Genomic DNA, 226,324 nt, shown 5'->3' with positions numbered 1-226,324 from the left:
TGGTTGAAGAACGAGCCGATCATCGCGTAGCGCATCGATCGACCCGTGGTCAGCGGTGCTTCGCAGCACGCGCCGATCGCGCGCCAACGCACCGCGTTGACGAACAGCTGGAAGATCGTTGCAGCGACGGCAGCCGCCAGCCAGCCCAAGCTGGTTGTGTCGATCCGTGCGGCGAGGGCGACAAAATCGGTCTTTCGGAGCGCCAGATACAACAGCGCCGCCGAAACCAGGATCTTGGCTGCTGAAAGGAGAAACCGGCGCATGAGAGATCGCTGGGGTCGGAAGTTAACAGGTCGTCAAGAGCGAGCGGCGCCCGGCCATCACGAAAGTTGCCGCCTTGGTAGGGACTTGGGTCCGATCTGGCAATAGCGGCTCCTTGCCCTCTGCCGCTGGGGTCGCAGCTGGCTGAACAGCCACACATTGGATCGTGAAGCGGAAGAGAGATGCCGGCCGGGCGATAGCCGCGCTCGGCCGGCCGGCGATCAAAGAGATGCTGCCGATGCAGCCGGGCGACGTGCCGGCGACGTTTGCGGATGTCGAAGCCCTGGTTCGGGACGTCGGCTTCCGGCCTTCGACCCGGATCGAGGATGGGGTCCGCGCCTTCGTGACCTGGTTTCGCGACTACCACCGGGTGTAGTTTCCTGCGTCTAATTTGCAGTTTTGGCCTTTCGTGTAATCAATTGAATCAAAACGTGTTTGGGTAGGTTTCCCGAACGTTCGCCACATCTGTGGCCGCGTGCTAGGAAGCCGCACCTTCAATTTCCAAGGCACGATGCCATGACTTCCAGCACTGAAACGGCCAAGACCCCCTCACTCCGGATCGGCGTCATCGGCGCCGGGGTGATGGGAACCAATCACGGCCGGGTGCTGGGGGGACTGCCGGGAGTGACGCTGGTCGGGATCGTCGATCCGATGCCCGAGCACCGCGACCGCGCGATCGAGCTGATCGGCTGTAAGACCTTCGCAACGCTCGACGAATTGCTGCTCGCCGGGGTTGACGCGGTGACCATCGCGGCCCCCACCCACCTGCACCATGAAGTGGCGCTGACCTGCATCGGTCGCGGTATTCACGTGCTGGTCGAGAAGCCGATCGCCTCGACGGTGGCCGAAGGCCGCGAGATCGTCGCCGCCGCCGAGAAGGCCGGCGTTACTCTGATGGTCGGCCATGTCGAGCGCTTCAATCCGGCGGTTGCGGCGATCAAGCAAGCGATTCGCGACGAGGATATCCTGTCGATCGGCATCACCCGGGTCGGCCCGTTCCCGCCACGGATGTCCAATGTCGGCGTCGTCATCGACCTCGCGGTCCACGACATCGACCTGATCCGCTGGTTCACCGACTCGGAAATCACCGAGGTGCAGCCGCAGCTCTCCAGCGCCATCGCCGAGCGCGAGGACATTGCGCTGCTGCAATTCCGCACCGCCTCGGGCGTGCTTGCGCATATCAACACCAACTGGCTGACGCCGTTCAAGGCCCGTACCGTCACCGTCGCGACCCGCGGCAAATACGTGATGGGCGATCTGCTCACCCGTCAGGTCACCGAGTGCTTCGGCTTCAAGGCGGACGGCAGCTATTCGATGCGCCATCTGCCGGTCGGCCACGACGAGCCGCTGCGCGCCGAACTGATCGGCTTCATCAATGCGGTTCGCGCCAAGCTGCCGCCGCCGGTCACCGGCGAAGAGGGCGTCGCCAGCCTCGAAATCGCGATCAAGTGCCTCGATCAGCCGGCCCGACCCGCAGCGAGCGCGACGGCGCCCCGCCGCGCCGCCGGCTAGACCGCCGTCTTAGCGACCCGTCTCAGCGCTTTCCCGTCATCCGAACCCGGCAGGACCCATGAATCAGCATCTCCGCAACGACCCGGTGCCCTTCATCGATGTCGGCGCTCAGCGCCGCAGGTTGGGGGCCGGTATCGACGAGGCGGTCGGCAAGGTGCTGAACCACTGCCAATTCCTCAATGGTCCGGAAGTGATCGAGCTGGAGGCCAAGCTTGCTGCCTTCGCTGGCGCCCGCCATGTGGTGACTTGCTCCAGCGGCACCGATGCGCTGTTGATGGTGCTGATGGCCAAGGGCATCGGTCCCGGCGACGCGGTGCTCTGTCCGTCGTTCACGTTCTGCGCGACTGGTGAAGCTGTGGCCCTGACCGGCGCAACGCCGCTTTTCGTCGATGTCGATGAAGTTACGTTCAACATCGACATCGCGTCGCTGAAGCGCGGTATCGGCACCGCCAAAAAGCTCGGCTTGAAGCCGCGCGCGATCATTCCGGTCGATCTGTTCGGCCAGGCCGCCGATCACACCGCGGTCGGCGCGGTTGCGGCGGATGAGGGGCTGTTCGTGGTCGACGACGCGGCGCAGGGCTTTGGCGCCAGCCACCGTGGCAAGAAGCTCGGCAGCTTCGGCCTCGCCACCGCCACCAGCTTCTTCCCGGCCAAGCCGCTCGGCTGCTTCGGCGACGGCGGCGCGATCTTCACCGATGATTCCGAATTCGCCGAAGCGCTGAAGAGCGTTCGCGTTCACGGCCAGGGCACCGACAAATACGACAACGTCCGGCTCGGCCTCACCGGCCGTCTCGACACCATCCAGGCGGCGATCCTGCTGCAGAAGCTGTCGATCTTCGAGGACGAGATCGCCGCGCGCAACGTGGTGGCCGAGCGCTATTCGGCAGCGCTGGCGGATGTCGTCACCGTTCCGCGGCTCGCGGAGGACTGCACCTCGGTGTGGGCGCAGTACACTATTCGCCTGCCGCACGGCGTCGACCGCGACGGTTTTGCCGCGGCGCTGAAGGCGCAAGGCATCCCGACGGCGATCTACTATCCGAAGTCGATGCATCAGCAGACCGCGTATCGCGGCTTCCCGGTTGCCGACGGCGGCCTGCCGGTGTGCGAGCGGTTGTCGCGTGACGTCATTGCGCTGCCGATGCACGCTTATCTTGATGCGCCGACGCAGGATCGCGTAATCCAGGCGGTGCGCGGCGCGCTGGGGCGGTAAGGCACCGTCGTTCGGGTTGGGCACTGAGCCTCCCGGTCATTCCGGGGCGCTCGCGATAGCGAGCGAACCCTGAAACTCTGCCTTCACCACATCGGGATTCCGGGTTCGCACCCTGACGGGCGCGCCCCGGAATGATTCCCGTGTGAAGGGACCGTAGCCAGCCATTCCTGTTTTGCGCTGTCGCGACTTCCTGTAGAAGCGCCTCATGCTCAAGCGCATCTTTACCGTCGGCGGCTTCACCCTGCTGTCGCGTCTGACCGGATTTGCCCGCGACATCATGCTGGCGGCGATCCTCGGCGCCGGTCCGGTGGCGGATGCGTTCTTCGTCGCGCTGCGACTGCCAAATCACTTCCGGGCGATCTTCGCCGAGGGCGCGTTCAACGCTGCCTTCGTACCAGCCTATGCGCATGTCTACGGCGAGAAGGGCGAGGCCTCGGCGAAGCTGTTTGCCGACCGCATCTTCACGCTGCTGTTTCTGTCGCAGCTGGTGCTGCTCGCCGTCGCGCTGGCGTTCATGCCGCAGATGATGAGTATTCTGGCGCCGGGTTTCACCGACGATCCGGAGCAGCGCGCGCTGGCGATCGAGCTGACGCGGATCACCTTTCCTTATCTGCTGCTGATTACCCTGGTGACGCTGTACGGCGGCATCCTCAATGTGATGCAGCGCTTCGCCTCGGCGGCAGCGGCTTCGATCTTCCTCAACATCTCGATGATGGCGACGCTGGCGCTTGCCGCGTTCTTCCCGAGCGCCGGCCATGCCGCCGCCTGGGGCGTGCTGATTTCCGGCGTGCTGCAGTACTTCTTGCTCGCCGGTGACCTGTCGCTGCACGGCGGCTTGCCGCGGTTCTCCCGGCCGAAGCTCGATGAGGATGTCCGCGCATTCTTCCGGGCGCTGGGTCCGGCGACGCTCGGTTCGATGGGCACGCAGCTTGCGCTGTTCGCCGACACGATCATCGCCACCTTCCTGCCGGCTGGGGCGCTGTCGGCGCTGTACTATGCCGACCGGCTCAACCAATTGCCGATCGGCGTGATCGGCATTGCGATCGGCACCGTGCTGCTGCCGGAGATGTCGCGGCAGCTCACTGCGGGGGACGATGCCGGCGCCAAGGCATCGCAGCGCCGCGCGTTCGAATTCACGCTGTTGTTCTCGGTGCCGTTCGTCGCCGCATTTCTCACCGTGCCGGACGAAATCATGCGGGCAATGTTCGCGCGCGGCGCCTTCACCCGCGCCGACGCGATCTCGGCCGGCACCACGCTCGCCGCCTATGCGATCGCGCTGATCCCATTCGTCTTGATCCGCAGCGCGGTGGCGCCGTTCTATGCCCGCAAGGACACTGCCACTCCGGTGAAGGCGGCGCTGACCGGCGTCGCCACCAATGTCGTGCTGAAATTCGCCCTGATGGGCTCGCTGGCGCAGGTCGGTCTGGCGCTCGCGACCGCTGCAGGCGCCTGGATCAATCTGCTGCTGGTGATCTTCTTCTCGGTGCGTGCTGGTTACCTGGAGTTCGATCGCGAGCTGGTGCGCGCGATCCTCAAGTTCGGCGTTATCGGCGTGCTGCTCGGCGCCGCGTTGTGGCTGACCGCCTGGTTCGCGCCGCCGTATCTCGCACTCTTGCCCGCGCTGCGCAGCGAAGCCGCGCTAGCACTGTTGATAGCGGTCGGCGCCGTCACCTACGGCGCCGCGATCCTGATCCTGTTCGGGCCGCGCTGGATCAAGCGCCTGCTGCGCGGCTGATCAAGCCGCGGTGGTCGACCGCACTAGGTTGGTGACGTCCGAATACACCTGCAGCACCGGGTTGATGAAGCGGTGCGCCTTGTTCTTCGACACGATGGTGTCGTGCATCACCAGATGGTCGATTCCCGTGGTGAGGAAGCAGGCCATCGCGTCGCGAGGCGTCTCGACGATCGGCTCGCCCTTGATGTTGAACGAGGTGTTAACCAGCACCGGGACGCCGGTCAGCGCTTCGAACTCCTTCAGGATGTAATAGAGATCGGGCGCGGTCTCTTCGTCCACCGTCTGCACGCGGGCGGAGCCGTCGACGTGGACCACGGCCGGAATCTTGTCGCGCCATGCCGGCGCCACCGGTTTGGCCATCAGCATGAACGGCGAGTCGCCCTTGCCCTCGAAGATCTCGTCCGCGCGCTCCTTCAGGACGATCGGCGCGAACGGCCGGAACGGCTGGCGATGCTTCACGCGGCTGTTGAGAATGTCCTTCATCTCGGCCCTGCGCGGATCGGCCAGCAGGCTGCGATGGCCGAGCGCGCGGGGGCCGAATTCGGAGCGGCCCTGAAACCAGCCGATCACCTTCTGATCGGCGAGCAGCCGCGCGGTTTCCTTATAGACCTCGCTCGAGCGGACCACGTTGATCTGCGGTTTGACGAAGAAACGTTGGGTCGCTTCTTCCACCTCGGCATCCGCATAGGGTCTGCCGACGTAGGCATGCTTCATCTCGAAGCCGCGCTGTTTCTGCTGGATCGCCAGATGGCCGTAATAGGCACAGCCGATCGCGATGCCATCGTCGCCAGCCGCGGGCTGGATCCAGACATTCTCGAAGCCCGCCTCGCGGGCGATCCGGCCATTGGCGACGCAGTTGAGCGCGACGCCGCCGGCGATGCACAGGTTCTTGGCGCCGGTGGTTTCGCGCAGCCAGCGCGCGCGCTCCAGCAGGACCCGCTCGGTGTCGTCTTGCACCCGCCAGGCGAGATCTTCCCAGTGCCGCATCGACGGGCTGTCTTCCCACTTGCCGGGGCTGTCCATGATGTAAGGTTGATCCAGCTCCGGCGTCCAACGCGGCACGGTGAGCTTGTTGTTCTCGAACTGCAGCATCGGCGGGATCGCGTCGGGGCGGCCGTAAGGTGCCAGCCCCATCAGCTCGCCGCATTTGTTCCAGTCGCCAAACACGTAGGTCGAGGCCCGGCTGTAGTACGCGCCAAGGCCCGGCATGTTGTAGAATTCGTCGCTGAGAAAGCCGCGTTCCGGCTCCATCCAGACTTTCTTCAGGCACTCCAGCTTTGTGCCGCTGAACTTGTAGTAGCTCTCGGATTCCCGGGCAAGCGGCGAGGCGTCGTCGCCGGGAAACTGCTCGTCGACATCGGCCCGGTAGCTGCCGACACCGTCGACGATCATCACCACGCCTTCTTCGAACGGACACGGTGCGAACGCGCTGTAGGCGTGCGCGAGGTGATGCGAGATCGTCGCCACCTTGTTGGTGTGATTGCGGAACAGCGGGTGACTGCGGGCGGTGCCGCGCTCGTGTTCCGGCAGGAAGCCCGGCATGTCCTGGAAGATCAGGCGGTCTTCCATCTCCGGCACCGGCAGGATGTAACAGTTGCGCACCACCAGATCGACGTCCGCCATGGTGATGCCTTCGGCGCTCAGGCAGTAGTCGACGACTTCCTTATAGAAGCCGGAGGCGTGCTTCTCACGGGTGATGCGCTCCTTGGCGATGCCGAACGCGATTTCGCCGTCACGCAGCAGGCAGGCGCTGACGTCGTGGTCGTAGGTGTTGAGGCCGAGGATGTAAGTGTGCTGACGGGACATGGGCTGCTTTGTTGTGCGCGGGAGCGGCGCGTGTGGGGCGAGGGACGTCACCTGACAGTCGATCCGCACCGCGATGCGGTTCAGTTGAATGGCACTATAGCTGGACCAGTAAAGTTGGACATCGGTGAGACGCCTGCCGGCGCGTCGTGTTCCCCGAGCGATCGGCCGCCCATGCCGCGCTGCACGCGAGAAAGCGGGCCTCGGCGTGGCTGGAACATCCCGGCCGGTTCGACGTTTGGCAGCATCTCGCCGCGTTCAGCGCCGATCGCGGCTTGACCAAAACCCTAGCTTGATCATAAGCTTGACCGCCGAGGCCGATCACGGGGGCGCATTGACCCCGCGCATTTGAACCGTCTTCCCGCACGACCCCACCAACAACGGGACATGACGGTAACCTGCTCAACGACCGGGAGAACAATCCATATGGCTCAAACTGCTTCCAAGGCCCGCAAGGGATGGACGACGCGCGTTCTCGCCGCCGTCACGCTGACGGCAATTTACGGCTTCAGCCTCGTCGGAACCTCGGCGCTGTTCCTGACCGCAAGCACCGGCAAGGCTGAGGCCCAGCGCGGCCGCGGTCGCGGCCGTGGGCGCGGCTATTACGGCCGTGGCCGTGGTTGGGGCCCTGGCTATTATCGCGGCCGTGGCCGTGGCTACTATCGTGGCTATGGCGGGTGCGTGTTCAATCCGGTTTACGGCCGGGTGATCTGCTACTAATTCGCCGCGGCGGGGCGGAGACGCCCCGACCTGCGTGAGCTTCCAAACAGGTGTATCGGGCAACCGATGCACCTGTTTCTTTTTGCGCCGGGTGCGGGGCGAGCGCGCTGCAGGCGCAAATGCGCAGATTGCGGCCACTGGGTTCATATTTCGGTGTTCGGTCGCGAAGCTCGCGCCGGCGCGTTTGCTCCTGTCATCGATCCGCTGCAAGATGCTTTCCAATCGCATCGGAGGTGACGGTCCCATGGCTCCAACCAAGTTGGCTCCCACCAAGTTCGGCGTCGGCCAGAGCGTGTTGCGCAAGGAGGACGATCCTCTGATTCGCGGCAAAGGCCGCTACACCGACGACGTTGCGCCGGCTTCGTCCGCTTACGCGCTGGTGCTGCGCTCGCCGCATGCCCATGCCACCTTCAGGCTCGATGCGAATGCAGCGCGTGGTCTTCCTGGCGTGCTGACGATCCTGACCGCGGATGACGTCACCGATCTCGGCGGTCTGCCGTGCCTGTTCAATCTGCCGGACAAGCCGTTCAAGGCGCCCGATTATCCGATCCTGGCGCGCGCTGAGGTTCGCCATGTCGGCGATGCGATCGCCTTTGTGGTCGCCGATACGCTCGCGCATGCCCGCGACGCGCTGGAAGCGATCGCGGTGGAGTGGACTCCGCTGCCGGCCGTGATCGGCGCCGCGCGCGCGGTCGAGCCCGGCGCGCCGGAGGTGTGGCCCGACCACGCCGGCAACGTGCTGTTCGATGCCGGCATCGGCGACAAGGCAGCGACCGACGAGGCGTTCGCCAAAGCGCATGCGGTCGCTGAAATCCGCATCGTCAACCCGCGCATCGTCACTAACTACATGGAGACCCGCGCGGCGGTCTGCGAATACGATGCCAAGCGCGATCACTTCACGCTGACGGTCGGCAGCCAGGGCAGTCACCGGCTGCGCGATATCCTGTGCCAGACCGTGCTGAAGATCCCGGTCGAGAAGATGCGGGTGATCTGTCCGGATGTCGGCGGCGGGTTCGGCACCAAGCTGTTTCCGTATCGCGAATACGCGCTGCTCGCGGTCGCCGCCAAGAAACTGCGCAAGACCGTGAAGTGGACCGCCGATCGCGGCGATCACTTCGTCGGCGACTCGCAAGGCCGCGACAATGTCACCACCGCGCGGATGGCGCTGGCGGAAGACGGCAAGTTTCTCGGCATGGATGTCGACCTAATCGGCGATGTAGGCGCCTATCTGTCGACCTTCGGCCCGTACATTCCTTACGGCGGCGCCGGCATGCTGCCCGGTCTGTACGACATTCAGGCGTTCCACTGCCGCATTCGCACCGTGTTCACTCACACCGTGCCGGTCGACGCTTACCGCGGCGCCGGACGTCCCGAAGCTGCTTACGTTGTCGAGCGTCTGGTCGATGCCTGCGCGCGTAAGCTGTCGATGTCGCCGGATGCGATCCGGCGCAAGAACTTCATTCCGCCGCGCAAGCTCCCCTACAAGACCGCGACCGGCAAGGTTTACGACTCCGGCGACTTCGCCACGCATCTGAAGCGCGCGATGGAGATCGGCGACTGGAAGGATTTCGCCAAGCGCGCCAAGGCGGCCAAGAAGCAGGGGCTGGTGCGCGGCATCGGGCTCGCCTCTTACGTCGAGGTCTGCGGCACCATGGGCGAGGAGACCGCCAAGGTGGTGCTCGATCCCGATGGCGACATCACCGTGCTGATCGGCACGCAGTCGAGCGGGCAGGGCCACCAGACCGCTTATGCGCAGATCGTCGCCGAGCAGTTCGGCGTGCCGCAGGAGCGGGTGCGCGTGGTGCAGGGCGACACCGACCGGATCGCCACTGGCCTTGGCACCGGCGGCTCGGCCTCGATCCCGTCCGGCGGCGTCAGCGTGCAGCGCGCCACCCATCAGCTCGGCGAACAGCTCCGCGACATCGCGGCCGATGCGCTCGAGACCAGCGCCGCCGACCTCGAAATCAGCGACGGCACCATCCGGATCGCCGGCACCGACCGCTCGATCAGCTTCGCCGATCTCGCCAAGCGGCCCGGCGTCGATCCTGCCAAGCTCAATGCCAGCGCAACCTTCGCCAGCGCCGACGGCACCTATCCGAACGGCACGCATCTGGTCGAGATCGAGCTCGATCCGGCGACCGGCAAGATCAAGATCGTCAACTACGTGATCGTCGACGATTTCGGCGTGACGCTGAATCCGCTGCTGCTCGCCGGCCAGGTTCACGGCGGCACCATTCAGGGCATCGGCCAGGCGCTGATGGAGCAGGCTGTTTACAACGCCGAGGACGGCCAGCTCGTCACCGGTTCGTTCATGGACTACGCGCTGCCGCGCGCGGCCGATGGCGCGCCGATCATCTTCGAAACACACAACGTGCCGTGCGCCACCAATCCATTGGGCGTGAAGGGGGCGGGCGAGGCGGGGGCGATCGGCTCCTGCCCGGCAGTGATGAACGCGATCATCGACGCGCTGTGGCGGGAATACCGGATCGACCACATCGATATGCCGGCGACACCGGAGCGGGTGTGGATGGCGATCCGCGAACACGAGCGCCGGCACCGGCTGTAAAGCCGGGTCGATCGAATGAGACCTAATAGAGTGGCGTTAAGCCACCGCTGCGAAGGCCGCCGAACCGGCGACCGGTGACGGAGTTGAAACAACCAAGCGGGAGGAATTGCGATGTTGCGAACTGTGATCGTGGCTGGAGCGGTGTTGCTGACGGCGAGCGCCGTGATGGCGCAGCAGGATCTGGTCGATAAGACCCAGAAACTGATGAAGGACAACGGCCGGAACATGATGGTGCTCGGCGCCATGGCCAAGGGCGAGAAGCCCTACGATCAGGCCGCGGTCGATGCGGCGCTGAAGCAGTTCGATGAGACCGCCAAGGACCTCCCGAAGCTGTTCCCTGACAGCGCCAAGGGCCTGAAGCCGTTCGACAGCAAGTACAGCGCCTCGCCGAAGATCTGGACCGAGCGCGCCAAATTCGACGGCGAGATCTCCGACTTCGCCAAGGCGGTCGACGGCGCCAAGGGCAAGGTCAAGGACGTCGACACGCTGAAGGCCGCGATGCAGCCGATCGGCAAGGCATGCGGCAGCTGCCACGAGAACTTCCGCCAGAAGGAAGGCTAACGCGGCAAGCGCCGCCGGCAGCGGAGAATCGGCCGTGGCCAGGACACTCGGAGCCGTGATCGCGGTCGCGGCGATCATCGGCATCGCCGCTTTCTGGCTGCTGACGATGCCGGCCACGGTGTCGGCTGACCGCCTGTCGGCGCGCACCGCCAACCTCGAGAATGGCCGCACCGCGTTCTACGCCGGCGGTTGCGCCGAATGCCACGCCACGCCGAAGCAGGACGATCGCACCAGGCTTGGAGGCGGGCTGGGGCTGAAGTCGGAGTTCGGCACGTTCTACGTGCCGAACATCTCACCCGATCCAAATGACGGTATCGGCAAATGGATAGAGGCGGATTTCGTCAGCGCGGTGATGCGCGGCACGGCGCCCGGCGGCGTGCATCTCTATCCGGCGTTTCCGTATCCGTCCTACGCACATGCGCAGCTCGACGACGTCCGCGATCTGTTCGCCTACATCAAGACGCTGCCTGCGGTGGCCGGCCGAGCTCCGCCGAACGAGGTGCTCTTCCCGTTCAACATCCGCCGCGCAGTCGGACTGTGGAAACTGCTGTTCTTCGACGACACGCCGTTCACGCCCGATCCGGCGCAATCGGCGCAGTGGAATCGCGGCGCGTATCTGGTGAACAGCTTCGGCCATTGCGCCGAGTGCCATAGCCCGCGCAACGCGCTCGGAGGCATCGTCGCGGCGCAGCGTTTTGCCGGCGGGCCCGATCCCGAGGGCAGGGGCTGGGTACCGAACATCACCCAGAAAGGGCTCGGCGACTGGAGCGCCGGCGACATCGCCTATTTCCTGGAGACCGGCATGACGCCGGAAGGCGACAGCGCCGGCGGCTCGATGGCGCAGGTGATCCGCAATACCTCGCAACTCGGCAAGGATGACCGCGAGGCGATCGCGGCCTACATCAAGTCGCTGCCGCCGGTGCAAGGGCCGGTCCGGCCCCCGCGCAAAGCCAAGGCTGGATAACTAGCGATCACTTCGGGCCGAACGCCTTGAAGGTGATGATGGTGTGGGTGTCCTTGATGCCGGGGATCACCTGGACCTTGTCGGCGACGAAATGGCCGATATCGGTCGAGCGATCGACGTAGAATTTGACCAGCAGGTCGTAGTCGCCGGCGGTCGAATAAATCTCCGAGGCGATCTCGGCTTCGGCGATCGCGTTGGCGACGGCATAGGACTGGCCGAGCTGGCATTTGATCTGGACGAAAAACGGCACCATCGCGGGTCTCTCCGGCAGCTTGATTTGCGCCATCAAGCCCAAAACACCCTGTCGGCGCAAGCTCTTGCCGCTGCGGCGTGGGCGCGCTACGACCGCGATCGGCTGCCGGTCCGCCCTCTTATTCAATCGAGCACGTTGATGGCCATTCCGATCGCACTCACCATCGCCGGCTCCGACTCCGGAGGTGGCGCCGGCATTCAGGCCGACCTCAAATCGTTTTCCGCGAACCGTGTCTATGGCGCCTCGGTGATCACTGCGCTGACGGCGCAGAACACCCGCGGCGTCACCGCGATCCACGACGTCCCGGCCGCGTTCGTCACCGCGCAGATCGATGCGGTGTTCAGCGATCTTGCGGTCGCCGCCACCAAGATCGGGATGGTGGCGCAGCGCGGCGTGATCGCCGCGATTGCCGAAGGGCTCGATCGCTGGCACGCCGCCAATGTCGTGCTCGATCCGGTGATGGTCGCGACCTCCGGCGACCGGCTGATCGCGGACGACTGCGTCGAGGCGCTGCGCACCACGCTGATCCCACGCGCCCGCCTCATCACGCCGAACCTGCCCGAGGCTGCCGCACTGCTTGACGAGCCGGTCGCCGACGAGCCGGCCGAAATTGAACGCCAGGGACAGCGACTGCTCGCGCTCGGCTGCGAAGCGGTCCTGATCAAAGGTGGACACGGCACCGGGCCGACCAGCACCGATTACCTGTTCGTGGGAGCCGAGGTGGAAGCGTTGGCCGCCCCGCGGATCATTACCAACAATACCCACGGTACCGGCTGCTCGCTGTCCTCCGCGATCGCCGCCAATCTCGCCAAAGGCCAGTCGTTGCAGGCCTCTGTGGCTGCCGCCAAGCAGTGGGTGAGCGCCGCCATCGCCGCGGCGGACAAGCTTTCGGTCGGGCACGGCCATGGCCCGATCCATCATTTCCACGGCTTCGACTAAGGCCCAAACCGGCCGACCGTGCGCTGTCGTCCAGTCGTCGTACTCCGCTGATAATCCGAATTCGTAAGTAATTTACGATTCGAACGGAACCGATGACTCCCGATCTCGACAAGTCCCTGATTGAAACCGCCTACGCTCGCTGGGCTCCGATCTACGACGCGGTATGCGGACCGGTGATGGTGAAGGGACGACGCGCCGCGGCGGCTGAAGCGCGCGCGCACGGCGGCAAGATTCTCGAAGTCGGTGTTGGTACCGGACTATCATTCGACGATTACGACGCCACGACCGAAATCACCGGGATCGATCTGTGCGAGCCGATGCTTGAGAAGGCGCGCGCCAAGATGGCGACCGGCCGCTATCCGTGGGTCAAAGACGTGCGCCAGATGGATGCGCATGCGATGGAGTTCGCCGACGCGACGTTCGATTGCGTCGTCGCGCAATTCGTCATCACGCTGGTCGCTAATCCCGAGCAGGTGCTGTCGGAGTGCCACCGCGTGGTGAAGCCGGGCGGGCGCATCATCCTGGTCAATCATCTGTACTCGGAAGTCGGCGTTGCCGCGGCGGTCGAGCGCTGGGCGGCGCAGAAGACCCGCGCGCTGGGCCTGCGTCCGGAGTTTCCGTTCGCGCGGCTGCAGGCTTGGGCTCAGGCCACCTCCGACGCGATCCTGGTCGAGCGGCGCAAGCTGAAGCCGTTCGGCATCTACACGCTGGTGTGTTTCGAGCGGACTCCCACGCCGATGGCGGCCTGAGAGCGGGTTCGAAACGTCGCCGCCCGCGGGCGGCCTTGGATGGGACAAGACCGATGAGCGACGACGGTCCGGAACGACGCTTTCGCACCCTGTTCATTTCCGACGTCCATCTCGGCGCGCGAGGATCGCAGACCAATCTGCTGCTCGACTTCCTCCGCGTCCACGATGCCGACACCATCTATCTGGTCGGCGACATCATCGACGGCTGGGCGCTGAAATCGAGCTGGTACTGGCCGCAGTCGCACAACGACTTTGTGCAGAAGCTGCTGCGCAAGGGCCGCAAGGGCGCGCGCATCATCTACGTGCCCGGCAACCACGATGAGTTTCTGCGCAACTATTACGGCACGCATTTCGGCGGCATCGAAGTTGTCGAGAACGCGATCCACACCGGCGCCGACGGCCGCCGCTATCTGGTGATCCACGGCGACATCTTCGATCTCGTTGTGCAGAACGCCAGGTGGCTCGCCCATGTCGGCGACAAGGCCTACGACCTCGCGATCCGGCTCAACCGTGTCGTCAATGCGTTCCGTCGCTGGTTCGGCGTGCCGTATTGGTCGCTGTCGCAATGGGCCAAGCACAAGGTCAAGAACGCGGTGAACTACATCGGCGCGTTCGAAGAGACGCTGGCGCAGGAAGCCCGCCGTCATGGCACTGACGGCGTGATCTGCGGCCACATCCATACCGCCGCGATCCGGGACTTCTACGGCATCAACTACATGAATTGCGGCGACTGGGTCGAAAGCTGCACGGCGCTTGCCGAGCACGAGGACGGTCGGTTCGAGATCATCACCTGGACCGATCTGCTGAAGCGCAATCTGCCGGTGCCGACGGTCGCTGCGCGGGCCGCCTGATGCGCATCCTGATCGCGACCGACGCATGGCACCCGCAGGTCAACGGCGTGGTGCGGACGCTGACGATGATGGCCGAAGCGGCGAAGTCGCTCGGGGTCGACGTGGTGTTCCTGACGCCTGAAACGTTCCCGACGGTGGCGCTGCCGAGCTACCCGGATCTGCGGATCGCGATCCCCAATCCGATCCGGGTCGCGCATCTTATCAATGCCGCGCACGCCGATTGCATCCACATCGCGACCGAAGGCCCGATCGGGCTGGCGGCGCGGCGCTACTGCCGCAAGCGCGGGCTGCGCTTCACCACCAGCTTCCATACGCGTTTCCCCGAATACGTCTCCGCCCGCGCGCCGATCCCGGAGTCCTGGGTGTGGTCGCTGCTCCGCCGGTTTCACGGCGCCAGCCATGCGGTGATGGCGGCGACGCCGGCGCTGGCCGACGAACTGCGGGGCCGTGGCTTCCGCAACGTCGTGCTGTGGCCGCGCGGCGTCGACGGGCATCTGTTCCATCCGCGCCAGGATGCCGATCTCGGCTTGCCGCGACCGGTGTTCCTGTCGGTCGGGCGGGTCGCCGTCGAGAAGAACCTCGAAGCGTTCCTGTCGCTCGATCTGCCCGGCACCAAAGTGGTGGTCGGGGATGGCCCGGCGCGTGCGGCGCTGGAACGCGATTTCCCAAACGCGGTGTTCCTCGGCGCCAAGCAGGGCGAGGCGCTGGCGAAGGTCTATTCCGCCGCCGATGTGTTTGTGTTTCCGAGCAAGACCGACACCTACGGCCTGGTGCTGCTCGAAGCGCTGGCGAGCGGTGTGCCGGTCGCGGCGTTTCCGGTGACCGGGCCGCGCGACGTGATCGGTGATTCCCCGGTCGGTGTGCTGAGCGAGGATCTTCGCGCGGCGTGTCTCGGTGCCCTGGAGATCTCGCGCGAGGCGTGCCTGGCATTCGCCGCCGATCACACTTGGGAAGCCTCGGCCCACGCCTTCCTCGACAACGTCCGCCGGGTGTCGATGCTGGACGCAGACCGGCTTCATCCTCACGGCGCCAAGCCGCATCGGATGGTTGCCTGAGGCGCGCGTATCATCGCACCTTGTCGGCGCGCGCGACGCGGCGTTAGATGCCGGCCATGACCAATTCCCCTGTGCTGCCTGTTTCCGTCGCCGATATCGATGCGGCTGCCGAGGTGCTCGCGCCCGTTGCGGCGCGGACGCCGCTGCTCTCGTCTCCGGCGCTCGACGCCGCGACCGGGGCGCGGGTGTTCCTCAAGCCCGAAGTCCTGCAGCGCACCGGCTCGTTCAAGTTTCGCGGTGCCTTCAACAAGCTGGCCTCGATCCCGGCAGATGCCCGGCGCGGCGGCGTGGTGGCGTTCAGCTCGGGCAATCATGCCCAGGGCGTTGCCGCCGCGGCGCAGCTGCTCGGCGTCCACGCCACCATCGTGATGCCGTCGGATGCGCCGGCCTCGAAGCGCGAGCGCACCGCCGGCTATGGCGCCGAGGTGGTGCTGTACGATCGCGACCGCGAGGACCGTGAGGCGATCGCCCGCGACATCGCCGAGCGCAGCGGTGCGACGCTGGTGCGGCCGTTCGACGATCCGATGGTGATCGCCGGGCAGGGTACGGTCGGCCGCGAGATCGCCGAAGACCTTGCGGCGTTGGGCATCGCGCCGGATCTGGTGGTGGCGCCGGCCTCGGGCGGCGGGCTGATCGCCGGCACGGCGCTCGCCGTCAAGGCACGGTTTCCGCAGGCGCTGGCGATGTCGGCCGAGCCGGAGGGGTTCGACGACCACGCCCGCTCGCTGGTGGCGGGGCGGCGCGAGTCCAATCCGGCCGGTGGACGCACGATCTGCGATGCGCTGATGATGTCGATTCCGGGCGAGGTCACCTTCGCGATCAATCGCGTGCTGCTCGCCGGTGGCGTTGCGGCGTCCGATGCCGAGGTCGGCCGTGCGGTCGGCTTCGCATTCCGCGAGCTGAAGCTGGTGGTGGAGCCGGGCGGCGCGGTGGCGCTGGCAGCGCTGCTCGCCGGCAAGCTCGACGTCCGCGGCAAGACCGTCGCGATCGTGCTGTCGGGCGGCAACGTCGATGCCGACCTGTTCGGCCGCCTGATTGCCTGATTTCGGGCCTGATTTCTAGAGCGCGTTCGCGGAGCAGCCGCTGATTACGAGAAGAACGCGATCTTCTCGGCCTGGCTCATCCGCCGGATCGGCACCAGCGCGTCGCTGCGCATCGGCGGCGGGGCCGCGATCGCGCCATTGGCGATCGCCGCAGCGCCGAGCGAGGCCGGCGCAGCAGCCGCGACTTCGCCGGCGACGGCAGCTGTAGCCATCGCCACCGGTGCAGCGGCGGCATGGATGGCGATCGGCTCGGCCATGGCCTCCATGGGCGCGGCTTCACCGATTTCGCCGACCGGTTCGAACGCGGCTTCCGGCTCCGGCTCCGCGTCGAATGCCTCTGCGGCTGAATTCGGCGCGTCGTCGATCGCCATCGGCTCCGGCGACACCGCGATCTCTTCGCTCAGCGCCTGCTGCAGTGCTGCGATGTCGGATTCGATTTCCGCGGCGGTGCTGGCCGCGGCCGCCGCATAGGCATCATCCTCGGGCCGATATGGCTCCGAGACCTCGGGCGCCGACATCTCGCGGGCGACCAGATCGAGCACCGCGTCGTCTTCCAGACCCTCGGCGTCCAGCGCCACCACCTCGTCGAGCAGGTGAGCGGCTTCCGACTGCTCAGCCGCGGTGACGGCGGCAGGAGCTTCGGCGGGCGTCACCGCCGCCGCAGCGGGCGCGGGCGTCTGGTCTTCGGCTTCGACGAATTCGAGTTCTTCCGACGGCGTGCCCTTGACCACCACGAACGCCGGCGCAGCTGGCGCCTGCGGAGCGGAAGCCGGTTCTGTCGCCTCGGCAGCGGCGGCCTGCGGAGCAACTGCCTGCGGAGCGACAGGCTCAGCCGCGGCCGGCTGCGGCGCGACCGCTTCGGGATCAGCGGCGGCCTGCGGCGCAGCGGCGGGCTCGTCCATCGCGGGTGTAGCGGCAGGGGCCGCTGCGGCTGTCGTCTCCGGCGCGGCCCGGCTCGCGGCGGCTTCGGGAGCGACGCCGGAGATTGCTGCGACGTGCTGCAGCATCCGGTCGAATGCCGCGTCGATCGCATCGCGATCGATTCCTGCGACAAGCCGATGGCCGCTGTCGATGGCAGCGACCTGCTGGTCGAGCAGATCGCAGATCCGGGAGTCGGCGCCGCATTCGCGCAAGGTCGAAGCGACCTCGCTGATCGCGCGGGCGCCGCGATGCGCAGCCACCAGAGTCGCGGTGTCGTCGAGCGTCGCGATCGCCTTGGCGACGCTGGCGCGCGCCTCGCCGATCACTGCGCGGATCGCGGCGAGCGATTCCACGGCGGCTTCGGCCTGGGCCTGCTTCTGAGCCGCGAGGGTCTGTTCGATCCGCGCCACCGCGTCGAGCACCATGCTGGTGTCGGCGTTGCGGTTGCGCTTGGCGTATTCGGTGAGGAACCAACGGCCCCGCGAGGTCTCCATGAAGGCTTCGCGGATCGCATCGTAGTCCGCATCACTCGGCATCACCGGGCGGGCGGAGATCGGCGAAAGGGCGAAGGCTTCGTCGGTCATCAAGGGACTCGTTGCACAATTCACTGCGCGTCACGATAACGATCACCACGATCCGCGTCGAATCGCAATTGAATTGATGTCTCCCGAATCACAAATCCCCATCCCATCACCGGATGCGAAGCGATTCGCGTCTCGGCTCGCCGTGTTCTACGCGACCAGCTTCACGGTCGCCGGCACCTACCTGCCGTTCTTCACGGTGTGGCTGAAGGCCGTTGGAATCGAGGCTTCTTTGATCGGCCTGATCGTCGCGGCGCCTGCGGTGACGCGCTTCACGCTTCTGCCTTTCATCACCGCCGCGGCCGAACGGCGCAACGCAATCCGCGCCGCGATGATCATCACCGCGGTGATCACTGCCCTCGGATTCACCCTCCTCGGGATTCTACGTGCTCCGCTGCTGATCTTCGTGGTGTTCGTGCTCACCGCCTGCTTCTGGACGCCGATCGTACCGCTGACGGACGGCTACGCGCTGAAGGCCGTGGCGCGCTACGGGCTGAATTACGGGCCGCTGCGGTTGTGGGGCTCGGCGGCGTTCATCGCCGGCGCGCTGGTGAGCGGCGTGCTGGCGGATCTGGTGGCGGCGGAGCAACTGATCTGGCTGATCGTCGCATTCGCCTGGGTCGGTGCGCTGGCCGGCTTCGGCTTGCGGCCGCTGGATGCGCCGGCGAAATCGGCGACGCCGCAGCGCGGCGCCTCGCTGCTACGCAATCCGACGTTCCTGACGATCGTGGTCGCGGCGGCGCTGATCCAGGGCAGCCATGCCGCGTACTACACGTTCGCGTCGATCGCCTGGCAGGGCGCGGGTCTCAGCGGCACCACGATCTCGGTGCTGTGGGTGCTCGGCGTCGTCGCCGAGATCGTGGTGTTCGCGCTATCGCCGCGGTTCACCTGGTCGCCGATGTGGCTGATGCTCGGCGGCGCACTGAGCGCGGTGCTGCGTTGGTCGATCACCGCCCAGGATCCGTCGCTGCCGGTGCTCACCGTGGTGCAGTTACTTCACGGCTTCACCTTTGGTCTCACCCAGGTCGGTACCATGGGGCTGCTGGTCCGCCATGTACCCGGCCATGTGATCGCGCGCGGGCAGGGCTACTACACTGCGGCCGCGGGCTTCGTGATGAGCGCCGCGTCGATTGCCTCCGGCGCGGTGTTCGCTCGCTATGGTCTTGCCGTGTACGACATGATGGCGGCGATGGGGCTGGCGGGTGCCATAGTGCTGGTGGTGATGCGTCGCTGGCTGCTTACGCCGGCAAGCGCTGATCAGCCCCACAGCGCCGGTTCGGGCGGATAGACCGTGCTGCCGTCGTAGCGCAGGCCGTCATCGCGATCGCGCGCCAGCAGCAGCGGGCCGTCGAGATCGATGAAGCGGGCGAACGGCGTCAGCAGCATCGCCGGGGCCATCGCCAGCGAGGTGGCCACCATGCAGCCGACCATGATCTGCAGGCCCAGCGCTCGCGCGTCCTGCGCCATTGCCATCGCTTCGGTGAGGCCGCCGGTCTTGTCGAGCTTGATGTTGACCGCATCGTAGCGGCCGCGCAGCGCGGCGAGCGAGGTGCGGTCGTGCACGCTCTCGTCGGCACACACTGCGATTGGGCGAGCGATGGTGGCCAGTGCCTCGTCACGCCCGGCCGGCAGCGGCTGCTCGACCAGCGTCACGCCGGCGTCGGCGCAGGCGGCGAGGTTGCGGGCGAGATTGTCCGGCGTCCAGGCTTCGTTGGCGTCGACGATCAGTTCGGCATTCGGCGCGGCGCGACGTACCGCCGCAATCCGTGCGTCATCGCCGTCGCCGCCGAGCTTGATCTTGAGCAGCGGCCGCGACGCGGCCTTCGCGGTCGCCTCGGCCATCGCTTCGGGCGTGCCGAGCGAGATGGTGTAGGCGGTGGTGGCGGGGCGTGGCGCAGCGCTGCCGAACAGCTCCCAGGCGCGCTTTCCGCTGATCTTGGCTTCGAGATCGACCAGCGCGCAGTCGAGTGCATTGCGCGCGGCGCCGGGCTGCATTGCGGTCTGCAGCGCGCTGCGATCGAGACCGCCCGCCAGCGGCGCGCGCATCGCCTCGAGTGAGGCGAGCGCCGCTTCCGGCGTCTCGCCGTAGCGCGCATAGGGGACGCATTCGCCGCGGCCGACGTGGTCGCCGCTGCGCAGCTCGGCCACCACGACGATCGCTTCGGTCTTGGCTCCGCGGCTGATGGTGAAGGCGCCGGCGATCGGCCACCGTTCGATGCGCCCGTTCAGTTCAGGCGCTATCAGGGAGTTCATTTGCAGGCCTTGTCAGCTCAAACCGAGGGTTGCCCGGAGCTGACAAGTATGGCTGGTAATGAGCTTGGCCCGCAAGGCGGCGTTCGAACCCGGATTGGCTCAAAATGACACAGCAGATAGCGTTGGAGGGCGGTCCGTCGCTCGAACGGATCGCGCGTGGCGAAGAGCTGGCGCTGCGCGCCTCGGGAACATGGACCGCGCGGTTCGCGCCGGCGCTGGAGCGGCTGGTCACCGAAGCGGAGAAGATCGGCGAAACCAAGCCCAACGTCTTCATCGACGTCTCCGGAATTTCGCGGCTCGATACGTTCGGCGCGTGGCTGATCGAACGGATGCGGCGCAACCTCGGTCAGGACGGTACCGAGGCGCGGATCGCCGGGCTGTCGACCAACTATGCCAGCCTGGTCGACGAGGTGCGCCAAGTCGGCGACACCGGACCCGCGCCGCGGCGCGGCGGATCGCTGCGCGCGCCGATCGAGCGGCTCGGCCGCACCATGTACGCGTTCTTCGACGACATCGTCGCGCTGATCAGCATGATGGGCGCGGTGATGGCCGGCGTGCTGCGCGTGATCGTCCGGCCGACCTCGTTCCGGCTGACCTCGACCGTGCACCACCTCGAGCAGGTGTGCTGGCGCGCGGTGCCGATCATCCTGCTGATCACCTTTCTGATCGGCTGCATCGTCGCCCAGCAGGGCATCTTCCATTTCCGCAAGTTCGGCGCCGACGTGTTCGTGGTCGACATGCTCGGCGTGCTGGTGCTGCGTGAGCTCGGCGTGCTGCTGGTGGCGATCATGGTGGCGGGCCGGTCGGGCAGCGCCTACACGGCCGAGCTCGGCTCGATGAAGATGCGCGAGGAGATCGACGCGCTGCGAACCATGGGGTTCGATCCGATCGACGTGCTGATCGTGCCGCGGCTGATCGCGCTGGTGATCGCGGTGCCGATCCTCACCTTCCTCGGCGCGATGGCGGCGCTGTATGGCGGCGGGCTGGTCGCCTGGCTGTATGGTGGCGTCGATCCGGAAGCGTTCCTGCTGCGGCTGCGCGATGCGATCTCGATCGACCATTTCACCGTCGGCATGATCAAGGCGCCGGTGATGGCTGCCGTGATCGGCATCGTCGCCTGCGTCGAGGGGTTGGCGGTGCAGGGCAGCGCCGAGTCGCTCGGCAGCCACACCACCGCGTCGGTGGTGAAGAGCATCTTCTTCGTGATCGTGATGGACGGCGTGTTCGCGATCTTCTTTGCGGGAATTGGAATCTGACGATGACGGGTGCGGCCGATCCGATCATCCGGGTGCGCGACGTCTCCGTGCAGTTCGGCGCGACGCGGGTCCTGAACGGGCTCGATCTCGACGTCCGGCGCGGCGAGATCCTCGGCTTCGTCGGCCCCTCCGGCGCCGGCAAGTCGGTGCTGACCCGGACTATCATCGGCCTGGTGCCGAAGCTGAGCGGCAGCATCGAGGTGTTCGGTATCGATCTCGACAAGGCCAGCAAGTCCGAGCGGCGCGGCGTCGAGCGGCGCTGGGGCATCCTGTTTCAGCAGGGTGCGCTGTTCTCGTCGCTGACGGTGCGGCAGAACATCCAGTTCCCGGTGCGGGAATATCTGAAGCTGTCACAACGGCTGCTCGATGAGATCACCATCGCCAAGCTGGTGATGGTCGGACTGAAGCCGGAAGTGATCGACCGCTATCCGTCCGAACTGTCCGGCGGCATGATCAAGCGCGTGGCGCTCGCCCGCGCGCTCGCGCTCGATCCGGAGCTGGTGTTCCTCGACGAACCGACCTCGGGCCTCGACCCGATCGGCGCCGGCGATTTCGACGAGCTGGTGCGCACGCTGCAGCGGACTTTGGGCCTGACGGTTTTCATGGTAACCCATGACCTCGACAGCCTGCACACCGCCTGCGACCGCATCGCGGTGCTGGGGGATGGCAAGGTGATCGCAGCCGGAACCATCGCCGACATGCAGGCCTCGCAGCATCCGTGGCTGCGTTCGTATTTTCACGGCAAGCGCGCTCGCGCGGTGGTCGGTTCGCCATGATCGGGGTGCGTCAGGAAATTTCGACCGCCGCACTGCGGCTGCGTCGTTTTGCTTCCGCATTCTGCGCTCAAAGCCTGCCGCGTGGCGCGGCGGCTGACGAGCCGGCGGCGCCGCATATTGGTTTGGAGTAGAGGCGAATGGAAACGCGTGCGAATTACTTCCTGATCGGGACGTTCACCCTCGCGGTGATCGCCGCGGCGTTCGGGTTCGTGCTGTGGTTTCAGAGCCTGCATACCACCAAGGCGCGCAGTCCGCTGCGGGTGGTGTTCGAAGGCGCGGCCTCGGGCCTGCGCAACGGCGGCAGCGTGAATTTCAACGGCGTCCGGGTCGGCGAAGTGGTGTCGGTCAAGCTCGACAACCCGCGCCGCGTGGTGGCGCTGGCGATGGTCGAGAACACCGCGCCGATCCGCAAGGACACCCAGGTCGGCCTGGAATTCCAGGGCCTGACCGGCGTCGCCGCGATTTCGCTGAAGGGCGGCTCGGAGACCGCGCCGCCCGTGCCGCTGGACGACGACGGCACGCCGGTGCTGACCGCCGATCCCGAGCTGCTGCAGGACATCTCCGAGTCGATCAAGGCGACGCTGCGCAACGTCAACCGTCTGGTCTCCGAGAACCAGGAGTCGGTGAAGACCTCGCTGGAGAATTTGCAGACCTTCACCTCGAGCCTGGCGCGCAGCTCCGACAAGATCGACAGCATCATGTCGCGGGTCGACGGCGTGATCGCCAAGACCGACAGCGTGATGCAGGGCATCGACGCGCTGGCCGGCGGCAAGGACGGCGGCGAGCTGTTCCAGGCGGTGAAATCGTTCCGCGAACTCGCGGACAATCTCGACAAGCGCTCCGGCGCCCTGATCCTCGACGGCCGCCGCACACTCGCCGACATCAGCCGCGCGGTGAACAATTTCGACCGCAACCCGACCCGGGTGCTGTTCGGGCCGAGCAACACCGCTCAGCAGGAGCAGCCCGCCGCAGCGCCGCCCACCGCCGCCCGCGCCGAGCAGCCGCGGCCGCCACGGCGAAGGCCGCAGTAGGGCGCGAGCTTCGCGTCGAACAGACGGTCCTCAGCGAGGATTATCGTCATCCAGAGGCGCCCGCGCAGCGAGCCTCAAAGGATGACCTTCGCACGCTTGGTTGATTTGTTTCGCCTGCGTCCGGCCAACCCACGCGATCATACCGGTTTCGCGAATCTGCCTTGAATCGTTTCAACCGATCGGCAGACGGTGGAAATCGCGATCTCTGACGTCTATGACAGCCCCTCCCTGGACAACGCTCCAACGCGCGAGGGCCGCATGAACAACGACAGTTCTGGTCCTAGCCCTGCCGTGGCGATACTGCGCAGCCATGCGCGAGAGGATTGGCGGTCGCTTTCGGTCGTCGTGGTCGTCGTCCTGATCTCCAGCGCAGCCAGCGTCGCGGCGCCGTATCTGTTTTCCCGGGCGATCGACCAACTGCCGAAGGACCACGCGTCCGGCGAACTGCTGTACGCGCTGTTCTCCTATGCGGCGCTGATCGGGATCGCGTCGGTGTTGAGCCGGGTGGTCCAGTATCTCTCGGTCATCATCTCCGAGAACCTCGGATATTTCGTCTCCACCGAGCTGTTCGCGCGAATCTTGCGGAAGCGCTCCGAGTTCTTCATCGAGCACAATCCCGCCGAGATCCAGAATGCAGTCGGCCAGGGACGAGGCGCTCTGACGACCATCGCGAACATCGCTCTGATCGTCTGGCTTCCGAGCGCGACCCAAGTCGGGCTGACGCTGGTCACGCTCGGCTATCTGCTCGATCTGCAGATCGTCCTCGCGGTCGCGGTCTACGGCGTGGTCGTCGTTCTCGTCACACTAGGCTCGACGCGAGGGGCGCAGCAACTTCTGGACGCTGCGATGGCCGCTAGCCAGGACAACGCTCGGTTCGCCGGCAACGCGATGAACGCGATGGAAACCCTGCGCCAGCTCGGTGGCTCGACCTGGATGAGCCGGCGCTTCGCCGATCGCGCAGCTGCCGTCAGGGACGGCTGGCGGGCCTACATGCTCAGGCGGACAGGAACTTCGGCTCTGCTCGGTCTTGGTCTCGCAGCCCAGTTCGCGATTAATTTCGCGCTGCTGTTACCGAAGTATCAGGCTGGGGCCGTCAGCATCGGGGACATCGTGCTGTTCAACGCTCTCCTGCTGCAGCTCAACACCCCGTTCGAAATGATCGCGCAGACCATGGACAGTTTCGCCCGATCGCGCGCGCAACTGGTGCCGCTGACGCGCTTCTGGAATGCTCCGGAAGAACACGACGATCGGTCGTCGGCTTCCTTCAGCATCTCCGATGGCACGATCATGTTCGAAGATGTCGGCTACGATTACGGGAATGGGCGAGGCGTATCAGGTATCGGTTTTTCCGCCGGGCGCGGCACCATCACGTTCATCGTCGGCGAGACCGGCGCGGGAAAGTCGACCGTCTTCAAGCTCGCCCTGAAGTCCATTGAGCCGCAGCAAGGCCGGATCACGGTGGATGGCACCGAGATCCGGCAGATCGCGCGCGCCGATTGGTTCAAGATGATCGCGGTCGTTCCTCAGGAGGTGATCCTGCTCAACGAGAGTCTGGCGGACAACATCCTGCTCGGACGGGAGCGGGACGAAGCGCGGTTGCGAGACGTGGCCAGCAAGGCCGCGATCCTTCAGCTGATCGAAGCCCTGCCGGAGGGGTTCGATACGGCGGTGGGCGAACGCGGTCTCAAACTGTCCGGCGGGGAGCGCCAGAGGATTGCGGTCGCGCGTGCTCTGTACGGCGCCCCGGCGATCTTGTTTCTCGACGAAGTCAGCTCAGCCCTGGATGAAGACACCGAACGGGACATCATGGACCACATCCGGGCGATTGCTTGCGACGTCACGGTGCTGGCAATCACCCATCGCCGATCGTTGCTGACGCCGACGGACACCGTAGTTGAACTCAGCGCGAGCCGGGTGGCCGGTGAGGAGCAGACGGTCGGCAGCCACTGAACGCAGTCGCCGCTCATCTCGGTGCAGCGGGTGGCACGTATCTATCCGATTGCCGGCGCAGATGCCCGCGTCGAGCTGGCGCGCGGATCTCGCGCCGGCCGTTCAGGACTCGGCGCCGCCCGTGGGCGGGTTCGGTCTCGCGGAGCGCCTCCGCCGGGATGTCGGCTTTTCGGCCGGGGCGCCGTGCGGCTTCAGGCGAATTCGCATCGCGTGGCCGCCCTGATGCTCCAACTCGAACGCGTTGGTCTTGCGAACGAGGTCGCTCAGCTTGCGGAAGCCGAAGGTTCTGGGATCGAAGTCGGAAGCCAGATTGGACAGGTGCTTGCCGACTTCGCCGAGCGACACCCAACCGTCTTCGCTCTCCATCTGCTTGATCACCCGCTCGATGATCGGAGTGGCTGCGCTCGGCGGCTGAAGCGGCTTCGCCGTCGATGCCGTACCCTTGCTGTCGCTCGCTCCTGCGATCAGGTTCTCGGTGTAGACGAAGCGCCGGCACGCCTGCCGGAAACTCTCCGGGGTCTTCTGTTCGCCAAAGCCGAATACATCGACGCCTTGCTCGCGAATCCGCGAGGCGAGGCGGGTGAAGTCGCTGTCGGACGAGACCAGGCAGAAGCCTTCGAAGCGGCCGCTGTGAAGCAGGTCCATCGCATCGATCACCAGCGTGATGTCGGAGGCGTTCTTGCCGGTGGTGTAGGCGAACTGCTGCTGCGGGATGATGGCGTGTTTCGCTAGAATGTCGGCCCAGCCCTTCGAGCGCGAGGTGGAGAAGTCGCCGTAGATCCGGCGAACGCTGGCTTCGCCGATTTTCGCAATCTCCTCGAACAGTCCGTCGGCGATCTTGGCCGATGCGTTGTCCGCATCGATCAGAACGGCAAGGCGAGGCGAGCGGTGTTCAGAAGGCATGGTGCGTTCTCGGCCTGATGCGGATCGGAAATTGGCGCGTGTCTGATCGTGAGATAACGATGCAGCCCCGCTTCGACAACGCCAAATGAAAAGCGGGGGCCACCGGCCCCCGCTTTGGATCGATTACTTCAGCTGCTGCCCGGACCGGGCAGAGTGCTGTGTTACCCGAGCCGTCCCGCCGCGTGGGCCAGCAGCGTGTAGACCAGTCCGGTCTCGGACGAGAGGTGACCGCGCAGAGCCTGCGGGGCGTTGTCGTCGCGGGCGACCTCGTCGAGCAGGCGCTCGAACTCGGCGATGTAGCGGTCGACGGTCTGCTTGAAGCTGCGCTCGCTGCGATATTTGCGGGCGACTTCGTCGAACGCCTTCTGGCCGGCCGGAGTGTAGAGCCGCTTGGTGAAGGACTTCGCCTCACCGCGCTGGTAGCGCTCCCACATCTCCAGCGCGAGGTTGCGGTCCATCAGCCGGCCGATGTCGAGCGACAGCGACTCCAGCGGATTGCCGCTCATCGCAGCCTGAGCCTGCTGGGCGGCGCGGCCGCGCGGCGGTTCACGCTCGGCGCTGGTGTCGGCACGGTTGAGCAGCTCTGACAGCCAGCCGTCACGGCCCTGGTCGGCGTTGCTCGGCGCGACCGGCGGCGCTTCGGTGCGGCGCGGGCCGACCGGCATGCCGAGGTCCGGCGGCGGCAGCGTCGCGGCGCTGGATTCCCGGCTGCGCGGGGCAGGGCGGGCGGCGACCGTTTCGGCACGTCCAACGCTGGCGGTGGCCAGCACCGGCTCTTCCTCGCGGGTGGTCGCGGTGGCGGCGCGGGTCGGCGTCACCACGTCCATACCGCGGCCGTGGCGGGCGACGATGCGGTTGAGCTCGGCCAGCGCCTCGATCTGGTCGACGATCACCTTGCGCATCTGCGCAGTGCTCTCGGCGGCCTCCTGCGGGATTTCGAGCACGCCGCGGCGCAGCTCCTCGCGGGTGGATTCGAGCTCGTGCTGCATCTCGGCGGCCATCTGCTTGATGCCCTGGACGATCGAGGTGAAGCGATCGGCCGATTGCTTGAACAGCGCGTCGGCTTCCTGGGTGCCTTGCTTATAGACCTGATGCATCGCCTCGACGGTGAGACGGCGCTCCTGCTCTGCGGCGCTGCGCACCGCTTCGAACTGCTGCGTGATGCTGGCGGAGCCGGCACCGGCGGTTTCGGCGACGATCCGCGCGACGTCGCGGGCGCGCTCCTCGGCGGCGGCGAGCGATTCATCCAGCAGGCTGGTGAACCGGCCGAGCCGCTGGTCGAGATCGGCAGTGCGCAGATCGAGGGTGGTGACCAGCGATTCCAGTGCTTCCTTGCGATCGCTGACCGAGGTCGAGGCCTGGCGGTTGCTGTGCTCGAGCAGGTCGGCGGCCTCGGCCAAAGCATGGCCGTGAGCTTCGAACTGCGCCGACAGCGCGCCGAGATCTTCCAGCGCCCGGGCGGTCTTGGTGTGGAAGCCGGTGAGCTGGTCTTCCAGCGTCTGCGTGGCGGCGCCGCTGCGGGCGTTGACCTCGTTCATGGTGGTGACGAAGTCGGCGACGCGGGTGACCAGCGCGCGCTCCAGCGAGTTGAGGTTCTCGTGGGCGCCGGTGAGCACTTCCTGCAGCAGGATGTTGCCTTCACGCAGCCGCTCGAACAGAGCCACGGTGTCGGTGCGCAGGATCTTGCTGGTCTCCTGCATCTCGGTAACCGCGGTGATCGAGACCTGGCGCGACTGTTCGATCGCCGACCGCGACGCGAGGTCGAGATCCTTGAGCGACTTGTTGATCGCGTTGGTGGCCAGATCGCCGGCGCCGGTGATCGAGCGGGCGACTTCGGTGCCGTTGGTCAGGATCGAGTTCGAGAAGGTCTTGCCGCGCGACTCGATGGCGTTCAGCGCATCGCTGGTGACGCGATCGATTTCGGTGGTGAGCTGGCTGGTCTTGCCGGCGATGGCTTCGACCAGCACGCCGCGCTTGCCGTCGATGATCAGCGACAGCCGCTCGGCCTGCTGCTGCACGTAGCCGACGATCTCCTCGCTCTTGGCGGTGATGGTCGAGCCGAAGCTACCGCTGGCGGCGAACACCGAACGCTCGACGTCGGCCGAGGTCGACTTGATCTTGGCGCTGACCTCGTTGGACATCGCCACCAAGGTGGCCTGAGCCGCCGAGGCACTGACCTGGATGTGGTCGGTGGTGTTGGCGGTCACAGCCGACAGCGTCTGCTCGATCTCGGCAGAGAGCGCCTTGATCTGGCTGGCGGCATCGACCGAGCTGGTGGTCAGCGTCGACTGCACCTGGCGGGCGCTGTCGAGGATGGTCGAGGCGGTCGCGGCACCGACGCTGGTCAGCGTACGCTCGACATCGATCGCCAGCGACTTGACGTGGTTGGCGGCTTCGCCCGACGCGGTGGCCAGCGAGGTCTGGGCCTCACGGGCACTCGCCACGATCGAGTCGGCGGTGCTGCGGCCGGCAGCCACCAGCGTGCGCTCGACATCGGCGGCGATCGACCGAACCTGATCGGCCGACTCGGTCGAAGTCGACACCAGGGTGGTCTGGACTTCGCGCGCACTGGCCAGCAGCGTGCCGGCGGTTGCGCTGCCGGCGGCGGTCAGCGTGCGCTCGATGTCGCTGGCCAGCGATTTCACCTGGTTGGCGGCTTCGGTCGAGGTTGCCACCAGGGTGTTCTGCGCTTCACGCGCACCGGCCACGATGGTCTCGATGGTGTTGGCGCCCGAAGCGGACAGCCGGCGTTCGACGTCGGCGGTGAGGGTCGTGACCTGGTTGGCCGCTTCCGACGACGCCGCGACCAGCGTGCGCTGGATGTCGTCGCTGAGCGATTTGACCTTATCGGAGGCTTCTTCCGAGGCCGAGACCAGGGTGGACTGCGCCGACCGGGCGCCGCTGAGCACGGCTTCGGCGGTGGCGTTGCCGGCCGCATACAGCGTACGTTCGATGTCGGTCGACAGCGAGCGGATCTGGCCGGTGACTTCGGACGAAGCCGACACCAGCGTGGCGTGAGCTTCGCGGGCGCTCGCCAGCACCGAGGCCGAAGTGGTGTCACCGGCACCGGTGAGGGTGCGTTCGATGTCGACGGCGAGCGACTTCACCTGATTGGCGACGTCGGCCGAGGTGGTGGTGAGGGCGGTCTGGGCCTCTCGGGCGCTGCTCAGGACCGACGCTGCGGTGCTGCCGCCGGCTTCAGTCAGGCTGCGCTCGATCTCCGAGGCGAGCGACTTCACCTGGGTGGCGACTTCGGTCGAGGTCGAGGTCAGCGTGCTCTGCGCTTCGCGCGCGCTGCCGAGCAGCGACGCAGCCGCATGGCCGCCGACTTCGCTGAGGGTGCGCTCGATGTCTGACGCCAGCGACTTCACCTGAGTGGTGACGTCGGTGGAAGTCGCGACCAGCGTAGTCTGGGCCTCGCGGGCGCCGGCCAGCACGGTAGCGACGGTGGCGGTGCCGGCGGCCGACAGCGTGCGTTCGATGTCGTCGGACAGCGAGCGGAACTGCATCGCGGCTTCGCTCGACACCATGGTGAGCTTGGCCTGAGCTTCGGTCGCGCTCGATACGACGGTGGCGGCCGCGGTGGTGCCGACCGTGGTGAGGGCGCGTTCGATCTCCGCCGAGGTGACTTGCAGCTGAGCGCCGACATCGTTCGACACCGACAGCATCGAGTCGCGTGCCGACTGGGTGCTGCTGCGGATGGTGTCGCTGGTGCTGACCACCAGATGGGTGAGGGTGCGTTCGGCGTCGGCGACGTTGGTCTTGATGCCCTGCGACAGCTCTTCGGCACGCGCCATCAGCATCTCGCTGGCCTCGCGGCCGCTGCTCTCGAACCGGCCGGCGACCGCTTCGATGCGCGAGCCGAGCAGGTCTTCGAACTGCGACACGCGGAGGTCGACGTCGTTGATCACCGCAGTGACGCGGTTCTCCAGGCCGTCGTGGATCTCCTGGAAGCGCGCACTGACGGTGGTGCTGAGATTGGCGGTGCGGCTGTCGATAGTCTCCGTGACCGCGCCGATGCGGCGATCGATCGCGTCGATCGCCTGCGCGGTGCCGTCGGTGAGCGAGTGGGTGAGGTGGGTAAGCCGGGAGTCGATCGCTTCGATCGCCTGCACCGTCCCGGTCGACAGCGTGGTGGTGAGCGTGGTGATGCGGTCGTCGATCACTTCGACGGCGTTCGCGGCGCCGGTCGACAGCGTCGTGGTCAGCGTCGCGATGCGGCCGTCGATGATGTCCGCCGCGCTCGAGGTGCCGGTCGACAGCGTGGTGCTGAGCTGCACGATCCGCGAGTCGATCGCTTCCACCGCGTTGGCGGCCCCGGTCGACAGCGTCGAGGCGAGCTTCTCGATGCGGCCGTCGATGTTGCCGGTGACGGCTTCGGTGCGGGTATCGAGGATGCGTTCGAGCGAGTTGAGATGGTTGCCGACGGTGTCGTCGAGCGACTTGAGGCGGTTGTCGATCGTGCCGTCGAGGCTGCCGACGCGGGTGTCGAACAGGCTTTCAAACTGATGCAGACGGTCGTCCAGCCGCGCGGTGATTTCGCCGGAGCTGCTCGCGACGCGCTGATCGAAATTGTCGACGTAGGTCTTCAGGGTCTCGTTGATGTCCTGGGTACGCTGGCCCATCCGCTCGACGATCTCGCCGCCGAACGTCTTCACGGTGCGGTCGAATTCGGAGATGTGGCGGGTGATCAGTGCGCCGAGCGTGCCGCTGTCGCGCGCGAACTTCTCGGCGAGCTCGGTGCCCTGCTGCTTCACCAGGTCGTCGAACGCGCTCATCTGAATGCTGAGCGTGTCGTGGGTCGCTTCGGTCTGGCTCACCACCTTGGCGACCAGCGTGTTGACGGTGACGTCGAGTGCTTCGCTCGCCTTGTCGCCGCTGGTCAGGATCTGATCGGCGAGGCGATGGCCGGCGTCGTCGATCTTGTTGACCAGATCGGTGCTGCGCAGCTCGAGTTCGAGCAGCAGCGAGTCGCCGGAGTTCTTCAGCGAATCCTGCACCTGCTCGGTGCGCTCCGAAATGCCGTCGATGATGGTCGAGGAGCGCTGCTCGAAATCGGTGGTGATGCGGTCGAGCCGCTCGTTCATCATGTCGTGGACGCGATCGGCCAGTTCGACGAACTCGGCGTGCACATGGCCGGTCTTGAAGTTCAGGCTGGTGGTCAGCCGCTCGCTGGCATCGAGCACCGCGCGGGTGGTCTCGGCGCTGGCTTCTTCGAGGCGGTCAAGCAGTTCGCCGCCGCGCTCACCGAGCGCAAGAATCATGTTGTCGCCGGCGTGGCTGAGGGCGCTGGTGATGTGGGCGCCGCGCTCTTCCAGGGCGCTGGTGATGCTCTTGGCGACTTCGTCGACGCGGCTGGCGATCGCGTCCGAGATCAGTGCGATGTCGTGGCGGAGGTCGATCTGCACACCGGAAATGGCGCTGCGAACCTGCTCGGCCTGACCGACCAGGTTGTCGCGCTGATGCGCGATGTCCTGCAGCAGCGCGCGAATGCGGACTTCGTTGTCCGAATAGGCGCGCTCCAGCGCCGACACTTCGTTGGCGACCAGCGCCTCCAGTTCGCTGGCGCGCGCAATCGCACGCTCGACGCCGTCGCCCATCGCGGCGACCTCGCGGCGGATCGCCTGACCGACGGTTACCACCGAGTCGCTGGCGGCGATTTCAGGTTCGGAAAAGCGGATCGCGACCTGCGCCATCGACTGCGCGATCATCCGCAGCTCCTGGCCGCGCCACGCGAGGCTGGCGAGGAAGTAGAACAGCATCACCGGCGCGAAGAACAGCGCGGCGAGGCCGGCGAGCGCCAGCGTTCCGCCGCTGCCCTGGCCGACTAGCGCCTGCAGGGCGGGCAGGAAGCTGACGGTCAGAATGATGCCGCCGAACACCCAGACGCCGGCGAAAATAGTGGCGAGCGTATAAACGTTACGGGTGGTGCGACCCTTCTGCAGCGACTGCAGCAGCTGGCCGATGGTTTCGCGGTCGTCGTTGGCGGGGCGGCTGGCGAAGCTGCGCTCGGCGGCCGGCTCGAAGCTCGGCGCCGGCGGCGTGATCCGCGGCTCCCCGGCCAGCTCCGTCAGCTCGGAGAAGCTGGGCTCGGGGCTGTCCGAGTTTGGCACACTTTCCTTTGGCCCGGCGGCCTGATCGTCACCGGCCGGAGGCGCATCGGGGATATTCAGGGCTTCCTGAATCGCCGACAGCGCGACTTCGGTCGGATCTTTGATCTTCTTAGGATTGTTCGCCATCTTGATTTACGCCCTTGTTACGCATCCGGGGACGTCGGTTCAGTGGAGACCGCAGAAAGGCCCCTCGGTGCTCCCCCAGCACGGCGAAGTTGAACCCCATTCCCACCGCGCTTTTGTCCGCCACTTCCTGAAACATCCTATTGGCTGGATCGCGCGAATGAAATGGTTTGGATTAAGACTTTCTTAATCATCGTTAACGGCATACCCGGCTAAGCCCTTCGGAGGACGCAAAAATCCTACCGGCCCGAGCGGTAACGGTGGCATTTTAGCGACATCATCGCGGCAACTCGGCGACGTTGTGCCAAAACGGTGCGGCTGCACCTGCAAGGATGCGTTAACTAGACTCGTGGTTCGCTTCTCGGCCTGGATTGCCGAGATGTGGAAAACCGCAATTCTGTGCCGAGGTGAACGTGCCGATACAGGTCGAACGGATCGAATGGATGCCATCGCCGCCGCTGGTTCCGGACTTCGAGCCGATCGATGACGCGCATCTTTATAAGATGACGCTGGGCGACGCCGCACTCGAGCGCGAAGTGCTGCTGCTGTTCACCGCCCAGGCTGCAAGCCTGATGGCGCTGCTCGCCTCCTGGCCGGCCGACGCCGCCGCGCTCGCGCATACGTTGAAAGGCTCGGCCCGCGCGATCGGGGCGTTCGCCGTGGCGGAAGCCGCCACGAGCCTCGAGGACGCCTTGCGCCGCGGCGAGGATGCGGCGGAACCGCTCGCCGTATTGGAAGCTGCGGTCGATCATGCCCGGGCCGCGATCGACGACCGCTTCAACCCGACTCGTCCTGGCTTTTGAAAGGCGTAACGGCTGGCGGAACGTCGGCCGAGACGCTATAGGACTGGCGCGTCAGCCCATAATTCATAAAACGAGCAAAGCGTCCGACGAGCAATCATGGCCAAGATTAACTTCGTTGATCACACCGGTGAAACCCGCACTGTCGAAGTCGAAGAAGGCGCGACGGTGATGGAAGCGGCGATCCGCAATGCCATCCCTGGCGTTGAGGCAGAATGCGGCGGCGCCTGCGCCTGCGCGACCTGCCACGTCTATGTCGACGAAGCCTGGCGCGAGAAGGTCGGCGGCCCGTCGCCGATGGAAGAAGACATGCTCGACTTCGGCTACGACGTGCGCCCGAACTCGCGGCTGTCGTGCCAGATCAAGGTCTCGAACGAACTCGACGGGCTGATCGTCACCACGCCCGAACGCCAAGCCTGATTTCCGCTATTGCTATCGGAGGCGTGTCGCGGGGTCTGCTGCGCGACAGTCTCGTATGAGTTTGTTTCTCAGAACTAAGCCTGCCGCGCTCAGCGCGGCGGCTGCCCGCTTCGTTGGGCGCGCAGCCGCCATTTTGTCTCGGCTGATTTTGAAAGCTCAGCAGCCGCGCCGCTGATATCAATCGTGTTCGATGCCGCGGCGCCACCACGGCCCGAGATTGGTGATGATTTGTTCGGTCAGCGGCGTCGGCTTGCGGCTGCTCTCGTCGACAAGCACCGTCACGGCGCGCGCCGAAGCGACGCAGACGCCCTCGGAAAACACCACCTGATCGAAATGTGTCGACGTGCGACCGAGCTTGACCAGGCCGAGTCCAAGCTCGATCTGGCCCGGCCAGTGCAGTTCGCTGCGAAAGTGAATATCCAGCCGCACCAGCACCCAAGATAGTCCCGGCGGGATCAGTCCGGCGTTCGGATCCTTCATCAGCGTGACCCGGCCGGTCTCGAAATAACTGGCGTAAACCGCGTTGTTGACGTGGTTATTTGGGTCGAGGTCGGCGAAGCGGACGTTGTCGGCGAGACGGAAGGGGAAATCAGCGAGCTGCGGCAGCGCGTGGTCACGAGATCGTGCGGTCAAGGGCCATTCTCCGGGCTTTTTAGAACCATTGAACGCAAAACTTGCGCTAGAACAAGATACCAATATCCATTTATGTCTTTTCTCCCCTGCCGGCCTTGGTTAGACAGGCCGCGACCGGACCGCCCGCGTCCGAACATCTTCAACTGACAAAGAAAACAAAGATGACCGAAACGATCAAAACCGATGTGCTGATTGTTGGCGCGGGTCCGTGCGGACTGTTCGCCGTGTTCGAGCTGGGCCTGCTGGACGTCAAAGCGCATCTCGTCGACATTCTCGACAAGGTCGGCGGCCAGTGCGCCGAGCTCTATCCGGAGAAGCCGATCTACGACATTCCCGGCATTCCGATGGTGACCGGCCATGGCCTCACCGAAGCGCTGATGGAGCAGATCAAGCCGTTCAACCCGACTTTCCATCTCGGCGAGATGGTCGAAAACGTCGAGAAGATCGGAGACCCCGGGTTCCGCGTCACGACTAACGCCGGCAAGGTGTTCGAATGCACCGTGCTGGTGGTCGCGGCCGGCGGCGGCTCATTCTTGCCGAAGCGTCCGCCCGTGCCGGGCGTCGAAGCTTATGAGGGTACTTCGGTGCACTACGCCGTCCGCAAGATGGAAGACTTCCGCGGCAAGGATATCCTGATCGTCGGCGGTGGTGACTCCGCGCTCGACTGGACGCTGAACCTCAACCCGATCGCCAAGAGCATGACGCTGGTACATCGCCGCGATGACTTCCGCGGCGCGCCGCATTCGGTGGAGCAGATGCGCCAGCTCGTCGCCAGCGGCAAGCTCGATCTGAAGATCGGCCAGATCACCGAGCTGCAGGGTGACAACGGCCAGCTCACCGGCGCGACCGTGAAGCTGAACGACAACACCGTGTCGCAGATCAAGTGCGACGCGATGCTGCCGTTCTTCGGCCTGACGATGAAGCTCGGCCCGGTTGCAAATTGGGGCCTGGATCTGGAGAACAACCTGATCCCGGTCGATACCGGCACGTTCGAAACCAACGTCCCAGGTATCTTCGCGATCGGCGACATCAACACCTATCCGGGCAAGCTGAAGCTGATCCTCTCGGGCTTCCATGAGGGGGCGCTGATGGCGCAGAAGGCCGTCAAGTACGTCTATCCGGACAAGCGCGTGGTGTTCCAGTACACCACCTCGTCCACCAATCTGCAGAAGAAGCTGGGCGTGAACTAAGAACGCCGGCTTATTTGATCCTTGAAGAGCGCGCCCGGTGGGCGCGCTCTTTTGTTTTGGGGCTATCCCGCGTAGGTCACGTCAAAGTGACGCCGGGGTGCGCTGGACTTGCCTGAGCGATGGGCGTCAAGAAAGACGTCTCATTCAAGTCTTTCCGAGCTGCTGATCACGGCAATGAAGTTCGCTCTGTCCCATCGCCACAAACGCATCCTGATCATCGCATCCACGCGATCGCGGCGGCGAGCGATCTTTCTGCTCGGTGGCGTCGTGGTCGGCGCCGCGGCGGCAGTACTGGCCCAGCTTGCCGATTGGGCGCAGCTTGTCTTCGCCGACCTGCTCGGCCACTCGCGTTACCTGCCGTTTGTGGTAACGCCACTCGGCTTTCTACTGTCGGTGTATCTGACCAACCGTTTCTTCCAGAATGCGCAGGGCAGCGGCATTCCGCAGGCGATCGCGGCGCGGCGCCTCACCGACCAGACCGCGCGGGCGAAGCTGGTGTCGCTGCGGATCGCGATCGGCAAATTCCTGCTCACGCTGTTCGGTCTTCTGGTCGGCGCTTCGGTGGGCCGCGAGGGGCCGACGGTGCAGATCGGCGCCTCGATCATGTTCGCGCTCGGCCGCTTCTCGCCGCGCCGCCAGCCCGGGCTGATCCTGGCCGGCGCCTCGGCCGGCGTCGCCGCGGCGTTCAACACGCCGCTGGCGGGCATCATCTTCGGCATCGAGGAAATGAGCCGCTCGTTCGAAACGCGATCGAGCACTCTGATTATTGCGGCGGTGGTGGCAGCCGGCCTGACGTCGATCGCTCTGCTCGGCAACTACACGTATTTCGGCACCAGCGCGATGGGACTGCGCGGCGGCATCGATTGGCTGGCCATTCCCGCGTGTGGCATCGTCGGTGGAGCGGCCGGCGGCCTGTTCATCCGATGTGTTGTGGCAGCCGGCGCCAGCACGGCGTTCAATCGCCGTCCGTTGATCGTGGCGCTGCTCTGCGGCCTGGCTGTTGCGGTCTGCGGTTTCGTCTCCGGCGATACGATCTACGGCACCGGATACAGCCAGGTGAAGACGGCGCTGGAGAGCGGCACGGCGCTGCCTGAGGATTTCGGCTTGCTGAAATTCCTCGCGACCACGCTGTCCTCCGTCAGCGGGTTGCCTGGCGGCATCTTCTCGCCCTCGCTCGCCGTCGGCGCCGGGCTTGGCAGCAACGTCGCGACGTTGTTTCCGGCAACGCCAATTGCGGCGATCATGCTGCTCGGAATGGTGGCTTATTTCTCCGGCGTGGTGCAGGCGCCGATCACGGCCTTCGTCATCGTGATCGAGATGACCGACAACCACGCGATGGTTATCCCGCTGATGGCCGCCGCCCTGATCGCCTACGCGACCTCACGGCTGATCGCCGAGGAAGGAATCTACCACGCTCTCGCTAAGCGTTTCGTGCAGCCTGCAGCGTAGCCCACGCGGCTGGGTCACGCTTTACTTTGCGGTCTTGGCGACCTCGGATCTTTGATCATCGAGCACGTCAGCAAGAGTTTGCTCAAACGCGATGGTCGGCCGCCAGTCGAGCATCGACCGTGCTCGGCTTGCATCGCCAAGTATGACATCGGCAGCATCACTCTTGCCCCGTGACGGATCGTTCTGCACGGCGATCGGCACGCGTGCCATTGCGAGCAATTGTTGCAGCATGTCGCCGATCCGGCGCGGCACGCCCGAGGCGATGTTGAGGATCGTGTCGGGCGCGAGGCTGTCGCTGCGGACGATCGTCTCCGCATAGGCGGCCACTACGTCGCGCACGTCGAGAAAATCGCGCTGGCCATCGAGGTTGCCAACCTGCATCTGCGGTGGCGCAAGGCCTGCCTCGATCCGCGCGATTTGGCGGGCGAATGCTGGAACGACGAACGCGTCGGTTTGACCGGGGCCGGTGTGATTAAATGGCCGCAACCGGATGCAGTGCAGTCCCTTGGCGATCAGAGGGCCGAGTGCAACGTCAGCTGCGGCCTTGGAAGCTCCATACTCATCCGTCGGGGCAAGCACCGTGTCCTCGCTGGTCGGATGGATCGGCGGGCGGTTCTTTCCGTAAGCGAGTCCTGAACCGACATGCACCAGCACACAGGCCGGAGCTGCCTGCAGGATTGCGCGCCCGATATTGCGCGGCCCGTCGAGATGCACACGCCAGCTTGCCGACGGATCCGCATTGGCCGCAGAGGGCGCGGCGAGCGCCGCGAGATTGACGACGTGGCTCGGTTGAAGGTCGGCAATCGTCGTGGCGACAGCGCTCGGATCGGTGACGTCGAGAGCGATCACGTTGCCGAGGGCCGGATCGTTGCCGGCTTGAAGCGCGGTTGAAATGATCTCGGCGCCAGAGCCGAACGTCCGACGGATTGCAGTGGCCAAATGCAGCCCGACGAAGCCGGTCGAGCCAGTGATGAGAATCCGGAACGGCCGCGCCGAAGCCGCCATTACAGCCGCTCGCCGCTTTTGAGGCGGGCCAAGTCGGCCTCAACCATCTCGGCGATCATCTGCTCGAGCGAGGTCTCGAACGTCCAGCCGAGCTTTCGCTTGGCCTTGGCCGCATCACCTTGAAGGTAATCCACCTCCGCGGGACGCAAATAGCGCGGGTCGGTCACGACGTATTCGTTCATGTCGAGTCCGACGCAGCCGAACGCCATTTCGCAGAACTCGCGCACGGAGGCGGTACGTCCCGTGGCAATCACGTAGTCGTCCGGCACGTCCTGCTGCAGCATCAGCCACATCGCCCGCGTGTAGTCACGGGCATGGCCCCAGTCACGTTTGGCGTCGAGATTGCCGAGCGATAGTGTGGTTTGCAGGCCGAGTTTGATCCGCGCAACGCCGTCGGTGATCTTGCGAGTGACGAACTCGATGCCGCGCAGCGGCGACTCGTGGTTGAACAGGATGCCGCACGACGCGTGCAGACCGAAGCTCTCGCGATAGTTGATCGTCATCCAGTGGGCGTAGAGCTTGGCTGCCGCGTAGGGCGAACGCGGGTAGAACGGCGTAGTTTCGCTTTGGATCGGCTGCTGGATCAAGCCATACATCTCCGAGGACGAGGCTTGATAGAAACGCGCCTTCGGGCAGGCGATCCGCACCGCTTCGAGGGCGTTCACGGCACCAAGCCCCGTCACAGTTCCGGTGAGCAGCGGTTGTTGCCAAGACGATTTAACGAACGACTGTGCCGCCAGATTGTAGACCTCGTCCGGCTGCAAATCCGTCAGCAGCCGGATCAGGCTGGAGAGGTCGGTCAGGTTGCCATCGTGCAGCGTCACCTGGTCGGCAATACCGAGCCACTTCAACCGGCTGGTCATGCCATCCGCCGAGGCGCTGCGCCGGAGCAGACCGTGAACGGCGTAGCCCTGCGCGATCAAATGCTGGGCCAAGTAGGCACCGTCCTGTCCGGTAATGCCGGTGATGAAAGCCGTCTTGCTCATGGTCGTCAGACTATTCCTATTGTTCGGTCATCGTGCGGACAGGGCGGAGATCGCCGGATGCCGCCTGTTTAGCGGTTTCGAAGCTGCCGTGCCGCCTTAATCGCCTTGAGCGGTCCAAGTCTGACCAGCAAAAGGATCGCGGACCACCTGGCGGCCGGAGATGGCAGCTTGTTGGCGCGCAACAGATTGAGCAGCGCCGCCTGTGCGAATTTGCGCTCGCCGGCCGTCAGGGTGCGAAGCTGCGAGGCGATCGCTTCGAGATCGATCGCCGAGGAGGGGATGCGGGCCGCGGCGGCCGGGTCGGCGAGCTCCAGCATTCGGAACAGCCGCGAACTGTCGCGTTCGAACGGGCCGGGGCTTGCATCATGCCACTCTGGCGGTGCGGCGAGCGCGGCCGAGGGGTCGGGCTGCCCGGCTTGGCGTGCGTCGGCGGCGCGCTTGGCGAGGCGGGCGGAGTAGATCTGACGCAGCTGCCGTGTGCGGGTGACGCTGCTGCTGTGTTCGCGGTAGCGGATCAGCAGTTCCGGAAGGATCGCGAGCTCGCCGATATCCGCGAGTCGGAGCCAGAAATCGTAATCCTCGCCGGCCTCGAAGGCGGCGTGGTAGCCGCCGACACGGCGTGCCGCTTCGGCGCGGAACATGACGGTCGGATGGATGAACGGGCTCTTCTTCATCAGCGTCGCCCGTAGATCGTTCGGGCTCGGGCGCATCTCGCGTCCCTTCGGCTGGCCGTTCTCGTCGATAATGGTGGCCCAGCCGCCGAGCAGCACGACATCGGGGTGGGCCGCCATGTAATCCACCTGCCGTGCCAGCCGGTCAGGCAGGGCCATGTCGTCGGCGTCCAGCCTGGCGATCAAGGGGGCGCGTGCCGCGGACAATCCGCGATTGAGGCCGGCCACCAGACCATCGCGGTGCTGGGTGAGCACGGCAATGCGCGGGTCGGCTGCAGCCGCGTCAGCCAGAATTGCGGGGGTCGCATCGGCGGAGCCATCGTCGATCACCAACAGCTCGAAATCGCGGAGAGTCTGACTTTGAACGCTGCGGATCGCCTCGGCGACCCAGCGTTCGCCGTCGCGCACCGGCATGATCACCGAGACTTTGGGCTGCTCCGGCGGCACGCCATCCCTCATTGCTGTTCCGCCCTGGAAGGCGGGCGGCGAGGAACTTAGACTGCGGGCGGGCTGGCAATGCAAGCGGCCGGCATTGACGCTGCAAAGCCGGACCCGCTAGACCCGCCGGTCAGCGGCCGAGGGGCCGATCTCGGAAATGACGGACAGCACCTTGGATCAGACCGCCGACCGGCACGATCAGCCCTGGCTGTGGATGGACGTCTCGACCAGTGCGCGGGCGCGCTCCGGCCAGATGAATGGCACGCTCCGGGTTGAACAAAGTTACATCCGCGCGCTATCGGCCGAGATGGCTCCAGCGCTGCGGTTCTGCCGCTATGACCCGCTCCGTAGCGACTACGTTGCGGTCGCGACTCCGCCCGACCTGAGCGGCAAGCCCGTCGCCGGCAGGGCCAAGTCGAAGCAGGCGAGCGGGATCGCCGCCGTCCTGAAGCCGATCGGCAAGTCCGTTGAACGCACCATCAAGACCGCAGTCCGCGGCGCGACCGCGTCGCTGCTGCGCAAGACCAGCCAGGCCGAGCCGCTGCCGAAACTTGGAGGGGACGGTCTCGGCGAAGTGCTTTTTCTCGCTGGTGAGAACTGGTCGCGGGTCGACTTTGCCACGGTTGCCCGGATGCGCCGCGAGCGCGGCACCAAAGTGGCGGCCCTGTGCCAGGACTTCATCCCGGCCGTCGCGCCGCAATTCTTCGCTGGCGGCGATTTCGTCACCAAGTTCGACGCCTACGCGCAGTTCCTGATCAAGGAAGCCGACTTGATCGTCTCGATCTCGGAGTCGACCAAACGCGATATTCTCGGCTACGCACAGCGCCACGGCGGTATGCGCGGCGCTGTCGAGATCGTGCATCTCGGCGCTGACATTCCTGCACCGCAGACGGCGCGACGACCGGAAGCGCTGACCGATACGCAGGCCGCGCGCTTCGTGATCAGCGTCTCGACCATTCAGTCGCGCAAGAACTTTGATCTATTATACCACCTCTGGCACAGGCTCACCGAGCAGAACACGCCCGACCTGCCGACGCTGGTGATGGTCGGTCAGCCGGGGTTCGGCAGCAGTGATCTGTTGTGGCAGATCGCCAATGATCCGGTGACTGCCAGCTCGATCCTGCATCTGCCGCGCGCCGGCGACGATGAGCTGGCGTGGCTGTATCAGCACTGCCTGTTCACGCTGTACCCGTCGTTCTATGAGGGGTGGGGGTTGCCGGTATCCGAGAGCCTCGCCTTCGGCAAATACTGCCTCGCCTCCGATGCCTCATCACTGCCGGAAGCCGGCGCGGGCCTCGCGCGCCACCTCGATCCGCTTGATTTCGCTGCTTGGCGAGCCGCCGTCCTTGACCTGATTGCGGCGCCTGAGCAACTTGCCCACCACGAAGCCGCGATCCGCGCCGGTTATCGCCCAGTGACCTGGGCCCAATCGGCAACGCGACTCGCCGACGTGCTACGCGGCTTGGCCGCGACCGAGGCCACCGCCCACCCCAGATAGAGGTCTTATGGTGTCAGTTGTTGCCCATTCGTCACCGTCCCATTCGGTGTTCGACCGGAGCCGTGCCTGGTTGTTGGCGGTGAAAGCGCCCGAGCGGCTGTTCGTGCTGGTGATGTGCCTGATGTATGTGATGCATAACATCTGGTTGGCCCGCACCATCCTGTGGTTCCTGGTGCTTCCGACCCTGCTGATCACCGCCCTGCCGCTGCGCAATCTGACGCCGATCGTCAAGTCCAGTGTTTTCCTCGCCTCGGCTGCTTTCCTCGGCGTCATCATCGCCACGTCGTTGTTCGGTGATGGCGTATCAGGATCGCTGCTGTGGAAGAACATCCGTTACGTCGCAGCGGTGTTGGTGTTCATCACCATCGTGGCTCATCTCGCCAGCCGCGACGGCGATTTTCTTCGCCTGCTGTTCCTGTGGCTTGCACCCGTGGCTGCGCTGGCCGCGATACGCGACGTCGGCACGTTTAGCCATTGGTCGGTGACGGAGATGCTGTCGGTGCGGTTGCAGGGCACCAAGGGGCTCAGCCTGTACTACAATTCCAACGTCGTCGGCCTGATGTACGCGATGCCGTGTGTCGGCGGGGTGGCGATGATGGCAACCCGCCGTCTGCGATCCTGGCAATTTGTGTTGCTGTTTGTTTCTGCGCTGGTGCTTCTCGCGGCGGTGCTGCTGTCGGGCAGTCGAGGTTCGCTGATGGCCGCGCTGGGAGGCATCGGAGTGGCGGTGCTGCTTGCAGCCAATTGGCGGGTGGCAGTGGCTGTCGCGGCTTTGCTGGCGATCGCGGCCGTCGCTGCCCTGCTGACGCCGCTTGCCGGTGAATTGGTGCAGCGGAAGGACAGTCTGCGGTTCGAGCTGTGGCCGGTGTATTTGCACATGGTCACATTGAAGCCGTGGCTCGGCTATGGACTTGCGTTCGACACCAGGGTCATCCTGCCGAACGGCTTGGAAGTGATGAACGGCCACAACATCTTCATGTGCGCAGCGGTCCGTGGCGGTGTTATCGCGTCGCTGGCGCTGGCGGCAGTTGTCCTGGCCGCGGCGGCGAGCGGATGGCGGGCATTTCGGAAGTCCGGCGAAGTGACCGCGCTGGCGCTCCTCGCGTCCTGCCTGGCAGCGAGCGCTGTCGACTACGAGATCATTCCGAGCGATCTCAGCTATCTCTATATCCTGTTCTGGCTCCCGGTCGCGATCTGTCTCGGCGCGGCCTTGGCGACACTGCGGGTTCCCGTTCAGCGACCTGCTACGCCGCCGGCTGACATCGCTGTGTCATAGAATCGATCGCGAACCGCCGCGCTCTGCTCACTGGATTGCCGGATCGATCCGCCATATTGTCGTCCCATCGCGGTGTTTCAGGTGTTGCTATGATCACACATCGACCGACTACACATCGACCGATCCGATTAGTCGCGCGGGCTGCTGTCGCGGCTTTCGCGCTGTTGCTATCCGCGGCCGCCCCGTCGGTCGCCGCGGAACCGACCGCTGCCGGCCTCTGGCAACGCACTGACACCGGCAAGCCCGGCGGCAAGCCGGTGGTCTGGGTGCTGATGCTCGATCGCGGCAACAACATGTATGAGGGCATCGTCGCCAAGAGCTTTCCGCAGGCCGGACAGCCCAACCTGACGATCTGCGAAGAGTGTGAGGACGATCGCAAGAACCAGCCCATCCTCGGCATCTCGCTGATCCGCGACATGAAGCGGAAGGGCCGTGTCTATGAGAACGGCAGCATCCTCGATCCGCGCAACGGCGACGTGTGGAAGGCGATGCTGACGGTCAGTCCCGATGGCCAGACCCTGACGCTGCGCGGCTATCTGATGACGCCGGCGCTCGGCAAGGACGAAGATTGGTTCCGGCTGCCTGACACCGCGATCTCCCAGCTCGATCCGGAGATCGTCACCAAGTTCATGCCAGAGCAGGCAGCCATGCAGGCGGCCCAAGCCGGCAAGCCGCCGGTGGCTGCGCCTGGAACGGCAGGCAAGGCCAAGGCTCCGCCGGCCCCGGCCTCGAAGGGCGGCGCGATGGCGCCGGCAAAGTAGCGCTTCACTCCCTGAATCGGACGGCAGAGATCTTCGAGCTTGCAAAGAGCGCTCTCAGCGGAGAGCGCTCTTTTCATTTGCCGGAGGGGGAGCCTCGTCGAGTCTGACCGCTCTCGTTCCAGAAGCGGTTCAAACAAACGATGCCTACTCAGCGCGCTGAGGAATGACGCCGGGCGGCGGCGGCAGCGGCTGGCTGGTAACGTCGGGGCCGGACTGCAGCGACAGCACGGTCTCGGCCGCCGGTAGAGCGGCGTCGGCCATGGCGGCGTGGCCTTCGGCGGTCGGATGGATCGCGCCGCCATACACCGCCGACACCACGCCCCAGGTTGCGTCATGGATATCGGCCGGCTGGATCGCGGCGGCGAGGCCCTGCGGATAGGTCATCGCCGCGAAGTAACTGTCGTTGGCGTCGCGGATCCAGCGCGCGCGGGGCAGGTAAGCCCGGTAGTTGCTGGCCCCGGCGCCGCAGATCATCGGCGAGTTGCCGGCGGTGACGATATCGGCGTTGAAGCTGTTGCCGCTCTGCGAGAAACAGACGCGATCGAACTCCGGATCGGTGGCGGCGCGGGCGCAGAAGCCGTGGTCGGCGAACACCCGCTGATGCGAGTCGACGAACGTCATCCGCTCTGTCGACGGATCACGGCACAGCACGCCGTTGGAGCATTGCGCCAGATCCTTCAGCCGCGGCAGGAACTCATTGTCAACGAACGACGTGACGGCGCCGAGCCGGGTCGGATCGGCATTGAACGAGGGGTGGATGTCGAAGCCCGCCGGCCCGCCGGGGCAGGGGGTGCCGCGATTCGACAGCGCCGGATTGCCGTAGGCGACATAGACCACCCGCGACAGATCTTCGACCATCGGCTTCAGCGCCTCGCGCAATCGGGCGAAATCGCGCGGCAGCGTGCGGGCCAGTGCGGTACGCGATTCTTCGACCGAGCCGATCACGCCGGAGCGGCGGAACAGCGCGCGCTCGGTCGGTGAGTCGACGATGACGTCGGCGACGAGGCCCGAGAAGTTGATGTCGTTGGCGCCGATCGACAGCAGCACCAGGTCGAGCGTGCGGTCCGGCTGACGGCGGTGCGCCGCTGTGAGGGCGGCGCGCAGTTCGCCGAGCTGACCGTCGACGCTGCCCGGACACGAGGTCCCGGATTTGGTGCGGAAGCACTCGCGGGCGCGCTGCGAGCCGAACAGCCCGTCGGTGATAGTGGCGCCGGTGCAGGCGAGCGGCAGATAGGTGACGGCGATGTGCGGATGGCGAACCGCCAGCGCGAGCGCCGTCCGGGTCTGGTAGCTGTACAGCGAACGGTGGCAGGCGGCGTTGAACCAGGTCGCCGAATAGCGCTGCCAGTTCGCCAGCGTATCCGGAGCCTCGCAGGCGCGGCCGCCTTTGAAGCCGGCCCGGCTCGGCCGGTAGAACTGGCCGATCCCACTGCCGAGATACGACTTGAAGCAGAAGCCTTCATCTGACAGCGCGATGGCGCGGTCCGGATTGCCTTCGCCCGAGCCGATCGAGTCGCCGAGGCCGGCGATGAAGAAGTCCCGCACCATGATCTGGGTGGTGACGCGGAGCGGCGCGTCGGCGCCACTGGTGATGTCCACCGTGGCGACCGTCGGCTTGCCGTAGCGGGCGCGGAAGTTGATCGGCTCGGCGCAGTCCTGGGTGGCGTTACGCGGCCCGTCGCCGTCGTCGAACGTCCAGGCGCAGATCGCGCCGACCGGGACGGCGCCGGCGAGGCGGACCGTCACCGGGTGCTCGGTCGGGGTCAGGTAGCTTTCCTTGACGCCATCGCGGGTGCACGGCTCGTTGACTCGCCCAGTGAGGTCGATACACAGCCGGTTGACGACGTTGCGGGCCCAGCCGCGGCCTTCACTCTGCCGCCCGAGGGTCTGCTCGGACGCCAGCACCGTCAGCCCGTTCAGCGCCTCGACCTGCTCGCGGAAATCGCGCTCCTCCCGGAACAGCCGGAAGCGGTTGCGGACCTCCCAGGCGATCTGGATCGAGCCGTCGGTGACCGGCACCGCGGCAACGGCCGGTGCGGCGGAAGGCGGGGCGACAGGCACCGCCGGAGCCGGAGCTGCCGCCGGGGGCGGCGCGGTGGGCGCAGCCGGTTCGGGGCTGCTCGAGCCGCCGAACAGGGGGATTTGAGCGGAAGCAGGGAGCGACGAGGCGCTCGCCGCCGCGGTCAGCAGCAACAGGAGCGCCAGGGAGCGGAAACGGGACATGTCACCACGCGGCCATGAGGAGATCGCGGCCATTGACGCCGCTGTTGAGGCCAAAATATGGGCCTCGGCGGCGCCGGCAAGCATTGCCGCTGTCAGAGCTTTGAGGAGCGCTGGACGACTTGGCCGACCGGGACCTGGCCGACCGGGGCCCGGGCGGGCGCGGTGGCCGGAGCGGCGGTGGCCGCATGCTCGTTGCCGTTGCAGGCGCTGCGGCGTTCCTGCCATGGCTTGATCACGCTGAGCCAGATTTCCCGCACGCCCATGATCGAGATCGCGATCCCGAACGGCAGCAGGAAGTACAGCACGCGATAGATCAGCAGCGTCGCGATCACATCTTCGCGGGCGAACATCGGCAGCGCCACCAGCATCGCGGCGTCGAACACGCCGAGGCTTCCAGGCGCATGGCTGGCGAAGCCGAGCAGGGTGGCGAGGATGAACACCACCGCCAGCGACACGTAGTCGATGTAGGGGGCGGACGGCATCAACAGGTACATCGCAAGGGCGCAGAAGCCGAGATCGACCACGCCGATCAGCACCTGCACCAGCGTCAGCTTGGCCGACGGCAGCACCACCTTCCAGCCGTTCTGGCCGAGCTCGCGGCGCTTCTTGCCGGTCGCGAGCCAGACGAAATAGGCGGCGATACCGGCCAGACAGGCGACGCCGATCAGCCGGTTGATCTCGTCCGGCAGCAGATCCATCGCGCTGGCGGCGGCCGGGTGCCAGATCATGCCGATGCCGAGCACGAAAAGATTGCCGAGCCAGAACGTCAGGCCAGAGATGAAGCAGATCTTGGCGACATCGATCGCCGAGAGACCGTAGTCCGAATAGATCCGGAACCGGATCGCACCGCCGGTGAACACCGTGGCGCCGAGATTATGGCCGATCACGTAGGAGGTGAACGCCGACATCGCGGCGATGCGGTACGGCACGTGCAGTTTGCCGATCGTGCGCAGCGCGAAGAAATCGTAGAACGTCAGGGTGCAGAACGCACCGACCACACAAAGTGCCGCCATCCCGATTTGGGCCGGGCTCTTGTCGGTCAGCGCGGTCAGGATGACGTTGTGATCGACTCCCTTGAGGGTGCGGATCAGCGACGAAATCGCAAAGCCGATAATCAGGATGCTGGCGACGATACCGACGCGTTTCCAGCCGATATACGTCTTGAAGCCACGCCCCAGCGCGCTCAGCAGTCGATGCATTCGTCCTCCCGGCGGGGCGGCAACGCGACGGACACCGCCTGCAGCGCGACCCTGCTCCCGGCGTCCGACTTACTCATCCGCGCAATTCCTTAGGGCATAAACGGCCCGTCGTGCAATCCGCCGTACTGTCGCGTGCGGACCGCTCATCCATGGGACGGGCGGCGGAATGCGCCCTTGACGTGGCGCAAACGAGCCGTCCGGCGGCTGCATGGCGGCCCCGAGAGGAGCCAGCCAAGCCGGCCCGTCCGATATAGGCGCCAGACGCGCTGCGCGCCATTGCGACTCGATGCGCGGATGGAACCCGGAACGGTGATCGCTGCCGCTGGTTAACGCCCCGACGGCCACGGCAGGCTTGGAAAAGGGCCGCCGGGCGCGAACCGAAAGAGGATCCGCAATGGGACTTTTCACCAAAGACATCAAGACGATGGATGACCTGTTCGTGCACCAATTGCAGGACATCTACTACGCCGAGAAGCAGCTCCTGAAGGCGATCCCGAAAATGGCCGACAAGGCCTCGGATCCGATGCTGAAGCAGGGGTTCCTGACGCATCTGGATGAGACCAAGGGGCACGTGAAGCGGCTGGAGCAGGTGTTCGAAATGCACGGCGTACAGCCGAAGGCGGTCGATTGCCCGGCAATCGACGGCATCATCGAGGAAGCCGATGAGACCGCGGGCGAAGTCGAGGACAAGAAGGTGCTCGATGCGGCGCTGATCAACGCCGCTCAGGCGGTGGAGCACTACGAGATCGTCCGCTATGGCAGCCTGGTATCATGGGCCAAACTGCTCGGCCGTAACGACTGTGCCGCGGTGCTGCAGAAGACCCTCGACGAAGAGAAGGCTACCGACAAGAAGCTCAACACGCTTGCGGAGAGCCAGGTCAATCTTCGCGCCGCCGGCTGAGCCGGTTGCGACATTGATATGACGTGACGATGAGGCCAAAGGCCGCGCGGATATCCGCGTGGCCTTTGGTGTTTTCAACAGCAGTCCTGACGCGGTCGCGTTCAGACTTTGCGTAAAGCGAAATAAGCGCCGCAGAATGCCATCGCGGCGCCCAGCAACAGGGTCGCCAGCCCGGCAAGCACGCCGGCGGCGGTGGGCACCGCGGACGGCGCCGAAGCGGCTTGGCCGGCGGCGGCCAGCACCAGCACCAGCACCACGATCAGAAACTGGCGCAGCTTCGGCGGGATCTGTCCGGCGACCGCATGATTCATCAGCCGCGCCGTGAAGTAACCGCCGGCGAAGCCTCCGGTCGCGACCAGCCACCACGCCAACGCGGCGCTCGCCGGCATGAAGCTGCCGGAGTCGTTGCGCCACAGCCCGCCGAGGTCGAGGCCGACGCTCTGGCCGAGCATATGCAGCGCCAGCGCCATCAACAGGCCGGACATCAGGGCGCCACCCAGGATTAGGTGGCGAGGGTAGTGCGCTTCGGTGTTCGGCATGATCCGGTCCGTGTGTCACCGAATTGTAGAAAACCGAGGCCCTGCCGACAAGTTATCCGGTACGGGCGACACCCGGTGGGCTGAACGCCGCATTGCATCGCCGCGCCGGCTCCGGCATGGACGGCGGGACCGGCAACAGGGGTTTTCGGGTGACGCCACGATCCAACCGAGACGAGGACGGCGATTCAGGCACGGCTTACGCCTACAAGGCCTCGCTGATCGGTGCTGCCCAGCAGTTCGAACTCGGCGACGACGGGCTGATCTGGCGGATCGGCCCGAAAGCCGGGCTGTGGCCCTACGCGACGATCGCGAAGGTTCGGTTGAGCTATCGGCCGGTGTCGATGCAGTCGCGCCGCTACCGGGCCGATCTCCAGGACGTCTCCGGCGGTCGGCTGCGGATCGTGTCGACCACTTGGCAAACGGTGGCGCTGATGGCGCCGCAGGATCAGGCCTATCGCGCGTTCATGATCGAGCTGCACCGGCGGATGCGCGATGCCGGCAGGCGCGCCGAACTGATCGGGGGGCTGCCGCCGGCAGTCCATACCGGTGCTTTGGTGCTGATCGCGCTGGTTGCCGCCGCCCTGACCGGACTGCTGGCGCGCGCGGTGGCGGTGGGGTCATGGTCTGGCGCGTTGTTCCTGGCCGGCTTTGCGCTGCTGTTCGGCTGGCAGATCGGCGGTTTCATCCGCCGCAACCGCCCACGCCGCTACACCTTCGACGATGTGCCGAAGGATCTGCTGCCCTAAAGCGGTCCGTGTCGCTCGGGGCTAGGTGCTGTCCCGCACCACCAGCACCGAGCACGGTGCGTAGCGCACGACGTGGCCGGCATTGGAGCCGAGGAAGTAGCTGCGCATCGCCGGCCGGTGCGAACTCATCACGATTAGATCTGCGCCGACCGCCGCGACCTCTTCGAGGATCTCGTGGTAGATGCCGCCCTGGCGCACGCTGCTCGACAGCCGTTGTGCCGGAATGCCTGAGGTGCGGGCAATCTCGGCCAATGCGGCTTCGGCTGACTGCCGCTGCTGATCGTCGAAATCCGCCGGGACATATTCGGCCAGCATCACAGGAGTGATCGCCAGCACGTGCAGCAGCCGCACCTTGCCGTCGTAGCTGTCGGCGAGCTTGGCCGCGGTGGCGATCGCGGGCTGGGCCAGCGCGGTATCGGCCAGGTCGATCGGGACGAGGATGGACTTGAACATCTCCGGCGCCTCCTGATCAGGGCGAGGGCGACGCCATGGTCCTCCGTCAGCTCGCTTCGCGCAACACTTTCGGGCTGACGAAATGCTGCAGCTTGCCAGTGCCGAACGAGGCATCCGCCCAGTCGGCGATCGGGAAGTCGATCACCACCACCGCCGCAGTCGGCATGCTGCCGGAGAGCTTGCGCCGCTCGGCCTCGTTGCACGTGCAGGTGAGCGCCAACGCCAGTTCGTGCAGGCCCGGATTGTGCCCGATCAGCATCAGCTGGTTGATGCCGGCCGATACCTCATGGATCGCCTGCAATAACTGCGAAGAGCTCGCGCTGTACATTTCCGGCAGGTACTCGACCTGCGGTTCGCGGTTCGCCGGAAACAGTTCGGATAGAACGTCCCAGGTCTGCCGGGTCCGGGTCGCGGTCGAGATCAGCACCTGATCGGGGACCAGATGCTCGGCGGCGAGCCAGGCGGCGATCTCGGCGGCGTCGCTGCGGCCGCGATCTTCCAGGCGGCGATCATGGTCCTTGCCGCTCGGCGCGTCCCTTTCGGTTTTGGCGTGTCGCAGCAGGATCAGACGGCGCATGAGTTCTTTCCAAAGGGCGGAGCTTGCGGATTAATCGAGACCGGCCGGCAGGACAAGGTGACAACCGTCCGTGCTGTCCGTATTGAACGCGTATCTCGCAAGATAGCCTCGTTTGCGGATGCGCTCTTTTAGGAAACGGCATGGATTCGCTCCCGACAAGTGCGACGAATGGACCGGCCGGCTTGTCCGCCGAAGCCGATGCGGAACCGCATGCGCGGCTCACCTTCGACCTCGACGTCGATCTCTGCGTGATCGGCGCCGGCCTCGCCGGACTATCGGTCGCGCTGGAAGCCGCGCAGGCCGGGCTCAGCGTCGCCGTGCTGGAGAGCGGGCGGATCGGCTGGGGTGCGTCAGGGCACAATCTCGGCACGGTGACGCCGGGTTACGGCGTGCCGATCGGCGATCTGATTGCCCGGGTCGGGCTGGATCACGCCAGCGCGCTGTGGGCGCTGACCCGCGAGGGCATGGAGATCGTCCGCGCTCGCGCCACCGAGGAGACGATGCCCGGCGTCGCGCTGTCGGACAGCGCGCTGGAAGTCTCCAGTGTCGATATCGGCGACCGTCTCGTCGAGCGGCTGCAGACGCTCGGCGTCGATTTCGGCTCCGAAGTCGAAGGTTGGCCGATCGACAAGGTCCGCGATGTGTTGCGGACCAACCGCTATTTTCACGGCATTCACTACCCGACCGCATTTCAGCTCGACGGCCGCCGTTACTTGCGCGGCCTGGAGCGGCTGGCGCGGCAGGCCGGGGCACGGATCTTCGAGGAAACGCCGGCGGTCAGCATCGATTTCGCCGGCATCCGCAAGCGGATCTCGACGCCGAATGCGCGGCTGCGCGCCTCCGACATCGTGCTCGCCGGCAGCGTGCATCTCGGCGCGCCGTCGCCCCGCGTCGCCGAAACCCTGCTGCCGGTCTGGCGCACCGCAGCGCTGACGGCGCCGCTCGGCGAGAAATTACCGGAGGCGATCGCGTTCGCCGGCTCGATTGCCGACACGGACGGGGTCGATCACTACCGGATCGTCGGTGGTGACCGGTTACTGTGGGCGAGCGGCGAGACCACTTTCGATGTTGCACCGCAGCGGCTCGCCGGAATCATCCGGCGGCGGATCGCAACGCTGTTCCCCCAGCTCGGGCAGGTCGAAATAGCTCAGACCTTCGGCGCCGCGGTCGGGATGACGGTGCACGGCATGCCGCAAATCGGCGAATTGCGGCCGGGGCTGTGGGTCGCCAGCGGATTCGGCCGGCAGGGGCTCGCCACCACCGCGATCGCCGGGCGTCTGATCGCTTGGGGGCTGACCCATAGCGACGAGCGCTGGAAGCTGTTTTCGCCGTTCGATCTGGTGTGGGCAGGGGGCACCATCGGCCGCATCGTCGGGCAAGGGGTGTATTTCGCCACCCGGGAGGGCGCGCTCGCCGCAGGCGCGCTGGCCCGTTACCGCGAGCGTGCCGCCGCCCGGACCCGGGTCCGTGATGCGCGTGCCGAGGTGAAGCGGGAGGAGCGTCGCGCCCGCGTCGCGCTGCTGCGGGCTGCCGAGGCCGCAAATGTGCCCCCTCCCAATGCGCCGTCGCGCCGGCCGGTGCCGCCGCCTTCGCCGGAATAGCTTCCGGCTGCGTCGACGTTCTCGCGACAATGTGAGCGGGCTCGAATACCGGCGGTGTAACCTGAGGCGCGGCAGCTTCGTACCTGACGGAAGTGCCGCCGGGGCGCCCGCGCCCGTCACGCAGGGAACATCACCATGATCGATCGCCGCATGCTGCTCGCTTCTGCCGCCCTTGCCGCCGTGTTCGGTTTCCGCTGGCTGCGGCCGGACGCCGCCCGCGCGGCCGAGAAGTTCGAGATCGAGAAGACGCCTGAGGAATGGCGCAAGCAGCTCACGCCGATGCAGTACCACATACTGCGCGAGGAGGGCACCGAGCGGCCGTTCTCCAGCCCGTTGCTCAAGGAGCATCGCAAGGGCACCTTCGCCTGCGCCGGCTGTGATCTGCCGTTGTTCTCGTCCGATACCAAGTTCGATAGCGGCACTGGCTGGCCGAGCTTCTGGCAGCCGCTGCCGAATGCGGTCGGCGAACGCAGCGACTCCACGCTCGGCATGACGCGCACCGAAGTGCATTGCCGCCGCTGCGGCGGTCATCTCGGCCACGTGTTCGATGACGGGCCGAAGCCCACCGGGCTGCGCTACTGCATGGATGGCTACGCGCTGACCTTCCACCCGGCGACGCCGAATGCGAGCTGACGCTCCACGGTTGTGACAATCCCGCGAAAGGCTTGTTTCCGCGTCTCAAATGCCGCGGCTGGCGTGGGGAAGTCGCCCGCTTGAGTTGACAATCGGAGCGCCGCCCCCGCATATCCCGAGCACATTAACTTTCAGAAATGTGGCGGCCGGCCCTGATGCAACCTGTGGTGTCGCAGCCGGGGGGCTCCCGTAGCCTGCTGGCCATTCTCGCGGCGGCGATCGTCCTGCCGGTGGTCCTCGCGGCGATCGTATTTCCGACGCCGCTCTACGACACCCGCGAACTGGTCGCCTGGGGGCGCCACTTCCCGCTGATCACCCCGGTGCATCCGCCGATGATGGTGTGGGCCGGCGGCGTGGTCGACCGCCTGTTCGGGCCATCCGGCACCGCTATCGTCGCCGCCAATCAGGTGCTGATGGCCATCGGCTTCGCGTATCTGTACGCGATCCTACGGTTGCTGGTCGAACGGACGATGGCGATCTACCTCGTCGTGCTCGCCGGGACGTCGTTCTACGCTGTGTTCGCGCCGCTATCCTGGGCGCTGAATGCCGATATCCTGCAGCTCACCTCGTGGCCGGCGGTGGTCTATCACTTCCTGCGTGCGCGTCAGGACAATCGCTGGCTGGATTGGATCCTGCTCGGCGTCTGGGCCGCGATCGCAGCGCTGACCAAATACAACGCCGCGGTGCTGTTTCTGGCGATGGCGATCGGCGTCGTCGCGCTGCCCTCGTTCCGCCGCTGCCTGACGCGTCCCGGCCTATATGTGGCGATGCTGATCGCCACGCTGCTGCTGCTGCCGCATGTGATCACCGCGGTGAAATACGGCAGCACCATCGCCTACGGCGAGCGGCATTTCACCGGCTTCGGGTCGATTGGCGATACCGCCCGCCGCATCGGCCTCCTGGTTGCCGGCTATCTGCCGATGCTGCTGCCTGGTGCGGTGATCATCGCGGTGTCGAGCGCGCGCCGGATGATCAATGTGCGGGTGCCGCGGTTTGCCGAAGCCAGCGACGAACTGAAGTTCATCGTCATCATCGATGTGGCGATGGTGCTGATTCTGCTCGGCATGATCATCGGGCTCGGGCTGGAGTACATCGCCCGCTACGGTGCGCCGTTTTCGCTGCTTGCAGTGCCGGCACTGGCGCCGCTGCTGCGCTGGAACGAGGCGCGGCGCGACACCTGCGAACGGCAGACCGGTTGGACGCTGTCGGGACTTTATACGGTGATGAGCGCGGCGGTGATGATCGCCTATCTCGGCCCCGCCTCGCACAGCGGGCTGCAGGAGCCGACCGCCGACGCGGCGCGCCTGATCCTCGAGGACTGGCGCAGTCAGTACAGTTGCGGACCCGGCTATTTCCTCGGAGATCGCCAGACGGTGTACGGCATCGGCATCGCGGCCGGGCCGGAGGGCGATTCGGTCACCATTCACTTCATTCCGGCGACCCGCTGGTTCGACCAGCGCAAGCTGGAGGATCAGGGCGCGGTGCTGGTCTATACGCTGCCGCAGGTGCCGGCGCATTTTGCCGCTGCCTATCCGGGCCGGGCGATGTCGGATGAGAAGCGCATCGATGTGCCGGTGCTGCGCACCCACAACGGCAAAACCAAAGAGTATTTCTATCGCTTCGTGGCGCCCAAAGCGTGCAGCAAGTAGCTGGCGGGATTTAGCTCAGCAGACTCGACCGGCGGATCAGCCCGCCAGCGCCCGCCATTTTTCGGCGGCATCGATCGCGGCGGGACGCAGGTTGTCGGCCGGCAGGCCGCGATGCAAGGCCTTGGCGTATTCGCAGATCGCCATGAAGGTCGATGAGCGGGCCTCGTCGACCTCGCAGGAGTGCACGGTACCGGCGCCGTGGATGTAGCTGATCAATCCCTTCAGCGACGACACTGCAGAATGCGGCTCCGCCGTTTCGGTCTGGTGCAGGCAGGACAGCACCTGCTGGGCGATCTCGATCTCGGTCATGGGTACGCTCTTCGCAACGCTCGCGGACAAACATGCTCGGGCCGGAATGAGGGCCTCGATGCCACGCTTGAATGTCCGGAGAAATGATCTGCCTCAATGCGATAGCGCAGGCCCGACAGGCTGGCGATCACATTGACGCGAACGTTGCATCTGCCGTGCATTTGCCGGTTCCGCGAGGCGGAACGCCGCTCAGGTCCGCTCGGCCATCGCCTTGCGTAAGACTTTCGACAGATCCTCGACCGAGTACGGCTTGTGCAGCAGTTCGAAGCCGTGGTCCTCGTCGGCCAGCATGTGGGCGTAGCCGGAGTTCAGCACCACGGGCAGCTCCGGCAAACGCTTCTTGATTTCCCGGCCCAGGGTCACGCCGTCCATGCCCGGCATCGCAACGTCGCTCAGCACCAGGTCGAAACGTTTGGCGTTGTCGCCAAGTAGCGCCAGCGCCTGTTCGCCGGAGGCGGCAAGGACGGTCTGATAGCCGAGATCGTGAAGCAGCTGGGTGGAGAACTCGCCGACCTCGGCGTTGTCCTCGACCACGAGGATGCAGCCGCGCTGCCGGCCGTCAACGGCGTTAGTGCCGTTGCCGTTGCGGCGCTGGATCGGTTTGTCGCTGAGCGGCAGCCGAAGCGTGATCGTGGTGCCGCGGCCGATCGCGCTGTCGACATTGATGCTGCCGCCGGACTGCTGGACGAAGCCGTAAACCTGCGACAGCCCGAGGCCGGTGCCGCGGCCGATGTCCTTGGTGGTGAAGAACGGCTCGAAGATCCGTTCGATCTGCTCGCGTGGAATGCCGCAGCCTGTGTCGGCGATCGACACCTCGACGAAGACGCCGCGGCCTGCGGCAGCTTCCTGGGATGTCGGCGCCGAACGTGCGACCGAGATGGTGAGGGTGCCATGACCGTCCATCGCGTCGCGCGCATTAGCCACCAGATTGACCAGCGCGGCGTCGAACTGATTGGTATCAGCCTCGACCGGCAGCGGTCGCTCGGCGATGTGGAGATTGAACACAGCACGCGAGCCGAGTGCTGTCTTCAGCATGTCGGAGACGTGCTCGATGTGATCGGCCGCGTCGAACACTTCGCGGTTCTGTGCATGGCGACGCGCGAAGGTGAGGAGCTGGCCGGTCAGCTTCGCTGCGCGATCAGCCGTATCGGAGATCGCATCGACGTAGCGGCGGATCCGCTCCGGCGGCAGCTCGCGTCGGCGTAACAGATCGGCGGACGACCGGATCACGGTCAGCATGTTGTTGAAGTCGTGGGCGACGCCGCCGGTGAGCTGGCCGATCGCTTCCATCTTTTGCGCCTGCCGGAATGCTTCTTCGGCTTTGCGGCGTTCGGTGATGTCGACCGCCTCGGGCACGATCGCGATCACCTTGCCCTGCGTGTCCTGTACCGGGCGCATCTGCAGATCGAACCAGCGCCAGCCGCTGGCTGGCAGGTTGACGTGAAGTTCGCGCCGCACCGTCTCACCGGCCGCGACAGCGGCGATGTCGCTGCGGATCATCTCAGGCAGCCCCGGTGTGCTGCCGAACCATGGCGTGGCCCAAACCGGCTTGCCGACCACGTCCTCGAGCTCGGCCGCGATGCCGGCGAGTGCGGTGCGGTTGGCGTCGATCACCACGCCGTCGACGTCGAGCAATGCCTGATAGGTGTAGCTCGCCGCGAAGATGGTCCGGAGCCGGGCTTCCTTCTGCTGCAGTTCGGCGGTGCGCTGCGCCACCTGCTCTTCGAGCTGCTCGTTGATGTCGCGCAGCGCCGCCTCGGCCTTCTTCTGCTCGGTGATGTCGCGGAAATACACCGAGATGCTCTTGCCGTTGGTCGGCGCCACGCGCAATTCGAACCAGCGCTTGCTCGGCGGATGATAGCTTTCGAACTCGCATGCGACGCGTTCGGTCATCGCCCGCCGATATGCCTGCTCGATCTCGGTGCCGAGCATCATCGGATAGACGTCCCAATACACCTTGCCGATCAGCTCGCCGGCTTTGCTGTTGATCAGCCGTTCGGCGGCGGCGTTGACGTAAGTGAACCGGTACTGTTCATCGAGCGCGATGAAGCCGTCGCTGATCGAGGCCAGAATGCCTTCGGCGTGCTTCCGGGCAGCCTGTGCTTCCTGGCGCAGCACGTATTCGGTCCGCAGCGCCGTCCGCCGGATCGCAGCGGTGTCGAGATTGGCGCGGACGCGTGTGAGCAATTCGCGGGCGCTGAACGGCTTGCTGAGATAATCGTCGGCGCCGGCTTCCAGCCCTTCCAGCTTGGCTTCTTCGCCGGCCCGGGCGGACAGGAAGATCACCGGTAAATCGGCCATCGCCGGATCACCGCGCAGCGCTTTTAGAAGTCCGATGCCGTCGAGCCGCGGCATCATCACGTCGCTGAGCACCAGATCCGGCCGGCGCTTCTTTGCGGCTTCGAGCGCTGCGGCGCCGTCGGCAACGGCTTCGACCTCATAGGCATCGCCGAGCAACCGGGCGACGTAGTCGCGCATGTCGTGGTTGTCGTCGGCCAGCAGAATGTGAGGTCGCCCTGTGGCAGGCGCGGTGACGACGCCGAGATCCTGAGCGCCGGAAGCTGGCGGCAGATCGGCATCGCCACTGTCATCGAGCCAGCCGATCGCCTCGTCGAGATAGGCCTGGGCGCGGACATTGGTGGAGACCTGGAGCGCGGCATGTCGCGGCCGCTCGGCCGGGAGATGCGCGGAGCCGAACGGCAGGGTTACGCGAAAGGTCGAGCCGCGGCCGATCTCGCTCTCGACGGCGATCGATCCGCTGTGCAGCTTGATCAGCTCCTGCACCAACGCAAGTCCGATACCGCTGCCCTCGATCGAGCGGCCGCGCGCGCCTTCGACCCGCCGAAAGCGCTCGAACAGATGCGGGATCTCGGCCTGCGGGATGCCGGTGCCGGTGTCGCTGACTTCGATCACGGCGTGACGGCGGTCCGGATCGGTGCGGACCCGGACCGCGATCTCACCTTCGAAGGTGAACTTGAACGCGTTGGACAGCAGGTTGAGAACGATCTTCTCCCACATATCGCGGTCGACATAGACCGGCTGTGGCAGCGGCGGCGCATCGATCACGAAGCGCAGGCCGGCACGGTCCAGCGCGGAGCGGAAGTTCGAAGCGAGTTCGGCGGTGAACGACGACAGATCGACCGGGGTGAAGTGCGCGGTGACGCGGCCGGCTTCGATCCGGGCGAAGTCGAGCAGGGTGTTGACCAGCTTCAGAAGGCGCAGACCGTTGCGGTGGGCGATGCCGAGCAGCGAGCGCTGTTCGTCCGCAATGCCGTCGCGGCCGAGTGCTTCTTCCAGCGGGCTCAGCATCAGCGTCAGCGGCGTGCGGAACTCATGGCTGACGTTGGAGAAGAACGCGGTCTTGGCGCGATCGATCTCGGCCAGCGCCTCCGCCCGGCGGCGTTCCTCCTGGTAGGCGTCGGCATTGGTGATCGCTGTGGAGATTTGGCCGGCGACCAGGGCGAGGAAGTCCTGGTAGGCGGTGTCGTACAGCCGGAACGGATTGAGCCCCGTGATCAGGAAGCCGCACCGGCCGGTGTCGCCGCTTGCCGGGATCGGTAGCACCACCGCCCGGGTCGGCGGCTGGCGCCAGCCGCCGGTCGGAAACGTGATCCCGAACCGGCCATAGAGATCCGGTACCACGACCGGCGCGTTGAGACGGAAGGCTTCGGCGACCGGCCATGGCTCGTCACCGTCTGCGAGCGACAGCGTCGACTTCACCGCGGGGTGGCCGGCATCGATTCCGGATGCAGCGGCCAGTTCGGCGTGACCGCCGCCGAGGTCGGTCAGATAGATCAACGCGAACGGTAGGTCCTGGGGATTGGTGGCAAGCGCCGCAGCGCTTCGTTCACATGCCTGGCCGACGCTGCGGGATTGGGCTGCACTGGCGGCAAGGTCGCGCAGCAGCGACAGTTGCCGTTCAGTGATGACCCGCTGGGTATCGTCGGTGTTGGCGCAGAAGATGCCGCCCGGCGAGCCGTCATCGGTCGGAATCGGGCTGTACGAGAAGGTGTAGTAAGTCTCCTCGGGAAAGCCGTTGCGCTCCATGATCAGGAGCTGGGCTTCCACATAAGTGCCCTCGTGGCCGCTGGTCGCCTTGGCGAGAAGGGGGGCGATGTCCTCCCAGATCTCCGACCACACTTCCGAGGTCGGCCGGCCGAGCGCCCATGGGTGCTTGCCGCCGATGATCGACTTGTAGGGATCGTTGTAGAGATAGGTCAGCTCCGGGCCCCAGCCGATCCAGATCGGCTGTTGCGAGGTCAGCATGATGCGAACCGCGGTCTTGAGCGCCTGCGGCCAGCTCTCCGGCGGCCCGATCGGGGTCGATGCCCAATCGAACGCGCGCATCAGCGACGCCAGTTCGCCGCGGCCCAGAAAAAGACTGTCTGGGACCGCGTCTGTGCGGCCCAGGTGCCCGCCGGGCGTATCTTCAGCCAAGTGATCCCCCGATCAACCCCTCGCTGTCCCGGTTCGCAACGCGCTGGCTTGGGTTTGGTTCCCGCCGTCAGAGGGGCCCCTTTCGCCAAATGGTCTCGGCAATAGTTGCCCGACCCGGCAAAACCGCCCCGGCCTCAGGTCCCGTTGCTAATCTACAACTCTTTGAAATGGCTTTGTTTTGTTCGTTGGCACGAGGCTTGCGGGAAGCCTCATTGGATCTTGCTGTCAACAGCCGCCACGGGGCGGCCGCATCGGGAGAAGTCAGTAATGGGTATTTTCGGCGCTCTCACCACGTCGGTCGCGGGCCTGCGCTCCAACTCCTATGCGCTGGAGAACATCTCCGGAAACATCGCCAACTCGCAGACCACGGCATTCAAGCGCATCGACACCTCGTTCCTCGACCTGATCCCGCAGGCCGGCAACAACCAGCAGCTCGCCGGCTCGGTGACTGCAGGATCGCGCCTGACCAACACCACGCAGGGTTCGGTGCAGTCCGCCTCGGTGTCGACCTACATGGCGATCAACGGCGAAGGCTTCTTCGTGGTGCAGAAGCCGAGCTCGTTCAGCGACAACAACCCGATCTTCCCCGGCGTCGATAACTTCACCCGCCGCGGCGACTTCTCGCTCGACAAGAACGGCTATCTGGTGAACGGCGCCGGCTACTATCTGGAAGGCGTTAAGATCGACCCGACCACCGGCAACCCGGTCGGCGGCAGCCCGGGCGTCCTGAAGTTCCAGAACGACTTCCTGCCCTCGCAGGCCACCACCAAGATCAGCTACCGCGCGAACCTGGCCTCCTATCCGCTGACCACTAAGCACGACAAGTCGATCCCTGGCTCGGAACTGCTGCGCGCCGCCGACTTCGCCACCAACCCGCAGGTCCTCGGTACGACTCCGCCCCCGTTCAGCGACAACACCAAGACCGGCCTGCAGATCAACAACAAGCAGGGTGTCCCGATCACCGGCGCGACCAAGCTGAGCGGCGTCGCCGGCAGCGACTCGATCGGCGTCGACTTCGCAGTGGGCAACACCATCACGGTCAACGGCACCACCATTACCTTCACCGCTGCAGGCGGCACGGACGACGCGACCAACATCCCGATCGACTCCACGATCGCTAACCTGTTGAGCAAGATCGACGCGATCTCGGCCGGCGGTGCGGCGTCGACTGTGACTTCGGGTGCGGTGGTGCTGCACACCGGCGTCGCCAGCGATCTGGCCATGACGTCCGGCGCTGCGGCGTTCGCCTCGCTCGGTCTCACCAGCCCCGTCAATGTGGTCCGCAACGGTGGTGGTTCGGTCGGTACCGGCAAGGTGACCGGCGTCGACAACCAGACGTTCCTCGACGAGTCGGTCTCGGGCGGCTCCACCACTGCCTACGACGGCAACGGCGCGCCAGTGAACGTGCAGTTCCGTTGGGCCAAGGTCGACTCCGCCACCCTTGGCACCGGCCACACCGACGTCTGGAACCTGTTCTATCAGGTCAATCCGAACGCCACCGGCACGCAGACCGCGTGGCAGAACGTCAACACCAACTTCACCTTTGCCTCCAACGGCCAGATGAGCCCGGTGATCGGCCAGATCACGCTGACCGGTCTGACGGTTTCGGGCGTGTCGCTGGGCGACGTGACGATGGCGTTCGGCACCGGCGGTCTGACGCAGTTTTCCGACACCAACGGCAACGTTCAGGTCAACCAGCTGCAGCAGGACGGCTACTCGGCCGGCCAGCTCGTCAGCGTGTCGGTCAGCAACGACGGCCGCGTGGTCGGTGCCTATTCCAACGGCCGCAATATCGACCTCGCCGAAGTGTCGGTCGCGACCTTCAACGGTGCGAACTTCCTCAAGCGCACCGATGGCGGCGCATTCGAGATCACCAATGAATCCGGCCAGCCTCTGTACGGCAAGGGCGGCTCGGTGTCGGGCTCATCGCTCGAATCGTCGAACACCGACATCGCCGACGAATTCACCAAGCTGATCGTCACGCAGCAGGCTTACTCGGCGAACACCAAGGTGATCACCACGGCCAACACCATGGTGCAGGATCTGCTCAACGTGATGCGCTAGGCGGTGCGGTCCGCCCTCCAAACCCCGGGTAGGTAGTCATGAGTCTCGGAGACGCACTCGCAATTGCAATGGCCGGCCTTCGGGTGAACCAGGCGACGATGTCGCTGGTGTCATCCAACGTCGCCAACGCCGAGACGCCCGGCTATGTCCGCAAGACGGTCAACCAGTCGGCGGTGAATGCGGGGGAGACCGGAACCAGTGTCAAGGTCGTCGGCGTCGACCGTCAGCTCGACGACTACATCCTGGCGCAGCTTCGAACCGAGACCTCAGGAGGCGCCTACGCGTCGCTGCGATCGGACTTCCTGAAGCAGCTGCAGGGGCTGTTCGGCGATCCGAACTCCACCGGTACGCTCGAAGATTCCTATAACGGCCTCACCACCGCGCTGCAGGCGCTTGCGACCAGTCCGGACAGCACCTCTGCGCGGATTGCCGTGCTAAACGCCGCGCAGGCGATTTCGAGCAATCTGAATTCGACGTCCAACGGCATCCAAACGCTGCGCGCCGGTTGCGAGACCGGCATCGCCGACGCGGTAACCACCGCGAACAACTTGATGCAGCAGATCGCCAACATCAACACCCACATCCAGGCCAATCCGCTCGGCGGCACATCGACCGATGCGGCGACCTCGGCGATGCTCGATCAGCGCGATCAGGCGATCAATCAGCTGTCGCAACTGATGGACATTCGTGTCGTCACCAACGGCGCCAATCAGGTGACGGTGTTCACCGGATCCGGCGTGCAGCTCGTCGGCATGGAGGCGGCGACGCTGAGCTTCAATGCGCAGGGCACGGTTTCGCCGACCACGGTGTGGAATCCAAACACGGCAATCAGCGATCTCGGCTCGATCCGGGTCGGCTACGCCAACGGCTCCTCGTCCGATCTGACCAGCTCGCTGAAATCCGGCAAGCTGGCCGCCTATGTCGAACTGCGCGACAAGACACTGGTGCAGGCTCAGACCCAGCTCGATCAGTTCGCTGCCTCGCTGTCGAGCGCGCTGTCGGACAAGACGACGGCCGGCACGGCGGTTACCTCCGGCACCCAGGCGGGTTTCAGTCTCGATCTGTCGTCGATGAAGACCGGCAACACCGTCAACATCTCGTACACCGATACCCTGACCGGTGCGCAGCATACGGTGACGGTGGTGCGGGTCGATGATCCGTCGGTGCTGCCGCTGCCGCAGAACGCCACGGCCGATCCGAACGACTACGCGGTCGGGATCGATTTCTCTGGCCTGTCCGGCTCGGTGGTGTCGCAGCTCAATGCGGCACTCAATAGCCGCAACCTGCAGTTCAGCGGCACCGCGCCGAACATCACGGTGCTGAACAACGCAGGCTTCTCGACGGTCACCGCGGCCTCCGTCACCAGCACCGAGACGTCGTTGACCGGCGGCACCGCGTCGGTGCCGCTGTTCAATGACAATGGTGCGGCCTACACCGGCGCGATTAACGGTTACGGCAGCCAGATGACCGGCTACGCGCAGCGGATCTCGGTCAATGCCGACCTGATCAAGGATAACTCCCGGCTGGTGGTGTATTCCACCTCGCCGCTGACCGCCGCCGGCGACACCACGCGGCCGGACTTCCTGGTCAAGCAGCTCAACACCAGCAAGTATCTGTATTCGGCAAAGACCGGCATCGGTTCGGATGCGGCGCCTTACAAGGGCACGCTGCTGAGCTATCTGCAGCAGTTCGTCAGCCAGCAGGGCTCCAACGCGGCGGCGGCGCAGCAGCTGTCTGAGGGCCAGAACGTGGTGCTGAACACGCTGCAGCAGAAGTTCTCGACGTCCTCCGGCGTCAACATGGACGAGGAGATGGCGCATCTGTTGTCGCTGCAGAATGCCTACGCGGCGAATGCGCGGGTGATGTCGACCATCAACCAGATGTATCAGTCCCTGATGCAGGCGATTTGAGGCGAGCCATGGCGATCGACGGCGTAAGCGGGCGTACTTCCTACATCGGCACCGGGATCCTCAATCTCCGCAGCCAGCTCGAAAACCTGAGCCAACAGCTCTCGAGCGGGCGGATCTCGAACACCTATGCCGGCGACGGCACCGGCCGCAGCCTTGCGATCGGCCTGCGGGCGCAGATGTCGAACATCGCCAGCTACAGCGATACGATGACCAACATCACCACCCGCATCAGCGTGGCGAACCTGTCGCTGCAGCGGATGGCGACGATCAACAGCGAGGTGAAGGGCGCAGCGGTGAGCGCCGGCTCGACGCTGGACAACACCGGCCAGACCCCCGGACAGAAGACCGCGTCGCTCGACTTCTTCGACTCGGTCGACATGCTGAACGCGCAGGTCGGCGACCGCTATCTGTTCGGCGGCCGGATCACCGACACCGCGCCGGTGACCGCCGCCGACAAGATCATGAACGGTGACGGCGCGGCGATCGCCGGGCTGAAGCAGGTGATCAGCGAACGCCACGATGCCGATGTCGGTACCAACGGCATGGGCCGGACGATCGTGTCGACCGGTGCGACCGTCACAACCGTCCAGATCGGCGAGGACTTCGCCGCCAATCCGTATGCAACCCCGACCCCGATCGGGCCGTCGCCGTTCGGCATGAAGCTGAACGCGGTTGCGACCACGATCAGCGGCGCGGTGGTGACCCAGCCGACCGAGACGCCGCCGACCACTCCGCCGGCGGCACCCAATCCCAAGGCGATGTCGATCGACCTCAACGGCGTCATTCCGAACGAGGGTGACACGGTGAAGTTCACCTTCGACATGCCCGACGGGACGCAGGAGACCATCACGCTGACCGCGTCGTCAAAGACGCCGCTCCCGGACGGCTGTTTTGCGATCGATCAGGGCACGCCGACCGCAGTGCCCCCCGTCGCGCCATCTCCCTCGGTCACTGCGGCCAACCTGCAGACGGCACTCACGGCCGCGGTGAAGAAGATGGCCAATGGGCCGCTGGCGGCCGCCTCGGCGATCAAGGCCGGCGACGACTTCTTCAACAACACCCCGCCGCTGCGGGTCGCAGGTACCGCGCCGTTCGGCGCCGCCACGGCGCAAGTCGCCGGCACCAAAGCTAATACCATTTTCTGGTATAACGGTGAGCCGGACTCGGCGACTGACCCAGCTCGCGGCACCGCGGTGGCCAAGATCGATGACGCCATCACGGTGCAATACGGAGCCCGAGCCGATGAGCAGGCGCTGCGCAAACAACTCCAAACCGTGGCGGTGTTCGCCGCAGTGACCACCTCTGCCACCGATCCCTATAGTTCCGGCAAGATCGCTGCGCTCAACCAGCGTGTGGCTGCTAATCTGGCGGTGGTTCCCGGTCAGCAGTCGATCCAGAATATGCAGGCGGAATTGGCCGGCGCCCAGGCTTCGATCAAGGCCACGGCTAACCGTCAGACGCAAAGCAAGGCACTGGCGCAGACCATGCTGAGCTCGATCGAAGGCATCAATAACGACGAGGTCGCGACCAAGATCCTGGCGCTGCAAACCTCGCTGCAGGCATCGTATCAAACCACGTCGCAACTCTATCAGCTCAGCCTCGTCAAGTTTCTCTAGTTAATTATCTCTGAACGGCGGGCCGCCGCTCCGGCGGCCCCGCGGCGACCGATTTGGCGCCGATTAGCTGCCGCAGCTGCAGCACAAGTCCTCCTAAACGCTCACTGATCCCGGCAAACCACGTAGTCTTTCGAGGCTGCGCGGCGCATCTCGACGCCCGTGTCATCTTGCACAAACCAGTGATTTTACGGGCGTTTCCTTCCGTTAAACCCGGTTCTCTGCCTTTACGCATTTTTAGAGTCTGGCCGGCATGGTTCCGCGACCGATCAAGAAGATCGCGTTTGCACACCAGGAAGGTAGCATCACAATGTCCGGTATCGTTCTATCCAACGCCGTTCGCCAGAATCTTTCTTCGCTCCAGGCCACGGCTGACTTGCTCGCCACCACCCAAAGCCGCCTCTCGTCCGGCAAGAAGGTGAACACGGCGCTCGATAATCCGACCAACTTCTTCACCGCCGCTTCGCTCGACAGCCGCGCCAGCGACATCAACAACCTCCTCGATGGCATCGGCAATGGCGTGCAGATCCTGCAGGCCGCCAACACCGGCATCACCTCGCTGAACAAGCTGGTGGACAGCGCCAAGTCGATCGCCAACCAGGCCCTGCAGACGACCTCCGGCTACGCCACCAAGTCGAACGTGTCGGCGACCATCTCCGGCGCCACCGCTGACGACCTGCGCGGCACCCAGAGCTACTCGAACGCGGTTGCCACCGGCAACGTGATCTTCGACGGCACCGCGGGCGGTGCGACCGCTGCGTCCGGCACTGATACCCTCGGTGGCGCGATCGTCAGCATCGCAGCCGGCACCGCCGTCACCGTCCTCGGCGCCGCCGACAACACTGCTCTCGGCAGCGTTCTCAGCGTCGGTACCGCCGCCGCCACCGCGGCCGGCTCCAACCTGATCAGCGACCTCACCAACGGTTCGACCACCACGGCGACCGGTCCGGCTGCGGGCGACTCGATCACGGTGAACGGCAAGACCATCACCTTCACCACTGCCGGTGCAGCCAGCAAGGACAGCAACGGCAACTACACGATCGGTCTCGACCAGACCCTGACCAAGCTGGCCAACACGATCGACGATATCAACGGCAACACCGGCCACTCGTCGACCATCACCGCCGGCAAGCTGGAACTGCACTCGGGCACCAACAGCCCGCTGACGATCGCCGACAACGCCGGCGGCGCCGTGCTGGCCAAGCTCGGCCTGACCGCGCAGACCGTCGACACCGCGGCTGCGACCGCCTCGGCCAACATCTCGGCCACGACGCAGCTGTTCAACACCCATGGTGGTCTTACCACCGCGGCAATCGCTGACGGCACCCAGCTGACGGTCAACGGCAAGACGATCACGTTCAAGACCTCCGACGCTCCGCAGGGGAACAACATCCCGACGGGCACCGGCGTTCTCGGCCGTATCGGCACTGACGGCAACGGCAACTCGACGATCTACCTCGGCGACCAGACCAAGTTCAGCAACGCGACCGTTGGTGACCTGCTCACCGCGATCGATCTAGCGAACGGCGTCAAGTCGGCGACGATCTCCTCGGGTGTCGCGACGATCAGCACCAACTCCGGCCAGACTGCTTCGGACGTCACCGGTGGTATCACCACCATCCGCAGCTCGACTGGCGCCGACCTCAACGTCACGGGTTGGACCGATCTGTTCAAGAACCTCGGTCTGAGCAGCGCCACCGGTACGGGTCCGCTGACCCTCACCAAGCAGCGCACCACCAGCGGCACCACGATGGGCACGCTGATCGCTGACGGCTCCACGCTGAACGTGAACGGCAAGACCATCACCTTCAAGAACGCCGCTGTTCCGACTGCCTCTTCGACCCACCAGGGCATCTCCGGCAACGTCGAGACCGATGGTCAGGGCAATTCGACCGTGTACCTGCAGAAGGGCACGATCGATGACGTCCTGAAGGCTGTCGACCTCGCCACCGGTGTCCGCACCGCTGCGCTGGGTGTCTCCGGCGCGACGATCTCGACCGCCAACGGCACCGCCAACTCGTCGATCACGAGCGGCTCGCTGAAGCTGTCGACCGGCCTTGCCTCCGACCTCAGCATCACCGGCACCGGCAACGCGCTGGCCGCCCTCGGCCTCACTGGCCCGAGCGGCAGCTCCAGCTCGTTCACCGCCGCTCGTGGCGCTTCGGCCGGCAGCCTGAATGGCAAGACGCTGACCTTCACCTCCTTCAACGGCGGTGCGGCCACCAACGTCACCTTCGGCGACGGCACCAACGGCACCGTCAAGTCGCTCGCCCAGCTGAACGCTGCGCTGGCGTCCAACAACCTGACGGCGTCGATCGACAACGCCTCCGGCAAGCTGACGATCGCAGCGTCGAACGACTACGCCTCCCACACTCTGGGCGGCTCGGACGGCGGCGTGATCGGCGGCACTCTGGCTTCGACCCTGACCTTCTCGGTGCCGAACGCGCCGGTGGTCGACGTCAACGCCCAGACCACCCGCGCCGGCCTGGTCAAGCAGTTCAACGACGTGCTCGACCAGATCAAGACCACGGCTCAGGACGCTTCGTTCAACGGTGTCAATCTGCTGAACGGCGACACCCTGAAGCTGGTGTTCAACGAAACCGGCAAGTCGACGATCTCGATCCAGGGCGTCACCTTCAACCCGACCGGCCTCGGCCTGTCGAACCTGAGCTCTGGCGTCGACTTCATCGACAACAACGCCACCAACGCGGTGCTGAGCAAGTTGAGCACCGCCTCGACCGCCCTGCGGTCGCAGGCCTCCGCGTTCGGTTCGAACCTGTCGATCGTGCAGGCCCGTCAGGACTTCTCGAAGAGCCTGATCAACGTGCTGCAGACCGGTTCGTCGAACCTGACGCTGGCCGACACCAACGAGGAAGCGGCGAACAGCCAGGCGCTGACGACCCGCCAGTCGATCGCGGTGTCCGCGCTGTCGCTGGCCAACCAGTCGCAGCAAGGCGTGCTGCAGCTCCTCCGCTAATCGCCGCGTAGCTGATCGAACGACTGAGGGCGGCGGGGGAGACCCCGCCGCCTTTCTTTCTGCCCCGGCTGCCGCCGTCCCGAGGTTCGTGTTGCGGGCAGGGATGCAGTAAGGTGCAGGTGATTCGGGCTCATCTTTTTCAACGGCGCCGTTGCATGACCGATACCGCTCCGAGGGCCGATTCCAGTGCTGCGCCGGTGCCACATGCGCCGGGCCCCGACCGGATCCTCGCTGACATCATCACTGCTCTACCCGAGCTGGCGCGGCATCACGCGCCGGGCGGGGCCGCCTATACGGCGCTGGCCTCGGCCGCGCGCAGCGCGGTGGTGGCGCTGTTCGCCCGCGGCGGCACTGACGTGCCGTTCGGGCCTTTCGGACCGATCAGCTTTCCGTATCATCGAATGGGAGCGGTGGACTCGCTCGACCTGTTCGGGCTCGACGAGCTGATCCTGTTTTCGTTCTACTGGCAGAACCGCGGTCGCTATCGGCGCGTTGCCGACATCGGCGGCAATATCGGCCTGCACAGCCTGGTGATGGCGCGCTGCGGCTTTGCGGTCGAAACCTACGAGCCGGACCCCGAACACATCGCGCTATTCCAGGCCAATATGCGTGCCAACGGCGTCACCACCGTTCATGTCAATGAGGCGGCGGTGTCGGCGCAGGCGGGGGAAGCGGAATTCCTCCGGCTGCGCGGCAACACCACCGGCAGCCACATCGCCGGCGCGAAGCTCGATCCCTATGGCGAGATCGACCGCTTCAAGGTGCGGCTCGCCGCTTTCGATGACATCGCCGCAAAGGTCGACTTCGCCAAGATCGACGCCGAAGGCCACGAGGCGGTGATCATCACCTCGCTGCCGCGCGAGCGCTGGGCGACGATCGACGTCATGCTCGAGATCGGCAGCGACGCCAACGCCGCGGCGATCTTCGACTATGCGCGCGGCGCGGGCGTGAAACTGTTCACCCAAAAGACCGGCTGGCGCCGGGCGGAGACGCTGACCGACCTGCCGACCTCCTACAAGCAGGGCAGTGCGTTCCTCACCGCCAAGGATGCGATCCCGGAGCTGCCACCGTCATGACCTCACGCAATGGCCAGGTAGTATTCCGAGGCGATTGGCTCCGGACGCCGCGGCCGGTCATGATTTACACATTGCTAACGAATCACGCGCAACCGTGATGGCTCGGAATGCCGAGGACGCCGATGACGCAGTCGCGTAACAGCACCGCCCCCATTCCCGACGACGTCCCTGAGGATGTCGCCGCGACGCAGCTGCTGTCGAAACGGCAGATGCTCGGCTATTACGACCACCTCCGGGCTACCCTTGCTGCTGCGCAGGCCTCCGATTGTGAGGGCCGGCCGTTCGCGCAGGAAGTCGCCGCCTCGCTGGTGATTGCCTGGGCCCGCGAAGTCCATGCCGACGGCCGCAAGCTGATGTTCATCGGCAACGGAGGCAGCGCCGCGATCGCCAGCCATATGGCCACCGACTATTCCAAGAATGGCGGCATGCGCGCGCTCTGTCTCAATGACGGTGCGATGCTGACCTGTCTCGGCAACGACTACGGCTACGAGCAGGTCTTCGCAAAGCAGATCGAGCTGTTCGCGCAGGAGGGTGACCTGTTGATCGCGATCTCCTCGTCCGGTCGCTCGCCGAATATTCTCAACGCCGTCGCTGCGGCCCGTGCGCGCGGCTGCCGGGTGATCACCTTGAGCGGGTTTTCGGCCGACAATCCGCTGCGCCGCGAAGGCGACATCAATTTCTATCTGGCCTCCGATCAATATGGATTTGTCGAGCTCGGCCATCTGACGATCTGCCATGCCATCCTCGATTTCGCCTGCGGCCAGCGCGTGCCGCTGCCGGCGGCCGGCTGACCGGACCAGGCGAGCGACGATTCGCGCGGCCCTATCAGGGCGTGCAAAAATGCGTGTATCTCTTGCATTCAGACTTGCAGTGATTCGTCGGCGCCGTGCTCTGGCGCGCCGTGGGACTGGCTTATCAGTAGGAATGACACGATGAAGATCCTGGTGACCGGCGCCTGCGGCTACGTCGGAACCACACTGGTGCCCAAACTGCTCGCACGCGGCGATGAGGTGGTGGCGTTCGACATCATGTGGTTCGGCAACGATCTGCCGCCGCATCCCGCGCTCACCGTAGTGCGCGGCGACGTTCGCGATACCAGCTCGATCGACCTCTCCGGGATCGACGCGATCGTGCATCTGGCTTCGGTCGCCAACGATCCGTGCGGCGATCTCGATCCGAAGCTGACCTGGGAGATCAGCGCGCTCGCCACCATGCAGCTCGCCGACCGTGCCGCCCGCGCCGGCATCCAGCGCTTCGTCTATGCGTCGTCCGGCAGCGTCTACGGCATCAAGGACGAAGAACAGGTCACCGAGGACCTGACGCTGGAGCCGATCTCCGAATACAACAAAACCAAGATGGTGGCCGAGCGGGTGATGCTGAGCTACGCCGGCGACATGGCGGTGCAGATCGTGCGCCCGGCAACGGTGTGCGGGCCATCGCCGCGGATGCGGCTCGACGTCTCGGTCAACATGCTGACCATGCAGGCGCTGACCAACGGCGAGATCACCGTGTTCGGCGGCAATCAGGTTCGCCCCAACATCCACATCGACGACATCACCGATTTGTATCTGATGCTGCTCGATCGGCCCGAGCTGCGCGGCATCTACAATGCCGGCTTCGAGAACATCTCGATCCTGGACATCGCCAAGATGGTCGACGCGCAGGTGCCGACCAAGATCACCGTCACTGCCTCGAACGATCCGCGGTCCTACCGGATCAACTCCGACAAGCTGCTGGCGACCGGCTTCAAGCCGAAGAAGACGGTGAATGATGCGATCCGCGAGATCATCGTCAAGTTCCAGCGTGGCGAATTGAAGAACGAGGATCGTCACTACAACCTGCGCTGGATGCAGCGGAGCCTGCAAGCGTGACCGGAATCGTTCCCGCGTCCGCGCCGTGTGCGATGGCCCGCGCGGGCTTCGACAAATATCTGGTGATCGGTTCGAACTCGTTCACCGGCGCCTCGATGGTCAGCTATTTGCTCGATCAGGGCGCCGACGTCGTCGGCATCAGCCGCTCCGACGAGCCGCATCCTGCGTTTCTGCCGTATCGTTGGAAGAAGGCCGATCGCTTCCGCTTTCGCAAGCTCGACCTCAACCACGATCTCGATGCGATCATGCAGCTGGTGACCGCCGAGCGTTTTCCCTGCATCATCAATTTTGCAGCCCAAAGCATGGTCGGCGAGAGCTGGGCCAACCCGGACCATTGGTTCATGACCAATGTGGTGTCGACGGTCCGGCTGCACGAACGCCTGCGGACTTGCGATTTCCTCGAGCGCTACGTCCATGTCACCACGCCGGAAGTCTACGGTAACGCCACCGGCACGCTGACCGAGGACGCGGTGTTCGATCCGTCGACGCCCTATGCGGTGTCGCGTGCGGCCGGCGACATGAGCCTGCGTTCGTACTTCCGCGCCTACGGCTTTCCGGTGCTGTTCACCCGCGCGGCCAATGTCTATGGGCCGGGGCAGCGCCTGTACCGGATCGTGCCGCGCACCATCCTGTTCATCAAGCTCGGCCGCAAGCTGCAGCTGCACGGCGGCGGTACCTCGGAGCGCTCGTTCATCCATGCCGCCGATGTGGCGGACGCGACCCGCCGGATCGCTTGCAACGGCAAGCTCGGCGACAGCTATCACATCTCCACGGACCGCATCGTCACCATCCGCGCGCTGGTCGAAATGATCTGCGCGATGATGGGGGTACGGTTCGAGGATCAGGTCGAGATCGTTGGAGAGCGGCTCGGCAAGGACGCCGCCTACAAGCTCGACAGCAGCAAGCTGCGCAGCGAGCTGGGCTGGAGCGACCAGATCACGCTGGAGCAGGGCATCGAGCAGACGATCGCCTGGATCAATCGCTGGTTCGAGGACCTGAAGAGCCAGCCGTTCGACTACGCGCACAAGCCTTGAGGACCGCAATGGGTCAGGAAATCGATCTGCTCGTCAACTATCCGCGCACCAAGCGCAATGTCGACGAGCGCGGCCAGACCAAATCGGAAGAGGATCGCGCGATTGCTCGGCGCTTCGGCAAGGAGTTCTTCGACGGCGACCGCCGCCACGGCTACGGCGGCTTCAACTACATGTCCCGGTTCTGGCAGCCGGTGATTCCGACCTTCCAGCAGCACTTCGGCCTGTCGGCGTCATCTTCAGTGCTCGATGTCGGCTGCGCCAAGGGCTTCATGCTGCACGATATGGCTGAGCTGATCCCCGGCATCACCGTGAAGGGCGTCGACGTCTCGGATTACGCGATCGAGCACGCGATCGACGATATGAAGCCGCATGTCAGCGTCGCCAGCGCGACGAAGCTGCCGTTTGCCGACAAGTCGTTCGACGTGGTGATCTCGATCAACACCGTGCACAACCTCGTTCGTGATGACTGCGCCATCGCGCTGCGCGAGATCGAGCGGGTGGCGCGCAAGGGTGCGTTCATCACGGTGGATGCCTATCGCGACGACGAAGAGAAACGTCGGATGATGGCGTGGAACCTGACCGCGCAGACCATCATGCATGTCGACGAGTGGAAGGCATTCTTCGCCGAGATTGGCTACACCGGCGATTACTACTGGTTCATCCCATGAACCCCGAGACTTCGCGCCGCCTGCTGTTCGACATGCTGCGGATCCGCAGCGTGGAGGAGACCATCGCGGCGCGTTACGGCGAGCAGAAGATGCGCTGCCCAACGCATCTGTCGGTGGGGCAGGAAGCGGTTGCCGCGGCGGCAGGCGCGGCGCTGAGGCCGACCGATCTCGCGGTGAGCGGCCATCGCGCCCACGCGCATTATCTCGCCAAGGGCGGCAGACTGAAAGCGATGATCGCCGAGATCTACGGCAAGGTCACCGGCTGCGCCCGCGGCAAGGGCGGCTCGATGCATCTGGTCGACGAGAGCGTCGGCTTCATGGGCTCGACTGCGATCGTCGGCGGCACGGTGCCGGTCGGCGTCGGGCTGTCCTATCCGATGAAGCTGAACAACACCGGTCAGATTTCCTGTGTGTTCCTTGGCGACGCGGTGCCGGAGACCGGCGTGTTCTTCGAGTCGGTGAACTTCGCGGTAGTGAAACAGCTCCCCGTGCTGTTCCTGTGCGAGAACAATGGCTACTCGGTGTATTCGCCGCTGTCGGTGCGGCAGCCGCCCGGCCGCAAGCTGTACGAGCTGGTCGCCGGCTTCGGCCTCGAGACGCATCACGGCGACGGCAATGATGCGCGCGCGGTGTATGCGGCGCTGAGCGAAGGCGTGGCGGCGATCCGGGGCGGCGAGGGGCCGCGGTTCTACGAGTTCGAGACCTATCGCTGGCGCGAGCATTGCGGCCCGATGTACGACAACGACCTCGGCTATCGCTCGGTGGCTGAATACGAGGCGTGGAAGCTGCGCGATCCGGTGCTGGCGCTGCAGCGCGCGCTGATCACCGAAGCCATCGTGACCGACGCCGATGTGGCCGATATGCAGGCCGAAATCGATGCCGAGATTGAGGAGGCGTTCGCCTTCGCAGAAAGTTCGCCGTTCCCGCCGCCCGAAGACGCCTTCACCGACGTCTATGCGTCGGCAGCAGGCTAGGGGAGGGCGGAATGGCAACCAGCTTCGCCGCCGCCATCAGGGATGGGCTCGCCACAGCGCTTGCGGCCGATGACGACGTGATCTGCTTCGGTCTCGGCACGGATGATCCCAAGGGCGTGTTCGGCACTACGCTCGATCTGCATAAGCAGTTCGGACCGGATCGCGTGTTCGATATGCCGACGTCGGAAGCAGCGATGACCGGTTTTGCGATCGGCGCCGCGCTGAACGGCATGCGGCCGGTGCTGACGCATCAGCGGCTCGACTTCGCGCTGCTGTCGCTCGATCAGCTCGTCAACAATGCTGCCAAATGGCGCTTCATGTTCGGCGGCAAGCGCGGCGTGCCGATCACCATCCGGATGATCATCGGCCGCGGCTGGGGCCAGGGGCCGACGCATTCGCAGAGCCTGCAATCCTGGTTCGCGCATATTCCCGGTCTGAAGGTGGTGATGCCGACCACCGCCGAGGACGCCAAGACGCTGCTGCTCGGGGCAATCTTCGACGACGATCCGGTGATCTTCCTGGAGCATCGTTGGCTGCACAATATGAAGGGCGAGGTCCCGGCGGGCGATGTCCGCGAGCCTTTGGGCAAGGCGCGCGTGGTCCGAAGCGGCGATGCGGTGACCATCGTGGCAATGAGCTACATGACGGTGGAGGCGCTGCACGCCGTCGATCATCTCGCCGCGCAGGGCATCGCTTGTGATCTGATCGACCTTCGCAGCATTCGTCCGCTGGACTGGCCCACAGTGATCACCTCGGTGCAGAAGACCGGGCGGCTGCTTGCGCTCGACAGTGGGCATCTGACCGGGGGCGTCGCCGGCGAGATCGTGGCGCGGATCGCCACCGATCACTTCGCCAGCCTCAAGAGCGCGCCGCAGCGCCTCGCCGCACCCGACGTGCCGGAAGCGACCAGCCCGGCGCTGACCAAGAATTATCACGTCCGCGCCGAGCACATCGCCGACGCCGTCGGCCGGATGCTCGGCCGCGACGTCGAAACCGCCTCTCTGGTCGCCCAGCGCACCTTCCCGCACGACGTGCCGGGCACCTGGTTCTCAGGACCGTTTTGAGGGCGCGATGATGGCACCGGCTCTCAACGTCATTGCGAGCGAAGCGACGAAGCAATCCAGCGCCGGGCATGACGCTATGGATTGCTTCGCTTCGCTCGCAATGACGGGGATGGTGTGGGCGTCTGCACAGCGGAGGCCATCATGTCTGTGACCTTCCGGGCGGCGGTGCTGCATGAACTCGATCAGCCGCTGCGGATCGAGACGGTCGAGGCGCCGTCGCTCGCAGCGGGGCAGGTCCTGGTCAAGCTGGCTTACTCCGGTGTCTGCCACAGTCAGGTGATGGAAGCGCGCGGCGGACGCGGGCCGGATCGCTATCTGCCGCATATGCTCGGCCACGAAGGCTCGGGCGTCGTCGTCGAGACCGGCGCGGGCGTCACCAAGGTGAAGCGTGGCGACCGTGTCATTCTCGGCTGGATCAAGGGGCAGGGCGCCGACACCCAGGGCGTGCGCTACGCCAGCGGAGAACGGGTCATCAACGCCGGCGCGGTGACGACATTCAACGAATATGCCGTTGTTGCGGAGAACCGCGTCACGCCGTTGCCGGCCGGGCTGCCGATGGACGTTGCGGTGCTGTTCGGCTGTGCGCTGCCGGTCGGCGCCGGCATCGTCATCAACATCGCCAAACCGCAAGCTGGCAGCACGCTGGCGATCTTCGGTCTCGGCGGTATCGGGCTTGCGGCGCTGATGGCCTGCAAGCTGTTTGCCTGCAAGCAGGTGATCGCGGTCGATGTCGAGCCCGCCAAGCTGAAGATGGCGGCCGAACTCGGCGCCACCACGGTGATCGATGCGTCGCGCAGCGATCCGGTCGAGGATATCCGAAAGCTCACCGGTGGCCTCGGCGTCGATATCGCGATCGAGTCCGCTGGCCTCACCCGCGTCATCGAGCAAGCGTTCGACGCGACGCGGCGGTTCGGCGGGCTGTGCGTGTTCGCCTCGCATCCGCGGAGCGGCGAGAAGATCGCGCTCGATCCGTTCGAACTGATCTGCGGCAAGCGGATCCTCGGCACCTGGGGTGGTGACAGCAAGCCGGAGCGCGACATCGAATTGCTGGCGGGGCTGTACCGCGACGGCAAGCTGCCGCTCGATGCGATGTTCACCCGCCGCTATTCGCTCGACGAGATCAACGAGGCGCTCGACGATCTGGAGTATCGCCGCAGCGTGCGCCCGCTGATCGAAATCGATCCGTCGCTGAGGTGACGCCGATGCTGCATCCCGAGACCAGTACCGAGCTCGCGGAGATCCGGAAAAAAGCGGGTCGTCGGCGCAGCATCGTGTTCGTCGCCGGCAATTTCAACATCGTTCATCCCGGCCATCTGCGGCTTCTGAAATTCGCCGCCGATTGCGGCGACTATCTGGTGGTCGGCGTCACCGCCGAAACGGGCTACGATTGGATGCTGCCGGCCGAGCTGCGGCTCGAAGGCGTGCGTGCCATCGGCGTGGTTGACCACGCCTTCCTGCTGCACGATGCTGCGGAGGATTTCATCGCGGCGCTGAAGCCGAATGTCGTTGTGAAAGGCAAGGAGCACGAGGGCGCCGACAATCCCGAAAAGGCAGTGCTCGACGGTTATGGCGGCCGCCTGGTGTTCTCGTCCGGTGAGGTTGCGTTCTCGTCTCTCGATCTGATCAAGCGCGAGTTCCGCGAATTCAATCCGTCGTCGATCGTCAAGCCGCTCGACTATCCGCGTCGGCATCGCTTCGAACTGGCCGACCTGAAGAACGTGCTGGCGGGATTTCCCAAGCTGCGCGTGCTGGTGATCGGCGATCTGATCGTCGACGAATACATCGCCTGCGATCCGCTCGGCCTGTCGCAGGAAGATCCGACCATCGTGGTGACGCCGGTGCTGCGCGAACTGTTCGTCGGCGGCGCCGGCATTGTCGCCGGTCATGCGGCCGGCATGGGTGCGCAGGTCGGCCTGCTCACCGTCGGCGGCGGCGACGCGATGGCGGACTTCGCCCGAGAGCGGCTGGCCTCCTACAATGTCGACGCCACGATCCTCACCGACGAGAGCCGGCCGACCACGACGAAGCAGCGGTTCCGCGCCGGCAACAAGACTCTGCTGCGCGTCAGCCATCTCAAGCAGCACGACGTCGATGCCGATCTGCAGACGCGGATGCTGGAGACGATCGAGCACCGGTTGCCGACGACTGATCTGGTGGTGTTCTCCGATTTCAATTACGGCTGCCTGCCGTCTCGGCTGGTCGAGGCGATCGGGCAGGCGTGCCGCGCCCGAGGGGTGCCGATGGTGGCGGACAGCCAATCGTCGTCGCAGGTCGGCGATATCTCGCGGTTCACCGAGATGCTGCTGATCAAGCCGACCGAGCGCGAAGCGCGGCTGGCGATGCGCGATTTCGATTCCGGTCTCGTCGTGCTGGTCGAAGCCTTGCGCGAAAAGGCACGCGCCAAGAACGTGATCCTGACGCTGGCAGCGGAGGGCCTGTTGGTGCACGCCGAAACCGGCAGCGCCGGCACGGTGGTGACCGATCGGCTGCCGGCGTTCAACACCGCGCCGAAGGACGCGGCGGGCGCCGGCGACTCGTTCTTCGTCTGCGCCGCGCTGGCGCTGGCGATCGGCACCGACATTTGGCGCAGCGCGTACTTGGCCTCGATCGCTGCCGCCTGCCAGGTCGGCCGGATTGGCAACATCCCGGTCACCGCCCGCGATATCATCCGGGAGCTCGACACGTGAGCGGCAGCGCCAAGGCGCTGCTGGTCGCGGCCGGCCTCGGCACGCGGCTGGCGCCGCTCACCGACGTGCTGCCGAAGTGCCTGATGCCGATCGCCGGGCGGCCGCTGCTCGGGCTATGGTTGCAGATGCTGAGCGAGGCCGGGTTTTCGGAGATTGTCGTCAATCTGCATCACCACGCCGATCTCGTGAGCGAGTACATCCGCCGCAGTCCGTGGGCGGACCAAGTCGTGCTTGCACCTGAGGAGACTCTGCTCGGCACCGCCGGCACGCTGTTGCGGCACCGCGAGCGCTTCACGGGAGGGCCGACGCTGTTCGCCCATGCCGATAATCTCAGCCTGTTCGATCCGCGCGCCTTCCTCGCCGCCCATGCGGGACGTCCCGCCGATACGGTGATGACGATGATGAGCTTCGTCACCGACCAGCCTCGGAGCTGCGGCATCCTCACGCTCGACTCGGCGGGCCGCGTGCTGGAGATGGACGAGAAGCCGCAGCATCCCAAGGGCAATCTCGCCAACGCCGCGGTGTATATCGTCGAGCCCGAGGTGATCGACTTCATCGCCTCGCTCGGCAAGCCGGTGGTCGATTTCTCGACCGAAGTTCTACCCGTCTTCATGGGGCGGATCTTCGCGTTCCACAACGGCAGCTATCACCGTGATATCGGCAATCCGGCGAGCCTGGCGCTGGCGCAGCTCGACTTTCCGCTGGCGTTGTTGTCCGCAGCCTTTCCCGGTCATTGCGAGGAGCACCCGGATCGGCGCTTTGCGCCGTCCGAGCGCAGGCTCCGCGACGAAGCAATCCTTCGCCGCGCAGTGAAGCCCCTGGATTGCTTCGCTTCGCTCGCAATGACGACCGACGATCCCTGGTATGGCCTGATGGCCGACAACAACGGCGCTCTTGCCCAAGCCTTCGCCCAGGCTGCGGCAAAGACCTATGGTGGCCAGCGATGAGCGGCAGCGTCATCATCGCGGCGATCTCCAGTGACATCGGCGTCCGGCTGGCGCAGCTCTATCGCGCGCAGGGCTACGATGTCATCGGCACGTATCGGTCGAGCGAGAATTTGAGCGAGTTGCAGGCCGACGCCGGCATTCATCTGGTGCATTGCGATCTGACCGATGCCAGCAGCGTGCGGAGCGCGGCGGCAGAGATCGCGGCGCTCGGCAAGCCGTGGGAACGGCTGATCAGCGCCGCGGGACAGTTGTCGCCGATCGGCGATTTCTTCGGCCGTGATTTCGAGGCGTGGGCGGCGTCGCTGTCGCTGAATTCGGTGGCACAGATGCGGCTGCTGCACGCGCTGTATCCGCTGCGTGCGCAAGCCGCGACCGCCAAGGTCGCGTTCCTGGTCGGGGGTGGCATCAACGGTCCGTTCCGCAACTACTCGGCCTATTGCCTCGGCAAGGTGATGCTGGTGAAGCTGTGCGAGCTGCTCGACGACGAGTATCAAGACGTGCACGCGATCGCGGTCGGCACCGGCTGGGTCAACACCAAGATCCATCGCCAGACCGTCGAAGCCGGTGACGACGCAGGCGTCAATCTGCGCCGCACGCTGGAATTTCTCGACAGCGGCGCGCAGGGGACGTCCTACGAAGACATCTTCGGCTGCATCGAATGGGCGTTCGAAGCCGGCCGTACAGCGACCGGCGGGCGCAATTTCTCGGTGGTGCACGATGCCTGGCGTGGCGGCGGTGCAGCGCTGACGGAACGGCTCGCCGCTGATCCGAACATCTATAAGCTACGCCGGTACGGCGACTGATCGGCCGCGCAAGGAGGACACGCGTGAAGCTCTCCGACTACGTCATCGATTTCCTGGCGCGGCGCGGCGTCACCCATGTGTTCGGGATTTCCGGTGGCGCCGCGGTTCATATGTTCGACTCCGCGCAGCGCCATCCGGACGTCACGCCGATCTTTCCGCAGCACGAGCAGGCGGCTGCGATCGCGGCGGACGGCTATGCGCGTGCCACCGGCAAGCTTGGCGTCGCCATTACAACCTCTGGCCCCGGCGCCACCAACCTGCTGACCGGCGTGTGCTGCGCCTATTACGATTCGGTGCCGACGCTGATGATCACCGGGCAGGTCGCCACGCACCGGCTGAAGGGCAAGAACCAGATCCGTCAGCTCGGCTTTCAGGAGACCGACGTCACCTCGATTTTCGCCACGGTGACTAAATACGCGGTGCAGATCTCTGATCCCACCACGATCCGCTATCATCTGGAGAAGGCGTATCATCTCGCATTCGAGGGACGGCCCGGTTCGGTGCTGATCGATCTGCCGGACGATCTGCAGCGCGCCGAAATCGATCCCGACGCGCTGCCGGGTTTCACGCCCGAGCCTGCAGCCGCAATGAGCGATCTCGACGCGGAGATCGCGGCGCTGCTGCGGCTGATCGCGCGCGCGAAACGTCCCGTGCTGGTTCTCGGTGGTGGGCTTGCGACACCGCGGATCGGCGCCGCGCTCGATCAACTCGTCGATCGCCTCGGCATGCCGGTGCTGACCACCTGGGCCGCCACCGATCTGATCGCGGCTGATCATCCGCTGCGGGTCGGGCCGTTCGGCGTCTATGGGCCGCGGCTCGGCAACTTCACGGTGCAGAACGCCGATCTGATCCTGTGCCTCGGCAGCCGGCTGTCGCAGAACGTCACCGGCGGCATCCTGCCGTCGTTCGCGCGCGAGGCGACGATCGTGATGGTCGATGCCAGTCGCGGCGAGATGGACAAGTTCGATGATCGCGGCATCCGCATCGCGACCCGTATCGCGGCCCGACTGGATGAATTCGTGCCGAAGCTGCTCGCCGCAGTCGAGGCGGCGCCGCCGCGCGAGGCTTGGCTGAACACGATCGCGCATTGGCGCATCGCCTTGCCGGACGATCGACCGGGCCCCGCGCCCGACAATGCCGGCTTCGTTGACGCTTATGATTTCATCGACAAGCTCAGCGACGCGGCGCCGGCCGATGAGCTGATCTATGTCGACACCGGCGGCAACCTGACCTGGACCTGCAACGGCTTTCGCATCAAGCGCGGCCAGCGGCTGATCTCGGACTGGAACAACACCGCGATGGGCTACGCGCTGGCGGCATCGATCGGCGCCGCGGTGCAGGCGAAGGGCAGCGTCACCTGCATCATCGGCGACGGCGGCCTGATGCTGTCGCTCGGTGAGCTGGCGCTGCTGAAGCGACACGAACTGCCGGTGCGGCTGATGCTGTTCAACAATCATGGCCATGGCATCCAGAAGCAGACGCTGGAGACCTGGCTCGACGGCCATTATGTCGGCGTCGATGCACCGAGCGGATTGTCGTTCGTGGACTTCCGCAAAGTCGCCGAGGCGATGGATCTGCCGGTGGTCACGATCAGCCGCAGCGCCGATATCGCCGAACGGCTCCGCGAGATCTATGCGCGGAAGGGGCCTGTGTTCTGCAACGTCGAAATCAACCCGGGGCAGAAGCTGTATCCGGTGCTGAAGTTCGGCGCGCCGCTGGAGAGCCAGTTGCCGTCGATCGACGATGAACTGATCAAGCGCGAAATGCTGATCGCGCCGTTCGTCCCCGGTGTGGCGCCGAAGCACAGCGGCGGCGCGGGCGTGTAGCGGCAGGCGGCTTCAACGCCCGCGGCGCAGCGCCCGGTCCTTGGCTTCGTCGAACGGCGCGGCGCACCAGCGCTTCCACATCGTCCGGTAGGCGTCTTCGACCGCGCGGGTGTAGGCAGCCGGGCCGCAGCGCTGCATGATGAAATCGCGCAGGCCGCGGCGGATCAAGCGCAGCCGGTCCAGATCAGGCTTGCTGGCAATCTCGATGTAGCGCGCATCGTCGGTGGCGACGAAGTCGGGCAGGCCAGCCGCAGCCAGCACCGCGCAGCCGACCCGGCTGGGCACGGTTTGGCCGAGCCGGCTGACCACCGGCACGCCCATGTGCAACGCTTCCCAGGTCGAGACACCGCCAGCCTGGGGGAACGGATCGAGGCAAAGATCGATCTGCTTGAGCGTTTCGAGGTGGTCCTGACGCGAGCTCGAGCCAAGCAGGGTGATACGGCTGGCCGCGATGCCGCGCGCGCCGAACTTCTCCAGCAGCGTCTGTCGCACCGCGGGGTCGTCGATCTGATGATCCTTCAGGATCAGCCGGGAGGTCGGTGATGCGGAGAGCACCTGCGACCAGACGTCGATCGCGGCGTCGGAGATCTTGGAGATGCGGTTCAGCGAGCCGTAGGTCAGGTAGCCGTTGCGGTCGAAGGGCAGCTCCGCCGAGCTCCATTGCTGCGGCAGCGGCTCGATGATGACGATCGACGGCAGATCATAGACCGCCTCGGCATAGAGATGGCGGTCTTCGGCCGGGATCGCCACCGGGTCGCCGAGCAGATAGTCCATCACCGGCAGGCCGGTGCCGGTCGCATGGCCCCAGGCGGTGACTTGCACCGGGGCCGGCTTGCGGGCGAACACGCGTAGCCGGTTGCCGCTGGAATGGCCGGAGAGGTCGACCAGGATATCGACTTTGTCCTGCTTGATCTGGTCGGCGAGCTGCTGGTCGCTCATCAGGGTCGCATCCCGCCATTTGTCGGCGGCTGCTTCGAAGGTGTGGGTGGAATCGTCCGGCACCACCACGCCCGAATATAGGATCACCTCGAACTGGCTGTGATCGTGATGTTCGATCACCGGGCGGAACGAGAATGCCGCCGAATGCGCACGGAAGTCGGCCGACACATAGCCGACCACCAGACGCCGATCCGGATCGCGGTCGTTGACGGGGGGCGTTGCGCAGGCGCGATAGATCGGTGCGCCGATTTGCGTCCACCAGCTCTTGCGGGCCTCCTGCTGTGGCTCGACGCCGATGCCGGCGCAGAAGTCCATCGAGAAGATCTTGCTGGAGATCGCCGCTTCGTAGTTCGGCATCAGCTCCAGCGCGCGGCTATGCAAGGCGATCGCGGTCTCGGCATCGCCGAGCGAGGCCATGCAGTTGCCCAGCAGCGTCAGCGCCATGACCGAATTCGGCTCGATCTTGAGCACGGCGGTGCAGGTCGCGAGCGCGTCCTTGACGTTGCGCATGAACAGCAGGGTCTCGGCACGGGCGAGGCCGGCGACGACCGGCCGCTTGCCGATCGACAGCGCGCGATCGTAGCTCGCCAGCGCCTTGTCGAGTTGCTTCAGCTCCTTATAGGTTCCGGCGCGGTTCATGAAGGCGACGTCGTTGAGCGGATCGATCTCGATCGCCTTGTCGTAGTTCGCCAGCGCCTCGGGATAGCGTCCGAGCTTGTGCAGCGCGTTGCCGCGATCGTTCCAGGTGTCGGCGCGATCCGGCGTCAGTTCGATCGCCTTGTCGTAGCTGGCGATCGCGTCTTCATAGCGGGCAAGGCCGGTGAGGGCGAGGCCGCGGTTGGCGTGGGCCAGCATCAGCGTCGGATCGATTGCGATCGCTTTGTCGCACGACACGAGCGCGTCGTCGTAGCGGCCGACGGCGATCAGCATGCTGCCCATGTCGGAGTGGGCCTGCGCCGCCTTCGGATCGATCAGCAGCGCGCGCTTCAGCGTCTTGATGCCGAGCTCGGCGTTGCCGCTCTGATATTCGGCGAGCGCGTAGAAGTGCAGCGCCATGAAATTGTCGGGCGCCTTCTTCAACACCTTCTTATAGGCGGAGCGGGCCTCGTCGAGCTGGCCCTGCTGGTGCAGCACGCGTGCGCGCATCAATAGCAGCGCGGGCTCGTAAGCCTTGTCGGAGGTGTTGCGGGTGGGAATGGCCTTGCTGCGTCCAGGCTGCATCTCAAGGATCCGAATCTGGCGGAGTGATGGTAGCTCCTCAGGCCCTGTGACGCACCTCAGAGAACCCGTAGGCGGGTGATCCTCCGTCAGCCGTGTAAATAATTCATAAACCATGCTGGACCGGCCGTCTGAATCCCGTGCCGGTCCACGGGTCGGCTTGGTGGTGTCGGATCGCCGGTGCCCGAATGAGCGAATCAGTTAATAAATTGGTCGCTAACCGGGCAGGGGCTATCGCGGGCAAACACCCGATCTATTGATTTAATTGACCTTTTTTCCCTTAAGACGCTGTTAACCATATTTTAAATGGCCCCCGCCATAGTCCCGGGTGCTCAGGAAGAAGGTAGGCCGAGAATCGGCCGCGTTGATCCGGTGCGCACGTGTGTCGTGCAGCCGAGGTCCCTCTCCAGAACAGGCGTCTAAACACAACCGGCAAGTGTCGCAGCGGCAACGACCGTTCGACGCGAGCAGCGACGTGCGACTGAAGGTCGACGTCCAGCGCGGATCAGGAAGGTTTGCACCATGGCTGATGTGGTTCTCTCGGCAGCGGTTCGCCAGAATCTGCTATCGCTGCAGTCGACTGCCGATCTGTTGGCGACGACGCAGAACCGTCTTGCTTCCGGCAAGAAGGTCAACACCGCGCTCGACAATCCGACTAATTTCTTCACCGCAGCAGGGCTCGATAGCCGCGCCAGCGACATCAACAACCTGCTCGACGGCATCGGCAACGGCGTCCAGATCCTGCAGGCGGCCAACACCGGCATCACCTCGCTCAACAAGCTGATCGACACCGCCAAGTCGATCGCCAACCAGGCGCTGCAGTCGAACGTCGGCTACTCCACTAAATCCAACGTTGCGGCGACCATCGCGGGCGCCACTCCGAACGATCTGCGCGGCACCCAGACCTTCGCCAGCGCGATCGCGACCAGTAACGTGATCTATGACGGCACCGCCGGCGGCACCAGCGGCGTGTCGCTGACCGACACGCTGGGCGGCGCCATCGGCTCGCTGCCCGGCACCGCGGTCACCAAGAACGTTCCGACCGATGCGACCTCGACGGGCGGTGTGCTCTACACCGGGACTGCGACGGCGACTGCGACCGGCACCGATCTGATCTCGTCGCTCACCAACGGTTTGACCACGACCCCGACCGGCCCGCAGGCCGGCGATGTGCTGGTCGTCGACGGCAAGACCATCACCTTTACCGCCACCGGCACTCCGACGGTCGACAGCAACGGCAACTATACGATCGGCGTCAACCAGCCGATCAACGCACTGCTTGCCACGGTCGACACCATCAACGGCAATACCAGCAATCCGTCGGTGGTCAACGCCAGCGGCCACCTCGAGCTGCACACCGGCACCAACCGCGCGCTGTCGATCTCCGACACCTCGGGCGGCACGGTGCTGGCCAAGCTCGGCTTCAGCGCACCGGTGTCTACGTCACTCGGCACTGGCGCCGCATCGCCGATCACCGCCAGCACCAAGCTGTTCAACACGGTGGGCGGTCTGGGCGCTGCGATCGCCGACGGCACCACGTTGACGGTGAACGGCAAGACCATCACCTTCAAGGCGTCCGATCCGCCGTCGCCGGCCGGCCTGCTGGTCGGGTCCGGTGTGCTCGGCAACATCGTTGCCGACTCCCAGGGCAATTCGACGATCTATCTCGGCACCAGCAACACCTTCACCAACGCCACCGTCGGCGACGTGCTGACGTCGATCGATCTTGCCAGCGGCGTCAAGTCGGCCAACATCTCGGGCGGCGTTGCGACCTTCACGGCCAACGGTACGCCATCCTCGATCAGCGGTACCGGCGTGGTTACGCTGAATTCTTCGACCGGCGCTGACCTCCACGTCACCGGTCCGGCCGACTTGCTAAAGTCGCTCAATCTCACCACCTCGACTGGTTCCGGCCCGACTACGCTCGACGCGCCGCGTATCACCGGCCCCTCCACGATCGGCACGCTGATCGACGATGGCTCGATCCTCACCGTCAACGGCAAGACCATCACCTTCAAGAACGCGCCGGTCCCGCTCGCCTCGGCGACCCACACCGGCGTGACTGGCCACGTCGAGACCGACGGGCTCGGCAATTCGACCGTCTATCTGCAGGGCGGCACCGTCGCCGACGTTCTGAAAGCGATCGACCTTGCCACCGGCGTCCAGACCGCGACGCTGTCGCAGACCGGTGCGACGTTGACGACCCAGCTCGGCTCCGCCAATTCGTCGCTGTCGAGCGGCTCGCTCAAGATCTCGACCGGCAGCGCCTCCGACCTCACCATCAGTGGCACCGGCAATGCCATGCTGGCGCTCGGCCTCGCCGGCAACACCGGCACCTCGACGGTGTTCCAGGCGTCGCGCGCCTCCGGCGCCGGCGGCGTCTCCGGCAAGACCATGACCTTCACCGCCTTCAAGGGCGGCACGCCGGTCAGCGTCACGTTCGGCGACGGTACCGGCGGCACGGTGAAGACGCTGGCGCAGCTCAACGCCGCGCTTGCGCCGAACAACCTCACCGCGCAGGTCGACGCCAACGGCGTGCTGATGATCTCGGCGAGCAACGACTACGCGTCGTCGACGCTCGGCTCGGCTGCGGACGGCGGCGTGCTCGGCGGCTCGATCACCTCGACGCTGACCTTCACCACGCCGAACCCGCCGGTCGCCGATCTCAATTCGCAGGCGGCGCGCGCCAAGCTGGTCGAGCAGTACAACAACGTCATCGCGCAGATCACCACCACGTCGCAGGACGCGTCGTTCAACGGCGTCAACCTGCTGAACGGCGACACGCTGAAGCTGGTGTTCAACGAAACCGGCAATTCGACGCTGACCATCGTCGGCACCGCGCTGACGCCCGCCGCGCTCGGCCTGCCGACGCTGGTCGCCGGCACCGACTTCATCGACAACGCCGCGACCAACAAGACGCTCGCTGCGCTCAACACCGCGTCGACCACGCTGCGCTCGCAGGCGTCGTCCTACGGTTCAAACCTGTCGATCGTGCAGATCCGCCAGAACTTCGCCAAGAGCCTGATCAACGTGCTGCAGACCGGCTCGGCGAACCTGACGCTCGCCGATACCAACGAAGAAGCGGCCAACAGTCAGGCGCTGTCGACCCGGCAATCGATCGCGGTGTCGGCGCTGTCGCTGGCCAACCAGTCGCAGCAGAGCGTCCTGCAATTGCTGCGGTAATCGCAACGGCCCCGGCCTCGCGCCGGGGCGGCGATCACGGGGCGGCCACGTCCCGGGCGACGGCGCGATTCGGCGCCGTGCAATCTCCCGTTGCATTTTTCCCCTGAAAGTACGGCGCGTTTGTACTGGATCGATTCGCAAACCCTGCGCATAAGGAAAAAGGGCTGGAGGATGAGTCGATCTCGGTCCCGTGACCATATGCGAAGGGAGAAGCGATGCCTCTGCGAGTCGAATTGAAGCCGTTCGAGCGGATCGTGATCGGCCAGAGCGTGATCACCAACTCCGACACCCGCACCACGTTTCTGATCGACGGCGATGCGCCGATTCTGCGCGAGAAGGACATTCTCACCGCGGAGACTGCGAACACGCCGGTGAAGCGAATCTATCTCTGCGTGCAGATGATGTATCTGCAGAACGACATCCCAGCTTATCAGGATTTGTATCTAGGTTTCATCAAAGAGTTGATCGAAGCCGTGCCGAGCTTCCGCGAAACGATTGAAGCAACCAGTAATCATATCTTAAGCGGCAATCTCTATAAGGCACTCAGAGAGCTGCGCCCCCTCATCAAGCGTGAAGAAGAATTGTTGTCGAGGTAGCCGATGTCGAGTGCCGCGCAAGCTTACGCCAGAACGGCGCAGAGAACTGCATCTCCCCGCGAGATCGAAGCGCAGGCGCTGCTGAAGGCGGCTAAGCAATTGCAGGACGTCGTCACGAACTGGGACGAGAAGGGCGCGATCGGACTTCAGGAAGCGCTGCTGTTCAATCGCAAACTTTGGTCGATCTTCGTCACCGAGGCGATGCGCGACGACAATCCGCAGTCGATCGAGATCCGGCAGAACATCGCCAACATCGGCGTGTTCGTGATGAGCCAGTCCAGCGCCTTGCAGATCAAGCCGGAAGTCGAACGCCTGCAGGCGCTGATCGACATCAATCGTAACATCGCCGCGGGTCTCAGCGGCCGTCCGTAACGCAATGGCCGTTGCGGTGTGCGCGCACTCTGCTCACATCATTTCCTCTGCGCAGCACAAAGCGCCCGCGCCCGCAACCGGCGGGCCGGGAGATCCGGTCTCATTCCAACTCGGCGTCAGGCGACGCGGTCGGTTGCGAGCGATCCGATGCGCTGCGGCTTCGATTGATCGAGTTCGCGGAAGTAAGCGCGTGCCTTGAGCTGCCAGGAGTCAGGATACTGGCTGATCACCGACTGCGTGTTCTGATCGACCGCCACGTACACCATCTCGGCCGCAGCCTGATCGAAGATCACCTGGCGGGCGATCGAAGACGCAGGGTTGCTTCCGGACTTGGTGGCAGTCGTCGCCGATCCGCTGTCTGCCGCCGTGACGCTTTGTGGCGCCGGCAGATCGGTCGGTACGGCCGCTTGCACCGCCTCAGGCTCCGGCCTGAGGATCGGCGTGATCACCGGCGCCCCCACCGGCTTGATGTTGAAATCGATACTCATGTCAGCCTCCTGGCCTCCATCAGGTCAATCCCACACCTCCTCGAGCATCGTGGCAAACAGTTCTGAAATTCCTCCTGCAAAGATTCCGATGATTTAAATCGAAAGCTTTGCATCGCGCAGGCGTGCAACATCTCGCGCCAATGCGCGTCGGGCCTGCAAGGTCGTCGTGAGGGGAGGCGTTACAGCGAACGGCTGACTGCGATTGGCGTCAGCTGGCGCGGGCTCGGACCGGTGTGACGGCCGTAGGCGGTGTAGGTCTGCGGCGCGTTGCGCTTCTGCACTTCGGCGTTGACGCCTCGCACGATGCCTTCCGACACCGCATGCGCGGTGGCGAGCACGGTCAGGTTGACCTGCAGCATCGCGCGGAACACTTCGTGATGCCGGTGCAGCGTCGCGAGCAGGTCCGGCGTCGCTTTGGACATGTAGGGCTGGCTGGCGCGCACCAGCGTGATCGCGCTGATGTAGCGCTTGGTGCCTTCGGTCTTGTCGGCCTCGAGCCGCATCGCTTCGGCGATCTTGCCGGCACGGACCAGCTCGGTCTCGTGTTCGATCACCTTCAGCAGCGAATCCATCAGCGTGATCAGGCCCTCGGCGAGCTTGCGCGCGTCGGCGGGCGTTGCCACCGGTTGAACGGCGGCGGGCTGGGCTTGCGGGCGTTGCATCGCGGTCATGGCGTCGTCCTTTGCGCTTAGGAGCGGGCTGCCTGTTGCAGGATCAGCGAGCGGTACACGTCGGTGGCGATGCCGACGCCACCGGCCTTGGCGACCATCTGCGAATGCTGTTCGGTCAGCATCGAACGCCAAACGCCGGTACCGACGGTGTCGCCGAACGGTCCTTCGCCCTTCAGCCCGGAAGTCATCTGCGAGAACATGGTGTTGAGAAACATCGCCTCGAAGTCCTTGGCGGTCTTCTGGGCCTTGTCCTGGACCTGCGCCGGCACCTTCGACAGCGCTTCGGCGAGGGCAAAGTCGGGCCGCCCGTTATAGGTCGGTAGGGTCGGCCCGTAGGTCGTGGCGATCGTCATCACATCACCTCGATGTCGGCTTCGATTGCACCGGCGGCCTTGATCGCCTGCAGGATGCCGATCAGGTCGCGCGGGCCGATGCCGAGGCTGTTGAGGCCGTCGACCAGCTGCTGCAGCGACACGCCGTCCTTGACCACGGCGAGCTTCTTGCCGTCTTCGGTGACCCCGATCCGCGAATTCGGCGTGACGACGGTGCGGCCGCCGCCGAGCGGATTCGGCTGGCTCACCTGCGGACTTTCGGAGATCGACACCGTCAGGTTGCCCTGGGCCACCGCCACGGTGGCGACTCGGACGTCACGACCCATGACTATGATACCGCTACGTTCGTCGATCACGATCTTGGCGGCCTGGTCCGGTTCGACCTGCAACTGCTCGATTTCGGTGAGCAGCGCCACCGCGTTGCCCTTGAACTCGCCCGGTATCGAAAGCTGGACGGTCGACGGGTCGAGCGGCTCGGCGCATTTGGTGCCGAGGTAGTCGTTGACGGCGGCAGCGATCCGCTTGGCGGTGGTGAAGTCGGCATTGCGCAGCGCAAGCCGCACGTTCGGCAGCCGGTTCAGGGCGAATTCGATCTCGCGCTCGATGATGGCGCCATTGGCGATCCGGCCGACCGTCGGCACGCCGCGGGTAATCTTGGCGGCTTCGCCCTCGGCCTGGAAACCGCCGATCGCCAGCGAACCCTGGGCGACCGCGTAGACGTTGCCGTCGGCGCCGAGCAGGGGGGTGACCAGCAGGGTGCCGCCCTGCAGGTTCTTGGCGTCGCCCAGCGCCGAGACGGTGACGTCCATCCGGGTGCCCTGGGTGGCGAACGGCGGCAGATTGCCGGTGACCATCACGGCGGCGACGTTGCCGGTGCGGATGGTGGCGCCGCGGATGTTGACGCCCATACGTTCCAGCATCGCCTGCAGCGACTGCTTGGTGAAGGGGATGTTGTTGAGGGTGTCGCCGGTGCCGTTGAGGCCGACCACGAGGCCGTAACCGATCAGCTGGTTCTGGCGGATGCCTTCGATATTGGCGAGGTCCTTGATGCGCGACGTCGCATTGGCCCCCACGCCCGACAGGAGCAGCACGCACAGCGCCGCCGCAGCCAGCCTTACGAGTTGGGTCGATACGCGCGGCATTGTCGGCTCCTGTCGATCCATCGCCGCTGGTGCGAACGATGCGGTCAGTCTTTCCTTGCCAGTCCTGTGCCACCCGCGAATCTGAAGCAACTTGTTGATTTTCCGAGGGGAAGTTCCCCTCTCCGGAGTTCCATTTGGGTTCCAGCCGCGGCGAAACTGCCGTCACCGGCAATTCTTGCCGGGCTGTTTACCCATCGTTAACCATAAACCGGTTTGCTGCGGGTCGGGGGCCTCAGCCCTGTTGCCGCCCTGGGTGTAAGCTGTTCCGCAGGCGAGCCTGGACACGGCGAGAGACACGATGCGCATTTACGGTCCGAACGGCACCACCACATCGACCGGCTCCGGCACTGTCCGGCGCTCCGGATCGAGCACGTTTTCGCTCCCCACCGCTCCCACGCAATCGGAAGCCAAGCCGATCAGTGCGCCTCGGCCGCCGGCGGCGCTGGATGCGCTGCTCGCCATGCAGGGGGTGGAGGATGCCACCGAACGCCGCAAGCGCTCAGTGCAGCGCGGACGGACAGCGCTCGATGCGCTCGACGATCTGAAGATCGGCCTGCTGTCGGGGATGCTGGACGGTGCAACGGTGGCGCGGCTGCGCGCGGCGGCGGCCGAACTGAAGAACTCCTCCGGCGATCCCGGCCTCGACGCGGTACTGGCGGAGATCGAGCTGCGGGTCGAGGTCGAACTCGCCAAAGCCGGCCAAGCCTAAGCCTGCGATTCGTGTTCCCCAGCTATTCCGCCGTTCCGGTGCGATCGGTGCGGACGATATTGTCTGTCACAACCCAGCGCTATATAAGCTGCCGCGCAGGCGGGGTGTTTACCGCCTGATGTGGATCATGGATTGCCCTTGGAAAAGTTGAAAGACTATCGACCATCCGAGAAAGAGCCGTTCATGAACGAGCGGCAGCGCGATTATTTTCGCGCCAAATTGTTGGCTTGGAAGGACGAGATCCTGCGTGAAGCCAAACTCACGCTCCAGGCACTACAGGAAGAGAACGTCAATCATCCCGACTTGGCTGATCGCGCCTCCTCCGAAACCGACCGCGCTATTGAGCTGCGCGCTCGCGACCGTCAACGCAAGCTGATCGCCAAGATCGACGCAGCACTGCAACGTATCGAAGATAACACCTACGGCTATTGCGAAGAGACCGGCGAGCCGATCTCTCTCAAGCGGCTCGAGGCGCGCCCGATTGCGACGCTCTCGGTCGAAGCCCAGGAGCGCCATGAGAAGCGCGAAAAGGTGTATCGCGACGAATAGGTCGGTGGCCTGATCAAAGTTTTACGGCGTCGCTTCCGAGAAGAAGCGGCGCCGTTGTTTTTTGTAGCTGGCGCTTCGGGCCGTTGCGCGCGCGGAATAAGCGCAGCCGATTAGTGCCGGCGCTTGCGCGGCGGCTGTTGCGGCGGTGGAACGTCTTGCGGCTCGGCGGCCTGCTGCTGCGCACGGAACGCTACCACCGGATTGATGTCGCAGTAGGCGCGGGTGCCGGAAGCCGTCACCATGCACTGCTGGTACGAGTCGAACTGGCAGTTACCCGGGTAGCCCCATTCGCCGCCTTGCAGGCAGTAGGGGAAATCGCGGGCCGAGGCCGGAGCCGCCGCCAGGGTGAGGATGGTCGCAGCCGCGAGCAAAGCGGCGCCGGTCTTGGTCATCTGATCTCTCCATTGGGCCCGGCCATTCCTCGCAGGAATCGCCGAACACGGCGGAACGTAGCGTCCCCGGGACGCGATACAACTACGATCGCGGGATGCCGTCGATGCGCCGGATCATGTCTGCGGATGTCTGGGCAAGTGAGTTGTGATCGGTCGTGATGCAGCGTGTGCGTCTCGCGGGTCCTTAGCTTTCCCGCTCAGTCTTTCCGAGTCATTGCCAACAGTCGCGCCAGCAGCTTCTTTGGGTCCATCCGAAGATCCGGGGCGAGGTGGCTGAGGTCGGCGAGCCAGGCGCCATCGGCGGCGAGACGCACGATCTCCAGTGCGGGTGCCGAGTCGGTCTTTTTATACTTCGTCAGCCATGCCCGCATCCTGGCCGACCAGCGCGGTCGCAACAGCGGGTCGGTCATCATCGATACCGCCAAAGCGCCGCCGCACTGGCTATCGTCTTGTTCACTGAGATTGAAAGTCGCCCGGACGTAGGCGCGGGTGAAGCAGCCGTAACTGGAATGATCATCCTGTAGCGCCTCTTCGACGGCGGCACCGAAGATGTCGAGCTGGGCGTCGAAGACCGCCTCGATTAACTTCTCCTTGGTCGCAAAATGATGAAACAGGCCGCCTTTTGTGACACCTGCGGCGGCTGCAACGGCCTGCACTGTTACCGCTTGTAGCCCCCGCTCCATCGCCAGAGTGGCGGCACAATCGATCAAGGCGCGGCGGACGACTTCCGGTTGTTTCTTTCGCTCATGGGCGCTGCTCATTGCGGCGAGGCAACTTTCTTTAGAACGACTGTGGTGAATCCTGGCGTCGCCCCGTTGTCATTGTCAAGAATGTAATATACCAACCGGATGGTATCTTTTGAACGGTTTGCGGCGGCCGGGGGGCTCGCAGCCGTGCGGAGCAAAGGTGAGTTGCGTGACGACGAAGATGAAGGCCGCCCTCCGGGCCGCTTGCGCGTTTGGCGTGGTGGTGAGCCTGGCCGGCTGCGGTGACGGCAAACAAGCAGGAGCCGACAAGCAGGCGCCGCCGGTCGTGGTGAGCGTGGTCACAGTCGCGCCGGAGACGCTGCGCATCGTCAGCGATCTGCCCGGCCGCATCGCGCCGACGCGGATCGCGGAGGTGCGTCCGCGGGTCTCGGGCATCATCATCGAGCGCGTGTTCCAGCAAGGTACCATCGTCAAGCAGGGCGACGTGCTGTACCGGCTGGACCCGGCGCCGTTCCAGGTTCGTGTCGCCAGCGCCAAGGCGACGCTGCAGCGTGCGGTCGCAACACGCACGCTGGCGGCGCAGCAGGCGGAGCGCCAGACCCGGCTGAAGGATCGCGACGTCACCACAGGCCAACTCTACGACAAGGCAGTCGCCGAACTGGCACAGGCCGAGGCGGACGAGGCCTCCGCACGCGCCGGCCTGCAGGCCGCCGAGCTCGATCTGCAATACACCGAAGTCCGCGCACCGATCACCGGCCGCATCGGACGGGCGCTGATCACCGAAGGCGCACTGTTCACCGTCGGTGGCAGCGAAAGCCTGGCGACGATTCAGCAGCTCGATCCGGTCTATGCCGACTTCACGCAATCCGCCAACGAGCTGTTGGCGTTGAAGCGGGCCGCGCAACAGTCTGCTAAGGCCGGTGATGCGATCGAAGCCGAGGTCCGGCTGCGGTTTGACGACGGCGCGAGCTACGCGCATCGCGGCCGCCTACTATTCTCCGAAGCTTCTGTCGACGCTACGACTGGTCAGGTCACGCTGCGCGGCGAGTTTCCTAATCCGGACGGCGATTTGTTGCCCGGCATGTATGTTCGCGTGCAGTTGGTGCAGGGCGAGCAGCCCAATGCGCTGGCCGTGCCCGAGCGCGCGCTACGCCGCGATCCGGGCGGGCAGGCGCAGCTCTACGTCGTTTCGGCCGATCGCAAAGCCGAATTGCGGCCGGTGACGCCATCGCGGCTAGTCGATGGTCGCTGGATCATCGCCAGCGGTCTCCATCCCGGCGATGCCGTCGTCGTTCAGGGCTTTCAGGCGCTGTCGCCGGGAGCGGCGGTCGATCCGAAGCCGTGGCCGAACGCGGCGGCCGCTGGTACGACCAGCGCCGCCTCGCAGGCGAAGTGAGGCTCGGCGGTCATGCCCGATTTCTTTATCGCGCGGCCCGTGTTCGCGTGGGTCGTCGCCATCTTCATTATGATCGCCGGCGCGTTGGCGATCCCGTTCCTGCCGGTGGCGCAATACCCCAACATTGCCCCGGCGAAGATCTCCGTCACCGCGAATTATCCGGGTGCGTCGTCCGAAGAGATCTACCAGGGCGTCGTCCGGCTGATCGAAGATCAGCTCGCCGGCATTCCCGGCCTGATGTACTTCGAGTCGACCACGGATGCGACCGGCCAGATCTCGATCGAGGTGTCGTTCCAGCCGGGAACGTCGCTGGCGCAGGCGACGGTGGATGTGCAGAACCGCATCCGTCGGGTGGAGTCGCGGCTGCCCAGCGCCGTGACGCAGCGCGGCATTCTGGTCGACGAAGCCTCCAGCACCTTCCTGATGTTCATCTCGGTGCAAACCATCGACGGCTCGCTCGATAGCATCGCGGTCGGCGACTACATCACCCGCAATATCATCAGCGAGATCCGCCGGATCGAGGGCGTCGGCAAGGCGCAGTTGTTCGGTACGCAGCGGTCGATGCGGGTGTGGATCGATCCGGACAAGCTGTTCGGCGTCGGATTGACCGTCAGCGACGTCTCGGCAGCGATCGCCGCGCAGAACGCACAGGTCGCCGCGGGGCGGATTGGCGCGACGCCCAATCCGGTGTCGCAGGAAGTCACCGCGCCGGTCCTGGTCAAGGGCCAACTCGGCACGCCGGAGGAATTCGGTGCCATTGTGCTACGCGCCAATCGCGACGGCTCGTCGGTGCGGCTGCGCGACGTTGCCCGGGTCGAGGTCGGCGGCGAGGACTACAATTCCGATAGTCGGCTGAACGGCCATCCCGCGGCGTCGATCGGCGTCCAGTTATCGGCGACCGCCAATGCGCTCGCCACCTCCAGAGCCGTCACTGCCAAGATGAAGGAACTGTCGCAGTATTTCCCGAAAGGGATGACCTACGAGATTCCTTACGACACTACCCCGTTCATCAAGGCGTCGATCGAGAAGGTGCTGTACACGCTCGCCGAAGCGATTGCGCTGGTGTTCGTGGTGATGTTCCTGTTCTTGCAGAACATCCGCTACACCCTGATCCCGACCCTGGTGGTGCCGATCGCGCTGCTCGGCACCTGTGCAGTGATGTTCGTCACCGGCTTCTCGATCAACGTGCTGACGATGTTCGCGATGGTGCTGGCGATCGGCATCCTGGTCGACGACGCCATCGTGGTGGTCGAGAACGTCGAGCGCCTGATGGCGACCGAAGGACTGTCGCCGCGCGAGGCGACCATCAAGGCGATGGGGCAGATCAAGGGCGCGATCGTCGGCATTACGCTGGTGCTGACGGCGGTATTCCTGCCGATGGCGTTCTTCCCCGGCGCGGTCGGTATCATCTATCGGCAGTTCAGCCTGACGATGGTGGTTTCGATCCTGTTCTCCAGCTTTCTGGCGCTGACGCTGACGCCGGCGCTGTGCGCGACGTTCCTGAAGCCGGTGCCTGACGATCATCACGAGAAGGGCGGCTTCTTCGGCTGGTTCAACCGGACTTTCGCGCGCATCGCCGGCCGCTATCGCAATGGCGTCGGCTGGGCGACCAGCCGGACAGCACGGCTGATGGTGGTCTATCTGGCGCTGCTGGCGGGGCTCGGCTGGGCTTACTTGCGGTTGCCTGCGTCGTTCCTGCCGACCGAGGATCAGGGCTATCTGATCGTCGACATGCAAGCCCCGACCGAGGCGACGCAGACCCGCGCGATGACGTCGATCGAGCAGGCCGAGAAGGTGTTCCTCGCCGACCCCAGCGTGTCGCAGGTGTTCACCGTCTCGGGCTTCAGTTTCTCCGGCAACTCGCAGAGCGCAGCGGTAGCGTTCGTGACACTGAAGGATTGGAGCGAGCGCGGCCACGACAGCGCCGGTGCGATCGCCCGGCGCGCCAATGTCGAACTGGCGAAGATCGGCGACGCTGCAGTGATGGCGTTCGAGCCACCGCCGATCGACGGCCTCGGCAACTTCACCGGCTTCACCTTCCGCCTGCAGGATCGCGGCAGCCGCGGCGGCGCGGCGCTCGACGATGCCGCGACGCGCCTGACTGCGGCGGGCGCCGCCAGTCCGGTGCTGGCGGGCGTTCGGATCGAGGGGCTGGCCAATTCGGCCCAGCTGCATCTGGTGATCGACCGTGAGAAGGCGAACGCGCTCGGCGTGTCCTTCGCGGACATCAATGCTACCATCACTACCAGCCTCGGCTCGGCCTACGTCAACGATTTCCCCAACGCCGGCCGGATGCAGCGCGTCACCATCCAGGCGCAGGACGATCGCCGCATGCAGGCGGACGATCTGCTCAAGCTGAACGTCCGCAATGCCAGCGGCCGGATGGTGCCGCTTTCCGCATTCGCGCGAACCGAATGGTCGAAGGGGCCGATCCAGGTGATCGGCTTCAACGGCTATCCGTCGGTGCGCTTTGCCGGCGATGGTGCGCCGGGCCACTCCTCGGGCGAAGCCATCGCCGAGATGGAACGGCTGGCCAAGCAATTGCCGAGCGGGTTCGGTTTCGAATGGGCCGGGCAGTCGCTGCAGGAAATCAAGTCGGGCAATCAGGCGCCGTTCCTGCTCGGGCTCAGCGTCCTGTTCGTGTTCCTGCTGCTGGCGGCGCTGTACGAAAGCTGGTCAATCCCGCTGTCGGTGATGCTGGTCGTGCCGCTCGGCATCATTGGCGCGCTGCTCGCCGTGATGCTCCGCGACATGCCGAACGACATCTACTTCAAGGTCGGCCTGATCGCGATCATCGGTTTGTCCGCCAAGAATGCGATTCTGATCGTCGAATTCGCCAAGGACCTGCATGCCGAGGGCAAGTCGCTGCGCGAGGCAGCGATCGAGGCGGCGGCGATCCGCTTCCGCCCGATTATCATGACCTCGCTCGCCTTCATCCTCGGCGTCACGCCGCTGGCGTTTGCGAGCGGCGTCAGCGCCGGCAGCCAGAATGCAATCGGCACCGGCGTGTTCGGCGGCATGTTGTCCGCCACCGTGCTGGCCGTGCTGTTCGTGCCGGTGTTCTACGTCTTCGTGCTGCAGAAGGTAGAGCGCCGGAAGGCGGCAGGGAGCAAGGGCAGGACAAGCAAGGGCGAGCCGCAATCGACAACGGTTGCGTGATCGCAGGTACTAACGCCAACTCTCTCGTGCCCGGGCTCGTCCCGGCACGACGTCTTTGCAGTCTCTCCGCGAGCCAGACATCGTCGGGTCAAGCACGGCCGTGACGGTGATATTTGGCCACCAACTCACCGTCAGCAGCGCTCACGGGTCAGTAAAAAGGCCGCGGCCTCCGTCCGGAGGGAGAGCCGGAGGAGGCCGCGTTGGAACACCTGACCGCGCCTAGGTTCGCGGCCGGGTGTGGGAGCTCGTTGTCAGGTCATGACGATCAGAACGGGAGCAGCACGTCCATCACCTGCTGGCCGTAGCGAGGCTGCTGCACGTCGGTGATCTGGCCGCGGCCGCCGTAGGCGATGCGGGCCTGAGCGATCTTGCTGCTGTCGATGGTGTTGTCGCTCTGAATGTCTTCGGGCCGCACGATACCGGCGACGATCAGTTCGCGGATCTCGAAGTTGACCCGGATCTCCTGCTTGCCCTCGACCACCAGATTGCCGTTCGGCAGCACCTGCGTTACCACCGCGGCGACGTTGGTCTGCAAAGCTTCCTGGCGCTGCACCGAGCCCTTGCCGTCCGACGACGAGGTGGAGTCGGTGGTCAGGATGCGGCCCGGCAGCACCGCGGTCGCCGGCGTCGTGATCGTCTTGCTGCCGATAAAGTCGGTGATGCCGGAGTCTTCCTTGCTGGTGCGGCTGCGCTGGGTCTCGTTGGCGATGTTGGCCTTGTCGGTGAAGTTCACCGTCACGGTGAGAATGTCGCCGACCTTGGCGGCGCGCTGATCCTTGAAGAACGCGCGCGAGCCGTTCCGCCACAGCGAGTTGGCGTTGTAGGACGCGACCTCCGGCTTCGGCATCGGCATCTGCACCGGCTTGTAGCCGGGCTGCGTGGTCGGGTTCTCGATCGGAGTGAGCGCCGGCCGTTCGCCAATCGCGGCGAGACGATCGATCGAGGAGCAGCCCCCGGCGAGACCGCCCGTCGCCAGCAGGGCGGCGACCAGAACGATGCGTTGCAACGGCACAGGCTTGGACATGAACGTTACTCGGTTTTCGCGTCGGCCACGACGCGCGGAGAGATGACGGTGATCGCGACCTGGCCGCGACCGATCACCGTGCCGGTGATGGTGCGCTTGGACTGCAGGTTGAGCACGTTGACGACGTCGCCCTCGGCGCCGGTGTCGAGTGCCTTGCCGCGCGCGGTGAGATAGATACCGGCCGCGCGATAGATCAGCGTGACGCCCTGGTCGCGGGTCACGAGGTCCGGCTTGGCGAGGTCGGCGCCGCGCAGCACCTGTCCGCTGCGCAGCGTCTGGCGCGCCTGCATGCCAAGGGCGGCATCGCGAGACGCCGCATCGGACGCGACTTCGCTCTTCGGCCGGCGCTCGACGGTGATGTCTGAGGCCTTGATCACTTCGTTACGCTGCACCGGCCGGGTCAGCACGGTTGCCACAACGGTTTCGATCGCGGTGCCGGTCACCCGCATCCGGGCCGGCGCGCTACCTTCGCCGCCGTTGATTTCGTAGCTGATGTCGAACCGGCCGCTGCGCGCGTCGAACTTCTCGCTGACGAGTTGCAGCTTGCCGGCGTAGTTCGCCGGCAGCGTCTTGGTCTCGACGTCGCGGTCGAAATTCACCGTCAGGTCTTCGGGCTCGCCGAGGCCGTGGCGTTGCTGCAGGGTCTGAACCACCTGCTGCTCGATTTCCTTGGCCGCCAGCGTGCGCGCGAGCCGGGTCACGGTGACTTCGGTGATGTCGCGGGTATCGACACCGATCACCTGATGGGCGCGCAGTGCCGCGAGGACGGTGGCGGTCGGCAGCGCGCCGGTGGTGCCGAGGTCGGGCGAGCGATAGATCGCAATACTTGCTGCGGCGCCGGCGTTCTCGATCACGTCGCCGATCCGGACCAGTTCGCCGGTGACCTCGACATGCGGACGTAGCACCGGCGACTTCAGCACGTCGCTTGGGCGCAGTTCGCCCTCGGGCTGTGCCGTGGGCGTTGCGGTCTGGCCGATTGCGCCGCTGCCGGCGGCGGCGACCAGGGTGGAGGCGAGGAGGAGAGCGCGGATCATCAGCCGTCTCCTCAGCGGAACATATTAGAGGTCGATTGCAGCATCTGGTCGGCGGAGCTGACGACCTTGGCGTTCATCTCATAAGCGCGCTGCGCCGAGATCAGGTCGGAGATTTCCGTCACCACTTCGACGTTCGCCATCTCCAGCGTCTTCTGCATGATGTCGCCGAGACCGTCGGCAGAAGCGATGCCGTCCTGCGGCGTTCCGGACGCCGGGGTTTCGATGAACAGGTTGTCGCCCTGCGGCTGCAGACCGGCCTTGTTGATGAAACGGGTCAGGCCGATCTGGCCGATCACGGTGGGCGTGGTCGAACCGGAGATTGTCACCGACACCTGGCCGTTGGCGGCGACGGTGATGCTGGTCGCGCCGTTCGGAACGGTGATGGTCGGCTGCACCGGGTTGCCGTTGGCCGTGACCATGCGGCCGGTGTTGTCCTTGGTGAACGAGCCATCGCGGGTGTAGGCGAAGGTGCCGTCCGGCATCTGGATCTTGAAGAAGCCTTCGCCGCGCACCGCAAGGTCGAGATCGTTGCCGGTAGGGGACAGAGTGCCCTGGGTCATCAGCCGCGGCGTACCGACGGTCTTGACGCCGCCGCCGATGTCGACACCGACCGGCAGGATCGTGCCCTGGTCCGACGCCTGTGCGCCGACGCGGCGGACGTGATCGTAGATCAGGTCCTGAAACTGCGCCGTCTGCTTCTTGAAGCCGGTGGTGCGCATGTTGGCGATGTTGTTGGAGATCACCTGAACGTTGAGCTCCTGGGCCGCCATCCCGGTCGCCGCAGTGTAGAGTGCGCGCATGGTCAGTCTCCGTTAGGCCGGCACTTCGGCGAGTTTCTCGATCGCGGATTTGCGCAGCTCGCTCTCCTGCTGCAGCATCGCCGAGATCTGGGTGTAGGTTCGGGTGACGTCGATCATCTTGGTCATTTCGAGGACCGAGTTGACGTTCGACTTCTCGACATAGCCCTGGCGCAGCATCGACTTGGTGTCGGGCGTGCCCTGGTCGGATGTGGCTGCGAACAGATTGCCGCCCTGCTTGATCAGGCTCTGCGGCCGGTCGAACGTCACCACCCGCAGCTTGCCGCGCAGCGAGTCGATGATCGAGGTGCCTTCCACCACGCTGACGCGGCCGTCCGACGAGATCGACAGCTCCTTGTCGGTCGGCTGGATCACGATCGGGCCGCCGGTGCCGAGCACCGGGAAGCCGGAGCCGTTCACGAGCTGGCCCTGGGCGTTGATCGTCAGCGATCCGTCGCGGGTGAAGCGCTCGCCCTGCGGTGTCTGCACCACCAGAAAGCCCTTGCCGTCGATCGCGACGTCGAGCGGGTTCTTGGTCTCTTGCAGCGCGCCGGTCGACAGATCGTGGTAGGTGGCGCGGTCCTGCACGAAGCTGACGCGCCGGTCCGGCCGCGCGAAATTGTCCTCGTGCGCGCCGGTGTTAAGAAATTCCTGGAACACCGACCGCTCCGCCTTGAAGCCGTTGGTGTTGAGATTGGCGAGGTTGTTCGCGACGACATCCATCTGCCGTTCGAGCACGACCTGCCGTGACAGTCCGACGAGAAGAGCATTCTCCATCGGTGGTTCTCCCTTGAATGACCCGCCGCCAAGTCCTCCCAGACCGGTGGCGGATCGTGCGAACCGCAGGCGCTCTCCCAAGCGCGCGGCTCACCAGACACCTAGCGAAGCTCGTGCCAACTCAGAAAATTCATCTAAATCAGTAGCTTGCTCATTTTAAGGGAGCGGCCGGGCCGGCAATAAAGGACTTGTTGACCATACCGGCCGGCAAAATCTTCCTACCCGCCACCGCCGTGGAAAGGTTCCGTTAACCATTGCCCCATAGCGTCGTGTCATCAGAGCCTTGGGCGCTGGCGGCGTTAGTCTCGCGTTTACGGTTCGCCTCGGCTGCGGCTCGCTTTTTGGGATATGGGCGATTCGGCCGATGGCGGACGCAGAGAAACCGGAAGAAGGCGCCGAAGCCGCCGAAGGCGGGGCGCCAAAGAGCAAGAAGAAGCTGATCATCATCGCTGCGGCGGCCGTGCTGCTGCTCGGCGGCGGTGCCGGCGCTTATTTCTTCCTGTTCGCCGGTCACGGCGAAGACGCGCATCAGGCCGAAGCCGCCAAGGAAGTGAAGCCGCCAAACTTCGTCGAAGTGCCGGAGATCATGGTCAACCTCGCCGGTACGCCGGGCGAGCGGGTGCAATATCTCAAGGCCAAGGTCGTGCTCGAGGTAAAGGACGAGAAGCTCGCCGAGCAGATCAAGCCGAACATGCCGCGGATCACCGACCTGTTTCAGACCTACTTGCGAGAGCTGCGCTCGGGCGACCTGAACGGCTCGGTCGGGATGTTTCGGATGAAGGAAGAGCTGACCCGGCGCGTTAACATGGCGATCGCGCCTGCGCAGGTGTCGGCTGTGTTGTTCAAGGAAGTGCTGGTGCAGTGAGCTGACATGGCTGGCCAGGACCAACTCGACCAGGACGCAATTGCCGCCCAATGGGAAGCCTCCATGGCATCGGAGGATCCCGAGGCCGCGGCAAAGGCGGCAGCGGAGAACGAACTAACCGGGACGATGGCGGAGCAATGGGCCGCCATGGTCGAGGATGGCGGCCGCGATCTCGGCGGTGGCAAGAACGGCGGCGAGCGGGTGCTGTCGCAGGAGGAGATCGACAATCTCCTCGGCTTCAGCGTCGGCGAGGTCCACCTCGACGAGAACTCCGGCATCCGCGCGATCATCGACTCCGCGATGGTCTCCTATGAGCGTCTGCCGATGCTCGAAATCGTCTTCGACCGCCTGGTGCGGTTGATGACGACCAGCTTGCGTAACTTCACCTCGGACAACGTCGAAGTTTCGCTCGACCGCATCACCTCGGTCCGGTTCGGCGACTACATGAACTCGATCCCGTTGCCGGCGGTGCTGTGCGTGTTCAAGGCCGAGGAGTGGCAGAACTTCGGGCTCGCCACCGTCGACTCCAGCCTGATCTATTCGATGATCGACGTGCTGCTCGGCGGCCGCCGCGGCCAGGCCGCGCTGCGCATCGAAGGCCGGCCCTACACCACGATCGAAACCAATCTGGTGAAGCGGCTGCTCGAGGTTGTGCTCGCCGACGCCGAACAGGCGTTCCGGCCGCTGTCGCCGGTGTCGTTCAGCATCGATCGGCTCGAGACCAATCCGCGCTTCGCTGCGATCAGCCGGCCCGCCAACGCCGCGATCCTGGTCCGCCTGCACATCGACATGGAAGACCGCGGCGGCAATATCGAGCTGCTGCTGCCATACGCCACGATCGAACCGATCCGCGGCGTGCTGATGCAGATGTTCATGGGCGAAAAATTCGGCCGTGATCAGGTCTGGGAAGGCCACCTCGCCACCGAGATCGTCCAGGCCGATATTTCGGTCGACGCCGTGCTTTACGAAGCCGAACTGCCGCTGCGGCAACTGATGGCGCTGCAAGTCGGCGACACCCTGCCGCTGGAGCTGCGCGCCGACGCCACCGTGGCGGTGCGCTGCGGCAGCGTCGTACTCACCGAAGGCCGGATGGGCCGGGTCGGCGACCGCGTCGCCATTCGCGTCACCAAACCGCTGCGCAAGCCGCTCACCACCTACGCCATGTTCGAACGTACCGACGAGCAGAGCAAAATGATGGAGGCACAATGAGCCACATTTTCGCAATCGTGATCGAAAGCCTGGTCGCCGTGCTGCTCCTCGTCACCGTCGGTTATTGTTGGCTGCTCAACAAACGCCTGCTGCGGCTGAAGGCCGACGAGCAATCGCTGAAGGCGACGATCGGCGAGCTGATCACCGTCACCGAGATCGCCGAACGGGCGATCGGCGGCCTCAAGCTCACGGTGCGCGAGGTCAACGAAAACCTCGGTCGTGACATCGCCGCGGCCTCCGCGCTGTCCGACCAGCTCAAGAAGCAGCTCGGCGAGGGCGACAACGTGCTGCGGCGCCTGTCGAAGATCGTCGCGGCGGCGCGTCCCGGCGGCGAGCAGCCGGCGGCGGCGGTGTCGGCGGCGCAGGCCAATGCGGCCGCGGCGCAGGCTTTTGCGGAACGCAGGCGACATAACGGCTTGGCTGCATGAACGCACTTCGGGATATCCGCATCCTTCCGGTTGTTCTGGTCGCGGTCTTCGGCCTCGCTGTGCTGAAGATCGCCGGACTGGTGCTCGATGGCGGCTACGTGTTCGATTACGATCCGAACGCGACCAAGCCTTCATGGGCTCAGGAGAACCTGAACTTCCCCGGACGGAAGCCGATCGATCCCGATATCACCGGCTCGGTGCATGGCGAGCCGAAGAAGAAAGAAGAAGAAAAGCCAGCGGTTGCGCCGCCGGAACAGACCAAGCCGGCCGAGACCGAGCCCGAGACCCCGGCAATTTCTCCATCTGAACGCGCGATCCTCGAGCGGCTGCAGGCGCGCCGCCAGGAACTTGAAGCGCGTGCCCGCGAAGTCGAGATCCGGGAGAGCCTGCTCAAGGCTGCAGAGAAGCGGATCGAGTCCAAGGTCCAGGAGATGAAGGAGACCGAGGGCCAGATCGGCAAGGCGACCGAAGAGAAATCGGAAGCCGAAGCGGCGCGCTTCAAGGGCATCGTCACGATGTACGAGTCGATGAAGCCGAAGGATGCGGCGAAGATCTTCGATCGTCTGGAAATGCCGGTGCTGATCGAAATCGCCACCCAGATCGCGCCGCGGAAGATGTCCGACATCCTCGGCCTGATGTCTGCCGAAGCCGCCGAAAAGCTCACTGTGGAAATGGCGCGGCGCGCCACCGGGAAGGCGTCGGTGTCCGCATCGGTGGCGGTGCTGCCGAAGATCGAAGGCCGCCCGACGCCGCGGCAGTGATCAACTGCGCTTAGCTGCTGATCCGTGTCAGCAGCGCCTTGAAGCCGAGCGACGGGGCTTCCGCCGCCATGCCTTCGACCTGCGCGTAGTCGCCGATCGTCGAGCCGTGGAAGTCGACCCGCACCTCGTCGACGCCGAACACCGACTGGATCGCCGGATCGCTGGTGTGCCGGCGCGCCGTGATGGTGCCGTGGATCGTCTGGCCGTTCTGTTCGTAGGCGCCGATATAGGCGAATGCCGAACTGCCGCCGTGCAGCCGGCCATCGGATGCGAAGATCACGCCGACCGCTTTGCGCCGCGGCGTTTCGAATTCCACCTTGTAGAGACCCTTCAGCAGCATGGCGGTCGTCAGTCCAATTCCCAGTGGCGTATCCGCGCCAGATTGGCGGCGGGCGCAGCTTTCATCGTCCATGTCTCCTCGGTGGCGCGAGCCGATCCGAAGCGCCGACACGTCGTGCGGCGTCCGTCAGGACGGCCGACAACGGCGGGCGGGAAGGGCACGGCGATCGCGGTCACACGAAAGGATGGTTCAGGCGGTTGCGCTCCCCGCCTTCTGCATCACTATCAAAAACGTGTTTACCTCGACAATCTAAATCTCTGATTGTGACGCGATGCCGTGCCGAAGCAGGGTGGGCCCGCCGCAGTCGACGATGGTTAAACCACCGTTAACGGCTTTTGTGCCCTAGTGGGGCAGGCTGCGGTTCTGCGCGCTTCCGCCGCGCCGACGCGCATGCGTGAAGCGTAGTATCTTTGTTGGCGGCGAAGCCGCCTAGGACCGGCAGACGACAGAGTCGTTGACTGAAAGACACGACGGATGGCGCGGATGGCTGCCGCTGGAGTTTGGTCACAGGCGCTCGTCGGGCGCGTCGCACGACTCTGCCTTGCCGGCTTGCTGCTGCTGATCGCAGCCGCGCTGACCATTGCGCCCGCGGCCGCGCAAGTGCGCGGCGAAGCCAGCTTCGAAGCAAAGGGCGGATACGGCCGGCTGCTGCTGAAGATGGCCGAAGACGTCGACTCCGACGTCGCCACTGCGGGCCTGATCGTGGTGATCCGCTTCAAGCGGCCGATCGATATTCCGGTCGACAAGCTCGCCGATTCCGCGCCCGGCTATATCGGCTCTGCGCGGCTTGATCCCGACGGTTATGCGCTGCGTTTGGCCCTGACGCGGAAGCTCACTGTCAACGCGATGGCGGCCGGCGAACGGCTGTTCGTCGACCTGCTGCCAGAAAATTGGACCGGCGCGCCGCCCGGACTGCCGCAAGACGTCGTGAAGGAACTGGCTGAACGCGCCCGCGCGGCAGAGCGCGCCCTGAAGGCGCAACGCGCCACCGCCGAAGTGAAGAAGCGGCCACCGATCCGCGTGCGGACCTCGGTGCAGCCGACCTTCGTGCGCTACGTGTTTGAAGTCCCGTCCGACGTGCGGGTGGCGTCGACGCTGACCGACCGCAAGCTGTCGGTGCAGTTCAACACGCCACTGACCTTCGACCTCGCCGACGCGCAGCTCGCCTCGCCGCCGGGTGTTGCTTCGATCGCGCAGAACATCGACGGCGGTAATTCCACCGTCGACTTCACGCTGATCGGCGGCGCCGATGTGCATTCGTTCCGCGAAGAGAAGAACTTCATCATCGATGTCGGCTTTCAACCGGGCGGCGCCGAGTCCGGTCAGACCATGGGGCCGCAGGCACTGAAGCTGCCGGAGATCGGCAAGCTCGATCCCAAGGCGCTGCAGGCAGAGATCCAGAAGCAGGAGCCCAAGGCCGACAACGGCCACAAGCCCGACGCGAAGGACGCAGGCCGCAAGGCTGACGCCAAGGAAGCCGATCACAAGGCGGAGGCCAAGCCCGCGCCGGCTCCGGTGGAAGCCAAGCCCATGAAGCCGGCGACGCCAGCCGGTCCGCAGCCTGCACCTGCTGCGGCTACTGCTGCTGCGCCATCTCCGTCTGTGGCGGGGCCCTCAGCGACGCCGTCGCCAGCCGGCCCGCCTGCCAAAGGTGGCCAAGTCGCTGCCGCGCCCGCGGGGCCTGCGGCGCCGAGCATCGCGCCGCCGCAGACTGCTCCGGCTGCGCCTCAGGCTCCCGCGTCTCCGCCGGCAGTGGCTGCCAAGCCGGTCTCGAATGAGGGGCGGCCGGTCGAGGTGCGGCTGAATACGGATGGGCTTCGCCTGAGCTTCGCGTTTTCTGCTCCGACCCCGGCGGCACTGTTCCGCCGCGGCGACGTGCTGTGGCTGGTCCTCGACAACACTGCGGCATTTGATCTGTCGGCGATCCGCCGCGAGGGCAGTGCGGTGGTCAGCGACGCCAGCCGCCTTCCGCTCGCCAACGGACAAGCAATTCGGATCCGGCTCAGCCGCCCGCAGATCGCGACGCTCACCGAAGACGACGGTGCAGGCAAGGGCTGGACTGTGACGCTTGCCGATGCCGGCCGCGCGGCGTCGCAGCCGCTATCCGCGGTACGCAACATCGCCGACCCGACCCGCGCCAGCGTCTCAGTGTCGTTGCCGGCGCTCGGCCAGGTTCAGAAGCTCGCCGATCCCGACGCCGGCGATACGCTGACGGTGGTCACCGCGCTGCCGCCGCCGCGCGGCTTCATCAAGCGGCAGAACTTCGTCGAGTTCAATCTGCTGGAGTCGATCCACGGCGTCGTTGTCGAGCTGAAGTCCGACGACGTCACCGTTGAAACCACTCCCGATGCCGTGCTGCTGACGCGGCCTGGGGGCCTGACGCTATCCTCCGCCGCGGAGAGCGGCGGCGGTGATGCCGCGTCCGAGAAGCCGTTCTTCGATGTCCGGCAATGGGCGAAGGATCAGACCGGCAGCTTCAAGGACATGCTCGACGAGCGTCTCAACGCCGCATCCGTTGCGGGCGGTGACGACAAGCTCCCGGCACGGCTCGATCTGGCGCGGTTCTACATGGCGCGCGGCCTCTATCCCGAAGCCAAAGGCGTGCTCGATCTTGCGCTGTCCGCCACCAAGCCCGGCCAGGAAGATGCCGCTACCATGCTCGGCCATGCGGCCGCGAGTGCACTGATGTGGCGGCCGGAGCAAACGTTGAAGGACGTCGCCAACCCGGCGATCGCTTCGACCTACGACGCGCAGATGTGGAAGGGCGTAGCGCTGGCGCGCCAGGGCAAATGGGCCGAGGCGCGCGAGAAGCTGAAGAGCGTGCAGTTCGCGATCACGGCGCTGCCGCTCGACATTCAGCGCGCGGTGCTCGCCGCGGCGATGCGGGCCTCGCTCGAAGTGCGTGACTATTCTGGCGCCGCCAAGCTCAGCACCGATTTCGATTTGGTCGGTATCCCGCCGGAGATCAAGCCGCAGGTCGCGGTGATGCGCGGCTGGCTCGACGAGGCGCTCGGCCGCGAGCCGGAGGCGCTGAAGAAGTACAAGGACGCGATGGCCTCGTCCGACCGGCAAGCGGCTGCCGAAGCGCGGTTTCGCGAGATCGTGCTGCGGCTAAAGCGCGAAGAACTGACACCCGCGGAGGCGCTGCCCGATCTGGAGCGACTGTCGGTGAACTGGCGCGGCGACCAGCTAGAAGTGAACACCCAGCAGCTGCTGACTAAGATGTACGCCGACGCCGGCCGCTATCAGGATTCGCTGCAGGCGGCCCGGGTTGCGACCCAGCTGGCGCCGAATTCGGAAGCTGCCCGCAAGGCGCAGGACGATGCCCGCGCGCTGTTCGCGCAGATTTTCCTCGGCAGCAAGGGCGACGATCTGCCGCCGATCGAAGCCCTCGCAATGTTCTACGAGTATCGCGAGCTGACCCCGATCGGCCGGCGCGGCGATGAGATGATCCGCCGGCTCGCCGACCGTCTGGTCGCGGTCGATCTGCTCGATCAGGCCAGCGAGCTTCTGCAGTATCAGGTCGACAAGCGTCTCGAAGGCGCGGCGCGGGCGCAGGTCGCCGCCAAGCTGGCGATGATCTACCTGATGAACCGCAAGCCGGATCGCGCCATCGGTGCGCTGCATTCGTCGCGCATCGCTGATCTTGCCGGCGAACTCCGTCAGCAGCGGCTGTTGCTCGAGGCGAGGGCGCAGAGCGACATCGGTCGCCACGATCTCGCACTCGACATCATCAGCAATATCAGTGGACGCGAGGCGATCCGGCTGCGTTCCGACATCTACTGGGCGGCGCGACGCTGGCGCGAATCCTCTGAGCAGATCGAGCTGTATCTCGGCGATCGCTGGAAGGACTTCACACCGCTGTCGTCGGCCGAGAAGAGCGACGTGATCCGTGCCGTGGTCGGTTACGCGCTCGCCGAAGACGCCCTCGGCCTCGATCGTTTCCGCGAGAAATTTGCGCCGTTGATGACCGATCCGGCCGATCGCGCCGCCTTCGACATCGCCAGCCAGCCGAGCGCCGGCAACAGCGCTGCGTTTGCAGCGATCGCCAAGATGGCCGCCAGCGTCGATACGCTCGAAGGCTTCCTGCGCGAGATGAAGCAGCGCTTCCCCGATGCCAGCGCCCGCGTCAACCCGCCGCCCGGCGCCGACCTCACCGCCACCGGTACGCTGCCCCAGGTCCCGCCGAAGATCCGCGCCATCCAGGCGACGCGGTAGCAATTCTTTCGCCGTCTCGAACCGTCATTCCGGGGCGCTCGCGAAAGCGAGCGAACCCGGAATCCAGCAGTTGTTTTGCGAAGCTGATTCTCGGGCTCACGCGCTTCTCGCGTGCCCGGACTGGCTGGACGATCCATCGGTGTCAGCAGCTTCGATGTCGGCCGACTATCCGCCGCCGGTGTAGCTCTGCACCAGACTGCCTGCGACCAACGACCAGCCGTCCACCAGCACGAAGAAGATCAGCTTGAACGGCAGCGACACCACGACCGGTGGCAGCATCATCATGCCCATCGACATCAGAATCGATGCGACGACGAGGTCGATGATCAGGAAGGGCAGGAACAGCAGGAAGCCGATTTCGAAGGCACGCTTCAGCTCCGAGATCAGAAACGCTGGCATCAAGATGCGGAGCGACAGCTCTTCCGGCGTTGCCGGAGGCGGCTCGCCCGACAGGTCGAGGAACAGCTTGAGATCTTTCTCGCGGACGTTCTTCTGCATGAAGATCCGCAGCGGACCGGACGCTCGCACCATCGCGTCGTCGACGCCGATCTCGTTGGCGATCAGCGGCTTGATGCCTTCATCATAGGATTTCTGCAGCGTCGGTCCCATCACGAAGGCGGTCAGGAACAGCGCCAGCGCGATGATCACCGCATTCGGCGGCGCGGTGGCCGTGCCCAGCGCCGTGCGCAGCAGCGACAGCACCACGACGATACGGGTGAACGACGTCATCATCACTAGGATCGACGGTGCGATCGACAGCACCGTCAGCAGCGCGATCAGTTGGATCGCGCGCTCGGTGACGCCGGGGCTATTGCCGCCGAGATTGATGCTGATGTCTTGGGCCTGCGCAGGCACGATCATCGCGAGACCCGCGATGATCAGAACCGATGAACTGATGAAAACTCTACGCGGGCCGGCCGAGGCGCTCACGTAGGGGACTTCGGGCGGCCGAGCAGCGCGGCCATTTCGTCTTCGAGGCTCTCAAACCCGGTCTTACCGGCGGCCGGAGACGCCTCCGCTGCGGCCGGCTCTTCGGGGGCAGGCTCGGAAGCGCGTGGGGTCGGCGGATTGGGCCGGGCTGGCGGCTCCGGCGCAACCGGAGGAGCAGGCTCGGCCGGCGCATTCGGCGGACGGCGCAGGGCGGCTTCGAGGCGGTTGGCCATCTCGGCGAGATTCTGGTCCGCAGTTGCAAGCGCTGCGGTCACAGGCGCAGCGGGAGGGGGCGGCGGGGCCAGGGGCGCGGGCGGCGGCGCGGGGCGCTCAGTGCGCATTGGGGCGGGCTTGGGTTCGGGACGCGGCGGCCGCGGCATGGCCGGCTCGGCGCGCGGACGGGGGGCCGGCTCCATGCGGGGCTCGGGGCGCGGCGGCTCCGGGCGCAGCACCGGCGGTTCGGGGCGCAGAACGGGCGGCTCGGGGCGCAGGACCGGGGGCTCGGGGCGCGTGATCGGCGGCTCGGGCCGCAAGATCGGCGGGTCCGCCCGCATGATCGGAGGTTCAGCCCGCATGATCGGCGCCTCGACGCGTGGCATCGGCGGCTCGGGGCGGGCGATCGGTTCAGGTACCAGGCTGGCGAACGGATCGGCCGGACGGCGCTCCGGCATTGGCGGCGGCGCGCGGCGCGGCTCCTCGGCCGCACCCGGGCGCAACGGTCGTGTCGGGATCGGCGGCAGTTCCGGCTCCGGCAGCTCGGCGGCGGTATCAGCCTCCCACTGGCCGGGCTCCGGCGCCGTCAGGCGCGGCTCGACGCCAGCGCGGGTCGGCAACTGATCCCGCGACGGGGTGGCACGGACGATGTTGGGCTCGATCACGATGTCGCTCGGCCCGCCGATCATCAGCAGATGCTCGACATTGTCGCGCCGGACCAGAACCAGACGGCGGCGGCCATCGACGGCGGCGGCATCAATTACGGCGAGCCTTGGCATCCGGCCGCGGCTGGCATTGGTGCCGAGCCGATTGCCGGCAAAGCGGCGTACCAGCCAGGCGGCGGCGCCAATCAGCGCCAGAACGGCCAGAAATGCGAGAAAAAACATCAATGGCTGCGATGACATGCTGTATCCCCGGCAAACAACGCTGGCGCCCTGGCGCTTTCCGGAAGCGCCCATTCCGGAATGCGAACGCGACCAGTTCCGGTGACGCGCGGCGGCCCGCCTCGTCCCTTCTTAATAATCCCCGGCAAGAACTGCCATCCGTTTCTTCTTATAATCCACCAATCATGCCGCCCAAATCGCGTTTGCTGCCGTTTTCGCCGCAGTTACCACTGCGTCCGGCATGCAGCTCGAACCTCTTAACCAGTCGTTAACCATAGGGGCGGCAAATTCTGCCTACCCGGCGGAATCGCGTGGCGGCAAGACCGGGGCGGAGGCGGCTATGCCGATCAACGATCTCCCCGAGCTGAACGCGTTGCGCACCAAGATGCAGTGGCATCAGGAGCGCCAGAAGGTGCTTGCGGAAAACATCTCCAATTCCGACACGCCGAACTTCCGGCCGCGGGATCTGGTGGAGCCGAAATTCACCCCGGAAGGTCAGGCCGCCGGCGGTCCGGGCGGATCGCTGCCGCTGATGCGCACCAGCGCGTCGCATCTGACCCCGCCCGGCGGCTCGCCGAGCTTCTCCACCGATAACAAGGGCGGCTTCCAGACCCGTCCGGCCGGCAACGCCGTGAACCTCGAGGACGAGATGCTGAAGGTCTCGTCCAACCAGATGGACTACGCCGCCGTGACCTCGCTCTACAGCCGCAGTCTCGGCCTGCTCAAGACCGCAATCGGCAAGCGCTGAGAAGCGCCGGGAGGCTAAACCATGGCAGACGACGGCAACGACTTCGCCCGCTCGATGGGTATCGCCACTTCCGGCCTGCGCGCGCAGGCGGGTCGGATGCGGGTGATCTCGGAAAACGTCGCCAACGCCGACTCCACGGCGCAGAACGCGGGCGGCGACCCGTATCGCCGCAAGGTGCCGACCTTCACGTCGGCGCTCGACCGCACGCTCGACGCCCGCGTCGTGGCGCTCGGCCGCGTCAAGCCGGACACCTCGGCGTTCCGCGTCAAATACGAGCCGACCAATCCGGCCGCCGACGCCAACGGCAACGTCAAGTACCCGAACGTCAATCCGGTGATCGAGATGACCGACATGCGCGATGCGCAGCGGTCCTACGAGGCCAACCTCAACGTCATCAGCGCCACCCGCCGGATGATCCAGCGCACGCTCGACATTCTCAAAGCCTGATCCGCTTCCCCAGCATCGCACCAGGACACTGACCCATGGCCTCCCCGATTTCAGCAGCGAATGCCTATGCGAGCCTCGGCCGCCTGGCCAAGCCGGCCGGCGCCGACAAGGGGAGCGAAGACGCTCCGTCGTTCGGCAACCTGGTCAAGCAGGCGATGGGCAGCGTGCTCGACGCCGGCCGCAAGTCCGACGCGCAGTCGATGGCGATGGCGTCGGGCAAATCTAACGTGATGGATGTGGTGACCGCGGTCGCCGAAACCGACGTCGCGGTGTCGACGTTGGTGTCGGTCCGCGACCGGGTGATCCAGTCCTACGAAGAAATCATGCGGATGCCGATCTGACGGCGGCACCTTACCGATAGGCATCGTCATTGCGAGCGAAGCGAAGCAATCCAGGGCCGAGCGCACCGCGCTCCTGGATCGCTTCGTCGCTCCGCTCCTCGCGATGACGATGGCGAGACCGAACACCACCACTGCCACAATCGTCGACACAAGGATTCTCTTATGACCGGCCCCGAAACCCTCGACGTCGCCCGCGACGCGATCTGGACCATCGTCGTGGTGTCGGCGCCGCTGATGGTGGTCGGCCTGGTGGTCGGCGTCGCGGTGTCGCTGGTTCAGGCGCTGACCCAGATTCAGGAACAGACGCTGGTGTTCGTGCCGAAAATCTTGGCGATGTTCGTCACCTTGGTGCTGGCGCTGCCCTTCATGGCCGACGCGCTGCATTCGCAGATGATGCGGATCTCATCGCGAATCATCGGCGGTTGACGCATGATCGGAGCCCGCGCCGCTTCGTTGGTCGCATCCGCCGTCGCCGCATCGCGCGGCTGTGGCGCACGACCTTCTGACGCGCGCTCCGAATCAGACAGCCGCGATGCGCATCGACCTGACTTTCCTGCCGGCGCTCGCCGCCACCTTCATGCTGGTGTTCGCACGCATCGGCTCGATGGTGATGCTGATGCCGGCGTTCGGCGAGAGCAACATCCCGACGCGGGTGAAGCTGTCGATCGCGCTCATGCTGACGCTGATCATGCTGCCGCTGCATCGCTCGGCCTATCAGATCGACATGTCGTCGCTGACGCCGCTGTTGGTGCTGATGCTGCAGGAGATCGCGGTCGGCATCGTGCTCGGCGCCACCGCGCGGGTGACGCTGTCGGCGCTGCAGGTCGCGGGCGCGGTGATCGCCCAGCAGCTCGGGCTCGGCTTCGTCTCGGCGGTCGATCCGACCCAGGGCCAGCAGGGCGTGGTGGTCGGCAATTTTCTGACGATGCTCGGTGTCACGCTGCTGTTCGCCACCGACATGCACTATCTGGTGATCCAGGCGCTGAGCGACAGCTACAAGGTGTTCGCGCCGGGCGAGTTGATGCACACCGGCGACGTCGCGGCGCTGGCCACCAAGGCGTTCGCGGCTGCGTTCAAGCTCGGCCTGCAATTGTCGGCGCCGTTCCTGGTGTTCGGCCTGGTGTTCAACATCGGGCTCGGCGTGCTGGCGCGGCTGATGCCGCAGATGCAGGTGTATTTCGTCGGCGTTCCGCTTTCGATCGTGATCGGCTTCATCGTGCTCGCGGTGGTACTGACCACGATGATGGGCGCTTTCCTCGGCTATTTCGGCGGCGTGATGCACGATCTGATGCCACGCTGACGCTCGGCGTCGTTCGGAGCTGAACGATGTCCGAGGACAGTGACGAGAAAACAGAAGAGCCGACACAAAAACGTCTCGACGATGCACTCAAGCGCGGCGACGTGGTCAAGAGCCAGGAGGTCAACACCTGGTTCCTGATCGCCGGCGCCACGCTGGTGCTGTCCTCGTTCCACGAGTCGATCGGCGCCGGCATTCTCGCGCCGATGCGCAATCTGATCGAAAAGTCCTGGATGCTCCGCGTCGACGGCGACGGGCTGATCGCGCTCGCCAAGAGCCTGTCCTACGCGACGCTGGCGGCGATCGGCATTCCGTTGTTGATGCTGGTGATCGTCGCGATCGCCAGCAACATGATCCAGCACCGGCTGGTGTTTTCCGCCGAGGCGCTCACGCCGAAATTCAGCAAGCTGTCGCCGCTCGAAGGCGCCAAGCGGCTGTTCGGCAAGCAGGCGATGGCCAACTTCCTCAAGGGCCTGTTCAAGGTCGTGGCCCTCGGCATCGTGATGGTGGCGGTGCTGTATCCTGAGCACGACCGGCTCGACGCGCTGCTGAAGATGGACGTCTCCGCGCTGCTCGGCGTCACCGTGGCGCTGACGCTGAAGCTGCTCGGCGCGGTGGTGGCGATGCTCGCCTTCGTGGCGGTCGGTGATTACTTCTTCCAGTATCGGCAGTGGCACGAAAAGCAGAAGATGTCGCTGCAGGAGATCAAGGAAGAATTCAAGCAGTCGGAAGGCGATCCGCACATCAAGGGCCGGTTGCGGCAGCTCCGCTATCAGCGGATGAAGAAGCGGATGATGGCCGAGGTGCCGAATGCGTCGGTGGTCATCACCAACCCGACCCACTTCTCGGTCGCGCTGAAATACGAGCGCGGCATGTCGGCGCCGATCTGCGTTGCCAAGGGTGTCGACGCGGTGGCGTTCAGGATCCGGGAAGTCGCGAAGGAACACGACGTGCCGATCGTCGAGAACGTGCCGCTGGCGCGCGCGTTGTACGCCACGGTGGAGATCGACGATGAGATCCCGGTCGAACACTACCAGGCGGTCGCCGAGGTGATCGGTTACGTCATGAACCTGAAGCGGGCGTGGTCCGGCCGCAGCAATTGAGCGGGGCGATGCAGCAGCAGCGAGGAGCGGGGCGGGCGGCGCGCCGCCCTGGCGCGGGAAGCCGGAGCGGATTGTCCTTGATGGCCTGCGGACGGGCCGGAGGATGGTCTTGCGTTTCCGGCCGCGATTCAGGCAGTTGGAGCCGCGCCGCCGCGTGCCCGGCGGGCAAGGGACCGGTTCGGTGACCATGACCATCAACGATCAACAAGCTTCGCCCGAGCCGCGTCCGGCCTCGCCGGAGCCGGCCCGCCGCGGCGGCAGTATCGCGCTTGTGCTGCTGCTGGCCGGCGCCATCGTCGCCGCCGCCGTGGCGTTCATGACGCTCGGCCGAGCCGGCGCCCAGCCTTACATTCTCGGCCTGCTGGCGCTGCTGGCGATGGTCGGTCTGTTCATGCTGTTCGCGTTCGCGGCCGGTATCATCGGCTTCGCCGACCGCTCCGCCGAAGATCCGATCCTGCGGGCGATTCCCGAAAACGCTTTCGATGGTATCGCAGTCACCGACGCCGGCGGCCACGTCGTCTATGCCAACTCGACCTATCTGGCACTGACGGGTGCGGCGACGATGCAGGACGTCCGCCCGGTGGAGCGGGTGTTCATCGGTAATCCCGATGTCTCCGAGGCGGTGTTCCGGCTGCTCAAGGCGGCGCGCGAGGGACGGCGGCTGCAGGAGGAAGTGCGGGTTGCCGGCGCCGACGGCACCGAGGGCCGCTGGATGCGTCTGCGGGTTCGCCCGCTCGGCACCAGCAAGCGCGAGGCCCGGCAGACGGTGTGGTCGATCGCCGACATCACCCGTGACCGCGAGCGCCAGGAGGACGTGTTCCAGACCCTGCAGCACGCGATCGAATATCTCGACCATGCGCCCTGCGGGTTCTTCTCGGTCAATCCGGCCGGCAACCTCGTCTATGTCAACGCCACGCTGGCGAACTGGCTCGATCATGACCTCGCCGAGATCGGCTCCGGTGGCCTGAAGCTGTCGGACGTGGTTTCGGGCGACGGTGCCGCGCTGCTGACCTCGATCGTGCCCGAGCCGGGCGAGGTGAAGACCGAAGTCTTCGACATCGACCTGAAGAAACGCGGCGGCCAGACCGTGCCGGTGCGGCTCTATCACAAGCTCGCCTTCGGCGCCGACGGCACTCCCGGCCCGTCGCGCACGCTGGTGATCAGCCGTGCCCGTGACGATCGGCTCGATCCGCAGCGCGCCGCCGAAATCCGCTTCATGCGGTTCTTCGATCAAACCCCGATGGCGATCGCCACCGTCGACAAGACGGGTGCGGTGGTGCGGGCGAACGCGCGACTTGCCAAGCTGGCGCAAAGCCTCGACCCGGCCGGTGCTTCGGCGTCCAAGTCGATCCTGGCGGCGGCGTCGGCGCGCGACCGCGCGGTGCTGGCAGGCGCGATCGAGCAGGCCGCCAAGGGGCAGGCCGATATCGCGCCGGTCGAAGTGATGCTCGCCAGCGCCAAGGAGCGCTGGGGCCAGTTCTTCGTCACCGCGGTCAGCGATGAGACCGATAACGAAGCGGCCATCGTCCACATGCTGGAAACCACCGAGCGCCGCGCGCTGGAGAACCAGGTCAACCAGGCGCAGAAGATGGACACCATCGGCCAGCTCGCCGGTGGCATCGCGCATGACTTCAACAACGTGCTGTCGGCCATCATGATGGCCAACGACTTCCTGCTGAACGCGCACAAGCCGACCGATCCGTCGTTCCAGGACATCATGCAGATCAAGCAGAACGCCACCCGCGCCGCGACGCTGGTGCGGCAGCTGCTTGCATTCTCGCGCAAACAGACACTGCGTCCGCAGGTGCTCGATCTCGGCGAGGCGCTGACCGACATCGACCGGCTGTTGAAGCGGCTGATCGGCGAGAAGATCTCGCTGGAAATGCAGCACGGCCGCGATCTGTGGCGGACCAAGGCCGACGTCTCGCAATTCGAGCAGGTGATCGTCAATCTCGCGGTCAACGCCCGCGACGCGATGCCCGACGGCGGCAAGCTGACGATCCGCACCGCCAACGTCTCCGCCTCCGCCGCCTCGCAGCTCGGCCACAATGGCATGCCGGCGGCCGACTATGTCTGCGTCGAAGTCTCCGACACCGGCACCGGCATTCCGCCGGAAATTCTCGACAAGATCTTCGAGCCGTTCTTCTCGACCAAGGAAGTCGGCAAGGGCACCGGGCTCGGGCTGTCGACGGTGTACGGCATCATCAAGCAGACCGGCGGCTTCGTGTACGTCGATTCGGAGATCGGCAAGGGCACCACCTTCCGCATCTATCTGCCGCGCCACGAGCAGGTCGCCGAGCCGCAGGCTGAGACGCCCGCGGCCAGCGGCACGGCACCCGAGCCGGCACCGGCGGCGCCGAAGCCGCGCGCCGACCTGACCGGGCAGGGCACCATCCTCTTGGTCGAAGACGAGGAAGGCCTGCGCTCGCTCAACGCCCGCGGCCTGCGCTCCCGCGGCTATGAGGTGATCGAAGCTTCCAACGGCGTCGAAGCGCTGGAAGAATTCGATGCCCATGGCGGCGAAGTCGATCTCGTGGTGTCCGACGTGGTGATGCCGGAGATGGACGGCCCGACGCTGCTGAAGGCGATGCGCGCGCGCAATCCGGAGCTGAAGATCATCTTCGTGTCGGGCTATGCCGAGGATGCGTTCGAGAAGAGCTTGCCGGAGAACGAGCAGTTCGCCTTCCTGGCCAAACCGTTCGCGCTCAGCGCGCTGGTCGCGAAGGTGAAGGAGACGATGGCGCCGAACTGAGGCTTGCGGCGGACAGCGCTCGCTTCGATGAGCGCAATGCCCTTCAATTTCGTCGTGGCCGGGCTTGTCCCGGCCATGCACGTTTTTGTCGTTGATATCTCCGCGTGTCGCGGATGCCCGGCACGAGGCGGGATGACGAGACTAATGGTGGTGCCAGTTCGCATTGCCGATCAGTTGCAATGCGACGGCGCATTTCTTAACGCCTCGTTAGGTTCACCGTACTCCCCGCGACCGAGGGCCGCAGGTGTGCGACGACGCGCCCGCTTCCTTTTTGGAGGCTGGTGCCCATTTTTAACGGAGCTTCCCCCTGCCGGGGATTGAGGGAGTAACATGAATTTCTTGCACCGCACCCGCGGCTTTATGACCGCTCTTGCTGTGGCGATGTCGCTCGCGATGCCGCTGTCGTTGGCGCTGACGTCGGCGGCCGACGCGCGCATCGGCGGCGGCTCGAGCTCCGGTTCGCGCGGCTCGCGCAGCTTCTCGGCACCGCCCAGCACCAACACGGCGCCGGGTGCCGCTCAACCGTTCAACCGCACCTATAGCCAGCCGGGCAGCCCCGGCATGAGCGGCCCGGCGGCGGGCGCCGCCGCCAACAAGGGCGGCTTCTTCAACCGCCCGGGCATGGGCATGCTCGGTGGCCTTGCCGCTGGCTTCCTCGGCGCCGGCCTGCTCGGCATGCTGTTCGGCGGCGGCTTCCTGTCGGGTCTCGGCAGCTTCGCCTCGATCATCGGGCTGGTGCTGCAGGTGGCGCTGGTCGTAATCCTGGCGCGTCTGGCCTGGGGCTGGTGGCAGCGTCGCAACAACCCGCAGGCGGCCTATGCGCCCGGTCCGGTGGCCGGCCAGGGCCCGCGGCCCGATGGCGCCTATGCGATGAACCAGTCGGCCAATCCGGCGGCGCAGCCGGCCTCGCGCGGCGGCTTCGGCTTCGGTGGCGGCGCCAGCGCCAGCAATGACCGGCCGCTGGAGATCAAGCCTGACGACTACGAGGCGTTCGAGCGTCTGCTCGGCGACATCCAGGCGGCGTGGTCGAACGAAGACATCGACCGGCTGCGTCAGCTCGCCACTCCGGAAATGGCGTCGTACTTCTCCAAGGACCTGGAGGAGAACAAGGCCAACAACGACATCAACAAGGTGTCGGATGTGAAGCTGCTGCAGGGCGATCTCGCCGAAGCCTGGCGCGAGGGCGAAACCGACTACGCCACCGTGGCGATGCGGTTCTCGCTGGTCGACAAGACCTTGGAGCGCGGTACCAATCGTCTGGTCGCCGGCAGCGATACGCCGATCGAGGTCACCGAGATCTGGACCTTTACCCGGCGCCCCGGCGCGAGCTGGGAATTGGCCGCGATCCAGCAGACCAACTGACGCTCTGCTCCCGAGCGATCCAGCATCGAAGCGCCGCGGACCTTCCGCGGCGCTTTTTTGTTAGGCTCCGGAGCGGGGTGACGCGGGCAGAGCCGCGTCGATCAGCACAGGGGCCGAACCGATGGCTTACGAACTGTACTACTGGCCGACCATTCAGGGCCGCGGCGAATTCGTGCGGCTGACGCTGGAAGAGGCGGGTGCCGACTATGTCGATGCCGCGCGCCGCAACAAGGCCGGCATGTCCACGATGATGAAACTGATGCAGGCGAAGCAGGGCACGCCGCCGTTCGCGCCGCCGTTTCTCAAAGCCGGCAAGCTGATCATCGGCCAGACCGCCAACATCCTGCTGTATCTCGGCAGCCGTCATGGCCTTGCACCCGCGAGCGAAGCCGGCCGGCTGTGGGTGCATCAGCTGCAGCTCACGATCGCGGACCTGGTGCAGGAGGTGCACGACACTCACCATCCGATCGGCACGATGCTGTACTACGAAGACCAGCGGAAGCCGGCCAAGAAACGCACCGCCGAGTTCTGGGACAATCGCGCGCCGAAATTCCTCGGTTATTTCGAACGCCTGGTCGCCGGCGGCGGCACCTATCTCACCGGGCGCAAGCTGACCTATGCCGACCTGTCGCTGTTTCAGATCGTCGAGGGCCTGCGCTACGCCTTTCCAAAGCACATGAAGACATTCGAGCGCGACATTCCGAAGCTGGTCGCACTACACGACCGGATCGCCGAACGTCCGAATATAGCCGCCTACCTCGCCAGCGACCGCCGCATTCCATTCAACAAAGAAGGCATCTTCCGGCACTACAAGGAGCTGGATAAGTAACAGCCGGACTTTTGGATCAACGACTCTCCCCAAGTCATTCCGGGGCGCGCCGACAGGCGCGAACCCGGAATCTGACCCGAGCACAACAACTTCGAGATTCCGGGTTCGCTCGCGGACGCGAGCGCCCCGGAATGACTGTGGGAAGTGTGGCCGCCGGCTACCGATGCCGCCCGTCGATCGGCGTCATTTTCAGCTGCGACAGTTCGATGCCGTCGATGCAGGCCACGTTCAGCGCCACCACTTCGGTGCCGTCGGGCTTGGCACCGCGGGCGAACACCTCGACGCCGCATTCGCCGCAAAGCTGGTGACTGATGGCCCGTTTGTTGAACAGATATTCCTTCAGGCTGTCCTGGCCGGCGCGCAGCTGAAAGCTCTTCGGCGGCAGGAAGGTGAAGTGCAGTCCCTTCTTGGTGCAGATCGAGCAATTGCACGCCGTCACCATCGCAAGGTCGGTGGTGCATTCGAACCGCACCAGGCCGCAATGGCAGCCGCCGGTCAGGACTTTGACGTCGCTCATCAGGAGGCACTCCGCTGGTCGTGCCGGCGGAGTCTAGCAGACGAAGGGTTGTGCCCGATAGCTGGCGCAGACGGGGCGAACACCGTCCCTCAAACGCCAAAGCCCCGCGCGAGGCGGGGCCGGTCGTCGCATCGGAACTTGCGTCGCTTAAGCGAGCTGGTCGACGCGGGTGCCCTGTCCGGGCGGCAGCGCCGCTTTCGGCGGCTGGATGCTGGTCGTGTCCTTGTCGTCCTTCGGCGGCGGAGGCGGCGGTGGAGGGCTCGCCTGCGTCGTCGGTTGGGAGACAGGAGTCGACGACACGTTCGAAATGCTGCTCATCAGTCTTTCCTCGTGTTGGCCAACGTCCCCCGATCAGATGGTGCGCCGGCGGCGGCTTGCCACCGACCGCGCCCGGGTAGGCATCGGATCAACCGCGATCATCGCGCTGCCCGGTGAACTTTGCGCGCACCCCTGCGCCGGCATTTGCTTCAAATGCCGGGCTTTGGATTGCGGGACATGACGAGGGGGAGGGACGCCGCCGGAGCGGCCGCGCAGCTACTCGCTGCTGTCGCGGGTGATCGAGATCGAGGCGTCGGTCTTGGTGCGGATGCAGCGCATGTCGAGCCGGCGGAAGCGGGTCTTGATGTCGTTGCCGCGCAAAATGCCGACCCGGCCGAAGCAGCGATTGACGCCGCGCAGCGTGTCCGGCTTCGGGATCGTGAACACGATCGCGGCGGCGCTGGCGATCAGGTCCTGAAATTCCGGCGACGGTTTTCGCGCCGGCGCCTGGCCGTAAACCTCGTTCTTCACCGTGCGGCTCGGACACCCCAGCCGCAGCGCTTTCGCGGCCGGATGCGACAGGTAGATCATGTTGGCCGCGGTCTTGCCGATGCTGATCCCATCGATCTGCGCCTTGAGCTGCTTGGCAAGATCGTCGCAACGATCCGCCCGGGCGGGGGAGGCGGCGAATGTCGAGGCGATAGCAGCGGTGGCAATGAGATGGGGCAGGCGGCTCAGCATCAGGTCTTCTCCTCAGTCCCTGGCAGTACTGAAGCTTGCGCCGAAGCCAGATGCAAGAGGACCAAGTTCGCGGCTACTGATCAGCGTGGACATCGGTCAGGGACAATCAGGAGATCAGAGTTTCCCTCGATCGCGTAGTTACCTGGATCAGCGCCAGCGGGATTTGGGGACGGCTGGATGCTCAGTTCGCTTTAACGTTCGGCAGTTTTCGTCGAGCCCACCCCTGCCCCAAAACTCGCCACTAGCAGCGTGTGCAAGGGGCAATACCTGTGCGAGAGCAAGCAGAATAGGCGGCGTTTGGATGAGGGCGGTGACGCGCGAGGGTTCCGCCTACGCTTATCTTTGCGGTTCCCATACGGGATCGACGGAGATTTTCCGACTTCCGGTTGGCGGGAAATCGCTGCAGTATTGCGACCCTGAGTTGTATTTCAGGGTGCCCCGATGTTGGATATTCCAAGCTATTTAAGTCGCGGTGAGCGTGCTCGGCTTTTTCCGGTTCTGGCCGATACCTCAAAGGAAGGTCGAACGGCGTCGATCCTGTTGGCGTGTCTTGCCAATGTGGATGAGTTCGGTCGCTCGATGATGAATACGGTCGGCCAGCGCGCTGGGCCCCGAACGAGGATCGAGACCTTTACTGAGGTCTGCTTCTCGTCTCAGTCAGACAAGATGAGGCCGGACGGCCTGATTGTTCTCACTACGGGTAATCGTCAGTGGCGAGCTCTGGTCGAAGCCAAGGTCGGAAATTCTGAGCTGGAGGTCGGCCAAGTCGAAAGCTATTTAGCGCTTGCGCGCGAGAACGACATCGACGCCCTGATTACGATCTCCAATCAGTTTGCCGCTGTCCCGGCTGTTCACCCTTTGCAGGTCTCAGTATCCGCGCGACGTAAGATCGAGCTGTTTCACTGGTCTTGGATGCACGTCCTTACCGAAGCGAGCCTGCTGCTTGCCAACGATGAGATCCTCGATCGCGATCAGAGGTTTGTCCTCAACGAAATGGTCCGCTTTCTCACGCACCCAAGCGCCGGAGTGAAGGGCTTTGATCAGATGCCCGCGTGTTGGACCGACCTGGTGGCATCTGTTCAGGCGGGGGCCGCGCCGTCGCCTAACTCTGCTGTGACACGCGAGATCGTTGGAGCATGGCACCAAGTCGTGCGCGACCTGTCGCTGACGATGAGCCGACAACTCGGCGTCGAAGTCTCGCCGCGAATCCCGAGGGAACATCTTCGCGACCTCGATGCGCGAGCCAAGGCTGATAGCTGTCACTTGTGCGAGGAGCATTCTCTCGCCGCCACGTTGATTGTGCCGGACGCGGCGTCTCCTCTGGAGGTCACTGCAGACATCAAAACGCGCTCGCTCGCAGTTTCGATGCATCTGAGGGCGCCTGACGACAAGAAGGGAACGAAGGCGAGGCTGAACTGGCTACTGCGCCAGTTTCCGCCCACGACGAACGAGAACTGGCATATCCGTCTGTACTGGCCGGGACGAACCAGTAGCACTCAGCGACCGCTCGCAGCGCTTCGAGAGAACGTCGATCAAGCTGTAGATGAGAAGGCGGGGCAGGTGGTGACGTCGTTCGACGTGATCATGGTGCGTGATATCGGCGCCCGCTTCGCACAGCGCAAGAATTTCATCGCCGAACTAGAGGCGATTGTCCCCCTCGCCTACGATCAAGCTGGGCAGCATCTGCGGGCTTGGCAGCGGACTGCACCGCGTCTTCCGGAGGCAAAGGCTGAGCCCGCGAGCGTCAATACGGAAGCGATGCGCGATGCGGCAGAGCAGGAGCTGACCGGACCGCAAGAGCGGCCCGTACTGGCCCAGCCCATCGTACTGAAATCTGAGCCCGATGTGGATGTCCCACAGGATGGCCTCCTGACTGAGCCGCCACCGGAAGATGCGGCAGGTCCAGTTGGCCCCGATGTGGCCGGGCAGGTCCCATGACGCTCTCCACCCTCCCGTTTTGAACCCTTCAAAATCCCGCCGAAACCGCCTAGACAGGGCCGCGAATTTACCCATTCGAGGCCCCCTCCATGAACGCTCCCACGCCCGTTCCGTCTGCCGCCACCCCGGTTCCGCCCTATAAGCACACCCCGCTGTTTCCGCTGGGCAAGGACGACACCGTCTATCGCAAGATCACGTCGGATGGCGTGCGGGTGGAGAAGGTGCTCGGGCGCGACATGCTGGTGGTGGAGCGCGAGGCGCTGCGGGCGCTGTCGGAGGCGGCGTTCGGCGAGATCAACCATTATCTGCGGCCCGGCCACCTCAAGCAGCTCCGCAAGATCCTCGACGATCCGGAGGCGAGCCCGAACGACAAGTTCGTCGCGCTCGACTTCCTGAAGAACGCCAATATCGCCGCCGGCGGCGTGCTGCCGATGTGCCAGGACACCGGCACCGCGATCATCATGGGCAAGAAGGGCGCGAACGTCATCACCGACGGCGACGATGAAGCCGCGCTGTCGGAAGGTGCGCGCGACGCTTACTTGCGCCGCAACCTGCGCTACTCGCAGGTCGCGCCGCTGTCGATGTTCGAAGAGAAGAACACCGCCAACAACATGCCGGCGCAGTGCGAGATCTACGCCGAGGGCGATGACGCCTACAAATTCATGTTCATGGCCAAGGGCGGCGGCTCGGCCAACAAGAGCTTCCTGTTCCAGGCGACGCCGTCGCTGCTGACGCGCGACCGGCTGCTGGCGTTCCTGAAAGAGAAGATCATGACGCTCGGCACCGCGGCGTGCCCGCCCTATCACCTGGCGATCGTGATCGGCGGCACCTCGGTCGAGACCACGATGAAGACGGTGAAGCTCGCCTCCGCGCGCTATCTCGATGCGCTGCCGACCCACGGCTCCGAACTCGGCAACGCGTTCCGCGACGTCGAGATGGAGCAGGAAATCCACAAGATGACGCAGAGCCTCGGCGTCGGCGCGCAGTTCGGCGGCAAGTATTTCTGCCACGACGTCCGCGTCATCCGGCTGCCGCGCCACGGCGCCTCGTTGCCGATCGGCCTCGGCGTGTCGTGCTCGGCCGACCGGCAGATGCTCGGCAAGATCACCAAGGACGGCGTGTATCTGGAGGAGCTCGAGCACAACCCGGCGCAGTATTTGCCGGAAGTCGAGCAGGCGCTCGGCGGCGAGGTGGTGAAGATCGACCTCAACCAGCCGATGAAGGACATCCTCGCGACGCTGAGCAAGCATCCGATCAAGACCCGGCTGTCGCTGACCGGCACCATGATCGTGGCGCGCGACGCCGCGCATGCCAAGCTGCGCGACCGGCTGGAGAAGGGCGAGCCGCTGCCGGACTACTTCAAGAACCATCCGGTGTACTACGCCGGCCCCGCCAAGACTCCGGACGGCTACGCCTCCGGCGCGTTTGGTCCGACCACCGCAGGGCGGATGGACTCGTTCGTCGATCAGTTCCAGGCGGCCGGCGGCTCGATGGTGATGGTCGCCAAGGGCAACCGCGCGCCGGCGGTGCGTGAGGCCTGCAAGAAGTACGGCGGCTTCTATCTCGGCTCGATCGGCGGCGCCGCGGCCAACCTCGCCGAGCACTGCATCAAGAAGGTCGAGGTGCTGGAATATCCCGAGCTCGGCATGGAGGCGATCTGGAAGATCGACGTCGTCGACTTTCCGGCCTTCATCATCGTCGACGACAAGGGCAACGACTTCTTCAAGGAACTTAACCTGGGCTGAGGTCGCTCTCGGCGGGGTGTAACGCTGGACGCTCGCACCCGCCCCCAAACGTCATTCCGGGGCGCTCACGCAGTGAGCGAACCCGGAATCTCGAAGTTCAGGCCACCCCGAGCGGCTCAACGCAAAACACCTCGGGATTCCGGGTTCGCAGGCTTCGCCTGCGCCCCGGAATGACTGCCTTAGGGCCCGCGGGCTCGGGCTCCGGCATGATTGCCTGGGGCAGGGCTTCTGAGCCCTCCCGAAACAGTCATGGCCGGGCTTGACCCGGCCATCCATCGTTTTGGCTGATGGATCACCGGGTCTCGGCGCTGCGCGCCGGCCCGGTGATGACATTGGTAACTGCGGCTGCGGCGGAACGGCCGCGACGTCGAAGGCTTACGCCCGGGTGCCGGTGAACGGGAACGAGCCCATCGGGCCGATGCCCATTTCGCCGGAGATGCTGTCGCCGCTCACCTTGCCGGTGTAGCTCAGCGTCAGCGGCATCGGGTTGGTGATCGACAGCTTCCAGGCGACGTCGTCGCCGTTCACGGTGCCGTCGAAGATTTCGCCGGCATCGCCGTCGGCGGATTGCGAGCCGGTGAGCGTCGAGCCGTCGGCCTTCAGCGTCAGGTCGGCCTGCCGCTCGCCCATCGGCGTGCTCATGGTGAGTTTCCAGTTTCCGTCGACTGCCATGTGTTTCTCCCCTTGGTCCCGGTCCTCGTGAGTTCACCGGGCCGCCCCTCTTAGTATGGTGCGGGAGCGACAAACAAGCCCGAACGTGCCGCCCCGCTGCGGCCAGGGGCCGCGATAGTCCGTCATCGTGAATCGGGCGGTGTTCTGCTCTGCCGGCCGCGCATGCAGATACCTGTGGTGCAGTGCACGCGTCGTGCTATCCTATGTTAACTTCGGAGGACGTCTCGAGGTTTCCAGCGCCTTCAAGGTGGAGACCCGACATGCGTTTGTCATACGTGAATGCCGCGCTTGCCGTTGCGGCGCTGCTGCCCGGACTGGCCAGCCTCCCTGCCGCCGCGCAGGTCGAGGTGGTGTCTGAAACAACTGCCACCCGCCTGGATATCACCGCCGAGCCCAGTGTTCCCGGCAGGTTCGTGTTGAACGCGACCGTCCGCACCGGTTACGGCGCCGGCGTTCCTGACGGCCGGGTAGTGTTCTACGATCTGTCGACCAGCACCGTGCTGGGCTGGATCGATGCCGGCAAACCGAGCCTCACGGTCGACGGCCTCAAGCCGGGGCGGCATCTGCTGCGCGCCGATTACGCCGGCAGCGCCAGCCGGCTGCCGCTGATCGTGCTGCCGAGCCAGTCGGCCGAGGTCGCGCTCGATGTGCTGGCCCAGCCGCGCCTGACGTTGTCGTCGTCCGATGCTGCTCCGGCACCCGGCGCGGTGGTGACGCTGACCGCCGCCGTCACCGGTCCGCACGGTCTGCCGACCGGCACGGTAAGCTTCCGCGACGGTGACCGGGTGATCGCCGCGCACGTGCCGCTCGATCGCACCGGACTGGCGGCATTCACCACCTCGGCACTCGACAATGGCGTCGGCGGCATTGTGGTCGTGTACGAAGGCGATCATCACTACGCGCGGGCCACTGCGCAGCTGGCACCGAACGAAGATCGCGCGCTCGCGCTCGCCGCCGCCCCGCGGATGTAGTCGCCGCTAAGATTCGGCCGGGATCGGCGTCGATGCGGCCGGTGCTGCAGTCGCGGCTGAGGCCCGCCGCCGGCTGCGGATCGCGAAGCGAAACACCAGATACTGCGCGGCGAACGCTGCGACTTTGAACGCCGGCGCGATCACCATCACGTAGAACGTCCACAGCTTGATATCGCCGGTCAGCGCCGCCGCGATTACCCCGGCGCCGAGCACCAGCATCAGCGCCGCCCACGCGTAACCGGCGATCCGCACATAGTCCGGGATGGTGTCGCCGACGATCGGCGGCACGTAGCGCAGCATCCAGTCCCGGCGCAGCATCAGCAGCCCGACCGCGATGTGGCCGACGCTGGGCTTGATCAGGACGAAGCGCGGATCGTTGGTCAGCAGCGTGGCGCCGCCGAGCACCACCACCAGCGCGACGCTGGCATAGGCCATCACGTCGAGCCGCTGGCCCTTTACTTTGGCGTAGATGAACTGCCCGACCGCGCCGAGCACGGCGACGATCGTCGCCAGCGCGACGTTGCCGGTCGAGAAATACAGCACCACGAAGACGATGGTGGAGAAGAAGTCGCTGCCGAGCTTGGCGAACACCGCCTTCATTGCACGTTTCTCCGCTGTCGCGCCGCCTGCGGAGAACCGCGGCGGAGCGACGTCGCCCCGCCCGATTGTGCGTGGCCCCTCGAGGGAAGTAAACCGCAGCCGCCCGCCGACAAGGGGCGCGTGCCGTTTTAGGGCCGGGGAAACCTCAGTTCGGCGCAACCAGGGCGGTGGCGCGCCCCGGGCTGCCGAACGGCTTGGGCTTGTCCTTGCCGCAGGCAAAGCCGCGCGCCAGCTCGTCGGCCGCCTGGCGTGCCACCTCGTTGGCGTTGCGGTTGGCGGCGACGTCCACATAGGCGACGTGGCACACCGCGCCGGGCGGCAGCCGCGTCACCAACAGCATCTGCTTGGTGTTGGGCCGGCCGCCTTTGCCGAGATCGTCGTTGTCGGCGAGGTGCCAGCGCTGGATGATGGCGAACGGCTTGCCGGCGCCGTCGAGCCGCCATTCGACCGTATCGGTGGTGGAGTTGAACGGGCCGAACGAGGTTTTGGCCGCCGGCTGGGCGCTGGCATCCTTGTAATTGCGGCCGACGCTGACGCTCTGGCGCAGGTCCATCTCCGATACGACCACCACCAGCCCGTCCTGGCCGGGGCACAGCCACTCGCCGCTATCTTCCGGTGCGCCGCCCGGCCGCGCGACCCGGCACGCCTTGGGAGCGGTCGAACTATAGACGCTGCTGGCGCCGTCAGCCTGAGCCGGCGCCATGAACGCGGCCGAAATAGTGAGCGGGAGCAGCACGGCGAGGGCGGGGAGCAGTCGCATTGGCAGGCCTTGCATCGCAGCGGAACCTTTGTCGGTCGGCGTCCGGCTGGGGAAGGTTCGAGCAATTTCCGCTCAGGTACTGCCCTTTGCGGCGGAATCGCTCTAGAACGGCGCCTTCGTGTGTCCGTCCTTTAGCCGCGTTCGAATCGAAGAACCATGCCGCTGTTGTCGAATGACCATTACCGCGTCGGCCGCTCCAAAACCGGGCTCGGCCTGTTCGCCGTCAAGCCGATCAAGAAGGGCGCCAAGATCATCCGGTATTTCGGGCCGCTGCTCGACGCGCACAACAAAAAGCACGACGGCATCGAAAACAAATACCTGTTCGAGTTGAACAAGCGCTGGACCATCGACGGCTCGGTGCGCAAGAACGTCGCGCGCTACATCAACCACGCCTGCAAGCCGAACGCTGAGTCCGACGTCAATCCGCGCAAGAAGCGCGTGATCATCCGCGCCATCAAGAACATCGAGCCGGGCGAAGAGATCAACTACGATTACGGCACCGATTACTTCAAAGCCTATCTGAAGCCGATCGGCTGCAAGTGCGTCTCCTGCGAGAAGAAGCGCAAGAAGAAGGCTGCCGAAGCCCGTGCCGAGAAAGCCAAGCTGAAGCTGAAGGCCGAGCGCAAGGCGCAAGCCGAAGCCGAGAAGGCCGCCCGCAAGGCCGCGAAGGCGGCCGGCAAGGCCAAGCCGGAAAAGCCGTCGAAGCCGGAGAAGGTCGCCAAGTCGAAGGCGCCGAAAGCGGTGAAGGCAAAAGCGACGGCGACGACGAAGGGCGCCGGCAAGGCACCGAAGACGAAGGTCGTGACGGCAAAGGCCGGCAAGACCAAAGCGGCGAAGCCGGCCAAGACCACGTCTCGCAAGGCGACCACCGGCAAGTCCAAGGCAGCCTGATTGTAGTCGCGGCCTCTCCAATCGTCATTGCGAGCGAAGCGAAGCAATCCAGCTCCGTGCACTGAGTTCCTGGATTGCTTCGTCGCTACGCTCCTCGCAATGACGGAGAAGCGGTGCTTATGCAGCGACCGCTGCGCCGCTCCGCTTCAACCCGATGAATTGCAGCTCGGCGAAGATCCCGACCGCCGTCGCCTGCATCAGCACGAAAGCAATGCCGAGCGCGTTCGGTGCGACTGCGCCGCCGAGCAGCAGTGCGACGCTCGCGAGCGTCCATAGTGCGTTCCCGCCGATCACGATCAGCACCAGCGCCCGTGGCAGCACGCTGCGGGTACCGAGCCAGCCGACCAGGGCGGCGTAGCCGATCAGGAACAGTCCCGTCTCCAGCAGCAGCGGCTGCGGCAGGGCGAGCAGGCGCGAGAGTGGGCCGGCCGCCAAGCTCAGCAGCAACGCCATCGCGCCGCTGACCACAGCGTCGGCCTGCAGGGCGCGGCGGAGCAGCGTGGACGGATGGGTCATAGAGGATTGGATCATGGAACATCTCCTTCGGTTGCAGCGATGCCCCGAAGGATGCCGAGATGCGCGACGCAATTCGATTACCTGGCAGGTCAGAAACGCTTTACCTCGGAGGTCATGGATGCTGTGCGGTGTGCGTGCTAGCGTTCGCGCATGAACACCAACGTGTCTTCGATCAATGCCGCCGCCGGCGCGCAGCCGGTCCGGATCGGCGATTACTTGCGGCAGTGGCGGCAGCGCCGCCGGCTCAGTCAGCTTGATCTCGCGCTCGACGCAGAAATATCCGCGCGGCATCTGTCGTTCGTCGAGACGGGACGCGCCTCGCCGTCGCGCGAGATGGTGCTGCGGCTCGCCGAGCGGCTCGACGTTCCGCTCCGTGAGCGCAACGTGCTGCTCGTCGCGGCGGGCTTCGCACCGGCGTTCCCGCAGCGCTCGCTGGATGACCCGGCGCTCGCCTCGGTGCGGGCTGCGGTCGATCAGGTGCTTGCCGCGCACGAGCCGAACCCGGCGCTGGCGGTCGATAGGCACTGGAACCTGGTGTCGGCCAACCGCATGGTCGCGCCGATGCTCGACGGCGTTGCGCCGCATCTGCTTGCGCCGCCGCTCAACGTGCTGCGGCTGTCGTTTCATCCCGAAGGTTTGGCGGCACGCACCGCCAATCTGGGCGAGTGGTGCGCGCATCTGCTGGAGCGACTACATCGGCAGTGCGAGACCAGCGCCGATCCGAAGCTGATCGCGCTGTACGAAGAACTGAAGACCTATCCGGTGCCGGCGCGCGCCGCACCGATCGCAGCGGATGCGGTCGCGGTGCCGTTTCGCCTGCAGCTCGGCGACGAGGTGCTGAGCTTCATCTCCACCACCATGGTGTTCGGCACGCCGATCGACGTCACCCTGTCGGAAATCGCGATCGAGACATTCTTTCCGGCCGATGCGATCACGGGGACGCGATTGCGCGAACTGGCCGCGCGGCTCTGATCCGCCTTGTCCGGCGTTGCCTGCGCCCCATCTGTGTGGGACTGTGCCGGCAACGACAACGAGGAGGCGCCGATGAGCACGCTGAAGCCGCTAACGATCGACGTGGTGTCCGATGTGGTCTGCCCCTGGTGCTACATCGGCAAGAAGCGGATCGAGCAGGCGATCGCGCTGGCGCCGGAGGTGCCGGTCGAGCTGATCTACCGGCCGTTCTTCCTCAATCCCTGGGTGCCGCGCGAGGGCATCAGCCGCGACGAGTATCTGACCAAGAAGTTCGGATCGCCGGAGCGCTACAAGGAAATCGCCGGCCGCATCGCCGAGACCGCCGCGCAAGAGGGACTGGAATATCACCCCGAGCGCGTGCAGCGGCAGCCGAACACGATCGATTGCCATCGCCTGATTCACTGGGCGAGCGCGGTCGGCCACGGGCCGGCGATGAAGCAGCGGCTGATGGAATTGTACTTCCGCGACGGTGGTGATCTCACCGATCCTGAGGTGCTGGTGCAGGCGGCGGCCGAATGCGGCCTCGATGCCGCCGACATCCGCGCCCGGCTCGCCACCGATCAGGACGTCGAGGAAGTCTCGGCGCAGGCGCAGGAAGCCGCCGACAAGGGAATCTCCGGCGTGCCGACCTACGTGTTCATGCACCAATACGCGGTGTCCGGCGCGCAGGAACCGGCGCTGATCGCCCGTGCCATCCGTAAGCTGTCGGCGGAGCTGAACGCGGAAGCCGCGGAGTAATCAGCGCTTCAACAGCCGCTTGGCGAAGTGCCGCAGCCGGTCGCGCGCCGACAGCGTAGCAACGATCGGCGCGAACAGAGGATCGCGTTTGCGCAGCGGCAACACCAGGTCGCCGACCGCGAACCGGCCGCGCCAGATCGGATCGATCATCGGATGCTGGGCGCTGGCAGTGGAGTCGGCAAAGCGGATGTCCGGATCGGCGCAGAGATGCCGGGTCAGCGCCAGTGTCAGCAGCACGCCGGGCGAACAGCGGGCGAAGCTCTCGTCGATGCCGAGCTTGAAGAAATAAGCGCGGTCGGCGTGGCGCAGCACGATGCCGGCTGCGATCGGCGTTGTGCCGGCGGACAGGGTGATCACCTCGCATTGGCCGCGCGAGGCCAGCGCGATCGCGGCGCTGCGCAGCCGGGCCGCAAGCTCCGGCTGCCGCTTCAGCGAGCTGCCGCGGCGGCCTTTCCAACCGCTGTCTTCCAGCGCCAGAAAAATGTCGAACGCCCGCGCTGCCTCGTCGGCAGTTTTGGCCACGGTAAAGCGCACCTCGCCGTGCTCGCCAAGACGACGCTCGAGACGGCGCAGGTTCTTCAGCTTCTTGGTATCGAGGTCCTGGCGCAGCAGGGCTTCGCCGTCGCGGCTGGCGTCGAGGCCGGCGCGGGTCCAGCCGTTGATCAGGCGCGGACTGAGCCCTTCGGTGGCGAGCACGCGCGTGAACGCCGCCATCGCTTCGCCTTCGCGGGCGACGTCGCGTAGCACCAGGGCGCGGGCGCCGGCAGCGCGCGCCTGCGCCATCATCTTGGCGGCGGCGTCATCGGCTGCATCGCGGTCAAGCAGCGGCGTATCGAGCGAGCGGAACGGATCGGCGGACACCAGCGCCGGCAGCGGCAGACGGAACGCGCGCCAGCACGAGATCACCGGCAGGACGCCGATCAGCCGGCCGGCGGAATCCTGCGCGGTCAGTGCGCGCGGGACCGCGTCGTCACCATTCGCTGCAATCACCCATTCTGGCAGGTAGTAACCGTTCGGCTCGATCACCCGGGTCGCCAGATCGCACCAGGCTGCCTTGTCGATCGCGGCGACCTCGGGCAGCGCGCCGGGAGCGGCGGTCGTTGGCGCGACGGCGCGGCGATGCACGAACGGCGTGGTGGGGAACGTCTCGGCCAAAGCTCTCGGTCCTGAATTGTCAAAGCGCGTCCGAAGCAAGCCCCGGCGCGACGGCCAGGAGACTAACCGCCGACTCCCAACATCACCTTGGTTCCACGAGGCAATTTGCCGACAATGTTAACCGCAGCTTTCCTCGCACGCCGCCTTTCGGCGTCGAATTGCCACGTCGCCTGAACCCGCTCTCGCCGGGCGGCGACCAAGAGCGGTCATTGGTCGGCAAGGAGACGCCATGCGACGCGCGATGCTGAAGGCCGCGGCGACCGCCGCCAGCCTGCTGTGCGGAGTGGCTGTTGCGGCCGCGGAAAGCCGGGTCGCGCTGGTGATCGGGCAATCGGCCTATCGGGCGGTGCCGGCGCTGCCCAATCCGGTGAACGACGCCAAGGCGATCGCCGCGTTGCTCGGCGAGGCCGGCTTCGAGGTCACCGAGGCGTCCGATCTCGGCCAGACCGAGCTTCGCGCCAAGGTCGGCGACTTCGCCGCCACGGTCGCGGCGAAAGGGCCGGAGACCGTTGCGCTGGTGTTCTATGCCGGTCACGGTATCCAGGTGGACGGCGAGAACTATCTGATCCCGGTCGACGTCGATCCGAAACGCGAGGCCGACATTCCGCTGCAGGCGGTGCGGCTCGACGACGTGCTCAACACGCTCGGCTCCGTGCCGAGCAAGAGCCGGATCATCATGCTCGATGCCTGCCGCAACAATCCGTTTCCGAGCATCAATAAGACGACAGGGCAGGGGCTGGCGCTGGTCGATACCAAGTCCGGCGCGCCCGGCACGCTATTGTCGTACTCGACCTCGCCCGGCGCCGAAGCCGAGGATGGGGGCGGCGCCAACAGCCCTTACACCACCGCGCTGCTCAAAGCGGGGCGCGAGAACGGGCTGAAGATCGAAGACACCCTCAAGCGGGTGCGGCTCGCAGTGCATCAGGCAACCGAAGGCCGCCAGACGCCGTGGGAGAGCTCGTCGCTGGTCGACGACTTCCAGTTCTTCGCCGCATCGGCCGCCGCGCCAACCGACACCGCGGCGCCGAAGCCGCGCACGGTCGAGGAGTGGCGCGCCTTCCTGAAGGGCAAGCCGGTGGATCAGGCCAACATGTTGATCGTGTCCGACGGTTCGGCCGACGCCTATGAAGCGTTTGTCGGGCTCTACGCCGAGCCGCCGTTTGCACCGGAGGCCAAGCGCTGGCTCGACCGCCATCGCCGGATGAAGGCCTGGAGCCGGGCCGTGCTCATCAACACCGGATCGGCCTATTCGGCGTTCCTGACCGAATATCCCGACAGCGACCTCACCGCGACCGCGCGCAAGCTCGCCGAGCGGCTGCGCAATCGCCCCGACAACGCGGTGGTGGTGCCGGCCGCGCTCGCGACGCCGGTGGTTGCCGCCGTGGCGCCGACCTGTCCGTGCGGGCCGAGCGCTCCGGTGCTGCAGCAGAAGGCTGAGCCCAAGAAGACCGATGTGAAGAAGACCAAGAGCCGGGCCGAGCGCGACGATCCGCCCAAACGCAGCGGCAAGGCCTCGCGGACCCGGGTCTATGTCGAGGACGAAGACGACGGCGTGGTGCGGCGGCCGCCGATCTACGATCCGCCGCCGGGGCCGGTGATTCAGTTCGGCGGCGGTTTCCGCGGCGGCTACGGCGGTGCGTATCGCGGCGGCGGCCAGACCGGACCGAGCCGCGGCCGCTATTGAACGCGGCAACTGGACGGCTGTCGGCGCGGCGCCTGTGAAGCCGCCGCCCGGGCCGCTCACAGCATCGCAAATGCGCTCGACACCATCGCCACCGGCTTGCCGTCGGAGGCGCCGAGCAGCGTGACCCGTCCAAAGCTCATGGTGCGGCCGAGCCTGACCAGGCGGGCGTCGGCGATGACGTCGGTCGAGGCGACGGCTTTCAGGAAATGGGTGGTCTGATCGACCGTGGTCATCGGCCGGAAGCCGCGGTTGCCGGCGCAGACCGCAAACACCATCGCGGTGTCGGCCAGCGCCATCAGGGCCTGGCCGCAGACCACGCCGCCGCTGCGACATAGCCGCTCGGAAAACGCCATCCGCAAAGTTGCGCCGGGCTGCCAGTCAGCCGGGCCGCCGGACGGCGGATCGAGCTCGAGGGTTTCGATCGACAGGCCGAGCTCCAGCACCCAGGGCGCGAACGCCTCCTGCAGCATCTGCCGCGCCTCCTGAAGGCCGAACTCCGCCGCCTGCTGCTCTGCCATGCGTCTCTCCCTGACTCGTTGATTATCCGCATGTTTCGCGGCGTTTCGCAGCATCCCATCCGATTCGGGACGGCTTGAAAACGACACGGTCGATCCCTTAAGTTCGGCGGCATCCGAAAGGGGACACGATGGTCAGACGAGTTGCGTTGGTGGTCGGCCTGGTGGTGACGGCGATCGTGCTGAACGGTTGCACCAAATGCGGTCCGATCTGGGAAGATTGGCAATCGCCGAAATCCTGCCGGTCGGATCATCTGTAGCGCTGCGGCCGGGCACGGCTCGCGCGAAAGGGAGTTTGCGATGAAGATTCTGCACGGCGTTGCCGTCCTGGCCCTGCTGACGGGGCCGGCTTTGGCGCAGGGTGAGGGCCCGCACGTCAATCTGGTGCCGGAGATCGAGCACAAGTCCCCGGAAGAGAAGGCCCAAGACGCGGTGCGGCAGAAGGCCTACCAGGAATCGCTGCGTAAGATTCCGGATGCGCAGGCGCCGAACGATCCGTGGGGTGGCGTCCGCGGCGCCGAGGCGACCCAGCCCAAGGCCAAGCGCAAGACTCACCAGAGCAATTAAGCTCGTCTAACGGCCACTGCTGCGGCGATAGGCAGGTGGTCAAAACGGCACAGATTTTTTCTGCGATTTGAGGATGATGCGCGGACGGAACCCCGGCGTACGCAACTCGTTGCGCGGCCGGATCCGACTAACTCATTCGTTTTCGTTCGCAGGATATCACGTGACGTCGCGCGAGGTGCCGTTCGATCCAAAGGTCTTTCTTCGCAGTGCAGGTACGGGACGCGCCGTTCTGCAATTTCGCGCCGGCCAGACCATTTTCACGCAGGACGAAGCCGCCGACTGCGTGATGTACATCCAGCAAGGCCGCATCAAGCTGTCGGTGATGTCGGAGCAGGGCAAGGGCGCGGTGGTCGCCATCCTGCAGCCCGGACAATTCTTCGGCGAAAGCGGTCTGCTCGATCATCGCCGCCGTGCGACCGCGATTGCGCTGGAAGACTGTACCCTCACCAGCATCACCAACGCGTCGATGATGGCGACGCTGCAGCGTGAGCCGGCGATGTGCGAGCTGTTCACCCGGCACCTGGTGGCGCGCAATTCACGGGTCGAAGACGATCTAATCGATCAGCTGTTCAACAACAGCGAGAAGCGCCTGGCGCGGCTGCTGCTGCTGCTTGCGGACCCGGCCGAGGCGTCGCGGCCGGTGCCGATCGAGATCAGCCAGGAGACGCTGGCGGAGATGATCGGGACGACCCGGTCACGCGTCAGCTTCTTCATGAACAAGTTTCGCAAGGCCGGCTTCATCGACTACAACGGCCGGATCGAGGTGCATCCCACCTTGCGCAATGCGGTGCTGCCGGACCGGCCCCGCGCGGTCGAGCCCGCCCGAAAGCCCGAATAGCTATCGCAATTGATGGATGGAGTGCGGCGGACCTCGTCCGTCTGGGGCCGGCGCGCTGTCGCGGCGCCGGCTATTTCTTCTTGTCGCCGAGCAGGCTGCCGGTGCGGCGATCGACGAAATGCATCTGCGCGCACGCCGGGCAATGCACCAGCTCGAACGTGGTCTGTGCCGAGCTTCCGGGGTCTTCCTGCAGCCAAGCCTGGACCTTCATCCCGGTCCGGGGACACTGATAGAGCACATGCGACATTGGAAGGCCGGTTCCGCCTTTAGTTCTAGGAGAACGACTTGCCGGGTGCGGCCGTCCATGCGCTTGATCTAGATCAATTAGCGTATGATTTTACCGTTAAATTGCGACTGAATCGCATGCAAGCTTAATCCGGTTAATACTGCCGGTAATCGATGCGGGCGTTCACAACCGAATCGTCAAGCCGCTGATCCTGAACGCAAAAGGCCGCCAGCGTCGGACGCTGGCGGCCTGTGCTGGTTTGCTCAACCCTCGCGCGATTACTTGCGGGCGCAGCTCACCTCGATGCGCACCGAGCTGGCGCCGCAGCGCGCGGTCATGATGCCGTTCTCGATCGTGATGTTGTCGCTGAACCGCGCCGAGCCGTTGCCGACGCACAGCGCCGAGACCAGCGCCTCGTCGGCACCGCAGGCGGTGGGGCAGCCGTTGGCCGGGCAGCTGGTCGAGGTCAGGGTGCGGACGCTGGAGATCGAGGCGCCGTCCTTGCCGGCAGGGCCGGCAGGTCCCGCCGGGCCGGCGGGGCCTTGCGGACCGGCTTCGCCTTGCGGTCCGCGCGAGCCTTCGCCGCAGCCCGCCAGGGCGATCGCCGCGCCCGTCAGCGCGATCAGCGTGCCGATCCGAAATCTGTCCATGGCCTGCCGGCGCATTCCTGTCTCCTTGTCGGTAAGGGCCGGTGCCCAAGCAGCACGCGGCGATGACGAGCCTGATTGATACAAGGCGGGCGCTGTCCTGCGCACCCGCGGCGCGAGCCTAGAGCATGTCGGGTTCCGAATGAAACGGAACCTGCGCGGCACTCGCAATGATCAGAGGAGCGACGATAGGGAGGGGCAACCTGTCTGGCGCTGCGACGGGACGAGCGCCGTCACTGACCCACCAAAAACTGTACCCGCAAAAAACAAGGAGCCCCGAACGAGGCCGTGTTCGGGGCTCCGGTCACGGTCGAAACTCCCCACCTCTAGAAAGCTCGGCAATGACGGCCGCAGGCTAGCGGCGGCCGCTCGGCATTGCCTATGCGTAAAATCAAATACCGTTGGCGTTACGAACCGCCATGCCCATGATGGGCATGATGCTGGGTGAGCTGCGCGATCAATTGCTTCAGCACCCGGCGGCGGTCTTCGTCGGTCGTCTCCGACAGCAGTCGGCGATACAATTTCAGGTTTTCGTCGCGGAGAAATTTATCCAAGACGCTCTCCTGTTCGTTTGCTCCCATAGGACGCGGCGGCCATCGCAGCGCGCGCGCCCGTCAGTCACGTCTCCTGTCGAAGCGGATGGCACCCTCAGGCTAGTACGAGCGAAAATGCCTGTCGATCCGAAATGCTGTCCGCCAGTTCCAGGGGGAGCGGTCGGCGCTGTCAGGAAAACCCTGATCTGCCGATACCGCCGCTGCGGCCGATTGCCCTCAGCCGAAGGAATGGATGGTGGAGCGGGGCGGCTGCGGTAAAGCTGGCGCGCGGTCATTGCACGGGACGATGGAAGATGAGTTTTTGGTACGTGGTCGACGCCGTCGCGGTCGGAATCATCCTGCCCTGGATCGTCGCGACCTATCGGCTGCTCGAAGCCTTCAAGCGCGGCACCGGCGCGGGCCTGACCAAATGGGCGATCTACGCCGCGGTCTGCGTGCCGGCGATGCTGCTGGTGATGTGGGGCATCCAGAACCTGCGCTGAGCCTTCCGGCGCAGCGTTCACAGCCGCTCAGTGCCGCCGCCATACACCGCCGCCGCGGTGCCGCCATTGCGGATCCGCCGCGCCTCGGTCATCGCCCGCTGCACTCCGAGATCGGCGGAGTCGCTGGAGAAGGTGATCAGCCGGTTGCAGTTCGGGCACTGGGTCTGAAACCCCTCCCGCATGTTCTTGATCTTCTCCCGGAACGTCACGCGGCAGCGGCCGCACAGCACCCGCACTTTGTCCGGGATCTTCGGAGTGGCAAGAAGGCTATCCATCCTGTCAGTTGTGGCGAAGCCGGGTTGAGAAAGGATGAAGGCGCGGCACGGGACGCCGGTTCGCGCCGCGGGACGCGAGCTGATTTGAATAGGAGGCTCGACCAAGCTTCAAGCGCGAGCTAATCGCTTGCTGATGTTATTCGGCCGGCAGAAAACGCCCGCGACTTGCTGCTTAGCAGGCGGCCGTCCCGACCTGGTTAGTTTAGCTACACTGTAGCTTGGCGTTTCTGTTCGATGCCGTCGTGGACTCGCTCTGCTGGCTAATCGGCCCTGGCTCGCCTCCCGACCGCACGTCGTCAGGATTGGGCGATTGCATTCCAACTCCAGCTTCTACCGAGTTCCGAAATTGTGCCGCTGGTCCTCGTGAAAGCTCCGGATTCCGACAAGAACATATTGCGAACTGAGAACAAATGGGGTACGTTGATTTTGCCGGCTGAGCCCGGCGCCTGTTTGTCCAGTTGGCGAATCCGTCCATAAGGAGCACGTTGATGGCTGCCCCCACCGCATTGCGTATCGTCGAAGGTTCTTCCATGGACAAATCCAAGGCGCTCTCCGCCGCGCTGTCCCAGATCGAACGTCAGTTCGGTAAGGGCTCGGTGATGAAGCTCGGCAAGAACGACCGCGCGATGGAAATCGAGACGATTTCCTCCGGGTCGCTCGGGCTCGACATCGCGCTCGGCGTCGGCGGCCTGCCGAAGGGCCGGATCGTCGAAATCTACGGGCCGGAATCGTCGGGCAAGACCACGCTGGCGCTGCATTGCGTCGCCGAAGCCCAGAAGAAGGGCGGCATCTGCGCCTTCATCGACGCCGAACACGCGCTCGACCCGGTCTATGCCCGCAAGCTCGGCGTCAATGTCGACGACCTGCTGATCTCGCAGCCCGACCATGGTGAGCAGGCGCTGGAAATCGCCGACACGCTGGTGCGCTCCGGCGCGATCGACGTGCTGATCGTCGACTCCGTGGCGGCGCTGGTGCCGCGCGCCGAACTCGAAGGCGAAATGGGCGACGCACTGCCCGGCCTGCAGGCCCGCCTGATGAGCCAGGCGCTGCGCAAGCTGACCGCGTCGATCAACAAGTCCAACACCATGGTGATCTTCATCAACCAGATCCGGATGAAGATCGGCGTGATGTACGGTTCGCCGGAAACCACCACCGGCGGCAACGCGCTGAAGTTCTACGCCTCGGTCCGCCTCGACATCCGCCGCATCGGCGCGATCAAGGAGCGCGACGAGGTGATCGGCAACCAGACCCGCGTCAAGGTGGTGAAGAACAAGCTGGCGCCGCCGTTCAAGCAGGTCGAATTCGACATCATGTATGGCGAGGGCGTCTCCAAGATGGGCGAGATCCTCGACCTCGGCGTCAAGGCCGGCATCGTCGAGAAGTCCGGCGCCTGGTTCTCCTATGACAGCCAGCGGCTCGGCCAGGGACGTGAGAACGCCAAGTCGTTCCTGCGCTCCAACCCGGACATGACCGCCAAGATCGAAGCGGCGATCCGCCAGAACTCCGGCCTGATCGCCGAACAGATCCTCGCCGGCTCGCCCGAACGCGACGCCGACGGCGAAGAGCCGATCGAGGAGTGAGATGGCTCGCGGCCGGCTGATGCCTGTCGCATGATTTCAGGTCGGCGAGCGGTATGCCGGCCTGGAGCCGATCTTTTCTGAAGCCGACTTTTTTAAGACGGCGAGTGCTGCGACCCCCTGTTGCCGGGGATCCCGCGGCGCTCGCCGCATTCGTTTGGGGAACGGCTTGATCTCTGCTCGGGACTGAAGAGGCTGTGTCGAAGCGCTGTTCTCAAACAGACGTCATGCGCGGCCCTAACCCGCCTGCGCGGCCGTAGCCGCTCCGGCGCGTCGAAGGCCCACGCATCATCGCGCGCAGCGCGCACAACCGAGGCAATTGCGAAAAGGATGGATCGCCGGGTCGAGCCCGGCGATGACGTTGTTCTTCGTGGCCGAGGCTGCCTCGGGCCGAGGCTGCCGGCCTCTCAATGCCGGCGAGCCAGCGGCGGCAGCTACTCCGCGGCCCGCGCGTAGTCCGCCGCCAGTGCGTAGTCCTCGACCGGCGGGCACGAGCAGATCAGGTTGCGGTCGCCGTAGACGTTGTCGACGCGGCCGACCGGGCTCCAATATTTGTCGGTGCGCGAGTTCGGCGCCGGGAAGCAGCCTTCGGTGCGCGGATAGGGCCGGGTCCACTCGGCGCTGGTGACGTCGTGCGCGGTGTGCGGCGCGTGGCGCAGCGGTGACTGTTCGATCTTGTAGCGGCCGTCCTCGACCTGCGCGATCTCGCGGCGGATCGCGATCATGGCGTCGCAGAACCGGTCGATCTCGGCCTTCGATTCCGACTCGGTCGGCTCGATCATCAGCGTGCCGGGCACCGGGAAGCTCATGGTCGGGGCGTGGAAGCCGTAGTCGATCAGCCGCTTGGCGATGTCGTCGACGGTGACGCCGGTGGTGGTCTTCAGCGCACGCGGATCGACGATGCACTCGTGCGCGACCCGGCCGCGGGCGTTGCGATACAGCACCGGGAAATGCGGCTGCAGCCGCGCCGCAATGTAATTGGCGTTGAGGATCGCGATCTCGGTGGCCCGCTTCAGGCCGGCCGCCCCCATCATCAGGATGTAGATGTAGGAGATCGTCAGGATCGAGGCGGAGCCCCACGGCGCCGCCGACACCGTACCGCCGCCATGCAGGCCGCCGTTCAGCGGTTCGCCTTCGGCCGGATGGCCCGGCAGGAACGGCGCCAGATGCGCGCGCACGCCGATCGGGCCCATGCCCGGACCGCCGCCGCCATGCGGGATGCAGAAGGTCTTGTGCAGATTGAGATGGCTGACGTCGGCGCCGTAATCGCCGGGGCGGGCGAGGCCGACCTGCGCGTTCAAATTGGCGCCGTCCAGATAAACCTGACCGCCATGGGCGTGGACGATGTCGCAGATGTCGCGGATGTGCTCTTCGAACACGCCGTGGGTCGACGGATAGGTGATCATCACCGCGGCGAGATTCGCCGAATGCGCCTCGGCCTTGGCGCGCAGGTCATCGACGTCGACGTCGCCATGGGCGTCGCAGCCGACCACCACCACGTCCATGCCGGCCATCGCGGCGGAGGCCGGGTTGGTGCCGTGCGCCGACGACGGGATCAGGCAGACTTTGCGGTGCGGCTCGCCGCGCGACAGATGATAGCCGCGGATCGCCAGCAGGCCGGCATATTCGCCCTGCGCGCCGGAATTCGGCTGCAGCGACACCGCATCATAGCCGGTGATCTCGGCGAGCCAGGTTTCCAGCCTGGCGAACAGCACGTGATAGCCGGCGGCCTGCGCCTTCGGCACGAACGGATGCAGGCTGCCGAATTCGGGCCAGGTCAGCGGCATCATTTCGGTGGTGGCGTTCAGCTTCATGGTGCAGGAGCCGAGCGGAATCATCGCGCGGTCGAGCGCCAGATCGCGGTCGGACAGCTTGCGCATATAGCGTAGCAGTTCGGTTTCCGAACGATAGTCCTGGAATGCCGGCTGGGTCAGGTAATCGCTGGTCCGCTTCAGCGCCGCCGGCAGCGCGGTGCTGAGCGCGTCGCCGGCGTCGCGTTCCACAGTGGCGTAGTCGAGCGATCCACCGAAGGCGCGCCACAGCGCTTCGACGATCGCCGGCGTGGTGGTCTCGTCGAGCGAGATGCCGAGCGAAGACGCATTGATCCGCAGGTTGATCTTTTCGGCCTCCGCGCGCGCCACGATGGCGTCGCGGCGATCGCCGACTTCGATCGTCAGCGTGTCGAAGTAGGTGCCGTGGGTCGGCGTCAGGCCGAGCTGCTGCAGGCCGGCCGCCAGCACGGCCGTGCGCCGGTGGACGCGGCGCGCGATCGCGGCGAGGCCGTCGGGGCCGTGATACACCGCGTACATCGCATTGATCACAGCCAGCAGCACCTGCGCGGTGCAGATGTTGGAGGTCGCCTTTTCGCGGCGGATGTGCTGCTCGCGGGTTTGCAGCGCCAGCCGATAGGCCGGCTGGCCATGGCTGTCGATCGACAGCCCGACGATGCGGCCGGGCAGGCTGCGCTTCAGGCTGTCGCGCACCGCCATGAACGCGGCGTGCGGCCCGCCATACCCCATCGGCACGCCAAAGCGCTGCGCCGAGCCGATCGCGATATCGGCGCCGAGTTCTCCGGGCGGGGTGATCAGCGTCAGCGCGAGCAGGTCAGCGGAGACCACGGCCAGCGCGCCTTTCTTGCGTAGTGCCGCGATCACCGCGCGCGGATCGCGCAAGGCGCCCGACGATCCGGGATATTGCAGCAGAGCGCCGAACACGTCGGCGCTTTCCAGCTCGGTCTCCGGATTGCCGACGATGATGCGCCAGCCGAGCGGCTCGGCGCGGGTGCGTAGCACCGCGATGGTCTGCGGATGGGTATCGGCATCGACGAAGAATGCCTTGGCGTTCTTGGCTGCGGCGCGCTCGGCCAGCGCCATCGCTTCCGCCGCTGCGGTGCCTTCGTCGAGCAGCGACGCGTTGGCGACGTCGAGCCCGGTGAGGTCGCAGATCATAGTCTGGAAGTTGAACAGCGCTTCCAGCCGGCCCTGGCTGATCTCGGGCTGATACGGCGTATAGGCCGTGTACCAAGCCGGATTTTCCAGAATATTGCGCTGGATCACGGTCGGCAGGATCGTGCCGTAATAGCCTTGGCCGATCAGCGAGGTGAAGACTTGGTTCTGCGCGGCGAGTTCGCTCATATGCGCCAGCGCTTCACTCTCGGTCAGCGGCGCGCCGAGCTTCAGCGGCTCGCGATGCCGGATCGCATAAGGCAGCGTCTCGGCGACGAGTTGCTCCAGGCTGCCGGCGCCGGCGGTCGCCAGCATCGCCGCGATGTCCTGCGGCGAGGGCCCGATATGCCGACGCACGAAGTCGTTGGCGGCGTCGATCGGTCGGCGATGCGGCATGCTCTGGTCCTCGTCAAATGCAACGGCCCGCTAAGGCAGGTTGCTCGGAAATCTCAGGCGTCTCAATCTCAGCGTCGCCATTGCGAGGAGCGAAGCGACGAAGCAATCCAGAGACACAGCGCGCTGGAATTGGAATGCTTCGCTTCGCTCGCAATGACGAATTCAGGCGAACGGACGGTCCGTCAGGCCGTGTGGGCCTTGTAGGCCGCTTCGTCCATCAGGCCGTCGAGCTCGCTCTTGTCGGCGATCTTCAGTTTGAAGAACCACGCGGCGCCGCCGGCGTCGGAATTCACCAGGCCGGGCTCGGTGCCGAGCGTCTCGTTGACTTCGAGTACTTCGCCGGTGATCGGCGCGTAGACGTCGGAGGCTGCCTTCACCGACTCGACCACGGCGGCGGCTTCAGCCTTCTTCACGGCGCGGCCGACTTTCGGCAGCTCGACAAACACCACGTCGCCGAGCTGTTCCTGGGCGTAGTCGGTGATGCCGATCGTGGCGACGTCGCCCTCGATCTTCAGCCATTCATGATCGGGGGTGTAGAGCGTGGTCATGACAAGTCCTCAGCGCTTGTAGGTATTCGGAACGAACGGCATGGCCGCGACGCGCAGCGGCAGACGCTGGCCGCGCACTTCGGCGAAAACGACGGTGTCGCGCACAGCCAGCGCGGCCGGCAGATAGCCCATCGCCACCGGCGCGTTCAGGCTCGGCCCGAAGCCGCCGGAGGTGACCGTGCCGACCGGCTCGGTCGAATCGTCGCTGGCGAATAGCGGTGCATTCTCGCGGACCGGGGCGCGGCCCTCGGGCCGCAGTCCAACGCGCAGCCGCGCGGTGCCGCCATCGAGCTGGCTGAGAATCGCCGAGGCGCCGGGGAAGCCGCCAGAACGGGCGCCGCCGCTGCGGCGACTCTTCTGGATCGACCAGCTCAGCGCAGCTTCGACCGGCGTGGTGGTGGTGTCGATGTCGTGGCCGTAGAGGCAGAGGCCCGCTTCCAGCCGCAGGCTGTCGCGGGCGCCGAGGCCGATCGGCAGCACGTCGGGGTTGTCGAGCAGCGCGGTCGCAAGCCGTTCGGCGCCGTCCGCCGGCACCGAAATCTCGAAGCCGTCTTCGCCGGTGTAGCCGGAGCGCGAGACGATGCAGGCAAGGCCGTCGAGGCTGAGCTCGGCGACATCCATGAACTTCATCGTGGTGACGTCTGCACAGAATTTCGCCAGCGCGGCTTCAGCCTTCGGGCCCTGCAGCGCGATCAGCGCGCGATCGGTGGGGGCAGTGATGTCGCAGGCATCCGACAGATGCGCGCGCAGGTGGGCCTCGTCCTCGGCCTTGCAGGCGGCGTTGACCACCAGAAACAGCCGGTCGCCGAGATTGGTGACCATCAGGTCGTCGAGAATCCCGCCGGATTCATTGGTGAACTGCGCGTAGCGCTGTCGCCCGGGCGGCAACGCCACGATGTCCTGCGGGATTAGCGCTTCGAGCGCGCGGGCGGCGTCTTCGAGCTTGCCGGACTTCGCCCGCAGCTCGATCTGGCCCATATGCGAAACGTCGAAAAGCCCTGCGGCAGTGCGGGTGTGCAGATGTTCTTTCAGCACGCCAAGCGGGTATTGCACCGGCATGTCGTAGCCGGCGAAGGGCACCATCTTGCCGCCGCGGGCCAGGTGCAGCGCGTAGAGCGGCGTGCGTTTCAAGGATTGGGTGTCGTCACCCGCCAGCATATCCAGGCTCCCAAGGTTCCCGAGACCGATTTCTCGTCACCGTTCGAGCCCCATCTGTCGCTGTGCCTGAGAGCATTATCCCGTCGGCGGACCCGTCCCGGGATCACCCGGCAGGGTCTCTTTCCAGATGTCAGTCGGCCGCGCGGTCCGTTTGCCTGAGAGTTTCCGGGGCGGTTGCTCCTTCGGCGCCGGCCCCCTTCACTGAAGGATTGGGCCGATCTCTCCCGACGCGACTTAGTCTTAGGTAGGTAGGACACAAACACGGCTTCAACAAGGCTGTCAACGCGGCTCGGCGAGCTATCAACGGGTCTTCGTAAACGCCCGTGGAAGTGGGCCTCCCGGCTGGCAAACAACTGGATCTATGCCCACTTTCTAGACAGCGCGCGCCCCCGCGTCTAAAAGGCATGACACCGGAAGAGGTGGGTTCGGCGGGCGTTTCGCGGGCATTCCGGGTGATTGGACGAACATGAGCGGCGTTAACGAAATTCGGTCTACGTTTCTGAACTACTTCGCCAAGAACGGCCACGAGATCGTGTCGTCGTCGCCGCTGGTGCCGCGCAACGACCCGACCTTGATGTTCACCAATGCCGGCATGGTGCAGTTCAAGAACGTGTTCACCGGGCTGGAGAAGCGCTCCTATCAGCGCGCCACCACCTCGCAGAAATGCGTGCGCGCCGGCGGCAAGCACAACGACCTCGACAACGTCGGCTACACCGCGCGGCATCTCACCTTCTTCGAAATGCTCGGCAACTTCTCGTTCGGCGATTACTTCAAGGAACGCGCGATCGAGCTCGCCTGGAATCTGATCACCCGCGACTTCGGCCTGAAGAAGGACAAGTTGCTGGTCACCGTCTATCACACCGACGACGAGGCGGCCGGCTACTGGAAGAAGATCGCCGGCTTCTCCGACGACCGCATCATCCGCATTCCGACCAGCGACAACTTCTGGGCGATGGGCGACACCGGTCCGTGCGGCCCGTGCTCGGAAATCTTCATCGACCGCGGCGAGCACATCTTCGGCGGCCCGCCCGGCTCGCCGGACGAGGACGGCGACCGATTCCTGGAATTCTGGAATCTGGTGTTCATGCAGTACGACCAGGTGACGAAGGACGAGCGCGTGGCGTTGCCGCGTCCGTCGATCGACACCGGCATGGGCCTGGAGCGGATGGCCTCCATCCTCCAGGGCGTCGACAGCGTGTTCGACACCGATCTGTTCCGCAGCCTGATCGACGCCACCGCGTCGGCGCTCGGCCGCGGTCCGACCGAGCAGGACGCCGCGTCGTTCCGCGTCATCGCCGATCACCTGCGTTCGTCGTCGTTCCTGATCGCCGACGGCGTGCTGCCGTCGAACGAAGGCCGCGGCTACGTGCTGCGCCGGATCATGCGCCGCGCGATGCGTCACGCGCAGCTGCTCGGCGCCAGCGAGCCGCTGATGTGGCGGTTGGTGTGGGCGCTGGTGCGCGAGATGGGCCAGGCCTATCCGGAGCTGGTGCGCGCCGAGGCGATGATCGAAGAGACGATGCGGCTGGAAGAGACCCGCTTCCGCAAGACGCTCGATCGCGGCCTCGCGATCCTCGACGAAAAGAGCGCCGGCCTGAAGAAGGGCGACATGTTCGACGGCGAGACCGCGTTCACGCTGTACGACACCTACGGCTTCCCGCTCGACCTCACGCAGGACGCGCTGCGCAACCGCGGCATCAATGTCGATATCGCCTCGTTCACCGACGCGATGGATCGGCAGCGTGCCAAGGCCCGCGCCTCGTGGGCGGGCTCGGGCGAAGCTGCGACTGAAGCGGTGTGGTTCTCGCTGCGCGAGAAGCTCGGCGCCACTGAGTTCCTCGGCTACGACACCGAGACCGCCGAAGGTGTGGTCACCGCGCTGGTCAAGGACGGCGCTGAAGTCGACGCGCTGAAGGCCGGCGAGAGCGGTGCGATCATTGTCAACCAGACGCCATTCTACGCCGAGTCCGGCGGTCAGGTCGGTGACACCGGCGTACTCACTGCCGATGGCGTGCGCTTCGTCGTCACCGACACGATGAAGAAGGCCGGTGATCTGTTCGTGCATCTCGGCACGGTGGAGCAGGGCAGCATCAAGCTTGGCGACGCGCTGGCGCTCGACGTCGATCACGCCCGCCGCTCGGCGATCCGCGCCAATCACTCGGCGACGCATCTGCTGCACGAGGCGCTGCGCCAGGTGCTCGGCGATCACATCGCGCAGAAGGGTTCGCTGGTCGCGCCCGACCGGCTGCGTTTCGACTTCGTGCATCAGAAGCCGATCACGCAGGATGAGCTGCGCAAGGTCGAGGACATCGCCAACGACATCGTGCTGGAAAACGACGAGGTCGTGACCCGGCTGATGGCGGTCGACGACGCCCGCGAAGCCGGCGCCCGCGCGCTGTTCGGCGAGAAGTACGGCGACGAAGTCCGCGTGGTCTCGATGGGCAAGGCGGCGCGCGATCACGGCTCCAACGTGTTCGGCTGGTCGGTCGAACTGTGCGGCGGCACCCACGTCAAGCGCACCGGTGATATCGGCCTGGTGTCGATCACCGCCGAAAGCGCGGTTGCGGCCGGCGTCCGCCGCATCGAGGCGCTGACCGGGCGCGCGGCGCGGCACAACGCCAATGCGGCGATCACCACCGCGAAGCTCGCGGCCTCCGAACTGCGGACCACGCTGGACGACATGCCGGCGCGTATCACCGCGCTGATGGACGAGCGCAAGAAGCTCGAGCGCGAACTCTCCGAGGCGCGCAAGAAGCTGGCGATGGGCGGCAGCGCGGCCGGCGACGGTGCCGCCTCCGACGTCCGTGACATCGGCGGCATCAAGCTGATGGCGCGCGCGGTCGAAGGCATCGAAATCAAGGACCTCAAGGGCTTGGTCGACCAGGGCAAGAAGCAGATCGGCTCCGGCGTGATCGCGCTGGTGGCGACCAGCGAAGACGGCAAGGGCTCGATCGTGGTCGGCGTCACGCCCGACCTGGTGTCGCGGTTCTCGGCAGTCGATCTGGTCCGCAAGGCGTCCGAAGTGCTCGGCGGCAAGGGCGGCGGCGGCAAGCCCGACATGGCGCAGGCCGGCGGTCCCGACGGCTCCAAGGCCGGCGCCGCGCTGGAAGCGATCGCGGCCGCCATCGGCGGCTGAGGTGGATCACGCATTGGCGTGGCAGGTCGAACAGGCCTGCCACAACGCTTGGCCGTCGTTGCGGTGCGCGCTGATCGGCGACTGGTTGCTGCGTTTCGGCGACGGCGTGTCGCGCCGGATCAATTCGGCCAATCCGCTGCATCCGGGCATCGCCACGATCGCGCCGCAGCTCGACGCATTCGATCGGCTCTATCGCGCGCAAGCGCTGCCGCTGATCGTGCGGCTGGTCTCGCTGTTGCCGCCGCAGGTGGAGCGCGAACTCGACACCCGCGGTTTCACGGCCGAGGGTGAAGCCTGCACGCTGTATCGCGATCTGGCGCCCGAGAACTTTCCCGCGATGGCGCCGGATGTCGCTATCACCGCGCGCGCCGATGCCGAGTGGCTGGCGGCCATCGCACGGCTGCAGGCGCAATCACCGTCACATGCCTCCGTGTATGCCCGCGTCGTCGATGCAATCGCGTTGCCGACCGGTTTCTTCGCGCTCCGCCACGACGGCCGCATCGTCGCGACCGCCTATGGCGTGCTGCACGGCGATCTGGTGGTGATCGAGTCGGTGGTGGTCGACGAGGCGCTGCGCGGGCAGGGCCTCGGCAAGCGCCTGATGACCGCGCTGCTCGCCTGGGCCGCCGCCCAAGGCGCCACCGGCGCCTGTCTGCAGGTCGTCACCGACAACACCGCCGGCCGCGCGCTCTATGCGGGCCTCGGCTTCGACCGTGAGCTCTACCGCTACCACTTCCGCCGCGCGCCGACGAAGTAACAACTTCGCCCCGTCATTCCGGGGCGCGCAGCGAAGCTGCGCGAACCCGGAATCCCGATCGGTCGAGCACTGTGCGCATCATCTCGAGATTCCGGGTTCGCTCACTTTGTGAGCGCCACGGAATGACGGGTGAGAAACGAACGTTTGCGGATAAGAGTGATTAATCCGCCGGCACGCCGGCGCGGACCCGCTTCTTCCTGGTGTCGCGTTCGTCGTGGATCACGGCGATGACTTTGCCGACCGGCATGCCGAGCGCCTGCAGAACGGTGGAGGCGATCTCGAAGCTGGCTTCGAGGACTTCGCGGATCACCTCGGTGGCGCCGAGGGTGAACAGCCGGGCGGCGTGATCGGCATCGCGGGCGCGGACGATCACCGGCAGATCGGCGCGCTCGGCGCGGGCCGCGGCGACGACATGTTCGGCGGCCGCGGCGTCGTGCATCGTCACCACCACGGCGGGCGCATCGCCGAGCCCGCATTTGCGCAGGAAGGCGCGCTGGGTGGCGTCGCCATACACCACATTGGCGCCGGCCTTGCGGGCGCGGGCGACCGCCTCGGGATCGACATCGATGCCGATGAACGGCTTGCCCTGCTTGTTCAGGATGTCGCCGACGATGCGGCCGACGCGGCCGTAGCCGACCAGGATGATGCGCGGCGTGTCGCCGGGCGTCGGATCGGTGTGGCCGGCCGCGACCGCCACCGCCTTGCGGGCACGTGCGCTGGCCTTGCGGCTGAGCCGCGCCAGATACGGCGTCAGCATCATGGTGCCCGACGACACCAGCAGCATGAACTGCTCGACTTCGCGCGTCACGAGGCCGCTGGAGCTTGCGAGCCCGAGCACCAGGAAGGCGAATTCGCCGCCACCGGCGAGTAACAGGCTGGCCTCGGCGATCACCGGCCGCGACAGCCGGAACAGCCAGGTGAGGCCGGCGATCACCACCGCCTTCAGCGCCGTCATGCCGATCACCGAGGTGGCGACCATCGCCGGATAGCGCGCGACCTCCGCAAGGTCGATCCGCATCCCGACCGAGATGAAGAACAGCCCGAGCAGCATGCCTTTGAACGGCTCGATATCGACTTCGACCTGGCGGCGGAATTCGGTCTCCGCCAGCACCAGACCCGCCAGGAAGGCGCCGAGCGCCATCGACAGTCCGGCGACGTGGGTGACCAGCGAGGTACCGACGACGACGAACAGGATCGTCGCCATGAACAGCTCGCGGTTGTGGGTCGAAGCCACCAAGCGGAACAGCCGGCGCAGAACCAGGCGGCCGAAGCCGATGATCAGCAGGATCGCGGCCGCCGCCTGCACCAGCGCCATGCCCAGACCGAGCCACACTGCGCCGGTGCTGACCGCGCCGCCGCTCGCCGCGTCACCGGCGGCTTTGCCGAACACCACGATCAGAAACAGGATCGGCACCACGGCGAGATCCTGCGCCAGCAGCACCGCGAAGATGCTGCGGCCGGCAACGGTGGCGAGCCGCTTCTGCTCGGCGAGAAGCTGAAGCACGATCGCGGTCGACGACAGCGCCAGACAGGCGCCGATCACCAGGCTCGATTCCACCGTGTTGCCGAAGATCAGCGCGATGCCGCTGATCGCTGCCGTGGTCAGCACCACCTGCGACATGCCGAGGCCGAACACCAGCCGCCGCATCGTCCAGAGCCGGTCGAACGACAGTTCGAGGCCTATGGTGAACAGCAGGAAGGCGACGCCGAGTTCAGCGAGCCGGTCGACCGCATCCTGCGAGGTGATGGTGACGTAACTCAGCCAGGGCAGGTCGGCGCCGATCCGGCCGAGGCTGTGTGGGCCGAGCACCAGCCCGGCGACCAGAAAGCCGAGCACCGGGCTGACGCGAAACCGCGTCATCACCGGGATCAATACGCCTGCGGTCCCGAGAAACACCAAGGCTTCCCGGTAAACTCCGACATCGTTTTCGACTGACATCGTTCCTTCAATCACGTGAGGTAGCGGAGGGCGACGACATCGATCAAATCGTCGCAGGGCTGCGGCAATAGATCGCGATTCTGCACTTCGGCCCAAGCGGGTTCCCTGGCGCCAGCGTGCACTGCGGCGATCGGTAGCCGCCGCTCGGGTGGACGGTCGCGGCGTCATGCCGCACAACGGAACGATGGAGCACAACACCCCACTGATTTCCACCATCGTGGCCGGCTTGGTGCTGGCATTTGCCTTCGGTGTCGCGGCCCAGCGGCTGAAAATCTCGCCGCTGGTCGGTTATCTGCTCGCCGGCGTTGTGATCGGCCCATTCACCCCCGGCTATGTGGCCGATCAGAGCCTGGCCAACGAGCTCGCGGAGATCGGCGTGATCCTGCTGATGTTCGGCGTCGGTCTGCACTTCTCATTGAAGGATCTGCTCGAAGTCCGGGCGATCGCGATTCCCGGCGCGGTGGTGCAGATCGGCGCCGCAACCGTGCTGGGTGCCGGGCTCGGCCATGCGCTGGGCTGGCCGTTTGGCGCCGGCTTGGTGTTTGGTCTGGCGCTGTCGGTCGCAAGTACCGTGGTGCTGCTGCGCGCGCTGCAGGAGCGCCGGTTGGTCGACAGCGAGCGCGGCCGGATCGCGGTTGGCTGGCTGATCGTCGAAGACATCGCGATGGTGCTGACGCTGGTGCTGCTGCCCGCGGTCGCCGGCTTGCTCAAGGGCGAGGCGACCACCGCCAATTGGCAGATGGTGCTGTGGCCGGTTGCGCTGACGCTCGGCAAGGTGTTCGCCTTCATGGTGTTCATGCTGGTGGTCGGCCGCCGCATCATTCCGTGGATGCTGCACTATGTGGCGCACACCGGCTCGCGCGAGCTGTTTCGTCTCGCGGTGCTGGCGATCTCGCTCGGCGTCGCGTTCGGCGCGGCGGTGCTGTTCGACGTATCGCTCGCGCTCGGCGCATTCTTCGCCGGCATGATCCTGTCGGAGTCCGAGCTCAGTCATCGCGCCGCCAACGAAACGCTGCCGCTGCGCGATGCGTTCGCGGTGCTGTTCTTCGTTTCTGTCGGCATGCTGGTCGATCCCGGCATCGTGGCGCGCGAACCGCTGCCGCTCTTGGTCACCGTGCTGATCATCGTGTTCGGCAAGTCGATCGCCGCGTTCTTCATCGTGCGGCTGTTCGGCCATCCCAACATGACGGCGCTGACGATCTCCGCCTCGCTGGCGCAGATCGGCGAGTTCTCGTTCATTCTCGCCGGGCTCGGCGTCGCGCTCGGGCTGATGCCGGAGCGTGGCCGCGATCTGGTGCTGGCCGGCGCGATCATTTCGATCATGCTCAATCCCGTGATGTTCGTGCTGCTCGACCGCTTCAGCGCCAAAGTCGCGGCGGCGGCGGAAGCCGCCAAGCAGGCCGCGAAGGACGCTGCGGCCGCTGCAATGCCAGCCCAGCCGCGTGGCCATATCGTGCTGGTCGGGCACGGCCGCGTCGGCTCCAATGTCAGCGCCGCGCTCCGCCGTTCCGGTGCCGATATGGTGGTGATCGAGAACGACGACGAGCGGGTGGCGCGGCTGCAGCGTGAAGGCTTCACGGCGATCAACGGCAATGCCGCCGCGCAGGAGATCCTCGACGAGGCCGAGATCGCGCAGGCGCACGGTCTCCTCGTGGCAATCCCCAATGCGTTCGAAGGCGGTCAGATCGTCGCCAAGGCGCGTGCCGTCAACCCCGGCCTGCTGATTATCGCCCGCGCGCATTCTGCCGAGGAGGTCATCCATCTGCGCAGCAACGGGGCCAATCTGGTGATCATGGGCGAAGACGAAATCGCCCGCGCCATGATCGCCCGCCTCGGCGTCGATGCCATCAGCAGCGATGCGGCCGTCAGCCCGATCACCAGCGCTGCGGCACCGGCTTCGGCCGGGGCTGCGGCCTGATTAGTTCACGCCGGCAGCGAGCGCGGTCCGAACAGGATCACGCTCATGCCGACCAGGCAGATCGCGGCGCCGATCACGTCCCAATGGTCGGGACGATTGCCTTCCATCGCCCAGCCCCAGGCCAGCGCACTGGCGATGTAGATGCCGCCATAGGCAGCATAGGCGCGGCCGGCCAGCGGACTGTCGGCCAGCGTCAGTAAGTAAGCGAACAGCGCCAGCGCGAGCATGCCGGGGATCAGCCACAGTGGCGATTTGTCGAGCCGTAGCCACGCCCAGAATGCGAAGCACCCGGCGATCTCCATCAGCGCAGCGGCGCAGAAGGTTAGCAATGACGTCATGAGCGTGGCCGTGGCTTTCGGTAAGTCTGCGAGAGGTTGATGCGGTGAATTCTAAACCGATCGGGGCCGCAAAGAAAAAGGCGCGGGAAGCGATCCCGCGCCTTTTCGTTCGTTCAGTCGGCGCGCTGATTAGGCGGCCTTGGCGTCCATCGCCTTGTGCAGGTTCTGCGCGACCTTGTCGAGGAAGCCCTCGGTCGACAGCCAGCGCTGATCGGCGCCGACCAGGAGCGCGAGGTCCTTGGTCATGAAGCCGGCTTCGACGGTCTGCACGCAGACCTTCTCCAGCGTGTCGGCGAAGCGGGCGAGTTCTTCGTTGGAGTCGAGCTTGGCGCGATGCGCGAGGCCGCGGGTCCAGGCGAAGATCGAGGCGATCGAATTGGTCGAAGTCGCCTTGCCCTTCTGGTGTTCGCGATAGTGCCGGGTGACGGTGCCGTGCGCGGCTTCGGCTTCCACCGTCTTGCCGTCCGGCGTCATCAGCACAGAGGTCATCAGGCCGAGCGAGCCGTAGCCCTGCGCCACGGTGTCCGACTGCACGTCGCCGTCGTAGTTCTTACAGGCCCAGACGTAGCCGCCCGACCACTTCAGCGCCGACGCGACCATGTCGTCGATCAGGCGGTGCTCGTAGGTCAGGCCCTTGGCGTCGTACTCGGCCTTGAACTCGTTGTCGAAGATCTCCTGGAAGATGTCTTTGAAGCGACCGTCGTACACCTTCATGATGGTGTTCTTGGTCGACAGGTAGACCGGATAGTTGCGGATCAGGCCGTAGTTCAGCGAGGCGCGGGCGAAGTCCTTGATCGACTCGTCGAGGTTGTACATCGACATCGCAACGCCGGCGCCGGGCGCCTTGAAGACTTCGCGCTCGATCACCGAGCCGTCCTCGCCGACGAACTTCATCGTCAGCGTGCCCGGGCCCGGGAACTTGATGTCAGTCGCGCGATACTGATCGCCGTAAGCGTGACGGCCGATCACGATCGGCTTGGTCCAGCCCGGCACCAGGCGCGGCACGTTGTTGCAGATGATCGGTTCGCGGAAGATCACGCCGCCGAGGATGTTGCGGATGGTGCCGTTCGGCGACTTCCACATGCTCTTGAGGCCGAACTCCTTCACCCGCGCTTCGTCCGGGGTGATGGTGGCGCACTTCACGCCGACGCCGACCTGCTTGATCGCGTTCGCCGCATCGATGGTGACCTGGTCGTCGGTCGCGTCGCGGTGCTCCATCCCGAGGTCGAAATACATCAGTTCCACGTCGAGGAACGGCGTGATCAGCTTGTCCTTGATCATCTGCCATATGATGCGGGTCATCTCATCGCCGTCGAGTTCGACGACTGGGTTGGTCACCTTGATTTTCGCCATGCGGGATCGGGCCTTCTTGTGATTCTGCGCTTAAAGGGGCGGGAATTGGACTAAAGCCGCGCCCGCTATAGCACCGCGCCGGACGGGCCGAAAGGCGATTGCGGAAGCAATTTGGACGGATTCGCAGCGCGGCTCCGCATGGCTCGGCAACGCCGCGATCGCAAGGCGTGCCGCGACCGGAAGCGGGTAGGGCGCGCGCTGTGTCAAGCGTACTTCACAGCGGTTCAAACCGGCCGGCAAATCCACTATTTGCTTGAGAAATCGCCGCCGCCTTGGCAACGGAAAGGCGCGGCGGCCGCCGGCGTCCGGCCCGCCCCGCCGCGGCTTCCCCCGATCCTCCCGCGCGCCTCGGATCACTCCGAGGGCGCCCGTTTTTGAAAGACCTGCCCATGTCCGGCTCCGGCACCGACCGATCCAAGCCCCCGGCCGCGCTCGACGGCCCGGTGGTGATTCTGGTCGAGCCCCAATTGGGCGAAAACATCGGGATGTGCGCCCGCGCGATGGGCAATTTCGGGCTGACCCGGCTGCGGCTGGTGAAGCCGCGCGACGGCTGGCCGAACATCGCCGCGCAGCGCTCCGCCGCCGGCGCCGACCACATCCTGAACGCGGTCGAGCTGTTCGACAGCGTCGCCGACGCGGTGAAGGACTGTACGCTGCTGTTCGCCACCACGGCGCGCGCCCACGATCAGGCCAAGCCGGTGCGCGGGCCGGAAGCCGCCGCGCAGGAGATCGTCGCCGAGACTGCGTCGGGCGGCTCCACCGGCATCATGTTCGGCCGCGAGCGCCACGGCCTGGAGAACGACGAGGTCGCGCTCGCCAACCGCATCGTCACCTTCCCGGTCAATCCGGCGTTCGCTTCGCTGAACCTCGCCCAGGCGGTGCTGCTGATGGGCTACGAGTGGTTCAAGCACGCCACCCAGAATGCGCTGCCTTACGAGATGCCCGAGCGCAGCCCGCGCGCCTCGCAGCATCAGATCGACGCGTTCTTTTCCAACCTGGTCGCCGAGCTCGACCGCGTCGAATTCCTCCGCCCGCCGGAAAAGCGCGACACCATGCTGGTGAACCTGCGCAACATCTTCACCCGGATGGAGCCGAGCAAGCAGGACATGCACACGCTGCACGGCGTGGTGATGGCGATCGCCGACGGCCGCAAGGGCCCGGCTAAGGGCGGCGTACTCGACGGCGACCAGGCCACGCGATTGCGCGCCCTGCTCGCCGACCGCGCGTCCGGCGGCGCCGAGGCCGATGGAGGCTCGCTGCGCGGGCTGGCGCGGCTGCTGCGCCGCAATCCCACCGACGCCGAGCGGCTCTTATGGGAGAAGCTGCGCACCGACCGACGCTTCGCCGGCAATTTCAAGCGCCAGACCCCGGTCGGCCGCCACATCCCGGATTTCGTCTCCTTCACCCGCCGCGTCGCGATCGAACTGATCAACGACGGTGAGAGCGAAGCCGTCGCCGCCGACCGTGCCGCGCGCAAGGGCTGGCTCGAAGAGCGCGACTACCGCGTGGTGTGGGTCGAGGCCGCCGAGGTCACCGCCGACACCGCCGCGGTGCTGGAGCGGCTGGAGACGGCGCTGGCGCAGTAGGTGCCCTTGCGAGGGCGTTTCGCCAGACATATGCTTTTGGCATATGCCTGAAGGAGGCTGCCCATGACCGATCGGCGCCATGTCCGCCTGTTCCGTAACGGCCGCAATCAGGCCGTTCGCATTCCGGTGGAATTCGAGATGCCCGGCAACGAGGCGATCATGCACCGCGAGGGGGATCGGCTGGTGATCGAGCCCGTTCGCAAACGCGGACTGATCGCTTTGTTGAAATCGATGACGCCGCTCGACGAGCCGTTCCCCGTCATCGACGATCCCGCGCCGGCGCCGGAGAAGGTGCTGTGACGCGCTATATGCTCGATACCAACATTCTCTCCGATCTGATCCGCAATCCGCACGGCGCTGCTGTTCGCCGCATCGCCGAGGTCGGAGAGGGCAACGTCTGCACGAGTATCATCGTCGCCGCCGAACTCCGCTACGGCTGCGCCAAGAGCGGGTCGGTCAGATTGACCAAGGCCGTGGCCGATCTGCTCGAGGAAATCGACGTGCTGCCGTTCGAGCCGCCCGCCGACGAAGCCTATGGGGCGATCCGCTCATCGCTTGAAGCAGCAGGCACGCCGATCGGCAGCAACGACCTCCTGATCGCAGCTCATGCCAAGTCGCTCGGTGCGACCATCGTCACCGCGAACACGCAGGAGTTTGGTCGCGTGCAGGGTTTGGCAGTCGAGAACTGGCTGGCGTGATCTTTCCGGCAAGCGAGTTGTTTGCATTCGGCAGGCCCCGTTGACTTGCGACGCGGCGCACGTTCAGCTCGTACCAAGCGGCGGCTGGCCGCAGCACAAGCAACTCGGGAGGGGACATGACAACGACATCGACGATGCGCCGCGCGGGATGGCTCACCGGCCTCGGCCTGCTCGCCGCAGCGCTGGCCACCACAGGCGCGCGCGCCGACGACGTCGGCGGCACCTGGCTGCGCGAGACCGGCGCCTCCAAGGTCAAGTTCGCGCCCTGCGGCGGCGCGGTGTGCGGCACGCTGGTGTGGCTCAAGCCGGGCGTCGAGACCCCCGCCAAGGTCGGCCAGAAGATATTCTTCGACATGAAGCCGACCGGCCCGAACGCCTGGGCCGGCAGTGCCTTCAATCCGGAGGACGGCAAGACCTACACCGGCAAGATGAACCTCTCCGGCAGCACGCTGACCACCCAGGGCTGCGCGATGGGCGGCATGATCTGCAAATCCGCCACCTGGACGCGGGCGAACTGAGTGGAGGAGGCGCGCCAGCAAGGTCAGGTGAGCTTGCCCAAGGTCATCTTGCCTGACGTTCTGCAGCGCGGCCTCAGAGTCGTGTTCTGCGGCACCGCCGCCGGCCGTGCGTCGGAGAAGGCGCAAAGCTATTATGCGCACGGCCGGAACAAGTTCTGGAGCGTCCTCAGCGAAACGCGCCTCACCGATCGACAGCTGGCGCCGCACGAGTTTCGCGACGTGACGACATTCGGCATCGGCCTGACGGACCTGTGCAAGGATATGGCCGGAAGCGATCACGAGGTTCGGCCGCGGCCGGAACATCGGGTGGTTCTCAGACGTAAGATCGAAGAGAACCGTCCCGACTTTCTCGCCTTCACCAGTCTGGAAGCTGCGAAGCGGTTCGTCGGCCGCAGGGTCGGCCTCGGGCGTTATGAGGAGAGCATCGGAGCGACGTCGATCTATGTGCTGCCATCGACCTCGCCGATGGCCGATTGGAATTGGATGGCGAACAAGATCCACTGGTGGGAGTTTGCCGAACGGGTTCGCGCCTCTTGATCGGGGAGCGCTGTGTCGTTGCGTCAGGTCGCCGTCCGGCGACCGTCAATGGAGTTCAACTTGAGCGTCGCTTTCACCAAGGAAGATAGTGCCGAGACCGCCTCGGAGACCGTGCTGCCGGATCGCCCGATCTCGCCGCATCCGAACCTCGTCACCGCAGCCGGGCTGGCGGCGCTGGAGGCGCAGTTAGCCGAGGCGCGCGCCGCGCTCGAAGCTGCTGGCACGATCGAGGACGTCAACGAGCGCCGCCGCGCCGAAGCGATCCCGCTGCGCGACGCGCGCTACTACGCAGCCAGGGTGCGCAGCGCGCAAGTGATGCCCGATCCGCCTTCCTCCGACGAGATTGCGTTCGGCTCCACCGTCACGTTCCGCCGCGCCGACGGCCGCGTCCAAACCTACCGCATCGTCGGCGAAGACGAAGCCGATCCGAAGCAGGGCACGATCTCGTTCGTATCGCCGGTGGCGCGCTTGCTGATGGGCAAGAGCGTCGGCGACGTGGTGGGGAAGGGCGCGCAGGAGTTGGAGGTGGTGGGGTTGGGGTGAGATGCTTTATAGTTTTGGAGATAGTTGTGCTTAATATCAATGCTAGCATCGATTGATTGATGGCGACGCGAGATCAACTTTATGCAAAATTCGGAATAACTGCAGAGGCAGCTCAATTGTTCGAAGTTGAGCTGGGCACGCTGATTCTGTGTGCTAAGGGCCTGAAGAACGGTTGGCACGTTCTTCCGGATGCTGAGGCCGCCCAATCGGCGCTCAATCAAATTGACCGAAGCACGTTAGGTAACCTATTTAGCTCTCTGAAGGCCTGCGTTGAAATCAACGAAGATATAAGTAGTCGCTTTGTTTCCGCTGTGCGGGCGCGCAATCGACTGAACCATGGCTTCTTTGAGAGGCATCACCTCAAGATCCAGACTGACGAAGGTCGTGATGCGATGATCGCGGATCTTGAGAATTTGCACGATGAGCTCTTCAATGCTTGGCAGATTGCGAGCGCGATGACCGCATGCGCTATGCAGGCGCTCGAAGAGGCCTGCGCCAATGAGGTTTCGAAGCCTGCTTAGCAAGCCGTAGGGCGCAATAGCGAAGCGTATTGCGCCGCTTGAGCTATGGGGATGCTGCGGCTCTGATCCGCTAGCTGATCGTCAACAAAATAGCCTAGCGTCTCAGAAACGCCGAAGGGGCGAGCGTCACGGCCTGGATTCGCGCAGATAGCGCGCTTGTAAGCGCACCAGTTCGCGTCGGCTCAGATGTCCCCCGCGCTGCAGGGACATCAACGTCTGCTCGATATCGTCCAAAACGACATCGTCACCCGCCAGCCGGCTGATGTGACGCGCGAGGACATCGGATTCCGTCGCGGTAAGCTCAACCCGGTGCCGCCGCGCCAGGTCCGCGATCAAGTCGGCAGTAGCGTTGCGGTGGCCGGACATCGGACTTTCTCCCTCCTTCTTATATCACCTAAACGGCTGAAAACCCAAAAGATCCCCTTAGGAATGGAGTCGGCGGGGCGAGCGGAGCTTGGCTGTTGCGCGTGAATGACCGACAGTTCCGGGCGAGGCGCGTTCACTCCGCTTCGGCGCCTACGCGCTGTCCCCGGTCTCTCTCGTTAACGTTTTTCGCCCTTGGCCCGGTCGTGCCGCGTTTGCGCATGTCCATCTCTTGTGTGCGGAAGCTCGCCTCCGCGCGAGATGCAGTTCGTTACTTCTCGCGCGACCTGATTCGCTGTGATTCGTCACCGCTTTGTTCCGGCTGCGTTCGGAACGTTAAGGCGTGCGGTGGCGGCTGTCGCAGGGTGGGACACTTCGGCTGGCATCGGCGGCTTCGACGCCACGGCCGGCACCATGCTAGCGTCCGGCCAACAACAACAGCAGACATCACAGGGAGATCGCCGATGATCACGACCGCCGCCAAGCGGGCCACGTTTCGCAAGCTGCACGAGGCCGGCTGCTTCGTGTTGCCGAATCCGTGGGATGTCGGCTCGGCGCGGGCGCTGGCGTCGCTCGGGTTTCAGGCGCTGGCCTCGACCAGTGCCGGCTTTGCGTGGTCGGCGGGGCGGGCGGACAATCAGGTCAGCTGCGACGACGTGCTGGCGCATCTGACCACGCTGTGTGCGGCGGTGGATCTGCCGATCAACGCCGATTTCGAGAACGGCTTTGCGGACAGCCCCGACGGCGTCGCCGCCAATGTCACGCGCGCGATCGCCACCGGCATCGCCGGGCTTTCGATCGAGAATACGACCACCGATCCGGCGCAGCCGTTCTACGACGACGCGGTCGCCGCCGAGCGCATCAAGGCGGCGCGGGCGGCGATCGACGCCTCGGGTGAGGACGTCGTGCTGGTGGCGCGCTGCGAGGGTTTCTTCAAGGGCGAGCGCGATCTCGCCAAGACCACCGCGCGGCTGGTGGCGTTCGCCGAGGCCGGCGCCGACTGCCTGTACGCGCCGGGCATCACTACCGAGGCCGAGATCACCACGCTGGTGAAGGCGGTGGCGCCGAAGCCGCTCAATGTGCTGATCGCGCAGCCGAGCATGACGGTGCCGATGCTCGCCAACCTCGGCGTCCGCCGCATCAGCGTCGGCGGCTCGCTGGCGCGCTGCGCCTGGGCCGGCTTCCTCGGCGCCGCGCGCGAGATCGCCGAGCAGGGCACATTCACGGCATTCGCCGGAGCGACCAAGGGCGCGGAATTGAACGGGCTGCTTGAGCGAGGATGATCATTCGTGGCTGGGCCTCCACCCACTAAGCCGCCCAGCTCGCCGACAACGCTTCCGCCTGTCGAAGCACGGTCTGCACCGCAGCGTCCTGAAGATCCGGCGGATAGCCGTGCTTGCGGAGAATGCGCTTCACCAGCACACGCATCCGCGCGCGTGCGCTCTCTCGGTGTGACCAGTCCACGGAGATGTTTCCCTTGAGGCTGACAAGGAGTTCGTGGGCGATCAGCTTGAGGGAGTCGTTGCCCATCGCCTCGACCGCGCTGTTGTTTTCGGCCAGCGCGTCGTAGAACGCGATTTCCTCCTGCGAGAGCCCCTGCTCCTCGCCGCGTCGGCGGGCGGCGCGAAGCTCCTTGGCGAGGGCGATCAGCTCCTGCAGCACCTCGACGGTGGAGATGGCGTTGCTATGATAACGGGCGATGGCGGCTTCCAGCCGCTCGGAGAAGCGCTTGGTCTCGACCACGTTGGTCTGGCTGCGCGAGCGAATTTCGTCGTTCAGGAGCTTGCGTAGTGCTTCCAGCGCTAGATTCTTCTTATCGAGCTGCTGCACCTCCGCGAGGAATTCGTCCGACAGGATGGAGATGTCAGGCGACGTGATGCCGGCGGCGGCGAGGATGTCGACGATTTCGGTCGAGACCACTGCGCGATCGAGAATCTGCTGGATGGCGAACTCGCGTTGGGCGTTGCTCTGACCCGAGTTTTCAGCGGATTTCACCAGCGCGATACGGACCGTCTGGAAGAACCCAATTTCATCGCGGATTGCGCGGGCCTCGTCGCTGGCCGCTGCCAGCGAAAAGGCGACAGAGAGTGCACGCACGGCGTCTTGATAGCGGCGATTCTCGCGGCGCTTGCCGTCCTCGCTGGTCTCGCGCGCAGCGGCTTCATGCTGACGGGTGAGAATCCATTCGATCGCTTCAGCCAGCACGACCAAGCGTTGATGCGGTGTCCCGGCCAAGCCACGCTCGTAGTCGAACCCGTGATACATCGCCTTGACGACTTCGTACGCCTTGAGTAACGCGGCGACCGCCTTGGCTTCGTCGATGCCGGCCTGGCGCTGGTCCGCGCCGGAATATTCGCCGAGCGCGTTCTTCAGGTTCTGCGCGATGCCGATATAGTCGACGACGAGCCCGGCCGGCTTGTCGCGGAACACGCGGTTGACGCGGGCGATCGCTTGCATCAGACCGTGCCCCTTCATCGGCTTGTCGACATACATCGTGTGCATCGACGGTGCGTCGAAGCCGGTCAGCCACATGTCGCGCACGATCACCAGCTTCAGCGGGTCCGTCGGATCTTTCGCTCGCTTCGCCAGCAGGTCGCGGCGTGACTTCGGTCCGATATGGCGCTGCCAGCTTTCCGGATCGGCGGCCGAGCCGGTCATCACGATCTTGATAGCTCCGGAAGCGTCGTCATCGCTGTGCCAATCTCGGCGCAACTTGACGATGTGGTCGTACAGTGCCACGCAGATGCGGCGGCTCATGCACACCACCATCGCCTTGCCGGGCAGGGCGGCGGCGCGGTCCTCGAAGTGCTGGACGAGGTCGGCCGCCACCATGGCGAGCCGCTTCTTGGAGCCGACTAAGGCCTCCACAGTCGCCCATTTGCGCTTGATGCGTTCCTGTTCAGTGATCGCCTCGTCTTCGGTCAGTTCGTCGATCTCGGCGTCGACGATCGGCTTTTCTTCGGGGCGAAGCTCGATGCGTGCGAGTCGGCTTTCGTAGTAGATCGGCACCGTGGCGCCGTCTTCGACCGCGCGGCTGATGTCGTAGACGTCGATATAGTCGCCGAACACCATCGGGGTGTTGACGTCGTCCTTTTCGATCGGCGTCCCGGTGAAGCCGATGAACGACGCGTTCGGCAGCGCGTCGCGCAAATACTTAGCGAAGCCGTAGGCAATCACGCCGGTCTTCTGCGCGATCTTAGCGCCGAAGCCGTACTGACTGCGATGCGCTTCGTCGGCGATCACCACGATGTTGCGCCGGTCGGACAGCTTCGGGTAGGTCGTTTCGCCGCCGGCCGGCGTGAATTTCTGTATGGTGGTGAAGATCACGCCGCCGGAGGCGCGGCTGAGCGCCGCCTGCAAATCCTCCCGGCTTTCGGCCTGGATCGGCGTCTGCCGGATCAGGTCGCAGCACATCGAAAAGGTGCTGAACAGCTGGTCGTCGAGATCGTTGCGGTCGGTAATCACCAGGATAGTCGGGTTTTCCATCTGCGGATGGCGCACCAGCTGGCCGGCATAGAACGCCATCAGTAGGCTCTTGCCGGAGCCCTGGGTGTGCCAGATCACGCCGATGCGCTTGTCGCCTTTGGGGTAGTCTTTGACTCCGGGCAGGCCGTAGGCGGCAGGGTCTTCGCGCAGGCCTGGAAAGCCCGGGGACGCCGTTGTCGGCCTGACATTCAGCGCCAAAGCGCGGATCGTCGAATCCACTGCGCGCTTGACGGCGTGAAACTGATGATAGCCCGCGATGATCTTGGCGAGGTCCTTGCCGGTCTCGCCGAACACTGTGAAGTCGCGCACGAGGTCGAGCAAGCGGCGCTGCTCGAAGATACCCTCGATCAGCACGCTGAGCTCGGGATGGCCCTTGGCGGCAATCACGTCGCCATCCGTGGTGCGCCAGGGCATGAAGCGCTCCTGGTCCGCGGTCAGCGAGCCGACGCGCGCGGTGATGCCATCCGAGGTGATCAGCACCGCATTGGTCCGGAACAGCGCCGGGATCTGGTTCTTGTAGGTCTGGAGCTGATTGTAGGCGCCCTCCAGCGTGGCGTTGGCGCCGCCGGGCGCCTTCAGTTCGATCACGCCAAGCGGCAAGCCGTTGACGAACACCACCACGTCCGGCCGCCGGTTAAATGTGCCGGCAATCACCGTGAACTGGCCGGTCGCCAGCCAGTCGTTGGCGGCGGGATCGTCGAAGTCGATCAGCCGGACCTTGTCGCCGCGAATTGTCCCGTCCTCGCCATAGAACTCGACGTCGACGCCTTCAATCATCGCTTTGTGCAGGCGGCGGTTCTCTTCGATCAGCGAGGGCTTCTCGGTGGCGAGCAGCTTGCGCAACGCGTCGCCGCGCGCGTCGGCGGGAATGTCCGGATTGAGTTTGTCGATTGCCGCCGCGAGACGCTTGACCAGCACCACATCCGCATAGGCTTCCCGCTCCGGCGCCTTGCCGTCTGGCCCGATCTCGGCGTCGGACGCCGCCGCATAGCCGAGCCGGGCGAGATGATCGAGGACCATTTTCTCGACGGCAGCTTCGGATAGATAGGCCACACCTGTCTCCGCTCAATTCGTGATAAAAATGATCATGATAGAAATGTCGGACCCGGACTGCCGGCGTTGCCACCGTGACGGGTAATGCCTAGCCCAATCTGACGTGTACCTTCCGGTCGAACTTGTAAGGAGTGCTTACAAGTTGTCGCCTCCGGCGTCAGTTCGCCCTGCGCGAAAACGGCGCGCAAATGATGGGTGATGTTCTGCGGGGTCGTCTCGAACAGCAGGCCGATTTCGGCCAGGGTCAGCCAGACGGTGCAGTCCGCCGGCCGCAACTGCACTGCATCGCGGCCGTCCTCGGTGCTGTAGATTAGTTCGCCCTCTCCCTCGTCGCCCTCAGAATTCATGCGGCTTTCCCGACGATCTTCTCGGCGTCCTTGATACGGATTTCGCCGGACATCAGTTTGGGGAGGAGGAAATCGCGGGTGGCGGCGAGGGCGCGGTTCTCAGCACGGTTTCCCAAGATTTTCTGCAGGAAGGGGCCTGCAATAGTCCCGTACTGCGAAATTGTGGTATGGGATGCAGTCAGTACGTTTCTCTGCAAGAGATTTGTCGGGGAGATTCGTTGATGGCTGTTTGAGGTGCCGGTTGCCATGGAATGAAGCATCGCGCGGAATCCAAAATTAGTAAAAATTCCAAATAGGATTGCTCGATTGGAGCTTTCGGTTGATGTAAAGGCTAAAAACTCGGTCGAGCAGATTTGCTGTCGATCTTGTGCAGGCTCCGGAATCCAGACGCGCTCAATTTCGGGATTAAGTTTCGACAGCAGAATAGAATCCGGCGGGACTATTGTCTTGTTGCTCTTAATCTGCGCCCCACGTTCAAGAGTGGGGGAGCGGCTTGTATCATAAGCAGGCAAACTGAAATGCTCGAATTCGGCGTCAGGTGCTGCGAGAGGAGTTAGCCCGCGGGTATGATGGATTACCAATTGATCTAGGCGAAAGCTATTCCAACCTTCTGGCTCGCCGTTTTTGTCGAGAGCATCTGGAAAAAGCGACCACACATCCGCCGCGAGGTAGGGCGCCCGCCCTTCCATCTTGGCGCGGGTCGGGCCGAAATCGACGAACCAGTCCTTGAAGATCGCCCGCGCCATCGCTTCCAGCGTCTCGTTCATCCGCCGGTTCAGTTCGATCTTGTCGTCGAGAGCGCCGAGGATGGAGGCGATTGCGAACTGCTCCTCACGGTCTGCAGGATATCTAACAATAGCAGTGTGAAGGTGATTTCGATTCAGCCCAGGTACGGCAGCCTTGTCTGAGTAGGCCAGAAAATCAATGCAACGCAAGAAGTAGGAGATGAAGCGCTGATCGTTTCCTTTGAAGTCGCGGACATATAGAGTTGTATTGAGTGGCCAGAAATCACCATCGATGAAGTAGACTTCACCAATCGTGCCGTACCGCCCAGTTACCACTCCAGGACCTTTGACCTTTGCTTCGCTATGAAAATCAGAGGTCCCTGATGATGAAACGATAGGTATCAATCCGCGCTGGCGCGATTGTTGGGGAAGATCGTAGCCGCGCTTTAGCTCGATCACGTCGCCGAGATTGCCGGTGAGCCATTCACCCATGGGGGACGATCTCACTTAGCTTCGCTTGGATGGTCTTCACAAGCCTGTTGCTTTCAGTGAACTGTTCGTCGAGTTTTGCCCGCAGAGCTTCGAACCGCTCTCGAAATGGCACATCATCATCTTCAACGTCAGCCGCGCCCACGTATCGCCCCGGCGTCAGCACATATCCGTGGCCTTTGATGTTCTCCAGATCTGCTGACTTGCAGAACCCGGGCACGTCCTGATAGACGCCCACATCCGCCTCTCCGCGCCAAGCATGATAGGCCCGCGTGATCTTCTCGATATCGTCGTAAGAAAACTCTTTGCGCGTGCGGTCCACCATGTGGCCGAGCTTGCGCGCGTCGATGAACAGGATCTCGTTGCGTCGGTCGCGCAGCTTGGCATCGCGGGCGATGCCGTTGGATTTGTCGCGGGCGAGGAACCACAGGCAGACCGGGATCTGCGTCGAGTAGAACAACTGGCCGGGCAGGGCGATCATGCAGTCGACCACGCCGGGCTTGCCCTCGACGCCTTCGATCAGCGCGCGGCGGATGGTGTCTTCGCCGCTCTGGGTCGATGACATCGAGCCGTTGGCCAGCACCACGCCGGCGGTGCCGGTCGGCGCGAGGTGATGCACAATGTGCTGGATCCAGGCGAAGTTAGCGTTGCCGGCGGGCGGCACGCCGTAAGTCCAGCGCGCGTCCTCGCGCAGCCGGTCGCCGCCCCAATCTGAAATGTTGAAGGGTGGGTTGGCGAGGATGTAGTCGGCCTTGAGGTCGCGTAGTTCGTCCTTGTGGAAGCTGCCCTCGCTGTTCCATTTGATGTCGGCGTCGATGCCGCGCACCGCGAGGTTCATCTTGCACAACCGCCACGTCGTGTAGTTCGACTCTTGGCCATAAACGGCGATGTCGCCGATCCGGCCTTCGTGTTCCAGCACGAATTTTTCCGACTGCACGAACATGCCGCCCGAGCCGCAGCACGGATCGTAGACCCGGCCCTTGTAGGGCTCGAGCATTTCGACCATGACGCGGACCACCGAACGCGGCGTATAGAATTCGCCGCCGCGCTTGCCTTCGGAGCCGGCGAACTGGCCGAGGAAATATTCATAGACGCGGCCGAGCACGTCGCGCGCCTCGCCCTTTTCCTGGCCGAGCGCGATGCCGGAGATCAGGTCGATCAATTCGCCGAGCATCACCGCGTTCAACGCGGGGCGGGCGTAGTCCTTGGGCAGCACGCCTTTTAGGGTGTCGTTGCGCTTCTCGATGGCCATCATGGCCTCGTCGATCAGCTTACCGATCGTCGGCTGCTTGGCATTCGCCTGCAGATGCGACCAGCGTGCCTCCCTTGGCACCCAGAACACGTTCTCGGCGGCATATTCGTCCGGGTCTTCGGCGCCGTCGGGATAGTCGGCCAGCAGCTCGGCGCGCTTGGCTTCGAAGCTGTCCGAGATATGCTTGAGGAAGATCAGGCCGAGCGCGACGTGCTTGTAGTCCGACGGCTCCATGTTGCCGCGGAGCTTGTCGGCGGCCTTGAACAGATCGGCCTCGAAGCCGAGGTCGCCGCCATTGCGATTGCCATTCGGGCGGGCCGGTTTGGTGGCAGGAGGGGTTGCTGGCGTCTGCTTCGGTTCGGCCTTTTTGGGTTCGATCTTCGCAGCCTTCGCCAATGCGACCGAACCGCCACGCCCGCGGCCAGGTAGGATGGCGCCTTCGGCGACCAGCTCGTCCTTCACCGCGTCATAGGTCGTTTCCTGCCATTGCAGCGCATCGCGCAGGCGTCCGTTGCCGGCGGAGCCGCCGAGTTCAGCCAACACCGCCAAGAATTTCTCTTTTCGCGCCTGACTAGCCATTCCGTTCCAACTCGCCTCTTAGTTCTCGTTATAGCCCGGGCAACGGACACCGGCCCGCTGGCCTGGGCGATTGTTTGTGAGCAAAACGGCACAACTTCAATGTGTAATTTTGCCTTGGCTGCCGCGATCCGATCGGGTTGAGCAGATCAGGGCCTAGCGCAAGCAGCTCCTTAATTGTCTACTTCCTCCTCCTCGGTCCCCGCCGCACCACTTCGCGCTTCGGCGGGGTGTAGGCGTCGTCCAGCAGCGCCATGGCTTCGGCGGGGATGCAGGTGGTGAAGACGCCGCCGTGGCGCATGTCGGTGAGGGCTTTGCGGATCGCGGGCTCGCGGTCCAGCCAGTCCTCTTCGGTGCGCGGCGCCGGGCCGGGTTTGCCGGGGCGACCGCGACCTTTTTGAGTGAGCCGCGCCATTTTCAGCACCTCCATCGCCTCGATCAGCCGGTTGAGATCGACCGACGGCGACTGCCAAAGCTCGTCGACATAGCGTTCGGCAAGCTGCTGCAGTTTGCTGCTGAGCATCCGGAGCTTCAGCCGGCGGCCGGCGCGCTCGGTCGGCACGGTGTCGCTGGCGCGCGGCGCCAATGGGTGACGCGTCCAGTTGAACTCACGCTTCCAGCGCCCGACGGTGCCGGCGCTGACGCCAGTCTTCGCCTCGATCTGCTTGTAGGTCAGCGAGGTCTGTTCGATCAGACGGCGCACATGGGCGACCTTGGCATTGGTATGCAGCCGCTTGCAGCCCTTCGGACGGCCGCCAGGGACCGGCGGCGGTCCGTCGTCGAGCGTGGCCAGCACCAGCCGGTCGAGGGAGGAGTCGAGCACACGAATGGGGGAGCGAAAAACCGGGAAGGGCATGTTGGGGCTCCGGTCAAAGCAGGGCATCAATCCAACATAAGAATATATACCTAGGAGATCGCAGGGCAAGGGGGACGTCGCCGCGAGCGCTTCCGCAGCCACGCCCCGGCCCTGACGGAGGATCGTTGGGGCAGGCCACCGCTGCGCCATCGCCCGTGCCGCGTTCAGATCGTTCGACCGCGAATGTTAACTCTTCCGCGCCGTTCACCGACCATGGGCGAGGGGACGCTTCCAGCCTTGGTGTGAGCGGGAAGGCGGACGCACAACTTGCAGCGTTCGCCGCGCCGGCAAGGCCGATTCGCAGCGATTCGTCGCCGCTTTGTTCCGCCTGCGTGCCGAACGTTAATCCGAGCCAGGCGGGCTGTCGCAGAGTGGGACACCATCGGCCGTGCTTGGCCCGGCGCCGGCGCCAAAAACACGAATGCCCGGGACAGGCCCGGGCATTTGAAATTCGATTAGGCAATCAGGTGGCCGCGGTGGCGGCCGGCGGGAACCTGTCAGGTTCCGGCCTTCACCTCTTGGACCGCCTGGGCATAGAACTCGGCCATCTTGGCGCGCAGTTCGGTCTCCGGCAGGTTGATGCCCTTGTCGGTGAGGTCCTTGGTGACCTTGCGCACCACGTCGTCGTCGCCGGCCTCTTCCAGGTCGGCGATCACCACCTCTTTGGCGTAGGCGGCGGCAGCGTCGCCGGACAGGCCGAGCTTCTCGGCGATCCAGAGGCCCAGCAGCTTGTCGCGGCGCGCCTCGGCCTTGAACTTCTGCTCTTCGTCGAGCGCGAACTTCCTCTCGAAGCCTTCTTCGCGCTTGTCGAACGTGGTCATGTCTGTTGTTCCGATCTTGAGCCGGCAGAAGGGCCGGTTTGCGGTGGGCAGGTTCGATGCCTAGATATCCAGAGCCGCCCGTTAAGACAACTGCCACAATGGCGCACAGCGAGGGGTAAAACTCCCGGGCCACCCGGCCGGATCGATTGTATCGGGGGGGCCAATCAGCTAGGTTGCAGCGAGGCTGGGTTCTCGTTCTGTTTCCTATTCCTGGCCTTTCGGCAGCTCCGCCGTGGGCCGCTTTCGTCAGACGGAGCCCACCACCCGATGGATTTCAACAAAACACGGTACATCCCCATGAGCCGGCGACGTCGCATTTACGAAGGCAAGGCCAAGGTGCTGTATGAAGGTCCGGAACCCGGAACGCTGATTCAGCACTTCAAGGACGACGCCACCGCGTTCAATGCCAAGAAGCACCAGGTGATCGAGGGCAAGGGCGTCCTCAACAACCGGATCTCCGAGTACCTGTTTCAGCACCTCAACGACATCGGGGTGCCGACCCATTTCATCCGCCGCCTCAACATGCGCGAGCAGCTGATCCGCGAAGTCGAGATCGTGCCGCTCGAGGTGGTGGTGCGCAACGTCGCCGCCGGCAGCCTGTCGCAGCGTCTCGGGATCGAAGAGGGCACCCAGCTGCCGCGCTCGATCATCGAGTTCTACTACAAGAACGACCAGCTCAACGACCCGATGGTCTCGGAAGAGCACATCACCGCGTTCGGCTGGGCGACGCCGCAGGAGATCGACGACATCATGGCGCTGGCGATCCGCGTCAATGATTTCCTCACCGGTCTCTTCCTCGGCATCGGCATCCGCCTGGTCGACTTCAAGATGGAGTGCGGCCGGCTGTTCGAAAGCGAGATGATGCGGATCATCGTCGCCGACGAGATCTCGCCCGACAGCTGCCGGCTGTGGGACATCAAGTCGAACGAGAAGCTCGACAAGGACCGCTTCCGCCGCGATCTCGGCGGCCTCTTGGAGGCCTACACCGAAGTCGCCAAGCGCCTCGGCATCCTGATGGAAAACGAGCGCCCGGTCGGCTCCGGCCCGGTGCTGGTGAAGGGCTGAGGCGACACGCGCGGTCCTCTGGTCGCACGCATGGCCCATGGTTCGAGACGCGTCGCTTGCGCGACGCTCCTCACCATGAGGATGTGTCCGGGGCCTGCGCCATACCGCGGACCTCATCCTGAGGAGCCCGGCGCAGCCGGGCGTCTCGAAGGATGAGAGCGACGAACGACTGACAGCAGGGCAGGACTACGCCCGGCATGACGAGGGGATCATCGAGGCGACCATGAAGGCACGAGTCACTGTTACCTTGAAGAACGGGATCCTGGATCCGCAAGGCAAGGCGATCGAGGGCGCGCTGAAGTCGCTCGGCGTCGCCGGCATCGCCAGCGTGCGCCAGGGCAAGGTGTTCGACATCGAGCTCGACGGCGCCGCCGACAAGGCCAAGGCCGAAGCCGCCCTCAAGGACGCCGCCGACAAGCTGCTGGCGAACACCGTGATCGAGAATTATGCTATCGAGGTGAAGGGTTAGTCTCCGGAGACTAGGCCATGGCTGACGTGAGCAACGAGCTGATTTTTGAAGTGCTCAAGCAGGTTCAGCAGAGATTGGACAAGGTCGACGAGCTGAAATCTGAAATGAACGCCATGCGCGGCTACCTGATCTCCATGCAGCAGGACGTCCAGAACGTCTATGGAATCCTCGATCGCTATGACGGCCGGCTCGAACACATCGAGCGTCGTCTCGAATTGAACGACTCGCCGACGATGTCTGCGTGATCATCGCCATCGACGCGATTGTCCACTGCCCCTCCACGCGCTAACGGAAACCGCATGAAATCCGCCGTTCTCGTCTTCCCCGGCATCAATCGCGAGCGCGACATGGCGCGCGCGCTGAAGCTCGTCTCCGGCAACGACGCCGCGATGGTGTGGCATGCCGAAACCGAGCTGCCGAAGGGCACAGACCTCGTCGTCGTCCCGGGCGGCTTCTCCTATGGCGATTATTTGCGCTGCGGCGCGATTGCGGCGCGGGCGCCGGTGATGGACGCGGTGCGCAAGTTCGCCGCTGATGGCGGCTTGGTGCTCGGCGTCTGCAACGGCTTTCAGATCCTGTGCGAGTCCGGCCTGCTGCCGGGCGTGCTGATGCGCAACGCGCGGCTGAAGTTCATCTGCCGCGACGTGCATCTGCGCGTCGAACGCAACGACACCCCGTTCACCCGCGGCTACAAGGCCGGCCAGGTGATCAAGGTGCCGGTGGCGCACGGCGAGGGCAATTACGAAGCCGACGAAGACACCGTGAAGCGGCTCGAGGGCGATGGCCGGGTGCTGTATCGCTACTGCTCGCCGGAAGGCGAAGTCGGCGAGAGCCACAATATCAACGGCGCCGCCGCCTCGATCGCCGGCATCGTCTCCGAGCGCGGCAACGTGCTCGGCATGATGCCGCATCCGGAAAACCACGTCGAAGACATCATGGGCTGCACCGACGGCCGCGGCCTGTTCGCCGGCCTCGCCCAGCACTTCGCCAAAGCGGCGTAAGCGGCGCTTACTTCATCGCCGGCAAGTCTTGTCGCTTGATCGATTGATTGAAGCGGATCTTGGCTGCTCGAGGGCACCAAAGTCCTCATCCTGAGGAGCCCGGCAAAGCCGGGCGTCTCGAAGGATGAGGGGACGCATCGCCTGCGGCACATGGTTCGAGACGGCGCTGCGCGCCTCCTCACCATGAGGGTGTGTCCGTGTCGGGAGCATTCGGAGGCATCGCTCCTGCCATCACAAACAGACTGCTTACACCATCCGCAGCCACAAAAAAGCCCCCGCAAACCGGGGGCTTTTCGTTGCGCGCCGCTGCCGGCGCCGCGCCTCAGCTCTCGCCGAACACCCGCTTGAAGATGGTGTCGACGTGCTTGTGGTGATAGCCGAGGTCGAACTGCTCTTCGATTTCGGCGTCGGTCATGTACTTCTTCATGTCCGGATCCTTCTTCAGCAGCGTCAGGAAGTCACCTTCGCCGCGCCACACCGGCATCGCGTTGCGCTGGACCAGCTTGTAGCTCTCCTCGCGCGAGCAGCCCTTCTGGGTCAGCGCGGTGAGCAGCCGCTGCGAGTGAACCAGGCCGCCGAGGCGGTCGAGGTTCTTGGTCATGTTCTCCGGATACACCACCAGCTTCTCGATCACGCCGGCCAAACGATTCAGCGCGAAGTCCAGGGTCACGGTGGCGTCGGGCGCCAGCATCCGCTCGGCCGAGGAGTGCGAGATATCGCGCTCGTGCCACAGCACCACATTCTCCATCGCCGGCATCACATAGGCGCGCACCATGCGGGCGAGACCGGTGAGGTTCTCGGTCAGCACCGGGTTGCGCTTGTGCGGCATCGAGGACGAGCCCTTCTGGCCCTCGGAGAAATACTCCTCGGCCTCGAGCACTTCGGTGCGCTGCAGGTGGCGGATCTCGGTGGCGAGCCGTTCCATCGACGAGGCGATCACGCCGAGCACCGCGAAGAACATCGCGTGGCGGTCGCGCGGGATCACCTGGGTCGACACCGGCTCGACCGCGAGGCCCATCGCTTTCGCGACGTGCTCTTCGACGCGCGGGTCGATATGCGCAAAGGTGCCGACCGAGCCGGAGATCGCGCAGGTCGCGACTTCCTTGCGGGCGGCGACCAGACGGTCACGGGCGCGGCTGAATTCGGCATAGGCGTAGGCCATCTTCAGGCCGAACGTCACCGGCTCGGCGTGGATGCCGTGCGAGCGGCCGATCGACGGCGTCATCCGGTGCTCGAAGGCGCGGGCCTTCAGCGCCGCCAGCACGCGGTCGAGGTCGGCCAGCAGGATGTCGGCGGCGCGGGTGAGCTGGACGTTGAAGCAGGTGTCGAGCACGTCCGACGAGGTCATGCCCTGGTGCACGAAGCGCGCATAGGGCCCGACGAACTCGGCCAGATGGGTCAGGAAGGCGATGACGTCGTGCTTGACCTCGCGCTCGATCTCGTCGATCCGCGCCACATCGAACGCGGCGTCCTTGCCGCCCTTCCAGATCGCCTCGGCGGCCTCCTTCGGGATCACCCCGAGCGCAGCCTGCGCGTCGGAGGCATGGGCCTCGATCTCGAACCAGATCTTGAAACGGGTCAGCGGCTCCCAAATGGCAGCCATTTCCGGACGGGTATAACGCGGGATCATCGCAAACTCGTGGGTTTTGGGGATTACGCCGCGCTTTAGCAGATCGGCGGGGCAGGGGCTAGGGACGGGGAGGGGGGGCGGGCGGGGGGGGGGGCGTCGCCCCCGGGCTTCAGGCCCGGCTGGGCGAAGCCCGGATTCCGCGATTGGCAGGCCCCGTCTTTTCATCGCGTCATTCCGGCCTGCGCGCTCCGGGCGCCCCGGAATGACGAGCGAGGGGGGGTGACAGCTGAAAGGGGGGACCGATTATGTGGCGCAGTCGCAGCCACATCCACTCCCGTCATGCGCGGGCTTGACCCGCGCACCCATCGCGCGCGCCAGCGCGCTATCTTGCGAAGAGTGATGGATTGCCGGGTCAAGCCCGGCAATGACGGCGGTGTAAGCGAGCGGTCGCTAGATGAACGCAGTGACACTCGTGTAAGTCGAAACGGAGGCGGAGTGTCTCAGGTGGTGCTACATCATCAGTCCCACCTGGCACGGTGCTACGCAATTCTGCCTGTCGTCAGTTTCGACGATTTTGGTCTGAACGGTCTTTAAACCGCCTCGCCCCGCGCCTGCAGCGCGGCGTTGCGGATGCCGGCGATATTCGCCTTGTAGGCTTCCAGCGTGCCGCCCTTGAACACGGCGGAGCCGGCCACGAAGGCGTTGGCGCCGGCGGCGGCGAGTTCGCCGGCGACCTTGTCGGAGACGCCGCCGTCGACCTCGATGTCGATCGGGCGGCCGGCCACCATGGCGCGGATCTGCTTGATCTTCTGAACCGCGCTCGGGATGAACGCCTGGCCGCCGAAGCCGGGGTTCACCGACATCACCAGCACCAGATCGATGTCATCGAGCACGTATTCGATCGCGCTCGGGTGCGTGCCGGGATTGAGCGAGACGCCGGCCTTCTTGCCGAGGCCGCGGATCGCCTGCAGCGAGCGGTGTAAATGCGGGCCGGCTTCGGCGTGCACGGTGATGATGTCGCAGCCGGCCTTGGCGAAGGCCTCCAGATACGGATCGCACGGCGCGATCATCAGATGGGCGTCGAACACCTTCTTGGTGTGCGGCCGCATCGCCTTGATCACGTCCGGGCCGTAGGAAATGTTCGGGACGAAATGGCCGTCCATCACGTCGAGATGGATCCAGTCGCAGCCGGCGGTATCGACCGCGCGGACCTCTTCGCCGAGCTTGGAAAAATCCGAGGCGAGGATCGAGGGCGCAATGGCGAGCGGACGGAGCGCGAAGGAGGACATCAGGGCTTCCAGGTGCGTGTGGGTGGATCAGCTTCGCTACCACGCCGCGCCGGTTCCCCGCAAATCCGGAGCGCGCGCCTGGGCCGCGCAGGCCCGGCAGGTTGTGCCGGATGGGGCAGAAATTGCCGTCTCGCCGGCCCGGCGCACGCGAAAAACACCAGCATTTACGGGAGCTTCGCGGCTGGCACGGCGATTGCTGATCCGAAGGTTGGAATGATCCGTGCGTAGTTGCCGGCCGCGGCCAGCGGTGTAATGCGGAGCTTCGATCATGCTGCCTGCCATTGGCGCGCTGGGCGCGCTGTCCGGACTGCTCAATACGCTGAGCTCGACGTCGAAATCGTCGTCGCAGAGCACCAGCTTCACCAACCCGTTTGCCAGCTCGAGCAGCAGCACGAGCACGTCGTCGTTCCCAACCCTGTCGACCAGCGGCTCCGGCTCGTTTCCGTCGAGTGGGCTGTCGCAGGAGACGATGCAGGCTCTGCTCGACGCGCAGAGCCAGCAATCGACCTCCAGCTCCAGCTCGACCGCTTCGAAGACGCGCGACTCCGCGCTGAAGGATCTGTTCAAACAGATCGACGCCGACGGCGACGGCTCGATCACCAAGAGCGAGTTCGAGAATGCGCTCGGCGCCGGCGGCACCAACGTCGCCAATGCCGACAAGGTGTTCAGCAAGATGGACGCCAACAACGACGGCAAGGTCAGCATGGACGAGATGTCGTCGGCGCTGAAGAGCGGCCGTCGGCATCACGCCCATGGTGGCAGCGGTGCGAACGGTGGCAACAGCGGTGGCGGCAGCAGCGATCCGCTGCTGCCGGCGCTGTCCGGCTCGTCCTCGACCAGCGTCACCAATTCCGACGGCAGCGTGACCACCTCCGTCACCTACTCCGACGGCAGCAAGGTGACGATGACATCGGCGGCGACCGGCTCGTCGTCGAGCAGCGCGACCTCGTCGTACAATTTCGTCGAGCAGCTGATCCAGCGCCAGGCGTCGCAGATCCAGGCGGCCTCGGCCCAGTCGCTGTCGGTCAGCGCCTGATCACCGACGCTTGGTCCCGATGATGGATTGCCGGGCTGGACCCGGCAATCATCTCCTCCGACTAGCCGAACGATGATCAACGTGGGCGCGATGGGCCTGCGGATGACGACATCGCACGGCGCAGCGCTGCCGCCTCATATCATCGCTTCGAGCCGAACCGATCGCGCCACGCCGGCTGCGCGTCCTTGAACGGCAGCGCGGTGGCCTCATAGACGCCGCGCGCGATCGCCCGCGCCACCGTGTTGGCCGCGATGGTGCCGAGCTCGGTGAGACCTGCGAGCGGCTCGACCGGTTTGACGCCGGTTGCCGCAGCGAACACCACGTCGCCGTCGAGCGGCGCATGCACCGGATAGATCGCGCGGGCAAATCCGGTCTGCGCCAGCATCGCCAGCCGCTTCACCTGGGTCTTGGTCAGCGCCGCGTCGGTGACGACCGCGACCAGCGTGGTGTTCTCCACCGCGCTCGGCGTCGCTGCGCCCTTGAGCCGCACCTTCAGCATGTCCGGCGTGAACGGCTGCGGCATGCCGAGCCCGCCGAATTCACCGTCCTGTTCGAACGGTGCCGACCAGAACCACGGGCCGTCGCCGATCGTGGCACTGCCGATCGCGTTGACTACCGCGATGGCGCCCACCGTAACGCCGCCAGGTGTTGTCGCCGACGCCGAGCCGAGTCCGCCTTTCAGCGTCGCGGTGGTGGCGCCGAGACCGGCGCCGACGCTGCCGAGCGCGAAGCTGTCGCCGGCGGCTTCGGCGGCCGCGTAGCCGAGATCGCGATACGGCGAGAACCGGCCCCACGCCTTGTCGCCCCCGTTGATCATGTCGAACACCACCGCGCCGGGCACGATCGGAATCGTCGCGTTGCCGATCGCAAAGCCGCGGCCGCGCTCGGCGAGCCAAGCCTGTACGCCGCCGCCGGCATCGAGGCCGAACGCCGAGCCGCCCGACAGCGTGAAGCCGTCGACCTGCTCGACGGTGTTCACCGGTTCCAACAGCACGCCATCGCGAATTCCCGGGCCGCCGCCGCGCACGTCGATCGAGGCGACTGCGGGCTTGTCGAACAGGATCGCGGTCACGCCGGACGCGAGCTTGTGGTCGTGCGCATGGCCGACGCGGACGCCGGCGACATCGGTGATCAGGTTGTGCAAGATGGATCCGTCCGAGAGCTGAGCGAGGGCCGCCATTGTCGGCATAAACAATTGGTCGAAGCAATCCCTCACGGTGCGATCACAAGGCGCGGAACGATGACGCAGCGGCTTGCATGGGCTTTACGCGCGGGTGCATGTAGCCGGCCATGATCCACGACGTCTCGATCCCTGCCGCCCTGATCGCCGGTCTGGTCAGCTTCCTGTCACCCTGCGTGCTGCCGCTGGTGCCGCCGTACCTGATCTATCTGACCGGTGCGACCATCGAGCACGTCGCCGCCGACGAGACCGAGCGCACGTCGAAGCGTGCGGTGATGATCTCTGCGGCGGTGTTTGTGCTCGGCTTCTCCACCGTGTTCGTCGCGCTCGGCGCCAGCGCCAGCCTGGTCGGCAGCCTGATCCGCGCCTATTCGGCGCAGCTCGCGATCATCGCCGGCGTGGTGATCATCCTGATGGGCCTGCACTTCCTCGGCTTGACCCGGATCAACATCCTGATGCGCGAAGGCCGCCTGCCGATCCCGAAGCCGGTCGGGCTGTGGGGCGCTTACGTGATGGGCCTTGCGTTTGCGTTCGGCTGGACGCCGTGCATCGGCCCGATCTTGGCTGCGATCCTGTCGGTGGCCGCGGCCGAAGCGACGGTGGCCAAGGGCGCCGGCCTGCTGGCGGTGTATTCGCTCGGCCTCGGCGTGCCGTTCCTGCTCGCCGCGCTGATGGTCGAACAGTTCTCCGGCCTGTTCGCGCGGATGAAGAAACACCTCGCCACGGTCGAGCGAGTGATGGGCGTCCTGATGGTCCTCACCGGCATCGGCTTCCTCACCGGCGCCATCAGCGACGTCTCGATCTGGCTGCTGAACACCTTCCCGGCGCTGGGGAATATTGGGTAGTTCGTCTCTGAAGCCGCGATGCTAGCCTCATCCTGAGGAGCGGTCCGTTAGGACCGCGTCTCGAAGGATGGCAGCGCACGATGCGTCGCCTCATGGTTCGAGACGCATCGCTGACGCGATGCTCCTCACCATGAGGAGCAGAGGCTGCGCTTTTGCGGATCAAGTTGGATGCGCAGAGCGCTCATCACCGTGAACGCTCTGGAATACTGGGCCGCCCGGTCAAGCCGGGCGGTGACTGTTTGTGGGCGGGGTGATGGTGAGCGCCGCGGGAGCCGCGGCGCAACGATCAGTCGGCTCAGTTGCCGATCTCGGCGTAGCCGCCCTTGGCGTCCCATTTGTAGACGACGTAGTCGATCGCCTTGATGTCGCCCTTGGCGTCGAAGGCCATCTTGCCGAGCACGGTGTCCCACTCGCCGGCCTTGATGGTGTCGATCACCTTCTTCGGATCGGTCGACTTAGCCTTCTCGACCGCCTGCGACCACACCTGGAACGCCGCGTAGGTGTAGAGGGTGTAGCCTTCCGGATCGATGCCCTTGCCCTTGAAGGTTTCGACGATCTGCTTGGCGGTCGGCTTGTTGCGCGGGTCGGGGCCGAAGGTGAACAGCGTGCCTGCGGCGAGCGGGCCGGTGATCGAGGCGAATTCCTTGTCGTTCATCGCGTCGCCGGCCATCATCACGGTGCTGAGGCCCTGGTCGCGCATCTGGCGCAGGATCAGGCCGGCCTCGCGGTGATAACCGCCGATATACACCAGATCGATGGCATCGCGCTTCAGCCGCGACACGATCGAGTTAAAGTCGTTGTCGCCCTTGTTGTAGGACTCGAACATCTTTTCCTGGAAGCCGGCCTTGTTCAGCGCCTTCTTGGTCTCGTCGGCCAGACCCTTGCCGTAGGTGGTCTTGTCGTTGAGGATGGCGACGTTCTTGCCCTTGTAGTTCTTCAGGATGTACTCGGCGGCGACCAGGCCCTGCTGATCGTCACGGCCGCAGACGCGCAGCACGTTCCACAGCTTGCGCTCGGTGAACAGCGGGTTGGTCGAGGCCGGCGTGATCTGCAACACGTTGCCGTCGGCGTAAGCTTCCGACGCGGGGATCGACGACGACGAGCAGAAGTGACCGGCAACGAACGGGATGCCGTCGCCCGCAATCTTCTCGGCGACCGAACGCGCCTGCTTCGGATCGCAGGCATCGTCTTCCACGTCGAGCACCAGCTTCTTGCCGAGCAGACCGCCCTTGGCGTTGAGATCGACCACCGCCTGCTCGGCGCCGTTCTTGAGCTGCCGGCCGAACGCGGATTCGCCGCCGGTCATCGGACCGGCGACCGAGACCTTGATGTCCTGCGCCAGCGCCGTGGTCGAGAGCGCCAACGAGACGCCGAATGCCAAACCGAGAAGCTTGAGTGTCATCGATGAATCCTTGCGATGGATTTGCAAACGAAAAGCCGCGCCCAGGCGGGCCCGAAGCGCCAAACCGGCCGGCATTGTTGGCTGATTTTTACGACAAGTCATCGACAAAATACGGCGCCGGCGGCACCCGGTTGCCGCATTGTGCCGCAGGACTCGCGCGCGCGGGGAGGGACTACCTCAGCTGCCGCGGCCGCCTTCGAGATACGCGGCTCGCACTTCCGGCCGGGCCAACAGATCGGCGCCGGTCCCGCTCATGGTGATCAGACCGTTGACCAGCACGTAGCCGCGATGCGCCAGCTTCAGCGCGTGGTTGGCGTTCTGCTCGACGATCAGCACGGTGAGCCTGTCCTGCTTGTTCAGGGTGCGGATCGCGTCGAAGATCTGCCGGGTGATCAGCGGCGCGAGGCCGAGCGACGGCTCGTCGAGCAGCAGCAGTCGCGGCCGGCTCATCAGTGCGCGGCCGATCGCCAGCATCTGCTGCTCGCCGCCCGAGAGCGTGCCGCCGCGCTGGTCGAAGCGTTCACGCAGCCGCGGAAACAGCGTCAGCACGCGTTCGAGCGTGGCGGCGCGTTCTTCGTTGCTGCCGGTTCCGGCATCGGCGCCCATCTGCAGATTTTCGGCGACGCTCATCCGCGGGAAGATGCGGCGGCCCTCCGGCGACTGCGCGATGCTCATCCGCGCGATCAGGTGTGTCGGCCGCGCGGTGATATCGACGCCGTCGAACACGATGCGGCCGGCCTTGGCGCGCGGCTTGCCGAAGATCGACATCATCAGCGTCGACTTGCCGGCACCATTGGCGCCGATCAGCGCGACGATCTCGCCGGGCGCGATCTCGAGATCGACACCTTTCAGCGCCTCGATCTTGCCGTAGGCGGCGCGGAGGTTTTCGATTTTGAGCAGGGGGGCGGTGGAGGTCATGATGCGACCTCGCCACGCTCACTTTCGTCATGCCCGGGCTTGACCCGGGCATCCACGGACACAAGCACAGCCTTGCCTGCGGGCGTGGATGGCCGGGTCAAGCCCGGCCATGACAAAGTATATGAGGGGAGGCAATTCACAGCCCGAGCTCCTGCTCGACCTTTTCGACCTCTTCGTCCTCGACGCCCAGATAGGCAGCGATGACGCGGGGGTCGTCGCGGATCTCGCGCGGGGTGCCGTCGGCGATCTTGACGCCGTGGTCGAGCACGACGACGTGGTCGGAGATTTCCATCACCACGCTCATGTCGTGTTCGATCAGCAGGATCGAAGTGCCGCCGGAGCGGATCTTGCGAAGCAGTTGGCTGAGCTCGCCGCTCTCGCGCGCGTTGAGGCCGGCTGCAGGTTCATCGAGGCACAGCAGCACCGGCTCGGTGCACATCGCGCGCGCGATTTCCAGCCGGCGCTGATCGCCATAAGGCAGGTTGCCGGCGGCATCGTCGGCACGGCTGCGCAGCCCGATCTGGTCGAGCCAGTAGGTCGCGCGTTCGATCGCCTGCTTCTCGGCCGCTCGCCACGACGGCGCGCCGAACAGGCCGAGGAAGGTGAGGCCGGAGGCGCGCATCAGCGCGTTGTGCTGCGCCACCATCAGGTTCTCCAGCGCCGTCATGCCGGGGAACAGCCGGATGTTCTGGAAGGTGCGGGCCACCTTGGCGATCTTGGTGATGCGGAAGTCGTTGAGCCGGTCGAGCCGGTGGGTCTCGCCACCATCATGCGTCAGGCTGATCTCGCCGGCGCTCGGCCTGTAGAAGCCGGTGATGCAGTTGAACACCGTGGTCTTGCCGGCGCCGTTGGGGCCGATCAGCGCGGTGATCTTGCCGCGGTGCGCAGCGAACGACAGGTCGTTGACGGCGAGAATGCCGCCGAACCGCATGCTCAGGCCGCTGACGCGCAGGATGTTCTGGTCCGCGCTCATCCGTGGCCTTCCTTGACGAGGTCGGACGAGATCGCCTGCTTGTGGTCGAGATACACGGTCGGGGCGCGGTGGCCGATCAGGCCGCGCGGCCGCCAGATCATCAGCAGCACCATCGCCATGCCGAACACCAGCATGCGGAACTGATCGAGGCCGCGGAACAGTTCGAAGCCGCCGATCAGCGTTACAGCGGCGAGCGCGACGCCGAGCTGCGAGCCCATGCCGCCGAGCACGACGATCGCCAGCACCAGCGCCGACTCTTGGAAGGTGAAGGACTCCGGCGAGATGAAGCCCTGCCGGGTTGCGAAGAACGCACCCGCAAAGCCGCCGAACATCGCGCCGGTGGCGAAGGCGGTGAGCTTGGTCGTGGTGGTGTTGATGCCGAGCGCGCGGCAGGCCACTTCGTCCTCGCGCAGCGCTTCCCAGGCGCGGCCGATCGGCAGCCGGCGCAGCCGAATGGTCGCCCAGTTGGTGATCAGCGCCAGGATCAGGATCAGATAGAACAGGAAGACGAGGCGATGCGTCGGCGAGAATGGAATGCCGAGCTGCGCCGCCAATCCGTTCGGCCCCGGCGCCAGCGGAATGCCGAACAGCGTCGGGCGCGGAATGCCGCTGATGCCGTTGGGGCCGCCGGTCAGCGTCTGCCAGTTGATGATGACGAGGCGGATGATTTCGCCGAACGCGAGAGTGACGATCGCGAGATAATCGCCGCGTAGTCGCAGCACCGGGAAGCCGAGGATCATGCCCCAGAACGCGGCGAGGATGCCGGCGAGCGGCAGGCAGATCCAGAACGACAGGCCGAAATTGGTGGCGAGCAGCGCATAGGAGTAGGCGCCGACCGCGTAGAACGCCACGTAGCCGAGATCGAGCAGGCCGGCGAGGCCGACCACGATGTTCAGCCCCCAGCCGAGCATCACATAGGTCAGCACCAGGATGCCGAGATCGAGAATGTAGCGCTGATTGTAGAAGATCACCGGCACCAGGAAGGTGAAGATCAGCAGCGCCGGAGCGACGATGCGGCCGGCGAGGCCGAGTGTCTTGCGCGCGCCGGCCGGCATCATCTTCGAGGTGTCGACCGGGCCCCACCACATCCGCAGCAGTTCGACCACGATCGAGCCGACGAATACGCCGCCGACCATGCCGGCGAGATCGCCGAACCGGGTCCAGTAGATCAGGCCGCCCTCAGGGCCGGCCTCGGTGCGGACACCGATCATCAGCGAAAATAAAACCAGCGCCACGAGGGCGCTGATCAGGGCTTTCTTGAAGATGAAACCGACGCCGACCGTGGCGGCGGCGACAGGGGCAGCAGCGGCGTGCGCGAGTTTTGCCACGTCGGCGCCCGCTCAGACTTTTTCGACTTCCGGCCGGCCCAGCAGGCCGGTCGGCATGAAGATCAGCACGATGATCAAGATCGAGAACGCCGCAACGTCCTTGTACTCGACCGAGAAATAGGCCGACCAGAAGGTCTCGATCAGGCCGATCAGCAGGCCGCCGAGCATCGCGCCGGGCAGCGAGCCGATGCCGCCGAGCACGGCCGCGGTGAACGCCTTGATGCCGGCGATGAATCCCATGAAGAAGTCGATCAGCCCATAATACAGCAGGTACATCATGCCGGCGACCGAGGCGAGCGCGGCGCCGATCACGAAGGTCATTGAGATGGTGCGGTCGACGTCGACGCCGAGCAGTGCCGCCATGGTCTGATCCTGCTCGCAGGCGCGCATGTCGCGGCCGAGCCGGGTCTTGGCCACCAGCCAGGTGAAGATGCCGAGCAGCACCACGGTGGTGACGACCACCAGGATCTGCACGTTGGAGAGCTGGACGTTGAAGCCGTCGGCGCTCTCGTGCAGCGTGTAGCCGCCGGTGATGATCGGCGGCACCGGCTTGACGCGGGCGCCCTGCGACACCTGGGCGTAGTTCATCAGCACGAACGACATGCCGATCGCCGACAGCATCGGGGCGAGGCGGAACGAATGCCTGAGCGGGCGGTAGGCGATGCGCTCGACCGTCCAGCCGTACAGCGCGGTGATCGCCATCGACACCAGCAGCACCACCAGAAGGATCAGCGGCACGAAGCTGAGGCCGAACGACACCAGGATCAGGAAGCTGATCAGCGCGATGAAGCCGCCGATCATGAAGATGTCGCCATGGGCGAAATTGATCATGCCGACGATGCCGTACACCATCGTGTAGCCGATCGCGATCAGGCCGTAGATCGAGCCGAGCACGAGACCGTTGATGAGCTGCTGGGCGAAATAGTCCATGCGCTGCCGTCGTCAGAGGACTCGAAAGAGTGGGACTCGTAGGGTCGTGGATTGCGATCCGAACGGCCCCGCGGCGGAGATCGCGCTCGCATTGCACACACGATGCGGCGAGGGCCCCGGCAGCCGGAACGTCGCTTCGCTTTGGAATTTTCTAACAGTGGGTCGCGATCGCGGCAACAGCGCCCGATTACAACCTTCTTCCCTGTGGACGGCGGCTGCGGCCTGCAGGGTTCCACCGGGCGCGATGTTGCCGCGCAAAAGCCGCGCAAAGATCACGCCGATCCGCGCAACCGCGGGCGCATGATGCTTGTTGTCGGTGTGGGCGCGACACTCTGAAGGAGACCATCGATGTCGAATCAGAATCAGCAGAAGCCGACTCCGAGCCAGACGTCCCCCGGCCAGCAGCAGCAGGGCGGCGGTGCCCGTCCGGGTCAGCAGCAGCAGGATCCGAACCGGCAGGGTCAAGACCGGCAGCAGGGCGGCCAACAGCATGGTGGCCAACACGGCGGGTCCGGCCAAGGCCGCTAACTTAACGATCGCCCGGCCGCAGCTTTCTCCAGACGGCTGCGTGCCGAAGCGACAGCAGGGAGCCCCGCCCCACGGCGGGGCTTTCCGCGTTTGGATAGGTTTTGTCTCAACCGCCATCACGTGCAATCCGACGCAAGTTTCGTGCCGAAAAGCCGAGCCAAGGCTCTCCAAAGTGCCATCCACAGTCGTTACCCGCCGTTAAGGTTAACAAAGCCTTTCCATTGCTGCTGATGGTTAACCTGGGGTTAGCTTTGGTCGCGCGCCGTCGGATTCGGCGTGCTGGCTGGTGGGGCACGGCGATGAAGACGGATTGGCGGATCAGTTCGGTGAACGGAGTTCTGCTGGCGGCCTACATCACGCCGACCTGGCTGATCGTGGGGTATCGGCTGTTCGTCACCCCGATCCACGCACTGTACGACCGGCCCAATATCTCGGTGGCGATCTTCGTCAGCGATCATCTGCATCTCAGCGCGATGGCGACCATCCGGATGGCATGGCTGCTGGCGCTCGCCAAGCTGACGGTCGCCGGCTTCCTGCTGGTGTTCTCGGCGCTGCTGACGCGGCGCTCGGTCCGTCTCTCCGGCGGCTGCAACGAGGCGCTGGCGTTCGCGCTGACGCTGGGCAGTGTGATCTCGTTCGCCAGCATGGTGATGGCCTCGCAGGTCGCCGAGCCCGAAGCGATGCGGCTGCACGCCACCGAATTGCTGCTGTTTCTCGGCACTGCGATTCTGATGCTGGTCGAGCCATCGACGCAATCAGCGGCTGTACCAAGCACCGACACGGCGACGTTCGAACCGAACTATCCGGCTGCAGCGCAACGCTCCTGATCGCTTTTATCCGGCTGTCGTGCTTGCTTGACGCTGGCGCCAGGGCCGGGCGCTACCTATCTCACCGCCTCACGACTGCTAGCGCCGCCGATCGCTCGGGGTGGTGTCGCGATACTTTTTCTTTGCCGCCCGGCGTGCTTAAGTAGTCGCAATGCCGCCGTCCGAGGCGGCCGCCGATCCGGGAGGAAATATCCATGGCCATGACGATGAACGGCGAAGTCCAGTTGGACGCGCCGAAAGATTTGGTGTGGAGCAAGCTCAACGATCCGGAAGTGCTGAAGGTCTGCATTCCCGGGTGCGAAGAGCTTGAAAAGACCGAAGACGACAGCGGTTTTCGCGCTGTGGCGAAGTTGAAAGTCGGCCCGGTATCGGCCCGCTTCAAGGGCAAGGTCACGCTGTCCGATCTCGATCCCCCCAACGGCTACAAGATCACCGGCGAAGGCGAGGGCGGCGTTGCCGGCTTTGCCAAAGGCGGTGCCACGGTTGGCCTGTCCGACAAGGATGGCGGCACGCTGCTGTCCTACGATGTCGAAGCGCATATCGGCGGCAAGCTAGCGCAGCTCGGCCAGCGACTCATCAACGGCTCTGCCAAGAAGCTCGCCGACGAGTTCTTCGCCAACTTTTCCAAGGCCGTGCAGAACGGCAACGGCGCGGCCTGACGGCGCTGCGGCGCCCGATCACGCGGATGTCATTACACGGCCGCGGCTCCGGCGCAGCCCGAGCCGTTCGCGGTTGCCGATCCTGGGGTTGCCCCGTAAGATCGGTTCAAGAAACACAACTAAAAGACGAATGATCGCCGTGCAACGCGGCGGTGCGCATTGAAGAGAGGGCCGATGGCCAAGATTTCCCTGATCGTCAATGGCAACCCTGTGACCGCGAACGTCGATCCGCGCACGCTGCTGGTGCAGTTTCTGCGCGAGAACCTGCGGCTCACCGGCACGCATGTCGGCTGCGATACTTCGCAGTGCGGCGCCTGCGTCGTGCATCTCGACGGCAAGGCGGTGAAGTCCTGCACCACGCTGGCGGTGATGGCCGACGGTCACGAAGTGACGACGATCGAAGGGCTCGCCGCCGACGGCGCGCCGCTGCATCCGATGCAGGAAGCCTTCCGCGAGAACCACGGCCTGCAATGCGGCTTCTGCACGCCGGGCATGATCATGACGGCCGTCGACATGGTGCACCGCAAGGGCCACGACCTCTCCGACGAGACGATTCGCGAAGAGCTCGAAGGCAATCTCTGCCGCTGCACCGGCTATCAGAACATCGTGGTGTCGATCGCGGCCGGCGCCAAGGCGATGGCGAACTCCGACCGCAGCTGACCGGCACTGCGCCGGCCCGCTTCAACGAGGCCGCGCGGCACGCCCAACGAGACGTTAGGAAGCTCAGGGAAGCGCAATGTACGAATTCAAATATCACCGCCCCGGGACCGTTCGCCAGGCCGCCAATCTGCTGCTGAAGAACGAGGACGCCAAGCTGATCGCGGGCGGCCACACGCTACTGCCGGTGATGAAGCAGCGCCTGGCGGCGCCGCCGCATCTGGTCGACCTGTCGCATATCGAAGGCCTCAGCGGCATCGAGATGAAGGGCCGGTCGCTGGTGATCGGCGCCACCGCGACCCACGCCGAAGTCGCCAACTCGGCGATCGTCGGCGAGGCGATCCCGGCGCTCGCCGAACTGGCGTCGCTGATCGGCGATCCGGCGGTGCGCCACAAGGGCACGATCGGCGGCTCGCTCGCCAATAACGATCCGACCGCGGACTATCCGGCGGCCGTGCTGGCGCTCGGCGCCACCGTGGTCACCAACAAGCGCAAGCTGAAGGCCGAAGAGTTCTTCCAGGGCATGTACTCGACCGCGCTCGAGCCGGACGAGATCATCACCAAGGTGCAGTTTCCCCTGCCGAAGAAGGCCGCCTACATCAAGTTTCGCAACCAGGCGTCGCGCTACGCGCTGGTCGGCGTGTTCGTCGCCCGCCGTCCGTCGGACGTCCGCGTTGCGGTCACCGGCGCCGGTGCGGACGGCGTGTTCCGCGTCACTCCGTTCGAAGAGGCGCTGAAGGCGCGGTTCAATTCCAAGGCGATCGACGGCCTGCACGTTTCGGCCGATGGCTTGAACAGCGACCTGCACGGCAGCGCCGAATATCGGGCGCATCTGATCGGCGTGCTGACCAAGCGCGCGGTCGACGCCGCCAACGGCAAGGCGTGAGCCTGGACACGGATCGGCCATGACCGCAGCCGCGCCTCCCGCTTCCGTCGACGCCACGCTCGAACTGCTGACGAGCCGCGGCTATCTCGCCGAGCGGTCGCTGGCGACGGTGGTGTTTCTGGCGCTGCGGATGGGCCGGCCGCTGTTTCTCGAAGGCGAGGCCGGCGTCGGCAAGACCGAGATCGCCAAGGTGCTGTCGGCCGCGCTCGGCCGCCGGCTGATCCGGCTGCAGTGCTACGAGGGGCTCGACGTCGCTTCCGCGGTGTATGAGTGGAATTCGTCGGCGCAGATGATCGCGATCCGGCTGGCCGAAGCCGCCGGCGATACCGACCGCGATCAGCTCTCCAGCGACATCTTCTCCGAGCGCTTCCTGATCAAGCGGCCGCTGCTGCAGGCGCTGGAGCCGGACACGGCGGGCGCGCCGGTGCTGCTGATCGACGAACTCGACCGCGCCGACGAGGCGTTCGAGGCGTATCTGCTCGAAGTGCTGAGCGACTTCCAGGTCACGATTCCAGAGTTCGGTACCATCAAGGCACCGGCGCCGCCGATCGTGATCGTGACGTCGAACCGCACCCGCGAGATCCACGACGCGCTGAAGCGGCGCTGCCTGTATCACTGGGTCGACTATCCGAACGCCGAGCGCGAACTGGCGATCGTGAAGTCGCGCGTGCCGGGGATCTCGGCCAAGCTGTCGCAGCAGGTGGTGAACTTCGTCCAGGCGCTGCGCGAGCAGGATTTCTACAAATCGCCGGGCGTCGCCGAAACCCTCGACTGGGCGACTGCGCTGACCGAACTCGACGCCCGCGCGCTCACCGCCGAAGTCGTCGGCGACACCCTCGGCGCGCTGCTCAAGTACCAGGACGACATCGCCCGGATGCAAGGCGACACCGTGCAGAAACTGGTCAAGGACGCGACCGAAGAGAAGTAATAGGTCTCTTTATCGGGCTCTTTGATTTGTTGTGTGGTTCGGCCTTCGCCACAGCGGCAGCGGACTCCCTCTCCCGCTTGCGGGGGAGGGCTGGGGTGGGGGAGCCCCAGGCACCGTGCGCGCGTCGCCCTCACCCCAACCCTCTCCCGCAAGCGGGAGAGGGAGCAGGCCGCGCAAGCGGCGAGGTTGTGGACCGACTAGGAGTTCGTCATTCCGGGGCGCGAGCGAAAGCTCGCGAACCCGGAATCTGAAGCCGGCACCGACGTCGAGATTCCGGGTTCGCGCCTTCGGTGCGCCCCGGAATGACAAGTTGAGAGAGCGTGGCAAACGATGCAGCGTAATCCGACCGCGATGATCGACCATCTCAATCCGCCGACCGGCAAGATGGCGGACAATGTGGTCGGCTTTGCGCGGGCGCTGCGGGCGGCCGGGCTGCCGGTCGGGCCGGGGGCGGTGATCGATGCGCTGGATGCGCTGCAGCTGATCGAGATCGGCCAGCGCGACGATCTCTACGCCACGCTGGAAGCGATCTTCGTCAAGCGCCGCGAGCATCTGCTGATCTTCGATCAGGCGTTCGCGCTGTTCTTCCGCGCCGCCGAGGACTGGCAGCACATGCTGGACTCGATCCCGCTGCCGGACGCCGCCAAGAAGAAGCCGCCGCCGGCTTCGCGCCGGGTGCAGGAGGCGATGTCGCCGGCGGCGACGCGCGATATGCCGTCGGCCGAGGAGCAGGAACTGCGTCTTGCCGTCTCCGACAAGGAGATCCTGCAGAAGAAAGACTTCGCGCAGATGAGCGCCGCCGAGATCGCCGAAGTCACCCGCGCGATCGAGCGGATGCGGCTGCCGCAGGCGGAGCTGCGCACCCGGCGAGTGCGGCCCGAGCGCCGCGGCCTCAAGCTCGATCTGCGCCGCACGCTGCGGGCCTCGTTGCGCACCGGCGGCGATATCGTCGACATTCGCAAGCTCGGCCTGATCGACAAGCCGGCGCCGATCGTGGCGCTGCTCGATATCTCCGGCTCGATGAGCGAGTACACGAGGCTGTTTCTGCACTTCCTCCATGCCATCACCGACGATCGCAAGCGGGTCTCGACCTTCCTGTTCGGCACGCGGCTGACCAACGTCACCCGCGCGCTGCGCCAGCGCGATCCGGACGAGGCGCTGGCGAGCTGCACCTCCTCGGTCGAGGATTGGGCCGGGGGCACCCGGATCGCGACCTCGCTGCACAGCTTCAACAAGCTGTGGGCGCGGCGGGTGCTCGGCCAGGGCGCGATCGTACTGCTGATTTCCGACGGGCTGGAGCGCGAGAGCGACTCCAAGCTGGCGTTCGAGATGGACCGGCTGCACCGCTCCTGCCGCCGGCTGATCTGGCTGAATCCGCTGCTGCGCTACGACGGTTTCGAGCCGCGCGCCCAGGGCATCAAAATGATGCTACCCCACGTTGACGAATTCCGCCCGGTGCATAATTTGACCTCAATGCACACGCTGATCGCGGCGCTGTCGTCGGCACCGCCGCCGCACCATTTCAGCACGATCCGCTCCGTCGCCTGACCGGCGCCCAGCAGCCAAGCAAGAGGAGACGCCTCCATGCAGCTCGACCGCGACGAAGACATCCTGCGAGCCGCCGAGGACTGGCGTAAAGCCGGCCGCGGCGTGGCGCTCGCTACCGTGGTGGAAACCTGGGGATCGGCGCCGCGTCCCGCCGGCTCCAGCCTGGTGATCAATGACGAGGGGACATTTCTCGGCTCAGTCTCGGGCGGCTGCGTCGAAGGCGCGGTGGTCACCGAAGCGCTCGACGTGATCGACAGCGGCACGCCGAAGCTGCTGGAATTCGGCGTCGCCGACGAGACCGCCTGGAAGGTCGGGCTGAGTTGCGGCGGCACCATCCGGGTGTTCGTCGAAAAGGTCGATTAGTTCGGCGCGTGCGAGAGTGGCCGAGAACGCGATCGAGGAATTGAAACATGGTCTCCGTCATTGCGAGCGAAGCGAAGCAATCCAGGAGCTCAGTGCACCTAGCTGGATTGCTTCGTCGCTTCGCTCCTCGCAATGACGGGTGGCGGCCGCGGGCGTGTAAACCCGGGCTGGTTTCTGAGGTGCGATCTAGGCAAGTGGGGCGGTTACCGTGAAGTTCGAGTTCCTGCAGCAACTCAACGCCGAACGCGCGGCGCGGCGTCCGGCGATCGTGGTGACCGACACCGCGACCGGCGCGCAGCGGCTGGTGAAAGCCGCCGACATCGCCGCCGATCCGCTCGCCGCCGAGCTCGGCAAACAGCTCCGCATGGGCAAGAGCGCAAGCATCGAGGTCGACGGCAACAAGCTGTTTCTCAACGTCTATGCGCCGACCGCGAAGCTGGTGATCGTCGGTGCCGTGCATATCAGTCAGGCGCTGGCACCGCTGGCGCGCTCGCTCGGTTACGACGTCACCGTGGTCGATCCGCGCACCGCGTTCGCCAGCCCTGAGCGTTTCCCTGACGTGCCGCTGATCGCCGAGTGGCCCGACGTGGCGCTGCCGCCGCTGAACATCGATCACTACACCGCCTTCGTGGCGCTGACGCACGATCCGAAGATTGACGATCCGGCGCTGCTGCACGCCTTCGCGCGCGACTGTTTCTACATCGGCGCGCTCGGCTCGAAGAAAACCCACGCCAAGCGGCTGGAGCGGCTGAAGGGGCAGGGCGCTTCCGATGCCGACCTCGGCCGCATTCACGCGCCGATCGGGCTCGCCATCGGCGCAGTGTCGCCGTCCGAAATCGCAGTGTCGATCATGGCGGAGATCACCGCAGCGCTGCGGTTGCCGGCATCGTCCAAGGCGGCCGCGGCATGAAGTTCGGCCCGCGCCGTCCGGCCGATGCGATCGGCGGCGTCACCGTGCATTCGCTGCGGCAGAACGGTCTGCTGCTCAAGAAGGGCACGACGATCGGCCCGGCCGAAGTCGCGGCGCTGGAGAAGGCCGGCATCGCCGAGATCGTGGTGGTTCAGCTCGAGCCCGGTGACGTCTCGGAGGATGTCGCGGCCGCGGATGTGGCAGGCGCGGTCGCCGGCGATGGCGTGACGGTCGATCGCGCGTTCACCGGCCGCGCCAATCTGTTCGCGGCACGGGCCGGTGTGCTGGTGATCGATCGCGCCGTGGTCGATCGCGTCAACGCCGTCGATGAAGCGATTACGCTCGCGACGCTGCCGGCGTTCAAGCCGGTGGTCGAAGGCGAGATGGTCGCCACCGTCAAGCTGATCCCGTTCGGTGTCGAAGGCCGCCTGCGCGATGCCGCGGTGGCGGCGGCGCGGGGCGGCGCGCTGCGGGTCGCGCCTTATGTGATCAAGCGCGTCGGCGTGGTGTCGACGCTGCTCCCCGGCCTTGCCCCGAAGGTGATCGACAAGACGCTGCGCGTGACGGCCGAGCGGCTGGCGCCGGCCGGCGCCGAGATCATTGCCGAGCGCCGCGTCGCGCATGAAGAGGCTGCGCTGTCGGCTGCGATCCAAGAACTTGTTGGGCTCGGCGCGGAGATGGTGATCGTATTCGGCGCCTCTGCGATCGCCGACCGCCGCGACGTGATCCCGGCGGCGATCGGCGCGATCGGCGGCACCATTTCGCATTTCGGCATGCCGGTCGACCCGGGCAATCTCTTGCTGGTCGGCGCGGTCTCGGGTGTGCCGCTGCTCGGCGCGCCGGGCTGCGCGCGCTCGCCGGTCGAGAACGGCTTCGATTGGGTGCTGATGCGGCTGCTCGCGGGGCTCACCGTCACGCGCGCAGATATCACCGCGATGGGTGTCGGCGGCCTGCTGATGGAAATCGTGACGCGGCCGCAGCCGCGGGTGCCGGTCGCCGAAAGTGGCCGCAACGTCGCGGCGATCGTGCTTGCCGCCGGGCGCGGCACGCGGATGGGCGGGCCCAACAAGCTGCTCGCCGATCTCAACGGCAAGCCGCTGGTGCGCATCGTCGCCGAGCAGGCGCTGGCCTCGCAGGCTGCGCGCACCATCGTCGTCACCGGTCATCAGTCCGGCGAGGTCGAAGCGGCGCTGCACGGGCTCGATCTCACCTTCGTGCACAATCCCGACTTCGCCCAAGGCATCGCGTCGTCGGTAAAGGCCGGCATCGCGGCGCTGGGCGAGGATGCCGACGGCGCGATCGTCTGCCTCGGCGACATGCCGCTGATCGACGCGGCCTTGATCGACCGGATGATCACCGCGTTCGATCCCGATCGCGGCGCGCTGATCGTGGTCCCGGTCGCCGAGGGACGCCGCGGCAATCCGGTGCTGTGGTCGCGGCGGTTCTTTGCCGAGCTGATGACGCTCGGCGGCGATGTCGGCGCACGGCATTTGATCGCCAAGCATGGCGAAGCGGTGACTGAAGTGCCGGTCGAAGGCGAGGCGGCGTTCCTCGACATCGATACCCCGCAAGCGCTCGATCAGGCGCGGCGCGGCTAGAGCAGTTACGCGGTTAGATATAATCGGAGCGCAGTTCGGGGCGCTTACAACAATCACAACCTCATGGTGAGGAGGCGCGAAGCGCCGTCTCGAACCATGCGCCGCAAGCCATGCGGCTCCTCATCCTTTGAGACGCCCGGCTTTGCCGGGCTCCTCAGGATGAGGACTCTAGGACCCTTGGTGAGGGCCAAGTCCGCTTCAATCAATGAAGCGCTCTAGCAAGTCGCCAGTCAGTCTCGCGCCTGCAGCCGTGTCGCGAGCTTCGCTGCAGCCTTGGCACCGGCGGCCTGTTTCCAGATCAGCGTGACGTCGCGCTGCAGCGTCAGTCCGCCGACGTCGAGTGCCCGCAAGTTCGCACCGCCCCAGCTTGCCGGCGCCAGTGTGCAGCCGAGACCCGCAGCGACCAGCGCGGCGGCGGTGGATTCCTGCCGTGTCTTGGCGACGATCCGAAACCGTACGCCTGCCGTGCTAAGCAGCCGGCGGCCGGTGCCGACGAGTTCGCAGCCCTGACGCAACACGAAGGGTTGGCCGTCGAGGTCGGCTAGCGCCACGTTGCGACGGCCTGACCACGGATGATCAGCTCCGACGAACAGCCGGAACGGCTCGCTCAGCAGCAGCTTGCGGTGCAGATTACGATGCGGCGCGATCGATAGCGCCAGATCGAGCCCGCCGCTCGCGACCAGCTTTTCGAGCTCGTCGGCCGGCGCTTCGATCAGTTCGATTGCTTCACCATCGGTTGGCAGCAGTCGTGGCAGCCAATGGGTCGTGAGGCTCGGCAGCACGCCGAGCCTGAACCGTGCCGGTGCCGGTCCGCTCAGTTCGCGCTTTGCCTCCGCCAGCGTCTGCAGTGCCATGCGCACTTTGGCTTCGAGCCGTTTGGCGCTCGGTAGGGCGCGGATGCCGCGTCCGTCCGGCGCGAACAGCGCCGTGCCGAAGTCTCGCTCCAACCCCTTCAGGGCCTGCGACAGCGTCGGCTGGGTGACGCCGAGTTGTTCGGCGGCGCGCGACACTGAGCCGGCCTGCATCACGGCGAGAAAGTAGCGCAGGTGCTGCACATTCATTGGAAAATCCAATCGATCTTTCTGAATGATCGATTTTACCAGATCCAGCCTGGGCGGCTAGATCGGCGCTGGCGTCGCGGCAGTCAGGGAGAAGCCGGTATGGTGGTGAAAATCGATCGTCAGGGCGCCATCGGCATCGTGACACTGGATCGGCCGCAGGCCCGCAACGCGCTGTCGCGCGACGTGATTAGGAAGTTGTCCGCCGCGCTCGATGAGTTGGAACGCGATGCTGCGATCGCCACGATCGTGCTGACCGGCCGCGAGGTGTTCTGCGCCGGCGCCGACATCGCCGAGATGCGCAGTATCGATCTTGCGACGGCGCTGGCCGAGGATTTTTCCGGCTGCTGCGACCGGCTGGCCACCTGCACTAAGCCGCTGATCGCGGCGGTGGAGGGCTATGCGATCGGCGGAGGCTGCGAACTGATCGAGATGTGCGACCTGGTGATCGCCGGCACCGGCGCGAGGTTCGGTCACCCGGAGATAGCGCTCGGTACGCTATCGGGCGGTGGCGGCACCCAGCGGCTGGCACGGGCGGTGGGGCGCGCTCGAGCGATGGATTTGATCCTGACCGGCCGACTGATCTCTGCGACCGAGGCCGAGCGGATCGGTCTGATCAGCCGCGTGGTCGACGACGGCACGGCGTACCAGGCTGCCTGCGAGGCGGCAAAACTGATCGCCAGCCATCCGGTACAAGCGGTGCGATTCGCCAAACAGGCGGTCGATCGGGCGGTTTCGGTCGGGCTTGCCGACGGGCTGGCGCTGGAGCGGCGGCTGTTTCACCTCAGCTTCGCGACCGGTGAATTGCAGCCGCAGCTCGAGCGTTTTCTGGCGCGGCGGAGTCCGCACCGCTGATCGGCCGGCCTCCACGCGGGCGATTTGCGCTTCGTTCACCAAGTTGAAACGGCCGGCCGGATAATTTGGAACCCGGGTTGAACCTCGGGGGAGGGGACGTTGCGATTGTTGATTGCCGCGTGGCGCAAAGCCGCGCTGATGGCTGTTGTTTGGATCGCGTGTTTGCATCTCGTTGCGCCGGCACATGCGGCTGGTGCGCTGGCGGTCGGCAAATGCGGCGCTTATGGCCAAGCCTTTGACTATCCGGCGGAGGCGGCCGCGATCGCCGCGGCGCGGCAGCGCTGCAAGGGCGAATGCACCATGCTGACGATGCGCCGGGCCTGTGCGGCGCTGGCCGTCGATATGAGCAATCCCTGCGGCGCGCACGGCTACGCGGTGGAATCGAAGATTTCCTCTTCGCTCAATGCCGCGACCCGGCGCTGCTACGAATATGGCGGCAAGGAATGTGTGATCCGCGCCTGGGCGTGTGACGCCAAGGGCTGAATGCTCTGACCTGAAACGATCGTGAACTGACAGGTCGGGATGGCCGCGCTATCAGCAGGGCATGCAGTTCGATACCAAGATCGCGCTGGTGATCCGCACCGATCTCGAAGCCTGGCAGAAGCTGAATGTTGCGGCGTTCCTCACGTCCGGCATCGCTGCGGCATTCCCGGAGTGCATCGGCGAACCTTATGAAGACGGCAGCGGAACGCCGTATCACCCGCTGATCGGTCAGCCGATCCTGGTGTACGGCGCCGATGGCCCAGGTCTGTCGCGCGCGCTGGAGCGGGCGCTGGCCCGCAACGTCAAGCCGGCGATCTACACCGAGGCGATGTTCAAGACCACGCACGATGCCGCCAACCGCGAGGCGGTGAAGGCGGTGGCGCGGGCGGATCTGTCGCTGGTTGGCCTCGCCGTCCGAGCCGACCGCAAGGTGGTCGACAAGATCCTCGACGGGCTCAAGTTCCACACCTGAGACGAGTGCTATTCAGGCATCGGCCGCGGCCGCTCCTGGAGATCCTCGGCGCGATAGTTTTCCTTGGCGACCGTCTCGGTCAGCTGCTTTTCGGCGGCACTGCGCGTTCGGTTGCGCATCACTGCGTAGGCGATCGCGATCCCCAGCACGATGATTCCGATACCCCACAGCCATTCGGTGGACATGCGTTCTCTCCCTCGATGTTGTGTCGGGACAACCCCAAGTGCTGTCGGGCGTTCCCAATCGTTCGTCTCGTCGGGTGCGGCTTAGCGGCTCGTTAGGCATCGCAGCCGGAAACCGTGGGTGGCAGAGCTGCATCAACGCATCTTAAGCGGCCAAGGGCGCAATGAGGGAACACGGCGACACCGCCGATTCCACGGACGCGAGCGTGACCGACCAGTTGCCCATTCCCCATGACCGCCGGACATCCGATGCGCCGGATAGCGCCCATCCGATGCGCGGTGCCGGCGCTCGGCGGCGGTTTCTGATCGGAACGCTGCTGGTCAACCTTGCTGCGCTCTCGATCGACTTCGCCGTGCTCGATGCACCGCATCTGGCGTTTGCGCTGGGGCTGCGGCTGCTGCTGGTCACGCCGCTGGTGCTGCTCGCGCTGGTGCTCAACCGGCGGCCCGACGACCGGGCGATGCAATCGGCCGTGCAGGCCACGGCCGTGGTGGCGTTCGCGCTGTCGGTGACGGCGATCGGCCAGTTCGCGCCGGAGCCGTTCGCCGGACGCTACATGATGGCGGCGCTGTTCGTCATCTTCGCCGGCGCGCTGGTATCAGCGCTGTCCTGGCCGGCCACCAAGATCATGACCGTTACCGGCACGGTGCTGTACATTCTGATCACCGTCACCGGCCTGCGCTGGCCGCCGGCCTGGACCAATATCGATCTGGTCGGGCTGTGCATCGTCACCTGCGTGATCGCGCTACGCGCCCGTCAGCGCAAGGATGCGCAGATCGCCGAACTGGAAGCGATCCGCCGCAGCGATGCGCGGCTGAAGAGCGATCTGCGCCAGGCCAATGCGGCGCTGGAGCGGCTGTCCGCCACCGACGCGCTGACCGGCGTGTTCAACCGCCGCTACCTCGACGAACTGATCGAGCAGGAGGCGGCCTCGATCGTGCCGTCGCTCGGGCAGAGCGTGCTGATGATCGACGTCGACCATTTCAAGCTGTTCAACGACCATGGCGGCCACGCCGCCGGCGACCGCTGCCTGCAGCAGATCGTCACCGCGGTCCGCCGCAACCTGCGCTCCTGCGATGTCGTGGTGCGCTATGGCGGCGAGGAATTCGCCGTGGTGCTGCCCGGGCTCGAGGAAGCCGAGCTGCACGACACGGCCGAGCGGCTGTGCCTTGCAGTCAGCGACCTGAAGATCCCGCACCCCGGTCTCGGGGGCGGCCGCGTCGTCACCATTAGCGTCGGTATCGCGCCCGCCATCCCGGCCGAAACCCTGGCCGATGCGATCCAGCGCGCCGACCAATCCCTGTATCGCGCCAAACGCGCCGGCCGTAACCGCGTCAGCGCCTGAACGATCGTCCGCCAAAGGGTGGAAAGCCCAGATCTTGATTATGACTGACCGGTCAGTCATAATGTGAGAATGAAGCGTGCCTCAAACAGTCTGCCGATTTCTGCTCCCGTCGCTGCGAAGCGAGCTGCTGCGGCCCGCAGCTCCGCGTCAACGACCAAGCCAGCTTCGGAAGCGGAGGCGCTGTCGACCCGTGCCGCCAAGGCGGCGGAACGGCGCGCCGCAATCATCGAGGCGGCGCTGGATGAATTCACTGCGCGCGGCTTTGCGGCGACCCGGATCGATGACGTCGCCAAGCGCGCTGGCGTCGCCAAGGGCACGATCTATCTGCACTTCACCGACAAAGAGGCGATGTTTCAGGAGCTGGTGCGCACCGCGCTGGTGCCGACCATGCAGCGGCTGACGTCGCCGCCGCCGCCCGGCGTCTCGGCGCGGCAGATGCTCGAGGCTTTCGCCGACGCTTTCGTGAACGATGTCGCGCAGACCCGGCGCGGCGACATCCTGCGGCTGGTGCTGGCGGAGGGCACGCGGTTTCCGTCGCTGGCGGAATTTCACTACCGCAACGTGGTCGAGCCCGGCGTCGCCGGCATTCGCCGCATTCTGGAGCTCGGCGTCGCCCGCGGCGAAATCAGCTCTGCGGCGCTGGCTCAGTTTCCGCAGCTCGCGGTCGCGCCGGTGGTGCTGTCGGTGATCTGGCAGGGGCTGTTCGGCCGGTTCGCGCCGCTCGACGTCCAGGCGATGCTGCGCGCGCATCTCGATCTGATTTTCGGCGAAAGGACGGCGTCATGACGCGACCCTCGCTTGTTTTACGCTGCGGCGCTGCGGCGCTGCTCGCGCTGGCGCTCGCAAGCTGCGGCAAGGGCAACGATCCCGGTTATCAAGGCTGGGTCGAGGCCGATCTGATTTTCGTCAGCCCGGACGAATCCGGCCGCATCACCAAGCTCAAGGTGCGCGAAGGCGACGAGGCGAAGACCGGCGAGCTGATCTACACGCTCGACGACGACCTGCAGCAGGCCGACCTCAACCAGAATATGGCGACGCTCGCCAACGCCAAGCAGACCTTCGACCGCGCCCAATCGCTGTCGAAGACCGGCTCCGGCACCCAGGCCAATCTCGACGCCGCGGTCTCGACTCTGCGGGTCGCCGAAGCGCGCGTCGAGACCTCGAAGACGCGGCTGGCGCGCCGCGAAATCCGCGCGCCGGTGACGGGCACGGTGCAGCAGATCTACTTCCGCGAAGGCGAAATGGTGGCGGCGCAAAAGCCGGTGCTGTCGATCCTGCCGCCGGGCAACATGAAGATCCGGTTCTACGTGCCGGAGCCGGAGCTGCCCAAGCTTGCGATCGGCGAGAAGGTGCGGGTGACGTGCGATAATTGCGCGGCCGATCTGTCGGCGGATATCTATTTCATCTCGACCACGGCGGAGTACACCCCGCCGGTGATCTACAGCCTCGATGAGCGCAACAAGCTCGTCTATCTGATCCAGGCGCGGCCCAACAAGCCGGTGAGTCTGCGGGTCGGCCAGCCGGTCAGCGTGTATTTGCCACCGGCCACCGCGGCGCCTTCGCCGGTCGCGGCCAGCAAGCCATGACCGACGCACCGACCATCGCGGCCGATGCCCGCGACATCGCGATCGATGTCCGCGGCCTGACCAAGTCGTTCAACGGCCGCGAGGTGGTGCACGACCTGTCGATGCAGGTGAAGCGCGGCTCGATCTACGGCTTCCTCGGTCCCAATGGCTCCGGCAAGACCACGACGATCCGGATGTTGTGCGGGCTGCTGACGCCCGACCGCGGCGAGGGCAGCTGTCTCGGCTTCGACATCCGCACCGATGCGGCCAAGATCAAGCGCCGGGTCGGCTACATGACGCAGCGCTTCAGCCTGTATCAGGACCTGTCGGTGCGCGAGAATCTCGAATTCGTTGCCCGGCTGTACGGCGTGCCCGATGCGCGCGGCTCGGCGCGCGAGATGATCAAGCGGCTCGGGCTGTCAGGTCGCGAGGAGCAACTTGCCGGCGAACTGTCCGGTGGCTGGAAGCAGCGGCTGGCACTCGGCGCCTGTACGCTGCCGAACCCGCAATTGCTACTACTCGACGAGCCGACCGCTGGCGTCGATCCGAAAGCCCGCCGCGACTTCTGGAACGAGATCCACGCGCTCGCTGCCGAAGGTCTCACCGTGCTGGTCTCGACCCACTACATGGACGAGGCCGAGCGCTGTCACGAGATCGCCTACATCGCTTACGGCCATCTGCTGGCGCACGGCACCGTCGATCAGGTGATCGCCGGCTCGCAACTCACCACCTGGGTCGCCACCGGCGAAGGCCTTGGCCCGCTTGCGCACGAGCTTGCCGACAAGCCGGGTGTCGACATGGTGGCTCCGTTCGGCACCAGCCTGCACGTCTCCGGCCGCGATCAGGCCGCGCTCGACCAGACGCTGGCGCCGTATCGTAACAACCCGCGGCAGAGCTGGCAGCACGGCGCGCCCTCGCTCGAGGACGTGTTCATCGAGCTGATGAGCCGGTCGAAGGACAATTTCCAATGACCGCGGCCGGGGCCGATGCGCCGACGCCAGGGGCGCCGATCAAGGAGCCGCGGTTCGGCTTCCTGCGCCGGACCTACGCGATGCTGGTCAAGGAGCTGATCCAGCTCAAGCGTGATCGTCTCACCTTCGCGATGATCATCGTGATCCCGGTGATGCAGCTGCTGCTGTTCGGCTACGCCATCAACACCACGCCGCGGCATCTGCCGACCGCGGTGCTGCTGCAGGAGGATTCCGATCTCGGCCGCTCGATCCTGAAGGCGCTGGAGAACACCGCGTACTTCAAGTTCACCCGCGAGGTGCACAGCGTCGCCGAGTTCGATGATCTGCTGCTGTCCGGGCGCGTGCTGTTCGGGGTCGAAATCCCGCGTGGGTTCGAACGCGCAGTGCGGCGCGGCGACAAGCCGGCAATCCTGGTCGCGGCCGATGCCACCGATCCGGTCGCCGCCGGCTCGGCGCTGTCGGCGCTCGGGCAGATCGTGCAGACCGCATTGATGCACGACCGCGTCGGCGGCGATCCCGCCAATCCGCCGTTCGAGATCCGCGCCCACGCCCGCTACAACCCGGCCGCCTCGTCGCGGCTCAACATCGTGCCCGGTCTGGTCGGCACCATCCTGACCATGACGATGCTGATCTTCACCGCACTGTCGGTGACCCGCGAGATCGAGCGCGGCACCATGGAGAACCTGCTGTCGATGCCGATCACGCCGGTCGAGGTGATGCTCGGCAAGATCCTGCCTTACGTCGGCGTCGGTTTTATTCAGGCGTCGCTGATCCTCGGCATCGGAGTGCTGCTGTTCGGCGTGCCGCTACGCGGCAGCCTGGCGATGCTGGCGCTGTTGTCGACGCTGTTCATCACCACCAACCTCGCGATCGGCTACACCTTCTCGACGCTGGTGCAGAACCAACTGCAGGCGATGCAGGCGTCGATGATGTTCTTCCTGCCGTCGATCCTGCTGTCCGGCTTCATGTTCCCGTTCGCCGGCATGCCGATCTGGGCGCAGTATATCGGCGAGTGCCTGCCGCTGACCCATTACCTGCGCATCGTCCGCGCGATCATGCTGAAGGGCTCGACGCTGGAGAACCTTCAGTACGACGCCCTGGCGCTGCTGACGCTGATGCTGATCGCGATGACCATCGCCGTCACCCGATTCCGCCGCACGCTCGACTGATCGCGTCAGCGTTCGCGATCAATTGCGGCTTGGACCAGCTACCGCCTCAGCGATGCGCCGAGGCGGCTGTAGATGCCGCTGCGGCCATAGCTGTCGCGGACGTAGCCGGCAGCCGCCGACCATTCCATCGCCGCCACCTCGAAGCCGGTGAGATGGATACCGATCCGGGTTTGCCGGCTGAATTCATCGGAGGAGCCGGACATCTCCGGCCCAACCCAAAACGCGTCGAACATGCGCCAGCCCGCGGCGAGCCGCGCGCCATAGCTGCCGGCGACGGTGGTGGCGTAGAACGATGACGACAGCATCGTCTCCGGGGTCGGCTCGGCCCAGCTCTCCACCGCGATACGCACGCCGCCATGGGTGCCACGCCAACGCTGCTCGCGGTAGTCGGGCATCGAGGCGCGGTTCTCGAGATCGGGGCCGGCGAGGATCTTCAGTTCGAACGCGCCGGATTTGAAACGCCAGCCCGCCAGCACCGAGGCGCGGGAAATGTCGTTGATATAGGTGAAGCGCCCGGCCTGGTAACGCTCCAAAGCCTCCGACACCATCAGCCGGACCACCGGGCCATTCTCGGCGGTGCCGCCGCCGAACCATTCGAACCCGCCGTAGAGCGAGGCGCCGTTGCGCCACAGATCGTAGCCGCCGAACAGCAGCGACGCATGTCCTTGTCCGCCACTGAACCGGTCGGCCGCCAAGTCGGCCAAAGGAGAGAAGTTGCTTCGACCGGCCGGGAGGTCGCCGGTTAGTCCCTCGTCGTCGTCGGTATCGACGCTCCCGATGTCCGGCGGGGTCACCGCGCCGAAATCGAACGAGGGCGGCGCCGGAAGGTCGAGCTCGGGCTCGTCGAGCGAGGGATCGAAGGTCTGGGCGGTGGCGCAGCCGGCTTGCGCGATCAAGACCGCGACGAGCCCGAACGCGCTCACCACCCAGCCGAAACGCATCGCCACTACTCAGGTAAGCAACTAATACGTGACAATATTTACGTATTAAAGTCCTGGTTGTGACGGCTGTCTAGTACGTTGTAGGGTTGTCGAGGGATTAGTCCGGTTGCGGTTCGTGCCGGTCGCGGCGTGCGATCGCGTGTTCGAGCGCCACTGCGAGCTGACGATCGATGTCGGCCATGCCGTCGATATACGCCTCCGAGAGCGACAGGCCTTCGGGCGAATTCGGCGCGGCGCGTGCTGCCGTCTCGAAGTGGTGACGCAGGATGGTCGGCGACGGATGTGACTTGATCAGTGCGTTGGCGAAGTTCACCAGCGCCTTGATCTGGCCGTTCATGAAGTCGATCTTGTCCATCCGAAATCGGATCCTTTTGTTGATGTAGTACATGAGCGCGAGCCTAGCCCGCCGCCCCTGACTATCCCATTGATCGGTCGCAAGGCCTTGCGGTGACGCAATGTCGCGCGTCACGTCCGCTCAGTTGGGCGTGTACCGCCGCAACTTAGCCGACGAGTTTGATCAATTCCATCGCTGCAGCGGGTGCGCGTACCTTGCCTTCATGGATCACATAGGCGAACACGTCGCGCTTGTGCGGCTTCGCGGTTGCCGCATCGACCTTCGGCAGATCGTCGGGCTCGCCGCCATCGGCCCAGAGCTGCAGCCGCTGTGCCCACGCGGCAAGCGCTTTCGCCGGATAGCCGGTGGCGATCTCGTCCTTGCCCTTCTGCAGCCGTGCGTAGACGAAATCACCTGTGATGTCGGCGATCTCAGGATAGGTCGCGTGCTCGGAGTACACGACCGGAATCTTGTGCTCGCGCAGCAGCGCGATGAACGCCGGCGTCTTGAAACTGTCATGACGAACTTCAACGACATGCCGTAGTTTGCGGCCGTCGATCTCGCGCGGCAGCAGTTCGAGGAATTTGCCGAAATCGGCTTCGTCGAACTTCTTGGTCGGTGCAAACTGCCAAAGCACCGGGCCGAGCCGGTCGCCGAGTTCGAGTACGCCTGAATGGTAGAACCGTTCGACACTGTCGCCGGCTTCCGCCAGGACCTTGCGGTTGGTGGCGTACCGCGGCCCCTTCAGCGAGAACACGAAGCTCTCCGGTACCTCGCTGGCCCATTTGCGGAAACTCTCCGGCTTCTGCGAGCCGTAAAAGGTGCCGTTGATCTCGATCGAGGTCAGCTTGGAGGCGGCATATTCCAGCTCTCGCCGCTGCGGCAGTTTGTCCGGGTAGAACACGCCGCGCCACGGCTCGTAGGTCCAGCCGCCGATGCCGATCCGGATGTCGCCTGCCTGAGCTTTCTTCATGTCTGACCCCTTGCGAAAGTTGCACCCCGTTCCTATCTTGGTTGCAACGGCGACGTCGATGCTTCGATACGGAGCGTGCGACGCCGAGACGACCACTGAATAGTAGGGAGCGCCGGATGTACGCGCACCTGTTGTTCGTGGTCGTTGACCTTTTTGGGGTGCCCTAGCCACCCGATTTCAAAACATTTCTGATCCAAATCGTCCGGGGCTCGCCTTGGCAGAGCTCGTGTGCGCCGCTATACGCATGGCGCGATGATCGATGCCAGCCCAGCCGCGGTCGCGACCCGTGCCCAGCCCGCGGCGGTTCCGCTGCAGCTCTCGGTGGTCGTCCCGACCTTCAATGAACGCGACAATGTCGAGCTGCTGTTCCGAAAGCTGGAAGCAGCGCTCGTCGGCGTGGCCTGGGAGGTCATTTTCGTCGACGACAATTCTCCCGACGGCACTTGGCAGGTGGTCCGCGAGATGGCGCGCCGCGATCCGCGCGCACGCTGCATCCGCCGGATCGGTCGGCGCGGCCTGTCCGGCGCCTGCATCGAAGGCATCCTGGCTTCCGGCGCCCCCTATGCCGCGGTGATGGACGCCGACCTGCAGCACGACGAAACCCAGCTCGCCAAAATGCTGTCGCTGCTGGAGAGCAACGCCGCCGATCTCGTGATCGGCAGCCGCTATATCGAAGGCGGCAGCGCCGACAGCTTCAACCGCCAGCGCGCCGGGATCAGCTCGATCGCCACCCAGGTCGCCCAGAAGGCGCTCAAGATCGAGGTCGCCGACCCGATGAGCGGCTTCTTCATGATCCGCCGCGACCGTTTCGAACAGCTCGCGCCGGAGCTCTCGACCCAGGGCTTCAAGATCCTGCTCGACGTGATCGCGACCGCACGCGGCAGCCTGCGCATCGTCGAGGTGCCGTTCACCTTTGGGTCGCGGCTGCACGGCGAGAGCAAGCTCGACTCCATGGTGGCGCTGGATTTCCTCGGCCTGGTGCTGGCGAAGTTCAGCCACGACGTGTTGTCGCTGCGCTTCATCCTGTTCGCGCTGGTCGGTTCGACCGGTGTGGTGGTGCACTTCGTCACGCTATTCGTGGTGCTGAAGGTTTTCGAGCAGCCGTTCGCGGAGGCGCAGGGTGTCGCCGCGCTGGTGGCGATGACCAGCAACTTCATCCTCAACAATTTCCTGACCTATCGCGACCAGCGACTCAAAGGCTTCGCGATTATCCGCGGTCTGCTGCTGTTCTATCTGGTGTGCGGCGTCGGTCTGCTCGCCAATGTCGGCGTCGCCTTCGCGGTCTATAACGAGCACATCACCTGGTGGTTGGCAGGCGCGGCCGGTGCGCTGATGGGCGTGGTGTGGAACTACGCGATGTCCGGCCTGTTCGTCTGGCGCAAGCGATGATCGGCCGATGAGCGACGCGATGCGGCGTCCCGCCATCGCCACGATTCTGGTCGTGGTCGGATTGGTTGCACTCCGGCTGCTCGCCGCGGCGGTCACGCCGCTGACCTTCGACGAGGCGTATTACTGGACCTGGTCGAAGAATCTCGCCCTCAGCTATTTCGATCACCCGCCGATGGTGGCGGTGATGATCAAGCTCGGCACGCTGATCGCCGGCGACACCGAATTCGGCGTCCGGCTGGTGTCGATCCTGCTGGCGCTGCCGATGAGCTGGGCGGTGTGGCGCGCCGCGGTTTTGCTGTTCGACGACGAACGCATCGCCGCCACCGCAACCGTGCTGCTCAACGCCACCATGATGGTGTCGGCCGGCACCACCATCGTCACGCCGGACGCGCCGCTGCTGGTGGCGTCCAGCTTCGTGCTGCTCGCTCTGGCGCAGGTTGCGGCGACGGGCAGGGGCGTATGGTGGCTCGTGGTCGGCGTCGCGGTCGGGCTCGCGCTGCTGTCGAAATACACCGCGCTGTTCTTCGGCCCGGCGATCCTGATCTGGCTGCTCTGGGTGCCGCCGCTGCGGCGCTGGCTGCTGTCGCCGTGGCCGTATCTCGGCGGCGTGGTCGCGTTCGCGTTGTTCTCGCCGGTGGTGATCTGGAACGCGCAGCACGAGTGGATTTCCTTCGTCAAGCAGTTCGGCCGCGCCAAGCTCGGCGGGTTCGAGCCGCATTACGTCGCAGAACTGATCCCGACCCAGTTCGTGCTGGCGACGCCGTTCGTGTTCATCCTCGGCGTGATGGGCCTGATCGCGCTCGGCAAGCGCAGCACCGGGCCGGCAGCGTCGCGGGTTCTGGTTGCCGCCACGGTGTGGACGATCGCGCTGTATTTCACCTGGCAGGCGCTGCACGACCGCGTCGAGGCGAATTGGCTGAGCCCGCTGTATCCGGCGTTCGCGCTCGCCGCCGCGGTCGGTGCCGCCTACCGGCACTGGACGCCCGGGATCGCCCGCGTGGTGACGGTTTGCCGGCGCTGGGCGGTGTCGACCGGTGCAGTGCTGTTCGCGCTGGTGGTGGTGCAGGTCAACACCGGCGCGCTGACCGGCTATCGACGCGACGCGACGGTACGGTCGGTCGGCGTTGGCGTACCGCAGATGGTGGCGGAGATCGATCAAATGCGGCGGCGGATCGGCGCGAGCTGCGTGCTGACCGACGATTACGGCACCACCGGCTGGCTGGAGTTCTATCTGCCGCCCGGCATCTGCGTGGTTCAGCGCGGCGAACGATTCCGCTGGCTCGCGGCGCCGGCGCCGACGGCCCAGCAACTCGCGGGCCCGCTGCTGCTGGTCGGCGTCGACAACGCCGCGGCGCGGCCGGATATCCAAGCGGCGTTCGGCAAGATCGAGCGGGTCGGCGCGGTTACCCGCTCACGCGGGCCGCTGCTGGTCGACGCGGTGGCGCTGGACGCGCTGTCGGAGCCGAAGGGGCCGATCCTCGATTTCCGGCCGCCGATCTATTGAGGCGATGGGGAGCCGGTCGGCAAACGTGCTGACCACCCGTAGGGGACTGTGCTACAGCCTGGGCTGATCCCCACCTCCCGCGCGTCCGCCGCGCCGATCCCAACTCAACGAGCTCAACAATGAACGACACGGTCTTGATTGCTGGAGCCGGACATGCCGGATTTCAGGTCGCCGTATCGCTGCGGCAGGCGAAGTACGCCGGGCGTATCGCGCTGATCAACGATGAAAAGCACCTGCCGTATCAGCGCCCGCCATTGTCGAAGGCGTATCTCAAGAGTGGCGGCGATCCCAACTCGCTGATGTTTCGACCCGAGAAGTTCTTCCAGGATCAGGCAATCGAGCTGATTTCCGACCGGATGGTGTCGATCGATCGTGACGGCCGCAAGCTGCTGCTCGCTTCTGGCACCGCGATCGATTACGGCCACCTCGTGCTCGCCACCGGCGCGCGCAACCGCATGCTCGATGTGCCCAACGCCTCGCTGCCGGACGTGCTGTATTTGCGCACGCTCGATGAGAGCGAAGTGCTGCGCCAACGGATGCCGAATAAGAAGCACGTGGTTGTGATCGGTGCCGGCTTCATTGGTCTCGAATTCGCCGCCACTGCGCGCGGCAAGGGCCTCGAGGTCGACGTCGTCGAACTGGCACCGCGGGTGATGGCGCGTGCTGTGACGCCGGAGATCTCCAGTTACTTCCATGATCGCCACACCGCGGCGGGCATCCGCATGCATTACGGCGTCCGCGCCACCGAAATCGAAGCCGACGGCGATCGCGTCACCGGCGTCGCGCTCAGCAACGGTCAGACGCTGCCCTGCGATCTGGTGGTGGTCGGCGTCGGCGTGATCCCGAATGTCGAAATCGCCGCTGCAGCGGGCCTGTCGACCGCCGCCGGCATCATCGTCAATCAGCAGCTGCTCACCAGTGATCCGAACATCTCGGCGATCGGTGACTGCGCGCTGTTCGAGAGTGTCCGGTTCGGCGAGACGCTGCGGGTGGAGTCGGTGCAGAACGCCACCGACCAGGCACGCTGCGTCGCCGCGCGGCTGACCGGCGATGCTAAGGCCTATGACGGCTATCCGTGGTTCTGGTCCGATCAGGGCGACGACAAGCTGCAGATCGTCGGGCTCACCGCCGGCTTCGATCAGGTGGTGATCCGCGGCAGCGTCGCCGAGCGCTCGTTCTCGGCGTTCTGCTACAAGGTCGGCAAGCTGATCGGCATTGAGTCCGTCAATCGCGCCGCCGACCACGTGTTCGGCCGCAAGATCCTCCCGCTCGACAAGTCGGTGACGCCCGAACAGGCCGCGGATCTCAGCTTCGACCTGAAGAAGGCGGCGGCGTAAGACTGAGGCTTACCGCGTCATTGCGAGGAGCGAAGCTACGAAGCAATCCAGAGGCCTCGTGCGGAGGTGGATTGCTTCGCTCGCAATGACGTTGCGGGGCGTCACGCCGCCGCCACGAACTCGCGCTTGACGGCCTCGATATCCGCAACCGTCGGCAGCCCGGCTTCGTTGCCGAGCTTCTGGATCTTGAAGGTCGAAGCGGCGCGGGCGAATTCGAAGTGGTGCTGCCAGCTCTGCGCCGGGTTGTTGAGGTACGAGAACACATAGGCGCCGTGGAACACGTCGCCGGCGCCGTTGGTGTCGATCACCCGCTCGCGCGGGATCGGCAGCGCCGGCAGGGTGCGGACCGTGCCGGCCTCGTCGTACCAATACAGGCCACGCTCGCCGAGGGTGATGCCGCCGACCCGGCAGCCGCGCGACTTCAGATACTCGAGCATCTTCTCCGGCGTCATGTCCATCTGCTCGCACAGCCGCTCGGCGACGATCGCGACGTCGATGAATTCCAACAGTTCGTGGGTGTTGGTGCGCAGGCCGCCGCCGTCGAGCGAGGTCAGGATGCCGGCCTCGCGGCAGAGTTTTGCGTAGTGGATCGCTGCGTCCGGCTGATGGCCGTCGACATGCAGGGCGCGGCACTGGCCGAGGTTGAGCAGCGGGAACGGGTGAATGTGCTCGTCGTCGCGGCAGCGGACGATGGCGCGCTTGCCGTCCTTCGGCATGATGAAGGACAGCGACGAGGTGTTCACTTTGCGCGGGTGTACCGAGATGCCGTACTTCGCGCTCATGTCCATGAACATCCGCCCCAGCCAGTCGTTGGCGATGGTGGCGATCAGGTCGGGCACGATCCCGAGCTTGGCGCAGCAGAACGCCGCGGTCACCGCGTTGCCGCCGAACGACACCGCGTAGTCGGACGCCACGTGCTTTTCGTCGCCGGTCGGAAGATGGTCGGTGATGAAGGTGACGTCGATATAGGTCTGTCCGATGAAGAGTGCGTGCATGAGAGTCCCGAGGCTGCGACCTGTTCCGGCGCGTTCAGCATAGCATTGCCGTTCGCGGCGCATTCGCTAAAATTTTCCGCAGGGTCACAACTGATACGACAGCGGTTTCGCCGAAAATCCAGTCATAACGGCGCGCGCGCTGCCTTGTTCCGGGCAGGCGCGATCAGGGAGGCGAGGGTGGCAGTCGCGTGCGAGCGAACGGCTTATGGCGCGTCCGGTGGCGGCGCCGCGGGCGGCACCTCGGCATCGCCCGGGGATTGCGCGCCGATGAACCGGCGCGGCAAACCCGATAGCATCGTGCTGCAAATCACTGCGTGGGGCGGCGTGCTTGCGGGGGAACGTCCATGATCACCGCCATCGATCATCTCGTCGTCCTGGTCAGCGATCTGGACGAGGCGGTCGCGACCTATGAGACGCTGCTGGCGCGCGCTCCGGCCTGGCGCGGCGGCGACGAGGGCTCCGACAACGTTCTGTTTACCTTCGACAACATGTCGCTGGAATTCATGGCGCCGGCCGGCACCTCGCAGAGCGCGGAGCGGCTGCGCACCCTCATCAAGCTGCAGGGCGAGGGCATCGCCAGCCTGTGCTTCCGGGTCGCCGACGCGAACGCCGCGCGCTATCGGTTGGATCGGGTGGCGCTGCAGCCGACGCCGGTCGCCGACGTCGAAGGCCGCGACCGCATCACCAGCGCGACGCTGACCTGGAAGCGGACCCGGACCGCGACCGAGACCACCCGCGGGGTGCGGATGTTCTTCCTTGAGCTCGGCTCCGAGCGGCCGCACTCGCAGGTGATTGGGCCGGCGCCGGTGGTGGGCCTCGATCATCTGGTGATCTCGACCTCCGATCCCGATCGCGCGGCGGCGCTGTACGGCGCCCGGCTCGGGCTCGATATGGCGCTGGACCGCTCGCAGCAGGACTGGGGGCGGCTGATGTCGTTCCACTGCGGCGATCTCAGGATCGAGGTGGTGCACCGGCCGGTGGCGGGCTCGGACGCCAAGAACGACAAGCTGTGGGGCGTCGGCTGGCGGGTCGACGATGTCGAGGCTGCCCGCGAACGGCTGCTCGCCGCCGGCCTGACCGTCACCGCGTCACGGGCCGGGCGCCACGCCGACACCCGCGTGGTCACGGTGCGCAGCGGGACCCGCCGGATTCCGACCCTGCTGGTACAGCGAACGCCACCCCAGGCTCTCGACGCGGCAGAGGGAGACGCGTAGCGCGGCAGGCGCTACCACCAGCCGGGCTGCTCCTGACGGTAGTAGTCTTGCGGCTGGCGGTAATAGCCCTCGCCATAACGGCCGCGACGGGATTGCTCGGGGACGCGTTGCTCCCTGGGCTGGAAGAAGAACCCGAAGCCGCCATCGTTCCAGTCATCGCTGCTGGCCACCGGAACGTCGCTGCTGGTCGGCTTGCGGGTGATGAAGCCGCCCTGCGGCTGATCGCTCAGCACCGCGACGAATTCGGTGCGGTAGTTGGTCTCCGCGCTCAGCGGCTCGTCGGAGATGATGATCGATGAGCGCGGCAGCGCGGTCGGGCCGATCCGCTCCAGCACCTCCGGCGGGATCGTGACGCGGTCGAGCGCGCTCTTAGCATCATCGGCGCTCTCGATCGTCACCGCGCTCCAGCGCAGACCGGCGTCGTTGCGGGCCATCGCGGTGAAGATGTGCGTGCCGATCGGCCGCTCCGGATCGCGGATCGTCACCGGCACTTCGATCGAGAAGTCGAACAGCTCGCCGCCGTCGGGCAGCGGCTTGCGGGTGTTGCGGCGGACGTAGAGCTTCTGGGTCGAGCGGCTGATGTAGATCGACACCGGCTCCTGCGCGAGCTTGGCGTCGGTCGCCAGCTTCGCCGTCTCGGCCTTCTTCGCCGCGGCAGTTTTCGCAGCCTCCTTGGTGGCGGCTGCTGCGGCGTGTTTGGCGTCCGCGTCGGCTTTGGCTGTCTCGAGCTGGGTCGAGGCTTCGCCGAGCTGCTGCGCGGCCTGCTGCTGACGCTCTTCCGCCTTGGCCTTGGCTTCGTCGGTGCTGGCGGCGACCAGCACCTTGTCGGCCGCCTTCAGCGCCGCCTCGGCCCGCGCCTTGGCCCGCTCCAGTTTGCGCAAATTGTCCTTGAGCGGTTTCACCGCGCGGGCGGCTGCGGTCGCGGCGGCCTTGGCGTCATCGGCCGCCTGGGCGGCCTGCTCGGCCTCGCGCACCGCAGTCTCGGCGCGCGTCGGCGCGGCGGCCAGCGCCTCCGCATTCGGCGAGAACAGTACCGGATGGCTGATATCGGCCGGCTCGACGTCCTCCGGCGACACGATCACCCGCATCCCGATCCGGGTCTTGTCGAACAGCTTCTCGGCGAACTCGTAGGGCATCCGGACGCAGCCATGCGATGCCGGATAGCCCGGCAGTGGACCGCCGTGCAGCGCGACGCCGTTCCAGGTGATGCGCTGCATATTCGGCATCCAGGCGTCGTCGTACATCGTCGAACGGTGGTCCTTGTCCTTCTCGACCACCGCGAACACGCCGGCCGGTGTTTCGCGACCCGTGGTCCCGGTCGAGACCGGCGCGCGATAGATCCAGCCTTCGGAGTCGTACAGCGTCACCCGCTGGCCCTTGATCGAGACGATCGCCATGATCGGCTCGCCGGCCTCGCGCGGCGCGGTCGCCTCGGTGGTCGCTGCCGGGCGCGCCCGCTTGGCGTCGGCGTCAGGCGCCGGGGCTGCGACGGCGAACAGCGTCGCCAGGGTGAGGAGGGCGGGCGTCCTGAAGCGCCGCGAGGCGCCATGCTTGATCGTCGGTCGGTTCACTACGCCTCGCTCGTGATCGTTCTGGGCCCCCACGGACCGGACGAATCTCTGCACACCATGATCATCGAAATCACAGCGCGCCGCCACCGGTTGCACGCCGAGGCGAAGCAACGAAGGCTGTTGGGGTGAGACCTCGCAGCACAATGCGGCGGCGCGATGGAGCGGCCGGCGCTAACCGAGCCGGCAGGGGACGCTGAGGTAACCGCGGAACCGGACCCGGCCACCACGCTGCGGCGGGCTGTCGAGAACGTAGTCCGGGAAGCGCGCGAGAAACCGAGACAGCGCGATCGCGCCTTCGAGCCGCGCCAGCGCCATGCCGGCGCATTGATGCGGACCTGACGCGAAGGCGAGATGCCGGTTCGGGCTGCGTGACACGTCGAACCGGTCGGGATCGGCAAACTGCGCCGGATCGCGATTGGCGGCGCCGATGCACAGCGTCAGCGACGTGTTGGCCGGCATGGCGATGCCGCCGATCTCGACCTCAGTGGTGGTGATGCGGTTGCCGAGCTGGTTGGAGCTCTCGTAGCGCAGGATTTCTTCGACCGCGGTCTTGATCAGCGCGGGCTCGGCGATCAGCCGCTGCTTCTGATCGGGATTGGCCGCCAGCGTCACCAAGCCGTTGCCGATCAGGTTGGTGGTGGTCTCGTGGCCGGCGTTGAGCAGGAAGATGCAGTTGTGCAGCAGCTCCTTGGCGGTCAGCTTCTCGCCGCCGGTCTCGCCCTGGATCAGCCTCGTCAGCACGTCGCGCTCCGGATCGCCGGGCTCGGCGGTGCGGCGGGCGATCAAGCTGTCGAGATAGCCGAGAAACTCGGCCACCGCCTCATTGCCGCGCGCGAATGCCTCGGGCCCGATCACCGGCTCCAGCGCCCCGAGGATCGCCAGCGACCAGCCGCGCAGCGGCGCGCGTTCGTCGTGCGGCACGCCGAGCAGGTTGCCGATCACCTCGATCGGAATCGCGGCGGCAAAGTCCTCGATCAGGTCGACCCGGCCCTTGGCGGCCATCGCATCCAGCAGCCGGTCGACCAGCCCGATCAGGTCCGGCTCCATGCCGGCGATCACCCGCGGCGTCAGCGCCCCCATGATCAGGCGGCGGACGCGGGTGTGCGATGGTGGATCGTTGAACACCAGGCTGGTGGTGTGGTGCTCGAACAGCAGCGAATCGCCGTATTTCGGCGCGAATTCGCGTTTCTTGTCGGACGAGAACAGCGTGGTGTTCTTGTAGACCGCGACCAGATCGTCGTAGCGGGTCAGGAAATAGCCGCCGCCGGCCAAGCGCTTGACCGGCTGGTGCGCCCTGAGCGCCTGATAGGTGGGGTAGGGGTTGTCATAAAAGGCGGGCGTCAGACGTGCGAGATCGAACGCTTCCGCGAGCTCTGCTGGGGCCGTTTCCATGTCATTCCCGTTTTTTACGTCTATAGGCGATTTACGACGTTGCCGAAACGCTAAGGAAATCCGCAGGTCAGGTCTTGCGGCGGGAACCCGGGAGACGCATGTCATGCGGCCGGTTCGAGGGCTGGCGCCGGCCGGGAGCGGGCGGTTTCAGCCAATCTCAACACTCACGATTTAGTGCGTCGCAGCGATCCTGATTGACAAGTGTAAAGGTGAGTGCCTACTCACAAAATGACTTCACTGCGCATGACGAGCGACTTGCGCCGGGAATTGATCCTGAGCGCAGCCAAGCGTTGCTTTGCCCGGAATGGCTTTGCAGGGACCACCACCAAGAGCGTCGCGGCCGCCGCGTCGATCTCGGAAGGGTTGCTGTTCAAGCATTTCCCGAGCAAGGCGGCGCTGTATGCCGAGATTTTGGCGTGCGAGCGCGAGGCCGATCCGGCCTTGATGGACTTGCTGGGTGCCGAGCCCTCGACCCAGACGCTGGTGGTGCTGGTGCGGGGGATGGTTCAGCACTTCCTCCACGCCTCCGATCAGCCGGAGCTGGAGGAGGATCAGCGGCTCCGTCTGCTGGTGTCGAGCCAGCTCGATGACGGCGAGTTCGCCCGTCTGGTGTACGAGAAGGTCTCGGGATTGATCGGCCGGACTTTCGTGACGTCGCTGGAGCGGGCGGTCGAGGCGGGGGATGCAGTCAAGGTCGGCGATGAGCCGATGAACCTGTTCTGGTTCGCCCACCACACTTTGCTGATGGCGGCGCTGGCGCGGCTGCCGTCGGTGCCTTGCCTGAGCTACGGCAACGCCGCGAGCCACGAGCGCCAGATGTGTGAATTCATCCTACGTGGAATTGGTCTGAACGAAGCCGTAATTGCCGCCCATCTCGACCGCGAATTGTCGCCGGGCTGGATCCGGGGCGGAAACGACAGAAAGTGCATGACATGACGCTTGCGACAGAAACTCCGCCGTCGGCGCGGAGCTCCAGCGAGAAGCCCCGCCCGCGTCCGGTGCGGACGGTGCGTTGGTTCATCATCGTCGGATTGCTGCTGGCTCTGCTGGTCGGCGGTCTGGTCGGCTTCAACGCCTTCCGCAACCACATGATCGCGAAGTTCTTCGCCAACAACAAACCGCCGCCGATCACGGTGACGGTCGCCGAGGCGAAGACCGAAGTGCTGCCCAATCTGCTCACCGCGGTCGGCGATCTGGCGGCCGTGCATCAGGTCAACGTCACCTCGGACGTCTCCGGCCGCATCACCGACATCCTGTTTCAGGCTGGCTCGGAGGTGAAGCAGGGTACGCCGCTGGTGAAGCTGTTCGAGGAAACCGAACTCGCCGACCTCGCGAACTACCGCGCCCAGGCCAAGGTCGCCGAGCTGTCGCTCGACCGCGCCAAGCAGCTTGCGGCCCGGCAGTTCGGCCCGCAGGCGACGGTGGACTCGGCGCAGGCGGCGTTCGATCAGGCCAATGCCGGCATCGCCAAGACCGAGGCGCTGATTTCGCAGAAGACGGTGCGCGCGCCGTTCGACGGCATCCTCGGCGTCCGTCACGTCGAAGTCGGCCAGTATCTCAGCGCCGGCACCCAGATCGTGACGCTCACCGATCTGTCGCGGGTCTATGCCAACATCACCGTGACGGAAAAGGATTCCGGCACGCTGGCGGTCGGGCAGCTCGTGCGGCTGAAGGTCGACGCCTATCCGGGCCGCGTGTTCGAAGGCAAGATCACCACGATCGAGCCGCAGATCGCGTCCGACACCCGCAACATCCGGGTGCAGGCGACCCTCGACAATCCCGGGCACGTGCTTCGGCCGGGCATGTTCGCCACCACCACCGTGGTGCTGCCGGATAAGCCCGCGGTGGTCACCGTGCCGGAGACGGCGGTCGACTACACGCTGTATGGCGACTCGGTTTTCCTCATCAAGGAAGAGAAGGGCGAGGACGGCCAAGCCAAGCTGTCGGCCGTGCGGACGTTCGTGCGCACCGGCGACCGCATCGACGGCCGCACCGTGATCCTGACCGGAGTGAAGCCGGGTGATCGCGTCGTCGCGGTCGGCCAGCTCAAGCTGCAGTCGGGTGCCGCGGTCGCGATCTCGACCGATCCGCCTCCGCCGCAGCCGAAGACGCCGCCGCGCTACTAACACAAGGAGCGCCGGCTGCGCCCAGTGGCGCGGCCCGCTCGTCATCGAACAGGTCCGGCCGGCGATCGTCGCCGTCCGGGGACAACTCAACCGCAGCTCGGTCGCGCAAGGCGCACCGGGTGTGCGCCACGGAGCGTCCGTATGGTCCTCACAGACATCTTCATCAAGCGCCCGGTGCTGTCGCTGGTGGTCAGCATGCTGATCCTGCTGGTCGGCTTTCGCGCCGCGATGACGCTGCCGATCCGGCAATATCCGAAGCTGTCCAATACCGTGGTGACCATCACCACGACCTATCCGGGCGCGTCACCGGATCTGATGCAGGGCTTCATCACCACCCCGCTCGAGCAGGCGGTGGCCTCGGCCGAAGGCGTCGACTACATCACGTCGTCGTCGACCCAGGGCCAGAGTCTGATCACGGTTTACGTCAAGCTCAACTTCGATCCCAACCAGGCACTCACCGAAGTGCTGGCGAAGGTGAATTCGGTCAAATACCTGATCCCGAAGGAAGCCAACGACCCGGTGATCGTCAAGTCGACCGGCCAGACCACGGCGGTGATGTATATCGGCTTCGCCAGCAACGAGCTGTCGGGGTCGGCGATCTCCGACTACCTGACGCGCGTGGTGCAGCCGGTGCTGTCCACCGTCGACGGCGTCGCATCCGCCGACATTCTCGGCGGCCAGACCTTCGCGATGCGGATCTGGCTCGATCCGATACGGATGGCCGGCCGCGGCGTGTCGCCGAACGACATCACGGCGGCGATCCAGGCCAATAACTTCCAGGCGGCGGCCGGTCAGACCAAGGGCTATCTGACGGTCTCCAACATCACCACCAACACCGACCTGCAAAACGTCGATCAATTCAAACGAATGATCGTCAAGGCGCAGAGCGGCGGTTTTGTGCGGATGGAGGACGTCGCCACCGTCGAACTTGCGGCGCAGAGCACCGACAGCAGCGTGGCGTTCTCAGGCGAACGCGCGATCTTCATCGGCGTGCAGGCGACCCCGCAGGGCAACCCGCTCAACATCGTCACCGGCGTGCGCGCGCTGTTCCCCGAGATCGAGCGCAACCTGCCGCCGTCGATGAGCATGAAGGTCGCCTACGACTCGACCAAGTTCATCCGCTCGTCGATCGACGAGGTGGAGAAGACGCTGATCGAAGCGGTCGGCATCGTCATCGTGGTGATCTTCCTGTTCCTGGCTTCGCTGCGGTCGGTGATCATCCCGGTGGTGACGATTCCGCTGTCGCTGATCGGCGTCTGCACCGCGATGCTGGCGATGGGCTTCTCGATCAACCTGCTGACCCTGCTGGCGATGGTGCTGGCGATCGGTCTCGTGGTCGACGACGCCATCGTGGTGGTGGAGAACATCCACCGCCATCTGGAGGAGGGGAAGAGTCCGGTCCAAGCCGCGCTGATCGGCGCCCGTGAAATCGTCGGGCCGGTGATCTCGATGACCATCACGCTGGCGGCGGTGTACGCGCCGATCGGCTTCCTTGGCGGTCTCACCGGCGCACTGTTCCGCGAGTTCGCCTTCACGCTCGCCGGTTCGGTGATCGTGTCCGGCATCATCGCGCTGACGCTGTCGCCGATGATGTGCTCGGTACTGCTCAAGCACCAGGAGAGCCAGGGCTGGTTCGCCCGCAAGGTCGACCAGGTGTTCAGCTCGATCACGCGCTGGTACGGCCGGCAGCTCGACCGCTCGCTCGACTACCGCCCGATCACCGGCATGTTCGCCGTCGTGATCCTCGGCCTCGTCGGCTTCATGTACATGAACACGTCCAAGGAGCTGGCGCCGGAAGAAGACCAGGGCATCGTGTTCGCGGTGACCAAGGCGCCGAAATACGCCAACATCGACTACGCCAATTACTACGGCGAGAAGCTCGACAAGGCCTATGCCAGCTTCCCGGAAACCGACCTTCGCTTCATCCTGAACGGCACCGCGGGTCCGAACAACGGCATCGCCGGCATGCTGCTGAAGCCGTGGGACGAGCGCAAGCGCAGCGCCATGCAGCTCAAGCCGCTGGTGCAGAAGGAGCTCAGCAAGATCGAGGGCGTCAACGCTTTCGCCTTCAACCTGCCGCCGCTGCCCGGCGGCCCGGGCGGCCTGCCGATCCAGATGGTGATCAACTCCACCGCCGGCTTCCGCGCCGTCTATGAGGAGATGGTCAAGCTGAAGGACGCGGCCCGCAAGAGCGGCCTGTTCATCGTCGCGGACAGCGATCTCGACTTCAACCAGCCGGTGGTGCGGGTGACGATCGACCGCACCAAGGCGAGCGACCTCGGCATCAACATGCAGCGCCTCGGCACCACGCTGGCGACGCTGCTGGGCGGCAACTACGTCAACCGCTTCAACCTCGAAGGCCGGTCGTACCAGGTGATCCCGCAGGTACCGCGCGCCGACCGTCTGACCCCGCAATCGCTCGACGGCTTCTATGTGCCGAGCGCCAGCGGGCAGCAGGTGCCGTTGTCGACACTGGTGACGATCGAGACCGCCACCGATCCGAACGCGCTGACGCACTTCAACCAGCTCAACTCCGCCACCTTCCAGGCGGTGCCGATGCCGGGCGTCACCGTCGGCCAGGCGGTCGACTTCCTCGAACAGCAGGCCAAGAACCTGCCGTCCGGCTTCAGCCACGACTACCTCGCCGATGCGCGGCAGTACGTGCAGGAAGGCAACCAGCTCGCCATCACCTTCGGCTTCGCGCTGATCATCATCTTCCTGGTGCTCGCCGCGCAGTTCGAAAGCTTGCGTGACCCGCTGGTGATCATGATCACGGTGCCGATGGCGATCTGCGGCGCGCTTATCCCGCTGTTCTTCGGCGTGGCGACGATCAACATCTACACCCAGGTCGGCCTGCTGACCCTGGTCGGCCTGATCAGCAAGCACGGCATCCTGATGGTGGAGTTTGCCCGCGAACTGCAGATCAAGGAGGCGCTCGACAAGCGCACCGCGATCGAACAGGCGGCGCGGGTGCGGCTCCGGCCTATCCTGATGACCACGGCCGCGATGGTGACCGGCCTGCTGCCGCTGCTCACCGCCTCGGGGGCGGGCGCTGCCAGCCGGTTCTCGATCGGCCTCGTCGTGGTGGCGGGCATGATGATCGGCACGCTGTTCACGCTGTTCGTGCTGCCGGCGGTGTATGTGGCGATCGGCACCGATCACCGCGCCGCGCTGGAGTCCGATCGCGCCAAGCAGATCGAAGACTATGAGATGGAGCACGGCTCTCCGGCGCTGAAGCCGAGCTGAGCCGAGGCTGCGACAATCCGACCAACAATGGCGGGCCGCTCGGCCCGCCATTTTCTTTTCAACGCACGCGATTCGTCATCGCGCCGACATCTGCTGTCGCGGCCTCGTCAATCTGCTTGTCGCAATGATGCGAAAGAGAGCGCGTTGCCCGGCGTTTGAGCGACCGGTGACGACACCGTTTGCATCATGCGGCGTCAGTTGTGATGCGCCGTTATGGCACCATTGCAAATGCGGTTTGGCATTTGCGAAATCGCACTGATGCGCTTAACTCGGAACCATGAAGCGGAACGAGACCGATGTCGTGGTGCTCGGCGCGGGCATCGTCGGTGTCTGCGCAGCCTTGCACCTGCAGCGCCGCGGCCGAGATGTGGTGCTGGTCGACCGCAACGGCACGGCGGGTGACGAGACCAGCTACGGCAATGCCGGGCTGATCGAATGCGCCTCGGTGTTTCCCTACATGTTTCCGCGCGATCCCGGCCATCTGCTGCGCTACGCGCTGAACGGCTCGGCTGATGCGCATTATCAGCTCTCCGGCATTCCCGAATTTCTGCCCTGGCTGGTGCGGTATTTCCTCGCGTCGTCGCCGCGTCGCGCGGCGCAGACCGCGCAGGCGGCATTGCCGTTGATCCGGCGCAGCCTCGCCGAGCATGAGGCGCTGATCGCCGATGCCGGCGTGCCCGAGCTGCTGCGCAAGACCGGCTGGATCAAGCTGTTTCGTTCGCCGAAGAGCTTTGCCAAGGCGCTTGGCGATCTCGAGCGGGCGCGGCAGTTCGGCGTCGTCGCCGACGTGCTCGATCGTGCCGGCATCGCCGAACGCGAACCGAACCTCACCGGCGATTTTGCCGGCGCGATCCACTGGCTGGAGCCGGGCTCGATCCCTGATCCGGGCGGTTTGGTCAAAGCCTACGCGGCGTTGTTCTCCCGGCGCGGCGGCCGTTTCGTCAAAGGCGATGCGCGCACGCTGCAGCAGGAAGAGGGCGGCTGGCGGGTCGCGACCGAGCTCGGAATCGTCACCGCGCGCGAAGCGGTGGTGGCGATGGGGCCGTGGTCGGACCTGGTGTTCAAGCCGCTTGGCTATAGCTTCCCGCTCGGTGTCAAGCGCGGCTACCACGTCCATCTCACGCCGCGCGGCAATGCCCGTCTGCAACACGCGGTGCTCGACGCCGATCGCGGCTATCTGCTGGCACCGATGAACCGCGGCATTCGTCTGACCACCGGCGCCGAATTCGCGCGCCGCGATGCGCCGCCTTCGCCGGTGCAGATCGCGCAGACGCTGCCGGTGGCGCGCGCGCTGTTCCCGCTCGGCGACACCATCGAGGCTCAGCCATGGATGGGTGCGCGGCCGTGCCTGCCGGATATGCTGCCGCTGATCGGCCGCGCGCCGCGCCATCCCGGCCTGTGGTTCGATTTCGGCCATCAGCATCACGGGCTGACGCTCGGTCCGGTTACCGGACGGCTGCTCGCCGAGATGATGACCGGTGAACAGCCGCTCACCGATCCACGGCCGTTCTCCGCCGAACGCTTCGGTTGAAGCGCCGCGTCCGCGCGTCGGATCGCTTGCATCGCGGCACCAGTCGCGGCGATACTGGTTGACGCGTCAATGCAGGACTGTGGAGCGGCCATGAAAGTCAACGTCGAGATCGATTGCACGCCGGAGGAAGCGCGGCAGTTCTTCGGACTTCCCGACGTGCAGCCCATGCAGACCGCGGTGATGGACAAGCTGCAGGAGCAGATGCTGTCGAACATCGAAAAGGTCTCGCCCGAGGCGTTGATGAAGACTTGGTTCACCTTCGATCCGAAGCTTGCCGAACGATTCGGCGAGATGTTCATTTCCATGACCGGCCTCGGCAGTGCGCTGACCAAGGATAAGAAGTAACCGATCATTGGAGACGCGATGCCCGCCGACCGCGGCGCCAGTCCGAATCGCGAGCGGCTGAAGCCGCCGAGCGTCGCGCTGCTGCTCGCCGAGGCGCGCAGCTTCTTCGAATTCAACGCCAGCCTGCTGCTGTCGCCGCTGCTGCTACAGGCGCCGCGCGGCGACGGCCATCCGGTGCTGGTGCTGCCCGGTCTGCTCGCCAGCGACCTGTCGACCGCGCCGATGCGGCGCTATTTGCGGCAGCTCGGCTATGAGGTGTTCGCCTGGGAGCTTGGCCGCAATCTCGGCGGGATCTACCGGATGCGTGCCCGTCTGCGCGACCGGCTCACCGCGGTTCATGAAGCGACTGGCCGCAAGGTCAGTCTGGTCGGGTGGAGTCTCGGCGGCGTCTATGCGCGCGATCTGGCGCTGCATGCGCCCGAGATGGTGCGCGATATCATCACGCTCGGCAGCCCGTTCACCGGCGACGTCACCGCCACCAATGCCAAGCGGATCTACGAGAAGCTGTCTGGCGAAGAGCTGACCGAGGTGCAGCTCGAAGACCTCGAACCGCTCGGCGGCGAGATGCCGGTGCCGACCACGTCGATCTACTCGCGCACCGACGGCATCGTGAACTGGCGCACGTCGCATCTGGTGCCGTCACCGCGCGCCGAGAACATCGAGGTGGTGCTCGCCAGCCATATCGGCCTGATCGTCAACGCCGCGGTGCTGTGGGCGATCGCCGACCGGCTGGCGCAGCCGGAGGGGATGTTCACGCCGTTCGATCGCTCCGGGCCGTTTGGCTTCACCTACGCCCCGCCAACCCGCTAAAAGGTCCTCGCGCGGCGCGCCGCGCAAAACCAAGAGGGAAGACGGCAATGGCCGACAAGGACAACGATCCGGCAGCGGCGTGGCAGACGATGTTCGGCGAGATGAGCAAGGGTTTTGCGGCCTTCGCCAATCAGGCGCTGGCGTCGCCGGAGCTCGGCAAGGTGGCGCAGCAGGTCGGCGGTGCGTCCGCCGAGGCGCACAAGCAGTTCGCCGACATGATGGACAAATATCTAGCCGGTATGAATCTGCCGTCGCGCGCGCAGATGCAGGAATTCAATAGCCGGCTCGCCGAGGTCGAGCGGCGGCTCGACGAGCTGGCTGCGGCGGTCCAGCCTGCAAAGGCAGGGAAGCCGAAAGGCTAGCCAGCAAAGTTCCAAATCGACGTAGATATCACGATCAACACGTTTTGATTGTGTCGCCAATTTCGAAAATTGGCTTAATTACAATGGCTTAAGGTATTATTTCTGTTGCGCCGCAACATTCATGTTGCGACGCAGCATGGCTTATGTCATATTTTACCTGCCCGGGCCGCAGGTCGGACGGGAAGACCATGGCTCAGACGAGGATGGAGATTTCAGATGACCGATACTGCTAATCACGAGAGCTACACTCAGGCGGCCGAGACGGTTGCCGACAGCGTCAAGCAGGCGTTTCAGCCGGTGACCGACGCGTTCAAGAACTTCCAGACCCTCGAGGTTCCGGAAGCCGCCCGCGACTTCGTCAAGCGTGCCGCTGGCACTGCCAAGGAGAAGGTCGCGGACTTCCACGCCGGTTCGGAGAAGGTAACCTCGGCGATCGAGGAAACCGTCGCCAATTCGGTGAGCGAAGCTGCCAAGATCACCCGCAACATCCAGCAGGCGATCTATCAGGACACCGAAACGTTCTTCTCCGGCATCGATAAGCTGGCGTCGGCGAAGTCGGTCCAGGAGGCGTTCCAGATCCAGACCGACCTTGCACGTTCGCAGGGCGAGGTGTTGGTGTCGCGCGCCAGGTCCGCCACCGAGTACTTCGGCAAGCTGGTCAGCGACAGCGCCAAGTCGGTGCAGGACAACTTCGCCAAGACCTTCAGCAAGTCGGCCTAACCGCCGCTGCTGATGACCCCGAGCCTCTGACGATCGAGGCTCGATGTTCCTCCCGACCTCGGCCCGCTCGCGCGGGCCTTTCTTTTTTTTGAGGCAGCGCGCCGGCCCCGCCTCCGTCATTCCGGGGCGCGAGCGATCAGCTCGCGAACCCGGAATCCCGAGGTTGTTAGTAATGAGAGAGATTCCGGGTTCGCGCTTCGCGCGCCCCGGAATGACTCGGGGAGAGGTCTTCGACCTACGCCCGCCGCGCCACGGGCACCCGCTCGCTTTTCTTCCGCGGTGCTGCGCGCTCGGCTTTGGCCGGCTCCGTGATCGCGTCGATCGCCTGTTCGGCGCCGGCGATCATCAGCGTCGTGACCATCTGTGCATAGGTTTCGCGCGACAGGCCCTTGCCTTCGCGGAACCAGAGATAGTGCCAGTTCAGCATACCGAACAGCGACATCGTTAGCGGCTTCAGCAGCTCCGGCTTGGCAGCCGCGGCCGGGATCGCGGCGGCAATCGCGTCCGACATCGATACCACCAGCTTGCGCTCCAGCGCCTTGAGGGTTTCCTGCTGCTCCGGCGGCAGCAGCTTCAGGCTGGAGATCTGCACCTGATGTTCGGCATCGGCGCCGCGATAGGCTTCGAGCAGCGCCGCCGAAATCGCGAACAGACGGTCGCTCGGATCGCTTTCACCCTGCGCGGCAGCGTCGACCACCGTCACCAGATGCTGCAGGTGATCCTCCAGCAGATCAAACAACACCGCATCCTTCGACGGGTAGTAGTGATACATCAGCGCCTTCGACACGCCGCAGGCGTCGGCGATCATGGTGATCGACGTGCCGGTGTAGCCGTGTTCGGCGAATAGCCGTGCGGAACGGCTGAGAATGCCGCGGCGTTTATCGTCGTAGTCGGTGGCTCGCGTGCGCGCCATGGTGCGTTCAGATCCTATCCGCCGAGGCGCGCTGCGACGCACCACGAGTGTCTGGTTCCGACACTTGCATTGACCGTCCAATTGGTCAATTATATTTCCAACAACGCCGGAGGAGATCGCCATGTACACCCAGGCACTCAACGTGTCCGACGGTGACGAGCGGAACATCGAGGACGCCGACCGCGCCGCGCGGTTCCAGGCGCGGATCGATGCCGAGGAGCGGATCGAGCCGAACGACTGGATGCCGGCCGCGTACCGCAAGACTCTGGTGCGCCAGATCTCCCAGCACGCGCATTCCGAAATCGTCGGGATGTTGCCCGAGGGCAATTGGATCACCCGCGCGCCGACGCTGCGGCGCAAGGCGGCGCTGCTCGCCAAGGTCCAGGACGAGTGCGGCCATGGCCTGTATCTTTACGCCGCCGCCGAAACCCTCGGTGCCTCGCGCGAGGAACTGGTCGATCAGCTGCTCAGCGGCAAGGCCAAGTACTCGTCGATCTTCAACTACCCGACCCTGACCTGGGCCGACATCGGCGCGATCGGCTGGCTGGTCGACGGCGCCGCGATCATGAATCAGATCCCGCTGTGCCGCTGCTCCTACGGACCCTATGCGCGCGCGATGATCCGCGTCTGCAAGGAAGAGTCGTTCCACCAGCGCCAGGGCTACGAGATCATGCTGACGCTGGCCAAGGGTTCGGCCGAGCAGAAGGCGCTGGCGCAGGACGCGCTGAACCGCTGGTGGTGGCCGTGCCTGATGATGTTCGGCCCGCCGGATCAAGCCAGCCAGCACAGCGATACCTCGACCAAGTGGAAGATCAAGCGGTTCTCGAACGACGAGCTGCGCCAGAAATTCGTCGATGCCACGGTGCCGCAGGCGCACTATCTCGGTCTGACGCTGCCTGATCCCGATCTGAAAAAGAACGACGCGACCGGGCATTGGGAGTACGGCACGATTCCGTGGGACGAATTCAAGCAGGTGCTCGCCGGCAACGGACCGTGCAACCGCGATCGGCTGGCGGCGCGGCGCAAGGCCCACGATGACGGCGCCTGGGTGCGTGAGGCGGCCGCCGCCTACGCCGAGAAACGCAAGAAGAAGCTGGCGGCGTAATCGCCGCGACGATCCTTCGGGGAGGACATCACGATGACCACGCCGAACACGCAGCTGTGGGAGGTCTTCATCCGCAGCCGCAACGGGCTGGCGCACAAGCACGTCGGCTCGCTGCACGCCGCCGACGCTACCCTGGCGCTGCAGGCCGCGCGCGACATCTACACCCGCCGTGGCGAAGGCCTGTCGATCTGGGTGGTGCCGTCAAGCGCGATCACCGCCAGCGACCCGGCCGAGGCCGGCATGCTGTTCGAACCGGCCGAGAGCAAGATCTATCGCCATCCGACGTTCTACGACGTGCCCGACGAAGTCGGGCATATGTGAAAACGCGCGATGAGGTTGCCTGACCCGCCTCCCTCATCCTGAGGAGGCGCGTAGCGCCGTCTCGAAGGATGGGCCACACGGGGCTGCATGGTTCGAGACGCATCGCTGACGCGATGCTCCTCACCATGAGGTCCACCGGTGGATAGCTCATAAGGTAAGATCGATGTCCTCCACCACCATCACAGCCACCCCGCTGTTCACCTACACGCTGCGCCGTGCCGATGATGCGCTTGTGCTCGGGCATCGGCTGTCGGAATGGTGCGGGCATGCGCCGATGCTGGAAGAGGACATGGCGCTGTCGAACATCGCGCTCGACCTGATCGGCCAGGCGCGTGAACTCTACAGCTATGCCGGACAGGTCGAGGGGCAGGGGCGCGGCGAGGATCAGCTCGCCTACCTGCGCGAGGAGCGGCACTATCAGAACCTGCTGCTGGTTGAGCAGCCGAACGGCGACTTCGCCCGCACCATCGCGCGGCAACTATTCTACTCGGCATTCGCCGATCCGTATTGGCGGGCGATGATGCAATCGTCCGATGCCACGCTGGCCGCAATTGCCGCCAAGTCGGAAAAGGAGAGCGCCTATCACCTCCGCCACGCGGCCGAATGGATGATACGCCTCGGCGACGGCACCGCCGAAAGCCATCGCCGCGCTCAGGATGCCGTCGACGCGCTGTGGGCGTTCACCGGCGAGTTGTTCGAGACCGACGATGCCGAGCGCCGGCTGATCGAAAGCGGCGTGGCGATCGATCCAGAGAGCCTTCGCGGCACCTGGCAGAGCACGATCGAGACGGTGCTGCGCGAAGCGACGCTGACGGTGCCGAGCAATCCATGGATGCAGCAGGGCGGCCGCAGCGGCCGGCACACCGAGCACCTCGGCCGGCTGCTCGCCGAGCTGCAGCACATGCAGCGGACCTATCCGGGGCTGACATGGTGACGCTGACGGGCAGCGACGCCGAGCTGCGGCAGCGCGCCTGGGATGCCGCGGCGACGGTGTGTGACCCGGAAATTCCGGTGCTCAGCATCGCCGACCTCGGCGTGCTGCGAGAGGTGCGGGTCGAACAGGGCTGCGTCGAAGTCGCGATCACCCCGACCTATTCGGGGTGTCCTGCGATGAACATGATCGCGCTAGAGATCGAGACCGCGCTGGCGCGCGCCGGCATCGCGCCGGCACGGGTGACGACCGTGCTGGCGCCGGCGTGGACCACCGACTGGATGAGCGAGGCCGGTCGCGCCAAGCTCAAGGAGTACGGCATCGCGCCGCCGCAGGCGACCGGCTCGCGCCGCGCACTGTTCGGCGCGCTCGAGATCGCCTGTCCGCAATGCGGCTCGGTCGACACCGAGCAGCTGTCTGAATTCGGCTCGACTTCGTGCAAGGCGCTGTGGCGTTGCAAGAGCTGCCGCGAACCGTTCGATTACTTCAAGTGTCATTGAGCGCCCCATGAACATCTCCGCCAGCATTCCGCGATTTCATCCGCTGACCATTGCCGACCTGCGCCGCGAGGGGCGGGATGCGATCTCGCTCAGCTTCACGGTCCCGCCGGAGCTGGTCAGCGCCTATCAGTTCGTGCCCGGCCAGTATCTGACGCTGCGTACCACGATGGACGGCGAGGAGGTGCGGCGGTCCTATTCGATCTGCTCCGGCCCGGACGAGGGCGAGCTCAGGATCGCCGTGAAGAAGGTCGACGGCGGCGCATTCTCGGTGTGGGCGACCGAGGAGCTGAAGGCCGGCGATACGATCGAGGTGATGACGCCGACCGGACGGTTCGGCGCTCTGCACGCTGCGGAAGAAACGCGCACCTATGTGGGCTTCGCCGCCGGCAGCGGCATCACGCCGATCCTGTCGCTCATCAAGGGCGTGTTGGCGCGCGAGCCGGGCAGCCGGTTCTTCTTGTTCTACGGCAACCGCACCACCGATCAGATTCTGTTTCGCGAGACTCTGGAGACGCTGAAGGACCGCTACCTCGACCGGCTCGCGGTGTTTCATGTGCTGTCGCAGGAAGAGCAGGACGTGCCGGTGATGCAGGGCCGGCTCGACCGCGACAAGGTGCGGCTGCTGCTCACCGCGATGGTACCGGCGGCGAGCGTCGATCACGTCTTCATCTGCGGCCCGACCGGAATGAGCGACGAGGTCGAGCTGACCTGCCGCGATCTCGGCATCGCAGCCGAGCGTATCCATGTCGAACGGTTCGTTTCTGGGCTCGGCGGCAAGCCGCGGCCGAAGGCGGTGGTCGAGCCGGGCGCGCCGCCGAAGGCGATGGCTTCGCTGATCATCGACGGCAAGCGCCGCGAGGTGCCGGTGGCCGAGGGCGAAGCGATCCTCGATGCCGCGCTGCGCGCCGGCGTCGATCTGCCGTTCGCCTGCAAAGGCGGGATGTGCTCGACCTGCCGCGCCAAGCTGGTCGAGGGTGAAGCCAAGATGGACCTCAACTACTCGCTGGAGCCCTGGGAGCTCGCCGCCGGATTCGTGCTGACCTGCCAGGCCAAACCGACCACCGACCGGGTGGTGGTGGACTACGATCATCTGTGAGCGGAGGCAGCAAAGCTCGGCCTATCTGCATCCCGAGGCGCCACGTATCGTCATTGCGAGCCGAAGGCGAAGCAATCCAGCGCCACGCTGCGTGAATCTGGATTGCTTCGTCGCTTCGCTCCTCGCAATGACGTTGACGATACCGGTCATTCCGGGGCGCGCGTAGCGCGAACCCGGAATCCAGAGGTTGTGGAACGATAAGGCTGAACAGCTCGAGATTCCGGGTTCGCCCACTTCGTGAGCGCCCCGGAATGACGACGGGGCGGGCTTACGGCTTCGCCGGATGGATGAACGGCCAGGGACTGGCTTCGCTGTCACGCGGGACGTCGATGGCGATCAGTTGCGGGCCGCCGGCGGCGAGCGCTTTTTCCAGCGCGGGGCGGAAGTGGTCGGGCGAGGTGACGCGCGCCGCGCCGACGCCGAACGACTCGGCGAGCTTGACGAAATCCGGATTGACCAGATCGGAGGCCACCACGCGGCCGTCGAACAGATTGACCTGGTCGCGGCGGACGTTGCCGTAGGCGGAATTGTCGAACACCAGCGTCACCACGCCGATGTTGTACTGAACCGCGGTGGCGAGCTCCTGCACGCCGAACATGAAGCCGCCGTCGCCGGTGATCGCCACCACCGGTTTGTCAGGGTAGGCGACCTTGGCGCCGAGCGCGGTCGGGAAGCCGGAGCCGAGCGTGCCCTGATAGCCGGAGGTGAGGAAGGTGCGCGGTCGATAGATCGGGAAGCCGTACCAGGAGGCGAAGCCGACCTGCGACAGCTCGTCGGTGACGATCGCATCGTCCGGCAGCACCTCGCGCAGGATCTTCAAGTAAGACATCTGCGGCTGGATCGCCTGGATCGCCTCGTTGGTCTTCGCGGTGGCGGCGCGGATTTCGTCGCGGCGGCCCTTGGTCTTGCTGATGCCGGCCTTGCTCACCGCATCGGCCAGTGCGCGGGCGCCGGCTTTCGAATCCGACACGATCGCCGCGTCGGGCGCGAACCGCCGCATCTCGGCCGGATCGATGTCGATGCGCACCGACTTCAACCCCTCGGGGCGGAACGGCCAGCGGAAGGTGGTCGGCAGCTCCATCCGGGTGCCGATGCCGATGATCAGGTCGGTCTGCGGCCACAGCTGATAGGCGGCCGCGAAGGTGAGGCCAAGTTCGTGTCGGTTGCTGACGATGCCGCGGCCGGAGCGGAACGCCACCACCGGCGCGTCGATCATCTCGGCGAGTTCGAGGATCTCGTCGCCGGCCTCCAGTGCGCCGGCGCCGACGAAGATCATCGGCCGCTTGCTCGCCGCGATCAGCTTCGCCGCGGCGGCGACGCGATCCGGATCAGGCGCAGGCGGTGCGATCAGATCGAGCTTCTGCGCGGCACCGGTTTCGGTCGCCTGCGTGAACACATCCCACGGCATCTCCAGCGCCACCGGGCCGCGGCGTCCACTCATCATCTCCTGAAATGCGCGCGCCACCAGCGCCGGCGCGTTGCCCGGATATTCGATGCGCTCGGCCCATTTGATGAAGCTGCGTAGCGTCGCCAGTTGATCCGGCATCTCGTGCAGATGGCCGCGGCCCTTGCCGAGATACGCGCTCGGCACCTGGCCGGTGAGGCACATCACCGGCTCGTTGCAGCCGAACGCGGTGAGCAGCGCCGCGGAGGCGTTCAGCACGCCGGGACCGGGGACGACGCTGAACACGCCGGGCTTGCCGGACGCGCGGGCGTAGCCGAACGCCATGTAGCCGCAGGCCTGCTCGTGCCGCGCGCCGATCACTTTCAGCTGCGATTTGGCGAAGCCGTCGAACAGGCCGTAGATCTGCGCTCCGGGCAGGCCGAACACGGTGTCGACGTCGTGCGCGACGAGGCCCTGCACGATGGCTTCGCCGCCGGTCATGATGCTCATCTGGATATCCACTGCTTGCTGGAAGAATTACTCGGCTTCGTCGATCACACCGTTGCGCAATGTGCCGATGCCGTCGGCCTCGACCTCGATGATGTCGCCGGGCTTCAGATACACCGGCGGCTCGGCGCGCGCGCCGGCACCGGCTGGCGTGCCGGTGACGATCAGGTCGCCCGGCACCAGCGTGGTAAAGGTCGAGATATAGGCGATCAGATAGCGGAAGCTGAAGATCATCCGCGAGGTGCGGTCGTCCTGCCGCGTCTCGCCGTTGACGCGCGTCGTCAGCCGGATGTCGGCGATCTGCGATTCATCGGTGTAAGGCACCAGCCACGGCCCCAAGCTTCCGGTATGGTCGAAGTTCTTGCCCTGGGTAACGTTGAACTTAGCGTGGCGCACCCAGTCACGGATCGTGCCCTCGTTGCACAGCGTGATCGCCGCGACGTGGTTCAGCGCGTCGGCTTCCTTGATGTGGCGGCCGCCCTGGCCGATCACCAGCGTCAGCTCGCCCTCATAGTCGAGCAGCTTCGACGCTCTCGGCCGCACCAGCGGCGCGCCGTGGCCGACGAAGGAGCGCGGCGTGCGCATGAACATCGAGGGGAATTTCGGCGCCTCGCTGCCATCTTTGTATTCGGCGTTGCGGTCCGGATAGTTGACGCCGACGCAGATGATCTTTTCCGGCTGCGGGATCGGCGGCTGAAGCTTCACCGCGTCGCGGGCGAAGTCCGGCGCGGTATGGTCGGCCTCATCGACGATCCGCTGCAGCGCACCGGCCGCGATCACCTCGCGCAGGGTCGGATAATCGTTGGCATGGCGGGCCGA

Annotated in this window: 206 protein-coding genes, 2 pseudogenes and 1 riboswitch (2 of these 209 running past the window's edge); of the genes and pseudogenes, 130 read left to right on the top strand and 78 right to left on the bottom strand. The window is 65.5% G+C overall.

The window, feature by feature from the left end; all coding sequences use genetic code 11:
- On the bottom strand, positions 1-263 hold the 5' portion of the coding sequence (locus tag RPPS3_RS20290) for a lysylphosphatidylglycerol synthase transmembrane domain-containing protein (RefSeq protein ID WP_107345673.1). The gene continues 697 nt to the left of window position 1, outside the view; only the first 263 of its 960 coding nucleotides appear in the window; it begins with the start codon at positions 261-263; the stop codon falls past the left edge of the window.
- Between the two features lie 206 nt (positions 264-469).
- Between RPPS3_RS20290 and RPPS3_RS20285 the strand changes: the two are divergent.
- The 4 genes and pseudogenes from RPPS3_RS20285 to murJ all read left to right on the top strand — a co-directional run.
- Positions 470-637: pseudogene (locus RPPS3_RS20285) on the top strand (UDP-glucuronate 5-epimerase); the annotation flags it as partial.
- A 140-nt stretch (positions 638-777) separates the two neighbouring features.
- Entirely contained in the window at positions 778-1,773 is a 996-nt protein-coding gene (locus RPPS3_RS20280; RefSeq protein WP_107345672.1) for a Gfo/Idh/MocA family protein, read from the top strand.
- 58 nt (positions 1,774-1,831) lie between these two features.
- A complete protein-coding gene (locus tag RPPS3_RS20275) occupies positions 1,832-2,983 on the top strand; it encodes a DegT/DnrJ/EryC1/StrS family aminotransferase (RefSeq protein WP_107345671.1) in 1,152 nt (383 codons plus the stop codon).
- A 205-nt stretch (positions 2,984-3,188) separates the two neighbouring features.
- A complete protein-coding gene (murJ, locus tag RPPS3_RS20270) occupies positions 3,189-4,718 on the top strand; it encodes a murein biosynthesis integral membrane protein MurJ (protein ID WP_107345670.1) in 1,530 nt (509 codons plus the stop codon).
- Here murJ and RPPS3_RS20265 read toward each other — a convergent pair whose 3' ends face one another.
- On the bottom strand, positions 4,719-6,524 hold the full coding sequence (locus RPPS3_RS20265) for a carbamoyltransferase family protein (protein WP_107345669.1): 1,806 nt from the start codon (positions 6,522-6,524) through the stop codon (positions 4,719-4,721).
- Between the two features lie 423 nt (positions 6,525-6,947).
- On the opposite strand from RPPS3_RS20265, the gene RPPS3_RS20260 reads away from it, so the two are divergent.
- The 4 genes from RPPS3_RS20260 to RPPS3_RS20245 all read left to right on the top strand — a co-directional run bounded on the left by RPPS3_RS20260 (position 6,948) and on the right by RPPS3_RS20245 (position 11,332).
- A complete protein-coding gene (locus RPPS3_RS20260; RefSeq protein ID WP_107345668.1) occupies positions 6,948-7,241 on the top strand; it encodes a hypothetical protein in 294 nt (97 codons plus the stop codon).
- A 244-nt stretch (positions 7,242-7,485) separates the two neighbouring features.
- On the top strand, positions 7,486-9,807 hold the full coding sequence (locus tag RPPS3_RS20255) for a xanthine dehydrogenase family protein molybdopterin-binding subunit (RefSeq protein ID WP_107345667.1): 2,322 nt from the start codon (positions 7,486-7,488) through the stop codon (positions 9,805-9,807).
- 111 nt (positions 9,808-9,918) lie between these two features.
- A complete protein-coding gene (locus RPPS3_RS20250; RefSeq protein WP_107345666.1) occupies positions 9,919-10,368 on the top strand; it encodes a c-type cytochrome in 450 nt (149 codons plus the stop codon).
- Positions 10,369-10,402: 34 nt separating this feature from the next.
- Positions 10,403-11,332, top strand: coding sequence for a c-type cytochrome (locus RPPS3_RS20245; RefSeq protein ID WP_107345665.1), 930 nt, complete (start codon positions 10,403-10,405; stop codon positions 11,330-11,332).
- Positions 11,333-11,339: 7 nt separating this feature from the next.
- On the opposite strand, the gene RPPS3_RS20240 is transcribed toward RPPS3_RS20245, so the two are convergent.
- Complete coding sequence (locus tag RPPS3_RS20240; protein WP_107345664.1) at positions 11,340-11,585, bottom strand: Lrp/AsnC ligand binding domain-containing protein; 246 nt, start codon at positions 11,583-11,585, stop codon at positions 11,340-11,342.
- Positions 11,586-11,723: 138 nt separating this feature from the next.
- Here RPPS3_RS20240 and thiD point away from each other — a divergent pair, with 138 nt between their 5' ends.
- The 5 genes from thiD to RPPS3_RS20215 all read left to right on the top strand — a co-directional run bounded on the left by thiD (position 11,724) and on the right by RPPS3_RS20215 (position 16,222).
- Positions 11,724-12,524, top strand: coding sequence for a bifunctional hydroxymethylpyrimidine kinase/phosphomethylpyrimidine kinase (gene thiD, locus RPPS3_RS20235; protein ID WP_107345663.1), 801 nt, complete (start codon positions 11,724-11,726; stop codon positions 12,522-12,524).
- A 92-nt stretch (positions 12,525-12,616) separates the two neighbouring features.
- Positions 12,617-13,273, top strand: coding sequence for a class I SAM-dependent methyltransferase (locus RPPS3_RS20230; RefSeq protein WP_107345662.1), 657 nt, complete (start codon positions 12,617-12,619; stop codon positions 13,271-13,273).
- 53 nt (positions 13,274-13,326) lie between these two features.
- The gene (locus RPPS3_RS20225; RefSeq protein WP_107345661.1) at positions 13,327-14,124 is read left to right on the top strand and encodes a UDP-2,3-diacylglucosamine diphosphatase; all 798 of its coding nucleotides are present in this window, start codon (positions 13,327-13,329) and stop codon (positions 14,122-14,124) included.
- Positions 14,124-15,179, top strand: a complete 1,056-nt coding sequence (locus tag RPPS3_RS20220) for a glycosyltransferase family 4 protein (RefSeq protein WP_107345660.1) — start codon at positions 14,124-14,126, stop codon at positions 15,177-15,179. The genes RPPS3_RS20225 and RPPS3_RS20220 overlap by 1 nt, the downstream gene beginning before the upstream one ends.
- Before the next feature lie 47 nt (positions 15,180-15,226).
- The gene (locus RPPS3_RS20215; protein WP_107345659.1) at positions 15,227-16,222 is read left to right on the top strand and encodes a threonine/serine dehydratase; all 996 of its coding nucleotides are present in this window, start codon (positions 15,227-15,229) and stop codon (positions 16,220-16,222) included.
- Positions 16,223-16,266: 44 nt separating this feature from the next.
- Here the strand turns inward: RPPS3_RS20215 and RPPS3_RS20210 are convergent, their stop codons facing one another.
- Positions 16,267-17,727, bottom strand: coding sequence for a hypothetical protein (locus tag RPPS3_RS20210; RefSeq protein ID WP_107345658.1), 1,461 nt, complete (start codon positions 17,725-17,727; stop codon positions 16,267-16,269).
- A gap of 76 nt (positions 17,728-17,803) precedes the next feature.
- On the opposite strand from RPPS3_RS20210, the gene RPPS3_RS20205 reads away from it, so the two are divergent.
- Positions 17,804-19,012: an MFS transporter gene (locus RPPS3_RS20205; protein ID WP_107345657.1), complete on the top strand. Its 1,209-nt coding sequence runs from the start codon at positions 17,804-17,806 to the stop codon at positions 19,010-19,012.
- Here RPPS3_RS20205 and dgcA read toward each other — a convergent pair.
- The gene (gene dgcA / locus RPPS3_RS20200) at positions 18,982-19,977 is read right to left on the bottom strand and encodes an N-acetyl-D-Glu racemase DgcA (RefSeq protein WP_107345656.1); all 996 of its coding nucleotides are present in this window, start codon (positions 19,975-19,977) and stop codon (positions 18,982-18,984) included. The genes RPPS3_RS20205 and dgcA overlap by 31 nt on opposite strands.
- Before the next feature lie 104 nt (positions 19,978-20,081).
- On the opposite strand from dgcA, the gene RPPS3_RS20195 reads away from it, so the two are divergent.
- The 4 genes from RPPS3_RS20195 (at position 20,082) to RPPS3_RS20180 (ending at position 24,990) form a co-directional block, all read left to right on the top strand.
- Positions 20,082-21,233, top strand: coding sequence for an ABC transporter permease (locus RPPS3_RS20195; protein WP_107345655.1), 1,152 nt, complete (start codon positions 20,082-20,084; stop codon positions 21,231-21,233).
- A gap of 2 nt (positions 21,234-21,235) precedes the next feature.
- Entirely contained in the window at positions 21,236-22,009 is a 774-nt protein-coding gene (locus RPPS3_RS20190; protein ID WP_107345654.1) for an ABC transporter ATP-binding protein, read from the top strand.
- Between the two features lie 137 nt (positions 22,010-22,146).
- Entirely contained in the window at positions 22,147-23,040 is an 894-nt protein-coding gene (locus RPPS3_RS20185) for an MlaD family protein (protein ID WP_107345653.1), read from the top strand.
- 189 nt (positions 23,041-23,229) lie between these two features.
- Entirely contained in the window at positions 23,230-24,990 is a 1,761-nt protein-coding gene (locus RPPS3_RS20180) for an ABC transporter ATP-binding protein (RefSeq protein WP_234819998.1), read from the top strand.
- A 102-nt stretch (positions 24,991-25,092) separates the two neighbouring features.
- Here the strand turns inward: RPPS3_RS20180 and RPPS3_RS20175 are convergent, their stop codons facing one another.
- Both RPPS3_RS20175 and RPPS3_RS20170 read right to left on the bottom strand, forming a co-directional pair.
- Positions 25,093-25,893 (bottom strand): NYN domain-containing protein, encoded by an 801-nt coding sequence (locus tag RPPS3_RS20175; RefSeq protein ID WP_107345652.1) that lies wholly within the window; start codon positions 25,891-25,893, stop codon positions 25,093-25,095.
- Between the two features lie 161 nt (positions 25,894-26,054).
- Positions 26,055-32,132, bottom strand: a complete 6,078-nt coding sequence (locus tag RPPS3_RS20170; protein ID WP_107345651.1) for a negative regulator of septation ring formation — start codon at positions 32,130-32,132, stop codon at positions 26,055-26,057.
- A 440-nt stretch (positions 32,133-32,572) separates the two neighbouring features.
- On the opposite strand from RPPS3_RS20170, the gene RPPS3_RS20165 reads away from it, so the two are divergent.
- Positions 32,573-32,932 (top strand): Hpt domain-containing protein, encoded by a 360-nt coding sequence (locus tag RPPS3_RS20165; RefSeq protein ID WP_107346700.1) that lies wholly within the window; start codon positions 32,573-32,575, stop codon positions 32,930-32,932.
- A 96-nt stretch (positions 32,933-33,028) separates the two neighbouring features.
- Positions 33,029-33,349, top strand: coding sequence for a 2Fe-2S iron-sulfur cluster-binding protein (locus RPPS3_RS20160; RefSeq protein ID WP_011159492.1), 321 nt, complete (start codon positions 33,029-33,031; stop codon positions 33,347-33,349).
- A 177-nt stretch (positions 33,350-33,526) separates the two neighbouring features.
- Here RPPS3_RS20160 and RPPS3_RS20155 read toward each other — a convergent pair whose 3' ends face one another.
- Positions 33,527-33,982, bottom strand: coding sequence for an acyl-CoA thioesterase (locus RPPS3_RS20155; RefSeq protein WP_107345650.1), 456 nt, complete (start codon positions 33,980-33,982; stop codon positions 33,527-33,529).
- A gap of 161 nt (positions 33,983-34,143) precedes the next feature.
- On the opposite strand from RPPS3_RS20155, the gene RPPS3_RS20150 reads away from it, so the two are divergent.
- Together RPPS3_RS20150 and RPPS3_RS20145 are read left to right on the top strand one after the other, a co-directional pair.
- Positions 34,144-35,172: an NAD(P)/FAD-dependent oxidoreductase gene (locus tag RPPS3_RS20150; RefSeq protein ID WP_107345649.1), complete on the top strand. Its 1,029-nt coding sequence runs from the start codon at positions 34,144-34,146 to the stop codon at positions 35,170-35,172.
- 174 nt (positions 35,173-35,346) lie between these two features.
- Positions 35,347-36,621: a chloride channel protein gene (locus RPPS3_RS20145; RefSeq protein WP_107345648.1), complete on the top strand. Its 1,275-nt coding sequence runs from the start codon at positions 35,347-35,349 to the stop codon at positions 36,619-36,621.
- A gap of 21 nt (positions 36,622-36,642) precedes the next feature.
- Here the strand turns inward: RPPS3_RS20145 and RPPS3_RS20140 are convergent, their stop codons facing one another.
- From RPPS3_RS20140 to RPPS3_RS20130, 3 genes are all read right to left on the bottom strand, one after another.
- On the bottom strand, positions 36,643-37,626 hold the full coding sequence (locus tag RPPS3_RS20140) for an NAD-dependent epimerase/dehydratase family protein (RefSeq protein ID WP_107345647.1): 984 nt from the start codon (positions 37,624-37,626) through the stop codon (positions 36,643-36,645).
- A complete protein-coding gene (gene gmd / locus RPPS3_RS20135) occupies positions 37,626-38,612 on the bottom strand; it encodes a GDP-mannose 4,6-dehydratase (RefSeq protein WP_107345646.1) in 987 nt (328 codons plus the stop codon). Before gmd ends, RPPS3_RS20140 begins: the two co-directional genes overlap by 1 nt.
- Before the next feature lie 68 nt (positions 38,613-38,680).
- Positions 38,681-39,730 (bottom strand): glycosyltransferase, encoded by a 1,050-nt coding sequence (locus RPPS3_RS20130; RefSeq protein WP_234819996.1) that lies wholly within the window; start codon positions 39,728-39,730, stop codon positions 38,681-38,683.
- Between the two features lie 163 nt (positions 39,731-39,893).
- Between RPPS3_RS20130 and RPPS3_RS20125 the strand changes: the two genes are divergently transcribed.
- The 3 genes from RPPS3_RS20125 (at position 39,894) to RPPS3_RS20115 (ending at position 43,256) form a co-directional block, all read left to right on the top strand.
- Positions 39,894-41,219: a glycosyltransferase family 4 protein gene (locus RPPS3_RS20125; protein ID WP_107346699.1), complete on the top strand. Its 1,326-nt coding sequence runs from the start codon at positions 39,894-39,896 to the stop codon at positions 41,217-41,219.
- A 7-nt stretch (positions 41,220-41,226) separates the two neighbouring features.
- Positions 41,227-42,495, top strand: coding sequence for an O-antigen ligase family protein (locus RPPS3_RS20120; protein ID WP_107345644.1), 1,269 nt, complete (start codon positions 41,227-41,229; stop codon positions 42,493-42,495).
- Between the two features lie 89 nt (positions 42,496-42,584).
- Complete coding sequence (locus RPPS3_RS20115) at positions 42,585-43,256, top strand: DUF2147 domain-containing protein (protein ID WP_107345643.1); 672 nt, start codon at positions 42,585-42,587, stop codon at positions 43,254-43,256.
- A 144-nt stretch (positions 43,257-43,400) separates the two neighbouring features.
- Here RPPS3_RS20115 and RPPS3_RS20110 read toward each other — a convergent pair whose 3' ends face one another.
- The gene (locus RPPS3_RS20110; RefSeq protein ID WP_107345642.1) at positions 43,401-45,479 is read right to left on the bottom strand and encodes a hypothetical protein; all 2,079 of its coding nucleotides are present in this window, start codon (positions 45,477-45,479) and stop codon (positions 43,401-43,403) included.
- A gap of 92 nt (positions 45,480-45,571) precedes the next feature.
- The gene (locus RPPS3_RS20105; RefSeq protein WP_107345641.1) at positions 45,572-46,678 is read right to left on the bottom strand and encodes a UPF0104 family protein; all 1,107 of its coding nucleotides are present in this window, start codon (positions 46,676-46,678) and stop codon (positions 45,572-45,574) included.
- A gap of 394 nt (positions 46,679-47,072) precedes the next feature.
- Between RPPS3_RS20105 and RPPS3_RS20100 the strand changes: the two genes are divergently transcribed.
- A complete protein-coding gene (locus RPPS3_RS20100) occupies positions 47,073-47,579 on the top strand; it encodes a ferritin-like domain-containing protein (protein ID WP_107345640.1) in 507 nt (168 codons plus the stop codon).
- 101 nt (positions 47,580-47,680) lie between these two features.
- Here the strand turns inward: RPPS3_RS20100 and RPPS3_RS20095 are convergent, their stop codons facing one another.
- Positions 47,681-48,118: a hypothetical protein gene (locus tag RPPS3_RS20095; RefSeq protein ID WP_107345639.1), complete on the bottom strand. Its 438-nt coding sequence runs from the start codon at positions 48,116-48,118 to the stop codon at positions 47,681-47,683.
- Between the two features lie 116 nt (positions 48,119-48,234).
- Here RPPS3_RS20095 and RPPS3_RS20090 point away from each other — a divergent pair, with 116 nt between their 5' ends.
- On the top strand, positions 48,235-48,864 hold the full coding sequence (locus RPPS3_RS20090) for a hypothetical protein (protein WP_107345638.1): 630 nt from the start codon (positions 48,235-48,237) through the stop codon (positions 48,862-48,864).
- Between the two features lie 21 nt (positions 48,865-48,885).
- Here the strand turns inward: RPPS3_RS20090 and RPPS3_RS20085 are convergent, their stop codons facing one another.
- The gene (locus tag RPPS3_RS20085; RefSeq protein ID WP_107345637.1) at positions 48,886-49,317 is read right to left on the bottom strand and encodes a universal stress protein; all 432 of its coding nucleotides are present in this window, start codon (positions 49,315-49,317) and stop codon (positions 48,886-48,888) included.
- 46 nt (positions 49,318-49,363) lie between these two features.
- Positions 49,364-49,894, bottom strand: a complete 531-nt coding sequence (locus RPPS3_RS20080; protein ID WP_107345636.1) for a SixA phosphatase family protein — start codon at positions 49,892-49,894, stop codon at positions 49,364-49,366.
- A gap of 140 nt (positions 49,895-50,034) precedes the next feature.
- Between RPPS3_RS20080 and RPPS3_RS20075 the strand changes: the two genes are divergently transcribed.
- From RPPS3_RS20075 to RPPS3_RS20065, 3 genes are all read left to right on the top strand, one after another.
- Positions 50,035-51,495 carry an NAD(P)/FAD-dependent oxidoreductase gene (locus RPPS3_RS20075; protein WP_107345635.1) on the top strand — a complete coding sequence of 487 codons (1,461 nt, stop codon included), beginning with the start codon at positions 50,035-50,037 and terminating at the stop codon, positions 51,493-51,495.
- Between the two features lie 135 nt (positions 51,496-51,630).
- The gene (msrB, locus tag RPPS3_RS20070) at positions 51,631-52,128 is read left to right on the top strand and encodes a peptide-methionine (R)-S-oxide reductase MsrB (protein ID WP_107345634.1); all 498 of its coding nucleotides are present in this window, start codon (positions 51,631-51,633) and stop codon (positions 52,126-52,128) included.
- Positions 52,129-52,283: 155 nt separating this feature from the next.
- Positions 52,284-53,777 carry a glycosyltransferase family 39 protein gene (locus RPPS3_RS20065; RefSeq protein ID WP_107346698.1) on the top strand — a complete coding sequence of 498 codons (1,494 nt, stop codon included), beginning with the start codon at positions 52,284-52,286 and terminating at the stop codon, positions 53,775-53,777.
- 36 nt (positions 53,778-53,813) lie between these two features.
- Here the strand turns inward: RPPS3_RS20065 and RPPS3_RS20060 are convergent, their stop codons facing one another.
- Both RPPS3_RS20060 and RPPS3_RS20055 read right to left on the bottom strand, forming a co-directional pair.
- Positions 53,814-54,086, bottom strand: coding sequence for a hypothetical protein (locus RPPS3_RS20060; RefSeq protein WP_107345633.1), 273 nt, complete (start codon positions 54,084-54,086; stop codon positions 53,814-53,816).
- Between the two features lie 189 nt (positions 54,087-54,275).
- A complete protein-coding gene (locus RPPS3_RS20055) occupies positions 54,276-58,433 on the bottom strand; it encodes an ATP-binding protein (RefSeq protein WP_234819994.1) in 4,158 nt (1,385 codons plus the stop codon).
- Positions 58,434-58,790: 357 nt separating this feature from the next.
- Between RPPS3_RS20055 and RPPS3_RS20050 the strand changes: the two genes are divergently transcribed.
- The 16 genes from RPPS3_RS20050 to RPPS3_RS19975 all read left to right on the top strand — a co-directional run bounded on the left by RPPS3_RS20050 (position 58,791) and on the right by RPPS3_RS19975 (position 80,037).
- Positions 58,791-60,587, top strand: a complete 1,797-nt coding sequence (locus RPPS3_RS20050) for a flagellar hook-basal body complex protein (protein ID WP_107345631.1) — start codon at positions 58,791-58,793, stop codon at positions 60,585-60,587.
- A 38-nt stretch (positions 60,588-60,625) separates the two neighbouring features.
- Positions 60,626-62,497, top strand: coding sequence for a flagellar hook-associated protein FlgK (gene flgK / locus RPPS3_RS20045; RefSeq protein WP_107345630.1), 1,872 nt, complete (start codon positions 60,626-60,628; stop codon positions 62,495-62,497).
- A gap of 8 nt (positions 62,498-62,505) precedes the next feature.
- Positions 62,506-64,113, top strand: a complete 1,608-nt coding sequence (locus RPPS3_RS20040; RefSeq protein ID WP_107345629.1) for a flagellar biosynthesis protein FlgL — start codon at positions 62,506-62,508, stop codon at positions 64,111-64,113.
- A gap of 307 nt (positions 64,114-64,420) precedes the next feature.
- Complete coding sequence (locus tag RPPS3_RS20035) at positions 64,421-67,087, top strand: DUF1522 domain-containing protein (RefSeq protein ID WP_107346697.1); 2,667 nt, start codon at positions 64,421-64,423, stop codon at positions 67,085-67,087.
- Positions 67,088-67,242: 155 nt separating this feature from the next.
- Positions 67,243-68,163, top strand: a complete 921-nt coding sequence (locus tag RPPS3_RS20030; RefSeq protein ID WP_107345628.1) for an FkbM family methyltransferase — start codon at positions 67,243-67,245, stop codon at positions 68,161-68,163.
- A gap of 122 nt (positions 68,164-68,285) precedes the next feature.
- On the top strand, positions 68,286-68,954 hold the full coding sequence (locus RPPS3_RS20025; RefSeq protein ID WP_107346696.1) for an SIS domain-containing protein: 669 nt from the start codon (positions 68,286-68,288) through the stop codon (positions 68,952-68,954).
- A 141-nt stretch (positions 68,955-69,095) separates the two neighbouring features.
- Positions 69,096-70,034: an NAD-dependent epimerase/dehydratase family protein gene (locus RPPS3_RS20020; RefSeq protein ID WP_107345627.1), complete on the top strand. Its 939-nt coding sequence runs from the start codon at positions 69,096-69,098 to the stop codon at positions 70,032-70,034.
- On the top strand, positions 70,031-71,068 hold the full coding sequence (locus RPPS3_RS20015) for a GDP-mannose 4,6-dehydratase (protein ID WP_107345626.1): 1,038 nt from the start codon (positions 70,031-70,033) through the stop codon (positions 71,066-71,068). Before RPPS3_RS20020 ends, RPPS3_RS20015 begins: the two co-directional genes overlap by 4 nt.
- Before the next feature lie 8 nt (positions 71,069-71,076).
- Positions 71,077-71,736, top strand: a complete 660-nt coding sequence (locus RPPS3_RS20010; RefSeq protein WP_107345625.1) for a class I SAM-dependent methyltransferase — start codon at positions 71,077-71,079, stop codon at positions 71,734-71,736.
- Positions 71,733-72,710, top strand: coding sequence for a thiamine pyrophosphate-dependent dehydrogenase E1 component subunit alpha (locus RPPS3_RS20005; RefSeq protein WP_107345624.1), 978 nt, complete (start codon positions 71,733-71,735; stop codon positions 72,708-72,710). The genes RPPS3_RS20010 and RPPS3_RS20005 overlap by 4 nt, the downstream gene beginning before the upstream one ends.
- An 11-nt stretch (positions 72,711-72,721) precedes the next feature.
- Entirely contained in the window at positions 72,722-73,774 is a 1,053-nt protein-coding gene (locus RPPS3_RS20000) for an alpha-ketoacid dehydrogenase subunit beta (RefSeq protein WP_107345623.1), read from the top strand.
- 141 nt (positions 73,775-73,915) lie between these two features.
- Positions 73,916-74,971 (top strand): zinc-binding dehydrogenase, encoded by a 1,056-nt coding sequence (locus tag RPPS3_RS19995; protein ID WP_107346695.1) that lies wholly within the window; start codon positions 73,916-73,918, stop codon positions 74,969-74,971.
- 5 nt (positions 74,972-74,976) lie between these two features.
- The gene (locus RPPS3_RS19990) at positions 74,977-76,461 is read left to right on the top strand and encodes a PfkB family carbohydrate kinase (protein WP_107346694.1); all 1,485 of its coding nucleotides are present in this window, start codon (positions 74,977-74,979) and stop codon (positions 76,459-76,461) included.
- The gene (locus RPPS3_RS19985; protein ID WP_107345622.1) at positions 76,458-77,408 is read left to right on the top strand and encodes a nucleotidyltransferase family protein; all 951 of its coding nucleotides are present in this window, start codon (positions 76,458-76,460) and stop codon (positions 77,406-77,408) included. Before RPPS3_RS19990 ends, RPPS3_RS19985 begins: the two co-directional genes overlap by 4 nt.
- Positions 77,405-78,211, top strand: a complete 807-nt coding sequence (locus RPPS3_RS19980) for an SDR family NAD(P)-dependent oxidoreductase (protein ID WP_107345621.1) — start codon at positions 77,405-77,407, stop codon at positions 78,209-78,211. The genes RPPS3_RS19985 and RPPS3_RS19980 overlap by 4 nt, the downstream gene beginning before the upstream one ends.
- A 23-nt stretch (positions 78,212-78,234) precedes the next feature.
- Positions 78,235-80,037 carry a thiamine pyrophosphate-binding protein gene (locus RPPS3_RS19975; protein ID WP_107345620.1) on the top strand — a complete coding sequence of 601 codons (1,803 nt, stop codon included), beginning with the start codon at positions 78,235-78,237 and terminating at the stop codon, positions 80,035-80,037.
- Between the two features lie 12 nt (positions 80,038-80,049).
- On the opposite strand, the gene RPPS3_RS19970 is transcribed toward RPPS3_RS19975, so the two are convergent.
- Complete coding sequence (locus RPPS3_RS19970) at positions 80,050-82,197, bottom strand: tetratricopeptide repeat protein (RefSeq protein ID WP_107345619.1); 2,148 nt, start codon at positions 82,195-82,197, stop codon at positions 80,050-80,052.
- A 519-nt stretch (positions 82,198-82,716) separates the two neighbouring features.
- Between RPPS3_RS19970 and RPPS3_RS19965 the strand changes: the two genes are divergently transcribed.
- The 3 genes from RPPS3_RS19965 (at position 82,717) to flaF (ending at position 86,345) form a co-directional block, all read left to right on the top strand.
- Complete coding sequence (locus RPPS3_RS19965; RefSeq protein ID WP_107345618.1) at positions 82,717-85,377, top strand: DUF1522 domain-containing protein; 2,661 nt, start codon at positions 82,717-82,719, stop codon at positions 85,375-85,377.
- A gap of 215 nt (positions 85,378-85,592) precedes the next feature.
- The gene (gene flbT / locus RPPS3_RS19960; protein ID WP_011159450.1) at positions 85,593-85,973 is read left to right on the top strand and encodes a flagellar biosynthesis repressor FlbT; all 381 of its coding nucleotides are present in this window, start codon (positions 85,593-85,595) and stop codon (positions 85,971-85,973) included.
- A 3-nt stretch (positions 85,974-85,976) separates the two neighbouring features.
- Positions 85,977-86,345 (top strand): flagellar biosynthesis regulator FlaF, encoded by a 369-nt coding sequence (flaF, locus tag RPPS3_RS19955; RefSeq protein ID WP_107345617.1) that lies wholly within the window; start codon positions 85,977-85,979, stop codon positions 86,343-86,345.
- Between the two features lie 116 nt (positions 86,346-86,461).
- On the opposite strand, the gene RPPS3_RS19950 is transcribed toward flaF, so the two are convergent.
- The 4 genes from RPPS3_RS19950 to RPPS3_RS19935 all read right to left on the bottom strand — a co-directional run bounded on the left by RPPS3_RS19950 (position 86,462) and on the right by RPPS3_RS19935 (position 88,978).
- On the bottom strand, positions 86,462-86,833 hold the full coding sequence (locus RPPS3_RS19950; RefSeq protein ID WP_107345616.1) for a hypothetical protein: 372 nt from the start codon (positions 86,831-86,833) through the stop codon (positions 86,462-86,464).
- Positions 86,834-87,012: 179 nt separating this feature from the next.
- Complete coding sequence (locus RPPS3_RS19945; protein ID WP_107345615.1) at positions 87,013-87,504, bottom strand: hypothetical protein; 492 nt, start codon at positions 87,502-87,504, stop codon at positions 87,013-87,015.
- Between the two features lie 17 nt (positions 87,505-87,521).
- Positions 87,522-87,857 (bottom strand): flagellar assembly peptidoglycan hydrolase FlgJ, encoded by a 336-nt coding sequence (gene flgJ / locus RPPS3_RS19940; protein ID WP_107345614.1) that lies wholly within the window; start codon positions 87,855-87,857, stop codon positions 87,522-87,524.
- Entirely contained in the window at positions 87,857-88,978 is a 1,122-nt protein-coding gene (locus RPPS3_RS19935; RefSeq protein ID WP_107345613.1) for a flagellar basal body P-ring protein FlgI, read from the bottom strand. Before RPPS3_RS19935 ends, flgJ begins: the two co-directional genes overlap by 1 nt.
- 298 nt (positions 88,979-89,276) lie before the next feature.
- Here RPPS3_RS19935 and RPPS3_RS19930 point away from each other — a divergent pair, with 298 nt between their 5' ends.
- Positions 89,277-89,687, top strand: a complete 411-nt coding sequence (locus tag RPPS3_RS19930) for a flagellar assembly protein FliX (RefSeq protein ID WP_011159444.1) — start codon at positions 89,277-89,279, stop codon at positions 89,685-89,687.
- A gap of 138 nt (positions 89,688-89,825) precedes the next feature.
- The gene (dksA, locus tag RPPS3_RS19925) at positions 89,826-90,236 is read left to right on the top strand and encodes an RNA polymerase-binding protein DksA (RefSeq protein WP_107345612.1); all 411 of its coding nucleotides are present in this window, start codon (positions 89,826-89,828) and stop codon (positions 90,234-90,236) included.
- Between the two features lie 110 nt (positions 90,237-90,346).
- Here the strand turns inward: dksA and RPPS3_RS19920 are convergent, their stop codons facing one another.
- Together RPPS3_RS19920 and RPPS3_RS19915 are read right to left on the bottom strand one after the other, a co-directional pair.
- Entirely contained in the window at positions 90,347-90,628 is a 282-nt protein-coding gene (locus tag RPPS3_RS19920) for a DUF3551 domain-containing protein (protein ID WP_107345611.1), read from the bottom strand.
- 197 nt (positions 90,629-90,825) lie between these two features.
- Positions 90,826-91,389, bottom strand: a complete 564-nt coding sequence (locus RPPS3_RS19915; RefSeq protein ID WP_107345610.1) for a TetR family transcriptional regulator — start codon at positions 91,387-91,389, stop codon at positions 90,826-90,828.
- A 166-nt stretch (positions 91,390-91,555) separates the two neighbouring features.
- On the opposite strand from RPPS3_RS19915, the gene RPPS3_RS19910 reads away from it, so the two are divergent.
- Positions 91,556-92,731, top strand: a complete 1,176-nt coding sequence (locus RPPS3_RS19910; RefSeq protein ID WP_107345609.1) for an efflux RND transporter periplasmic adaptor subunit — start codon at positions 91,556-91,558, stop codon at positions 92,729-92,731.
- 12 nt (positions 92,732-92,743) lie between these two features.
- Positions 92,744-95,890 carry an efflux RND transporter permease subunit gene (locus RPPS3_RS19905; protein WP_107345608.1) on the top strand — a complete coding sequence of 1,049 codons (3,147 nt, stop codon included), beginning with the start codon at positions 92,744-92,746 and terminating at the stop codon, positions 95,888-95,890.
- A gap of 265 nt (positions 95,891-96,155) precedes the next feature.
- Here RPPS3_RS19905 and flgH read toward each other — a convergent pair whose 3' ends face one another.
- The 4 genes from flgH to flgF are packed head-to-tail and all read right to left on the bottom strand — an operon-like array spanning position 96,156 to position 99,522.
- Positions 96,156-96,914 carry a flagellar basal body L-ring protein FlgH gene (gene flgH, locus RPPS3_RS19900; RefSeq protein ID WP_107345607.1) on the bottom strand — a complete coding sequence of 253 codons (759 nt, stop codon included), beginning with the start codon at positions 96,912-96,914 and terminating at the stop codon, positions 96,156-96,158.
- A 5-nt stretch (positions 96,915-96,919) separates the two neighbouring features.
- Positions 96,920-97,948, bottom strand: coding sequence for a flagellar basal body P-ring formation chaperone FlgA (flgA, locus tag RPPS3_RS19895; protein ID WP_107345606.1), 1,029 nt, complete (start codon positions 97,946-97,948; stop codon positions 96,920-96,922).
- An 11-nt stretch (positions 97,949-97,959) separates the two neighbouring features.
- Positions 97,960-98,748 (bottom strand): flagellar basal-body rod protein FlgG, encoded by a 789-nt coding sequence (flgG, locus tag RPPS3_RS19890; RefSeq protein ID WP_011159436.1) that lies wholly within the window; start codon positions 98,746-98,748, stop codon positions 97,960-97,962.
- 12 nt (positions 98,749-98,760) lie between these two features.
- Positions 98,761-99,522, bottom strand: coding sequence for a flagellar basal-body rod protein FlgF (gene flgF, locus RPPS3_RS19885; RefSeq protein ID WP_107345605.1), 762 nt, complete (start codon positions 99,520-99,522; stop codon positions 98,761-98,763).
- A gap of 364 nt (positions 99,523-99,886) precedes the next feature.
- Between flgF and fliL the strand changes: the two genes are divergently transcribed.
- Genes fliL through RPPS3_RS19865 form a run of 4 tightly spaced genes read left to right on the top strand, consistent with a single transcriptional unit; the run spans position 99,887 to position 102,785 of the window.
- Positions 99,887-100,387: a flagellar basal body-associated protein FliL gene (gene fliL / locus RPPS3_RS19880; RefSeq protein WP_107345604.1), complete on the top strand. Its 501-nt coding sequence runs from the start codon at positions 99,887-99,889 to the stop codon at positions 100,385-100,387.
- A gap of 6 nt (positions 100,388-100,393) precedes the next feature.
- Positions 100,394-101,596: a flagellar motor switch protein FliM gene (fliM, locus tag RPPS3_RS19875; protein WP_011159433.1), complete on the top strand. Its 1,203-nt coding sequence runs from the start codon at positions 100,394-100,396 to the stop codon at positions 101,594-101,596.
- Positions 101,593-102,024, top strand: a complete 432-nt coding sequence (locus tag RPPS3_RS19870) for a DUF6468 domain-containing protein (RefSeq protein ID WP_107345603.1) — start codon at positions 101,593-101,595, stop codon at positions 102,022-102,024. The genes fliM and RPPS3_RS19870 overlap by 4 nt, the downstream gene beginning before the upstream one ends.
- The gene (locus RPPS3_RS19865) at positions 102,021-102,785 is read left to right on the top strand and encodes a MotE family protein (RefSeq protein WP_107345602.1); all 765 of its coding nucleotides are present in this window, start codon (positions 102,021-102,023) and stop codon (positions 102,783-102,785) included. The genes RPPS3_RS19870 and RPPS3_RS19865 overlap by 4 nt, the downstream gene beginning before the upstream one ends.
- A 10-nt stretch (positions 102,786-102,795) precedes the next feature.
- On the opposite strand, the gene RPPS3_RS19860 is transcribed toward RPPS3_RS19865, so the two are convergent.
- The gene (locus RPPS3_RS19860) at positions 102,796-103,125 is read right to left on the bottom strand and encodes a GrlR family regulatory protein (RefSeq protein ID WP_107345601.1); all 330 of its coding nucleotides are present in this window, start codon (positions 103,123-103,125) and stop codon (positions 102,796-102,798) included.
- Positions 103,126-103,599: 474 nt separating this feature from the next.
- Here RPPS3_RS19860 and RPPS3_RS19855 point away from each other — a divergent pair, with 474 nt between their 5' ends.
- Positions 103,600-107,343, top strand: a complete 3,744-nt coding sequence (locus RPPS3_RS19855) for a hypothetical protein (protein ID WP_107345600.1) — start codon at positions 103,600-103,602, stop codon at positions 107,341-107,343.
- A gap of 165 nt (positions 107,344-107,508) precedes the next feature.
- Here the strand turns inward: RPPS3_RS19855 and fliP are convergent, their stop codons facing one another.
- Positions 107,509-108,273 carry a flagellar type III secretion system pore protein FliP gene (gene fliP / locus RPPS3_RS19850; protein ID WP_107345599.1) on the bottom strand — a complete coding sequence of 255 codons (765 nt, stop codon included), beginning with the start codon at positions 108,271-108,273 and terminating at the stop codon, positions 107,509-107,511.
- Positions 108,270-109,391, bottom strand: coding sequence for a flagellar biosynthetic protein FliO (locus RPPS3_RS19845; protein ID WP_107345598.1), 1,122 nt, complete (start codon positions 109,389-109,391; stop codon positions 108,270-108,272). Before RPPS3_RS19845 ends, fliP begins: the two co-directional genes overlap by 4 nt.
- A 319-nt stretch (positions 109,392-109,710) precedes the next feature.
- Here RPPS3_RS19845 and flgB point away from each other — a divergent pair, with 319 nt between their 5' ends.
- The 9 genes from flgB to RPPS3_RS19800 all read left to right on the top strand — a co-directional run bounded on the left by flgB (position 109,711) and on the right by RPPS3_RS19800 (position 118,249).
- On the top strand, positions 109,711-110,118 hold the full coding sequence (gene flgB, locus RPPS3_RS19840) for a flagellar basal body rod protein FlgB (protein ID WP_107345597.1): 408 nt from the start codon (positions 109,711-109,713) through the stop codon (positions 110,116-110,118).
- 21 nt (positions 110,119-110,139) lie between these two features.
- Positions 110,140-110,565 (top strand): flagellar basal body rod protein FlgC, encoded by a 426-nt coding sequence (gene flgC / locus RPPS3_RS19835; RefSeq protein ID WP_107345596.1) that lies wholly within the window; start codon positions 110,140-110,142, stop codon positions 110,563-110,565.
- Positions 110,566-110,600: 35 nt separating this feature from the next.
- On the top strand, positions 110,601-110,906 hold the full coding sequence (gene fliE / locus RPPS3_RS19830; protein ID WP_107345595.1) for a flagellar hook-basal body complex protein FliE: 306 nt from the start codon (positions 110,601-110,603) through the stop codon (positions 110,904-110,906).
- 162 nt (positions 110,907-111,068) lie between these two features.
- Positions 111,069-111,332: a flagellar biosynthesis protein FliQ gene (fliQ, locus tag RPPS3_RS19825; protein ID WP_011159421.1), complete on the top strand. Its 264-nt coding sequence runs from the start codon at positions 111,069-111,071 to the stop codon at positions 111,330-111,332.
- A 106-nt stretch (positions 111,333-111,438) separates the two neighbouring features.
- Positions 111,439-112,206, top strand: coding sequence for a flagellar biosynthetic protein FliR (fliR, locus tag RPPS3_RS19820; protein WP_107346693.1), 768 nt, complete (start codon positions 111,439-111,441; stop codon positions 112,204-112,206).
- A gap of 26 nt (positions 112,207-112,232) precedes the next feature.
- Positions 112,233-113,306: a flagellar biosynthesis protein FlhB gene (gene flhB / locus RPPS3_RS19815; protein ID WP_107345594.1), complete on the top strand. Its 1,074-nt coding sequence runs from the start codon at positions 112,233-112,235 to the stop codon at positions 113,304-113,306.
- Positions 113,307-113,493: 187 nt separating this feature from the next.
- Positions 113,494-116,058: a cell cycle histidine kinase CckA gene (gene cckA / locus RPPS3_RS19810; protein ID WP_434006785.1), complete on the top strand. Its 2,565-nt coding sequence runs from the start codon at positions 113,494-113,496 to the stop codon at positions 116,056-116,058.
- Between the two features lie 330 nt (positions 116,059-116,388).
- A complete protein-coding gene (locus RPPS3_RS19805) occupies positions 116,389-117,420 on the top strand; it encodes a Tim44 domain-containing protein (RefSeq protein WP_107345592.1) in 1,032 nt (343 codons plus the stop codon).
- Positions 117,421-117,541: 121 nt separating this feature from the next.
- Positions 117,542-118,249 carry a glutathione S-transferase family protein gene (locus RPPS3_RS19800; protein ID WP_107345591.1) on the top strand — a complete coding sequence of 236 codons (708 nt, stop codon included), beginning with the start codon at positions 117,542-117,544 and terminating at the stop codon, positions 118,247-118,249.
- A gap of 157 nt (positions 118,250-118,406) precedes the next feature.
- On the opposite strand, the gene RPPS3_RS19795 is transcribed toward RPPS3_RS19800, so the two are convergent.
- The 3 genes from RPPS3_RS19795 to RPPS3_RS19790 all read right to left on the bottom strand — a co-directional run bounded on the left by RPPS3_RS19795 (position 118,407) and on the right by RPPS3_RS19790 (position 119,765).
- Positions 118,407-118,766 (bottom strand): GFA family protein, encoded by a 360-nt coding sequence (locus RPPS3_RS19795; RefSeq protein WP_107345590.1) that lies wholly within the window; start codon positions 118,764-118,766, stop codon positions 118,407-118,409.
- A gap of 147 nt (positions 118,767-118,913) precedes the next feature.
- The gene (locus RPPS3_RS24680) at positions 118,914-119,084 is read right to left on the bottom strand and encodes a hypothetical protein (protein WP_199851760.1); all 171 of its coding nucleotides are present in this window, start codon (positions 119,082-119,084) and stop codon (positions 118,914-118,916) included.
- Positions 119,085-119,300: 216 nt separating this feature from the next.
- On the bottom strand, positions 119,301-119,765 hold the full coding sequence (locus RPPS3_RS19790; protein WP_107345589.1) for a hypothetical protein: 465 nt from the start codon (positions 119,763-119,765) through the stop codon (positions 119,301-119,303).
- A 441-nt stretch (positions 119,766-120,206) separates the two neighbouring features.
- On the opposite strand from RPPS3_RS19790, the gene RPPS3_RS19785 reads away from it, so the two are divergent.
- Together RPPS3_RS19785 and RPPS3_RS19780 are read left to right on the top strand one after the other, a co-directional pair.
- A complete protein-coding gene (locus RPPS3_RS19785; protein ID WP_199852157.1) occupies positions 120,207-121,703 on the top strand; it encodes a hypothetical protein in 1,497 nt (498 codons plus the stop codon).
- Between the two features lie 89 nt (positions 121,704-121,792).
- The gene (locus RPPS3_RS19780; RefSeq protein ID WP_107345588.1) at positions 121,793-123,448 is read left to right on the top strand and encodes a fumarate hydratase; all 1,656 of its coding nucleotides are present in this window, start codon (positions 121,793-121,795) and stop codon (positions 123,446-123,448) included.
- Between the two features lie 375 nt (positions 123,449-123,823).
- Here RPPS3_RS19780 and RPPS3_RS19775 read toward each other — a convergent pair whose 3' ends face one another.
- On the bottom strand, positions 123,824-124,120 hold the full coding sequence (locus RPPS3_RS19775; RefSeq protein ID WP_011159411.1) for a hypothetical protein: 297 nt from the start codon (positions 124,118-124,120) through the stop codon (positions 123,824-123,826).
- A gap of 260 nt (positions 124,121-124,380) precedes the next feature.
- Between RPPS3_RS19775 and RPPS3_RS19770 the strand changes: the two genes are divergently transcribed.
- Entirely contained in the window at positions 124,381-125,091 is a 711-nt protein-coding gene (locus tag RPPS3_RS19770) for an Ig-like domain-containing protein (protein ID WP_107345587.1), read from the top strand.
- Positions 125,092-125,097: 6 nt separating this feature from the next.
- On the opposite strand, the gene RPPS3_RS19765 is transcribed toward RPPS3_RS19770, so the two are convergent.
- Positions 125,098-125,691 carry an inner membrane-spanning protein YciB gene (locus tag RPPS3_RS19765; RefSeq protein ID WP_107345586.1) on the bottom strand — a complete coding sequence of 198 codons (594 nt, stop codon included), beginning with the start codon at positions 125,689-125,691 and terminating at the stop codon, positions 125,098-125,100.
- A gap of 145 nt (positions 125,692-125,836) precedes the next feature.
- Positions 125,837-126,466, bottom strand: a complete 630-nt coding sequence (locus tag RPPS3_RS19760; protein WP_107345585.1) for a hypothetical protein — start codon at positions 126,464-126,466, stop codon at positions 125,837-125,839.
- Between the two features lie 141 nt (positions 126,467-126,607).
- Here RPPS3_RS19760 and RPPS3_RS19755 point away from each other — a divergent pair, with 141 nt between their 5' ends.
- The gene (locus tag RPPS3_RS19755; protein WP_107345584.1) at positions 126,608-127,342 is read left to right on the top strand and encodes an SET domain-containing protein; all 735 of its coding nucleotides are present in this window, start codon (positions 126,608-126,610) and stop codon (positions 127,340-127,342) included.
- Positions 127,343-127,459: 117 nt separating this feature from the next.
- On the opposite strand, the gene RPPS3_RS19750 is transcribed toward RPPS3_RS19755, so the two are convergent.
- Positions 127,460-127,858: a hypothetical protein gene (locus tag RPPS3_RS19750; RefSeq protein WP_107345583.1), complete on the bottom strand. Its 399-nt coding sequence runs from the start codon at positions 127,856-127,858 to the stop codon at positions 127,460-127,462.
- 150 nt (positions 127,859-128,008) lie between these two features.
- Between RPPS3_RS19750 and RPPS3_RS19745 the strand changes: the two genes are divergently transcribed.
- Both RPPS3_RS19745 and RPPS3_RS19740 read left to right on the top strand, forming a co-directional pair.
- Positions 128,009-128,830: a helix-turn-helix domain-containing protein gene (locus tag RPPS3_RS19745; RefSeq protein ID WP_107345582.1), complete on the top strand. Its 822-nt coding sequence runs from the start codon at positions 128,009-128,011 to the stop codon at positions 128,828-128,830.
- 72 nt (positions 128,831-128,902) lie between these two features.
- Complete coding sequence (locus tag RPPS3_RS19740; protein WP_107346692.1) at positions 128,903-129,568, top strand: DsbA family oxidoreductase; 666 nt, start codon at positions 128,903-128,905, stop codon at positions 129,566-129,568.
- On the opposite strand, the gene RPPS3_RS19735 is transcribed toward RPPS3_RS19740, so the two are convergent.
- A complete protein-coding gene (locus RPPS3_RS19735; RefSeq protein ID WP_107345581.1) occupies positions 129,569-130,723 on the bottom strand; it encodes a GNAT family N-acetyltransferase in 1,155 nt (384 codons plus the stop codon).
- 229 nt (positions 130,724-130,952) lie between these two features.
- Between RPPS3_RS19735 and RPPS3_RS19730 the strand changes: the two genes are divergently transcribed.
- Positions 130,953-132,407: a caspase family protein gene (locus RPPS3_RS19730; RefSeq protein WP_107345580.1), complete on the top strand. Its 1,455-nt coding sequence runs from the start codon at positions 130,953-130,955 to the stop codon at positions 132,405-132,407.
- A 56-nt stretch (positions 132,408-132,463) separates the two neighbouring features.
- Here the strand turns inward: RPPS3_RS19730 and RPPS3_RS19725 are convergent, their stop codons facing one another.
- Positions 132,464-132,925 carry a PaaI family thioesterase gene (locus RPPS3_RS19725; RefSeq protein ID WP_107345579.1) on the bottom strand — a complete coding sequence of 154 codons (462 nt, stop codon included), beginning with the start codon at positions 132,923-132,925 and terminating at the stop codon, positions 132,464-132,466.
- A 128-nt stretch (positions 132,926-133,053) separates the two neighbouring features.
- On the opposite strand from RPPS3_RS19725, the gene RPPS3_RS19720 reads away from it, so the two are divergent.
- From RPPS3_RS19720 to RPPS3_RS19710, 3 genes are all read left to right on the top strand, one after another.
- The gene (locus RPPS3_RS19720) at positions 133,054-133,182 is read left to right on the top strand and encodes a peptidylprolyl isomerase (RefSeq protein WP_107345578.1); all 129 of its coding nucleotides are present in this window, start codon (positions 133,054-133,056) and stop codon (positions 133,180-133,182) included.
- Positions 133,183-133,222: 40 nt separating this feature from the next.
- Complete coding sequence (locus tag RPPS3_RS19715; protein WP_107345577.1) at positions 133,223-133,489, top strand: hypothetical protein; 267 nt, start codon at positions 133,223-133,225, stop codon at positions 133,487-133,489.
- 160 nt (positions 133,490-133,649) lie between these two features.
- Positions 133,650-134,327: a Crp/Fnr family transcriptional regulator gene (locus RPPS3_RS19710; protein ID WP_107345576.1), complete on the top strand. Its 678-nt coding sequence runs from the start codon at positions 133,650-133,652 to the stop codon at positions 134,325-134,327.
- Positions 134,328-134,397: 70 nt separating this feature from the next.
- On the opposite strand, the gene RPPS3_RS24675 is transcribed toward RPPS3_RS19710, so the two are convergent.
- The 3 genes from RPPS3_RS24675 to RPPS3_RS24670 all read right to left on the bottom strand — a co-directional run bounded on the left by RPPS3_RS24675 (position 134,398) and on the right by RPPS3_RS24670 (position 135,754).
- Positions 134,398-134,538, bottom strand: a complete 141-nt coding sequence (locus tag RPPS3_RS24675) for a hypothetical protein (protein WP_164571537.1) — start codon at positions 134,536-134,538, stop codon at positions 134,398-134,400.
- A 293-nt stretch (positions 134,539-134,831) separates the two neighbouring features.
- Positions 134,832-135,218: a hypothetical protein gene (locus RPPS3_RS19705; protein ID WP_107345575.1), complete on the bottom strand. Its 387-nt coding sequence runs from the start codon at positions 135,216-135,218 to the stop codon at positions 134,832-134,834.
- 389 nt (positions 135,219-135,607) lie between these two features.
- The gene (locus tag RPPS3_RS24670; protein ID WP_199852240.1) at positions 135,608-135,754 is read right to left on the bottom strand and encodes a hypothetical protein; all 147 of its coding nucleotides are present in this window, start codon (positions 135,752-135,754) and stop codon (positions 135,608-135,610) included.
- Between the two features lie 293 nt (positions 135,755-136,047).
- On the opposite strand from RPPS3_RS24670, the gene RPPS3_RS19700 reads away from it, so the two are divergent.
- The gene (locus RPPS3_RS19700; protein ID WP_107345574.1) at positions 136,048-136,236 is read left to right on the top strand and encodes a hypothetical protein; all 189 of its coding nucleotides are present in this window, start codon (positions 136,048-136,050) and stop codon (positions 136,234-136,236) included.
- A gap of 17 nt (positions 136,237-136,253) precedes the next feature.
- Here the strand turns inward: RPPS3_RS19700 and RPPS3_RS19695 are convergent, their stop codons facing one another.
- Complete coding sequence (locus tag RPPS3_RS19695; RefSeq protein WP_107345573.1) at positions 136,254-136,511, bottom strand: hypothetical protein; 258 nt, start codon at positions 136,509-136,511, stop codon at positions 136,254-136,256.
- Between the two features lie 488 nt (positions 136,512-136,999).
- Here RPPS3_RS19695 and recA point away from each other — a divergent pair, with 488 nt between their 5' ends.
- Positions 137,000-138,091 (top strand): recombinase RecA, encoded by a 1,092-nt coding sequence (gene recA / locus RPPS3_RS19690; protein WP_107345572.1) that lies wholly within the window; start codon positions 137,000-137,002, stop codon positions 138,089-138,091.
- Positions 138,092-138,522: 431 nt separating this feature from the next.
- On the opposite strand, the gene gcvP is transcribed toward recA, so the two are convergent.
- The 3 genes from gcvP to gcvT all read right to left on the bottom strand — a co-directional run bounded on the left by gcvP (position 138,523) and on the right by gcvT (position 143,135).
- Positions 138,523-141,429, bottom strand: coding sequence for an aminomethyl-transferring glycine dehydrogenase (gene gcvP / locus RPPS3_RS19685; RefSeq protein ID WP_107345571.1), 2,907 nt, complete (start codon positions 141,427-141,429; stop codon positions 138,523-138,525).
- Between the two features lie 182 nt (positions 141,430-141,611).
- Positions 141,612-141,977, bottom strand: coding sequence for a glycine cleavage system protein GcvH (gene gcvH, locus RPPS3_RS19680; RefSeq protein ID WP_013501273.1), 366 nt, complete (start codon positions 141,975-141,977; stop codon positions 141,612-141,614).
- A gap of 9 nt (positions 141,978-141,986) precedes the next feature.
- Positions 141,987-143,135 (bottom strand): glycine cleavage system aminomethyltransferase GcvT, encoded by a 1,149-nt coding sequence (gene gcvT, locus RPPS3_RS19675; protein WP_107345570.1) that lies wholly within the window; start codon positions 143,133-143,135, stop codon positions 141,987-141,989.
- A gap of 133 nt (positions 143,136-143,268) precedes the next feature.
- Positions 143,269-143,373: riboswitch (glycine riboswitch) on the bottom strand.
- Between the two features lie 228 nt (positions 143,374-143,601).
- On the opposite strand from gcvT, the gene alaS reads away from it, so the two are divergent.
- Both alaS and RPPS3_RS19665 read left to right on the top strand, forming a co-directional pair.
- Positions 143,602-146,271, top strand: coding sequence for an alanine--tRNA ligase (gene alaS, locus RPPS3_RS19670; protein WP_107345569.1), 2,670 nt, complete (start codon positions 143,602-143,604; stop codon positions 146,269-146,271).
- 1 nt (position 146,272) lies between these two features.
- Positions 146,273-147,028: a GNAT family N-acetyltransferase gene (locus RPPS3_RS19665; RefSeq protein ID WP_107345568.1), complete on the top strand. Its 756-nt coding sequence runs from the start codon at positions 146,273-146,275 to the stop codon at positions 147,026-147,028.
- 160 nt (positions 147,029-147,188) lie between these two features.
- Here the strand turns inward: RPPS3_RS19665 and RPPS3_RS19660 are convergent, their stop codons facing one another.
- Complete coding sequence (locus RPPS3_RS19660; protein ID WP_107345567.1) at positions 147,189-148,967, bottom strand: cation:proton antiporter domain-containing protein; 1,779 nt, start codon at positions 148,965-148,967, stop codon at positions 147,189-147,191.
- 166 nt (positions 148,968-149,133) lie between these two features.
- Here RPPS3_RS19660 and ybaL point away from each other — a divergent pair, with 166 nt between their 5' ends.
- Complete coding sequence (gene ybaL / locus RPPS3_RS19655) at positions 149,134-150,885, top strand: YbaL family putative K(+) efflux transporter (protein WP_199852156.1); 1,752 nt, start codon at positions 149,134-149,136, stop codon at positions 150,883-150,885.
- Positions 150,886-150,890: 5 nt separating this feature from the next.
- On the opposite strand, the gene RPPS3_RS19650 is transcribed toward ybaL, so the two are convergent.
- Together RPPS3_RS19650 and RPPS3_RS19645 are read right to left on the bottom strand one after the other, a co-directional pair.
- A complete protein-coding gene (locus RPPS3_RS19650) occupies positions 150,891-151,223 on the bottom strand; it encodes a YnfA family protein (RefSeq protein ID WP_107345566.1) in 333 nt (110 codons plus the stop codon).
- A 129-nt stretch (positions 151,224-151,352) separates the two neighbouring features.
- A complete protein-coding gene (locus tag RPPS3_RS19645; protein WP_107345565.1) occupies positions 151,353-152,576 on the bottom strand; it encodes an NADP-dependent isocitrate dehydrogenase in 1,224 nt (407 codons plus the stop codon).
- Positions 152,577-152,965: 389 nt separating this feature from the next.
- Between RPPS3_RS19645 and RPPS3_RS19640 the strand changes: the two genes are divergently transcribed.
- The 7 genes from RPPS3_RS19640 to RPPS3_RS19610 all read left to right on the top strand — a co-directional run bounded on the left by RPPS3_RS19640 (position 152,966) and on the right by RPPS3_RS19610 (position 156,979).
- Entirely contained in the window at positions 152,966-154,162 is a 1,197-nt protein-coding gene (locus tag RPPS3_RS19640) for a TrmJ/YjtD family RNA methyltransferase (RefSeq protein ID WP_107345564.1), read from the top strand.
- Positions 154,163-154,225: 63 nt separating this feature from the next.
- On the top strand, positions 154,226-154,462 hold the full coding sequence (locus tag RPPS3_RS19635) for an antitoxin (RefSeq protein ID WP_107345563.1): 237 nt from the start codon (positions 154,226-154,228) through the stop codon (positions 154,460-154,462).
- A gap of 8 nt (positions 154,463-154,470) precedes the next feature.
- Positions 154,471-154,860: a type II toxin-antitoxin system VapC family toxin gene (locus RPPS3_RS19630; RefSeq protein WP_434006784.1), complete on the top strand. Its 390-nt coding sequence runs from the start codon at positions 154,471-154,473 to the stop codon at positions 154,858-154,860.
- Positions 154,861-154,976: 116 nt separating this feature from the next.
- On the top strand, positions 154,977-155,378 hold the full coding sequence (locus RPPS3_RS19625; protein WP_107345561.1) for a DUF2147 domain-containing protein: 402 nt from the start codon (positions 154,977-154,979) through the stop codon (positions 155,376-155,378).
- Positions 155,379-155,915 (top strand): mismatch-specific DNA-glycosylase, encoded by a 537-nt coding sequence (locus RPPS3_RS19620; protein WP_234819990.1) that lies wholly within the window; start codon positions 155,379-155,381, stop codon positions 155,913-155,915. It begins immediately after the preceding gene.
- A gap of 60 nt (positions 155,916-155,975) precedes the next feature.
- Positions 155,976-156,458 (top strand): transcription elongation factor GreA, encoded by a 483-nt coding sequence (gene greA, locus RPPS3_RS19615; RefSeq protein WP_107346689.1) that lies wholly within the window; start codon positions 155,976-155,978, stop codon positions 156,456-156,458.
- 59 nt (positions 156,459-156,517) lie between these two features.
- Positions 156,518-156,979, top strand: a complete 462-nt coding sequence (locus tag RPPS3_RS19610) for a hypothetical protein (RefSeq protein WP_107345560.1) — start codon at positions 156,518-156,520, stop codon at positions 156,977-156,979.
- A 126-nt stretch (positions 156,980-157,105) separates the two neighbouring features.
- On the opposite strand, the gene RPPS3_RS19605 is transcribed toward RPPS3_RS19610, so the two are convergent.
- Positions 157,106-157,345, bottom strand: coding sequence for a hypothetical protein (locus tag RPPS3_RS19605; RefSeq protein ID WP_107345559.1), 240 nt, complete (start codon positions 157,343-157,345; stop codon positions 157,106-157,108).
- A 461-nt stretch (positions 157,346-157,806) separates the two neighbouring features.
- Between RPPS3_RS19605 and RPPS3_RS19600 the strand changes: the two genes are divergently transcribed.
- Positions 157,807-158,625, top strand: a complete 819-nt coding sequence (locus tag RPPS3_RS19600) for an isocitrate lyase/PEP mutase family protein (protein ID WP_107345558.1) — start codon at positions 157,807-157,809, stop codon at positions 158,623-158,625.
- Between the two features lie 25 nt (positions 158,626-158,650).
- Here the strand turns inward: RPPS3_RS19600 and RPPS3_RS19595 are convergent, their stop codons facing one another.
- The 6 genes from RPPS3_RS19595 to RPPS3_RS19570 form a co-directional block, all read right to left on the bottom strand.
- Positions 158,651-161,881: a type I restriction endonuclease subunit R gene (locus RPPS3_RS19595; RefSeq protein WP_107345557.1), complete on the bottom strand. Its 3,231-nt coding sequence runs from the start codon at positions 161,879-161,881 to the stop codon at positions 158,651-158,653.
- 32 nt (positions 161,882-161,913) lie between these two features.
- Positions 161,914-162,228 carry a hypothetical protein gene (locus RPPS3_RS19590; protein WP_107345556.1) on the bottom strand — a complete coding sequence of 105 codons (315 nt, stop codon included), beginning with the start codon at positions 162,226-162,228 and terminating at the stop codon, positions 161,914-161,916.
- Positions 162,225-163,445, bottom strand: coding sequence for a restriction endonuclease subunit S (locus RPPS3_RS19585; protein ID WP_107345555.1), 1,221 nt, complete (start codon positions 163,443-163,445; stop codon positions 162,225-162,227). Before RPPS3_RS19585 ends, RPPS3_RS19590 begins: the two co-directional genes overlap by 4 nt.
- On the bottom strand, positions 163,438-165,237 hold the full coding sequence (locus tag RPPS3_RS19580) for a type I restriction-modification system subunit M (protein ID WP_234820245.1): 1,800 nt from the start codon (positions 165,235-165,237) through the stop codon (positions 163,438-163,440). Before RPPS3_RS19580 ends, RPPS3_RS19585 begins: the two co-directional genes overlap by 8 nt.
- Before the next feature lie 214 nt (positions 165,238-165,451).
- Complete coding sequence (locus tag RPPS3_RS19575; RefSeq protein WP_107345554.1) at positions 165,452-166,126, bottom strand: hypothetical protein; 675 nt, start codon at positions 166,124-166,126, stop codon at positions 165,452-165,454.
- A 497-nt stretch (positions 166,127-166,623) separates the two neighbouring features.
- Positions 166,624-166,947, bottom strand: coding sequence for a DUF1476 domain-containing protein (locus tag RPPS3_RS19570; RefSeq protein WP_107345553.1), 324 nt, complete (start codon positions 166,945-166,947; stop codon positions 166,624-166,626).
- A gap of 297 nt (positions 166,948-167,244) precedes the next feature.
- Between RPPS3_RS19570 and purC the strand changes: the two genes are divergently transcribed.
- From purC to purQ, 4 genes are all read left to right on the top strand, one after another.
- Entirely contained in the window at positions 167,245-168,012 is a 768-nt protein-coding gene (gene purC / locus RPPS3_RS19565; RefSeq protein WP_199851757.1) for a phosphoribosylaminoimidazolesuccinocarboxamide synthase, read from the top strand.
- A 223-nt stretch (positions 168,013-168,235) separates the two neighbouring features.
- Positions 168,236-168,481, top strand: coding sequence for a phosphoribosylformylglycinamidine synthase subunit PurS (gene purS / locus RPPS3_RS19560; protein ID WP_107345551.1), 246 nt, complete (start codon positions 168,236-168,238; stop codon positions 168,479-168,481).
- Positions 168,482-168,498: 17 nt separating this feature from the next.
- Complete coding sequence (locus tag RPPS3_RS19555; RefSeq protein WP_107345550.1) at positions 168,499-168,726, top strand: hypothetical protein; 228 nt, start codon at positions 168,499-168,501, stop codon at positions 168,724-168,726.
- Positions 168,727-168,780: 54 nt separating this feature from the next.
- Positions 168,781-169,482 (top strand): phosphoribosylformylglycinamidine synthase subunit PurQ, encoded by a 702-nt coding sequence (purQ, locus tag RPPS3_RS19550; RefSeq protein WP_107345549.1) that lies wholly within the window; start codon positions 168,781-168,783, stop codon positions 169,480-169,482.
- 322 nt (positions 169,483-169,804) lie between these two features.
- Here the strand turns inward: purQ and purB are convergent, their stop codons facing one another.
- Both purB and rpe read right to left on the bottom strand, forming a co-directional pair.
- Complete coding sequence (gene purB, locus RPPS3_RS19545) at positions 169,805-171,112, bottom strand: adenylosuccinate lyase (RefSeq protein WP_107345548.1); 1,308 nt, start codon at positions 171,110-171,112, stop codon at positions 169,805-169,807.
- Positions 171,113-171,642: 530 nt separating this feature from the next.
- Complete coding sequence (rpe, locus tag RPPS3_RS19540) at positions 171,643-172,341, bottom strand: ribulose-phosphate 3-epimerase (protein WP_107345547.1); 699 nt, start codon at positions 172,339-172,341, stop codon at positions 171,643-171,645.
- 268 nt (positions 172,342-172,609) lie between these two features.
- On the opposite strand from rpe, the gene RPPS3_RS19535 reads away from it, so the two are divergent.
- The gene (locus tag RPPS3_RS19535; protein ID WP_107345546.1) at positions 172,610-173,377 is read left to right on the top strand and encodes an EF-hand domain-containing protein; all 768 of its coding nucleotides are present in this window, start codon (positions 172,610-172,612) and stop codon (positions 173,375-173,377) included.
- A gap of 139 nt (positions 173,378-173,516) precedes the next feature.
- Here the strand turns inward: RPPS3_RS19535 and RPPS3_RS19530 are convergent, their stop codons facing one another.
- Positions 173,517-174,521: a P1 family peptidase gene (locus tag RPPS3_RS19530; RefSeq protein ID WP_107346687.1), complete on the bottom strand. Its 1,005-nt coding sequence runs from the start codon at positions 174,519-174,521 to the stop codon at positions 173,517-173,519.
- Positions 174,522-174,667: 146 nt separating this feature from the next.
- Between RPPS3_RS19530 and RPPS3_RS19525 the strand changes: the two genes are divergently transcribed.
- Positions 174,668-175,402 carry a cytochrome c biogenesis CcdA family protein gene (locus RPPS3_RS19525; protein WP_107345545.1) on the top strand — a complete coding sequence of 245 codons (735 nt, stop codon included), beginning with the start codon at positions 174,668-174,670 and terminating at the stop codon, positions 175,400-175,402.
- A gap of 295 nt (positions 175,403-175,697) precedes the next feature.
- Here the strand turns inward: RPPS3_RS19525 and RPPS3_RS19520 are convergent, their stop codons facing one another.
- The 6 genes from RPPS3_RS19520 to RPPS3_RS24665 all read right to left on the bottom strand — a co-directional run bounded on the left by RPPS3_RS19520 (position 175,698) and on the right by RPPS3_RS24665 (position 181,454).
- Complete coding sequence (locus RPPS3_RS19520; protein WP_107345544.1) at positions 175,698-176,804, bottom strand: branched-chain amino acid ABC transporter substrate-binding protein; 1,107 nt, start codon at positions 176,802-176,804, stop codon at positions 175,698-175,700.
- Between the two features lie 177 nt (positions 176,805-176,981).
- A complete protein-coding gene (locus RPPS3_RS19515) occupies positions 176,982-177,722 on the bottom strand; it encodes an ABC transporter ATP-binding protein (RefSeq protein ID WP_107345543.1) in 741 nt (246 codons plus the stop codon).
- A gap of 136 nt (positions 177,723-177,858) precedes the next feature.
- Positions 177,859-178,695, bottom strand: a complete 837-nt coding sequence (locus RPPS3_RS19510) for an ABC transporter ATP-binding protein (protein WP_107345542.1) — start codon at positions 178,693-178,695, stop codon at positions 177,859-177,861.
- Positions 178,692-180,023, bottom strand: a complete 1,332-nt coding sequence (gene livM / locus RPPS3_RS19505; protein ID WP_107345541.1) for a high-affinity branched-chain amino acid ABC transporter permease LivM — start codon at positions 180,021-180,023, stop codon at positions 178,692-178,694. Before livM ends, RPPS3_RS19510 begins: the two co-directional genes overlap by 4 nt.
- 12 nt (positions 180,024-180,035) lie before the next feature.
- The gene (locus RPPS3_RS19500; RefSeq protein WP_107345540.1) at positions 180,036-180,953 is read right to left on the bottom strand and encodes an ABC transporter permease subunit; all 918 of its coding nucleotides are present in this window, start codon (positions 180,951-180,953) and stop codon (positions 180,036-180,038) included.
- 12 nt (positions 180,954-180,965) lie between these two features.
- The gene (locus RPPS3_RS24665; RefSeq protein ID WP_199852154.1) at positions 180,966-181,454 is read right to left on the bottom strand and encodes a hypothetical protein; all 489 of its coding nucleotides are present in this window, start codon (positions 181,452-181,454) and stop codon (positions 180,966-180,968) included.
- A 326-nt stretch (positions 181,455-181,780) separates the two neighbouring features.
- Between RPPS3_RS24665 and RPPS3_RS19490 the strand changes: the two genes are divergently transcribed.
- The 9 genes from RPPS3_RS19490 (at position 181,781) to RPPS3_RS19445 (ending at position 189,857) form a co-directional block, all read left to right on the top strand.
- Positions 181,781-182,308, top strand: coding sequence for a hypothetical protein (locus RPPS3_RS19490; protein ID WP_107345538.1), 528 nt, complete (start codon positions 181,781-181,783; stop codon positions 182,306-182,308).
- Between the two features lie 194 nt (positions 182,309-182,502).
- Complete coding sequence (locus RPPS3_RS19485) at positions 182,503-182,967, top strand: CoxG family protein (RefSeq protein WP_011159342.1); 465 nt, start codon at positions 182,503-182,505, stop codon at positions 182,965-182,967.
- A gap of 174 nt (positions 182,968-183,141) precedes the next feature.
- Positions 183,142-183,627 carry a (2Fe-2S)-binding protein gene (locus tag RPPS3_RS19480; protein WP_107345537.1) on the top strand — a complete coding sequence of 162 codons (486 nt, stop codon included), beginning with the start codon at positions 183,142-183,144 and terminating at the stop codon, positions 183,625-183,627.
- Between the two features lie 76 nt (positions 183,628-183,703).
- A complete protein-coding gene (locus RPPS3_RS19475; RefSeq protein ID WP_107345536.1) occupies positions 183,704-184,510 on the top strand; it encodes an FAD binding domain-containing protein in 807 nt (268 codons plus the stop codon).
- Positions 184,511-184,529: 19 nt separating this feature from the next.
- Positions 184,530-185,438 carry an AAA family ATPase gene (locus tag RPPS3_RS19470; RefSeq protein ID WP_107345535.1) on the top strand — a complete coding sequence of 303 codons (909 nt, stop codon included), beginning with the start codon at positions 184,530-184,532 and terminating at the stop codon, positions 185,436-185,438.
- A 330-nt stretch (positions 185,439-185,768) separates the two neighbouring features.
- Positions 185,769-186,986 (top strand): vWA domain-containing protein, encoded by a 1,218-nt coding sequence (locus RPPS3_RS19460; protein WP_107345534.1) that lies wholly within the window; start codon positions 185,769-185,771, stop codon positions 186,984-186,986.
- A 36-nt stretch (positions 186,987-187,022) separates the two neighbouring features.
- Positions 187,023-187,349, top strand: a complete 327-nt coding sequence (locus RPPS3_RS19455) for an XdhC family protein (protein WP_011159337.1) — start codon at positions 187,023-187,025, stop codon at positions 187,347-187,349.
- A gap of 208 nt (positions 187,350-187,557) precedes the next feature.
- The gene (locus tag RPPS3_RS19450; protein WP_107345533.1) at positions 187,558-188,259 is read left to right on the top strand and encodes an XdhC family protein; all 702 of its coding nucleotides are present in this window, start codon (positions 187,558-187,560) and stop codon (positions 188,257-188,259) included.
- Entirely contained in the window at positions 188,256-189,857 is a 1,602-nt protein-coding gene (locus RPPS3_RS19445; protein ID WP_107345532.1) for an NTP transferase domain-containing protein, read from the top strand. The genes RPPS3_RS19450 and RPPS3_RS19445 overlap by 4 nt, the downstream gene beginning before the upstream one ends.
- A 230-nt stretch (positions 189,858-190,087) precedes the next feature.
- Here RPPS3_RS19445 and RPPS3_RS19440 read toward each other — a convergent pair whose 3' ends face one another.
- A complete protein-coding gene (locus RPPS3_RS19440; RefSeq protein WP_107345531.1) occupies positions 190,088-190,918 on the bottom strand; it encodes a LysR family transcriptional regulator in 831 nt (276 codons plus the stop codon).
- A 99-nt stretch (positions 190,919-191,017) separates the two neighbouring features.
- Here RPPS3_RS19440 and RPPS3_RS19435 point away from each other — a divergent pair, with 99 nt between their 5' ends.
- From RPPS3_RS19435 to RPPS3_RS19425, 3 genes are all read left to right on the top strand, one after another.
- Complete coding sequence (locus tag RPPS3_RS19435) at positions 191,018-191,770, top strand: enoyl-CoA hydratase-related protein (RefSeq protein WP_107345530.1); 753 nt, start codon at positions 191,018-191,020, stop codon at positions 191,768-191,770.
- Between the two features lie 138 nt (positions 191,771-191,908).
- The gene (locus RPPS3_RS19430; protein WP_107346686.1) at positions 191,909-192,253 is read left to right on the top strand and encodes a DUF4189 domain-containing protein; all 345 of its coding nucleotides are present in this window, start codon (positions 191,909-191,911) and stop codon (positions 192,251-192,253) included.
- 61 nt (positions 192,254-192,314) lie between these two features.
- A complete protein-coding gene (locus tag RPPS3_RS19425; RefSeq protein ID WP_107345529.1) occupies positions 192,315-192,725 on the top strand; it encodes a DUF2000 family protein in 411 nt (136 codons plus the stop codon).
- A gap of 8 nt (positions 192,726-192,733) precedes the next feature.
- On the opposite strand, the gene RPPS3_RS24660 is transcribed toward RPPS3_RS19425, so the two are convergent.
- Positions 192,734-192,910, bottom strand: a complete 177-nt coding sequence (locus RPPS3_RS24660; protein ID WP_199852153.1) for a hypothetical protein — start codon at positions 192,908-192,910, stop codon at positions 192,734-192,736.
- Positions 192,911-193,113: 203 nt separating this feature from the next.
- Here RPPS3_RS24660 and RPPS3_RS19420 point away from each other — a divergent pair, with 203 nt between their 5' ends.
- From RPPS3_RS19420 to RPPS3_RS19400, 5 genes are all read left to right on the top strand, one after another.
- Positions 193,114-194,253, top strand: coding sequence for a GGDEF domain-containing protein (locus tag RPPS3_RS19420; RefSeq protein WP_107346685.1), 1,140 nt, complete (start codon positions 193,114-193,116; stop codon positions 194,251-194,253).
- A gap of 69 nt (positions 194,254-194,322) precedes the next feature.
- Positions 194,323-195,039 (top strand): TetR/AcrR family transcriptional regulator, encoded by a 717-nt coding sequence (locus tag RPPS3_RS19415; RefSeq protein ID WP_107345528.1) that lies wholly within the window; start codon positions 194,323-194,325, stop codon positions 195,037-195,039.
- Complete coding sequence (locus tag RPPS3_RS19410; protein WP_107345527.1) at positions 195,036-195,839, top strand: HlyD family secretion protein; 804 nt, start codon at positions 195,036-195,038, stop codon at positions 195,837-195,839. Before RPPS3_RS19415 ends, RPPS3_RS19410 begins: the two co-directional genes overlap by 4 nt.
- Positions 195,836-196,789, top strand: coding sequence for an ABC transporter ATP-binding protein (locus tag RPPS3_RS19405; protein WP_107345526.1), 954 nt, complete (start codon positions 195,836-195,838; stop codon positions 196,787-196,789). The genes RPPS3_RS19410 and RPPS3_RS19405 overlap by 4 nt, the downstream gene beginning before the upstream one ends.
- Entirely contained in the window at positions 196,786-197,958 is a 1,173-nt protein-coding gene (locus tag RPPS3_RS19400; protein WP_107345525.1) for an ABC transporter permease, read from the top strand. The genes RPPS3_RS19405 and RPPS3_RS19400 overlap by 4 nt, the downstream gene beginning before the upstream one ends.
- Before the next feature lie 38 nt (positions 197,959-197,996).
- On the opposite strand, the gene bcsS is transcribed toward RPPS3_RS19400, so the two are convergent.
- The 3 genes from bcsS to RPPS3_RS19385 all read right to left on the bottom strand — a co-directional run bounded on the left by bcsS (position 197,997) and on the right by RPPS3_RS19385 (position 200,206).
- Positions 197,997-198,899 carry a cellulose biosynthesis protein BcsS gene (gene bcsS / locus RPPS3_RS19395; RefSeq protein ID WP_107345524.1) on the bottom strand — a complete coding sequence of 301 codons (903 nt, stop codon included), beginning with the start codon at positions 198,897-198,899 and terminating at the stop codon, positions 197,997-197,999.
- A gap of 97 nt (positions 198,900-198,996) precedes the next feature.
- Complete coding sequence (locus RPPS3_RS19390) at positions 198,997-199,254, bottom strand: hypothetical protein (RefSeq protein ID WP_107345523.1); 258 nt, start codon at positions 199,252-199,254, stop codon at positions 198,997-198,999.
- A 145-nt stretch (positions 199,255-199,399) separates the two neighbouring features.
- Positions 199,400-200,206 carry a DUF72 domain-containing protein gene (locus RPPS3_RS19385; protein WP_107345522.1) on the bottom strand — a complete coding sequence of 269 codons (807 nt, stop codon included), beginning with the start codon at positions 200,204-200,206 and terminating at the stop codon, positions 199,400-199,402.
- Positions 200,207-200,458: 252 nt separating this feature from the next.
- Here RPPS3_RS19385 and RPPS3_RS19380 point away from each other — a divergent pair, with 252 nt between their 5' ends.
- The 3 genes from RPPS3_RS19380 to RPPS3_RS19370 all read left to right on the top strand — a co-directional run bounded on the left by RPPS3_RS19380 (position 200,459) and on the right by RPPS3_RS19370 (position 204,436).
- Complete coding sequence (locus RPPS3_RS19380; protein ID WP_107346684.1) at positions 200,459-201,595, top strand: glycosyltransferase; 1,137 nt, start codon at positions 200,459-200,461, stop codon at positions 201,593-201,595.
- Positions 201,596-201,602: 7 nt separating this feature from the next.
- A complete protein-coding gene (locus tag RPPS3_RS19375; RefSeq protein WP_107345521.1) occupies positions 201,603-203,099 on the top strand; it encodes a glycosyltransferase family 39 protein in 1,497 nt (498 codons plus the stop codon).
- 119 nt (positions 203,100-203,218) lie between these two features.
- On the top strand, positions 203,219-204,436 hold the full coding sequence (locus RPPS3_RS19370) for an NAD(P)/FAD-dependent oxidoreductase (RefSeq protein WP_107345520.1): 1,218 nt from the start codon (positions 203,219-203,221) through the stop codon (positions 204,434-204,436).
- A gap of 101 nt (positions 204,437-204,537) precedes the next feature.
- Here the strand turns inward: RPPS3_RS19370 and RPPS3_RS19365 are convergent, their stop codons facing one another.
- Positions 204,538-205,431, bottom strand: coding sequence for a sugar kinase (locus RPPS3_RS19365; protein ID WP_107345519.1), 894 nt, complete (start codon positions 205,429-205,431; stop codon positions 204,538-204,540).
- Between the two features lie 344 nt (positions 205,432-205,775).
- Here RPPS3_RS19365 and RPPS3_RS19360 point away from each other — a divergent pair, with 344 nt between their 5' ends.
- Positions 205,776-206,645 (top strand): VOC family protein, encoded by an 870-nt coding sequence (locus RPPS3_RS19360; protein ID WP_107345518.1) that lies wholly within the window; start codon positions 205,776-205,778, stop codon positions 206,643-206,645.
- 11 nt (positions 206,646-206,656) lie between these two features.
- On the opposite strand, the gene RPPS3_RS19355 is transcribed toward RPPS3_RS19360, so the two are convergent.
- Together RPPS3_RS19355 and RPPS3_RS19350 are read right to left on the bottom strand one after the other, a co-directional pair.
- Entirely contained in the window at positions 206,657-208,216 is a 1,560-nt protein-coding gene (locus RPPS3_RS19355; protein ID WP_107345517.1) for a L,D-transpeptidase, read from the bottom strand.
- Positions 208,217-208,387: 171 nt separating this feature from the next.
- Entirely contained in the window at positions 208,388-209,608 is a 1,221-nt protein-coding gene (locus tag RPPS3_RS19350) for a cytochrome P450 (RefSeq protein WP_107345516.1), read from the bottom strand.
- Positions 209,609-209,836: 228 nt separating this feature from the next.
- Between RPPS3_RS19350 and RPPS3_RS19345 the strand changes: the two are divergent.
- The 8 genes and pseudogenes from RPPS3_RS19345 (at position 209,837) to RPPS3_RS19310 (ending at position 218,748) form a co-directional block, all read left to right on the top strand.
- Positions 209,837-210,539 (top strand): annotated as a pseudogene (locus tag RPPS3_RS19345) (TetR/AcrR family transcriptional regulator).
- A gap of 1 nt (position 210,540) precedes the next feature.
- Entirely contained in the window at positions 210,541-211,734 is a 1,194-nt protein-coding gene (locus tag RPPS3_RS19340) for an efflux RND transporter periplasmic adaptor subunit (protein WP_107345514.1), read from the top strand.
- 141 nt (positions 211,735-211,875) lie between these two features.
- Positions 211,876-214,980, top strand: coding sequence for a MexW/MexI family multidrug efflux RND transporter permease subunit (locus RPPS3_RS19335; protein ID WP_107345513.1), 3,105 nt, complete (start codon positions 211,876-211,878; stop codon positions 214,978-214,980).
- Between the two features lie 277 nt (positions 214,981-215,257).
- The gene (locus RPPS3_RS19330; protein WP_107345512.1) at positions 215,258-216,511 is read left to right on the top strand and encodes an FAD-dependent oxidoreductase; all 1,254 of its coding nucleotides are present in this window, start codon (positions 215,258-215,260) and stop codon (positions 216,509-216,511) included.
- A 90-nt stretch (positions 216,512-216,601) separates the two neighbouring features.
- Positions 216,602-216,856, top strand: coding sequence for a DUF6489 family protein (locus RPPS3_RS19325; RefSeq protein ID WP_011159311.1), 255 nt, complete (start codon positions 216,602-216,604; stop codon positions 216,854-216,856).
- An 18-nt stretch (positions 216,857-216,874) separates the two neighbouring features.
- Positions 216,875-217,666: an alpha/beta fold hydrolase gene (locus RPPS3_RS19320; RefSeq protein WP_107345511.1), complete on the top strand. Its 792-nt coding sequence runs from the start codon at positions 216,875-216,877 to the stop codon at positions 217,664-217,666.
- Between the two features lie 47 nt (positions 217,667-217,713).
- Positions 217,714-218,028, top strand: coding sequence for a poly(R)-hydroxyalkanoic acid synthase subunit PhaE (locus RPPS3_RS19315; RefSeq protein ID WP_107345510.1), 315 nt, complete (start codon positions 217,714-217,716; stop codon positions 218,026-218,028).
- A gap of 216 nt (positions 218,029-218,244) precedes the next feature.
- Positions 218,245-218,748 (top strand): phasin, encoded by a 504-nt coding sequence (locus RPPS3_RS19310; RefSeq protein ID WP_107345509.1) that lies wholly within the window; start codon positions 218,245-218,247, stop codon positions 218,746-218,748.
- A 235-nt stretch (positions 218,749-218,983) separates the two neighbouring features.
- Here RPPS3_RS19310 and RPPS3_RS19305 read toward each other — a convergent pair whose 3' ends face one another.
- On the bottom strand, positions 218,984-219,661 hold the full coding sequence (locus tag RPPS3_RS19305; protein ID WP_107345508.1) for a TetR/AcrR family transcriptional regulator: 678 nt from the start codon (positions 219,659-219,661) through the stop codon (positions 218,984-218,986).
- Positions 219,662-219,782: 121 nt separating this feature from the next.
- Between RPPS3_RS19305 and paaA the strand changes: the two genes are divergently transcribed.
- The 5 genes from paaA to paaE all read left to right on the top strand — a co-directional run bounded on the left by paaA (position 219,783) and on the right by paaE (position 223,614).
- Positions 219,783-220,766, top strand: a complete 984-nt coding sequence (gene paaA, locus RPPS3_RS19300; RefSeq protein ID WP_107345507.1) for a 1,2-phenylacetyl-CoA epoxidase subunit PaaA — start codon at positions 219,783-219,785, stop codon at positions 220,764-220,766.
- Positions 220,767-220,799: 33 nt separating this feature from the next.
- Positions 220,800-221,087, top strand: a complete 288-nt coding sequence (gene paaB / locus RPPS3_RS19295; RefSeq protein WP_107345506.1) for a 1,2-phenylacetyl-CoA epoxidase subunit PaaB — start codon at positions 220,800-220,802, stop codon at positions 221,085-221,087.
- A gap of 163 nt (positions 221,088-221,250) precedes the next feature.
- Complete coding sequence (gene paaC / locus RPPS3_RS19290; RefSeq protein ID WP_107345505.1) at positions 221,251-222,021, top strand: 1,2-phenylacetyl-CoA epoxidase subunit PaaC; 771 nt, start codon at positions 221,251-221,253, stop codon at positions 222,019-222,021.
- Positions 222,015-222,518 (top strand): 1,2-phenylacetyl-CoA epoxidase subunit PaaD, encoded by a 504-nt coding sequence (gene paaD / locus RPPS3_RS19285; RefSeq protein WP_107345504.1) that lies wholly within the window; start codon positions 222,015-222,017, stop codon positions 222,516-222,518. Before paaC ends, paaD begins: the two co-directional genes overlap by 7 nt.
- Positions 222,519-222,525: 7 nt before the next feature.
- Entirely contained in the window at positions 222,526-223,614 is a 1,089-nt protein-coding gene (gene paaE, locus RPPS3_RS19280; RefSeq protein WP_107345503.1) for a 1,2-phenylacetyl-CoA epoxidase subunit PaaE, read from the top strand.
- Between the two features lie 268 nt (positions 223,615-223,882).
- On the opposite strand, the gene RPPS3_RS19275 is transcribed toward paaE, so the two are convergent.
- A complete protein-coding gene (locus RPPS3_RS19275; protein WP_107346682.1) occupies positions 223,883-225,508 on the bottom strand; it encodes a thiamine pyrophosphate-dependent enzyme in 1,626 nt (541 codons plus the stop codon).
- 27 nt (positions 225,509-225,535) lie between these two features.
- Positions 225,536-226,324 carry the 3' portion of a fumarylacetoacetate hydrolase family protein gene (locus RPPS3_RS19270; RefSeq protein ID WP_107346683.1) on the bottom strand. 84 nt of this gene lie beyond the right edge of the window, so 789 of the gene's 873 nt are visible here — the last part of the coding sequence; the start codon falls outside the window, past its right edge — the gene reads right to left on this strand; it ends in the stop codon at positions 225,536-225,538.

Origin of the sequence: Rhodopseudomonas palustris (genome assembly GCF_003031265.1) — a bacterium.
Lineage (GTDB): Bacteria > Pseudomonadota > Alphaproteobacteria > Rhizobiales > Xanthobacteraceae > Rhodopseudomonas > Rhodopseudomonas palustris_H.
The sequence above is the reverse complement of the archived record's forward strand: the minus strand, read 5'-3'. Positions and strand labels throughout refer to the sequence as shown.

Excerpts from the sequence above, each read along its gene's own strand:
- RPPS3_RS20165 (WP_107346700.1), top strand. The coding sequence starts at position 32,573 with ATGCCATCGCCGCCGCTGGTTCCGGACTTCGAGCCGATCGATGACGCG.
- RPPS3_RS19415 (WP_107345528.1), top strand. The coding sequence starts at position 194,323 with ATGAAGCGTGCCTCAAACAGTCTGCCGATTTCTGCTCCCGTCGCTGCG.
- RPPS3_RS19590 (WP_107345556.1), bottom strand. The coding sequence starts at position 162,228 with ATGAATTCTGAGGGCGACGAGGGAGAGGGCGAACTAATCTACAGCACC.
- RPPS3_RS19765 (WP_107345586.1), bottom strand. The coding sequence starts at position 125,691 with ATGAAGGCGGTGTTCGCCAAGCTCGGCAGCGACTTCTTCTCCACCATC.
- RPPS3_RS19585 (WP_107345555.1), bottom strand. The coding sequence starts at position 163,445 with ATGGGTGAATGGCTCACCGGCAATCTCGGCGACGTGATCGAGCTAAAG.
- RPPS3_RS19775 (WP_011159411.1), bottom strand. The coding sequence starts at position 124,120 with ATGGCAGTCGACGGAAACTGGAAACTCACCATGAGCACGCCGATGGGC.
- RPPS3_RS19625 (WP_107345561.1), top strand. The coding sequence starts at position 154,977 with ATGACAACGACATCGACGATGCGCCGCGCGGGATGGCTCACCGGCCTC.
- RPPS3_RS20150 (WP_107345649.1), top strand. The coding sequence starts at position 34,144 with ATGACCGAAACGATCAAAACCGATGTGCTGATTGTTGGCGCGGGTCCG.
- RPPS3_RS19485 (WP_011159342.1), top strand. The coding sequence starts at position 182,503 with ATGGCCATGACGATGAACGGCGAAGTCCAGTTGGACGCGCCGAAAGAT.
- RPPS3_RS19970 (WP_107345619.1), bottom strand. The coding sequence starts at position 82,197 with ATGCAGCCTGGACGCAGCAAGGCCATTCCCACCCGCAACACCTCCGAC.
- RPPS3_RS20185 (WP_107345653.1), top strand. The coding sequence starts at position 22,147 with ATGGAAACGCGTGCGAATTACTTCCTGATCGGGACGTTCACCCTCGCG.
- RPPS3_RS20010 (WP_107345625.1), top strand. The coding sequence starts at position 71,077 with ATGGGTCAGGAAATCGATCTGCTCGTCAACTATCCGCGCACCAAGCGC.
- RPPS3_RS19740 (WP_107346692.1), top strand. The coding sequence starts at position 128,903 with ATGAGCACGCTGAAGCCGCTAACGATCGACGTGGTGTCCGATGTGGTC.
- paaD (WP_107345504.1), top strand. The coding sequence starts at position 222,015 with ATGGTGACGCTGACGGGCAGCGACGCCGAGCTGCGGCAGCGCGCCTGG.
- RPPS3_RS24675 (WP_164571537.1), bottom strand. The coding sequence starts at position 134,538 with ATGAAGGTCCAGGCTTGGCTGCAGGAAGACCCCGGAAGCTCGGCACAG.
- RPPS3_RS19800 (WP_107345591.1), top strand. The coding sequence starts at position 117,542 with ATGGCTTACGAACTGTACTACTGGCCGACCATTCAGGGCCGCGGCGAA.
- RPPS3_RS20065 (WP_107346698.1), top strand. The coding sequence starts at position 52,284 with ATGCAACCTGTGGTGTCGCAGCCGGGGGGCTCCCGTAGCCTGCTGGCC.
- RPPS3_RS19630 (WP_434006784.1), top strand. The coding sequence starts at position 154,471 with ATGCTCGATACCAACATTCTCTCCGATCTGATCCGCAATCCGCACGGC.
- RPPS3_RS20160 (WP_011159492.1), top strand. The coding sequence starts at position 33,029 with ATGGCCAAGATTAACTTCGTTGATCACACCGGTGAAACCCGCACTGTC.
- ybaL (WP_199852156.1), top strand. The coding sequence starts at position 149,134 with ATGCCGCACAACGGAACGATGGAGCACAACACCCCACTGATTTCCACC.
- RPPS3_RS20145 (WP_107345648.1), top strand. The coding sequence starts at position 35,347 with ATGAAGTTCGCTCTGTCCCATCGCCACAAACGCATCCTGATCATCGCA.
- RPPS3_RS19720 (WP_107345578.1), top strand. The coding sequence starts at position 133,054 with ATGGTCAGACGAGTTGCGTTGGTGGTCGGCCTGGTGGTGACGGCGATC.
- RPPS3_RS19865 (WP_107345602.1), top strand. The coding sequence starts at position 102,021 with ATGAACGCACTTCGGGATATCCGCATCCTTCCGGTTGTTCTGGTCGCG.
- RPPS3_RS24680 (WP_199851760.1), bottom strand. The coding sequence starts at position 119,084 with ATGAGCAGCATTTCGAACGTGTCGTCGACTCCTGTCTCCCAACCGACG.
- fliQ (WP_011159421.1), top strand. The coding sequence starts at position 111,069 with ATGACCGGCCCCGAAACCCTCGACGTCGCCCGCGACGCGATCTGGACC.
- RPPS3_RS20195 (WP_107345655.1), top strand. The coding sequence starts at position 20,082 with ATGACACAGCAGATAGCGTTGGAGGGCGGTCCGTCGCTCGAACGGATC.
- RPPS3_RS20080 (WP_107345636.1), bottom strand. The coding sequence starts at position 49,894 with ATGCGCCGTCTGATCCTGCTGCGACACGCCAAAACCGAAAGGGACGCG.
- RPPS3_RS19315 (WP_107345510.1), top strand. The coding sequence starts at position 217,714 with ATGGCCGACAAGGACAACGATCCGGCAGCGGCGTGGCAGACGATGTTC.
- purC (WP_199851757.1), top strand. The coding sequence starts at position 167,245 with ATGAGCCGGCGACGTCGCATTTACGAAGGCAAGGCCAAGGTGCTGTAT.
- bcsS (WP_107345524.1), bottom strand. The coding sequence starts at position 198,899 with ATGCGTTTCGGCTGGGTGGTGAGCGCGTTCGGGCTCGTCGCGGTCTTG.
- RPPS3_RS19320 (WP_107345511.1), top strand. The coding sequence starts at position 216,875 with ATGCCCGCCGACCGCGGCGCCAGTCCGAATCGCGAGCGGCTGAAGCCG.
- RPPS3_RS19930 (WP_011159444.1), top strand. The coding sequence starts at position 89,277 with ATGCGCATTTACGGTCCGAACGGCACCACCACATCGACCGGCTCCGGC.
- flgF (WP_107345605.1), bottom strand. The coding sequence starts at position 99,522 with ATGGAGAATGCTCTTCTCGTCGGACTGTCACGGCAGGTCGTGCTCGAA.
- RPPS3_RS19575 (WP_107345554.1), bottom strand. The coding sequence starts at position 166,126 with ATGCCCTTCCCGGTTTTTCGCTCCCCCATTCGTGTGCTCGACTCCTCC.
- RPPS3_RS19430 (WP_107346686.1), top strand. The coding sequence starts at position 191,909 with ATGGCTGTTGTTTGGATCGCGTGTTTGCATCTCGTTGCGCCGGCACAT.
- RPPS3_RS20175 (WP_107345652.1), bottom strand. The coding sequence starts at position 25,893 with ATGCCTTCTGAACACCGCTCGCCTCGCCTTGCCGTTCTGATCGATGCG.
- flgG (WP_011159436.1), bottom strand. The coding sequence starts at position 98,748 with ATGCGCGCACTCTACACTGCGGCGACCGGGATGGCGGCCCAGGAGCTC.
- RPPS3_RS19600 (WP_107345558.1), top strand. The coding sequence starts at position 157,807 with ATGATCACGACCGCCGCCAAGCGGGCCACGTTTCGCAAGCTGCACGAG.
- fliM (WP_011159433.1), top strand. The coding sequence starts at position 100,394 with ATGGCTGGCCAGGACCAACTCGACCAGGACGCAATTGCCGCCCAATGG.
- RPPS3_RS20275 (WP_107345671.1), top strand. The coding sequence starts at position 1,832 with ATGAATCAGCATCTCCGCAACGACCCGGTGCCCTTCATCGATGTCGGC.
- RPPS3_RS19470 (WP_107345535.1), top strand. The coding sequence starts at position 184,530 with ATGACCGCAGCCGCGCCTCCCGCTTCCGTCGACGCCACGCTCGAACTG.
- RPPS3_RS19705 (WP_107345575.1), bottom strand. The coding sequence starts at position 135,218 with ATGCGCCGGCAGGCCATGGACAGATTTCGGATCGGCACGCTGATCGCG.
- RPPS3_RS24660 (WP_199852153.1), bottom strand. The coding sequence starts at position 192,910 with ATGTCCACCGAATGGCTGTGGGGTATCGGAATCATCGTGCTGGGGATC.
- RPPS3_RS19790 (WP_107345589.1), bottom strand. The coding sequence starts at position 119,765 with ATGCTGAGCCGCCTGCCCCATCTCATTGCCACCGCTGCTATCGCCTCG.
- cckA (WP_434006785.1), top strand. The coding sequence starts at position 113,494 with ATGACCATCAACGATCAACAAGCTTCGCCCGAGCCGCGTCCGGCCTCG.
- RPPS3_RS19510 (WP_107345542.1), bottom strand. The coding sequence starts at position 178,695 with ATGAGCGCGGACCAGAACATCCTGCGCGTCAGCGGCCTGAGCATGCGG.
- RPPS3_RS19805 (WP_107345592.1), top strand. The coding sequence starts at position 116,389 with ATGAATTTCTTGCACCGCACCCGCGGCTTTATGACCGCTCTTGCTGTG.
- RPPS3_RS19515 (WP_107345543.1), bottom strand. The coding sequence starts at position 177,722 with ATGACCTCCACCGCCCCCCTGCTCAAAATCGAAAACCTCCGCGCCGCC.
- RPPS3_RS19525 (WP_107345545.1), top strand. The coding sequence starts at position 174,668 with ATGATCCACGACGTCTCGATCCCTGCCGCCCTGATCGCCGGTCTGGTC.
- RPPS3_RS19310 (WP_107345509.1), top strand. The coding sequence starts at position 218,245 with ATGACCGATACTGCTAATCACGAGAGCTACACTCAGGCGGCCGAGACG.
- RPPS3_RS19965 (WP_107345618.1), top strand. The coding sequence starts at position 82,717 with ATGGCTGATGTGGTTCTCTCGGCAGCGGTTCGCCAGAATCTGCTATCG.
- RPPS3_RS19535 (WP_107345546.1), top strand. The coding sequence starts at position 172,610 with ATGCTGCCTGCCATTGGCGCGCTGGGCGCGCTGTCCGGACTGCTCAAT.
- murJ (WP_107345670.1), top strand. The coding sequence starts at position 3,189 with ATGCTCAAGCGCATCTTTACCGTCGGCGGCTTCACCCTGCTGTCGCGT.
- RPPS3_RS20005 (WP_107345624.1), top strand. The coding sequence starts at position 71,733 with ATGAACCCCGAGACTTCGCGCCGCCTGCTGTTCGACATGCTGCGGATC.
- RPPS3_RS19605 (WP_107345559.1), bottom strand. The coding sequence starts at position 157,345 with ATGTCCGGCCACCGCAACGCTACTGCCGACTTGATCGCGGACCTGGCG.
- RPPS3_RS19305 (WP_107345508.1), bottom strand. The coding sequence starts at position 219,661 with ATGGCGCGCACGCGAGCCACCGACTACGACGATAAACGCCGCGGCATT.
- flaF (WP_107345617.1), top strand. The coding sequence starts at position 85,977 with ATGTCGAGTGCCGCGCAAGCTTACGCCAGAACGGCGCAGAGAACTGCA.
- RPPS3_RS20040 (WP_107345629.1), top strand. The coding sequence starts at position 62,506 with ATGGCGATCGACGGCGTAAGCGGGCGTACTTCCTACATCGGCACCGGG.
- RPPS3_RS19490 (WP_107345538.1), top strand. The coding sequence starts at position 181,781 with ATGAAGACGGATTGGCGGATCAGTTCGGTGAACGGAGTTCTGCTGGCG.
- RPPS3_RS19435 (WP_107345530.1), top strand. The coding sequence starts at position 191,018 with ATGGTGGTGAAAATCGATCGTCAGGGCGCCATCGGCATCGTGACACTG.
- RPPS3_RS19915 (WP_107345610.1), bottom strand. The coding sequence starts at position 91,389 with ATGAGCAGCGCCCATGAGCGAAAGAAACAACCGGAAGTCGTCCGCCGC.
- RPPS3_RS19500 (WP_107345540.1), bottom strand. The coding sequence starts at position 180,953 with ATGGACTATTTCGCCCAGCAGCTCATCAACGGTCTCGTGCTCGGCTCG.
- RPPS3_RS20110 (WP_107345642.1), bottom strand. The coding sequence starts at position 45,479 with ATGTCCCGTTTCCGCTCCCTGGCGCTCCTGTTGCTGCTGACCGCGGCG.
- RPPS3_RS19390 (WP_107345523.1), bottom strand. The coding sequence starts at position 199,254 with ATGGACAAGATCGACTTCATGAACGGCCAGATCAAGGCGCTGGTGAAC.
- RPPS3_RS19520 (WP_107345544.1), bottom strand. The coding sequence starts at position 176,804 with ATGACACTCAAGCTTCTCGGTTTGGCATTCGGCGTCTCGTTGGCGCTC.
- purB (WP_107345548.1), bottom strand. The coding sequence starts at position 171,112 with ATGATCCCGCGTTATACCCGTCCGGAAATGGCTGCCATTTGGGAGCCG.
- RPPS3_RS19350 (WP_107345516.1), bottom strand. The coding sequence starts at position 209,608 with ATGGAAACGGCCCCAGCAGAGCTCGCGGAAGCGTTCGATCTCGCACGT.
- RPPS3_RS20050 (WP_107345631.1), top strand. The coding sequence starts at position 58,791 with ATGGGTATTTTCGGCGCTCTCACCACGTCGGTCGCGGGCCTGCGCTCC.
- RPPS3_RS19640 (WP_107345564.1), top strand. The coding sequence starts at position 152,966 with ATGTCCGGCTCCGGCACCGACCGATCCAAGCCCCCGGCCGCGCTCGAC.
- RPPS3_RS19340 (WP_107345514.1), top strand. The coding sequence starts at position 210,541 with ATGACGCTTGCGACAGAAACTCCGCCGTCGGCGCGGAGCTCCAGCGAG.
- RPPS3_RS19275 (WP_107346682.1), bottom strand. The coding sequence starts at position 225,508 with ATGAGCATCATGACCGGCGGCGAAGCCATCGTGCAGGGCCTCGTCGCG.
- RPPS3_RS20230 (WP_107345662.1), top strand. The coding sequence starts at position 12,617 with ATGACTCCCGATCTCGACAAGTCCCTGATTGAAACCGCCTACGCTCGC.
- RPPS3_RS19385 (WP_107345522.1), bottom strand. The coding sequence starts at position 200,206 with ATGAAGAAAGCTCAGGCAGGCGACATCCGGATCGGCATCGGCGGCTGG.
- RPPS3_RS20035 (WP_107346697.1), top strand. The coding sequence starts at position 64,421 with ATGTCCGGTATCGTTCTATCCAACGCCGTTCGCCAGAATCTTTCTTCG.
- RPPS3_RS19425 (WP_107345529.1), top strand. The coding sequence starts at position 192,315 with ATGCAGTTCGATACCAAGATCGCGCTGGTGATCCGCACCGATCTCGAA.
- flbT (WP_011159450.1), top strand. The coding sequence starts at position 85,593 with ATGCCTCTGCGAGTCGAATTGAAGCCGTTCGAGCGGATCGTGATCGGC.
- RPPS3_RS19760 (WP_107345585.1), bottom strand. The coding sequence starts at position 126,466 with ATGCAAGGCCTGCCAATGCGACTGCTCCCCGCCCTCGCCGTGCTGCTC.
- RPPS3_RS19725 (WP_107345579.1), bottom strand. The coding sequence starts at position 132,925 with ATGGCAGAGCAGCAGGCGGCGGAGTTCGGCCTTCAGGAGGCGCGGCAG.
- recA (WP_107345572.1), top strand. The coding sequence starts at position 137,000 with ATGGCTGCCCCCACCGCATTGCGTATCGTCGAAGGTTCTTCCATGGAC.
- purS (WP_107345551.1), top strand. The coding sequence starts at position 168,236 with ATGAAGGCACGAGTCACTGTTACCTTGAAGAACGGGATCCTGGATCCG.
- RPPS3_RS19325 (WP_011159311.1), top strand. The coding sequence starts at position 216,602 with ATGAAAGTCAACGTCGAGATCGATTGCACGCCGGAGGAAGCGCGGCAG.
- paaB (WP_107345506.1), top strand. The coding sequence starts at position 220,800 with ATGACCACGCCGAACACGCAGCTGTGGGAGGTCTTCATCCGCAGCCGC.
- RPPS3_RS20210 (WP_107345658.1), bottom strand. The coding sequence starts at position 17,727 with ATGACCGACGAAGCCTTCGCCCTTTCGCCGATCTCCGCCCGCCCGGTG.
- RPPS3_RS19410 (WP_107345527.1), top strand. The coding sequence starts at position 195,036 with ATGACGCGACCCTCGCTTGTTTTACGCTGCGGCGCTGCGGCGCTGCTC.
- flgH (WP_107345607.1), bottom strand. The coding sequence starts at position 96,914 with ATGTCCAAGCCTGTGCCGTTGCAACGCATCGTTCTGGTCGCCGCCCTG.
- RPPS3_RS19645 (WP_107345565.1), bottom strand. The coding sequence starts at position 152,576 with ATGGCGAAAATCAAGGTGACCAACCCAGTCGTCGAACTCGACGGCGAT.
- flgB (WP_107345597.1), top strand. The coding sequence starts at position 109,711 with ATGCCGATCAACGATCTCCCCGAGCTGAACGCGTTGCGCACCAAGATG.
- RPPS3_RS20105 (WP_107345641.1), bottom strand. The coding sequence starts at position 46,678 with ATGCATCGACTGCTGAGCGCGCTGGGGCGTGGCTTCAAGACGTATATC.
- RPPS3_RS19935 (WP_107345613.1), bottom strand. The coding sequence starts at position 88,978 with ATGCCGCGCGTATCGACCCAACTCGTAAGGCTGGCTGCGGCGGCGCTG.
- rpe (WP_107345547.1), bottom strand. The coding sequence starts at position 172,341 with ATGTCCTCCTTCGCGCTCCGTCCGCTCGCCATTGCGCCCTCGATCCTC.
- RPPS3_RS19330 (WP_107345512.1), top strand. The coding sequence starts at position 215,258 with ATGAAGCGGAACGAGACCGATGTCGTGGTGCTCGGCGCGGGCATCGTC.
- RPPS3_RS19780 (WP_107345588.1), top strand. The coding sequence starts at position 121,793 with ATGAACGCTCCCACGCCCGTTCCGTCTGCCGCCACCCCGGTTCCGCCC.
- RPPS3_RS19770 (WP_107345587.1), top strand. The coding sequence starts at position 124,381 with ATGCGTTTGTCATACGTGAATGCCGCGCTTGCCGTTGCGGCGCTGCTG.
- RPPS3_RS20090 (WP_107345638.1), top strand. The coding sequence starts at position 48,235 with ATGGACGGCGGGACCGGCAACAGGGGTTTTCGGGTGACGCCACGATCC.
- RPPS3_RS19370 (WP_107345520.1), top strand. The coding sequence starts at position 203,219 with ATGAACGACACGGTCTTGATTGCTGGAGCCGGACATGCCGGATTTCAG.
- flgJ (WP_107345614.1), bottom strand. The coding sequence starts at position 87,857 with ATGACGATCGCCACGACCTACGGGCCGACCCTACCGACCTATAACGGG.
- fliE (WP_107345595.1), top strand. The coding sequence starts at position 110,601 with ATGGCCTCCCCGATTTCAGCAGCGAATGCCTATGCGAGCCTCGGCCGC.
- RPPS3_RS19715 (WP_107345577.1), top strand. The coding sequence starts at position 133,223 with ATGAAGATTCTGCACGGCGTTGCCGTCCTGGCCCTGCTGACGGGGCCG.
- RPPS3_RS19570 (WP_107345553.1), bottom strand. The coding sequence starts at position 166,947 with ATGACCACGTTCGACAAGCGCGAAGAAGGCTTCGAGAGGAAGTTCGCG.
- RPPS3_RS19920 (WP_107345611.1), bottom strand. The coding sequence starts at position 90,628 with ATGACCAAGACCGGCGCCGCTTTGCTCGCGGCTGCGACCATCCTCACC.
- RPPS3_RS19475 (WP_107345536.1), top strand. The coding sequence starts at position 183,704 with ATGTACGAATTCAAATATCACCGCCCCGGGACCGTTCGCCAGGCCGCC.
- RPPS3_RS20075 (WP_107345635.1), top strand. The coding sequence starts at position 50,035 with ATGGATTCGCTCCCGACAAGTGCGACGAATGGACCGGCCGGCTTGTCC.
- purQ (WP_107345549.1), top strand. The coding sequence starts at position 168,781 with ATGAAATCCGCCGTTCTCGTCTTCCCCGGCATCAATCGCGAGCGCGAC.
- RPPS3_RS19980 (WP_107345621.1), top strand. The coding sequence starts at position 77,405 with ATGAGCGGCAGCGTCATCATCGCGGCGATCTCCAGTGACATCGGCGTC.
- gmd (WP_107345646.1), bottom strand. The coding sequence starts at position 38,612 with ATGAGCAAGACGGCTTTCATCACCGGCATTACCGGACAGGACGGTGCC.
- RPPS3_RS19555 (WP_107345550.1), top strand. The coding sequence starts at position 168,499 with ATGGCTGACGTGAGCAACGAGCTGATTTTTGAAGTGCTCAAGCAGGTT.
- RPPS3_RS20225 (WP_107345661.1), top strand. The coding sequence starts at position 13,327 with ATGAGCGACGACGGTCCGGAACGACGCTTTCGCACCCTGTTCATTTCC.
- RPPS3_RS20025 (WP_107346696.1), top strand. The coding sequence starts at position 68,286 with ATGACGCAGTCGCGTAACAGCACCGCCCCCATTCCCGACGACGTCCCT.
- RPPS3_RS19995 (WP_107346695.1), top strand. The coding sequence starts at position 73,916 with ATGTCTGTGACCTTCCGGGCGGCGGTGCTGCATGAACTCGATCAGCCG.
- RPPS3_RS19755 (WP_107345584.1), top strand. The coding sequence starts at position 126,608 with ATGCCGCTGTTGTCGAATGACCATTACCGCGTCGGCCGCTCCAAAACC.
- RPPS3_RS20265 (WP_107345669.1), bottom strand. The coding sequence starts at position 6,524 with ATGTCCCGTCAGCACACTTACATCCTCGGCCTCAACACCTACGACCAC.
- RPPS3_RS19660 (WP_107345567.1), bottom strand. The coding sequence starts at position 148,967 with ATGTCAGTCGAAAACGATGTCGGAGTTTACCGGGAAGCCTTGGTGTTT.
- RPPS3_RS19860 (WP_107345601.1), bottom strand. The coding sequence starts at position 103,125 with ATGCTGCTGAAGGGTCTCTACAAGGTGGAATTCGAAACGCCGCGGCGC.
- paaA (WP_107345507.1), top strand. The coding sequence starts at position 219,783 with ATGTACACCCAGGCACTCAACGTGTCCGACGGTGACGAGCGGAACATC.
- RPPS3_RS19480 (WP_107345537.1), top strand. The coding sequence starts at position 183,142 with ATGGCCAAGATTTCCCTGATCGTCAATGGCAACCCTGTGACCGCGAAC.
- RPPS3_RS19380 (WP_107346684.1), top strand. The coding sequence starts at position 200,459 with ATGATCGATGCCAGCCCAGCCGCGGTCGCGACCCGTGCCCAGCCCGCG.
- RPPS3_RS19650 (WP_107345566.1), bottom strand. The coding sequence starts at position 151,223 with ATGACGTCATTGCTAACCTTCTGCGCCGCTGCGCTGATGGAGATCGCC.
- RPPS3_RS19905 (WP_107345608.1), top strand. The coding sequence starts at position 92,744 with ATGCCCGATTTCTTTATCGCGCGGCCCGTGTTCGCGTGGGTCGTCGCC.
- RPPS3_RS20020 (WP_107345627.1), top strand. The coding sequence starts at position 69,096 with ATGAAGATCCTGGTGACCGGCGCCTGCGGCTACGTCGGAACCACACTG.
- RPPS3_RS20250 (WP_107345666.1), top strand. The coding sequence starts at position 9,919 with ATGTTGCGAACTGTGATCGTGGCTGGAGCGGTGTTGCTGACGGCGAGC.
- RPPS3_RS19950 (WP_107345616.1), bottom strand. The coding sequence starts at position 86,833 with ATGAGTATCGATTTCAACATCAAGCCGGTGGGGGCGCCGGTGATCACG.
- RPPS3_RS19400 (WP_107345525.1), top strand. The coding sequence starts at position 196,786 with ATGACCGCGGCCGGGGCCGATGCGCCGACGCCAGGGGCGCCGATCAAG.
- RPPS3_RS20215 (WP_107345659.1), top strand. The coding sequence starts at position 15,227 with ATGCCGGCCATGACCAATTCCCCTGTGCTGCCTGTTTCCGTCGCCGAT.
- RPPS3_RS20120 (WP_107345644.1), top strand. The coding sequence starts at position 41,227 with ATGGTGTCAGTTGTTGCCCATTCGTCACCGTCCCATTCGGTGTTCGAC.
- RPPS3_RS20240 (WP_107345664.1), bottom strand. The coding sequence starts at position 11,585 with ATGGTGCCGTTTTTCGTCCAGATCAAATGCCAGCTCGGCCAGTCCTAT.
- RPPS3_RS20255 (WP_107345667.1), top strand. The coding sequence starts at position 7,486 with ATGGCTCCAACCAAGTTGGCTCCCACCAAGTTCGGCGTCGGCCAGAGC.
- msrB (WP_107345634.1), top strand. The coding sequence starts at position 51,631 with ATGATCGATCGCCGCATGCTGCTCGCTTCTGCCGCCCTTGCCGCCGTG.
- dgcA (WP_107345656.1), bottom strand. The coding sequence starts at position 19,977 with ATGAACTCCCTGATAGCGCCTGAACTGAACGGGCGCATCGAACGGTGG.
- RPPS3_RS19750 (WP_107345583.1), bottom strand. The coding sequence starts at position 127,858 with ATGACCCATCCGTCCACGCTGCTCCGCCGCGCCCTGCAGGCCGACGCT.
- RPPS3_RS20000 (WP_107345623.1), top strand. The coding sequence starts at position 72,722 with ATGGCAACCAGCTTCGCCGCCGCCATCAGGGATGGGCTCGCCACAGCG.
- flgK (WP_107345630.1), top strand. The coding sequence starts at position 60,626 with ATGAGTCTCGGAGACGCACTCGCAATTGCAATGGCCGGCCTTCGGGTG.
- RPPS3_RS19460 (WP_107345534.1), top strand. The coding sequence starts at position 185,769 with ATGCAGCGTAATCCGACCGCGATGATCGACCATCTCAATCCGCCGACC.
- flgC (WP_107345596.1), top strand. The coding sequence starts at position 110,140 with ATGGCAGACGACGGCAACGACTTCGCCCGCTCGATGGGTATCGCCACT.
- RPPS3_RS20055 (WP_234819994.1), bottom strand. The coding sequence starts at position 58,433 with ATGCGCGCGTTCGATTGGGCATCGACCCCGATCGGGCCGCCGGAGAGC.
- RPPS3_RS20140 (WP_107345647.1), bottom strand. The coding sequence starts at position 37,626 with ATGGCGGCTTCGGCGCGGCCGTTCCGGATTCTCATCACTGGCTCGACC.
- RPPS3_RS20085 (WP_107345637.1), bottom strand. The coding sequence starts at position 49,317 with ATGTTCAAGTCCATCCTCGTCCCGATCGACCTGGCCGATACCGCGCTG.
- RPPS3_RS19610 (WP_107345560.1), top strand. The coding sequence starts at position 156,518 with ATGGCGACGCGAGATCAACTTTATGCAAAATTCGGAATAACTGCAGAG.
- RPPS3_RS19785 (WP_199852157.1), top strand. The coding sequence starts at position 120,207 with ATGTTGGATATTCCAAGCTATTTAAGTCGCGGTGAGCGTGCTCGGCTT.
- RPPS3_RS20060 (WP_107345633.1), bottom strand. The coding sequence starts at position 54,086 with ATGACCGAGATCGAGATCGCCCAGCAGGTGCTGTCCTGCCTGCACCAG.
- RPPS3_RS20280 (WP_107345672.1), top strand. The coding sequence starts at position 778 with ATGACTTCCAGCACTGAAACGGCCAAGACCCCCTCACTCCGGATCGGC.
- RPPS3_RS20260 (WP_107345668.1), top strand. The coding sequence starts at position 6,948 with ATGGCTCAAACTGCTTCCAAGGCCCGCAAGGGATGGACGACGCGCGTT.
- RPPS3_RS20170 (WP_107345651.1), bottom strand. The coding sequence starts at position 32,132 with ATGGCGAACAATCCTAAGAAGATCAAAGATCCGACCGAAGTCGCGCTG.
- gcvH (WP_013501273.1), bottom strand. The coding sequence starts at position 141,977 with ATGACCACGCTCTACACCCCCGATCATGAATGGCTGAAGATCGAGGGC.
- RPPS3_RS19635 (WP_107345563.1), top strand. The coding sequence starts at position 154,226 with ATGACCGATCGGCGCCATGTCCGCCTGTTCCGTAACGGCCGCAATCAG.
- RPPS3_RS19375 (WP_107345521.1), top strand. The coding sequence starts at position 201,603 with ATGAGCGACGCGATGCGGCGTCCCGCCATCGCCACGATTCTGGTCGTG.
- flgA (WP_107345606.1), bottom strand. The coding sequence starts at position 97,948 with ATGATCCGCGCTCTCCTCCTCGCCTCCACCCTGGTCGCCGCCGCCGGC.
- RPPS3_RS19845 (WP_107345598.1), bottom strand. The coding sequence starts at position 109,391 with ATGTCATCGCAGCCATTGATGTTTTTTCTCGCATTTCTGGCCGTTCTG.
- RPPS3_RS19440 (WP_107345531.1), bottom strand. The coding sequence starts at position 190,918 with ATGAATGTGCAGCACCTGCGCTACTTTCTCGCCGTGATGCAGGCCGGC.
- thiD (WP_107345663.1), top strand. The coding sequence starts at position 11,724 with ATGGCCATTCCGATCGCACTCACCATCGCCGGCTCCGACTCCGGAGGT.
- RPPS3_RS19335 (WP_107345513.1), top strand. The coding sequence starts at position 211,876 with ATGGTCCTCACAGACATCTTCATCAAGCGCCCGGTGCTGTCGCTGGTG.
- RPPS3_RS19745 (WP_107345582.1), top strand. The coding sequence starts at position 128,009 with ATGAACACCAACGTGTCTTCGATCAATGCCGCCGCCGGCGCGCAGCCG.
- RPPS3_RS19910 (WP_107345609.1), top strand. The coding sequence starts at position 91,556 with ATGAAGGCCGCCCTCCGGGCCGCTTGCGCGTTTGGCGTGGTGGTGAGC.
- RPPS3_RS20190 (WP_107345654.1), top strand. The coding sequence starts at position 21,236 with ATGACGGGTGCGGCCGATCCGATCATCCGGGTGCGCGACGTCTCCGTG.
- RPPS3_RS20100 (WP_107345640.1), top strand. The coding sequence starts at position 47,073 with ATGGGACTTTTCACCAAAGACATCAAGACGATGGATGACCTGTTCGTG.
- RPPS3_RS19700 (WP_107345574.1), top strand. The coding sequence starts at position 136,048 with ATGAGTTTTTGGTACGTGGTCGACGCCGTCGCGGTCGGAATCATCCTG.
- gcvP (WP_107345571.1), bottom strand. The coding sequence starts at position 141,429 with ATGCCGCATCGCCGACCGATCGACGCCGCCAACGACTTCGTGCGTCGG.
- RPPS3_RS19405 (WP_107345526.1), top strand. The coding sequence starts at position 195,836 with ATGACCGACGCACCGACCATCGCGGCCGATGCCCGCGACATCGCGATC.
- fliR (WP_107346693.1), top strand. The coding sequence starts at position 111,439 with ATGCGCATCGACCTGACTTTCCTGCCGGCGCTCGCCGCCACCTTCATG.
- RPPS3_RS19695 (WP_107345573.1), bottom strand. The coding sequence starts at position 136,511 with ATGGATAGCCTTCTTGCCACTCCGAAGATCCCGGACAAAGTGCGGGTG.
- fliL (WP_107345604.1), top strand. The coding sequence starts at position 99,887 with ATGGCGGACGCAGAGAAACCGGAAGAAGGCGCCGAAGCCGCCGAAGGC.
- RPPS3_RS19445 (WP_107345532.1), top strand. The coding sequence starts at position 188,256 with ATGAAGTTCGGCCCGCGCCGTCCGGCCGATGCGATCGGCGGCGTCACC.
- RPPS3_RS19455 (WP_011159337.1), top strand. The coding sequence starts at position 187,023 with ATGCAGCTCGACCGCGACGAAGACATCCTGCGAGCCGCCGAGGACTGG.
- paaC (WP_107345505.1), top strand. The coding sequence starts at position 221,251 with ATGTCCTCCACCACCATCACAGCCACCCCGCTGTTCACCTACACGCTG.
- RPPS3_RS20205 (WP_107345657.1), top strand. The coding sequence starts at position 17,804 with ATGTCTCCCGAATCACAAATCCCCATCCCATCACCGGATGCGAAGCGA.
- RPPS3_RS19990 (WP_107346694.1), top strand. The coding sequence starts at position 74,977 with ATGCTGCATCCCGAGACCAGTACCGAGCTCGCGGAGATCCGGAAAAAA.
- RPPS3_RS19730 (WP_107345580.1), top strand. The coding sequence starts at position 130,953 with ATGCGACGCGCGATGCTGAAGGCCGCGGCGACCGCCGCCAGCCTGCTG.
- RPPS3_RS19945 (WP_107345615.1), bottom strand. The coding sequence starts at position 87,504 with ATGACCGCGATGCAACGCCCGCAAGCCCAGCCCGCCGCCGTTCAACCG.
- RPPS3_RS20115 (WP_107345643.1), top strand. The coding sequence starts at position 42,585 with ATGATCACACATCGACCGACTACACATCGACCGATCCGATTAGTCGCG.
- RPPS3_RS19365 (WP_107345519.1), bottom strand. The coding sequence starts at position 205,431 with ATGCACGCACTCTTCATCGGACAGACCTATATCGACGTCACCTTCATC.
- RPPS3_RS20220 (WP_107345660.1), top strand. The coding sequence starts at position 14,124 with ATGCGCATCCTGATCGCGACCGACGCATGGCACCCGCAGGTCAACGGC.
- gcvT (WP_107345570.1), bottom strand. The coding sequence starts at position 143,135 with ATGCTGGCGGGTGACGACACCCAATCCTTGAAACGCACGCCGCTCTAC.
- RPPS3_RS19360 (WP_107345518.1), top strand. The coding sequence starts at position 205,776 with ATGATCACCGCCATCGATCATCTCGTCGTCCTGGTCAGCGATCTGGAC.
- RPPS3_RS20095 (WP_107345639.1), bottom strand. The coding sequence starts at position 48,118 with ATGCCGAACACCGAAGCGCACTACCCTCGCCACCTAATCCTGGGTGGC.
- RPPS3_RS19795 (WP_107345590.1), bottom strand. The coding sequence starts at position 118,766 with ATGAGCGACGTCAAAGTCCTGACCGGCGGCTGCCATTGCGGCCTGGTG.
- RPPS3_RS20030 (WP_107345628.1), top strand. The coding sequence starts at position 67,243 with ATGACCGATACCGCTCCGAGGGCCGATTCCAGTGCTGCGCCGGTGCCA.
- RPPS3_RS19855 (WP_107345600.1), top strand. The coding sequence starts at position 103,600 with ATGGCGCGGATGGCTGCCGCTGGAGTTTGGTCACAGGCGCTCGTCGGG.
- flhB (WP_107345594.1), top strand. The coding sequence starts at position 112,233 with ATGTCCGAGGACAGTGACGAGAAAACAGAAGAGCCGACACAAAAACGT.
- paaE (WP_107345503.1), top strand. The coding sequence starts at position 222,526 with ATGAACATCTCCGCCAGCATTCCGCGATTTCATCCGCTGACCATTGCC.
- RPPS3_RS19870 (WP_107345603.1), top strand. The coding sequence starts at position 101,593 with ATGAGCCACATTTTCGCAATCGTGATCGAAAGCCTGGTCGCCGTGCTG.
- alaS (WP_107345569.1), top strand. The coding sequence starts at position 143,602 with ATGAGCGGCGTTAACGAAATTCGGTCTACGTTTCTGAACTACTTCGCC.